Below are 225207 nucleotides of genomic sequence, written 5' to 3'. Positions count from 1 at the left end.
GCGGGCACCGAACCGTACGGACGCCGCCCGGAGCCGGAGCCGCACGGACGCCTGCCCGGGCCAGGGGCCGGAGCCGGCGTCGCTCGGACGCCGACCCTCGGGCCGGACCTGGAGTCGCACGCGGGCCGGCCCGCGGCCCGGCGGGCACCGAGCCCGCTGAAGTCGCCTCCCCTCCCCCGCACTTCGGCGCCGCGCTCCGTGCTGGGCATCCGTGTCGGGCACACTTCTCGGCATGGAGATTCGGGAGTTCGTGGAAACCCTGGACCGGGAGGGCCGCTCACTGGCCACCGCCGCGGAGAAGGCGGGCGTCGACGCCGAGGTCGTGACCTGCGCCGGCTGGCAGGTCAGGGATCTGGTGCGACACACGGGCATGGTCCACCGCTGGGCCACCGCGTTCGTCGCCGAGGAGCACACCTCGTACCACCCCGACGGCGGTCTGCCGGATCTGGACCACGACGAGCTGCTGACCTGGTTCCGCGACGGGCACCGCCGGCTCGTGGACACCCTGGCCGGCGCCTCTCCGGACGTACGGTGCTGGAGCTTCCTGCCGGCGCCCTCGCCTCTCGCCTTCTGGGCACGCCGGCAGGCCCACGAGACCACCGTGCACCGGGTCGACGCCGAGTCCGCGCTCGGCGGAGAGCCCACCCTCGTCGCGCCGGACCTCGCGGTCGACGGGATCGACGAGTTGCTGCGTGGATTCCACGGGCGGGACAGGAGCAAGGTCCGCACCGAGGAGCCCCGTGTGCTGCGCGTGCGGGCCACGGACCGCACGGACGCGGTGTGGACCGTACGCCTGTCGTCCGGACCGCCGGTCACCGAGCGCGGCGATCGTGCCGACACCGAGACCAAGACCGACACCGACTCCGAATCCGGCCGGAGCGCGGACGTGGACTGCGAGCTGACGGGACCTGCCGCGGGGCTCTACCTGGCCCTGTGGAACCGTGCCCCGTTCCCGGCCGTGACGGGTGACGCCTCCCTCGCGACCCTGTGGCGGGAGAAGTCCGCCATCACCTGGAGCTGAGGGACGCCTCCGTCGCCCGGTCCCCGAGCCGGGCGGCGTGTTCCGAAGCCGGACGCCCGGCACCGCCGCACCCGGCAGTGATCACCGAGGCCCGCCGGGCGGCAGCCGGGTCACTCCCCGCACGCCACCGGGCCGCCCGCCAGCATCCGCGCCAGCACCGCGCGCTGCAACGGCAGCACCTCGCCGTGCAGTTCACGACCCCTCGGGGTGACGCACACGCGCACACCCCGTCGGTCCTCGGCGCACATGCCGCGCGTCACGAGGCCGTCCTTCTCCAGGCGTCCGATCAGCCGGGACAGGGCGCTCTGGCTGAGATGGACGCGCTCGGAGATCTCCTGGACGCGGAAGCTGGGGCCGCCGTCCGCCGCGGTGCCCGTCGTCAGCAGGTCGAGGACCTCGAAGTCGCTGGCTCCCAGGCCGTGCGGGTGCAGCTCGCGGTCCAGCTCGCAGAGGGTGCGGGCGTGCACGGTCAGGATGCCGCGCCACTGGTCGACGAGCCCTTGCTCAGCGTTCTCGGCAGCCATGCACGCACCGTAGCAAAGAAACGTCTTTGTTGCATCGGAATTAAATGCACTTGCATTGAATGCATGTGCATGTACTGTCGTGCCATGACCTCTCCGCTCACCCACCCCTCGCCGGGACGCTGGACCCCCCGGCTGTGGGGCACCCTGCTCGTGCTCTGCGCCGCGATGTTCCTGGACGCGCTGGACGTGTCGATGGTCGGCGTGGCACTGCCGTCCATCGGCTCCGAACTCGACCTCTCCACCTCGACGCTCCAATGGGTCGTCAGCGGCTACATCCTGGGTTACGGCGGACTGCTGCTCCTCGGCGGACGCACCGCCGACCTGCTGGGCCGACGCCAGGTCTTCCTGGTGGCCCTCGCCGTGTTCGCGCTCGCCTCGCTGCTCGGCGGTCTCGTCGACTCGGGCCCCCTGCTGATCGCCAGCCGTTTCATCAAGGGCCTGAGCGCCGCGTTCACCGCGCCCGCCGGCCTGTCGATCATCACCACGACGTTCGCCGAGGGCCCGCTGCGCAATCGCGCCCTCTCGATCTACACCACCTGCGCGGCCACCGGCTTCTCCATGGGCCTGGTGCTGTCCGGCCTGCTCACCGAGGCCAGCTGGCGACTGACCATGCTGCTTCCCGCGCCCATCGCCGTCGTCGCCCTGTTCGCGGGCCTGAAGCTCATCCCGCGCAGCGAGCGCGAGAAGAGCCACGGCGGTTACGACATCCCGGGCGCCGTCATCGGCACCGCCTCGATGCTGCTGCTCGTCTTCACCGTCGTCCAGGCGCCCGAAGCCGGCTGGGGATCTGCACGGACCCTGCTGTCGTTCCTGGCCGTCGCCGTGCTGCTCACCGTCTTCGCCGGCATCGAGCGACGCAGTCCGAGCCCGCTGATCCGGCTCGGCGTGCTGCGCTCCGGCAGCCAGATCCGGGCCCAGCTGGGCGCGATGGCGTTCTTCGGCTCGTACGTCGGCTTCCAGTTCCTCGTCACCCTGTACATGCAGTCGCTGCTCGGCTGGTCGGCCCTGCACACCGCGCTCGCCTTCCTGCCGGCCGGCGCGCTCGTGGCGCTGTCCTCGACGAAGGTGGGGGCGGTGGTCGACCGGTTCGGCACACCCCGGCTCATCGCGACGGGCTTCGCCCTGATGGTCGCCGGGTACGCGCTCTTCCTGCGCGTCGACCTCGACCCGGTCTACGCGACGCTCATCCTGCCGACCATGCTGCTGATCGGCGCCGCGTGCGCCCTCGTCTTCCCGTCCCTCAACATCCAGGCGACGAACGGGGTCGACGACCACGAGCAGGGCATGGTCTCGGGCCTGCTGAACACCTCCGTGCAGGTCGGCGGCGCGATCTTCCTCGCGATCGTGACGGCCGTCGTCACCGCGAGCTCCTCCGCGGGGTCCTCGCCCCAGGACGTCCTCGACAGCTACCGGACCGGCCTGATGGTGGTGACCGGCATCGCCCTGGCGGGCCTGCTGATCACGCTGCCCGGCCTGCGGGTACGGCGGGGGCGGGAGTCCGTCGTCGTCGCCCGGTCCGGCCGGACGGTGGCGGAGCCCGAGGCGGAACGGGTCGGCGTCCACGACGGGTGAGTCGTCCGGCGCACGCGCCCGGCGGGCTCCTTGCTCCGCCGGGCGCGCGGCTGTTGACTCGGGTCATGGACAACAACGGTGAAACGGGCAGCAGTTACCGAGGTGGTACGGACGTGACACGGGCGCGGCGTACCCAGGCACAGCACCAGGCACGGCGCGACGCCGTGACCGTCGAGATCGGATACGCCCTGGCCAGCGCCGCGTTCGTCGCGGCGGTCGCGTTCGGGGTCGTCACCGGTCCCGCCCTCTTCCTGGACCTGTCGTCCGGCACGGTGCACGCGCTCGTCACGGTGGGTGGCACCCTGGCCGCCGCCCTCTTCGCGCTACGCGTGGCCACCGTACTGTTCCGCTTCCACCGGGAAGCCGCCGCTCCTCAGCCCAGCCAGCCCGGTCGCACGAGGCCGGACTCGTAGGCGAGGACAACCAGTTGGGCGCGATCGCGGGCGCCCAGTTTCACCATCGTCCGGCTGACGTGGGTCTTGGCCGTGAGCGGGCTGACGACCAGACGGCGGGCGATCTCCTCGTTCGAGAGGCCGATCCCGACCAGCGCCATCACCTCCCGTTCCCGCTCGGTGAGTTCGGCCAGGCCGGCGGCCGACCCTGGCTCCTTGGAACGCGCCGCGAACTCGGAGATCAGCCGGCGCGTCACCCCGGGCGAGAGCAGGGCGTCGCCCTCGACCACCGCCCGTACCGCGCGCAGCAGTTCCTCGGGTTCGGTGTCCTTGACCAGGAATCCGGAGGCACCGGAGCGGATGGCCTCGAAGACGTACTCGTCCAGCTCGAACGTGGTGAGCATGACCACCTTCACGTCCCCGAGCACGGCGTCGCCGGTGATACGGCGGGTGGCGGCGAGGCCGTCCAGCACGGGCATCCGGATGTCCATCAGGACGACGTCCGGGCGCAGTTCACGGACCGCGCGCACCGCCTCCTCGCCGTCGGCGGCCTCCCCGGCCACCTCGATGTCCGGCTGGGCGTCGAGGAGCGCCTTGAAGCCGGCCCTGACCAGTGACTGGTCGTCGGCGAGCAGTACACGGATCACCCGTTCTCCTCCTTGGTCTTCCACGGCAGCACGGCCAGCACCCGGAACCCTCCGTCGTCGCGCGGACCGGCCTCGATCGTGCCACCCAGCGCGGCGGCCCGCTCCCGCATGCCCGCGAGCCCGTTGCCGCTTCCGCCCGCGTCCGCGCCGGTGGCCGGACCGTCGTCGTCGATCCGCAGATGGAGCACGCCCCGCTCGTGGTCGAACCGCACCCGGGCCCGGCGCGACCCCGAATGCCGTACGACGTTGGTCAGCGCTTCCTGGACGATGCGGAACGCGGCGAGATCGGTGCCGGGCGCGGGTGCCGGGACCTCGCCCTCGATCTCGACCGTGAGACCGGCGCTCGCCGCCTGCTCGACCAGTTCGGGAAGCCGGTCGAGCCCGGGAGCGGGGGCGCGCGGCGCCTCCCCCGGTGCGCGCAGGGTGTCGAGCACCTGCCGGACCTCGCCGAGGGCCTCCTTGCTGGCCGCCTTGATGGTGGTGAGCGCCGTACGCGCCTGTTCCGGATCGGAGTCGAGGAGCGCGAGGCCGACACCCGCCTGCACGTTGATCACCGAGATGCTGTGCGCCAGTACGTCGTGCAGTTCGCGGGCGATTCGCAGCCGTTCCTCGTCGGCGCGGCGCCGGGCCGCCTGCGCGCGCTCGGCCCGCTCACGGCTCCACTGCTCTCGGCGCACCCGCACCAGCTCCGCCAGTGCCACGACCGCCACGACCCAGGTGGCGATGCCGATCTCCTGCATCCAGGACGGAGAGTGGTCGCCGGCCGGGGGCAGCTCGCGGTACAGCCAGTGGGCGATCAGGAGATGCCCCGCCCACAGCAGACCGACGGCCGTCCAGGCGGCTCTGCGGTGACCGGCGACCACGGCGCTGAAGCAGCCCACGGCGACGGGGAGGAAGACCGGCCCGTAGGGATATCCGGCCGCCACGTAGACCAGGGCCACCGCGGCCGTGCCGAACACGACGAACACGGGGTGGCGCTGCCGCCAGAGCAGCAGGCCGGAGCACACCAGAAGGAGTGCCCGGGAGAAGGGGTCCAGAGCCAGCCGGTCGCCGTGCTGTGCGTGGGCGGCGAAGTTCGAGCCGATGAACACGAAGGCGGTCAGCAGCAACGTGGAACGCCACGGCCAGCGCGAGCGGCGCCCCTCGTCGTCCCAGCGGTCCCGCCCGGGCGGGCCGTGCCACCATCGCGACGGACCGCCCCACGCCGACGCCGCGGGTGTGTGCTGCTCTTCCATGGCCGTCACGCTAGACGGCCCGGCGTGGCGACGGCGTCCGCCGGGCGAGGTGATCACCCGTACTCCCCACGGAGTACGGGGCGGTCGAGGCCCGGGCCTCCACCGGCGAGCCGCGCGGCCCGTACCGGGAGAAGCGCGGCCTACGCGGACGGCGGCCCGGCGGCGGCAGCGCCCTTCTGCGGATACACGAGCCCCACGTCGTCCGCGAGCCGCGCCGCCGCATGCCGGAAGAACGGTTCCCGGTCCTCCACGACCCGGTTGAACTGGCCGAACAGCTCGAACCCGATCAGCCCGTAGAGCTGTGCCCATGAGGCCACCAGGGCCACCACCACTTCGGGCGGCAGATCGGGCGCGAGATCGGCGGCCATCCGCCGCGCCTCGGTCTTGAGACCCTCGGGCACCGGCGTGCGGGCCACCCCCTTGCCCCGGTGGGCGTCCCGCACGACACCGATCAGGAGCAGGCCGACCCGGGAGGCGGAGGGAACGGTCTCCTGCGGCGCGACGTACCCGGGGACCGGTGAACCGTAGATGAGCGCGTACTCGTGCGGATGCTCCAGCGCCCAGCGCCGCGCCGCCACGCACACGGTGATCCAGCGTTCGCGGGGACCGGCGGCGGCCGCCTCGGCGTTCGCCGACTCCGCCGCTTCGCCGAGGGAGTCGTAGGCGTCGATGATGAGCGCGGTCAACAGGTCGTCCCGGCTGGGGAAGTACCGGTAGAGCGCGGACGAGACCATGCCCAGCTCGCGGGCCACGGCCCGCAGGGAGAGTCTGGCGGCGCCCTCGGCGGCGAGCTGTCTGCGCGCCTCGTCCTTGATGGCCGCCGTGACCTCGATCCTGGCTCGGGCACGTGCCCCTCGCGCGGTACTCATACGGTGCAGTGTCCCACGTTTTCAGAGCAGTGCACACAAACGAGAGCAGCGATCTGAAAGTGGATCGGTGCTCCGTTACGCGATCGGCTGCCACAAAAGAGATCGGTGCACAAAAACGAGAGCACTGCTCTTGCATTGGATCACCGATCCGATGCAGACTCTTCTCAAGCGAGAGCGGTGCTCACAAAACAGATCGGCGCTCTCATCACACGCTCGCCCCGAGAGGTCATCGTGTCCACACACGTCCAGAAGCCCGGCTGGTTCACCGTCAACGTCCTCAACCGCGCCGTGGCCTGGATCACCAAGCGCGGCCTCAGCCTCCGCGGCTCACGCGTCCTGGCCGTCCGGGGCCGCAAGAGCGGCGAGTGGCGCACGACCCCGGTCAATCCGCTCACCCTGGGCGGCGAGCGCTACCTCGTCGCACCCCGCGGTCACGTCCAGTGGACGCACAACATGCGGGCGGTCGGCGGAGGCGAGCTGCGCCTCGGCAAGAAGGTCGAGACGTTCACCGCCGTGGAGGTGGCCGACGACGACAAGGTGCCGGTCCTGCGCGCGTACCTCAAGCGCTGGAAGGCCGAGGTCGGCGTGTTCTTCGGGGGCGTCGGCCCCGACTCGTCCGACGAGGAGCTGCGGCGCATCGCTCCCGACCACCCGGTCTTCCGGATCACGGTCAAGAGCTGACGCGAGCCCTGTCGCCGCCTGAACCGGGCCGACGAACCGGGCGACACGTCCAGGGACTCCCGTTCGACGCCCCCGAGGGTTCCCGTCCGCCGCCCGATGACCCGCCCGACACGTCCGAGGACTCCCGTCCGACGGCTCCGGCGATTCCCGTCCACCGCCCGACGGTCCCGCCCGATACATCCGACGGTCCCGCCCACCCCCGCCGTTCCCGACCACCCTCGACGGTTCCCGTTCGCCTCGCCCCGACTCCTTCGGGTGACGACGGGAACCGTCGGGCGCGTTGGCGTTCCGGTCCCCCGCGCCCTACCGCTTCCTCCGCCTAGTCCTCCGCGCCTTCCGCCACCTGGGGACGGCGGTCCAGGCTCGTCAGGGCACGTCCGACCATCGGGTGGGTCCGGATGATCTCCCCGAGCGTGGTGGAGCCGCGGGTGATTCCCGTGAAGGCCTTCCACACCGGACGCAGGCCGGTGAGCCCCGCGTGGAACATACCGGGGCGCCGCTCGAAGGCCCCGAGCAGCCGCTTGCCGACGCTCATCTCGACGCCGAGCCCCGCCTTGATCGCGAAGGCGTAGTTCAGCGCCTGACGCCGGGCGTCCACCGCGTCGTGCGCCTCGGCGATCCGTACCGCCCACTCGCCCGCGAGCCGCCCGGAGCGCAGCGCGAACGAGATGCCCTCACGGGTCCAGGGTTCGAGCAGTCCCGCGGCGTCACCGCAGACGAGCACCCGGCCGCGCGACAGCGGCGAGTCGTCGGCCCGGCAGCGCGTCAAGTGGCCCGAGGAGATCGACGGTTCGAAACCGGCGAGGCCGAGCCGGGCGATGAAGTCCTCCAAGTACCGCTTGGTGGCGGCGCCTTCGCCGCGTGCGGAGATCACGCCGACGGTGAGCGTGTCGCCCTTGGGGAAGACCCAGCCGTAACTGCCGGGCATGGGGCCCCAGTCGATCAGGACGCGACCGCGCCAGTCCTCGGCGACCGTCTCCGGCACCGGGATCTCGGCCTCCAGGCCCAGGTCGACCTGGTCGAGCTTCACACCGACGTGCGCCCCTATCCGGCTGGCACTGCCGTCGGCACCGACCACCGCCCGCGCCAGAACGGTCTCGCCGCCCTGCAGGACCACGGCCACGGTGCGCCGGTCCGGCACCGCCGAACCGTGCTGCTCGACGCGCGAGACCGTGGCGCCGGTGCGCAGTTCGGCGCCGGCCTTCTGCGCGAACTCGACAAGCTGCTGGTCGAACTCCGGACGGTTGATGAGCCCGAACAGCATGTGCCGGGACCGCCGGGTGCGGGCGAACTTGCCGTCCATCGAGAAGGTGACCGCGTGCACCCGGTCTCTGAACGGCAGTTCGAAGCCGGGGGGCAGCGCGTCGCGCGAGGGGCCGATGATGCCGCCACCGCATGTTTTGTAGCGGGGCAGTTCGGCTTTCTCCAGCAGCAGGACGCTGCGTCCCGCGACCGCTGCCGCGTAGGCGGCCGAGGCACCCGCCGGCCCTCCGCCGACGACCACGACGTCCCACACCTGCTGTTCGTCGTCCGCCGCACGCCGCTCGTCGTCCGCCGAAGAGTTCTCGCTGCTCACGTTGGTCTACTGCTCCCAGTCCAGCCGTCTGCCGCACCTGTCCCCCGCATCCTACGGCGGGCGTCACCGCCGGCCGCTGTGGGAGGATCTGCCACGGATGCGTCCTGTACACCAGTCCGCACCACTCGATCATCTGTACATAGAAGTACAACGTCGTACCTGCAAGGAGCGTGCCCATGTCGTCGAATCCGGTCGCCGAGACCGTCGCCTCGCTCATGCCCCGGGCGAAGGCGGAGCTCGCCGAGCTGGTCGCCTTCAAGTCGGTGGCGGACTTCGACCAGTATCCGAAGAGCGAGAGCGAGGGTGCCGCCAACTGGATCGCGGACGCGCTGCGCACCGAGGGCTTCCAGGACGTGGCGCTGCTCGACACCCCGGACGGCACGCAGTCGGTGTACGGCTTTCTGCCGGGCCCCGAGGGCGCGAAGACGGTCCTGCTGTACGCGCACTACGACGTGCAGCCGCCACTGGACGAAACGGCCTGGACGACGCCTCCGTTCGAGCTGGTGGAGCGCGACGGCCGCTGGTACGGACGGGGCAGCGCCGACTGCAAGGGCGGCCTCGTCATGCATCTGCTGGCGCTGCGGGCCCTGAAGGCGAACGGCGGCGTTCCGGTGCACGTCAAGGTCATCGCGGAGGGTTCCGAGGAGCAGGGCACCGGCGGTCTCGAGCGGTACGCCGAGGCGCACCCGGAGCTGCTGAGCGCCGACACCATCGTCATCGGCGACGCCGGCAACTTCCGGGCGGGGGTGCCGACGGTCACCGCGACCCTGCGCGGCATGACCCTCGTACGGGTGCAGGTGGACACCCTGGAAGGGAACCTGCACTCCGGTCAGTTCGGCGGTGCGGCGCCCGACGCGCTGGCGGCGCTGATCCGCCTCCTGGACTCGCTGCGGGCGAAGGACGGTTCGACGACCGTGGACGGCCTGGCGGGCGAGGCCGCGTGGGACGGCCTGCAGTACGGGGAGCAGGCGTTCCGTGAGGACGCCAAGGTGCTCGACGGCGTGGAGCTGATCGGCTCCGGCACGGTCGCCGACCGCGTCTGGGCGCGTCCGGCCGTCACCGTGCTCGGCATCGACTGCCCGCCGGTGGTCGGCGCGACGCCGTCGGTGCAGGCGAGCGCGCGTGCGCTGATCAGCCTGCGGGTGCCGCCGGGCGTCGACGCCGCCGAGGCGACGAAGCTGCTGGAGGCGCACATCGAGGCGCACACGCCGTGGGGCGCGCGGGTGAGCACCGAGCGGATCGGGCAGGGCCAGGCGTTCCGCGCCGACACCTCCAGCCCCGCGTACGCGTCGATGGCCGAGGCCATGGCGGTCGCCTACCCGGGCCGGGAGATGCAGTCGGCGGGCATGGGCGGCTCGATCCCGCTGTGCAACACGCTGGCCTCGCTGTACCCCGAGACGGAGATCCTGCTCATCGGCCTGAGCGAGCCCGAGGCGCAGATCCACGCGGTCAACGAGAGCGTGTCGCCGGACGAGCTGGAGCGCCTGTCGGTCGCGGAGGCCCTGTTCCTGCGGAACTACGCGGCGAGCTGACCACCCTCTGGTGTGCGAGGGCCCTCACCAACAGGTGAGGGCCCTCGCCACACCAGGCACCACACCAGGCACCACACCAGGCACCACACCAGGCACCACACCAGGCACCACATAAGGCCGCCGGAGCGGGCACCACACATCAGACCGCCGGCCGCCAGAACGGGCGATGTCAGCCCAGCGGCACCCCGGCCTCCAGGTAGAGCGCCGCTCCGCGCTCGCGGGCTCGCAGGGCCCAGCGGAGCCGTTCGTAGCGGACGGGCGGCAGCAGGTCGGCCGCCTCCTGCTCGGTGACGAAGCGCCAGCCGCGCAGTTCGGGCCCCGGCAGCAGCAGCCCTCGTACGGCCTGTTCGTCGAGGCGGCCGCCGTCGAAGAGGAGCCGCAGACCGCCGTAGCCGGGCGGTGCGGGCGACTCCCAGTCGACGACGAGCAGGGTGGGAACCTCGTCGAGGGTGATCCCCGTTTCCTCGGTGACCTCGCGCATACCGGCGCGCGCGGGGGCCTCGCCGGTCTCCACGACCCCGCCGGGGAACTCCCAACCCGCCTTGTACGTCGGATCGACGAGCAGGACGCGGTCGTTCTCGTCGAAGAGGAGCACGCCGGCGGCGACCGTCTCCGCGGTGGGTTCGGGGGTCTGCACGATGTCGCATACGGGCGCCTCCCCGGTGCGTACGGCCTCGGCGACACGCAGGGCGGCTTCGTACGGGGTGAGCGCGCTGGTGTCGACGGGGTGGGCGTCGGCCGTCAGCCAGGGCAGGGCGGCCCGGTAGGACTCGATGTGGTCGTAGGACCACTGGCGGACGCGCATCTCGCCGTCCGGCAGGTCGGGCGGCACCTCGCGCCCGGCTATTCGCTCCCGCAGGATCGTTTCCGCCGGAGCGAGGAGCACATGGCGTACGGGAATGCGGCGTGCGGCGAGTCCGCCGAAGATCTCGTCGCGGTACTCCTGCCGCAGCAGGGTCATGGGGACGACGAGAACGCCGCCGAGCTCGGCGAGCAGGGCCGCCGCCGTGTCGACCACGAGCCGGCGCCAGATCGGCAGGTCCTGGAAGTCGCCGACCTCGGCGAGGTGCTTCGCCGGGAGCAACTGCGTGAGTGTGCCCCCGATGACCTCGGGGTCGAAGAGCGTGCTGTTCGGGATCAGCTCGATCAGTTCCCGTGCGGTGCTGGTCTTTCCCGCACCGAACGCACCGTTGATCCAGACGATCACGATTCCCCCTCTTCTGTGGCCCCCTGAGGCTTGCCCGCTCCACCCTGCCACGGAAACCAGCCGCTGATGAGGGCGCCGACACGGCGACGCCGGTGCCCCCGTGAAGGGGACACCGGCGCGGCGCGGGGTCCTTCAGGCGTTCTGGCCGCCCAGGGCGCCCTCGTCGACCGCCAGGCTGTCGGCGGCGACGGTGTGGTCGAGCGAGCTGAGCGTGTCATTGACGTTCAGGTCGCTCAGGGTGTCCCCGCTCAGGGCGTGGGACGGGGTGATCGCCGCGACGACGAACCCGGTGGCGAGGGAGGCGATGGCCATCATGCTGCGCTTCTTCATGCCCGGTTCAACTACGGAAGCCGGACGGAGTCACGGGTGGACGGACCACCTTCATCCAGACACCTAGATCCGCCCGACCACACAAAATGTGCCACCCGGCACCCTGACACCCTGCGCCAAGCCCCCGCTTGGCCCCTGGTCCCTGGTACCTGGTCCCTGATCTCCGGAACCAAGCGCCCGACACCCGAAACCTCTCCACCCGCACCCGCACCAACGGGCAGCCGGAGTAAGGCCCCTCTGGGCCTCATTCCCCGCACCCAAAAGGCGGTCCGGAGGTCCGAATCCTGCACCCGCGGTCAGGATCGACGGAAGGGCCAGCCGGCCACTACAACGCATCCGCACCCGGCAACGCACGCGAGGGGACGTGCCGGTACATCGATGCCCGTCGCCACTAACGTCCACATCTCTGCCCAACGGCGACGGGCTGATGCACCGGCACGGCCCCGACCCACCCACCGGCCGAACCCGAAGCCGAACCGAGGCCCGGTCGGCGCCTCCGGATCGCTCATGTCCGACCGCGACCGTGACCGGGATCGGGACCGGGATGGGGACCAGGACCGGCCCACCGGATCAGATCACACGCGAGCCGCAGCCGCACGCGACCGGCGGGTAAGCGCCGCCGCAGCCGCGCCGACCAGCCCCGCGTCGGTGCCCATCAGCGCAGGCGCCACGGTCAGGCGTCGCACGAAGGACAGCGTCGCGTAGTCGGCGAGGGCCCGGCGCAGCGGTGCGAACAGCACGTCGCCGGCCTTGCCCACTCCCCCGCCGATCACGGCGATGTCGATCTCGACCAGGGTCGCGGTCGCCGCGATGCCGGCCGCGAGGGCCTGCGCGGCCCGCTCGAAGGAGGCCACGGCGACCGGGTCACCGGCGCGGGCCGCCTCGGCGACCGCCGCGGCCGAGGTGTCGCCGTCGGGACCGGGCTGCCAGCCCGCCTCCAGCGCGCGGCGGGCGATGTTCGGCCCGCTGGCGATGCGCTCGACGCAGCCCCGGGAGCCGCAGGGGCAGAGATCGCCGTCCAGGTCGACACTGATGTGCCCGATGTGGCCCGCGTTCCCGGTGGGACCCGCGTGGAGCTGCCCGTTCAGGACGAGCCCGCCGCCCACGCCGGTGGACACCACCATGCACAGCGCGTTGTCGTGGCCGCGGGCGGCGCCCTGCCAGTGTTCGGCCGCGGTGATCGCGACGCCGTCGCCGATCAGCTCGACGGGCAGTCCTCCGGCGGCCTTGGAGGCCCGCTCGACCAGCGGGTAGCCCCGCCAGCCCGGGACGTTGACCGGGCTGACCGTGCCGGCGGACGCGTCCACGGGACCCGCGCTGCCGATGCCCAGCGCTCCGGCACTGCTCCACAGCGGGGAGACCGCCAGCTCACCGATGACGTCCTCGACGGCGCGCATCACGGTGTCGCCGTCCTCCTGGGCGGGCGTCGGACGCTGCGCGCGCAGGACGATCCGGCCGTGGCCGTCCACCAGCGCTCCGGCGATCTTGGTGCCGCCGATGTCGAGCGCGGCCACGAGGTCGGTGTGCATCAGTTTCAGGTCTCCCATGGGGTGTGGTGACGGTCCCGCCGCGCCGCGGGCCCCGGGTCTCCGGCCGGGAACGGTTCAGGATCGGGCCCCGTCGTACGCCGCGCGGAACCCGCCGACGGACCCCGGGGACCGTGCGCCCTGGGGAAGACGCAGGCCGGAGATTGCGGTGGACAGTGTCTCCCGCATCTGACAACGTTGTCCAGGCTCTATGCTCGACGCCACATCCTCATACAACCCCATGGACCTACGCATCCCCGTGGACGACAGGACAGGACAGCACATCGTGGCCGAGACCGCCCGCCGATCCGAGAACCGCTACGGAAACCGTCCGACGATGAAGGACGTGGCGGCGCGTGCGGGAGTCGGTCTGAAGACGGTCTCGCGCGTGGTCAACAGTGAGCCCGGGGTCACCCCGGACACGGAGCGGCGCGTCCAGGAGGCCATCGAGGCGCTGGGCTTCCGCCGCAACGACAGCGCCCGGGTGCTGCGCAAGGGTCGTACGGCGAGCATCGGACTGGTTCTGGAGGACCTCGCGGACCCGTTCTACGGGCCGCTGAGCCGCGCGGTCGAGGAGGTGGCGCGGGCGCACGGAGCCCTGCTGATCAACGGTTCCAGCGCGGAGGACCCGGAGCGCGAACAGGAGCTGGTGCTCGCGCTGTGCGCGCGGCGGGTGGACGGACTGGTCGTGATCCCGGCGGGCGACGACCACCGCTACCTGGAGCCGGAGATGAAGGCGGGCGTCGCCACGGTCTTCGTGGACCGCCCGGCCGGGCGGATCGACGCCGACGTCGTCCTGTCGGACAGCTTCGGCGGCGCCCGGGACGGCGTCGCCCATCTGATCGCGCACGGCCACCGCCGGATCGGCTTCATCGGCGACATGCCGCGCATCCACACCGCGGCCGAGCGTCTGCGCGGTTACCGGGCGGCGATGGAGGACGCCGGGATACCGGTCGAGGACGACTGGATGTCCCTCGGCGTCACCGATCCTCAGCGGGTCCGCAAGGCGGCGGAGGACATGCTGTCGGGCCCCTCTCCGGTCACCGCGGTCTTCGCGGGCAACAACCGTGTGACCGTGACCGTCGTCCGTGTCATCGCCGAGCGGGGCCGCCCGGTCGCCCTCGTCGGCTTCGACGACATCGAGCTCGCCGACCTCCTGGAGCCGGGCGTCACCGTCGTCGCCCAGGACGCCGCCGCCCTCGGCCGCACCGCCGCCGAACGCCTCTTCCGCCAGCTGGACGGCAACCTCATCGCCCCGGAACGCATCGAACTCCCGACCCGCCTGATCACCCGCGGCTCGGGCGAACTGCCCCCGGCTCCTTGAGCGGGGGCCGCGCCGCTACTGCCCCGACACAGTGAGATCCCCCCGCCGCGGCCGGGCGAAGCCCTCCAGGTCCTGGCGGGTCAGACCCGATTCGCGGGCGACCTCCGCGAGGTCCAGGGCGCCGCAGTCCAGGCCGCGCAGGAGGTAGCCGCTGAGGGCCTTGGCCGTGGCGGGTTCGTCCAGGACGTCGCCGGGGGCATGGCCGGCGTAGCGGGAGAGGCGGGCGGCGGCGTGCCGGAAGCCTTCGCGGTAGAAGGCGAAGACGGCCGCGTAGCGGGTCGGGATGTGGGCGGGGTGCATGTCCCAGCCCTGGTAGTAGGCGCGGGCCAGGGCGCGGCGGGTGAGGCCGTAGTGCAGGCGCCAGGCGTCGTGGACCTTCTCGGTGGGGCCGACGGGCAGGACGTTGGTGGAGCCGTCCGACAGGCGTACGCCGGTGCCGGCGGCCGCGACCTGCATGATCGCCTTGGCGTGGTCGGCGGCCGGGTGGTCGCTCGACTGGTGGGCGGCGGAGACGCCGAGGCAGGCGCTGTAGTCGAAGGTGCCGTAGTGCAGTCCGGTGGCGCGGCCCTCGGCGGCCTGGATCATGCGGGCGACGGTGGCCGTGCCGTCCGTGGCGAGGATGGCCTGGCTGGTCTCGATCTGGATCTCGAAGCCGATCCGTCCGGGTTCCAGGCCGCGGGCCTTCTCGAACTCCTCCAGGAGCCTGACCATCGCGGTGACCTGCCGCGCGTACGTCACCTTGGGCAGGGTGAGGACGAGCCCGCCGGGCAGGCCGCCGGCCTCCATCAGGCCCGTCAGGAAGATGTCGAGGGTGCGGATGCCCCGGTCGCGGACCGGCGCCTCCATGCATTTCATGCGGATCCCCATGTACGGGGCCGCGGTGCCGTTCTCGTACGCCTCGGCGATCAGCCGGGCCGCGCGGGCCGCCGCCGCGTCCTCCTCGGCGTCCGGGTGGGGGCCGTAGCCGTCCTCGAAGTCGACCCGCAGGTCCTCGACGGGTTCGCGCTCCAGCTTGGCCCGGACACGGTCGTACACGGGCCCGGCGAGTTCGTCGCCGAGGCCGAGGACGGCGGCGAAGGACGCCGCGTCCGGGGCGTGTTCGTCGAGTGCGGCGAGGGCACGGTCGCCCCAGACGCGGACGGTGTCGGCGGCGAAGGCGTCTCCGGGTACGTACACGGTATGGACGGGCTGGCGGGTGCCGGGGTCTCCTGGATAGCGGCGCTCTAGTTCGGCGTCGACGGGGGCGAGGGAGGCGCCGATCGCTTCGGTGACGGCCCCCGACAGGCTCGTCGTCACCGTCTCCTGCTGACCCTTACCCATCCGACAGCCTCCTGGCTTTTCCGCAGTATGGAATCAACAATCTGTTGAATGAAGTTATCCGGCGGGCTTCCCGCGGGTCAACACCCTCGTGGACCACGGGACACGCCCCGACCCCGCCGCGTTCACTCCCGTCCCGGTCGCCCGGGGCAGACTGTCCCGGTTCCTTGTTCCCCTCCGGTGGTGCGCGCCCCGTCCCGACTCGCGAGCCAAGGAGCACACGTGCCCGACTACAGGAGAGTGACCCGCCGCACCGGGCTCAGAAACGCGGTGGCCGCCGCGGTCGCCCTGCCCCTGCTCACCCAGGCCCGGGCCTCCGCCACCCGGCGGCCCGGTCCCCGCCCCCGTCTCGACGTCATGACCTACAACCTGCGCTTCGCGAGCGATGTCGAGCCCAACAGCTGGCCGGTGCGCCGTCCGGTGATGCGCGAGCTCCTGCGTCGCACGTCCCCCCACGTCATCGGCACCCAGGAAGGTCTCTACGAGCAGCTCCTCGACGTCGAGGCCGACCTCGCGCCGCACTACGAGTGGATCGGCACCGGCCGGGAGGGCGGAAGCGGCGACGAGTCCGTGGCCATCTACTACGACACCCGGCGGCTGGCCCCGCTGGAGCACGACACCTTCTGGCTCTCCGACACCCCCCGGGTGATCGCCTCGAACACCTGGGGCGCCGCACTCCCCCGCATCGCCACCTGGGTGCGCTTCCGCGATCTGGAGGACGGCGGGCGCCAGTTCCACGTCCTCAACACCCATCTGGACCACGCGAGCCAGTACGCGCGGGTACGGGCGGCCGCGCTCGTCGCCGAACGGATCGCGGAGTTCGACCCGTCCCTGCCGTGCCTGGTCACAGGCGACTTCAACGTGCCGGCGCACCGGAACGAGGTCTACGACGTCCTGCTGGGCGCCGGGCTCACCGACACCTGGGACACGGCCGCCTCGCGGAGCGGGCTCTACGCGACCTTCCACGGCTACGCGCCGCTGACGCCGGACGGCGACCGCATCGACTGGATCCTGGCGGGCCCCGGCACCGAGGTGGCCCGGGCGTCGATCGACACCTTCTCCCTGCACGGCCAGTTCCCGAGCGACCACCTGCCCGTACGGGCCTCGCTGGCCCTGGGATGACCGAAGGCCCCCGCGACCGGTGCGGTCGCGGGGGCCTTCCTCAGCGCTGCGGGATCAGCCCTTGCGGGACTTGATCTCCTCGGTGAGCTGCGGGACGACGTCGAAGAGGTCGCCGACCACGCCGTAGTCGACGAGGTCGAAGATCGGCGCCTCGGCGTCCTTGTTGATCGCGACGATCGTCTTCGAGGTCTGCATACCGGCGCGGTGCTGGATGGCACCGGAGATGCCGGAGGCGATGTAGAGCTGCGGCGAGACGGACTTGCCGGTCTGGCCCACCTGGTTGGTGTGCGGGTACCAGCCGGCGTCGACCGCGGCACGCGAGGCACCCACGGCGGCACCGAGCGAGTCGGCGAGGTTCTCGATGACCGAGAAGTTCTCGGCGCCGTTGACGCCACGGCCGCCGGAGACGACGATCGCGGCCTCGGTCAGCTCGGGACGGCCGGTCGACTCGCGCGGCGTGCGGGCGGTGACCTTGGTGCCGGTGGCCTTGTCGGAGAAGGTGACCGCGAGGGCCTCGACGGCGCCGGCGGCCGGGGCGGCCTCCACGGCGGCCGAGTTCGGCTTGACCGTGATGACCGGGGTGCCCTTGGAGACACGGGACTTGGTGGTGAAGGAGGCGGCGAACGCGGACTGCGTGGCCACCGGACCCTCGTCACCGGCCTCCAGGTCGGTGGCGTCGGTGATGATGCCCGAGCCGATGCGGACCGCGAGACGGGCCGCGATCTCCTTGCCCTCGGCGGAGGACGGGACGAGCACGGCGACCGGGGAGACGGCCTCGTACGCGGCCTGGAGCGCGTCGACCTTCGGCACGACGAGGTAGTCGGCGTACTCGGCGGCGTCGTGCGTGAGGACCTTCACCGCACCGTGCTCGGCGAGCGCGGCGGCGGTGTTCTCGGCACCGGAGCCGAGGGCGACGGCGACGGGCTCGCCGATGCGGCGGGCCAGCGTCAGCAGTTCGAGGGTGGGCTTGCGGACGGCACCGTCCACGTGGTCGACGTAGACGAGAACTTCAGCCATGGGAATGCTCTCCTGCGGATTGCGAAGTCTGAGGGGCGGTAAGCGGGGTGGGCCTTGGCCGCTGCGACGGTCCGGGGACGGGCCCCGGACCTTCGGCGACTAGATGAACTTCTGGCCCGCGAGGAACTCAGCGAGCTGCTTGCCGCCCTCGCCCTCGTCCTTGACGATCGTGCCGGCGGTGCGCGCCGGACGCTCGGTGGCGGTGTCGACCTTGGTCCAGGCACCCTCGAGACCGACCTCGTCCGCCTCGATGTCGAGGTCGGACAGGTCCCAGGACTCCACCGGCTTCTTCTTGGCGGCCATGATGCCCTTGAAGGACGGGTAACGCGCCTCGCCCGACTGGTCGGTGACCGACACGACCGCCGGGAGGGAGGCCTCCAGCTGCTCGGAGGCGGTGTCGCCGTCACGGCGGCCCCTGACCACGCCGTCCTCGACGGAGACCTCGGAGAGCAGGGTGACCTGCGGGACACCGAGACGCTCGGCCAGCAGCGCCGGGACGATGCCCGCGGTGCCGTCGGTGGAGGCCATGCCGGAGACGACCAGGTCGAAGCCGGCCTTCTCGATCGCCTTGGCCAGCACCAGGGAGGTGCCGACGGCGTCGGTGCCGTGCAGGTCGTCGTCCTCGACGTGGATGGCCTTGTCGGCACCCATGGACAGCGCCTTGCGCAGCGCGTCCTTGGCATCCTCGGGGCCGACGGTCAGCACGGTGATCTCGGCGTCGTCCGCGTCCTCGGCGATCTGCAGCGCCTGCTCGACGGCGTACTCGTCGAGTTCGGACAGCAGGCCGTCCACGTCGTCACGGTCGACGGTCAGGTCATCGGCGAAGTGCCGGTCGCCAGTGGCGTCGGGCACGTACTTCACAGTGACAACGATCCTCAAGCTCACGCCGGCTCTCCTACTGCATCGTCATTTCTGGGCTGCCTTCTTTCAGGCAGCATAGGCGCCTGAAGCGGCCGATCCCGGTCGGGGCGGCCCGCGCTCCGAACGAAATATTACTCACCAGTACACCCAGTGGACGCACACTAAGCAAGCGCTTTGGACTGTGACCTTCGCAACGCTGCGTAACCGGCGAGTAGAACCGGCGAGTAGCAAAGCCACTGCCCCCGGCCTGCGGATTCAGTCACGCAGACCGTTGAAGCGGCCCTGGTGGTAGAGGAGGGGGCCGCCCGCGCCCGAGTGATCGCCCAGCACTACCTCCGCCAGGACGATGCGATGGTCCCCCGCGGGCACCCGCGCCACGACACGGCACACCAGCCAGGCGAGGACGTCGTCGAGCACGGGAACTTCCTCGGGCCCCTTACGCCAACGGGTGGGCGCGCCGAACCGGTCGGCGCCGCTGCGGGCGAAGGTGGCGGCCAGCTCCCGCTGGTGTTCGCCGAGCACATGGACGCCGACATGCCCGGCCTCGGATATCGCGGGCCAGCTGGAGGCGCCGGTGCCGATGCCGAACGAGACGACCGGCGGCTCGGCCGAGACCGAGGTGAGCGAGGTGGCGGTGAAACCGACGGGACCGCGGGCACCCGGGGCGGTGATCACGGCCACACCGGCCGCGTGGCGCCGGAACACGGAGCGCAGCAGATCGGGCGAGGCGGGCCGTGCGGTACCGAGGCCGGGTGTGGCCGTCATGGAGCTGTCCTTCTGCGAGAGCCGACGGGAGGTGCCCGCCGCTCGGGCGGAACCGGGGGCGGGAGACGGTCCTTGGCCGGTCAACAGCCCGGACCGCGCGCGCCCGCGGTGCGGGCCGGGTCCATGTCGGCGCGCTCGGGGAGAAGGCGGTGCGGTGACATACGGTCAGGCTGACGAGAGGCGGCGGGCGCAGTCAAGGGCGTACGGACATGTGGGAGATGGCTCACCATGATCGCCACCGGTCGGACGGCATGATCGCCACCGGTCAGACGGCCTCTCCGAGCGCCGCGATCACGTCGGCCCTGCGCGGCTGGCCCGCCGCGCGCCGCACGATCCGCCCGCCGGCGTCGAGCACGAGCACGGTGGGCGTCTTGAGGATGCCGAGTTCGCGGACGAGGTCCAGGTGGTCCTCGGCGTCGATCTCCACGTGGGACACACCGGGGACCATGCCGGCCACCTCGCCCAGCACCCGCCGGGTGGCCCGGCAGGGGGCGCAGAAGGCGCTGGAGAACTGCACGAGCGTGGCCCGTTCCCCGAGGTCCTGCCCCAACTCCGCGGCGCCGAGCCGCTTCCCGCCGTCGCGCCCGCTCACCCGCACCCTCCCGCTCCGCCGCCGGTGCAGCACTCCGAAGACGCTCGCCGCCGCGAGCACCGCCACGCACACCACAAGTCCGCTCATCACATGCACAAGCATTCACGAGACCGCAAAGATTCCCGGGGCCGGGTGGCGTCCTTCGTACGGAATGCTTGATTCATGGACATCGATGCGAGAGGGCCGCGGTTCGGCGCGGCGGTGACGGCGGTCGTGCTGGCGGTCACCCTGATCACCGGGAGCGTCTGGCTGCTGGCGTGGCAGACGCTGGCGTTCGCCCTGGGGACGGCGGGCGGGGTGACGCGCTCGCCGTACGGCTGGGTCTTCCGCAAGGCGGTACGGCCGCGGCTCGGCCCGCCGGCGGAGTTCGAGGCACCGGAGCCCCCGCGGTTCGCTCAGGCGGTCGGGCTCGGCTTCGCGGTGGTGGGCCTGATCGGCTGGACCGCGGGACCGGCGTGGCTCGGGTCGGCGGCGACCGCGTGCGCGCTCGCGGCGGCGTTTCTCAATGCCGCGTTCGGGTACTGCCTCGGATGCGAGATGTACCTGCTTGTACGGCGTGTCGCGGTGCGCGCAAAGTAAAGGCGGGTTAAAAGCCCGAGGTGGATCAAGGGACGACGTGACGAGGATCTCGCCGTTCCACGGCACCAGGACTGGCCACCCGTCCGTTCTTCGGGCACGATCTGCGCATTGCCGTAAACCTACGGCAGCGTAACTTTCCCGCCGGGAGACCCCTTCCCAGGCAGAGAGAAGGGTCCACCCCGTCCATGGCAGAGCTTGTCTACCGTCCCGTCGTCGGCCTCGCCCAGACACTGTTCAAGGTGTGGGACCTCAAGATCGACTGCAAGGGGTCGGAGAACATTCCGCGCTCGGGCGGCGCCGTGCTGGTCAGCAATCACATCAGCTACCTGGACTTCATCTTCGATGGCCTGGCCGCCCTGCCGCAGAAGCGCCTGGTGCGCTTCATGGCGAAGGAGTCGGTCTTCCGGCACAAGATCTCCGGTCCGCTGATGCGGGGCATGAAGCACATTCCCGTGGACCGTCAGCAGGGCGAGACGGCGTACCAGCACGCGCTGGAGTCGCTGCGGTCCGGTGAGATCGTCGGCGTCTTCCCCGAGGCCACCATCTCGCAGTCGTTCACGCTGAAGAGCTTCAAGTCCGGTGCCGCGCGCATGGCGCAGGAGGCCGGCGTGCCGCTCATCCCCATGGCACTGTGGGGCACGCAGCGGCTGTGGACCAAGGGTCACCCGCGCAACTTCAAGCGCAGCCACACCCCCATCACCATCCGGGTCGGCGAGCCGGTGGAGGCCCCGAAGGACCAGTACGCGGGCGCCATCACCCGGCGGCTGCGCGGCCGGGTGCAGGAGCTGCTCGAATCGGCGCAGCGCGCCTACCCCGTACACCCCAAGGGTCCGGACGACACCTGGTGGATGCCCGCCCACCTCGGCGGCACCGCGCCGACCCCCGAAGAGGTGCGCGCGGCCGAGGCCCGCTGACCCCCTTCTCCTCCTCACTCCGCGACGGACGCTTCCCCGGGCCTCACAGCGCGAGCGGAAGCGTCCGGAGCAGGGACACCCGGCCGGGGGCGGCCCTCATGGCACCGATGACGGCCGGGTGCGGTTCGGCGTACAACCCGGGATAGTCCAGTTCGCCGAGGTGCGGGTCGGGCGTGAAGGCGAGCCGCTCTCCGTCGAGGGAGAACCGGGCGTCCACGCCGGGCTTGTTGCCCCGGGGGTCCTGCCGGTGCCAGGCGCCGTCCAGGCGTACGGCGACGAGACCGTGCAGCACCTCGAACCGCTGGTAGCAGAACGCGGTGGGGATGTCCTCGGCCCGCAGGAGCGCGGCGAGCGCGTGGGCCTTGGCGTGACAGATGCCGGTGCGCTGTTCCAGGACGTCGGAGGCGCGCCAGGTGACCCGCGGGTCGCCGGAATCGACCGAGTGCGGGATGGTGTCCCGTACGAACTCGAACGCCGACCGCGCATAGGCATACGAGTCGGCGGATTCCCTGGCGAGCCGTGCGGCCGTCTCGCGGACGAGTGGATGGTAGTGGTCGACCACCTCGTCGGCGGCCAGGTAGGCGGACAGGTCGCTCGTTGCCTGGATCAGCTCCATACCCGTAGAGCATAAGAATGCGACCACCCGAGAGTCAATAACTTTTCGGGTGGTCGCATATTTATGCGCGCTGGAGGAAGCCGGCCCCGCTACTGCTGGGCCATCTCCTCCTTGACCGCGGCCACGAAGCCGTCGACGTCGTCCTCGGTCGTGTCGAAGGCGCACATCCAGCGGACGTCGCCCGCGGCCTCGTCCCAGAAGTAGAAGCGGTAGCGCTTCTGCAGCCGCAGACTGACGTCGTGCGGGAGCCGGGCGAAGACCGCGTTGGCCTGGACCGGGTAGAGGATCTCCACGCCGTGCACGGCGCGGACGCCCTCGGCGAGACGCTGGGCCATCTCGTTGGCGTGCCGGGCGTTGCGCAGCCACAGGTCCTTGGCCAGCAGCGCCTCCAGCTGCACGGACACGAAGCGCATCTTGGAGGCGAGCTGCATCGACAGCTTGCGCAGGTGCTTCATGTGGCTGACGGCGTCCTGGTTCAGGACGACGACCGCCTCGCCGAACAGCGCGCCGTTCTTCGTGCCGCCCAGCGACAGGATGTCGACGCCGACCGCGTTGGTGAACGTCCGCATCGGGACGTCCAGGGAGGCGGCCGCGTTGGATATCCGGGACCCGTCCAGGTGCACCTTCATGCCGTGCGCGTGGGCGTGGTCGCAGATCGCGCGGATCTCCCCGGGCGTGTAGAGCGTGCCCAGTTCGGTGCTCTGGGTGATCGAGACGACCTGCGGCATGGCGCGGTGCTCGTCGTCCCAGCCGTACGCCTGCCGGTCGATCAGTTCGGGCGTGAGCTTGCCGTCCGGCGTGGGCACCGTGAGCAGCTTGAGGCCGCCCATGCGCTCGGGGGCGCCGCCCTCGTCGACGTTGATGTGCGCGCTCTCCGCGCAGATCACCGCGCCCCAGCGGTCGGTGACCGCCTGGAGCGCGACGACGTTCGCGCCGGTGCCGTTGAAGACCGGGAAGGCCTCCGCGCCGGCCCCGAAGTGACTGCGGACGATCCCCTGCAGGTTGTCCGTGTAGTCGTCCTCGCCGTACGCGACCTGGTGCCCGCCGTTGGCCAGGGCCAGGGCGGCGAGCACCTCGGGGTGGGCCCCCGCGTAGTTGTCGCTGGCGAAGCCGCGGACGGCCGGGTCGTGATGACGGCGGGCGTCGGTCTTCGGAGGGTTCACGGCTTCTCGGTGAGCCACAGGCGCTTTCCGTTCACTTCGGCGGCGGGCTTGTCCCAGACGCCGACGATGGACTCGGCCAGGTCCGTGACGTCCGTGAAGCCCGCGAACTTCGCGTTCGGTCGCTCGGCGCGCATCGCGTCGTGCACCAACGCCTTCACGACCAGGATGGCAGCGGCGGAGGTCGCGCCGTCGGCGCCCTCGGCGATGCCGGCCTTGCGGAAGTAGTCCCCCATGGCCAGGGTCCAGGCCTCGGCGGCGGCCTTGGCCGCGGAGTAGGCGGCGTTGCCCGCGGTGGGGTTGCTCGCGCCCGCCGCGCTGATCAGCACGTACCGGCCGCGCTCGCTGGCCTGCAGCGCCTCGTGGAAGGCGAGCGTGGTGTGCTGCACCGTGCGGATCAGCAGGAGTTCGAGCAGGTCCCAGTCGTCCAGAACCGTCTTGGTGAAGGTCTCGCTGCCGCGCCAGCCGCCGACGAGGTGGACGAGCCCGTCCACCCGGCCGAAGTCCTTCTGGATGCGCGCGGCCCAGTCACGGGTCGACTGGAGGTCCAGCAGGTCGACGGTGTCGCCGACGACGGTGGAGCCGCCGTGCGCGTAGCGGGCCGCGTCCACGGCCTCCGCCAGCCGCTCCGCGTCGTTGTCCGCGCCGATGACGGTCGCGCCGGCTTCGGCGAGCCTGAGCAGCGCCGCACGGCCGGCGGGTCCGCCCGCGCCCGCCACCGCGATCACCGCACCGCTGAGTGCCCCGTTCCCCATGGTCTTCGCCTCCTGAGCAGTGTTCTCGCTACCGCGGTCGGTCACGCGGCGACCCGCTCGGAGCCGGCCGCGGTGATGCCCTTGGTGGAGGCGATCACGTTCTTCAGTTTCTTGGAGAGCGCCTCATAGAACATGCTCAGGGGAAACTCGTCCGGAAGCACGTCGTCCACGAGCTTGCGCGGCGGCAGCGACAGGTCGAGCGCGTCCGGACCCTTGGCCCAGCGGGAGCCCGGGTGCGGGGCGAGGTAGGTGGAGACCAGCTCGTAGGCCTTGAACCAGTGGACGAGCTTGGGGCGGTCGATGCCCGCCCGGTACAGCTCCTCGATCTCGGAGCAGAGCTGGTTGGTGACCTGCGGGGCGCGCTGCCAGTCGATGTGCAGCTTGTTGTCCGTCCAGCGGACGACGTCGTGCTTGTGCAGGTAGGCGAACAGGAGCTGGCCGCCGAGACCGTCGTAGTTGCGGTTCCGGTCGCCGGAGAGGGGGAAGCGGAACATCCGGTCGAAGAGCACGGCGTACTGCACGTCGCGGCCGTGCTCGTTGCCCTCGGACTCCAGCTTCACGGCCTCCTTGAAGGCGGTGAGGTCACAGCGCAGCTCCTCCAGGCCGTACATCCAGAACGGCTGGCGCTGCTTGATCATGAAGGGGTCGAACGGCAGGTCGCCGTGGCTGTGGGTGCGGTCGTGGACCATGTCCCAGAGCACGAAGGCCTTCTCGCAGCGCTCCTGGTCGTGGACCATGGCGGCGATGTCCTCGGGCAGTTCGAGGCCGAGCGTGTCCACGGCGGCTTCGGTGACGGCGCGGAAGCGCGCGGCCTCGCGGTCGCAGAAGATGCCGCCCCAGGTGAAGCGCTCGGGCGCCTCGCGCACCGCGATCGTCTCGGGGAAGAGGACCGCCGAGTTGGTGTCGTACCCCGCGGTGAAGTCCTCGAAGGTGATGCCGCAGAACAGCGGGTTGTCGTAGCGGGTCGCCTCCAGCTCGGCCAGCCACTCGGGCCACACCATGCGCAGGACGACCGCCTCGAAGTTGCGGTCCAGGTTGCCGTTCTGGGTGTACATCGGGAAGACGACCAGGTGCTGGAGGCCGTCCTCGCGCTTCGCGGCGGGGTGGAAGGCCAGCAGCGAGTCGAGGAAGTCGGGCACCTGGAAGCCGCCGTCGGCCCAGCGGCGCAGGTCCTTGACCAGCGCCTCGTGGTAGGCGACGTCGTGGGGCACCAGCGGGGAGAGCTCGTCTATCGCCTCGGCCACCCGGCGCACGACGGCTTCGACGTCGGCGGCGGCGGGGGCGCCGTCCGCGTCGAGGTCGATGGAGCCGTCCGCGGACTGCCAGGGCCGGATCTGCTCCACGGCAGCCTTGAGCACGGGCCACGCCGGGTGCTCCACCACCCTGGCCACGGGAGGAACCCGCTCCTCCGAACCCACCTGCACAAGAACTTCCGTCATGTCCCATCCTCCACAGGAAAACCTCGCGTATGGACACCGTATGTATGCGAGGTTCCGTTACGCAAGAGGAAAGCCGGGAGATTATCCTGCGCACCCCCCGTCTTCACCGCTCTTTTTCCTGTCTGACACCGTCCATGCGATGACATGCACCACAGATTCCTGAGCGACACGGATGCCGGCGGGACGCTCCGGGAAGCCGAACGGTCCGTGGAACAAGCCTCGTTGACCGCTCCGGCCCACCCGCGCCCCGGCTTCCCCGTCGGCCTCTCTCCGCTGCTTCCCGCGGACCTGCCGTACAAGCGTGGCCCTCGTCACGGCGCCCGTCCCGGCGCTCCCGCCGCGCCCTGTGAATCCGACACTCCCATTGCACGGCGTAGGAACGGGTACACAGCACAGCCAGGCCATTAGGCTGCGGCCTGCCGCGTGACCGCTCCGCCGGAACCACGCGCGAGCCGAGCCGCCGTCGACGGAAGCGAGTCGCATCTTGAACTTCCTCACCATCGGTCACCGCGGAGTGATGGGTGTCGAGCCCGAGAACACCCTCCGTTCCTTCATCGCCGCCCAGAACGCGGGCCTCGACCTCATCGAACTCGATCTGCATCTGAGCAAGGACGGCGCGCTCGTCGTCATGCACGACGCCGACGTCGACCGTACGACCGACGGCACGGGGGCGATCGCCGACAAGACGCTCGCGGAGCTGCGCACGCTGGACGCGGGACACGGCGAGCGCGTCCCCGTCTTCGAGGAGGTCCTGGAGGCGGTCAGGACGCCGCTGCAGGCCGAGATCAAGGACGTCGCGGCGGCCAGGGCGCTGGCCGAGGTGATGCACCGCAAGGACCTGGTCGGGCGGGTCGAGGTGTCCTCGTTCCACGACGAGGCGATCGCCGAGATCACCCGGCTGGTGCCGGGCGTCCGTACCGCGCTGATCGCCAGCCGCTACGGCACCGACGTGGTGGACCGCGCCGTCGAGGCCGGCGCCGCGACCGTCTGTCTCAACATCCGCAGGCTGAGCCTGGAGGTCGTCGAACACGCCCGCAAGGCCGACCTGAAGATCATCGGCTGGGTCGTGAACACCCAGGACCAGCTGCGGCTGGTGCGCGCTCTGGAACTGGACGGCGCCACGACCGACTACCCCGAGATCAAGCGCACGGGCCGCTTCACGGCGTAGCCGGACGGGGCGGGCCGCGTCATCCGGGCCGACCGCCCCGGGGCGACCGCCCACGGGCGAGGCGGAAGGGCCGCTCGTCGACCGCCGGCGACCGCTCGGCGAGGACGCGCCGAGCGGCCCGGCCCGGTCGTCGTGGCCGACGCCCCGGCCCGAACCGTCCCGATCCCGGCGCGAACCGTCCCGCCCGAACCGTCCCGGGCCGGGACGGTTCAGACAAGCGGCTTGACCAGCAGCTCGAAGCGCAGGTCGTCGCGCTGCGGGACACCGAAGCGCTCGTCGCCGTACGGGAAGGGCGTCATCCGGCCCGTACGGCGGTAACCGCGCCGCTCGTACCAGGCGATGAGGCTCTCCCGTACGGAGATCACGGTCATGTGCATCTCCGTCGCGCCCCACACCTCACGGACGGTCCGCTCCGCCTCGGCGATGATCACCTTGCCGAGCCCGCCGCCCTGGAGCGCGGGGCTGACCGCGAACATGCCGAAGTAGGCGTGGTCGCCCCGGTGCTCGAGCTGGCAGCAGGCGACGAGCGTGCCGTCCCGCTCCACGGTCAGGAGCCGGCTGTCGGATGCCGCGACGATGGCGCGGACGGCGTCCGCGTCGGTGCGCTGCCCTTCGAGGATGTCCGCCTCCGTGGTCCAGCCGGCACGGCTGGAGTCCCCTCGGTACGCCGACTCGACCAGCGCGACCAGCGCGTCCACATCGCTGTCGACGGCGTCGCGGAAGGTCAGTCCGGTGGCGGCGGCGGTTTCCATGGCAGCGGTTCTCCGATCGGTGGCGCGGCTGGGCACGCCCGAGCGTAACGCTCCCGCGCGACCGGCCGGACAGGTCCCGGGGCCGATGCCGTTGCTTCACGGGTACAGGGTCGGAGGGATGGACGGGTGACGGCCGACCGGCCGCACAGGCGCTTCCCCCGCTCGCGGAGGAGCGCATCCACCTCGTCCGCCGGAGCGAGCTGACCGCTAGTCGCCGCCGAGCCGACTCGGGACGGGTTCAGGGGCTGGTCTCCGACGACACCGGTCGAGCGGGCTACGGAGAAGGCATCCAAGTGGTCAGGCCACTGGCATGCAGCCAAGGAAGACCAGTCGCCATGGGTGACGCGGGCCTTCCATGAAACCCTTCAGCTCCCCTGGCCCGACTGCGTTGCGGCCGCGGCTATCGCACCGGCCGTGACCGGGTGGGACAGATAGCGGTCAATGGCGTGCGGGCTGTCGCCGTTGTCGACGCGGACGTTGCGCACCACGCCCCATGATCGCAGAGGATGGCCCAGGGCGACGACGTCCTTGGGATCGTAGGTCGTCAGCCAGTCGACACCTACCGGCCGTGGGCCCCGGGGCCGCAGATTGTGCTGGACCGCCTCCAGCCCCAGCGGCGAGCCAGCCGTCACCCAAAGCCTGGTGCGGTCGCGTGTCTCCGGGTCGCTCAGGAGATCGCACGCGACCACCGTGCCAAGGCTGTGCGATACCAGCACCAGGGAGCCCCCGGCCGGAATCCCCGCCCGGACGGTGGCCAGCACCTCGTCCCGCCCGCGGGTCAAATAGACGGCGACATCGCGCAGATGAGCGCTGATGACCTCTTGGTCGAAACGGGTGTACCGGGCCAGGGCGAGGAGTCCCTGGCGCGTGACGTCCCAGGACAGCACCATGCGGCCGGCTTCCGCGATTGCCCCCAGACCCTCCAGGTCCGCGTCCGACGGCTCCGTCTGCGCAAGCGGCGCGAGGGACCGTGTCATGTCGTGCAGCAGGCGCTGTTCCAGTCGGCCCACGTCTTCGGGGAGGTACGGCTGGAGCGGCGCGGGCTCGTCGCGTGCGTCCGGCATGGACTCCAGCTCCAGAGGGTCGCGGGCCAGGTCCGCCGTGATTCCGAACAGGACGTTGCCATAGAAGGGAAGGACCGATGGGACCGCGTCCAGCGAACCGGCGGGCAGGCCCGCGCGGACCAGGCCGGCGCCGAGTCCGGCCAGCCAGTTGCGCCGGAGCTTCTCGGGGTCCTTGAACTCCTGGCCGCGGCCGTGAAGGAACACCAACGTCGTAGTCATGAGCGGACTTCCTTGCTCAACGCCTCGTCCAGCAGAACTCGTTGGGGCTTCGGCAGCGCGGCCGTACGCAATCGCCGCACGATCCGGCTCACTCGCGCCCCCTCGTTCCACTGGTAGGCGACCGCTTCCTCGTCCATGTCAGGCGTCCACACCTCGCTCGTGCGAGTGAGTCTTCGGCCCTCGGCGTCACGGGCGGGTATCCCTCCATGGTGGAGGGCGACCATCTCCCATTGATCGTTGAACACCGGAGCACCGGATGATCCATGGCGTGTGTCGCTCGTGTACCTCAGCCATTTCTCGTCCTGGGAGACGAGTCGGTTATTGCGGATACTCACTTGCTTGCGTTCTCCGCCAGGATGGTGGATCACGTTGAGCGGCTCGGCTATCAGCACCTTCCCGCCCGCTTCGATCAGCGGCACGTATCCGGTGTTTTCGGGGGCTTCTTCGGCAAGCGCGACCACCGTGAAGTCCAGCGTCGACACGGGCGCGGTGAAGAAGAGCGTTTCCGGGGCCAAGCGGATGGTGGTGCATGCCAGTTCACCACCGTCGTCGCCGTACTCGTATCCCACTTGGACGCCCATGGGTGCCGCGTGTTCCGCGTCGGGGACGACATGATGGTTGGTGAGGAGAACACGGGGGGAAACGAGCACTCCCGTGCCCTCCGGAACTGCGGGCGACCTGACCGGCAGCGTGACCACGCGGACCACCGCGCGCGCCATGAGGAGCCCTCGGCTCAGGAAGCCGAGCCAGAGTGAGTCGTCCTCACCTATGACGGCTTCGAGGTCCGTGCCGTGCGCGGCCAGTCGTGCGCGTCGCTGATCGATCTCGGCAGGCTCATTCGCCGTGGAGACGTCGCCCTTTCGAAGCGCGGCGGTCACAGTCGGCAGATCGGTCCGGCTCTTCGCCCAGCGCCTCGCGATATCCGTGAGTGGGGCGTTTCCTTCAGTTGCCATCGGAGCCTCCCTGCCTGCCGGGGTCGTCCGGGACGAACTGGACGGGTGGTTGCATCGGCCCCATGACCAGCAGACGCGTCTCTCCCGATGTGTTCGCCAGCCGGTGGTACGAGGCCGCGAACTCCTTTACTCGGAAGGGGAAGTCGGCGGGGTCGGCGGCTTCCAGTCGGGTCTGGAAAATGCTGTCGTGGGCGATGCGCCGTCGCAGACCCTCAAGCCATTCCGGACGCGGCCCGGAGGGCGGGTAGACCCGGATCATGGCCTGGTCCACGTCGCCCCGCGCGAAGGCCGACAGGTCGGGCTCTGTCATGGCGGCCAGATCGGCGGCGACCTGGCCGTAGATGAGGTCGTCGAGGTCGTCGGGCATGGCATTCACCGCCTCTCCGGCGGAGGGGTCGGGGGCGGCCCGCGGGCCGCCCCCGACGTCAGGGCTGCGTCACAGGGCCGCGAGGACGATGGGGGCGGCGACCTGCACGACGCTCATCACGTCGTCGAACCAGCCCTTGTCATGGGCGTACGCGGGCGGCACGTTCAGGGTGAGACTCTTGTCGAATCCCTTGCCCGCCGCCGCGTTGATCAGATGCGGAACGATGGTCTCCAGGGCACCGAACGCACTGGACCAGAAGTCCTTGTCGTGCAGCCGTTCGGGCGCGATCTGTGTGGCGAGCGTCTTTGCCGCCTGGCTGCCCTGCGGGGCCATGTCCTTGGAGAGGATACTCAGGACGGGGCCCGCGACGTCGACGACCGTGTTGGCGACATCCAGCACGTCGTCCCAGAAGTCCTTGCTCTGCAGATGGTTCGGGTTGCTCAGCGTGGGCCGCGGCCTGGGGGCCTTCGAGGCGGTGGCCGTCTGCCCGGCCGCGACGACGGCCGGCACCAGGTTCGCCGCGCACTTGGCGACATCGTCGAGGTAGGAGGCGTCCTTGGTCGTGGCGGCACCGTTGGACGGGGCTGCCCCGGCGTTCTTGGCGATCGAGCCGAGGACCGATTCGATGGTGCCGTGGATGTCAGGTGCGATGGTGGTCATGGAGGAGAACTCCTTTGTTTGCGTGTGGGTGGTGCCGGCGCCGTCCGTGGTGAACACGCCGGACTTGCTCGCGCCGGCCGAGGGGTCGGTTCCGCCGAACAGTTCGTCCCACAGGTCCAGTGGCTGAGTGACGGGCTGCTCGGAGATGAAGGTGTCGGACAGCAGGAACTGCTGGTCCGACGGCGCGAAGACGGTGGGGGTCTGGCGCATGTTGAGCGCCTTGAGACGGCTGGTGACCCGGTCGCAGAGCGCACTGACCGTGATCGACGTGTCGAGCTGGTCGACGAGTGCGAACGTAAAGGCCGACAGCCCGTTCGTCGGGGCGCTTCCGGCCGCCGCGGTCTCGTCGGCCCGGCACGCGGTGAGCAGTACGGCGTTCAGCTCCACTTCGGGCTCGGCCATGTCCTTGGCCGCGGGTGCCAGTAGCGACGCCGTCGCGAAGTTCTTCGACGCAGCGCTCGCATTGTCCGTCGCGGCCCGCCCGAAGAACTTCACTGGAACAACCGAGTCGACATGCGCATTCACTGCGAACGCCTTTGTCTCGGCCATTTCCGGATCAGCCAGGAAAACCTTGTTCCGAGCGATCAGCGTTTCGTCCCCGAACAGAAATACCTTTTCCATTCCACCAGAATGACAGGCATCCAGGACAACAGTCAGCACGCCATCCGGAATGCCCTGGGTACGTCGGCTCAGTTCTTTGTCCTCGAGGAATGCGTCATAAAGACACAGCACCTCGGTCATCACACCGTCCCTGACGTCCCGATAACCGTGTGACGATTCGAAGAAGACCCGGCGGTCACCAGGTTCAGCCCCGTCGAAGAGCCAGTCCAGACCGTCGCGCACCTGGGTCAGCGTCGCGTCGGCGTTATGCAGGAACCGTACGTCGTCATCGGTGAAGCCGTACCGATCAAGCAGCTCACGGAACGCACGGGTGTCCTTGACGCAACTATTGAGGTTGTTGCGCGGATTCGGATATTCGTCGATACCCACCAGCAGGGCGCGATTCGTCATTCACCTGCTCCTTTCCAGGACTGCTCATCGGAGTGACCACGTGGGACGACTTCCCGTCGATCCGACAGTCAGCTGTCGTACAAAGCGACTGCCGCATACGCCCTTGGCATTTGACAGGATGCCCGCCGGGGCGTCCCCCTTTCATGCTTGGGCGCTCCCCCGGAAGTCGGCAACTCCAACCGTATTCACACCGGTGACTTAAGGGCCGTCTCTTTCATCCATGGAGGTGGGAAATGCCGCGCGCCGGTCAGATGGGAACGGTGTCGGTCGGCCGACTGACCGACCGAATCGGAGTGGGTCTGCTGGTACGGACTTTCCCGCCGAAGCTGGTGGACCGGGTGATCGCGGACTGCGGGCGCACCGAGCAACGCAGCCGACTGCTTCCGGCCCGCACCGTGCTGTACTACGTACTCGCCATGTGCCTTTTCTCGGCGGAGAGCTATCGCGAGGTCGCCCGACTCCTGGCCCATGGACTGGACTGGGCGGACCAGTCCCCGGGGGCGCACTGGATGCCGACGACCGCGGCCATCTCCCGGGCTCGCGCCAAACTCGGATCGGAACCGCTGAAGGCGCTGTTCGCGGCGGTCGCACGGCCGAGAGCCCCCGGAGCGCGGGGCGGCCGACGCGACGGGCATCTGCGCTGGCGGGCGCACGCCCTCGACGCCGTCGTCTTCGGCGTCCCCGACTCACCCGAGAACCGCGGGCAGTTCGGCCCTCCGGTAGCCGGCAGCCCAGCGCAGTCCGCCTATCCCCAAGTGCGACTCCTGACCTTGTCGAACTGGGGGACGGGTGTCACGAGCGCGACCTTCGGGCCCCGGGCGGTCGCGACCTCAACGCTGGCGGAGGGGTTGCTCGTCGGCTTGAAAAGCAGCGACCTCGTACTTCTGTGCGACTGCCTCACGGGCCGGGACCCTTGGCCGTCGGTATGGGGCGCCGACCGGCATCTGCTCTGGCGTGCGCCTTCGCAGACGTATCTGCCGGTCCTGTCGACGCTCCCGGACGGTTCCTGCCTCACTGAAATCCCGGCCGCGGGGCGCATGGCCGGAGCGGCAGGCTTCCCGGCAAGGCTCATCACCGGAGCCGCACGGGAGACGGGCGGCCTGCTGACGACGGCCCTGGACCCCATGGCGTCTCCCGTCGGTCCGCTGGCCGAACTTCACCGTGAGCGCACTGCCTTCGGCTTCTGTCTGCGAGAGCTGGGCGGGCAAACACCAGAGGCACCCGGTGTCGTCCTGCGATCCCGCTCGCCCGAGGGCGTGGAACAGGAACTGTGGGCCTATCTCCTCATCCACCACGCCGTGCGATCCGTCCTGTCCCGCGCCGAACCGCCCTCACCGTCCCCCGGAGCGGTCGGTGCTCCCTAAGTCACCGCTGCACACACCACCCAGGCGTACGGGCACGCACCCCGCCCCGCGCCGTGTCCACCGCGCCCTGCGGGAACCGATGCGGAGAACCGCGGCCACACATCAACCGGGAATCGCCCGGCAGGCCCTAGGCTCCGGGCGCATGGTGCATGTACTGAGCGGCCGGACCCTGCTGCGTCCGAGCGACCCGGAGCGTTCACGTGTCTTCTACGGCGAACAGCTCGGCCTGGCCGTCTACCGCGAGTTCGGTACGGGGCCCGAGCGCGGGACCGTGTACTTCCTCGGCGGCGGATTCCTGGAGGTCGCCGGACGCTCCGAGACACCGCCCTCACCGGCGCTGAAACTGTGGCTCCAGGTCGCGGACATGGCGGCGGCCCACGAGGAGCTGACTGCCTCCGGGGTCGAGGTGGTGCGCGGGCCGGTGCGGGAGCCGTGGGGGCTCATCGAGATGTGGATCGCGGACCCGGACGGGACCGAGATCGTGATCGTCGAGATCCCGGCCGACCATCCGCTGCGCTACCGGCCCTGAGGCCCCGCGGGCGGTGAGTCCGGATGGCCGGGGCTCCACGCCGGGCTTAGCGTGCTCAGGGGGCTCGCTGCGGAAGGAACGTCATGAAGCTCGACAGGCCCGTGACCGGCGGACCCTGCTGGACGGAGCTCGGCACCGACGATCTGGAGGGCGCCAAGGGGTTCTACGCCGATCTGTTCGGCTGGCGCCTGGAGACGGACCCGCGGCAGGAGGCGGGCGGGTACACCGTCGCGCACCTGGGGGACGCGCCCGTGGCGGCGATCACCCCCCTGTACCAGGAGTCGCAGCCCGTCGCGTGGAACGTGTCGTTCGCCGTCACCGACGTGGACGCGGCCGCGGCGGCCGTGCGGGCCGCCGGGGGTGCCCTGGCCCTCGATCCGGTGGACGTGCTCGACGTGGGCCGCTTCGCGGTCGCCTTCGACCCGGGCGGAGCCGCGTTCCAGATGTGGCAGGCACGGGCCTTCTCCGGTGCGGGCCTGTTCAACGCGCCCGGCGCGCTCGGCTGGGTGGAACTGCTGACCCGGGCCCCGGACCGTGTGACCGAGTTCTACACGACGGTGTTCGGCTGGACCGTGAAGCCCTCGGCGCACTACCCGCAGTGGGGCATCGACGGCGCCGACTTCGGCGGCATGGTGACGATGGACGAGAACTTCGCTCACGAGGTCCCCTCGCACTGGCTGCCGTACTTCGCCGTCGAGGACGTCGACGAAACGGCGAACGCGGTCCTCATCGCGGACGGCCACCTGCTGATGGAGCCCGTCTCCCAGCCGGGCGGCCACCGCCGTCTGGCCGTCGCCCGCGACCGACAGGGCGGGGCCTTCGGGATCTACGCGGAGGGTTCGAAGAGCTGATCCGGAGGGCCGAGGGGTGCCGAGGGCCGAGGGGTACGGGGATCCACCGCGGACAGGGTGAGCAGGCGAGGCGTCACCACCCGGACGATCCGCCCGCCCGACCGTCGGGCCGGGGTCAGGCGCGGGGCAGCCTCAGCCGGCCTTCGAGCTGCCCGAGCAACTCGCCCAGGAGTCCGGCCAGTTCACTGCGGCGTTCGCGGTCGATGCCGGACAGGACCGAGTTCTCGTAGGCGAGCTGGTCGGGGAGGACGGCGTCGACCAGGGCCTGTCCGGCGTCGGTCAGGCGGACGTGCGCGACGCGGCGGTCACGGGTGTCGCCGCGCCGCTCGACGAGGCCGCGTTCGGTGAGCTGCTTGAGCCGCTTGGTGACGGCGGCACCCGAGGAGAACGTCTCGCGGGCGATGTCGCTGGGGGTCAGCTCGTGCCCGGTGCGGCGCAGCGTCCCGAGCACGTCGAACTCGGGGCGGGTGAGACCGGCCCGGCGCAGCGGCGCGTCCTCGGCCTGCTGAAGGAGCGCGGCGCAGCGGTTGACCCGCCCGATGACCTCCATGGGCCCGGTGTCGAGATCGGGCCGCACGCTCTCCCACTGCCTCACGACGGCGGCCACCGTGTCTCCTGGGGCCGGCTCCACGGGGCCGGGGCCTGCATCGGAAGGCGTCCGGTCGGCGGACCGGGTGCCGACGGAGCTCGCGTCCGTCGGGCCGCCCGTGCTCGCGGGCCCGGTGTCGGCGAGGGTCCCGCCGGTGGGGCCGGCCTGCGCGGGCCCTGCGTCGGCGTGGGTCCCGTCCGTGGGGCCTGTGCTCGAAGAACCTGTACCGGCGGACTCCCTGTCGGAGGACCCCGTACCGGAGGACCCCGTACCGGAGGACACACCGCCGACGGTCCCGGTGCCCTCCGGCACCCCATCGGCGGGCGTGGCGCCGGACGGCCCTCCGTCGACCGGCCCGGTGCCCGCCGACACCTCTTCCGCGGGCGTGGTGCCGGGCAGCCCTCCATCGACAGACCCGGTGCCCGCCGACACCCCTTCGGCGGGCGTGGTGCCGGACGGCCCTCGATCGACGGGCCCGGAAACAACAGGCCCGGTACCGACAGACCTGCTGCCGACAGGCCCGGTACCGACAGACCCAGTACCGACGGGCCCGATCCCGACAGGCGTCCCCTCGGCGGGCGTCCTCCGGTCCGGTGCCGGGGCGGCGTCCCGCGCCGGATCACCGTCCCGCGCCGGGTCGCCCTCCGCCGCTTTCCGCCCGTCCGCTGTCGTCATGCCTGTGCGCCCTCCCAGCAGTGCAGTCCCTGGCGTCGTACCGTCGCCGCGAGCGTACGGTGTCCGGCCTGCTCGGCCCGCATCACCCGCTCCTCCGGCAGGGCGCGCCTCCACCATTCGCCCGCGGCGGCGTCCGCGGCGGAGCGCAGGTGGACGACGGCGGCGGACAGTCCGCGGCGGGCCGATTCCAGGGCGCCGGGCTCGGGCCGCTCCTGGGCGAGCAGTCCGGCGGCGTGTTCCTGGGCACGCCCCACCGCGCGCAGCGCCTCCTCGATACGGTCTCCGGCCCGCCGGTTGGTCACGGCGACCGCCGCGAGGAATCCGACGAGCGCGCCCACGAGGGTGTCGAGGACCCGGTCGGTCATCAGCTCGCCGGGCTGCTGGGCGTGCGCGAACTCGGTGATCAGCAGGGCCATCGGGGTCACACAGACGCTGCCCAGCCAGTAGTTGCGGCCGATCAGCGCCTCGGCGCCGAAGTTCAGGGCGAGGCAGCACAGGACGAGGGCCGCCTGGCCCACATGGGCGAGCGGGGCGAGGACGGCGAAGGCCGCGACGCCGACGAGGTTGCCGGCCACGCGCTGGACGCCGCGGTTCCAGGTCAGGGTGACGTTGGCCTGGTAGAGCGAGGCCGCGGTGACCAGGGCCCAGGAGGGGCGGCCGACGCCGAGCGCGAGCGAGACGTATCCGGCGAGGGCGCAGCCGAGCGCGGTCCGCAGGGCGATGGGGGCGAGCGGGCCGAGACGGGCGCGCAGGGGCGGCTCCCCGAAGGCGAGGGCGGCCTCGACGCCGAGGAGTTCGTCCGCGGCGTCCCCGAGTCCGTCGGGCCGCGGGACGGGTCCGGTGCCGGAGAGGTCGCGAGCCCAGCCGCGCAGCCGTTCGGGGTCCGTGCCGGCGGGTGCCGCGAGCGCGACCTCGGCCCGTACGACGAGCCGTTCGAGGGCTCGCCGGGGCGCGGAACGGGCTCCCGTGGACAGCAGCGACTGCCAGGCGGTGTGGACGGCGGCGGCCGCGGCGGCGCGGGCACGGGCGTCGTCCGGAGCGCCGACGGAGACCGCCGCGGCGTTCAGCGCGTGCGCGGTGGCCCGCCGCTCCGGGCCGTGCGGGCGTACGAGCCCGGGTGCCATGCCGACGATCCAGGCCCAGGCTCCCGCCGCCGCGCCCAGCGCGAGATGTCCCGGCACCTGGCCGAGGTGCTGCGGCACGAACAGGGATGCCGAGGAGATGAAGGCGAGGACGACGTGCCCCGGCGGGCCGATGCGCGTGGCGTCGCACAGGGTCTTCTGCGCGGCGGCCAGCAGCGCGCCGACGGTGACCAGCACGACGGCGTTCGTGGTGAGGGAGGCCGTGACGAGGGCGACGCCGAGTCCGCCGAGCATGCCGGCCACCACCCAGGCGAGGGCCCGGGCCCGTGCGGCGTACGGGCGGTTGTGGGCGTAGAGCGCGCAGAGCGATCCGGCCATCGTGTACATCGCCAGGTCCAGCCGGCCGAGCGCGAGCAGCGTCAGATTCGGCGGGGCGACCGCGACGACGACGCTCAGGGCGGGCTTGAACCAGATGTCGGAGGGCCTGCCGAGGCGCAGCGCGGAGGCCAGCGGAAGCCGCGGTGCTCGCGGGGGACGGGGAGGGTTCGCACTGCTCATTCCATAACCTTAGCAGGTGTTTTATCTGTAAATTAGTTTCCTCGCACGACTCCCACCTGCGGTGCACTCCCGCACGCTCCCCCGTGTACACCCCTGCGCTCGCGTGCGCTCCGGGCCTTTGGGGCATGCCCTGACCGACCGATGTCCGGCAGCGCTGCCCGGCACACTCCGCCCGGCGTCGCGTGCCCTGCGTCGCGCGTCCGACGTCGTCTCGCGGGGAGGTACGCGGTGCACGAACCGGCTTCAGCCGGCTGGCTGCTCGTCGCGCTGTGCGCGGCGACGGGGGCCTACTGCCTGCTGCGGATGCGCAGCCCGGTCGAGGAACAGCGCCGCACCGCGGGCGGTGAGGCGCTCATGGGATTCGGCATGGCCGCGATGGCCGTGCCGGCGGCCGTGGTGACCCCGCCGCGCTGGGCCTGGCTCGCCTGTACCGCCGTCTTCGGCGTCGCCGCGCTGCGCGCGCTGTGGACGGCCCGCGGCGGCGGACATCATCTGCATCACCTGATGGGCAGCGTCGCGATGGTCTACATGGCCGCGGTGATGACCACGTCCCCGGCCCATCACGTCCACGGCGGCACCGGCGTCCCCGTCCTCACCGGGGCGCTCCTGCTGTACTTCACCGGCTACGTACTGCGCTCGGGCGCCCGTCTCCTGCCCCTGCCCGTGACGTCGGGCCCCGTCGCGTCCGGCCCGCGGGCGGGTTCCGTCGGCTGGGGCGACCGTCCCGAACTCTCGCGGGCCTGCCGCCTGTCGATGGGGATCGCGACGCTGGCGATGCTGCTCACGCTGTGACACCGGGCGCGTCACGGGCCCGTGGCGTACGTCACTTGAGGTCGCCGGCCGTATCCAGTGGCGTGCCCCGCTCATAGGCTTCGGCCATGATGGTCCCCGCGGCACTGTTGCTGCTCGGCGCCCTTGCCTCCGTGGTCGCTCCGCGACTGCTCGCACGGGCTGACTGGCCGGACCGGGAACCCGTGGTCGCCCTGTGGGTGTGGCAATGCGTGGTGGCGGCCGTCCTGCTGTGCTGCGCCCTGTCGATGACGCTCAGCGCGTCCGCCGCCTGGGTGGCCGTGCGCGGGCACGTCTTCGGCGGCGCGCCGGCGTCCGTCGTCGACGCCTACGCGCCGGGTGCGGGCGGCCCCTGGGCCGCCGCCACGGCCGTGACCCTCGCGTGCGGCGGAGCCTGGACCGCGGCGATGCTCGTCCGCGAGATCGTACGGGCGCGGGTGCGGCGTCGCCAGAACCGGTCCGAACTCCTTGTGCGCGCACCGATGTTGCCCGGCGAGGAGGGCGCCGCCGGACGCCTCGTCGTCCTGGAGGGGGAGCGCCCCGACGCCTGGTGGCTGCCCGGCGCCGCCCCCCAACTGGTCATCACCACAGCCGCCTTGCGGCGGCTGAAGGGCCGTCAGCTTGATGCCGTGCTCGCCCATGAGCAGGGGCACGCGCGGGCCCGGCACGACTGGCTGCTGCACTGTTCGGCCGCGCTGGCCAACGGGTTCCCGCAGGTTCCCGTGTTCGCCGCGTTCCGCGACGAGATGCACCGACTGGTCGAACTCGCCGCCGACGACGTGGCCTCGCGCCGCTTCGGCCGGCTCACGATCGCTCTCGCCCTCGTCGAACTCAACGAGGACCGGGGCGTGTTCGGCCCCGGCCCGGCCGTCCCGGGTGCGCACGTCCCGCAGCGCGTGGACCGCCTCCTCACACCGCGGGACCGGCTCACAGCGGCCCGCCGGCTGCAACTGACGGCGGCGGCCGCGCTGGTGCCGGTGATTCCGGTTCTCGTGGCGTTCGTGCCGGGTCTGCGCGCACTGGGCTAGGGCCCGTCCGACAATTCCCGTCTGCCCGGCGACGACGGGAATCGTCGGACAGGCCCTGGCCAGGCGCCGCCGGACCGTTCGCCCGGTCGGCGGCGCCCCGGACTCCCGTGCGGGTTCGCCGGCCGAGTGCTTCTTGACCGTCACGGGACGTGCCGCGAAAGATCTGACACATGACCTTCAAGGGTGTGCTCTTCGACTTCTCCGGGACCCTCTTCCGCGTCGAGGACACGGAATCGTGGCTGCGCGCGGTGCTCGCGGAGACCGGTCACACGCTCACGGAGCCGGAGTTGGCCGAAAAGGCGCGCGCTCTGGAGGCGGTGGGCGCGCTCGCCGGAGGGGCACGTCCGACCCTCCCGGTGCCGGATCGTCTCCGCGCCCTGTGGGCGACCCGCGACCGCGGTGCCGAGGAGCACAGGGCGGCGTTCACCGGTCTCTCCCGGCAGGTGCCGCTGCCCGATCCGGATCTGCACGACGCGCTGTACGACCGCCATATGCGCCCCGCCGCCTGGAAGCCGTACCCCGACGCCGCCGAGGTGCTGGCCGCGCTCCGCGAGCGGGGTCTCGGCATCGGGGTGGTCAGCAACATCGGCTGGGACCTGCGGCCCGTGTTCCGCGCGCACGGGCTCGACCCGTTCGTCGGGGCGTACGTCCTGTCGTACGAGCACGGCGTCCAGAAGCCGGATCCCCGGCTCTTCGCGACCGCCTGTGCCGGACTCGGCATCTCCCCCGAGGACACCCTGATGGTCGGCGACGACCGTACGGCGGACGGCGGCGCGGCGGCCCTGGGCTGCGCGGTGCACTTCGTCGACCACCTGCCGGCGGCGGACCGCCCGGACGGGCTGCGGCCGGTGCTCGACCTGGTGGACGCGGACTGACGCACCGGAAACGCCTGTTCACCGCCCCTGGAACACGCGTTCAGGAATCCCGATACAGGAACGACGGTTTCCGGCCAGGGGCAAGCCGGGAACGTCAAGTTCTGGCCAACAAAGGCCAAATACCTCGCAATCAGGGCCGCACGGCTACGTTGGCGCCTCCGTCACACAGTCCCGAGGTCCGCAATGAAGACAGTGTTCTGGATCCTCCTCGCCGGCTTCCTCACGTGCGTCACCGGCGCCGCCCTCCTCAACACGGCGCGCAGCGACGACAGGGAGACCCTCGTCGGCAATGCCCTGCTGAGTCTGTCGGTCGGCTGGTACATGGTCACCAGCTGGCACCGTGCCCGCCTCGCCGCACACCGGCGCCCATCCCGGGGCGAGATGCCCGGTATGCGCGACGCCGGTCCGGCACCTGCCGACGGCCACCGGGCGGACGACACTCCCCCGGCACCCGCTGCCGCACGACCGACCTGAGGCGATCCCCCGCGTCGCCCCAGGTCGGCGGCAGCCCGGAACCGACCCGCGAAGGGCCTGGTTCCGGACGCGTTGAGTATAGTTGGCTGGCAGCCAGTCAACGCAGGAGTTACAGCATGTCCCCGCGAAGCGCCTCGGTCAATGAAGAGTTGCGGCGGCGTTCCCGAGAGCGCTTGCTGCTGGCCGCGGTCGAACTCGTCAGCGAGCGCGGTTACGACGCCGCGACGCTCGGGGACATCGCGGATCGCGCGGGATCGGCGCGCGGACTCGTCTCGTACTACTTCCCCGGCAAGCGCCAGCTCCTGCAGTCCGCGGTGCACCGGTTGATGCACCGCACCCTGGAGGAGGCCCTCGAGCGCGAACCGCGCAGCGAGGACGGCCGGGAGCGGATGGCCCGGGCCATCGACGCGATCCTCGGACTCACCCAGGACCAGCCCGTGCTGATGCGCCAGCACATGGCCGGGCTGCTCCAGGCCGAGGGATTCGTGCAGTGCCCCGAACAGGTGCGGCTCTCCGCACTGCTCGGGGACACCGTGGCACGGTACGGATCGGAGCAGGTCTCGGCCGACTACCCGATGCTGCGCGCCCTGCTCATGGGCGCCGTCTACGCGGCGCTGGTGCCGGGCGTGCCGATGAAGGTCCCGGTGCTGCGGGCCGAACTCTTCAAGCGCTACCGGCTGGACTGGGAGATGGGGGTGCCGCCGGACGCCGAGGCGTCGGGCGGCCCCCGCGACACGGACCTGTCCCGCTTCTTCGCGACCGATCCGGAGCCCGAGTCCGCGGACGGCCCGTCCCATTAGCGAGCCGCGCGGGGCCGTCGGGACCGGCGCGCCCACCTTCCGGGCGCCGGACCGCACGAAGGAATGTGTGCCGGCACGCCCGGCCGTGGTCAGCGGCGCGCGTGGCGAGGTGTCAGGAACCCCGCGTCCCGGGCTCCGGCGATCAGCCGCAGGGACTTGCGCCGGCTGTGACCGGTGGCGTCCATGACCGCGAGCACCGGGTCCACCCCCTCCTTCTGGGCCGCCCGGTACTCCTCCGCCACCAGCAGACGGCCCTCGGTGCCGCGCGGCCAGGCCGGTCGCGCGCGCCGCGCCTGACTCTCCCGGTCCTGGTCGCGGCCGATGCCGAGGCGGCCACCGCACGCCTCGGACAGCGGTTCCTCGATCCACTCGGCGACCACCGCGAGGTCGTCCAGCGAGAGGGGCGGTTCGGCCCGTACGTCCTCGATCGACAGGGCCGTCTCCGACAGCACGGCGAGCAGGTCGACCCTGGCACCGTCGGTGAAGGCCAGCCGGACGTTGAACCAGGACGTGACGCCCGCATCGGACTCCCGCACTTCCCAGGCGGGCCATACGGACACGTCGCCGTCCGCGCGGCAGCGGTCGGACAGATTAAGAAACGATGCGTCTAGCACATACGGAACGTAACCGCATCATCACATTCCATACGAACGGACACGCGCGTGACCGGCACGCGCCGCACCCTGTCAGCGGAGCACCCCGTGGTGCGATGCTGGGAGCACCAGCGATGTCCTGTCAGCGATCTTCCTGATCCCTCGGGTGAGGAGTTCCGCGGTGCTGCGTGTCGCCGTCGTAGGTTCGGGGCCCAGCGGGGTCTACAGCGCACAGGGCCTGGTCCAGCGGAGCGGGCCTCCGGACGTCCGCGTCGACGTCCTGGACCGGTTGCCCTGCCCCTATGGCCTGGTGCGCTACGGCGTGGCACCCGACCACGAGAAGATCAAGTCCCTCCAGAACAACCTGCGGACCGTCCTGGAGGACGAGCGGGTGCGGTTCCTCGGCGGTGTCGAGGTGGGACCCGGCGGGGTTCCGGTGGCGCGGCTGCGGGAGCTGTACCACGCGGTCGTGTACTGCGTCGGCGCCGCCACCGACCGGCATCTCGGAGTGCCCGGCGAGGACCTGCCCGGCAGCTGGTCGGCGACCGAGTTCGTCTCCTGGTACAGCGCGCACCCCGACTCCGTGGCCGACGGATTCGTGGCCGGCGCCCGCTCGGCCGTCGTCATCGGCGTCGGGAACGTCGCCGTCGACGTGACCCGGATCCTGGCCCGCACCGCTCCGGAGCTGAGCCCCACCGACATTCCGCAGGCGGCGCTCGGCGCGCTGGCCGCCAGCGAGGTCACCGAGATCAGCATGGTGGGGCGGCGCGGACCGTCGCAGGCACGCTTCACCACGAAGGAACTGCGGGAGCTGGGCGGCCTGCCGGAGGCCGACATCAGCGTGGACGAGGCGGAACTGGCGCTCGATCCTGCCTACCTCGATCCGTCGGGGCTGCCCGCCGCCCAGCGCCGCAACGTGGAGGTCCTCCGGGGCTGGGCGGCGTCCGCGCCGCTGGGCCGGCCGCGGCTGATCCGCCCCCGCTTCTTCCTGCGGCCCGTCGAACTCCTCGCCGACGGCGGCCGGGTGGGCGCGGTGCGGTTCGAGCGGACGGTTCCGGACGGGGTCGGCGGGGTGAGGGGAACGGGCCGGTTCGAGGAGATCGAGGCCCAGTTGGTGCTGCGCTCGGTGGGTTATCGCGGGGTGCCGCTGGACGGCATGCCGTTCGACGCCGGCCGGGGCACGGTGCCGCAGCGGGCGGGACGGGTTCTGCGGGACGGGGTGGTCTCGCCGGGCGAGTACGTGGCGGGCTGGATCAAGCGGGGCCCGACCGGAGTCATCGGGACCAATCGCCCGTGCGCGAAGGAGACGGTGGCCTCCCTGCTGGAGGACGCCCCTCACCTCGTACGGCGCGAGGTGGCCGACGATCCGCTGGCGGCGCTGCGGGCCGAGGGGACACGCCCGGTCGAATGGGCCGGCTGGCAGGCGATCGAGCGCGCGGAGGCGGAACTGGGCGCCCGCCTGGGCCGCGAGGTCGTCAAACTGCCCGACTGGGACGCACTCTGGGCGGCCACACGAACGGCCGGGGCCTGACGACGGCCCCCTGAAGATCGGGGCCCGACGACCGGCCCCGGAGATCGGGTCCGGACGGGCGCGCGGGCGGCTGATCTCCTGCGCGCCGACCGGGTCTCGGTTTCAGGGAGTTGTGAGGATCACCAGTTGCTGGGTCGCACGGGTCATCGAGACGTAGCGGTCGACCGCTCCTTCCACGCCCTCTCCGAAGTTCTCCGGGTCGACGAGGACGACCAGGTCGAACTCGAGTCCCTTCGACAACTCCGGTGTCAGCGACCGGATCCGGGAGGTCTCCCGGAACCCGGGATCGCCAATGACGCACGCGATGCCCTCGGCGTGCCCGCGGAGCCAGGTGTCCAGCACCGACTCCAGGTCCGCGACCGGTCCGTGGACGACGGGGACTCCTGAACTGCGCACGGAGACCGGCACGTTGGCGTCCGGCAGCGCGGCCCGGACGACGGACTCGGCCTGGGCCATGACCTCTTGCGGCGTCCGGTAGTTGATGGTCAGCGACGCCACCTCGATCCGGTCCAGTCCGACCCGCCCGAGCCGTTCCTCCCAGGACTCGGCGAAACCGTGCCGGGCCTGTGCGCGGTCCCCGACGACGGTGAAGCTCCGGGACGGGCAGCGCCGCAGCAGCATCTGCCATTCCGCGTCGGTCAGTTCCTGCGCCTCGTCGACGACGACGTGCGCGAACGGCCCGGCGAGCAGGTCCGGTCGGGCCTCGGGCATCCCGGCCTCGTCGATCAGGGTGTCCTGCAGGTCCTTGCCGCGCAGCATCGTCACCGCGCCCTCGCCGTCGTCGTCGGCCGCGAGCACGTTCTCGATGACGCCGGCCATGCGCTCGCGCTCGGCGGCCACGGACGCCTCGTGGCGGCGCCTTCGCAGGGACGTCTCCGGGTCGCCGAGCCGCAGGCGTGCCGCGTCCAGGACGGGCAGGTCGGACACCGTCCAGGCCCGGGCGTCCGGGCGCTGCAGTCTGCGGACGTCGTCGGGCCCGAGCCAGGGCGCGCACAGCCGCAGGTACGCGGGTACGGACCACAGGTCGCCCACGAGGTCGGCCGCATCCAGCAGCGGCCACGCGCGGTCGAGGGTCCCGACGAGCTCCTGATCGTGCAGCAGCGCCCTGCGCAGCAGTTCGGGCGGGACGTCGTCGTCGTGTTTGTCCGTCAGGATCGCGACCAGCGCCTCCCAGACCTGGTCGCGCGCCTCGTTGTGCGGAGTGCCCGGCTCCGCCGCCTCGAACGCCTCGGCCCAGTCGTCGGCGCTCAGCGCGACCTCCGCCCACGGGGTCGTGACCGTCATTCCCTGGGCGGGCGGCTCCTCGTAGAACCGGACGGCCTTCTCGATCGACTTGACCATGTCCGCGGACGATTTCAGGCGGGCCACGTCCGGGTCGCGCTCGGCCGTCGCCGCGGCTCCCTCGGGGACGAGGTCGCGCAGGGTGCAGGTCTGCACGCCCTCCTCGCCGAGGCTGGGCAGGACGTCGGCCACGTAGGCGAGATAGGGCTGGTGCGGACCGACGAACAGCACGCCGCCGCGCCGGTGGCCGAGCCGGGGGTCGGAGTAGAGGAGGTAGGCGGAACGGTGCAGCGCGACGACCGTCTTGCCGGTGCCGGGGCCGCCGTCGACGACGAGGGCGCCGCGGGATCCCGCCCGGATGACGGCGTCCTGGTCGGCCTGGATCGTGGCGAGCACGTCCCTCATGCGCTCCGAGCGGCTGCCGCCCAGGCTCGCGATGAACGCGGACTGGTCGTCGAGCGCCGCGTGCCGCTCCAGCCCGTCGGCGGTGAACACCTCGTCCCAGTAGTCGCTGATCCGGCCGTCGTTCCAGCGGTATCTGCGACGGCTCGCCAGACCCATCGGCCGGGCGTGCGTCGCGGCGAAGAACGGCTCGGCGGCGGGAGAGCGCCAGTCGGTCAGCAGCCGGCGGCCCTCGCTGTCGGTGAGGCCGAGCCGCCCGATGTACACCGGGCCTGAGCCGTCCGCGGCGACGACGTGCCCGAGGCACAGGTCGAGTCCGAAGCGGCGCAGTGCGCGGAGCCGGCCCGTGAGCCGGTGGATCTCCAGGTCTCGTTCCATCGCCTCACGGCCCAGGCCGCCGGGCGCCCTGCGTTCGGCGTCGAGGCGGTCGGACAGTTCGGCGACGGCGCTTTCGAGGCTCTCCGCGACGGCCGCGAAGTGCCGCTCGTCCGCGGCGATCAGTTCCGGGTCCGCCTTGGCGGACAGCCGGTCGGGAAGGCGGAACGCGCTGGTGGTCAGAGGGCTCATGTCAACTTTCCGCAGGTCCTGGCTTCGGCCAGTGATTCTGCGGCAGGACCGGGGCCTTGCCGCAAGCCCCCCGGTGCGCTATAAGTTGAGAGTGGCAAGGGATGGACTTTCCCCTTGCCCTTTCTTTTTGCCCGGGCCGGGAAGTGTCAGCGGCGGTTGCCGCGGGGCGTCACCGCGCCGGCCGCCCGGCCTGCCGGGCGGCGGCCTCCAGGACACGGTCGAGGAGTCCGGGGAAGAGCGCGTCGAGGTCGTCCGCGCGCAGTCCGTTGAGCTTCGCCGTGCCGCGATAGACCTGACGGACGACCCCGCTCTCGCGGAGCACCCGGAAGTGGTGCGTCGACGTGGACTTGGTGACCGGCAGTGCGAAGTCCGAGCAGGAGAGTTCACGGCCTCCGGCGGCGAGCTCGCGGACGATCTGGAGCCGCATCGGGTCGGACAGCGCGTGCAGGACCGACTCCAGCCGGATGTCCTCACGCCCGGGGTGCGGCAGATCACGCCCACTGGCGGCGGTGGCGGGGGGTGTCACGGCGGCTCCACTTCCTCCGGGGACCTCGGTCTTCGCCCCCTCACCTTCGGCATCGTCGGGCAGCCTTCACCCGACGCGACCATTGTACGAGACCCATCGTAGTTTGACACTCGCCGTACTACGAGGTTTATCGTACGAGGCATCCACCGGTCCCGCCACGAATGGAGTCGGCGTGAGTGCCCTCTTCGAGCCCTTCGTCCTGCGCGAAGTCACCATCCCCAACCGGGTGTGGATGCCCCCGATGTGCCAGTACTCGGCCGCGCCGGAGGGTCCCTCGGCGGGCGCTCCGCACGACTGGCACTTCGCCCATTACGCGGCCCGCGCCACGGGAGGGACGGGACTGGTCGTCGTCGAGGCGACCGCCGTCTCGCCCGAGGGCCGGATCTCCCCGTACGACCTGGGCATCTGGAACGACACCCAGGTGGAGGCCTTCCGCCGCATCACGCGTTTTCTGTCCGCGCAGGGCACGGTGCCGGCCGTTCAGCTCGGCCACGGCGGGCGCAAGTCCTCGACCGACCGGCCCTGGAAGGGCGGCGCCCCGGTCGGCCCGGACGCGCACGGCTGGCGGGCCCTCGCCCCGAGCGCGATCGCGTTCGACGAGAAGCACCCGGTTCCCGACGAGCTGACGGTCGACGGAATCCGGGAGATCGCGGGCCAGTTCGCCGACGCGGCTCGCCGCGCCCTGGCCGCCGGCTTCGAGATCGTCGAGATCCACGGCGCCCACGGCTACCTGATCAACGAGTTCCTCTCCCCCCACTCCAACCACCGCACCGACGCGTACGGCGGCTCGTATGAGAACCGCACCCGGTTCGCCCTCGAAGTCGTCGACGCCGTACGGGAGGTATGGCCGCAGGAGAAGCCCCTCTTCTTCCGGATCTCCGCGACCGACTGGCTGGAGGACGCGGGCTGGAGCGCCGACGACACCGTCCGCTTCGCCGCCGAACTGCACGAGCACGGCGTGGATCTGCTCGACGTCTCCACGGGCGGGAACTCCTCCGGCGTACGGATTCCCGTCGGCCCCGGCTATCAAGTGCCGTTCGCCGCACGGGTGAAGAGGGAGACCTCGATGGCCGTCGCCGCCGTCGGTCTCATCACCGAGGCGGAGCAGGCCGAGAAGATCGTCGCCAACGGCGAGGCCGACGCGGTGCTCCTGGGAAGGGAGTTGCTGCGCAACCCGTCCTTCGCCCGGCTCGCGGCACGCGAACTCGGGGCGGAGGTCCACGTGCCCGACCAGTACCACCGCTCCGTGTAGGCGTCCGGGCGCGGAGGCGGCCGTGCGTCCGGCCCCGGAGGCGGTGACGCGTCCGAACACGGAGGGCGCCAGAGCGGTTCCGGCGCCGGGTGGTCGGCGCGCAGTCGCACCACCCGGCGCCGGAAGCGGGTCCGGCGGCCCCGCCCCGCTCAGGCGGCGGTCGTCGCGACCCTCCCGATCGTCACCTCGGTCGTCGTTCCGACCTCCGCCTCGGCGAGCAGCGCGACCAGGGTCGCGCGGGCACGTGCCACGCGGGAGCGGACCGTTCCGACGGGGCAGCCGCTGACCAGGGCGGCCTCCGCGTAGGGCAGACCCATCATCTGGGTCAGGACGAACGCCTCACGACGTTCGTCCGGAAGCACGGCCAGCAGCTCCAGCAGAGCGACGCCGTCGTCGAAGCCGGGCAGACCGAGCGGCTGCGCGTGCTCCACCGCGGTCTCCCAGTCGGCGCAACCGGTCGAGCGCGGCCGGACGGCGGCGTACCGCAGGCTGTCGATCACCGCGCGGCGGGCGATGGACAGCAGCCACGTCCGCGCCGAGGAGCGCCCCTCGAAGCGGTGCAGACTGCCCAACGCCCGCAGGAACGTGTCCTGGGCGAGGTCCTCGGCGGCCTGCGGATCGGCGGACAGGTGGGCCACGTAACGCACGACATCGCGGTGGAGCGCGCGGACGAAGCTCTCGACGGCGGCCGGATCGCCGGCGCGTGCGGCCAGCGCCCAGGCGGTCGCCGACTCGTCGGCCGACACCGCTCGGCCGTCTTCGTCGCGCCTCTCGTGTCCATGGCGCGGAACAGGCAGGGCAGGAGTGATCACCAGGTGTCCTTCTCGGGTCATCCGTGATCCGGACCGGCGCGAGCGCCACGGGTCCGGTGGTGGGGTGCGGCCGTACGGGAGGTACGACCGATGCCCGAAGCACCCGGTCGGCGCTTCGGGGAACGGGCTGTCTCAGACGACAGCGGTCCCCACGGGCGGACCCCGGGAAGTGATCGCGTGGACGAGAAGGAGGAGGCGCGGGGCGCGCTCCGAGGAACGTCGGCGGACCCGGAGCGCCGGCCGGTACGGCGACGCCGGAAGGGCGAGCAACAGCCGTAGAGGCGCGGCCAGTCGGCCGGCCAGGGCCCGCAGGACGCGGAAGACCGCACGCTCGCCGTGCGCGAGCCAGAGGCCGCACAGCAGCGCCGCGAGCAGATGGGCGGCGAACATGCCGAACGATGAGGGCGAGCCCGCTCCGGCGCCCCAGGGGAGCACATGTTCCATGGCTCCGGAACCCATGGGCCCCATGCCCATGGAGCCCACGCCCATGGACCCGGCGCCCACGGCGTCCATCGAGTTCATGTTCATCGAGTCCATGGCGCTCATCGCCATGCCGTCCATGGCGTCCATGCCGGCCATGGCGTTCCCGGCCGGGCGCCCCGGCCCGGCACCCGTGCCCGTACCCGCGTCGGCGGCCGTCAGGGACTGCGCGAAGGAGAACGCGCCGTGGAGGACGCCCTGAGCGAGCACCACGACGGACACGACGAACGGGAGCCCGCGTTCACGGCCGGCCAGGCACCAGCCCGCTCCGGCCGTACCCGCTCCCGCGCCCGCCAGCGCCCACCAGGCCACCGGGGAGCCGGACATCATGACGTGGCCGAGGGCGGCGAGCAGCACACAGACGGCCGCGAACATCACGGCCCGCAGCATGCGCGTGCACCATCCGGCAGTCATGACCGCCACATCCTCGCATCCAGGGTCCGGACGTCGTGAAGAGGTACGGAATTCCGCGGGCGCCGGACGGGTGGCACACCCGTGATCCGGATCACGCGGCCCGGACGCCTCCGCCCCGCATGGCTTCCGCGCTCCTGGGTAGCCGCCGCAGCACCATGACATCACGGCCAGGACAGGGAGACCCTACGTGTTGTAGGGTCCCGGCGGTGAGTGCCGTACGACAGGGGGAACCCGTGGAGGAACGTGACACCGGACGCGTGGCACGCGGACCGGCGTCCGTGCTGGCACTGCTCGTCCCGAGTCTCGGCATCGCCGCGCTGGGCGTGTACCACCTGTGCGGGTTCGACCTGCACGCGCTGCACGGACGCCCGCACCTCGCCGACGGACTGACCATGGCCGGAGTGATCACGGCCCTGGTCGCGGCGGGCGCGGCGGTCGGCGACCTCCTGTGGTGGGCGACCACCCGCACGGACCGCGACCGGGGCGCGACGCCCCACCACTGAGGACCACGGCGCGGACGCCGTCGCCGTCGGCGCGGTTGGTGCGCGAGGGGCACGGCGTCCTGAGCCATCGGGTCCGGCCGTCACCAGGTCCGAGCGGCGGCCGGCGGAGTCGGTTCCTCACCTCCCGGAGTCCCCCGGGTCCGGGCTTCGGCTCCCTTTCGTTCCCGGCGGCCGGGATGTCCTCCACGACCGTGGCCGCGCCGGGCGCCCGGCAGCGGCGAACCGGCACCCGCCGGGCAGGTTCGCCGCGGACCGCTCCCCGCATTCTCAACACCTCCTTACCTCTTCACGCCGCCTCCGGCTGGCCACCGGCTCTCGATTCCCTACAAGATGTAGTGTTCCGGCCTCTGTCCCCACCGGTTCTCCCGCCCTCTCCCCAAGGTGATGCTCCACGGTGTCCGTACAACAGTCAGCGCTCGTCCCGGAACAGCGGAACGCGAGCCCGCGCCGCGGGGCCCCGTCCGGACGGGAGGGCGACGGCATCCGGCCACGAGCCGCCGCGTTCACGGTCTGGTACCTGCGGCTGCTCGCCGTCCTCAACATCGTCGCCGTGATCTCGCTGCCCTTCCGCGAGGAGGTGCACGAGCACAACGGGGGCGAGTTCTTCACTCCCTATCTGGCCACCGCCGGGCTGATCTCGGCGGCGCTGGCCCTGTTCCTGGCACTCGTGATGCGGCGCCGCAAACGAGCCGCCTGGATCTTCAACCTGCTGCTCTCCGGCCCGCTCCTCGCGCTCTACACCGTGGCGCTGACCCAGGACCGCTACCAACGGCACGTCTTCAACTGGATCTCGGTCCTGCTCACCGCCCTCTTCGTCGTCGCCCTCCTGCTGGGGCGCCGGGAGTTCCAGGCCGTCGGGGACCGCTCGAACCCCCGTCTCGCGCTGGCCGTCGGCGCGGGCGGTCTGCTCGTCGGCGCCACCCTCGGCACCCTGCTCGTCAGCGCCACCAACCGTGTGACGGGAACACCGCTGAGCGACCGGATCGCGTACACACTGCTGCGCGGAATCAGTGTCGGCCCGCTCGCCGACCGGTTCGACAGCGTCGTCGCGCCCCGCTGGGTCGACATCCTCGTCAACGTCCTGATGGCCGTCACCTTCCTGCTGGTGCTCTACGCGTGCTTCCGTTCGCCGCGCGGCCTGGAACTCCTCGGCGAGGACGACGAGATCCGGCTGCGGGCCCTGCTGGCCCGGCACGGGGAACGCGACTCGCTCGGCTATTTCGCGCTGCGCCGCGACAAGGCGGTCATCTGGTCCCCGAGCGGCAAGGCGGCGATCGCGTACGGCGTCCGCGGCGGGGTGACCCTCGCCTCCGGCGACCCCATCGGCGACCCGGAGGCCTGGCCCGGCGCGATCGAGGCGTGGCTGCGGGAGGCTCGGCGGCACGCGTGGACGCCCGCGGTGATGGGCGCGGGCGAGGAGGCGGGAACCGTGTACGCCCGGCACGGCATGGACGCCCTGGAGCTCGGCGACGAGGCCATCGTGGACCGGTCCGACTTCACCCTGGAGGGACGCGCCATGCGGGGCGTCCGGCAGGCGCACAAGCGCGTCCGGCGCGCCGGTTACACGGTGCGCGTCCGACGGCACGAGGACATCCCCGAGGCCGAGATGGGCGCCTTGACCGACAAGGCGGACCAGTGGCGCGACGGGGCGACCGAACGCGGCTTCTCCATGGCGCTCGGCCGGCTGGGAGACCCCGCCGACGGGCGGTGCGTGATGCTGGAGTGCCACGACGGCGCGGGGGAACCCCGGGCCGTGCTGAGCTTCGTGCCGTGGGGCGAACGGGGCCTCTCCCTGGACCTGATGCGCCGCGACCGGAACTCCGACAACGGTCTCGTGGAGTTCATGGTGATCGAACTGCTGCTGCGCGCCGAGGAGTTCGGTGTGGAGCGGATCTCCCTGAACTTCGCGATGTTCCGGTCCGTCTTCGAACGCGGCACCCGGCTGGGCGCGGGACCCGTGCTGCGGCTGTGGTGTTCGGTGCTGACGTTCCTCTCGCGCTGGTGGCAGCTCGAATCGCTGTACCGGGCCAACGCCAAGTACCGGCCGGTCTGGGAGCCTCGCTATCTCCTCTTCGAGAAGAGCGCGGACCTTCCGCGTATCGGCATCGCGGCGGCCCGCGCGGAGGGCTTCCTCGCCCCGCCGGCCCTGCCCCGGTTCGCCTCCCGGCGCCCGGCCCGTCCGGACGGGCGGTCCCCCGAACCGCCTCCGGCGGGACCCGGGTCGGCCTCGCGGACCTCGGCCCCGTCCGGTCGCTCCAGGTCGTCCGCGCCGAACGCCTAGCGCCGCGCCGCGATCAGCGGCCTCGATCCGCCGGCACGCGGCCGGGCTCCCAGGAGGGTGTCCGGCCGCGCTGTCTCCGGGTGCGCCTCTCCCCCGGCCGGACGTCCCCGAAGGCGGCGGCACCCCCGGCCGACCGTCGGAAAACGGCCGTTCGCACCGTAGTTGGCCGGACCCACGCCATCGACGGGACGGTTCCCGGGCGTCACTGTCAGTGCCGTGGTGCACACTCACGATCAACGGCGGGACGCATGGGGAGGACACCGTGTTCAGGGGGATCGACGAGGTCGACTGGGCCTCGCTGGAGCATGCCTACGGAAGTGCCGCGGACGTGCCGGAGCTGCTGCGGGGGCTCGCCTCGCCACTCCCCCATGAGCGGGAGGCCGCGCTCGACGGGATGTACGGAGCCGTGCACCACCAGGGCGATGTGTACGACTCGACGCTCGCGTCCGTCCCCTTCCTCTTCGCGCTCGCCGGACACGCGGGGCTCCCCGACCGGGGCGGCATCGTGGAACTCCTCGCCAGCATCGGCGGTTCAGGCCACGGGGACGTCTTCGGGGAGACACCCGGGGGCGGTGAAGACGGTGAGCACGACGCGGACGGGGACGGCGGCGGCCCGGGCACGGAGGACTCCGGGAACGACAACCGCGCGATGGCACGCGCGGCGGTCCGGTCGGGGGCGGCGGTCTTCCTGGACCTGGTCACGGACGGCGATCCGGAGGTGCGCCGCGCCGTGCCGTCGGCGCTCGTCCGTTTCCACGGCGAACCGCCGCGTGCCCTGGCCCTGTTGAGCGAGCGGCTGCGGGACGAACAGGAGGACGGCGTCCGGCTGGCCCTGGTCGAGGGCCTCGGCCTCTTCGCCCGGCTGTACGGCGGTTCCGGGGCCCCGGCGGTGGACTGTCTGGTGTCGCTGTGCGGCCCGCCGCACGACCCCGGGCTGCGGCTCGCGGCGCTCGGCCAGCTCGCCTCGTGCGCTCTCGACCGGCTCCCCGCCGACCTCGTGCCCACGGTCGTCGCGCTGCTTCACACCAGGTCCCAGCGGATCCGGCCGTCCAGAGAGCCCGTCCGGACGTCCTCCGACACGCTCATCGGGAGTCTGCGCCGCATCCGCCCGGCGGACGAGGAGGGCGCGCAGTTGCTCCGGACGCTGCACAAGGCGCTGGGCGCCCGCACCGCGGACCGGATCGCCCTGCTCGAAGGACAGTTGAGCGGTCGGACCACGGCCGACCGGTGCAACGCCGTCTGGATGTCGGCGGGGCTGTTCCGTGAATGGCGGGGCGCCTACGAGGAGCCGGTCGCGCTGATCGGTGAGCAACTCGGCTCGGACGAGGCGCGGTTGCGCTGCGCCGCGGTGTCCGTCCTGGAGTTCCTGTTCACTCTGGCGGCTCCGGCGGCCGACCGGCTCGCCGCTCTCGTGGAGTCGCGCACGGACTCCCGGGGACGCGGTTCGGCGACCCTGCACCGCCCGCTCAAGGCCCTCGCCCGGTGCGGGGACGCACGGGCGGTGCCGGCTCTCGCGGAGGTGCTGCGCGGCCCGGCCGTGCCGAACGAGACCGGGTACACGATCGGCTTCCTGGGTGCGGCAGCGGCGCCCCTGGCTCCGCTGCTGCGCGAGCGGCTGGCCGAGGTTCCGCTCGGCTCCGTGGACACGTACGACCGTGCCGCGCCGCTGCTGTCCGGTCTCGGCGCGCTGCGGCACGCCGCCGCCGTGCCGGAAGTGCTGCGACTGCTGCACGGCACACCACGCGAACTGCGGCTCCGGGACGCTCTGGTGAAGGCGCTGGCCGGGACGCTCGCCGCGTTCGGCCCGGGTGCGTGTGAGGCCGTCCCGACGCTGCGGGGGCTGCTGACGGGCGGGAACGCCGTGGCGGCGGCCGACGCGCTCCGGTCCGTGGAGGGGGACGTCGAGGCGGTCCTTCCGGTGCTGCTCGGTGCGCTGGGCCCGGAGCGGGACACCGGGATCCGCCGGGCGGCGGCCGAGGCGCTCGGCCGGACGGGGCCGGCCGCCGCGCCCGCGCTGCCCGCGCTTCTTCGGCTGACGGGCTCGGGCGACGTGTGGGAGCGGACGGCCGCGGCGTGCGCTCTGTGGGACATCGCCGGAGATCCGGAACCTGTACTGCCGGTGTTCCGCGAAGCCTGGCGGAACCCGTACACCCGGGGCACCGTCACGGCGTGCCTGGTCCGGATGGACGACGCGGGCGCGCCCGTCCACGACCTGATCCGCACGGAACTGACCTCGCCCCGCCGCCACCGCGCCCGCCCGGGCGGTCACGGCAGTCACGACGTGCTCGACGACGAACGGCTCCTTCGGGACTGCCGGACGGTCCTGCGGTCCGGCTGACACAGCCGCCCACCGTGCCGACGCGGCCCGGGCGGCGCCGGGACCGACGTGCGTGCGGGGGCCGGGCGAAGCCGGGAGCGACTGCGTGCGCAGCCCGCGCGGCGCCGGATGCGACGTGCGTGCGAGGCGCGGGACGTCGTCACGGCACTGTGCGCACTGTGCGCGCGGAGTGTGCCGCGCTCTGGGCGGCCGGGGAGGCGCCGGGGCGGCTCAGCTCGTCATCCGGCCCCACAGGGGGCCGATCCGGGCCCACTCCTCGTCCCAGCGGTCCACTCGTCGGCGTTCCAGGTGGCCGCGGAGGAAACGGCCGGCGGCGAAGGGGACGGCCGCGACCCCGGCGCCCGCGAAGAGGCCGATCAGCCAGGCCCGCAGCCGGGCCACGGCGACGGTCGTGGGCCGGTCGACCAGGCGTCCCACGGGATCGGTCCACACCAGGACCGGGGTGTCCGCCAGGGTCCCCGCCGAGACCCGGACCTGGCCGGAGCGGGCACTGCCGTCCGGCGCCGTCCAGCGGACCCTCGTCCACACGACGCGACCGGCGGGCCCGCTCGCCTCCGGCGCGTCCTCGGTCAACCGGGCGGGGACGGTGTGCGACTCCGCGCGTTCCCTCGCGAGAGTGGTCTCCACGGCACCGATGGTCCCCAGACCGGCGACCGCGCCGCCGAGCACCGTGAACACCCAGGCCGTGAGCACGATCCAGGCCTCCAGGACATCGCTTCGCCGTCGCAGCGGGTTGCGCCGCCACCGCCACAGCCAGACCCTCGGACCACGGAACGCCGCCATCAAGGGCATCCTCCTCACGACCGCACGGACACGCCACGTCCCCCTCCCTTACGCGCGTGCTCCGCCCGATGCTCACGGCCCCGCCCCCACCGCCTCGTCCGCCACGGGAGGCCGGCCCTGCGGTAAGGGCCCTGCGGTAAGGAGGGCCACCAGGACCGCGGGCATGGGGGGCCGGGGACCACGGCACCCCTCCGCGCGCGGTCCGGAAGGCACCCGGTCGCCGTCCGTACCGTCGCCCGCGGAGCAGCCCGGAGAGCCGCGCGGGAAACCCGCGTCCGATGCCGAAACACCCCGTCCGACCTGCGCAGACGCCAGGCCGGAAGGTGACTGTCGGTGCCGGGGTGCAGACTGGCCCGTAGCGCAGACAACGACGTCGCGGAGGTGGCCGGTCATGGCCGACGTACTGCTCACGGTAGGCACCCGCAAGGGTCTCTTCATCGGCCGGCGGCGCGGTGGCGCCTGGGAGTTCGACGAGAGCCCGTACTTCAACGCGCAGGCCGTGTACTCGGTCGCGATCGACTCCCGGGGCGACACGCCGCGGCTGCTGGTCGGCGGGGACAGCGCGCACTGGGGCCCCTCCGTGTTCCACTCCGACGACCTGGGCCGCACGTGGACCGAACCCGCGCAGCCCGCGGTCAAGTTCCCCAAGGACACGGGGGCCTCGCTGGAGCGGGTGTGGCAGTTGCACCCGGCGGCCGCCGAACCGGACGTCGTGTACGCGGGGACGGAGCCGGCCGCATTGTACCGCTCGGAGGACCGGGGCGAGTCCTTCGAACTCGTCCGCCCCCTGTGGGAGCACCCCACCCGCTCGAAGTGGGTTCCCGGCGGTGGCGGCGAGGGGCTGCACACCATCCTCACCGACGAACGCGACGCGGGTGCCGTGACGGTGGCCGTGTCCACGGCCGGGGTCTTCCGCACCGCGGACGGCGGCGCGAGCTGGGAACCCGCCAACTCCGGTGTCTCCGCCGTGTTCCTGCCGGATCCGAACCCGGAGTTCGGACAGTGCGTGCACAAGGTCGCGCGTGACGCGGTGAATCCTGACCGGCTCTATCTCCAGAACCACTGGGGGGTGTACCGCAGCGACGACGGCGCCGGGCAGTGGACCGACATCGGCGCCGACCTGCCGTCGACGTTCGGCTTCACGGTGGCGGCGCATCCGCACCGCGGGGACACGGCGTACGTCTTCCCGATCAACGCCGACGCCGACCGCGTGCCGGCCGACCGGCGCTGCCGGGTCTTCCGTACGGACGACGCGGGCACGACCTGGGAACCGCTGACGGCGGGACTGCCCTCCGAGGACCACTACGGCACGGTGCTGCGCGACGCGCTGTGCACGGACGGCGCGGACCCGGCCGGCGTGTACTTCGGCAACCGCAACGGCGAGGTGTACGCGTCGGCGGACGACGGGGACAGCTGGCAGCAGCTCGCCTCGCATCTCCCGGACGTCCTGTGCGTCCGCGCGGCGGTCATGGCCTGATCGCGGCGAGGACCAGAGGAGGACAGGGGTCGCCAACGCCCCTCGGTGGCGGGCGTCTTGTGCCCGGCGACGTCCGATTCGGCAACGAATCGGTCATCCCCGGTCGCGGGACGGCCACCAGTTTGATCTCGGCCATGTGTACGGCAGTAGGGTGACGCCCGTGGCACCACGACCGTTGCATGAGATCGTCGAACCGGGCTGGGCGAAGGCCCTCGAACCCGTCGCCGGACGGATCGCCGAGATGGGCGACTTCCTGCGCGCGGAGATCGCCGGGGGACGCACCTACCTACCGTCCGGGGCGAATGTCCTGCGGGCCTTCCAGCAGCCCTTCGACGAGGTGCGTGTCCTCATCGTCGGACAGGACCCGTACCCGACCCCGGGTCACGCGGTGGGTCTGTCGTTCTCGGTGGCCCCGGAGGTACGTCCGCTGCCGCCCAGCCTGATCAACATCTTCCGCGAACTGAACAGCGACCTCGGCGCGCCCCAGCCGTCCAACGGCGACCTCACCCCCTGGACGAACCAGGGCGTGCTGTTGCTCAACAGGGCGCTGACGACGGCACCCCGCAACCCCGGCGCACACCGCGGCAAGGGCTGGGAGGAAGTCACGGAACAGGCCATACGGGCCCTGGCCGCGCGCGGCCGACCGCTGGTGTCCATCCTGTGGGGCCGCGACGCGCGCAACCTGCGCCCCCTGCTCGGCAGCCTTCCCTCGGTGGAATCCGCGCACCCCTCGCCCATGTCCGCCGACCGCGGCTTCTTCGGTTCGCGCCCCTTCAGCCGCGCCAACGACCTGCTGGCGAAGCAGGGAGCGGAGCCGGTGGACTGGCGCCTGCCGTGACACCCGACGGCGTGCACGACGGCCGGCGGGACGGGCGGAGCCCTTCCGTCGTGCTGGCCGTGGACTCCGGAGGCTCGGGACTGCGGGTGGCGCTCGGCGCGCACGGGGTGCCGGACGATGCCGTCGCTCCCGCACGCCGAGACGCCCCGGCACCGCCCGCCCCGGTACGGCTCGGTGGTCCGCTGACCTCCCGGGAGCCGGTGCGGACCGGCCCGCGCGGGATCTCGGCCGAACACCTGCTGGATCAACTGCTGCCGATGGCACGCCGGTTGATGGCCGAGGCGGGCGCCGGACGACTCGGGGCCGTCGCCGTCGGCGCGGCCGGTCTCGCCACGCTCGGCGCCGAACTGCGGGAGGAACTGCCGGCTGTCCTGGAGCGTGAACTGGGCGTAGGGCGGCTCGCCCTGGCGGCGGACGCGGTGACCGCGTACACGGGCGCGCTGGGCACCCGGGCGGGTGTCGTGATCGCGGCGGGCACCGGCATGATCGCGATCGGCACCGACCTCACGTCATGGCGCAGGGCCGACGGCTGGGGCCATCTGCTCGGCGACTGCGGCGGCGGAGCGTGGATCGGCCGCGCGGGCCTGGAAGCGGCCCTGCGCGCGTTCGACGGCCGCCCGGGCGGCTCGTCCGCGCTGCTGGCGCGGGCGGAGGAGCGGTTCGGGCCGATGCCGGAGCTGCCCGGTCTGCTGTATCCGCGCGGCGACCGGGCCGCCGTGCTCGCCTCCTTCGCCCCCGAGGTGGCCGGCCTCCGCGAGAGCGATCCCGTGTCCTCGGGCATCCTGCGGGCCGCCGCCCGGCACATGGCCGAGTCGGCCGCCGCGGTGTGCCCGGCCGACGGCGAGCCCCATCTGGCCTTCACCGGGGGCCTGTTCAACGTGGGTGAGGCGCTCCTCGAGCCCTTGGGCGAGGAGTTGGCCGAGCGCCTGCCGAAGGTCCGCCGGGTACTCGCCGCGGGCGACCCCCTCGACGGTGCGCTCCGGATCGCGGCCGACCTCGCGGACGGCCGGCTCGCACTGCCCCTGGACGAACGGATGTTGTACGTGGTGACCGAAAAGCCGTACCAGGACATCCATGGCCAGAATGCGCCGTAGCACCGACAAGTCGGCGTTTACCGATCGCTTCTGATCCGTACGTAACTCATCAGACAAAAGCGGACGGATACCGCTCACCTGCACCCTCCCCGAACAGGGGAACCCGAGAAACCAGTAACATGCGGCGCCATGAGCTCCCCCACTGGGCCCGCGTCCGGCCTGCCAGTACGAATGCCGCGACCCCGCCAAGCCGGGCGGCACCGCCGTCCGGAACCCCTGGCGGCTCCCGAGGGCGCGCCCGCGCTCGTCCTCGCGGTGCCGGGCACCCCCAGCGCCGCCACGCGCAGCCTCGCCGAGGAGGTCGTGAGCATCGCCCGCTCCGAGCTCCCCGGCCTCGACGCCCGCATCGGTTACCTGGACGGGGACGACGAGTTCCCCACGCTGCAGTCCGTGCTGGCCCACGCCGCCGAGGAGCGCACCGCGCGCTTCGAGCAGGCCCGTGCCGCCGGTTCCGACGTCTCCGAGCCCGACGGCCCGGTCGGCATCGTTGTCCCGCTGCTCGCCGGTCCGGACAACGCCCTGCTGCGCCGGATCCGCCAGGCGGTCATGGAGAGCCGCGTCGCGGCCGAACTGACCGATGTCCTCGGTCCGCACCCGCTGCTCGCCGAGGCCCTGCACGTGCGCCTCTCCGAGGCCGGTCTGGCCCGCGCCGACCGCGCCCGGCTGTTCACCGTGGCGACCGCCGCGGACGGCATCGTGCTCGCCACCGTCGGCGGCGAGGAAGCGGTGCAGGCGGCCGGGATCACCGGCATGCTGCTCGCCGCGCGGCTCGCCGTGCCGGTCATGGCGGCGGCCCTCGACGAGGAGGGTTCCATCGCGGCCATCGCCGAGCAGCTTCGCGGCTCCGGTTCGCAGCAGCTCGCGCTCGCCCCGTACCTGATCGGTCCTGAGCTCGACGCGGGTCTGCTCGACGCGGCCGCCAAGGAGGCCGGCTGCAGCGCCGCCGAGGCCCTCGGCCCGTACCCGGCGATCGGCAAGCTCGCGCTCGCCCAGTACACGACGGCGCTGGGCATCGCGCCGCCGCAGACCCAGGGAGCGCCGGCCTTCTAGTCGGCCGCCACCTCCGCACCACCCGTACCACCCGCACACCGAAAGGGCCCGCTCCTGAGCCAGGAGGGGCCCTTTCCCATATGCCGCGGGCGTACCGGACGAGGCTCGCCAGGAGCCGACCGGGCCGGCCCGGTCAGTCGAAGACCACGCAGGACGCGGCGGGGGCCTCGACCGAGCCGCCGCGGAGCGGAACGCCGCTGTCCGGATCGACGGAGAACCAGGTCACGTCGCCGGAGCGTTCGTTGGCCGCGTACAGGAAGCGGCCCGAGGGGTCGAGCGCCAGCGCGCGGGGCCAGACGCCGCCGCAGGGCACCTCGTCGACGAGGGTGAGCCCCTCGCCTCCCGCGTCGACGGCGAGCACGGAGACGGTGTCCTGCCCCCGCACCGCGGTCCACGCGAAGCGGCCGTCGGGCGAGACGACGATGCCCGAGGGGTACGCGTCACCGTCCGGGACACCGGACAGGACCGGCGTCTCACCGACCGGCCGCAGCGAGCCCTCGGCGGCGTCCCAGCGGCAGACGGTGACGGTCGGCGCCAGCTCGTTGACGACGTATGCGTGCCCGCCCCGCGGGTGGAAGGCCAGATGGCGCGGTCCGGAGCCGGGACGCAGCGCGATCTCCCGGTGCACGCTGAGCGCCCCTTCGTCGAGGGCGCACACCCGGACCGAGTCCGTCCCGAGGTCCACGCTGACCGCCCAGCGGCCGGTGGGGTCGGGCTGCACCTGGTGGGCGTGCGGGCCCTCCTGCCGCTCCGTGTGCGGACCGGAACCGGTGTGCCGGAGCACATCGGAGGCGGCGGGCTCCAGACCCACGCCGGGGCGGACGGGTACGACGCTCACGCTTCCCGAGCCGTAGTTCGCGGCCAGGACGTGTCCGCCGAAGACGCTGAGGTGGGTGGGCCCGCTGCCGCCGGTCAGGGTCGGCGGACCGGTCAGTTCCGGCTTGTCGCCGTCCACCCGGTAGGCGGCCACCGCCCCCTCGTCGGTCTCGCTGACCGCGTACAGGACGTCGTGCGCGGGAGCGAACGCGAGATACGAGGGGTCGGGTACGTCGTCGGCCGCGCCCAGCACGGTCAGGGCGCCGGTGTCCGGGTCCACGGCCGCCGTGAGGACACCGAGGCCCCCCGCCGTCGTGAACGAGCCGATGAACGCCCGCTGTCGCCGCCTGCCGCCGTGCGCCACTTCTGGCCCCTCTCGGTCCCGCTCCCGATCCCGCGTCTTCGGGGCGACCGTAGCAGCCACGACGCTGCGGTCTAGACCAAAACGGGGCCGATTGGCCGACGGCAGGACGGGGCGGCCGGGCGGTCGGCATCGCGGGCGCGATCGGGTACGCACCCCGTACGCACGGCCGCCCGGATGCGCCAGGATGCGCCCGGATGCGCAGGAGCCACGAGCGTCGCGTGGAATCCGTACGACGGCCGCCAGGGGCACCCTGGGCGCGCACCGGACGCCTGGCCTCCGGGACCCCTCCGACGCCGCCCAGCGGGCACCGAGGGCCTCGTTGTGGATCTTCCGGACCGCGCCGGCGGAGGTCCCGGCACCCCCCGCACCCCCGCACGCCCGCACGCCCGCACGCCCGCACCCGGAAAGGGAAAAGCCCCTGGGGCGCCGGACGACGCCCCAGGGGCCGGGGGAAGAACCGTTCCGTCGGCGTCAGGCGCCGACGACGAGCCGCGAGCGGGGAACCGGACCACGCAGCGGTGTCGCCATGTCGACGAGCGCCCGCTCCAGGCCGTGCAGGTGCACGAGCGCCTGCTCCGCACCGGGGTGATGGCCGGGGACGCCGTGCTGAAGCGCGGGAGCGCCTCCCGGTACGGCGCCGACCAGGGACTCCATCGCGGTCTCGACCCGCAGGCAGGCCGCGGTGAGGCGGGCGTCGTGCGAGGCGTCCGGGTCGGCGGCGACGGCGGCGAGACCTCGTACCTCGCGGGCGCAGTCGTCCAGCAGCGCCAGGATCGCGCGGGCCCGCTCCTTGCGCTGCCGCATCGGGTTGAGCGGGTGCACCAGGGGTGCGAGGGCCATCCGTACGCGCCCCAGGAGTGCTTCGAGCTCCCCCGCGAGCGGCGCCGGGTCGGCCAGGTCGTCACCCGCGAGCCTCCGCGCCGCCGCCGAAGTGCAGCCGTGCACGGCGTGCAGGGCGCGCTCGATCCAGCGGTCGGTGACCGTGTGCGTGGTGATCGGCAGGACGAGCGCCACCGCGAGGGCGGCACCGAGCGCGCCCACCCCGGTCTCGGCGAGCCGGAGGGCGAGCAGACCCGGATGCAGGACGCCGAGCAGCCCGTAGAGCAGGCCCGCCATGACGGTGACGAAGAACATCATCCAGCTGTACGAGGGTGCGGCCGTGTAGAAGATCCCGAAGACGCTGACCGCGACGAGTACGGCGGTCGGCGCGGGCGCGCCGTGCAGCGGCACGGCGACCAGGAGCCCGGCCACGATGCCGGTGAGCGTGCCGATCACGCGCCGGAAGCCGCGGACCAGCGTCTCACCGCGCGAGGCCGTGTTGACGAAGATCCACCACGCGGTGCCGACGGCCCAGTACCAGCGGTCGTGCGAGAGCACCTGGCCCGCCGCGAGGGCGAAGGCGCAGGCCGCGGTCGCCTGGAAGGCCTGACGGGTGGCCGGACGCGCCAGCCCCCGCCCCTCCAGCGGCAGCGGCGCCGCGGGCAGGGGGCTGCGCCGCTCGATGCACCAGGCGCCGAACCGCACCGCCGAGGATGCCGAGAGCGACAGGGCGATGGCGGCGTAGAGCTGCGGGAGCTGGCCGGGCACGGCGTGCAGGAACTGGGTGGTGAAGAACATCATGAACGCGAAGATGCCGAGCGCGTGTCCGCGCGGGCCGAAGCGGCGGGCGTACACCCCGGCGAAGACCACGGCGAGCCAGGTCGCGTCCCGCAGCGTCGGCGCCCCGTGCAGGGTGGTCGCCACCGCGAGGACCGGGAATCCGGCCACGGGGAGCAGGGCGGTGGTGCCGGCCTGGCCCCGCACGGTCGGGTCGCCGACCGTGAACAGCGCGAGCAGCGCCGCGAGCCCGCCGGTGATCGAGGCGGGGAGCGAGAGTCCGGCCACCTGGCACAGGGCGACCGCGAGGCCGATGCCGAGGACCGCCCGGAGCGAGACCCGCAGCCGGAACAGTCCCGGATCCGGCGCCATGAACATCTTCTTCACCTTCGGCGGCCCGCCCCCACTTCGCAGTTCAACAGAGATCCGGCATGCGCGGCGCACATGCGAAAGGCGCCGCGGGTCCGGTACGGCTTCCTTGCCGTCCGGCGCTGCGCAGCGCCATCGATACGGACAAGGTACGCGGCGGGTCGGAACTGGCTCAACCGGCGCGGTTTCGACTGGGCCATTGGTACAGTCGAAGGAGAACATTGTCGGCCGCGAGGAGGCCAACGGACCATGCCTGTGGACGAGCTCGACACCCGCATCCTGCGGCTCCTTCTGGAGCAGCCGCGCACCAGCGTCCGTGAATACGCGCGCGTCCTCGGTGTCGCCCGCGGCACGCTCCAGGCCCGCCTCGACCGGCTGGAGCGGGACGGGGTGATCACCGGGACGGGCCCGTCGCTGTCCCCGGCGGCGCTCGGTCATCCCGTGCTCGCGTTCGTGCACATCGAGGTCACGCAGGGGCATCTGGACGACGTCGGCGACGCGCTCGCCGCCGTGCCGGAGATCATCGAGGCCTTCTCGATCACCGGGGGCGGCGATCTGATCACCCGGGTCGCGGCGCGTGACAACGCCCACCTGGAGGATGTGATCCAGGCCCTGATCAGCCTGCCCGGAGTGGTCCGCACCCGGACCGAGGTGGCCCTGCGCGAACGGGTCCCGCACCGGCTGCTGCCCCTGGTGGAGTCGATCGGACGGGCCGCGCGCGGCTGAGCGCGACGCCGGGACCACCCGTCCGGCACTCGTCCGTGGGCCATTTCGGAAGTCCCGGCCGAAGTTCCGCCGGGTGCGCCAGAATGCCGGTCGGCGAGTGGTTCCGGACACCGTGCGGAGCGGGTCGGCGACTTCGGCGGGCGGGCCCCGGGTGGGCGTGCGTCCGCGATCGCCGGCCCGGCGACGGCCTTCCGGTCGCCGAGGGCGGTCCGGTTGTGCCACGACCGGGAGGTGTCCGGCCGTACCCGACCGGGAGGTGTCCGGCCGTCGTTCCGGAGGGAGTACGCGTGCACCCCGACAAGGACGCACCCGCGGGCTCGGGGGCGCCGCCAGGTCCGAACGGCACAGGCTCGGACCCGGGAGCGCAGGCCGGTCCGGACGGTCCGGTGCGCTCGGACGCGCGGCGCAATCGCGAGCGCATCCTGGCCGTTGCCCTCGCTGAGCTGACCCGCTCCGCCGACACGCCGCTGAGCGCGATAGCCAGGAAGGCGGGGGTCGGTCAGGGGACCTTCTACCGCAACTTCCACCATCGCGAGGCCCTCATTCTGGAGATCCACCGCCACGAGGTGCGGCAGGTGACCGACGCGGCGGCGCATCTGCTGGCCACCCGGCCACCGGACCGGGCGCTGCGGGAGTGGACGGACCGGCTCGCACGGTTCGCGATGGCCAAGGCGGGCCTGACCGAAGCGCTGCGGACCACCACCGCCACACCCCGGGGCGTCCTCACGCGGCTCGACCACGGACCCCTGAGCTCTGCCGTGGCCCTCCTGCTGCGGACCAACGAGGAAGCGGGGACCATCCGGCCGGGGGTGAGCCCCGACGACTTCCTGCTCGCGGTCGCCGGGCTCTGGCACCTCGACCGCCACGGGGACTGGCAGGCGCACGCGCGCCGTCTGCTGGACCTGGTGACGGACGGCCTGCGCGTGGGTGCGCCCGGACCGGGCACTCCCACGCGGACGGACTGAACCCGCTCCCGCTCGCGTGCCGACCGACCGGGCGACCGGGCGACCAGGCGGACGGGCGGGTCAGCGGCGGACCAGCCGGACGTGCGTCGCGGCGGGCGATACGACCGTCTCGGCCACCCGGTATCCGTCGATCGCGTCCCCCAGGTCGTCGAGCAGGAGCTCTCCGCCGCCCACGAGCCGCGGGACGACGGCCATGTGCATGTCGTCGAGGAGTCCCGCCCGCAGGTACTGCCGCACGGTGGCCGCCCCGCCCCCGAGCCGGACGTCCTTGCCCTCCGCCGCCTCGAAGGCGCGGGCGAGGACCGTCTCGACGGGCTCGTCCGTGAAGTGGAAGGTCGTTCCGCCCTCCATGACGACGGAGGGCCGCAGGTGGTGCGTGTGCACGAACACGTCGTTGTGGTACGGAGGGTTGGGTCCCCACCAGCCCGTCCACGACTCGTCCTCCCACGGTCCGCGCTGAGGCCCGAACATGTTGCGGCCGATGATGGTGGCGCCGATGTTCCCCTCGCTGCGCCTCACGTACTCGACGTCGATTCCGTCCTTGCCGTCGGCCAGGTCGCGCATGGCGGCGAACATCCACTCGTGCATGGTCTCGAAGCCCTCGCCGAGCGGATGCGCGAGATCCTGCCGGGGACCGGCGGCGTAGCCGTCCACCGAGACGGTGATGTTGTGTACGCGCAGCTTGGGCATGGCCGTGCTCCTTCGGTTCGTGGGTTCCCGCTCTCACCCGTACGTCGAACGGGGCACGCGCGGATCGACAGCTCCCGGAAACTTCCGGCTGCGGGGCACGTGGCCCCGCCGTCACCGGGCCGCCGAAGGAGGCGGCAGGCGCAGTCCCGCGAGGTCCGGGGGTACGGGGTTGTCGGGGCGGAAGAACGGGGCGGGTTCTGCGTCGGCCGCCGTGGCCGGTGCGTCGGTGAGGCGGAAGCGGTCGCGCAGCCGGCCGTAGAAGTCGGTGGGGTGCAGACGGATGAGACGCACCCGTTGCGGAGCCCGGAAGACCCCGATCCAGTCACCGGGGTCGAGCACCCCGCGCAGCTGGCCGTCGATGCTGACGGCGGCCTGGCCCGAATGGGGCAGCACCCGCAGGGCGACGGGCTCGTCCGGCGCGGCGACGACGCTGCGGTTGAAGGTCATGTGCGGCGCGATCGGGGTGAACACGACCGCGTCCATGTGCGGGGAGAGCACGGGACCGCCGGCGGCGAAGCTGTAGGCGGTCGATCCGGTGGGGGTGGCGACGGCGAAGGCGTCCGCCGAGTACGAGGCCAGCCGTCGCCCGGCGAAGTAGACACCGACGCTGACCTGACGGTCCCGGGCCAGCTTCTCCAGGACGACGTCGTTCAGGGCCGCGACGTCCAGCGCCACCCCCCAGCCGTCGCCGTCCGTCGTCTCGGCTCTGACCTGCGGCGGCGGCAGGGCGGGGCCTCGTCCGTAGCAGAGCGCCTCCTCCATGCCTCCGGGGATCTCCAGGACCCGGGAGGCGCGCAGGGTCAGTGTCATCCGTTCCTCGACGGTGGCCTCGCCCTCGTGGACCGCCTGCAGCGCGCGGGTTACGTCGGCCGCGGGCACCTCCGTGAGGAAGCCGACCTTGCCGAGGTCGACGCCCAGCACGTTCGCGCCGCTCTTGACGGCGATGCGGGCGCCGCGCAGGAAGGTGCCGTCGCCGCCGAGCGTGACGACGAGGTCCGGGTTGCCGGCCGCTTCGGCTTCCGCGCGTCCGCCGCGCCGCTGGTCCTTGGCCCAGACGTCGATCTCGGTGCACCGGATGCCCCACGCGTCGCACCACTCGTGCACGGCGCGCGCGACATCGCGGGCCGCGGTCCGCCCCTGGTGGACGACCAGGCCGACGCGGTGCACGGACACGGCAACCTCCAGGTCCACACGGGTACGACCCGATCCTTCCATGAATAGGGCATTTCGGTACGGAGAGACGGACCGTCCGGCCGCGCCGGAGAGCCCGCGGAGTCGCCGGACCAGGAGAATGCGCGAGGCCGGCACCGCACCTGGAGGTGCGCAAGACGGACACCGCACTGGAGCTGCGCAAGGCAAACACCGCGCCCGGGACGCGACAGGGGACGCCGGTCCCGCCGCGCACGACGGCCCGCGGTACCGGCCGCGCGGCCCACCGCCGCGGGCCGAGGGTGCGACCCCTTCAGTGCCTCAACTCCCCCTGCGAGCGGTCGACTTCTTCATCTCTCCTGTCACGAGCGCGAGTTGTCGGGCGAGCGCCGCTCCGCCCGCCCGTCACCCCGGACGGATTCCAGCCGTGTCGGCGCCATCCCGCTACTTCAACTTGCTTCCGCTCACCGCGAGTTCGGGTGCCGTCAGCGGCAGGGCGGGACCCACCGGGACCGTTCCGCCGGTCGAACATTTTCGGACACTTGAGCACCCCGCCGAACGCTGAACGACTATCGTCTCGAATTGACGTCTCCTGAGCGACCGACAAGGCTCGGAGATCCCGTCATGACCGCTTTCATCCGTATGACGAACCACTTCGACAGCCCCCATGAAAGGTTCCTTTCGTGATCAACAGCAATCACGGGACTGATTACGAGAGCCTTCTGCTCGACCGCAAAGGCCAGGCCGAAGCCTTCGACGCCATCGGCGACCGCTACGACGAGGCGTTTCCGCACAAGGAAGGCCAGGTCACCGCGGGCGAGTGGCTGGTCGCCTCGCTGGCCGAGGGGGCTCGGGTCCTCGATCTCGGCTGCGGCACCGGGGTGCCGACCGCGCGCCAGATGGCGGACGCCGGGTTCGAGGTCGTGGGGGTCGACCTCTCCGGCGGCATGGTGGAACTCGCGAGCGGCTACGTCCCCGACGCCACGTTCCACCAGCTGGACCTCGCCGACCTGCGTCCGGGCGGTTCCCGTGACCTCGGCCGCTTCGACGCCGTCGCCGCCTTCTTCTCGCTGCTGATGCTGCCGCGCGCGGAGATCCCCCTCGCCCTGCGGACCGTCCGTCATCTGCTGGTGCCCGGGGGCCTGTTCGTCCTGTCGATGGTCGAGGCCGACGTGGACGACTTCGCGATCCCGTTCCTCGGGAACACGATCCGGGTCTCCGGCTATCTGAAGGAGGACCTCCACAAGGTCATCGAGGAGGCGGGCTTCGAGATCGTCAAGGAGACCTCGTACACGTACGCCCCGGCGGTGACCGATGTCCCGCCCGAGGAGCAGGTGTTCCTGTGCTGCCGGCGGTGTGACTGAGGAGGCGGAGTCCGAGCCGCGGACCGCGCCACCCTTCCGACGGGACAGAAGCGTGACCGAGCACCACACCCCCCAAGAGGGCACCGCCCCGCCGCAGGTCCTCCTGCCACCGGCGGTGGTGACGGACGGCCGCGTGCCGCAGACCGACCGCCTCCGGTATCTCGACGTGGCGACGCGGCGGATCGCCCGCGGGATGGATCTGGACGAGACGCTGCGGGAACTGCGGCAGGCGGCCGTGCCGGCCTTCGCGGACGCGATCTTCATCCACCTCGACGATCCGCTGCCGGTGGGCGCGGAGCGGTCGACGGGCCCCGTCGTGCTCCGCCTGCACAGCTCGGAACGGGCCTGGCCGACGGCCTTCCACCCCACCCCGCCCACGGACTCGGCCCTGGCCCCGGCCCTGGACACGGCCACGGCCACGGCCACGGCAACCAACCAAGCCACGGACGACGGCCGTTCGGCCCCTCACACCGACACGGCCCCGTACGCCGACTCGCAGCCGCACATCGACTCGGCCCCGGACGCCCCCAAGGGCCCGCACGCCGCAACGGCCGCGTACGCCGCCCAGGTCCCGGCCGCCGACCGGACTCCGCCCCCGCCGGCGCTCCCCCGCATCGCCGGGCGCGTGGAACCGGTCGGCAGCGGCCGGCTCGCGGAGCTTCTGCGGGACGGCCGCCCCGCGTTCGGTGACGCCCCCGGCAACGCGCCCGCCGTCGCCGAACTGCTCGCGGCGGGCACCGTCCCGCCGGGCGCACTGCCGCCGGGCCACCGTCTGATCATCGCGCCGCTGCACGGAAGCCATCACGTCATGGGCACGGTGGTCCTGCTCCGGAGCGCCGACCGCCCGGTCTTCACCAACGACGATCTGCTCGTCGCCTCGCAGCTCGCCACGCACACCGCGCTCGGGGTCCAGAAAGCGGTGATGTACGGCCACGAGGCCGCCGTGGCGGACACGCTCCAGCACACCATGCTGCCGTCGTCGCTGCCCGAACCCACCGGCATCCGGCTGGCCAGCCGCTATCTGCCCGCCTCCAAGACCGCCCAGGTCGGCGGCGACTGGTACGACGCGATACCCCTTCCCGGCAACCGGATCGCGCTGATCGTCGGCGACGTCATGGGCCACTCGATGACCTCCGCCGCGATCATGGGCCAGCTCCGCACCATCGTGCAGACCCTCGCCGGTCTCGACCTGCCGCCCAACGAGGTCCTGCACCATCTCGACGAGCAGGCGCAGCGGCTGGGCAGCGACCACATCGCCACCTGCCTCTACGCGATCTACGACCCGATCTCGCACCGCCTGCTGATGGCGAACGCCGGCCATCCGCCCGCCGTACTGCTCCACAAGGACGGCCGGGCCGAGGTGCTGGCGGTCCCGCCCGGCGCCCCGATCGGGGTCGGCGGTGTCGTCTTCGAGTCGGTGGAGATGGCCGCGCCGCCCGGAACGACCCTGGTGCTGTACACCGACGGACTCGTCGAGTCCCGCGACACGGACATCGGAAGCGGCGTCGAGGCGCTGCGGGTCCGTCTCCAGACCACCGCCCACGGACTGTCCTCGCTGGAGGTGCTCTGCGACCACGTGCTCGGAACCCTCGGCCCGGGAACGCGGGACGACGACATCGCCCTGCTCACCGCCCGGTTCGACGGCTTCCCGCCGGACAGCGTCGGTTACTGGTTCCTGGCCCCGCACCCGATGACCGCGGGCCAGGCGCGCCGGCTGACCCGCAGGGCCCTGCGCCGCTGGGGTCTGGACTCCCTGGCCGACCCGACGGAACTCATGGTCAGCGAGGTCGTGACGAACGCCGTGCGGTTCGCCTCCCGGCCCCTCTCGCTGCGGCTGCTGCGCACCGACGTGCTGCGCTGCGAGGTGACCGACGACTCGCCCCAGGTGCCGCGGATGCGGCAGGCCGGTTCCGGGGACGAGAGCGGCCGCGGCCTCTTCCTGGTCAATCAACTCGCCCTGCGCTGGGGCGCGACACGCGTGAGCAGCGGCAAGGTCGTCTGGTTCGAGCAGAAGATCCCGGCGAAGTAGCGGCCACGGGGCGGCACTGGGCCCGTCGCCGCTCCGCCGGCACCGCCGGGGTCGTCATTCGGCTGATTCTCGAACGATCCTGATCGACGGTTCCGGGGCACGCAGACCCGTCCGAGCTATGGTGGCGGTCCTAGCTCGCAGGAAGTGCTGACGCCCCTGATGACGGTACGAATGTTGCCCTGGGCCCGGCCCGCCGTTCCTCTCCTCACCGCGCACATAGGCCACGTCCCCACGGCTCTCCGCGTCCTTCGACGCCGGCCTGCCGTGTGCGGACCGTCCCGAACCGCCCGTCGCGCATCGAGAAGAGGACTCCCCGTGAACAGCATCAACCGTCGCACCGTCCTCGCCGGACTGGGAGCGGCAGGTACCGGCCTGCTCGCCGCCTGCGGCAACGACGCCCCCACCACTCCCGCCCTGCTCAGCCCCAACGGAGCCCGGGTCGCCGGCGTGGAGAAGAAGCGCAGCGCCACGGGCAGGGTCCAGAGCCTCAACGTGACCGCGGCGCCCGCCACGCTCGACCTGGGCGGCGGGGTGGTGGCCAAGTCCTGGGCCTTCAGCGGCCAGGTTCCCGGCAAGGAGATCCGCATCTCCGCCGGCGACACGCTCGAAGCCGAGCTGTCCAACCAGTTGCCCGACGGCACCGCGACGTCCGTCCACTGGCACGGCATCTCGCTGCGCAGCGACATGGACGGCGTACCGCCGGTCACGCAGAACCCGGTCCGGGCCGGATCCAACTTCACGTACCGTTTCGTCGCCGACAAGCCCGGCACGTACTTCTTCCACCCGCACGTGGGCGTCCAGGTCGACCGCGCCCTGTACGCGCCGCTGATCATCGAGGACCCCCGGGAGCCGCTGTCGTACGACGACGAGTGGGTCGTCGTCCTCGACGACTGGCTCGACGGCGTGACCGGCTCGCCGGAGGACGTCTTCACCGAACTCAGCCATCACATGGCCGGTATGGACATGAAGGACATGGGATCGGGCCGGCCGGCGTCCTCGGCTCACCCGTCCCCGTCCGCCCCGGCGTCCCCGTCCGCCTCCGTCTCCGCCGGTGAGGACGCCACGACGCGGTTCAGGCTCCGTACCTCCGCCAGCCCCCTGCTCGGCCGTGACGCCGGGGACGTGAAGTACCCGTACCACCTGATCAACGGGCGCGTCCCGACCGACCCGGCCCTCTACAGCGGCACGCCGGGCAGGCGGGTCCGCCTCAGGATCATCAACGCGGGCGCCGACACCGCGTACCGGGTGGCTCTCGGCGGCCACAAACTGACGATCACCCACACCGACGGCTTCCCCGTCGAGCACGAGGAGGTCGACGCCCTGCTGGTCGCCATGGGCGAGCGGTACGACGTACTGGTCACCCTCGGCGACGGCGTCTTCCCGCTCGTCGCGCTGGCCGAGGGCAAGGACGTCTCCGGCATGGCCCTCGTGCGGACCGGCTCGGGAGGCCTGCCGGACCCGGCCGTTCGTCCGCGCGAGCTGGACGGCCGCATCGTGACCGCCGGGCAGTTGAGCGCGAGCGACGGGGCCCGGCTGGCGGCGAAGGACCCCGACCAGGTGATCCGCGTAAGGCTCACCGGCAGCATGGGCACGTACGACTGGGCCATCAACGGCAAGCGGTTCGACATGGCCGCCCCGACCGCCAACCCGCTGCTGGTCGAGGAGGGCCAGCGGGTCCGGCTCGACTTCATCAACGCCACCGGCATGTGGCACCCGATGCACCTGCACGGCCACACGTACCAACTCGGCGCCACCGGCCCGCGCAAGGACACGACGATCGTGCTGCCGAAGTCGAAGCTGTCCGTCGTCTTCGACGCCGACAACCCCGGGCAGTGGATGCTGCACTGCCACAACGCCTACCACAGCGAGGCCGGGATGATGGCGCTCCTGGCCTACGGAGCCTGAGCCTACGGAGCCTGAGCCGACGGAGCGTCAGGGCCGTGCGCTCAGCCGAGGAAGCTCAGTCGCACCTGGCGGTGCGGGTTGTCCCGGTTGGTGTCCACGAGGCACACCGACTGCCAGGTCCCCAGTTCCAGAGCCCCGTCCACCACGGGCAGGGTCGCGTGCGGCGGGACGATGGCGGGGAGGACGTGGTCGCGGCCGTGCCCGGGGCTGCCGTGGCGGTGCTGCCAGCGGTCGTCCGCGGGAAGCAGGGAGTGCAGCGCGGTCAGGAGATCGTCGTCACTGCCGGCGCCGGTCTCGATGATGGCGATTCCGGCGGTGGCGTGCGGGACGAAGACGTTCAGGAGACCGTCGCGGCCCGCCGCGGCCTCACGGAGGAAGGCCTCGCAGTAGCGGGTGAGGTCGACGACCGTCTCCGACGAACCGGAGGAGATGTTCAGGACCTGCGTGGTGAAGGCATCGGACATGCCTCAATCCTCCCCCATCCGCGGTCGCCCGGCCCGTGACGACAAGGCCGGCGGCCTGTCGCGGACGACCGGCCGCCGACGGCCTCCGGCACGGTTCGTCCGTCGGGTGGCTCATAGTGAGGTGCCCGACGCGGCGGACGGGAAGATCCGGGGGCCCGGTCCGGTTCGTAGAAGCGTGAACAACAGCGGTGTGCGTGCGCGCGAGGTCGATGTGGTCGTCGTCGGAGCCGGTCAGGCCGGCCTGGCCGCCGCCTACCACCTGCGGCGCACCGGCTTCGAACCGGACCGGGACTTCGTCGTGCTCGACCACGCACCGCACCCGGGCGGGGCCTGGCAGTTCCGCTGGCCGTCGCTGACGTACGGCAAGGTGCACGGGATGCACTCCCTGCCCGGCATGGACCTCACGGACGCCGACCCGGCCCGTCCGTCCTCCGAGGTGATCTCGGAGTACTTCGCCACGTACGAGAAGACCTTCGACCTGCGGGTGCACAGGCCGGTCGACGTCAGGTCGGTCCGGGAGGGAACCGGCGGGCGGCTGCTCGTGGAGGCGGGCGGCACCACGTGGTCGACGCGGGCGCTGATCAACGCGACGGGGACCTGGGACCGCCCGTTCTGGCCCCGCTACCCCGGCCAGGAGACCTTCCGCGGGCGGCAGTTGCACACGGCGCACTACCCGGGGCCCGAGTGGTTCGCCGGTAAGCGTGTGGTCGTCGTGGGCGGTGGCGCCTCCGGGACCCAGCATCTGATGGAGATCGCCGCTCACGCGGCCGGGACCACCTGGGTCACCCGGCGTCCGCCGGTCTTCCGCGAGGGGCCGTTCACCGAGGAGTTCGGGCGGGCCGCCGTCGCTCTCGTCGAGGAGCGGGTCCGGCAGGGGCTGCCGCCGAAGAGCGTGGTCTCGGTCACCGGGCTGCCGCTGAACGACGCGATCCGCCAGGCGCTGGCCGACGGGGTGCTGGACCGCCGCCCGATGTTCGACCGGATCACCCCGGACGGCGTGGAGTGGGCGGACGGGACGCGCGTGGACGCGGACGTGATCCTGTGGGCGACCGGGTTCCGGGCCGCCATCGACCATCTGGCGCCGCTGCGGCTGCGCGAGGCGGGCGGCGGCATCCGGGTCGAGGGAACGCGCGCGGTCGCCGACCCGCGGATCCACCTGGTCGGCTACGGGCCCTCCGCGAGCACCATCGGCGCCAACCGGGCCGGGCGGGCGGCCGTACGGGACATCAGGCGGTTGCTGGCGGACGCGCCGGTCGCCGTGTGATGCCCCGTACGCCTGTCAGTTCGTGGGAACGGCCGTGGGAACGGCCGTGGGAACGGCCGTGGGGGTCACGGCAGCGGTGGCCTCGGACGACACCTGCGGTGTGGTGGCGGGCGTGATCGTCGGTGTGACCGCGGGAGAGGCCGCGGGCGGGACCGAGGAGGACGCCGGCGACGTGACGGCGGGAGACGCCGCCGGAGAAGAAGTGGACGAGGCCGTGGGGGACCCGCTCCCGTAGTGGCGCCGGTTGAACTCGGCCACGTTGCGCTGGTGTTCCTCGTAGCTGGCCGTGAAGCGCGTGTCGCCCGGCTTGACCGTGACGAAGTACAGCCAGTCGCCCGCGGGCGGGTTGACGGCGACACGCATCGCCTTCTCGCCCGGGTTGGCGATCGGCGTGGGCGGCAGGCCCATGCGCCGGTACGAGTTGTACGGGCTGTCGAGCCTCGTGTCCGCCTCGCTGGTGCTCAGGGTGGAGCGGTTCAGCGCGTAGTTGAGGGTGGCGTCCATCTGCAGCGGCATGCCGCGCGCCAGGCGGTTGTAGACGACCCGGGCGACCTTGCCCATGTCCGCCTCGGTCGCCGCCTCCGCCTGCACGATGCTCGCGACGGTGACCGCCTGATAGACGTTCATCGCGTTGCGCTGCGCGCCCGCGGAGATCGGCGCCCCGTTGAACTTCTTGTTCGCGGTGTCGACCATGAACCTCAGCAGGGACTCCGGAGTCGCCTTCTCGCCGATCGGATAGGTCGCCGGGAAGAGATAGCCCTCGGGGTTGCCCCTGGCGTCGTTCGGAAGCTTGAGATGAGCTTTGGCCAGGGACTTCTTGGTGGTTCCCGCGGGAACCCGGAGGGCCTTGTCGACGGCCGCGTAGATCTGTCCGGAGCGCCAGCCCTCGGGAACGACGAGAGACGCCGGGCGGGCGTCGTCCTCCATGGTCAGCAGCGGCACCGCCACGGCGGTTGCCGCCACGACGGCGCCGGTCGCGATGAGGGCGGCCCGCCCCCGGCGCGTCAGTCGGATCGTGCTCCGTGGCGGAGTGTTCGTCTGCATAACGGGCACGGTAGCGCTCTAGTGCCCACAAACCCGGCATATCGTCATCTTGTCGGCTCCAGTTGGGCGTCCCGGTGGACGAGAGCGGCGTAGCGCCCTCCTTCCGCCAGGAGTTCCTCGTGCGTACCGCGCTCGACCGCGCGGCCCGAGTCGAGGACGACGATCTGGTCGGCGCTCCGGATCGTGGACAGTCGGTGCGCGATGGTGAGCGTGGTGCGGTTGGCCGACAGGGCGTCGATGGCCTCCTGGACGGCGTGCTCCGTGCGGGTGTCCAGTGCGCTGGTCGCCTCGTCCAGGACGAGCACGGGAGGGTCGCGCAGGATCGTGCGGGCGATGGCGAGGCGTTGCTTCTCGCCGCCGGAGAACCGGTGGCCGCGTTCGCCGACGACCGTGTCGTACCCGTCGGGCAGCGACGCTATGTGGTCGTGGATCTGGGCCGCCCGCGCCGCCGCGTGCAGTTCCTCCTCGGTGGCGTCCGGCTTGGCGAAGCGCAGGTTCTCGGCGACCGAGGCGTGGAAGAGGTACGTCTCCTGGGAGACGACGCCGACCGCGCGCGCGAGGGTGTCGAAGTCGAGGTCCCGGACGTCGACCCCGTCGAGGGTCACCCGTCCGCCCGTGACGTCGTACAGCCGGGGTACCAGATAGCTGAGCGTCGACTTGCCGGAGCCGGTCGGACCGACGACGGCGAGGCTGCCGCCGGCCGGGACGGTGATATCGATGCCGTCGAGGATCGGGGCGCCCTTGTCGTCGTAGCGGAACTCGACGTCCTCGAAGCGGATCTCGCCCTTGACCTGGTCGAGGTGGACGGGGTTCTCGGGCTCGGTGATGTCGATCGGCAGGTCGAGGTACTCGAAGATGCGTTGGAACAGCGCGAGCGAGGTCTGGATCTGGACACCGGTGGACAGCAGGCTGACCGTCGGCCGGAACAGGCCCTGCTGGAGCGAGACGAAGGCGACGAGCGTGCCGATCGATATGGAGGGCCCGCCGAGCTGAAGGGCCACGCCGGCGGTCCAGTAGATGAAGGCGGGCATGCCGGCCATGACGATGCCGATGACGGACATGCGCCAGCGCCCGGCCATGTTCGACCTCACCTCGAGGTCGACGAGACCTTCGGACTCCTCCGCGAAGGACTTCGTCAGCGAGTCGGCCCGGCCCATGGTGCGCCCGAGCAGGATGCCGCTGACGGAGAGCGATTCGGTGACGGTGGCGGCCATCGCCGCCATCTGCTTCTGGCGCTGGGTGGTGATCTTCTTGCGTTCGTCGCCGACCCGGCGGCTGATCCACACGAAGGCCGGCAGCAGAAGCAGGGAGACGACGGTGAGCCGCCAGTCCAGGGCCACCATCGCGACGATCGTGGCGACCACGCTCGTGAGGTTGGAGACCAGCGAGGTGGCGGTGGACGTGACGGTCGCCTGCATGCCGCCGATGTCGTTGGCGATGCGGGACTGGACCTCGCCCGTGCGGGTCCTGGTGAAGAAGGCGAGCGACATGCGCTGGAGACGGCCGTAGACCGCCGTGCGCAGGTCGTGCATCACGCGCTGGCCGACGGTGGTGGAGATCAGCGTCTGCAGGACGCCGAAGACACCGCTCAGGACGGCGCTCGCGATCATGCCGAGCGCGAGGAGGGTCAGCAGGCCCGTACGCCCTTGGGGGATCGCGGTGTCGAGGATCGCCTTCAGCAGGAAGGGCGTGGCGACACCCACGAGGGAGGCGGCGCCGACCAGCAGGCCGACGATCGCGAGGCGGCCGCGGTAGGGCCGGAAGAGACTCAGGATGCGGCGCACCTGCCGTGGCTGTTGCCTGTCGACAGGTGGCGGGCTCCAGGTGGAATGTTCGGGGCGCAATGGACTCCTAGGGAGACGCGTGGACAGGGATGCCGATGACGCCAAGGACATCGGCGAGGGTCCGACGACTGACGGACCCCAGCTCATTGTTACCTATACTCACAATGAACGGCATCCTGATATTGTTCCCGCATGACCACCCCCGATGCCGACGGCCTGCTCGCCGAGCAGTTGCTGCGTCTGACGCGACGCGTGCACCGCATCCAGAAGCGCCATCTGGAGCAGCGCGAGCTGGGCATCACCCCTGCCCAGTCCCGGCTCCTGCGGACCCTCGCGCACTACGCCTCACCACCCCGAATGGCCGATCTCGCGGAGCGCCTCGAAGTCGTGCCGCGCGCTGTCACCACGCTGGTCGACGGCCTGGAGACGAGCGGCAAGGTACGCCGGGTGCCCGATCCCACCAACCGCCGGGTGATCCGCATCGAGGTCACGGACGAGGGACGCAAGGCGCTGCGCGAACTGCGCGCCGCGCGCCGCGGCGCCGCGGAGGAGATCCTGGCTCCATTGACGGACGAGCAGCGCGAGGTGCTCGGCGGGCTGCTGGACACCTTGGTGGACGGCATGCCGAGGGTGGACCACCGGTGCTGAGCGGGTTCGGGGCGGTGCGGCGCCGCTGAGGCGACTCAGGGCGGAGCGGACGCTTCCGGGCCGGCGGGGCACGGCCACCCGTGCCGGACACTCTCACCGGACAGGTCCGGCACGGCCACCGGGCCGGCCGGACAAGGCCGGTGGGGCGGTCGGGGACGGCCGGTGAGGCGGTCGGGCACGGTCGCCGAGCCGACCGGACACGGCCAGTGAGCACGTCGGGCACGGTCACCCAACTGGCCGGGCACGGGCAGTGAGGCGGTCGGGCACGGTCGCCGAGCCGGCCGTACACGGCCAGTGAGTGCGTCCGGCACGGTCACCCAGCCGGCCGGGCACGGCACATCACGCCGCCGTCGGTCAGCCGAGCAGCCGAGGAGTGGTCCGCGATGCCCCTGCTGGAGCCCGACCCCGACACACTGCGTCCCGGCGCGCGCCCGGACGCCCCGGCGGCCGACCGGGTCCCGGAGGACCGGGCCGGGGGGACTCCCGAGCCCCTGCGCGGCGACCTGATCGCCCTGCTCGGCGCCGACAAGGTGCTGACCGGGATCTCCGACCTCGTGCGCTACGCCTCCGATGCCAGCCCCTACCGTTTCGTGCCGCGGGTCGTCGTGGTCCCCGGGGACGTCGACGACGTCTCGGCCGTGCTCTCGTACGCCCACGGCAAGGGCCGCGAGGTGGTGTTCCGGGCGGCCGGGACCTCGCTCAACGGCCAGGCGCAGGGCGAGGACATCCTCGTCGACGTCCGCCGGCACTGGACGGGCGTCGAGGTCCTCGACGGCGGGGCTCGTGCCCGGATCGCTCCGGGCACGACCGTCGCCCGCGTGAACGCCGCCCTCGCCCGGCACGGCCGCGTGCTCGGCCCCGACCCGGCGAGCGCGATCGCCTGCACGGTCGGCGGCGTGGTCGCGAACAACGCCTCCGGCATGACGGCGGGCACCACCCGCAACAGCTACGTCACGCTCGCCTCGCTCACGTTCGTCCTGCCGTCGGGCACGGTCGTGGACACCGCGGAGCCGGACGCCGACGAGCGGCTGGCGCTGGCGGAGCCGGCCCTGTGCGCCGGGATCATGGAACTCAAGGCCGAGATCGAGGCGGACGCCGGGCTGGTCGACCGCATCCGCGCCAAGTACGCGATCAAGAACACCAACGGCTACCGTCTGGACGCCTTCCTCGACGGCTCGACGCCCGTCGCGATCCTGCGCGGTCTGATGGTCGGCTCGCAAGGCACGTTCGGCTTCATCTCGGAGGTCGTCTTCGACACCCTGCCGCTGGACCGCAGGGTCTCCGCGGCCCTGCTCTTCTTCGGCTCGCTGCCGGCCGCGGCGGCCGCCGTGCCCCTGTTCACCGCGGCGGGCGCCTCGGCCGTCGAGCTGATGGACGGCAACACGCTGCGTGCCTCGGTCGCCGTCGAGGGCGTCCCCGGGGACTGGGCCGAGCTGCCGGGCCCGACGACCGCCCTGCTCGTCGAGTTCCGCGCGCCGGACGAGGCGGCACAGGCGGTGTACGAGGAGCGGGCCCGTGCGGTGCTGGAGGGGCTTCCCCTGGTGTCGCCCGTGCCCTCGGTCACGAACTCCCTCACCCGCGACCAGGGGACCGTCGCCGGCTACTGGAAGGCCCGCAAGGCGTTCGTGACGGCGGTCGGCGGCGCTCGTCCGTCCGGTACGACGCTGATCACGGAGGACTTCGCGGTACCGCCCGAACGGCTCGCCGAGGCCTGCGAGGCGCTGCTGGAACTCCAGACGCGGCACGGCTTCGACGCCGCCGTCGCGGGCCACGCGGCCCACGGCAACCTGCACTTCCTGCTGGCCTTCGACGCCTCCTTGCCCGCGGACGTGGAGCGCTACGCGGCCTTCATGGACGCGTTCTGCCGGCTCGCCGTCGAACGCTTCGACGGCTCGCTCAAGGCCGAGCACGCCACCGGGCGCAACATCGCCCCGTTCCTGGAGCTCGAATGGGGCCCCCGGGCCACGGAGTTGATGTGGCGCACGAAACGGCTGATCGACCCGGACGGCGTGCTCGCTCCGCGCATCGTGCTCGACCGCGATCCGCGTGCGCACGTACGGGGCCTGAAGACGATCCCGCGCATCGAGGCGATCGCCGACCCGTGCATCGAGTGCGGCTTCTGCGAACCGACCTGCCCAAGCCGGGACGTGACGACGACCCCGCGCCAGCGGATCGTGCTGCGCCGCGAGTCGATGCGCCAGCCCGACGGCTCGCCGGTCGAGAACGAGCTCCTGGAGGCGTACGGATACGACGCCGTGGACACCTGCGCGGGCGACTCGACCTGCAAGCTGGCCTGCCCGGTCGGCATCGACACGGGCGCCCTGATGAAGACCTTCCGGCACGCCCGGCACACACCGCGAGAGGAGAGGGCCGCCGCGCTGGCCGCGCGGCACTTCCGGGTGCTCGAGACCTCGGCCCGGCTGGCCGTCGCCGCCGCGGACCGGATCGGCGACCGGCGGGTGAACGCGGTGACGCGGGCGCTGCGCAGGGCCGTGCGCCCCGATCTCGTGCCCGAGTGGCTGCCGAGCATGCCCGGAGCCGCCCCCTCCGTGATGCCCTTCACCGCGCGCGTGGGTGCTGTCGCCGTCTACTACCCGGCCTGCGTCAACCGCATCTTCGGGAGCCCGGGAGACGTGTCCCTGGCGCGGGCCGTCGTCGCGGTCTCCGCGCGCGCGGGAAAGCCGGTGTGGATTCCGGACGATGTGCGCGGGACGTGCTGCGCGACGATCTGGCACTCCAAGGGGTACGACTCCGGCAACGCCGTGATGGCCAACCGCGTCGTCGAGGCGGCCTGGGGCTGGACCGCCGGCGGCAGACTGCCGCTCGTCGTGGACGCCTCGTCCTGCACGCTCGGCATCGCGCGCGAGGTCGTACCGTATCTGACGCCGGACAACCGGGAGTTGCACGCCGGACTGAGGGTCGTCGACTCCGTGGTGTGGGCGGCGGAGGAACTGCTCCCCCACCTCACCGTGCGCCGCACTCTCGGCTCCGCGGTCCTGCATCCGACCTGCTCCATGCGGCACTTGGGCGACGAGGCCGAGCTGCGCGCGGTGGCCGACGCGTGTGCGGACGAGGTGGTGGTGCCCGACGACGCCGGGTGCTGCGCCTTCGCGGGCGACCGCGGCATGCTCCACAGGGAACTCACCGAGTCGGCGACCCGCGCGGAGGCGTCGTACGTGACCTCCCGCGACTTCGACGCGCATCTGTCGGCCAACCGCATGTGCGAGGTGGGCATAGATCACGCGACGGGCCGCGCCTACCGCTCCGCCCTGCTGGCGCTGGAGCACGCGACCCGCCCCGGTGCCGGGCCGGCCGGCCAGTCTCCCTGACCGGGCCGGCCCTCTGGCTGCGGCCGGACTCAGCAGCGCGCGCGGTCCTGTGTGAGCGTCCCCTGCACGGTGACCAGGGTGCGGTCGTAGCAGCCGGCCGAACCGTGGCGCCGATAGCGCTCGCTCGTCGTGGCGACCGCGTGACGCTGGTCGCGCGGCACACCGGTCGTGTAGGCCGCGTCGCCGGTGTAGGTGTCGTCGAGCCGTGACCAGGTGATGGGCCGGCCGCCCGACTCCTCGGTCACGGTGGCCCGGTCGCCGAGCGTCAGCACGGTCCGCAGCCGGTCGTCCGCCCCGAGGGTCGTCGTTCCGTCCATCGTGTACGTGCGCCGGGTGCGGGTCGTCGTGGCGGGTCCTGGTCCGTCGACGGTCACCACCTCGTCGTCGGTCCAGGTCGCCTCGAGGCCGTCCGTGTTCTCGCCTTCCGTCCATCGGTGCGTGGAGGTGTTGGCGAGACGGCTGCGGACCGTCGTCAGGACCCGGCCGTGCGAGGTGTCGAGATACCCGGCGACCGTCAGCCGGTGCCCGCCCGTGGCGTCGACGCGGTTCTGCGAACCGGGTGTGTACGTGGCCGAGTCGGCGAGGTCGCCCGCCTCCGCCCGCACGAGCGCACCACTGACATGGGCGCTCCGCGCGTCCTGCCGCACCAGCACGTTGACGGGCAGGCTCCAGCCGGTCTGTCCCTCGGGAACGCCCACGACGGAGACGTCGATCCGGTGCGGGCGACCGTCGTTGAGGAGTCCGGCGAACGGGGTCAGGTCGTACTCGACGGGTCTGACCGCGAAGGCCCGGGGCGCCGGAATCACGTACCAGAGGAAGGGGTTGGACCAGCCGCCGGTCCACACGGTCGGGAACGGCTCCGCGATGCCGGCGAGCCGGCCGTCGACCTTGATCTGCACCTCGCGGTAGGGGCCGTCGCCCGCCTTGCAGGAGTACGGTGCCGCGTCCGGGACCGTCAGGTACCAGACCTCCTCGCAGCCGCCGCCGGACCCGGTCGCGTACACCTCGGCGATCACGCGCTCGCTGTTGCGCGGGGTCGTCAGGGTGCCGTCCTTGAGGGTCAGGACACGGTCGGGGGTCACGGCGGGCGGCCCGCCCACGGAGAACGTCAGCGTGGCCTTGACGTCGAGCACGCCGGTGTACGTGTCGTCGACGACGTTCCCGATCAGCATCTCGACGTCCTGGCTCCGCCGGAACGTGTCGCTGTAGCGCGTCACATCCGTCTCGACGGACCACTCGATCCCGTCGGGCGACGGCTCGGGCGTGGACGTACGGAGAATCTCCACCCCTCCGACGTGCACATAGCCCAGACGGTCGAACTGCCGCCCCTTGACCTTGCCTTCGAGCCGGAGCACGACCTTGCTCCAGCGGTCGCCGCAGCCGGGCGGCGGGGTGTACGTGCCCCTGTAGGGCGTGAAGTCGCGGAACTGCGCCTCGGCGAGCGTCACTTCACAGGACTTCGCGGACGGTCCTTCGACGGGCGGGGCGGCGGTGACGGGGTCGTGCCAGTCGCTGCCGAACTCGGCGGGCACGTCGGCCGATCGGGCGGCGGGCGCGGCCGATCGGGAGGCGGGCGCGGTGGAGGCCGCGGACGGACGATCGGCGACGGACGCAGTGGCCGCCGGAGTTGGGCCCGCCCCGAGAAGTGTGCTCGCCGCTAACAGCACTCCAGCGAGCATGGACATGATGACCGGTCTACTCATGTGCGGTGTTCTACGGGGCTGCCGAGCCGTCCGCAATGGCGCACCGACGCCCCGGCTAGGCCTTCAGGTTGGCCTTGTCCCCCATCACCACCACGGGGTGCTGTTCCGGGTCGAGGGTGCGCAGAAGGTACTCCATGCCCTCCTTGGGCAGGCTCACGCAGGCCGACGTGCCGCTGCCGTGGTCCATGTGCAACCAGATGCCGCCGCCCTTCTCGTCGCCCCAGGGCCGGGTCGGATCGTCCGGCGGATTGCCCTCCAGACGATTGTAGTCGATCGCGATGACGTAGTCGAAGTCGTGCCAGTACGCCTCGGGCCAGTCGTGCGGGGCCTGGTACGTCTCCGACTGGTCGTAGGGCAGGAGGGAGCCCGGGTCGTCGAGCACCCCACCGGCGTCGCTGAGCGTGAACACACCGACGGGACTGCGTTTGTCGTCCTCGTGATGGTCGGTGGTCCAGCCCTTCTTCCCGTTGTGCGCGACCCAGCTGCTCGTCTTCTCCCAGGCCGTACCGGACTTCGTGTACAGCACGGCCGTGGAGTCCGCGGAGTCCTTGCTCTCGCCGTAGACCGCGAGGACCTGCCGGGAGTCCGACGGGATCTGCCGCTGGAGCCGGTCCCCCACGTCGGGGATGCGTGTCGGGTCGGCCACCGGCGCACTCGTCCGGGCGACCTGGCCGCGGGGCCCCGAATGGCCCTTCGCACCGCTGGCGCCTCCGCCGTCCGAGCCGCCGCAGGCCGAGAGAGCGACCACGACGGCCCCGCAGACCAAGGCCGCGAGCCCCGTACGCATCGCACCGTTCTTTCGCATGCCGTCCATCCTCGCATCACGTATCGGGCGAAACGCCCTTCTCTCCCGTACCGGCCAGTCGCGCCCGTCGCGGTCCGGTTCCCTGCGGCGGGACGTAAAACCGTTTGCTTTCGACCACGCTGCGACGCGAACCTGTCACGGTTTGCTGCCGCCCCGGCCGGACGGCCGCCGACATCCGGAACACCCCCTTCGCCTGACACGAGCCACTGGGACGTCATGCAGATCCAAGACCTTCCGTATCCCGACCCGGGCGTGCCCGACGCGCGCTCAGGTCCCCGATTCCTGTGGTGGCTCGGGCGGAATCAGCTCGGCGGACAGCTCAAGGCCCTGGCCTGGGGTCTGCTCCACTTCCTGGCCGTGTCCGCGCTGCCGTTCTGCGTCGGTCTCGCCGTCCAGTCCGTCGTCGACGGCTCCGGCACCCGACTCGCCCTGACCGGCGCGCTGATGGTCGTGTGCGGCGCGGGCATCGCCGTCGGCGAACTCATGCTGCACCGCACCGCGGTCACCAACTGGATCACCGCCGCCGCGCGCGTCCAGCAGCTGCTGGCCCGCCGGACCGCGCTGCTGGGCTCCGCGCTGACGCGGCGCGTCGCGGCAGGCGAGGTGGTCGCCGTCTCCACCGGCGACGTCGAGAAGATCGGCTGGTTCGTCGAGGGCGTGTCCCGGTTCTCCGCCGCCGCGGTGACGGTCGTCGTGGTCTGCGTGGCCCTGGTGGTCTACCAGCCGGCCCTGGGTGTGATCGTCGCCGTGGGCGTACCCGTGCTGGCGGTGGCCGTCCTGCCGCTGCTGCCCCGCGCCACCCGGCGTGCCGACTTCCAGCGGGAGAAGGCGGGGCGCGCCACCGAGCTGGCCGCCGACACCGTAGCGGGCCTGCGGGTGCTGCGCGGCATCGGCGGCGAGGAACTGTTCCTCGACCGCTACCGCCGCGCCTCCCAGGAGGTGCGCCGGGCCGCCGTGCGCAGCGCGCGCATGTGGTCGGTGATCTCGGCGATCCAGGTGCTGCTACCCGGTCTGCTGATGATCGCCGTCGTCTGGCGCGGTGTGGAGCTCGCCCGGCACGGCCGGATCGAGGTCGGCGAACTGGTCACCGTCTACAGCGCCGTCATGCTGCTCACCTACCCTCTGAGGCACTTCGAAGAGATCGCCATGGCCTACTCCTTCTCGCGTCCGTCGGCGAGGCGAGCGGCCCGGGTGCTGTCCCTGGAACGGGCCATCGACAGCGGCGGCTCCCGCGCGGCGGAGGTGCCGGGCGGCGACCTGTACGACCCGGTGACCGGTCTGCTCGCCCCCGCCGGCCGCTTCACGGCCGTGGTGTGCGGGGACCCGGACGCGGCGGGACTGCTGGCCGAGCGGCTGGGCGGCCACCCCTCCGGACACGGCGACGAGGGCGATGCCGAGGCCGGGCCGAAGAACACGTCGGTGGTCCTCGGGGGCGTGCCGCTGGACGAGCTGCCCCTGGAGAGCGCCCGCACCGCCGTCCTCGTCCAGGACAAGGACCCGGTCCTGCTGTCGGGCACCCTGCGCGAGCTGCTCGACGTGCCCGCGTCGGGTCTCGTGAGCGCCGAGGCTGCCCTGTCCGCGGCCCAGTGCGGAGACGTGCTGGACGCGCTCGCCCAGGGCTCGCTCGACACCCGGGATCCGATGGACGCGCGCGTCACGGAACGCGGCCGCTCCCTGTCCGGGGGCCAGCGCCAGCGGCTCGCACTGGCCCGGTCCCTGATCACGGACCCGGAGGTACTGGTCCTGGACGAGCCGACGTCCGCGGTCGACTCGCACACCGAGGCCCGGATCGCCGACGGAGTGCGCTCCCTGCGCACCGGGCGCACGACCGTGGTCTTCACCTCCTCACCACTGCTCCTGGACCACGCGGACCGGGTCGTCCTGGTCCACGAGGGCGAGGTCGTCGCGGTCGGTGTGCACCGCGAACTGGTGCACGGCGAACCGCGGTACCGGGCCGTGGTGACCCGCGAGACCGAGGAGGAGGCCGCGGCCGACACCGCGAACCGGACCGCTCTCGTCGCGGTGACGGCGGACGACGAAGCCGTTCTGGACGGCGTACTGGAAGAGATCGAGGAGACCGCATGATCGGCGTGGCGCCACCTGCGTACGACCCGGCCGCCCCGACGACGGCGAACACCTTGCCCGTCGGCGCGCCCGCGACCGTACGCGCCTACGTGACCGAGCTGTTCCGAAGGAACCGCAGGCCATTCCTGCTCCTGGTCGCCGTCAACACCGTGGCCGTCGTGGCCTCGATGGCCGGGCCCTATCTGCTGGGCTCGCTCGTCGAACGCGTCTCGGACCACGCGCGCGACCTCCATCTGGAGGCCACCGCGGCCCTCTTCGTCGTCGCGCTCGTCGTCCAGGCCGTTTTCGTCCGGCAGGTACGGCTGCGCGGCGCCATGCTCGGCGAACGGATGCTGGCCGATCTGCGCGAGGACTTCCTCGTACGGTCGGTCGGCCTGCCGCCCGGTGTCCTGGAACGGGCCGGGACGGGCGACCTGCTGTCCCGCATCACCACCGACATCGACCGGCTCGCCAACGCGATGCGCGAGGCCGTCCCGCAACTCGCCATCGGCGTGGTCTGGGCGGCACTGCTCCTGGGCGGACTCGCCGTGACCGCCCCCGTGCTCGCGCCCGCCGTCCTGGTGGCCGTTCCGGTCCTGGTGCTGGGCTGCCGCTGGTACTTCAAGCGGGCGCCCGCCGCCTACCGCTCGGAGGCGGCCGGCTACGCCGCCGTAGCCGCCGTCCTCGCCGAGACGGTCGACGCCGGGCGGACCGTCGAGGCCCACCGTCTGAGCGGGAGCCGCATCGAGCTCTCGGACCGCCGGGTCCGGGAATGGACGGCATGGGAGCGGTACACGCTCTGGCTGCGCTCGGTTCTCTTCCCCGTCGTCAACATCACCCATGTGACGGTGCTCTGCTCGGTCCTGATGATCGGCGGGTGGCTCGCCCTCCAGGGCTGGATCGGGGTGGGTCAGCTCACCACGGGTGCGCTGATCGCTCAGATGCTCGTCGACCCGGTGGGCCTGATCCTGCGCTGGTACGACGAGCTGCAGGTCGCCCAGGTCTCGCTGGCGCGGCTGGTCGGTGTCCGGGACATCGAGCCGGAGGCGGGTGACCCGGCTGTGAAGCCCGAGGGACGCGACGTCCACGCCGACCGGGTCCACTTCGGCTACCGCGCGGGAGTGGACGTGCTCCGGGAGGTCTCCCTGGCGGTGCCGCCCGGCACCCGGCTGGCCCTGGTCGGCCCGTCCGGCGCCGGGAAGTCCACCCTGGGCAGGCTGCTCGCCGGGATCTACGCGCCCCGGGACGGCAGGATCACCCTCGGCGGCGCCGAGCTGTCCCGGATGCCGGCGGAGGAGGTCCGGGCGCACGTTGCCCTGGTCAACCAGGAGCACCATGTGTTCGTGGGCTCCCTGCGCGACAACCTGCTGCTCGCCGTGCCCCAGGCCTTGCAGCACCAGAACGAAGAGCAAGATCAGGAGCAGGGGCAGGCACAGGGGCATCGGGTTCCTGCTCCGGCAGCGAGTGACGCTGCGGTTGAGGAGCCGGCTGGGGCTGAGGCTCGGGCTCTGGCCGCGGGCGGGGCTCCGACCGATGGTCCGGGCGATGCTCCGGCCGAAGACACCGCCTCCGTCGACGCCAAGCTCTGGGCGGCTCTCGGCGCGGTCGACGCGGCCGGCTGGGCGCGGGCGCTGGACGACGGTCTGGACACCGAGGTCGGCTCGGGCGGGTTCGCGCTCACGCCGGCCCAGGCCCAGCAGATCGCGCTGGCCCGGCTGGTCCTGGCCGACCCGCACACCCTGGTCCTGGACGAAGCGACCTCCCTCCTGGACCCGCGAGCCGCCCGTCATCTGGAACGCTCGCTGGCCCGCGTCCTCGACGGCCGCACCGTGGTCGCCATCGCCCACCGCCTCCACACCGCCCATGACGCGGACGTCATCGCCGTCGTCGAGAACGGACGCATCAGCGAGCTGGGCAGCCACGACCAACTGGTCGCTGCGGACGGCGCGTACGCGGCCCTGTGGAGGTCCTGGCACGGGTGAGCCGGGTACCCGATCGGTGCCCGCGGTGCTACTGGTCGGCCCCTGTGGCGTTGCGCGGTGCCGAAGGGGGGTGGAAGGCTGGATGTGGGCACCCGCTCGGGGGACTCCCGGGAACCAACCGGTTCGCGGGGTGCGACGCCTGTGTCCTCGGGTCCGCGCGCCCGCCGTCGAACACGGCGGCTCCGGTCCCGTCCGCACCCCCTGGAGGTACCCGTGGACAGCGCCGACGGATGGGGAGACGACGTCTACCAGCCCGACGGATCCGAGGTACAGGACGACGCGGGCCTGCTCGACGCCGAGGACACGCTGGTCACGGACGGTGTGAGTGACCCCCTGGACCGCGGCTGGTCGCCGCCGGACCGGCCGTGGGCGGTGGAGCACCGCGGGGTGACCGCCGCGGAACGCCGTGCGGGCGAGACCCTGGACCAGCGCCTCGCGGACGAGCTGCCCGACATCGCCGGATCCGACGGCGATGGCATCGGGGACTGCGAGGGCACCGACGGAGAGCCCATCGACAACGAGGTGGGCGCCCTGCGCTCGGGGCGTCTGGTGGCCCCGAACGAAGGCGCGCACGAGGACGAGGAGAGCGGGCTCATCGCCACGGACATCGGCATCGACGGCGCCGCCGCCTCGGCGGAGGAGGCCGCGATGCACATCGTCGACGAGGACTCCGTGTCCGGCTGACCCGTAGGTCTCCCGTGCCGGTGGGTACGCCTCCCGCTCCGGCGGGCTTGCCCATCCCTTCGGGCGGCACGCCTCGCTCTCCCGCCGGCACGCCTCCCGCTTCCTTTCCAAGGAGTCGCCATGCAGCAGGACAAGCAGCCCGACTACCGCCCCGTGGTGTTCCGCGACCGCGCCGCCGGCTACGCCTTCCTCACGCGCTCCACCGCCACGAGCGACCGGACCATCGACTGGGACGACGGCGAGACCTACCCGGTCGTGGACGTCGAGATCTCCTCGGAGAGCCACCCCTTCTACACCGGCAAGGCGCGCACGGTGGACTCCGAGGGCCGCATCGCCCAGTTCGAGCGGCGTTTCGGCGGCGGAGAGCAGGCGTCCGGCGCCGGCGAAGGCGGCTGACAACACCGGGCACCCCGCCCTGAGCCACGGGCACGGGCAGAGCCGCGGAGGGGCCGCGCGACGCTGGTGCGGCCCCTGCCCGGGAGGCGCCGGACTCAGATGAAGTTCAGCGCGGCCGCACAGCCCACGGCACCCAGCAGCATGAACACCGGCGTCAGCACCTTGAGCTCGACCCAGCTGCCCGCGCGGAACCGCATCGCCTTGGGCGGGCCTATCGGGTACCAGCGCTTGCGGCCGACCGGGATGGGCCACAGGATCGGGCAGCCGGAGACCGTCAGCGCGTCCCCGATGTCGTGCACGAGGGCGCCGAGGATGATCGGCAGTCCGAGCCACAGGTACTCCTGGCCCGGCGCCGAGAAGAGCCAGTCCGCGCCGTTGCCGGGCTTGTCCAGGGTCTGCGCGAGGATCCACGAGCTCGTCGCGGCGAGCAGCCAGACCAGGACGTTGCTGCTCGAACCGCGTGCGGCGCGCCACAGCAGACCCTCGATGGCCAGCACCATGTGCACGAAGAGGATCCCGAGGACCGCCCAGCGACCGCAGGTGATCGCCAGCACCGCCGTGCCCGATCCGATCGCCACCGCCCACACCCAGGTGTGCGTCAGTGTCCGGTGCCCGCCGCTGCGCCGGGGGTCGCCCGGCTTCCGGGTCCCCTTGTAGGCGGCGTAGGAGAGCTTGTCGACGATCTCGCACAGCCTGCGTGACACGGGTCCGAAGGCGTTCGAGATGGTGGCGGCCTTGTGGTCCAGGTCCGGGGCGAGTGCGGCGCCCGCGCAGATCAGGGCGCCGACGAGCAGGACCGGCCAGGGCATGGAATGGCCGGCCGCGGCGGCCGCCGCTCCGACGCCGAGCCAGGCCGCTGCCCCCGACAGTGAGTGTGCTGGTCCCATCATGGCCGTTCCCCGCCCCATTTCTCTTGTGACGCTGTCCAGTTGCCCGTGCACGCTGACGCGTCACCGGCGCCACAGCGTAGCGGTCGTGATCTTCCCGCGAACATCCGATTCCCCCATCACGTGTATCGACAGGCAAGATGGGGGCGTGACCCTTATCGATCAGCTCCCGCAGACCACAGACCCCGACGCCCTCTACGAAGCCTTCGAGTCGTGGGCCGGGGAACGCGGTCTCACCCTCTACCCCCACCAGGAGGAGGCGCTGATCGAGGTTGTCTCGGGTGCGAACGTGATCGTCTCGACGCCGACCGGCTCGGGCAAGAGCATGATCGCCGCGGGCGCGCACTTCGCCGCGCTCGCCCGGGACGAGGTCACCTTCTACACGGCACCGATCAAGGCGCTCGTCTCGGAGAAGTTCTTCGAGCTCTGCAAGATCTTCGGCACCGAGAACGTCGGCATGCTCACCGGCGACGCCTCCGTGAACGCCGACGCCCCGGTCATCTGCTGCACCGCCGAGGTCCTCGCGTCCATCGCCCTGCGGGACGGCAAGGACGCCGACGTCGGTCAGGTCGTCATGGACGAGTTCCACTTCTACGCCGAGGGCGACCGGGGCTGGGCCTGGCAGATCCCGATCCTGGAGCTTCCGCAGGCACAGTTCATCCTGATGTCGGCGACGCTCGGCGACGTCTCGATGTTCGAGAAGGACCTCACGCGCCGCACCGGCCGCCCCACAGCTGTGGTCCGGTCGGCCACCCGGCCCGTTCCGCTCTCCTACGAGTACGTGCTCACTCCCCTGACGGAGACGCTCACCGAACTGCTCGCCACGAAGCAGGCTCCGGTCTACATCGTGCACTTCACCCAGGCGCAGGCCGTGGAGCGCGCACAGGCGCTGATGAGCATCAACATGTGCACGCGTGAGGAGAAGGACCAGATCGCCGAGCTCATCGGCAACTTCCGGTTCACCACCAAGTTCGGCCGCAATCTCTCCCGGTACGTACGCCACGGCATCGGTGTGCACCACGCCGGCATGCTGCCCAAGTACCGGCGGCTGGTGGAGAAGCTGGCCCAGGCCGGTCTCCTGAAGGTCATCTGCGGCACGGACACGCTGGGTGTGGGCGTCAACGTCCCCATCCGCACCGTGCTGTTCACCGCGCTGACGAAGTACGACGGGACGCGGGTGCGCACGCTGCGCGCCCGTGAGTTCCACCAGATCGCCGGCCGGGCCGGACGCGCGGGCTTCGACACGGCGGGCTACGTCGTCGCTCAGGCGCCGGAGCACGTCATCGAGAACGAGAAGTCCCTCGCCAAGGCGGGCGACGACCCGAAGAAGCGCCGCAAGGTGGTGCGCAAGAAGGCTCCCGAGGGCTTCGTGGGCTGGACGGACAGCACCTTCGAGAAGCTGATCGCCTCCGACCCCGAGCCGCTGACCTCGCGCTTCCGCGTGACGCACACGATGCTGCTCTCGGTGATCGCACGGCCCGGCAACGCCTTCGACGCGATGCGGCACCTGCTGGAGGACAACCACGAGCCGCGCAAGCAGCAGCTGCGGCACATTCGCCGGGCCATCGCGATCTACCGCTCGCTCCTGGACGGCGGCATCGTGGAGAAGCTCGACGAGCCGGACCCGACGGGCCGCATCGTGCGGCTGACCGTCGATCTCCAGCAGGACTTCGCGCTCAACCAGCCGCTGTCGACGTTCGCGCTCGCCGCCTTCGACCTGCTGGACCCCGAGTCCCCTTCGTACGCCCTGGACATGGTGTCCGTCGTGGAGTCCACGCTGGACGAACCCCGGCAGATCCTCGCGGCCCAGCAGAACAAGGCCCGTGGCGAGGCCGTGGCCGCGATGAAGTCCGACGGCGTCGAGTACGAGGAGCGCATGGAGCGGCTCCAGGACGTGACGTACCCCAAGCCGCTGGAGGAACTGCTCTTCCACGCGTACAACACCTACCGCAAGAGCCACCCGTGGGTCGGCGACCACCCGCTGTCGCCGAAGTCCGTCATCCGTGACATGTACGAACGGGCGATGTCCTTCACGGAGTTCGTGTCCTTCTACGAGCTCGCCCGCACCGAGGGCATCGTCCTGCGCTACCTGGCCAGCGCCTACAAGGCCCTGGAGCACACCGTCCCGGACGACCTCAAGTCCGAGGACCTGGAGGACCTGATCGCCTGGCTGGGCGAGCTGGTGCGCCAGGTCGACTCCAGCCTGCTCGACGAGTGGGAACAACTCGCCAACCCCGAGGTGATGACGGCCGAGGAGGCCCAGGAGAAGGCCGACCAGGTCAAGCCGGTCACCTCGAACGCCCGGGCCTTCCGTGTCCTCGTGCGCAACGCGATGTTCCGCAGGGTCGAGCTGGCCGCCCTGGACAACGTCGACGAACTCGGCGAGATGGACGGCGAGTCCGGCTGGGACGCCGACGCCTGGGGCGAGGCGATGGACAAGTACTGGGACGAGCACGAGGACCTCGGCACCGGCCCCGACGCCCGTGGCCCCAAGCTGCTCTCGATCGTGGAGGAGCCGGGGAACGGTCTGTGGCGCGTCCGTCAGACGTTCGCGGACCCGAACGGCGACCACGACTGGGGGATCAGCGCGGAGGTCGACCTCACGGCCTCGGACGCCGAGGGCCGTGCCGTCGTCAAGGTCACCGATGTCGGACAGCTCTGAGTACGGGAGAACTCCACCGATGACGAACCCGGCCGAGAGGCTCGTCGACCTGCTCGACCTGGAGCAGATCGAGGTCAACATCTTCCGCGGCCGCAGCCCGCAGGAGTCGCTGCAGCGTGTCTTCGGCGGCCAGGTGGCGGGCCAGGCGCTGGTCGCCGCCGGCCGCACCACCGAGGGCGACCGGCCGGTGCACTCGTTGCACGCGTACTTCCTGCGTCCGGGCCGGCCGGGCGTCCCGATCGTGTACCAGGTCGAACGGGTGCGGGACGGGCGGTCGTTCACCACGCGCCGCGTCACGGCCGTGCAGCAGGGCCGCACGATCTTCAATCTGACCGCCTCCTTTCACAAGCCCGAGGAAGGGAGCTTCGAGCACCAGCTGCCGCCGGCCCGCGAGGTGCCGGACCCGGAGTCCCTGCCGACGGTGACGCAGGAGATCAAGGAGCATCTGGGCGCTCTGCCCGAAACGCTGGAGCGCATGGCGCGGCGCCAGCCGTTCGACATCCGCTATGTGGACCGGCTGCGCTGGACGTCCGAGGAGGTCAAGGGCGCCGAGCCGCGCAGTGCGGTGTGGATGCGTGCCGTGGGGCCGCTGGGCGACGACCCGCTCGTCCACACCTGCGCTCTGACCTACGCGAGCGACATGACGCTCCTGGACGCCGTCCGTATCCCGGTGGAGCCGCTGTGGGGCCCGCGCGGCTTCGACATGGCGTCGCTGGACCACGCCATGTGGTTCCACCGGCCGTTCCGCGCGGACGAGTGGTTCCTGTACGACCAGGAGTCGCCGATCGCGACGGGTGGGCGTGGTCTGGCCCGCGGGCGCATCTACGACCTCGAAGGTCGCCTGCTCGTCTCGGTCGTGCAGGAGGGACTGTTCAGAGCCCTGTAGGCGGACTCGTCCGGGCTCCTGCGGCGCAGCCATGCGAGCAGCCTCCGCGACCGCGCGGACTCGGGCACCGGAAGCCGGGCGGCCGCGGCGCCCGGACACTGCCGCCCAGCGCGCGGGGAACCGGCGGGTGAGATCCCGGCGGCCGGCCGTGGAGCCGCGGTCGGCCGACGTCCCGACGACGCGGGCGCCGGGATCGGGGCCGGGACGGTCAAGGCGGCGGATGCCGGGGCATCCGATGCTGGAACGGCAGGTGCCGGGACAACCGGTGCCGGGACAACCGGGGCAACCGGTGCCGGGACAGCCGTGACGTCCGGTGTCGGGCGGGGCGCGGGGCGCACCTCCCTGGCTTCCATGACGCTCTGCCCCAAGTCGGCCCTCAGCCAGCCGATCTCGTCCGCGTGGTCCGCCGTCGTGATGCGTTCGGTGATCCGGGCGCCGGGCGAGTCCGGCGCGGGTCGTGAAACAGGCGTGGGCAGAAGGCGGTTGAGATGGGCGCGCTCGTAGGGATCCGCGACGATCTCGGCCACATGGACGGGATCGAGCAGGGACGCGACCGCCGCGGCCCGGGCCCAGGGATCCTCGGTCTGCCGCAGCAGGAACCCCAGGTGACGGCCACGCCAATTGCGCGGACGGAGGTCCAGGCCTTCGCCCAACTGGCCCCGGAGCCCTTCCGGTGTGCGGCCGCTCAGCAGCGGCGCGTTCTGCTCGCCGGCTGCGAACTGCCGTAGCTCTTCGGCCAGATAGAGCCAGACGACCACCCGATAGCGGTTCAGATAAAACTTGACGGGCACCACGAGTCCCAGACGGGCGAGGCGTGTGAACCGGGCGGTCGTCACGCCGACGAGGGCAGCGCCCTCCGTGGTGCCGACGGTCTTCACCCGCTCGCGCAGCGTCTCCGGGAACCCGGATTCGGCTCGCACACGGTCGATCTCCGCGCGTGCGATCCGGCGTCCTCCGCCTCCCTCGTCGGGAACCGAGCGCACACAGCCGAGATGCAGGGCGAGGTCGAACTCGCCTCGCTTGAGCTCCAGTTCCCGTGCGGCCCGGCTCAGCGAGACGGTGGCGGACTGTGTGATGGTGGTCGCGGACATGACGGTCTCCCCTGTGGTGTGGGAGGCTCGCGCCGGTGTGCGTTCGCCTCGGGAAAAACCGTATCCGGCTTGTCGGACATCGTGGCGAGCCTGTGGAAAACCTCAGACACGGCGACGTATCAGCAGGTCAGAACTCTGAAGCGGGTTTGCCATCCGGTCGCCTGGCGTCCACGCGAAGGTGTTCGCCGACGCGGTTCACCAGCAGCGTCATCTCGTAGGCGACCTGCCCGATGTCCGCCTCCGCCCCGCTGAGGACGGACAGACAACTGCCCGTGCCCGCCGCGGTGACGAAGAGGACGGCTTCGTCGAACTCGACCATCGTCTGCCGTACCTGCCCGGCGCCGAAATGGCGTCCGGAGCCCTTGGCCAGGCTGTGCAGTCCCGACGACACAGCGGCGAGGTGTTCGGCGTCCTCGCGTCGCAGTCCCGTGCTCGCGCCCGTCACCAGCCCGTCGTTGGACAGCACCAGCGCATGCCGAACGTGCTCGACGCGCTGGGTGAGGTCGTCCAGCAACCAGCCGAGTCCCGTGTTCTGTTCCATGTTCCGGTCTCCCCGTGTGCCGCTCCCCCTGGCCGGAGGATTCGACCAGCAAGCCTTCCCCACCACCGCCGTCCGGGCAAGGAGGACGGGTGGCATGGCAGAGAAGATGGCCGACGAGCAGGCGCTAGCGGGCGAATCGTGGCGAAACCCCGCGATCGCGACCTGACTCCGTGCGGTGGGACGTGACGACGGACGCGCCCTCAGCCGACGGATTCGAGCAGCCGGGCGGTGTACACCCTGCCCGCATATTCCACCAGCCGGATCAGCACCTCCTTTCCGGAGTCGCGGTCACGGGCGTCGCACAGGACCACCGGTGTACCCGGGTCGAGGTCGAGGGCGCGGGAGACGTCCTGGGTCCCGAACGTGCGAGCGCCCGGGAAGCAGTTGACGGCCACCACGAAGGGAATCCGGCGGTGCTCGAAGTAGTCCACGGCCGGGAAGCAGTCCTCGAGCCGCCGGGTGTCGGCGAGGACTACGGCGCCCAGTGCGCCCGTCGACAGTTCGTCCCACAGGAACCAGAACCGGTCCTGGCCGGGGGTTCCGAAGAGATAGAGCGAGAGCCCGGCACGGATGGTGATGCGTCCGAAGTCCATGGCCACCGTGGTGGTGATTTTCTGGGCCACGCCGTCGGTCTCGTCGACCGAACGACCGGCCTCGCTCAGCAGTTCCTCGGTGCGCAGCGGCCGGATCTCGCTGACCGCGCCCACCAGGGTGGTCTTCCCGACGCCGAACCCGCCGGCGACCAATATCTTCAGCGCCATCGCGGACGGGTCGCCACCCGTGGCGTCGGAGTTCTCGGAGACCATGGATCACTTCTCTCGGGAGTGCCCGCGACGGCCGGCGTCGGCACGTCTGTACGGGCGAACGAAGCCAGAATCATGACAACTACGGTCCGGCCGGGCGGGGTTGGACAACAGATTGCTCCTCGCGACCGGAATACGCCCGTTACGTGCCCAGGAGTGAGCGTGAACGGCCGCGGCGCCGACCGATATGGATCGCCTAGAGCGCCCTCAGTCCCTCGATCACCTCGCGGAGGATTCGCTCGTCGGGCAGGTGCGCGGGGGGTACCGGGCGGTTGACGGTGACCCAGCCGCGCTCCAGGAGGTCGCCCAGGAGCACCCTGACCACGCCCACGGGAAGTCCGGTGCCCGCGGCCAGTTCGGCGACCGACTGTGTCTCGGCACGGCACAGGTCGATCAGGGTCCGGTGCTCCGGGCCGAGGGAGGTGTCCTCATCGGCTCCCGGCACGGCCCTGTCGAGGGTGACCAGGGCGATGAGATCGAAGTGCGTCCCGGCCGGACCGGCTGTGGTGCGGCCGCCGGTCACGGCGTAGGGGCGGACGAGCGGGCCCGCCTCCTGGTCGTACCACTGGCTGCCCGGCCATGCCGGGGTGTCCGGCGCGTCCTCGGTCATCTGTGCGGGCCGTCCTCGGTCAACCTGCCGCGGGCGGCTGCGCGCCGACCCGGGGCGGGGCGTGGAGATGCTCACCGACACGCTTGACCAGGAGCGCCATCTCGTACGCCACCAGGCCGATGTCGGCGGTGACGGTGGTCAGCACGGCGAGGCACGAGCCGTCGCCCGCGGCGGCCACGAACAGGAAGCCCTCGTCCATCTCGACCATCGTCTGGCGCACGCCGCCCGCGCCGAAGTGGCGGCCCGCTCCCTTGGCCAGGCTGTGGAAGCCGGAGGCGACGGCCGCGAGGTGTTCGGCGTCCTCGCGCCGCAGCGCGGTGGACGCGCCCACCGCCAGTCCGTCGTTCGACAGCACCACGGCATGCCGCACTTCGGTCACGCGCAGCACCATGTCGTCCAGCAGCCAGTCGAGTTCACCTGACCGCTGGACGCTGTCCGTGCCCGGGTCCTGGATCATGAGAGGTCTCCTTCACTGCTGTCGGTGCCCGCTGCGGGGCCTGGAGTTCCGCCGACACCCGGGGACCGGCCGCCCCCGCGTGTCCACCCGGCCCGGTACGCGGTCATGCGCGCCCGTACGAGTTCGGGTGTGCGCTCGTCCTCCGACGACGGCGCCGGCGGTTGCGCGGGCTCGTCGGAACGCTCTTCGCGCAATTGGGGGGCCAGGTTCGCCTGACGCACCCTGCGGGGGAGTCCGCCGGAGCCGTCGGAGTCCTCCTCGGACCGTCGCGGCCGGAGCGGCGCCACGTCCGAAAGAGCGCTCTCCCTCGTCCCGTTCGACCGGTGCGGCGTTCCCGGTGATCCGTTCGTGTGCTCCTCGGACGCCCTCGGCCGCGGCGGGACCAGCGCGGGCCGCTCGACGACGGCCTCGACGGCGTCGGGTCGCGGAGCGAGCGGTACGCGCGCGTACTCCCTTTCCGGCGGACGGTCCGTGTCGGCCTCATGGAGGGAACGTTCCGTCGGACCGTCCTGCAGCAGTGCCGTCGGCAGCAGCACGACCGCGGTCGTGCCTCCGTAGGGAGAGGGCTGAAGGTGCACCTTGACGCCGTGGCGGGCCGAGAGCCGGCTGACCACGAAGAGGCCCAGCCGGTCGCTGTCGTACAGGTCGAGGGCTTCGGACCGCTCGATACGCAGGTTGGCCTCGGCGATCCGATCCTTGCCCATGCCCAGTCCGCGGTCCTCGACCTCGATCGCGTAACCGTTGGCGACCGGCTCGCCGGTGATCCGCACGCGGGTGTGCGGGGGCGAGAACTGGGCGGCGTTCTCGACCAGTTCCGCCAGGAGATGGGTGAGGTCGGCGACCGCTCCGCCGACGACCGCGGCCTCGGGAAGCTGCCTCACCTCCACGCGCGCGTAGTCCTCGACCTCGGAGACCGCCGCCCTGACCACGTTCGCGAGCGAGACGGGCCTGCGCCACGCCCGTCCGGGCGCGGCTCCGGACAGGATGATGAGGCTCTCCGCGTGACGCCGCATCCGCGTGGTGAGGTGGTCGAGGCGGAACAGGTCGCTCAGCTCGTCCGGATCGTCGGACCTGCGCTCCATGGCGTCCAGGAGGTTCAGCTGGCGGTGCACGAGGACCTGGCTGCGCCGGGCCAGGTTGACGAAGACCCCGGAGATGCCGTCGGCCAGTTCCGCCCGTTCGACCGCGGCACGCAGGGCGGCCCGGTGCACGGTGTTCAGCGCCTGGGCGACCTGCCCGGTCTCGTCCTCCGACGGCCGTCCCGGCGGTGCCTCGTCGTCGACGTCCACCGGTTCGCCCGCGCGCAGCCTGCGCATGGCTTCCGGGAGCTTTCGCCGGGCGAGGTCCAGGGCGCCGTCGCGCAGTCCGACCAGTTCGACGACGAGGTCGCGTCCGATGCGTACGGAGATGATCAGCGAGGCGATGACGGCGGCGAGGCCGAAGAGGACCGCGGCGCCGGCAGGGGTGACCAGGGCGCGCCCGAGCGGGTCGGCCGCGTCGTCCGCGGAGACGCGGCCCGCGTCGGTCTCGACCGTACGCATTCCGTCGCTGACCCGCTCGTGAGCGATGCTCCAGGCGGCCTCCGGCGCGGCGGCGAGGGCCTTGGGCCCGGGGCGCGAGAGGAGCACCTTGTCCTCGGCGGCGCGCACGTCGTCGTACGCGCTGCCTTCCATGAGGTCGTTCCAAGCGGTCCGTGCGGGACCGTCGAGGTCCGGCGTGGCGGCGTCCGTGAGGGTGCGGCGCGTGTCCACGGCTCCTGTGAACAGCCGCAGCCGCTCCCCGTCGAGTGTCCCGGCGAGCCGGGCGCCCGCGAGCACGGCGTCCTCCTGGGCGAGTGCCTCGCCCGCCCGGGAGAACTCCAGGAGGACGCGTGCGTCCGTGCGCATGGCCGGGCCGGAGATGCCGGTGAGCGCGCCTTCGACGCCGAACGCCGTCGCGATGGTCCTGGTGTACTCGCCGTACGCCTCCTCCCATCCCGTACGGCGCTCCAGTACGCCGGTGCGCAGCGCCTTCAGTCGCTCCGCGTCGGCGACGAAGGCGGCGAGGCGCGTGGTGACTCCTGCGGGCAGGTCCGCGCCGTCGGCGACGGTGTTGTGGTCTCCCAGGCGGAGCTTGGCCACGGCACGGTCGGTGAGTCGTGAGAGGTCCTGGAAGTCGCTCCGCGATGCCGCGGCGGGGTCGGTCGCGTGGCGGACGGCTTCCGCCCGTTCGGCCTGGAGTGCGGCGACCGCGGCGCCGACGGGGGCGCGGACCGTCGAATCGACGCGTTGCGACTGGCGCAGCCGTGCGACGTCCTGTGCCGTGCTCACGGTGGCGTAGGCCCACAGGGCGAGCAAGGAGACGATGGGCACCATCAGCAGGCAGACGATCTTGGCCCGGACGGTTCGGGGCCGGATGCGCCACCCTCCCGTGCGTGTGAGCGCTTCGGACGACGGGCCGGTGAGGAGGTCGCCGACATCCCCCTCGTCCGCCGGTGGGCCCGCGTGCGCGCGACGGCCGCGCCGCGGGGGCGCCGACTGGGCGCCTGCTGTGGTGGTTCTGCGGGGTGTACGCATGGCCTCCTCGATCGGAGAGGTTCGGGGCGTGCCGTCCGGACCGCGCGAATGCGGCACGACGTCAGCGGGCGGCGCCCTCGGCGGGCCGCGGGGCCGTCGGGGACGCTTCGGCCCGGCCTGACATCGGGGACAGCGCGACGAAGGCCGCCGTCAGGAAGAGGTAGGAGCCGAGGCCGACGGCCAGGGGGAAGATGAACTGCATCGCCGTGGCGCCCGACAGCGCGTCGCCCGAGGGGCTGACCCGTACGCTCACGGCGCTCATTCCGGTGTAGTGCATGCTGCTCACCGCTCCGCCCATGACGAGGGAGGCGACGGCGACCGCCACGGGAGACCTGATGGTGAGCGCGGCCCACAGGGCGGCGGTCGCCGCGATCACGCCGATCACGACGGAAAGGGCGACGAGTGCCGGATCGTAACTCACCCGGCCGTGCAGCCGCAGTGCCGCCATGCCCAGATAGTGCATGCTCGCGACGCCCAGCCCGGCCGTGAGGCCGCCGAGCACGAGTGCGCGACGCGGTTCACGGCCGTAGGCGACGGTGAAGAGGCCCGCGCCGACGACGGTCATGGCGATCACCAGGCTGAAGATCGTCAGAGGCACGTTGTAGCGGATCTCCGTGCCGGTGACACCGAAGCCCAGCATCGCCACGAAGTGCATCGTCCAGATGCCCGTGCCGATCGCGGAAGCCGCCGTGAGCAGCCAGTTGCGGCGCGACCGGCCGGTGGCGTCGAGTCCGCGGACCGTGCAGCGCAGCCCGAGCGCGGACCCTGTGCAGGCCATCGCGTACGACAGTACGGGGGTCAGCCAGCCGAAGGCGGCGTGGTCCAGATGTCCCATGGTCCCGGGACGCTAGTGCGCGCTGGGGCGCACGACTGGGGCGCATTTCGAAAGCTGTTGCAAACTGACGAAGAGGTGCACCCGAGCGATCGTCTCGGGCTCGAACGTGTGCACCGCGCCGTCCTTCGTGTCGGTGGGAGATCATGCGGCACATGAGTGACGACCACACACACGTCCAGGAGTTCTTCGGCGCGCGTGCCGCCGGCTGGGACAGCCGTTTCCCCGATGACGGGCCCGCCTACGCGGACGCGGTCGCACGTATGCGCCTCCGCGCGGGCGACCGCGTGCTCGACGCGGGCTGCGGCACCGGGCGCGCCCTGCCCCCGCTGCGAGAGGCCGTGGGCGGCACCGGGATGGTTGTCGGAGCGGATCTGACTCCGGCCATGCTGGAGGCGGCGGTCCGGGCCGGACGGGACCGGGAGGGACGGCTGCTGCTGGCCGATGTGACCGCACTGCCGCTGCGTACCGAGTCGCTGGACGCGGTGTTCGCGGCCGGGCTCGTCGCCCACCTGCCGAACCCGGCCTCGAATCTGGTGGAGTTGGCGCGGGTGGTACGGCCCGGCGGCACGCTCGCCCTCTTCCACCCGATCGGCCGGGCCGCGCTCGCGGCCCGCCAGGGACGGCGGATCACCCCGGACGACCTGCGCGCCGAGCACAACCTGGCCCCTCTGCTGGCCGGTGCGGGCTGGAACATGACCTCGTACGTGGACGAGGACGCCCGATTCCTCGCACTCGCCGTCCGCGAAGGGTGACCGTCGGCGTTCCGACTCGACGGGGGTGAGCGCCGGCCTTTCGCCGTAGGTGAGAAGCGGCCGGATGCGGTGATCGGCCGTCAGGCCGTACCGGCGACGGCCGCTGCGAACGCGTCGGGGTTGTCGAACATGATGTTGTGTCCGGCACCCGGAACGTTCACGACACGCACCCCGGCCGCCTCCAGGCCGTCGGCGCCCGGGAGTTCGCCACTGAGCTCGCCCTGAAGGTACAGGCGTTCCGTTGTCAGGCCTACGAGCATCTGACGCATCGTCGGAGTGGTTCCCCGGGCGAGTCCTGTCGCCGTGCGGTGCAGGGCGCGGGGGTCGGCCAGACGCATGGTCGCGGCCCAGAGGGGGCCGACCTTTTCGAGCACGCGCGCGTGGCCGCCGTTCTCGACATAGTCGTCCTCCTCATAGGAGGCGATTCCGCTGCTGCCCGCCGTGGTCGGAGGCCGTGGATCGAGGTTGGCCTCCACGAGGACGAGCCGCGAGACGAGTTCGGGGCGGCGATGGGCGAGCACGATGGCGACCGATCCGCCCATGCTGTGCGCGACGAGTTCCGCCCCTGCGACATGCGCCGCGTCGAGGACCGCCGCCAGAGCGGAGGCGTGGTCCTCCAGTGTGTAACCGAAGTCCGCGGGCCGGTCACTGATGCCGTGGCCCGGCAGGTCGACGAACAGGGTGCGGCGGCCCGCCGGTTCGGGCCGGGCCGCGATGTGGGCGTTGTAGACCGTCGAGACCGATCCCAGGCCGTGCACGTACACGCGCGCGGGTCCACCACCCTCCGTCTCCGTCCAGCGGATCATGCTTCCCCTGCCGTCGAACTCCGCCTGCCGCACAGCGCTCTCCCCTGTCGTCGGTCCTTCGTTTCCCACAGCCCGAGGAGCATACATCGGTTCCGATGTATTGCTGGATCGATGTACAGCGTCAGTGCGACAGAATGGGGACATGCTGGAGCTGGCCATCCTCGGATTTCTGTACGACGCCCCGTTGCACGGCTACGAGCTGCGCAAGCGGATCACCGCGCTGACGGGACATGTGAAGCCGGTGGCGGAGAGCACGCTCTATCCCGCGATCAAGCGACTGGAGAACGCGCGACTCCTGGAACGGGCCACACAGCCCGGGTCGGTCGCCGCCCCTCGTCACGTCCTGACACTCACCGAAGAGGGCGGGCGCGAGCTGCGCCGCCGGCTCGCGGAGCCGGCGCGACGGGACATCACCGACGAGAACCGCTGGTTCGCGGTGCTCGCCTTCCTCAGACACCTGCCGGACCCCGGGGCACAGGCCGCCGTGCTGCGCCGCAGGCTGGCCTTCCTGGAGGAGCCCGCGAGCTTCTTCTACGACGGTGACCGGCCGCTCCGGGCCGAGGAGCTGGACGACCCCTTCCGGCGCGGCATCCTGACCATCGCGCGGGCCACCAGCCAGGCGGAACTGACCTGGCTGCGGACCACCCTCGACTCCCTCGACGCGGCGGGCGACTGACGCGAGATCCGGCTTAACCGGGTCGCCCCCCTTCTGCCGCCGCAACTCCATCTCTACGTTGAGTAGCAGCAACCGCACGATCGGCGATCACGCAGGGGATGGTGACCGGATGTCCAGCATGTTCGGCAGGCTCCGCTCGATCGGACGCAGGACCACATCCGAGGGGACCGAGGGGCGCGCGCGGGAGACGGCCGGGAAAGAGAGAAAGCGCACATACAACCTGTTCGAGGCGGCCGCGGTGTACGTGGCGGCGTGCGCGGAGGACGACCAGGAGCGGATCGACGAGGCGGCCGCCTGGGTGTCGCCGGAAGCCCTGTCGTTCGGGGTCAACGAGCTGGCCTGCCGGGCTGTTGTCGCTCTCGCCCGCGAACGTGACGAGTCGCCGCAGGCGGTCGCCCGCGCCCTGCTCGGACTGCCCGCGGCCTCACCTTCGGGCTCGTGAGGGCGTTTCGCCCCTGTCCAGCCGGATAGCTGCAGCTCCGCACGGGTTTCGGGCTCGTGACAAGCGCCTTCCCGTCGCTTAGGGTGCGCCGACAGATGGAGCGATCGGGAGGCTGGAATGGCCGGGACGGACGAAGACGCCGTCGCCACCGGGGACGACGACGCGCTGTATGTGCTGACGGCGGTGCTGCTGACGCCGGCGAAGTTCCCCAGCGTGCTCGGTGACGACTACCCGGAGGCCTGCGCGACGCTCGACCTCGCGCCGCTCGCGGAGGGGTACGGGCTGGTGCTGGGCCAGGACGGGGAGGGTGCCCGCTGGACCGTCGTCATCGACGACGTCTCCCTGGTCGCCGTCGCCATCGCGTCCTGGGACTGCGGGATGGAGCACGAGCTGTCGCCGGACGAGAGGACGGTCGTCGCCGCGCTGCCCGGCTGGCCTCTCGAGGTCGCGGTCTCGGCCCCCGGGGTGCCGGCTCCGCACGATCCGTCGGACGACCTGACGGAGCGGCCGCCGCTCAGCCCGCCGGACACCACCGCCTGGGGACCCGCCCAGCGACGTCTCGGCGCCGACGAGATCGCGCTCCAGTGGGCCATGTGGCGCGATCAGATCGACGACAGCGAGTTCGCACCCTCGGAGGGTGCCGACGGCGCCCCTGGCGATGCCGAGGACGCTCAGGGCGCTCAGGACTCGCAGAACGACGACGAGAAGCAGGGCACGGCCGTCAAGAGCCTGAACCGCGCCGGGATCCGTCGCGTTCTCGCCGAGGCCCGCTCGTACGTGGACACACCGCCCCCGCTGGGCCGTGTCCGCTCGTCCTTCGCCACCGGCGACGCGCGCACCCTGCGCGCCGACGGTCCCGGCTGGTCGCTCGTCGCCAGGACCGACGACATCGCCTTCGTCCTGCTCGACGACGAACCCGGCGAGGTCCTGCCCATCGGCCGCGGGCCGGAACTGCCCGGCCTCCTGGAAGCCCTGGACAAGATGGCGGTCCGCCCGAGCTGAACGGCCGCGTCACGCGGACTCGCGGCGACGCGACGCCCGCCCCCGCGTCCGTCGCGCCGGTTCCTCCGCTCACCGTCCGCGGTGAGCGGAGGGGCGCCCGACGCGCGGCTCGCCGTCGGGCGGTCACTCCTCAGCGGCCGAGCTCCTTGCGGGTGACACGGCGCAGCCTGCGCCGCTGCGAGGGGTCCAGCGCCAGATACGCGGCCGCCGGAACTCCCAGCACGATCAGGAAGGCGGCCCACCAGGGCAGCCAGATCCACAGAATCAGGCCGACCGCCACACCTCCTGCGGCGATCTTCGCGTTCTTCGACATGTGTCGCCTCCTCCGCGGCTGCTGCCGCTCTCTGTCCTGAGAACGGGTCCCCGCGCCCCACGGTTCCTGACCGCGACCCTGATCCGCCCCTGACCCTTGTCCCCTACCCAACCCTGAGACCGCCTTCGCGACCCGCGAGGGAGACCCGACGACTTTCTGACGCACGGCGTTCACCCTCACGTCGCGAACCGTTCGATGCCGGGGCCAACTCTGGCCGCTGTCAACGAACTTGTTACTCAGGAGGCCTGATGTCCGCGCATGTCGCCGGCAAGCAGCACACTCACCGCTCCGTCGCCCTGGGCGTGCCGCTCGCCGTGCTGGCCGCCTTCGTGTCGGTCGGCACCGCGGACGCGACGTCCGGACCGGCGCAACCGCGCGTGACGCACACCGCGACTCTCGGGGACATCCCGCTCGGCCCGTTCAGCAACGCGCTGCTGCCCGGCACGGTGGACGACGACCGTGGTGTCGATCTCGGCGGCATCGGCAGCGACATCTACCCGACCGGCCGCAAGGGCGAGTTCTGGACGGTCACCGACCGGGGCCCCAACGGCCAGATCAAGGTCGACGGCACCAAGCGGCGGACGTTCCCGGTTCCGGGTTTCGACCCGGCGATCGTGAAGATCCGGGTGTGCGGTGACACCGTGAAGGTGGTCGACTCGATCCCGATCACCACGTCCTCCGGGAAGCCGGTCACCGGCCTGCCCAACCAGGCCGGACGCGACGAGGCGCCGTATACCTACAACGCGAAGACCTCCCTCCCGTACGACGCGAACGGCCTGGACACCGAGGGCATCGTGCGGGCGAAGGACGGCTCCTTCTGGCTCGCCGACGAGTACAGCCCGTCGCTGGTCCACGTCTCCGCGCGCGGGAAGGTCATCGCGCGCTATGTCCCCAAGGGCCTGAAGCTGACCGGTGCGGACTACCCGGTCGTCGAGACACTGCCCGCCGTTCTGCTCCACCGCAAGACCAACCGCGGTCTCGAAGGGCTCGCCCTGCTCCCCGACGGTGATCTGGTGATGGCGTTGCAGAGCCCCCTCTCGCTGCCGGACGCGGCCGCGGGTGACGCCTCGCGCACCACGCGGCTGCTGCGCTTCTCCCCCAGGAAGCAGGCCGTGACCGCCGAGTACGCGTACCGCTTCGACCCGGTCGACGTGGTCGACCCGGGCGAGGACGACACCTCCGAGCTGAAGATCTCCTCCGTGGTGGCCGTCGGCGGCGACCGGCTGCTCGTGGAGGAGCGCACCGACAAGGCGGCCCGTCTGCAGTCGGTGCGGCTCACGCGGAGCGCGAACATCCTCGGGGGCCCGTACGACAGCGACACCACGTCTCCCTCGCTCGAGCAGCTGGACGACCCGGCGTCGGCCGGCGTTCCGGTGCTCGCGAAGCGTCTGGTCGTCGACCTCGGTACCGTCGCCGGGGTGCCCGGCAAGATCGAGGGTGTCGCGCGCGTGGATCACGACACCGTCGCGCTCATCAACGACAACGACTTCGGGATGACGGACGGGACGGGTGCCTTCGACGCGGAGGGGCGGCTCGTGGACAGCGGGGTCGAGACGACCGTCACCTACGTGCGGCTCCCGCGCGGGATCTGATCCCGGACACCTCGCAGCGGCACGCGTGCGTGGGCGACGTACGGCAGCCACGCACGCGTGCCGCTCACTTCAGCGGCCCGGTGAGTTTGTGGGCGCCCTTGCCGACCTCCGCGGCCAGGCTGCACGCGACCTTGTCGATGCCGGTCTCGTAGCTTCCGGTGTCCGGGTACTGCACGAGAGTCTGGCGCACGGTGCCGGCCGTCTGGTTCGCCGCCTTTCGCTCCAGCGGAGCCTTGCACAGCGCGGAGGCGGCCTTCTTGAGGGCCGCCTCCGTCGTGTACGTGCCGTTGAGCTCGGTGACCGTCACGACCTCGGCGTCGTGCGGCCGGGTGCACGCGCGCTTGGAGGCCTGCCCAGGCTGGGCGTCGTCCGTGTCGAAACAGTCGCCCTTCCGGAGCGAGTAGTAGGGCACCTCGTCGTCCGCGAGGGACGGGAAGAGGGACCGCAGGTCGCTGGGTACCAGCCCGGTGGGCAGGTCCGAGGGCAGCGACGGCACGACGCTCGGCAGGCTCGACGGGAGCGACGGAAATCCCGACGGAAGGCTCAGCGAGGGACCCGGCGACCGCCCTGTGCTGCCGGTGCTCCCGGCGGGTGACTTCTTGCCGTCACCTCCGCCGCCCATGGCCGCCACGGCCACGGCGACGATGACGGCGACCCCGACGATCACCGCGACGACGAGGAGCAGGCTGTTGCGACGCCTCCCTCCGCGGTGGCCGCCGGGCCCGGGGGGTGGTCCCGGCGGAGGTCCGGGGGGCGGAGGCGGCGGCCATCCACCGCCGCTCCGCCCGGGCGGCATGCCGCCCCCTTGCGCCGGCGAGCCGTAGTCGCCGGAAGGCGGGCCGTCGCCTCCCGGAGGTGGACCGAAACCGTCCGGAGGCGGACCGAAGCCGCCCGGTGGAGGGCCGTAACCGCCGGACGGCGGAGGACCGTAGCCACCCGACGACGGCGGACCGTACCCCCCGGACGACGGAGGACCGTAGCCACCCGAACGCGGATTTTGGGCATCACCCCCAAAAGGGCGTGTGTCTCCCTGCGACCGTGGCGGCTGAGGCGGTTCGGGCGGCATGGCCATACCGTCAAGAGTCGCCTCGAATCCGGTCACCGCGCGACCCTTGTGCGGAAGTTGATACGGACTCATGCCATGGATCGCATGATTCCTGTACTTTCCCCACGAAGATCAGCCACAACGGCGGACGGACCCGCCGGGTGTGGGTCCGTCCCCTCTGGAGCGGTCCGGTCAGCCGCGCGCGCCCAGGAGGTGGTCCATCGCGAGCTGGTCGAGCTGCTCGAAGGCCATGCCACGCGCGGCCGCGGCCTCGACGTCGAAGTCCTCGAAGGCGGCACGGTCGGCGAGCAGACCCGCGAGGCCGTCCTCGGCGGTGGGCTGCGCGAGCTCGTGCAGACGCGAGGTGCGCAGGGCCGCCTGGACCTCGGGGTCGGCACGGAACGCCGCCGCGCGCTCGCGCAGGATCAGGTAGTTGCGCATGCAGCCCTCGGCCGACGCCCAGACGCCGTCGAAGTCCTCGGTCCGCGGCGGCTTGAAGTCGAAGTGCTTCGGGCCCGCGTAACCGGCGCTCTCCAGGAGGTCGACCAGCCAGAAGGCGGACCGCAGATCGCCGGCGCCGAAGCGCAGGTCCTGGTCGTACTTGATGCCCGACTGGCCGTTGAGGTCGATGTGGAAGAGCTTGCCCGCCCACAGTGCCTGCGCGATGCCGTGCGGGAAGTTGAGTCCGGCCATCTGCTCGTGACCGACCTCGGGGTTGACGCCGTACAGCTCCGGACGCTCCAGGCGCTCGATGAAGGCGAGGGCGTGGCCGACGGTGGGGAGCAGGATGTCGCCGCGGGGCTCGTTCGGCTTGGGCTCGATCGCGAACTTCAGGTCGTAACCCTGCGAGGTCACGTACTCGCCGAGGAGGTCGAACGCCTCCTTCATGCGGTCGAGGGCGACGCGCACGTCCTTGGCAGCGCCGGACTCGGCTCCCTCGCGGCCACCCCAGGCGACGTAGGTCTCGGCACCGAGCTCGACCGCCAGGTCGATGTTCCGGACGGTCTTGCGCAGCGCGTAGCGGCGCACGTCACGGTCGTTCGCGGTGAACGCGCCGTCCTTGAAGACGGGGTGCGTGAACAGGTTGGTGGTGGCCATCGGCACCTTGAGGCCGGTGGCGTCCAGGGTCTGCCTGAACCGCTTGATGTGCGACTCGCGCTCGCTGTCCGAGGACCCGAAGGGGATCAGGTCGTCGTCGTGGAAGGTCACTCCGTAGGCGCCGAGCTCGGCCAGACGCTGTACGGACTCGACCGGGTCCAGGGCGCGCCGGGTGGCGTCGCCGAACGGGTCCCGTCCCTGCCAGCCGACGGTCCACAGGCCGAAGGTGAACCTGTCCTCGGGGGTGGGCTGGTAGTTCATGCCGCGGCTCCTTGCTAGCTCCGACTATTTCGTCATGGCGGTTTACAAATTAGTATGCGGACGCACCTCTGGGAAGAGACGAAGTAGGAAACCTGGTCACATCGGTCCGGGGACGAACCGTGGGATCCGGGCCGTGGCGGTCCGGACACGCCTGTGACCTGCATGAATGCTGTGACCAGCACAGATCCCGCGGAGCCGCGGAAGAGGGAGAGTCCGATGTCAGCAGCCGAGGGTCCGCTCGTCATCGGGGTGGACTCGTCCACCCAGTCGACGAAGGCACTGGTCGTCGACGCGTCGACCGGACAGGTGGTGGCGAGCGGCCAGGCGCCGCACACCGTCTCCACCGGGGAGGGCCGCGAGAGCGACCCCCGTCAGTGGTGGGACGCGCTCTGCGAAGCGCTGCGCCAGTGCGGTGACGCCGCGCATGAGGCCGCCGCGGTGTCGATCGGCGGGCAGCAGCACGGGCTCGTGACGCTCGACGCCCACGGCGAGCCCGTACGGCCCGCGCTGCTGTGGAACGACGTGCGCTCGGCGCCGCAGGCGCGTCGGCTGGTCGAGGAGCTCGGCGGCCCGAAGGCCTGGGCGGAACGGACCGGCAGCGTGCCGGCCGCGTCCTTCACGGCCACCAAGTGGGCCTGGCTGGCCGAGCACGAGCCCGAGGCCGTCCGGGCCACGGCGGCGGTCCGGCTGCCCCACGACTACCTCACCGAACGGCTCACCGGGCTGGGCACCACCGACCGCGGAGACGCGTCGGGCACCGGGTGGTGGGCTTCCGGGAGCGAGGCGTACGACGAGGAGGTGCTCGCGCACATCGGGCTCGACCCGGCCCTGCTCCCCCGCGTCGCCCGGCCGGGCGAAGTGGCCGGGACCGTGCACGCCAGGGGTGAGCTGCCCTTCTCCCGGGGCACGCTGGTCGCGGCCGGAACCGGTGACAACGCGGCGGCCGCGCTCGGCCTCGGGCTGCGCCCCGGCACCCCGGTCGTCAGCCTCGGCACCTCGGGCACCGTGTATGCCGTCTCCACACACCGCCCGGCCGACCCGACCGGCACGGTGGCGGGATTCGCCGACGCGCGCGGTGACTGGCTCCCGCTGGCGTGCACGCTGAACTGCACGCTGGCCGTCGACCGGTTCGCCGCGCTGCTCGGGCTCGACCGCGAGGCCGTCGAACCCGGCTCCTCGGTGACGTTCCTCCCGTATCTGGACGGCGAGCGCACACCGAACCTGCCGCACGCCTCGGGGCTGCTGCACGGGCTCAGGCATGACACGACGGGCGGGCAGCTGCTCCAGGCCGCCTACGACGGCGCCGTGCACTCCCTGCTGGGCGCCCTCGACCTCGTGCTCGACGCGGACGCCGACCGTTCGACGCCGTTGCTCCTGATCGGCGGCGGGGCGCGGGGCAAGGCCTGGCAGCAGACCGTACGACGGCTCTCGGGCCGGCCCGTGCAGGTACCCGAGGCCAGGGAACTGGTCGCGCTCGGTGCCGCCGCTCAGGCGGCCGGCCTGCTGACGGGCGAGGACCCGGCGGCGGTGGCCCGGCGCTGGGACACCGCCCGCGGGCCGGTGTTCGAGGCCGTGGAACGGGACGAGGAGACGCTCGCGCGGATCACCGGGGTACTCTCCGACGCGGCCCCACTGCTCGAACGGGAGCCGAACAGGAACTGACCAGGACCAGGCGTGCCGTCCCGGCGTGACCGGCTCTCACGTGTGCGTCCCCTCGCGCGTGAGCCGCACCGGCCGGGGCCGTCCGGTGGCCCGCCCGAAGCGGGACCGCCGGGTGGGGACCCGCACCGAGACAGGCCGACGGGACGGCCGGACGAGGACTGACGGAAGCATGACCGCACCGCTGCACGAGGCCCATCCGACCGGTCCCGGCCGGCGACTGCCCGACACCCAGCAGGGCATGCGCCGCCGCAACCTCGCCCGGGTCATGCACACCGTCGGCGACGAGGGCCCGTTGTCGCGCGCCGCCGTCGCCTCCCACATCGGTCTGACCCGGGCGGCCGTGTCCACGCTGGTGGACGAGCTGATCCGCACGGGGCTGCTCGAAGAACTGGGACCCGAGCGGCCCGGAAGGGTGGGACGTCCGGGCTCGGCGCTCGCGGTCAGCGGGCACGGCCCCGCCGGGATCGGCGCGGAGGTGGGCGTCGACCATCTCGCGGTGTGCGCGGTCGATCTCCGTGGCGCCGTGCGGGCCCGTGCCGTGCGGCACGGCACCAACCGCGGCCGGGCCGCCGGACCCGTGATCCAGGAACTGACGGCACTGATACGCAGGGTCGTCGCCGAAGCCGACCAGGAAGGGCTGTGGCCCGCCGGCCTGGCCGTCGCCGTGCCCGGACTCGTGGCCCGTGACGCCCGGACCGTGGTCCGGGCGCCGAACCTCGACTGGCACGACACGGACCTCGGTGAACTCCTGCCCGACGAGTGGCCCTTGACCGTGGGCAACGAAGCGAACTTCGGCGCGCTCGCCGAACTCTGGCTCGGCGACGCGACCCCTCGGGACTTCCTGCACGTGTCCGCCGAGATCGGCATCGGTGCCGCGGTGCTCGTGGACGGGCAGCTCCTGCGCGGGACCCGCGGGTTCGCGGGCGAGCTGGGGCACGTTCCGGTGCGTCCGGAGGGTCCGGAGTGCCCGTGCGGCGGACGCGGGTGCCTCGAACAGTACGCGGGCGAGGAGGCCGTGCTGCGTGCCGCAGGTCTCGAACCGGGCGAGGACCGGGTCGGGCTGCTGTCCCGGCGGGCGGCGGACGGCGATCCGGACGTACGCCGTGCTCTGCGCGACGCCGGCACCGCGCTCGGCATCGCCCTGACCGGGGCGGTCAACCTGCTGGACCCGGAGACCGTCGTGCTGGGCGGTGCGCTCGCCGGGCTGGCGCCCTGGCTGCTCCCCTCGCTGGAGGACGAGTTGGCTCGGCGCACGGCGGGTCCCGCCTGCCCCGTGTCCGTTTCCCGTCTCGGATCCGAGGGGCCGCTGCTCGGCGCGGCGCATTCGGTGGTGCGCGCGGTGCTGGACGACCCGGCGGTGGTGGCGGGCCGCTCGTAGGCGATACGTCGGCGTGTTGGTCGTAGGCGGTACATCGGCGTGCTGGTCGTAGGCGGTACGCCGGCGGACCGCCAGGCGGACGCCGCCGAGGCGCCGGGCGAACCCCGGTCGAGGGACCGGCTTCCCCCGTGCGGGTGATCGCGTTGTCCACAATCCACCGGCCGTCCACGGACTCGCGTCTGCCCCTTCCTGCCCAACCGGCAAGCGCCGTACCGTAATTCACGCGAGGCGCAGCCGTCATGGCGGGGGCTGGGTTCCGGTCGGATCGGGGGATTCTGATGTCGGAGGAGGCAGTTCCGGGTCTGCGGCGCGAGGCGATCGGCCTGCGCGAGGTCCTGTTCCAGAGCATCACCGCGATGGCGCCGGCGGCTGCCGTCGCCGCGTCCATCCCGTCGGGAGCGGCGTTCGCGGGCGGCAGTCTGCCGCTCTCCGTGCTGATCGCACTGGTGGCCTGTCTGTTCACCGCGTCGTGCGTGGCAGAGCTGGCGCGCGAGATGCCCGCCGCGGGATCGGTGGCCACCTACACCGCGCAAGGGCTGCATCCGTCCGTCGGGTTCCTCGTGGGCTGGGGCTATGTGTTCGTCGAAGCGTTGGTGCCGCCCCTGCTCCTTCTCCAGCTCGGGTTCACCACGGCCGGCACACTGCACCAGGAGTGGTCCTCGTACCCTGACGACCTCTGGTGGCCCTGGTCGCTCGCGGGCGCTGTGGTCATCGGCCTGGCGGGCTACCTGGGAGTGCGCGCCTCGGCCCGCTTCGGAACCGTCCTCGGCGTGTTCGAGGTGCTGGTCTTCCTCGTGTTCGCAGTCTGGCTGATCGCCAAGGCCGGCGGCGACAACACGCTGTCGGTGTTCGGGACGTCCCACACCGCCCAGGGCTACGACGGGATCAGCGGCGTGTTCGCCGGATCGGTGTACACGGTGCTCGCCTTCGCCGGGTTCGAGGCGGCGGCGCCGCTGGCCGAGGAGACCAAGGACCCGCGCCGCACGATGCACCGGGCCGTCCTCGGCGCGGCACTCGCCATCGGCCTCGTCTACGTCCTGACGACGTACGCCATGTCGGTGTACTTCGGCCCCGACAAGTTCGCCGGGTTCGGGGCCTCCGGCACCGCATCGTGGGAAGGCGTGGCTCGCGCCTCGTTCGGCCTGTTCTGGGTGCTCGTCTTCCTCGCGGTGGTCAACTCGACGATCGCCAACGCCAACGCGTGTGCCACCGTCTCCACCCGGACGGCGTTCGCCCTGGCGCGGATCCGTGTCTTTCCCGCGCTCTTCGCGCGTGTGCACCCCAGACACCGCTCGCCCGTGGCCGGGGTGGCCGTGCAGTGCGCCGTGAGCGTGGCGGTGATGCTGGGGCTCGGATTCGCGTACGACCCGGTGACCGCGTTCCTGCTGCTCGCGACCGTGATCGTCACCGTGGTGATCGGCGTGTACATCGTGGTCGACCTCGCCTGCGCGGGCTACTTCCTGCGCCGCAGACGCGAGTTGCTCAAGCCGGTGCGCCATCTGGTGTTCCCGCTGCTGGGCATCGTCGCCTTCGTTCCCGCCCTGCTGACGGCCGCGGGTCTGCCGGTCTTCGACTTCGTGACCGAGCTGACCCCGCCCGTGTCGTACGCCGGACCGGTCGTGGGTGTCTGGATGTCGGCCGGTGTCGTGATATTGATCTTCCTGCTGCGCCGCCACCCCGGGCGCATAGCCGAGACCGCCCGTGTCCACCTCGACGAGACCTCGACCACCGCCCCTTCGCAGAGCGGAGTTGTGCAGTCATGAGCGACCCCCGGATCCTGACCGTGCGCCCCACGCCGGACGAGTTCGCCTGGACGTTCGGCGGGGCGCCGCCCGTGGCACGCATCGCACCGGGCACGGTGCTCGATCTCTACACCGAGGACTGCTTCGCCGGGCGGGTGCGCTCCGAGAAGGACCTGGTCTCCGAGGTCTGCGAGTTCCCCTTCCTCAATCCGCAGACCGGTCCCTTCCATGTCGAGGGGGCGGAGCCGGGTGACACGGTCGCGGTCCACTTCGTGTCGATCGAGCCGGCCCGCGATTGGGCGGCATCGACGACGGTCCCCCTCTTCGGCGCCCTGACCTCCACCCACACCACCGCGTCGCTTCAGCCACCGCTGCCCGAGACCGTCTGGATCTGGCAGCTCGACCGGGAACGGCGGACCGCGCTGTTCAGCGCGCGCGACAGCGACATCCAGGTCGAACTGCCGATGGACCCGATGCACGGCACCGTGGGCGTGGCGCCGGCGAACCTGGAGGTCCGCTCCGCCCTGGTGCCCGACGCGCACGGCGGGAACATGGACACACCGGAGATGCGCGCGGGGGTCACCTGCTACCTCGGGGTGAACGTCGAAGGCGCCCTCCTCAGCCTCGGCGACGGGCACGCGCGGCAGGGTGAGGGCGAGACCTGCGGAGTCGCCGTGGAGTGCGCGATGAACACGGTGGTGATCGTCGAACTCCTCAAGGGAGTCGCCACACCTTGGCCGCGCATCGAGTCCGACACCCACATCATCTCGACGGGCTCGGCACGCCCGCTGGAGGACGCCTTCCGGATATCCCAGCTCGACCTGGTGCAGTGGCTGGTGCGCGACTACGGGTTCAGCGAACTGGACGCGTACCAGTTCGCGACGCAGACGGTCGAGTCTCCCGTCGCGAACGTCTGCGACACCAACTACACGTGCGTCGCCAAGCTGCGCAAGGAATGGCTGCCCGCGCGGGAGACGCATCGCGGACTTCATGCCCGACTGCGGGAGACGGCCGCGGCACTCCGGCACTGATGGCGCGTTTCACGCGCGCCAGAGCCTGAGCCGGTACTCCGCCGCTCCGCAACCCGCGTCGACCGGTCGGCTCCGGGCTGCGGAGTCACGGCCCCACCCCCCACCGACGAAAGGCCAACCCTCCATGGAACGAGCACGGTCGTTCCCCACCCGACGGCGGCTGCTCAAGGGCGCGGCCCTCGCGGCCCTCCCCTACGCACTGCTCCCCGACGTCAAGGCGACGGCGCAGCCGGCGATGGCCGTCGACTATCCGGACGCCGAGTGGAACCCGGCCACCAGCTCCAACTACACGGCCTCCGACCGCCCCTACAGCTACGACCTCGACTACGTGATCATCCACATCACCCAGGCCACGTATGCCACGACCCTGTCCATCTTCCAGAATCCGCGGAAGAAGGTGTCCGCGCACTACCTCGTGCGCTCGGCCGACGGCCATGTCGCGCAGTGCGTGAGAGAGCGCGACGTCGCCTGGCACGCGGGCAACTGGGACTACAACACCCGAAGCATCGGCATCGAGCACGAGGGCTGGGTGGACCGGCCCGCCTACTTCACCGACGCGCTCTACGAGGAGTCGGCCAAGCTAACCGCCACGATCTGCGACCAGTACGGGATCCCCAAGGACCGCGCCCACATCCTCGGTCACTACGAGGTGCCGGGCACCGATCACACCGATCCCGGACCGAACTGGGACTGGACGCGCTACATCCGGCTCGTCAACTTCGCCTGACCAGGGGCGGCCTCGCGGCGGACCGGGCGGGACCGGACCGGCACGCCGCGAGGCAGCGAGCGGAAGGGGAGCGTCACACGGGTTGTCCAAGCCCGCACCGGGAGTGACGATGGGACCCAGTCGCATCGCCTTCCTGGAGGCAGAGTTGACCGATCCTTGGGTGGCCCTGGAACCGGGCGCCGATCCCGCCGAGCGGGTTCGGCTGATGCGCCGCGCGTACGAGGCGTTCACCGAGGCGGGCACGGTGCCTCGGCCGGTGCGTGGCGTGGTGGCCGAGTCGTGGCGGCGTTCGGCGCGGGCGGGCGTCGTCCCGGACGGCACCGCGAGGGTGGAACTCACGGACGGGGAGCTCGGTTCCTACCGGGCGGAGCATCCGCTGGCGCGGGTGATGCCGCTGTTCCGGGAGCTCATGGGGACGTTCGCCGCGGACGGGGAACACCTGCTGGCAGTGTGCGACGCGCAGGGCCGGCTTCTGTGGGTCGAGGGTCATCCGGGGACGCGGCGGCAGGCCGGGCGGATGAACTTCGTGCCGGGTGCGCGGTGGTCGGAGGCCGCGGTCGGGACGAACGCGCCGGGTACGGCGGTCGCCGTCGACCGTCCGGTGCAGGTGTTCGCGGCCGAGCACTTCATCCGGCGGGTGCAGCCATGGACCTGCGCGGCGGCACCCGTGCACGATCCGCGCACCGGGCGGGTGCTCGGCGCGGTGGACATCACCGGCGGGGACGGGCTCGCGCATCCGCACAGCCTCGCCTTCGTACAGGCGGTGGCGCGGGCCGCCGAGGCCCATCTGGCGCTGCTCGCACCGCCGCAGGCACTGGCCGACTCCCTCGAACTGACCGCGCTGGGGCGAGACGAGGCCCAACTGGTCGCGGACGGAAGGAAGATCAGGCTCAGCCGCAGACACAGTGAGATCCTCGTGCTGCTGGCCCGGCATCCGGAGGGGCTGACGGGCGACGAGCTGCAGTGCGCGCTGTACGAGGACGAGTCGGTGACGCCGGTGACCCTGCGGGCGGAGCTGGCCCGGCTGCGCAGGACCCTCGGCGCCGGGTTGCTCGACTCACGCCCCTATCGGCTCACCCGGCCCGTCGAGTCCGATGTGGCGGTGCTGGAGCGGCGGCTCGGCAGCGGCGCGGTGACGGCGGCCGCGGCGGTGTACGCCGGGCCGCTGCTGCCGGGTTCGACGGCACCGGCGGTGACGCGGTTGCGGCGACGGCTGGCCGACGGGCTGCGCACGGCGATCATCGCCCGGCGGGACCCCGACCTGCTGGCCGACTGGGCCCGTGCGCCCTGGGGCGAGGACGATCTCGACGTCTGGCGGGCCCTGTCGGCGCTGCGTCCGGCTGCGGCCGTCCACGCGCGCGTGGCGGAGCTGGAGTCCGAACAGGCCGCACCGGCCGGATGGGCACGCTCCCCGCGCGAGGGCCGGATGCGACCGAGGTCGCGCTGAAGGAGCGGCGGCGGCCCGCAACGTCGTTGCAACGTCCGGGTTTCTAGCCTCGCGGCGAGAGCTGCCCAACGGCGGGCAGCGCTTCTCCGGGAGGCAACCAGCATGACCCGTTACGCGGCGCCCGGCACCGAGGGCGCGATCGTCTCCTACCAGGCGCGGTACGACCACTTCATCGGCGGGGAGTACGTGGCGCCGGCTCGCGGGCAGTACTTCGAGAACCCGAGCCCGGTGAACGGGCAGCCGTTCACCGAGGTCGCGCGAGGCACCGCCGAGGACGTGGAACGCGCACTGGACGCGGCCCACGCGGCGGCACCGGCCTGGGGGCGCACCTCCGTGACCGCGCGTTCCGACATCCTGCTCAAGATCGCCGACCGGATGGAGGCGAACCTGGAGAAGCTGGCGATCGCGGAGAGCTGGGAGAACGGCAAGCCGGTCCGCGAGACGCTGGCGGCCGACATCCCGCTCGCCGTCGACCACTTCCGCTACTTCGCGGGGGCGATCCGCGCTCAGGAGGGTTCGCTCGGCGAGGTCGACGACGACACCGTCGCGTACCACTTCCACGAGCCGCTGGGCGTGGTCGCGCAGATCATCCCGTGGAACTTCCCCATTCTGATGGCGGTGTGGAAGCTCGCGCCGGCCCTGGCGGCGGGCAACGCGGTCGTCATCAAGCCGGCCGAGCAGACTCCGGCGTCCATCCACTACTGGATGAGCCTCATCGCGGACCTGATCCCGCCGGGTGTGGTGAACATCGTCAACGGCTTCGGTGTGGAGGCGGGCAAGCCCCTGGCGTCCAGCCCGCGGGTCGCGAAGGTCGCGTTCACGGGGGAGACCACCACGGGGCGGCTGATCATGCAGTACGCCTCGGAGAACATCAAGCCGGTGACGCTGGAGCTGGGCGGCAAGTCGCCGAACATCTTCTTCGACGACGTGTGGGCGCAGAACGACGACTTCCGCGACAAGGCGCTCGAAGGCTTCACGATGTTCGCGCTCAACCAGGGCGAGGTGTGCACGTGCCCCTCGCGCGCGCTCGTCCAGCGAGGCCACTACCGCGAGTTCATGGAGGCGGCGGTCGCCCGCACCGAACTCATCAAGCCCGGCAACCCGCTCGACACGGACACGATGATCGGCGCGCAGGCGTCCAACGACCAGTTGGAGAAGATCCTCTCCTACCTGGACATCGGCCGGCAGGAGGGCGCGAAGGTACTCACCGGCGGTGAACGCATCGAGCACGACGGCGAGTTGAAGGGCGGCTACTACGTCCAGCCGACGATCTTCGAGGGCGACAACCGGATGCGGATCTTCCAGGAGGAGATCTTCGGCCCGGTCGTCTCGGTGACCTCGTTCGACGACTTCGACGACGCCATCAAGATCGCGAACGACACGCTGTACGGGCTCGGCGCAGGCGTGTGGACGCGGGACATCAACACCGCCTACCGGGCGGGCCGTTCCATCCAGGCCGGCCGCGTCTGGACGAACTGCTACCACGCATATCCGGCGCACGCCGCGTTCGGTGGCTACAAGCAGTCGGGCATCGGCCGCGAGACCCACAAGATGATGCTGGAGCACTACCAGCAGACGAAGAACCTGCTCGTCTCGTACTCGCCGAAGAAGCTGGGCTTCTTCTAGGACCGGGAAAGGGCGCCTGATCAGGCGAGATGCTGATCAGGCGCCCTCGCGCCATCGACTTCGCCTCCATCTCCGGAGGCGCCCTGAGTCCCTCCGGCGGCGGCCGCAGTGGCCCAACTCCGCTCGCCGGTACAGGCCGCATTCGCCAGCGTGCACGGGGTCGGATTCCGCGTAGCGCGAGGGCCGTGGCCATGGTGTTCGAGACTCGTGGGCCCGTGCCGGAGACTCGCATGCCGCGGGGTGTCGTGGAGACAGTGGGCCGGTTCGCGTACCTGTGGGGCTGGCCGATGGTGTCGATGATCAACCGCAGGACCGCGCTGACGTCGGTGCCGGAGCCCGGCCTGCGGGGCGGAGTGCTGCCCAACGCACCGGTGAACCGGGTGTGCATGCTGACCGACTACATCCCCGCTGGACCAGTTCGACGGCACGCTGAAGCGGGACGACTGGGCCAACGTCCCGGCCTTCCCCGTCCCCGAAGGTCCGGCGGGCGACGGCGAGGTCCACTGGGTCGACCCGGCCACGTTCTTCGATCAGCTCCCGCAGGTCCTGGACGCCGTTCCCCCGCTGCCCGGCGAAGAAGCCATGTACGAACAGTTCCGCGCTCTCATGATCGCCGCCGAAGGCTCGCCCGATGTCAGGCAGGCCCTCCTGGATGTCGCCCGCCGGACCGAGACCGAGGTCATCGCTCCACTGCTGCGCTGGGAGTTCAACGGCCCTCCGGCCGGGAACAACTGGTTCTCACCGAAGAACAACTCCGCCTTCGGCACCGATTACCAGACCGCACCGCGCCGGCCCGCTCCAAGATGTTCGAGAACGCACCGCAGGAGACGACATACCTCTTCACCGACACCGACACCGACATCGTCCGCGGCGACGACGGGGCGCTGACCTTCCATGTCAGCCATGCCCAGCCCGAGGGCACTCCCCTGAGCAACTGGCTCCCGGCCCCTGGCGACGACTTCTCCCCCTACATTCGCGCCTACTGACCCCAGCAGGCCATCCTCGACGGCACCTGGAACCCGCCCCGCGCCGAACGGACCCGCTGACGCATCCGTCAGACCGACGCGACTGGAGGACGTGGGCCACGGCCCCTGCGGTGTTGCCTCAGTGGCTATCGGTCCGACGGGGGCTTGATCTCCCGCTTGAGTATCTTGCCGGTGGGGCCCTTGGGCAGGGCGTCCACCAGCCATATCGTGCGAGGGTACTTGTAGGGCGCGACCCGGGAGCGGACGTGTTCACGCAGTTCGTCCGCGGTGGCCGTGGCGCCCGGCTTCAGCGCCACCGCCGCGGCGACCTCCTCACCGTGCAGGGCGTGCGGCACGCCGACCACGGCGGCCTCGGCGACCGCAGGATGCTCGTACAGCACCTCTTCCACCTCGCGCGGGTAGACGTTGTACCCGCCGCGGATGATCAGGTCCTTGCGCCGGTCCACGATGAAGTAGTAGCCGTCGTCGTCGCGGCGGGCCAGATCGCCGGTGCGGAACCACCCGTCCACGACCGCCTCGGCGGTGGCCTCCGGACGGTGCCAGTAGCCCTTCATGACGTTGTGCCCGCGGACGACGATCTCGCCCACCGTGCCCTCGGTGACGTCGGCCATTGTGTCGTCGACCAACCGCAGTTCCACGCCGTTGATGGGCGTACCCACGGAGCCGGGCTTGCGCGGCCGGTCGGGATGGTTGAACGCGGCGACGGGAGAGGTCTCGGTGAGGCCGTACCCCTCGACCACCACGCAGCCGAAGGCCTGCTCGAAGCCGTGCAGCACCTCGACCGGCAGTGACGCCCCGCCGGAGACGCACATCCGCAACGCGTCCAGGTCCGCGCCGTGGTCCGAATGGTTCAGCAGCGCGGTGTACATGGTGGGTACACCGACCATGTGGGTGACGCGACGCTCGCGCAGCAGGTCCAGTGCCGCGGCCGGGGTGAACCGGGGCAGCAGGGCCAGGGCAGCGCCCGAGGCCAGTGCGCCGTTCATGCTGCAGGTCTGGCCGAAAGTGTGGAACAGCGGCAGACCGCCGAAGACCACGTCACCCGCTCGCAGGCCGAACAGCTCCGCCGACTCCCCGGTGTTGCGGGCCAGGTTGGCGTGCGTCAACTCGGCACCCTTGGGCTGTCCGGTGGTTCCGGAGGTGTACAGGATGACGGCGGTGTCGCCACCCTCACGCGGGACGACCGCAGGCTCCGGCGGGTGCTCAGCCAGCGCGGCGGCGAAGTGGGCGGAGTCGACGATCACCACCGTGCTGCCGGCGGTCGCGGCGGCGGTGCGGGCTTCGGGCGCGGCTGACTCGCAGACGAACGCCACGGCCGCTCCCGAGTCGGACAGATAGTAGGTGATCTCGCGTTCCCGCAGCAGCGGGTTCATCGGCACGACCACCGCGCCGGCCCGCAGGATGCCGTGGTAGAGCACCGGGAATTCAAGGGTGTTGGGCAGCATCAGCGCCACCCGGTCACCTGGCCGCACCCCTAGGTCCCGTAGCCAGGCGGCGGCGCGTGCGGCGGCGGTGTCCAGCTCGGCGTAGCTGAGCACGTCGTCCTCCAGCAGGACCGCCGGGCGATCGTCCCAGGCGCGGGGCCGCTCGGTGAGAATGCGGGCGAGGTTGCCCGAGCGGGAGTCGGTGGAGGCGGGGACGGTGCTGGTCATGGGATGGGGTCTCCTTGTCGTGGCGACCTACGGAGGTGGCGGGTGGGCCGTGCTGGGCGGGAGTTCGGCTCCCGCCCAGCACGGAGTCCCGGGTGCGGCAGGTAGGCGTACCGCTGCTTCGCCGCCCGGAGCGTTGTGGCAGCGGTACGTCAGCCGCGCAGCGCGGAGGCGAAGATGCAGGGCAGGGCGGTGATGCGTGGCCGGGCCTGGAAGGCGGTCAGGCGTCGGCCCGTCGTGGCCGCGGTGCGGTTGGAGACGAACCATGGCGGCTTGGGGGAAAGCGACCATTCCCCGTGGAAGAGCGAGCGCGGCGAGGCCCGGAACGGCCCCCGCACCACGGTGCGCTCCACCTGTGCCAGCAGGAACGCGTTGTGGACCACGCCGCGTCCGCTCTGGATGTCTTCCAGCGGATGGCCGGGGAACGCGCCCCAGGTGGCGTGCGGGGTGAGGTAGCCGACGCCGGTCCAGGCGTTGACGCCGATGGTGCCGTAGCGCAGCTCGGCCAACTGCTCGTCGAAGAACGGGCCGAGGGCCCGCAGGGTGGCGGGGTGGATCACGATGTTCGCGCCGAGAGTGCCGCGCAGTCCGTCGTTCGCGGTCCGGACGGCCTCGGCGAGGAAGTCCGAGCCCTCTCCGGGAAGCTCGGCAACGGTCAGCACCGGGGCGAAGTACTCCGTGCGGAACGCCGGTTCGTCTGCGTCCCCGGCGTCCAGGTCCTGGATGAGCAGCCGTTCCGAGGCGGGGCCGAGGGACGTGGCCCGGTCACCGTGGGTGTCGCGGGCGGCGGCGACCCGGTCCGTTCCGCCCGGATACCAGACCGGGCGTGCGGGGGCCTCGTCCAGGGCGCGGCGCAGCTCGGCCAGGAAGGCGTCCTTCTGCGGCCAGTCCGCGGAGACCAGCACCACCTGGGCGGCGATGCAGTTGGCGCCGGAGTTGTGCAGCCGCTGGGTGGCGACATGCTGGGCCTGGAAGCGCAGGTCGGCGGCGGACCAGCGGCCGGGGACCACGATCACCGGCGCCACGCCGCCGAGCTCCGAACTGATCGGCTTGTCCAGCTTGGGGGTTCCGGCGGCGCGGGCTCGCTCGCCCTCCTCGCCCACGCCCCACACGATGGCGTCGTGGGTGGCCTCGCTGCCGGTCATGTGAACCGAGGTGACGCGCGGGTCGTAGGCGTAGGCGGAGCCCGTACCGGCCCCGCCGGTGACGATCTCCAGCACGCCGAGTTCGGTGTAAGGGGCGAGAACCTTCCGGAACACCTGCAGCAGCGGGTCGGTGACCGGGTTGAGCTTGAGCACGACGACCCGGTTGTCGGCGTGCAGGGCGTAGAGCACGTCCAGTGGCGCGATGGAGAAGATGTTGCCCGCGCCGAGCACCAGAGTGGTGCCGCGGGTGTGGGTGGTGTCGCGGGCGGCGAGCCCGGCCTCGTCGCGGATCTCGGCCGCCGTCACGCCGGGCCGCATCCAGACGTCGGCGCTGAAGCCGCTGAGCAACAACCGGTCGTAGTTGCTCGCGGGCAGCGCGGGCACGGCGATCCGGCCGCCGGGAGCGGGGCGCAGCTCGGCTCCGCCGAGGGGGTCCTCCCCGCGGGCGATGCGGTCGTGGGTGGCGGCGAGGGCACGGGCGGAGCCGACCACGGCCCACGGGCCGCTGATCCACTCCTCGCCGACCAGCGGCGAGCCGGCTTCGAGTCCCTTGATCCGCACGGCGGCCGCGATCCACTCGTCGGCGTGCCGGGCGACCAGGTCGCCGACGCGGTTCAGCAGGTCGCGTCGCTGGGCGGGGCCGGTACGGGCCCACACGGCCTCGGCGGCGGCCAGGCCGGTGAGCACCTCGTCGGCGCTCTTCTCGGAGTCCGCGATGCGGGTGGTCATCGGGCTCCTCCTTTCCAGGTCGAACAGATCGATTGAGGACGGTTCAGCGGGACGGTTCATGGGCGGGCACCGTGGTGGCGGGCGGTTCAGTGGCGGGCGGTCGGCCGGGCCGCCAGATAGGCGGCCGCGAGCGCGTTGACCGCGGGGACGAGCACCGGCGTCATCTGCTGCGCGGTGACGGTCTCCCGGCGGGTGTGCAGCCAGCCGAGGTAGGTGAGGCCTCGCAGCAGGAAGAAGAGCGGCAGCCGCGCGAGGTGCTCCTCGGGCAGGGTGCGCCGGGTGCGGTAGCCGCCGACGAACGCGTCGAGGAGTTGTCCGAAGGCGGGGTCGTCGGCGACCAGGAAGAGCGAGGTGGCGATGTCGAACAGGTGCCAGCCGAAGCCCGCGTCGTCGAAGTCGATGACCTGGACGACTCCCTGGTGCAGCATCAGGTTCTCGGGCAGGAAGTCGGCGTGGATCAGGCCGTAGCGGTCGGGTCCGTCGCCGAAGGCGGCGAGGTCGGCGCGCGCCCGGTCGGCGGCGGCGAGGACCAGGGCACGGTCTTCCCTCGTGAGTGCGTCGAGCTCCCAGAAACGGCCCCAGAGCGGAGCGTCGCCGAGCATTCCGTCGGCGTCCCAGGCCTGCCGGACGAACGTGTCAGGTCGCCGCCAGTGCTGCGCGTGGTCGTGCAGCCGGGCCATCAGGCGACCGGTCTCCGCGTAGGCGGAGACGGCGGCGGAGTCGGCGGTGACTCCCTGCTCGACCGATCCGAGCGGCCCGCCGTCCACCCAGGAGAGCAGGTCGACCAGGCGCGGTTCGGGCACGTCGGCGCTGTGGGCCGTGGTGAACAGGGCGCCGGTGCGGGTGGGCAGGACCTCGGGCGTGGGGACGCCTTCGGCACGCAGCGCGGTCATCCAGCGCAGCTCGGACTCCAGGGCCGCGGGAGTGTGGTAGCCGGCTCGGTGAACGCGCAGGGCGTAGCGCCCACCGTCGGCGTCGACGCGGAAGACCGCGTTCTCGCGGAACTTCAGCAGGGTGATCTCCGGCCGGCCGGCGAACGCCCAGGCGTCGCAGGCGTTCCGGGCGAGGCGGGTGAGCCGGTCGGTCTGTTCCGCCGCGGTCAGATCGTAGAAGTCGGACACAGGAACTCCAGCGCTAAACTCGAATTTTGTCGAGTAAAAGTCATCGACTCCAACCCGTCAAGAGCCTCCGCCCCGCCGATCGACCGAAGATCTAAGGTGAGCGCAGCACGCATCGACCCAAGAGGGGACCCGACCATGGGCGAGACCGCCCCGACGCGGACCGGCAGGTCGCAGGCACGCGGACGGCAGCGGCGGGCCGAACTGCTGACCGCCGCCCGACAGTTGCTGGCCGAGCACGAGATCGACGAGGTCAGCCTGCACGACCTCGCCCGCGCGGCCGGGATCCCGACGGGCTCGGCCTACCACTTCTACGCCAACGCCATGGACGCCTTCGCCGCGCTGGCCGAGCAGATCTCGGCGGAACTGGAGCAGGTTCTCGCCGCTCCACTGCCGCCGGGTTCCGCCGCCGACTGGGAAGACGTGCTGGCAGAGCTGGCCGGGCGCGCGGTGGCCTTCTACCGAGAGCGTCCGGACGCCCAGCAGTTGCTGCTCGGCGTCAAGACGCCGCCCGAGTTCAAACTGCGCGACCGGGAGAACGACCGGCAGCTCGGCCTGCTGGTCCGGGGCCATATCGCCGCAGCCTTCGAACTGCCGGCGCTGCCCCAGGACGAGGAGCTCTACTTCCACGCGGTCGAGATCATCGACCTCTTCTACGTGCTGTCGGTGGTGCGCCACGGCGAGATCACCGATGCCATGGCGGCCGAGGCACTGCGGGCCGCCGTCGCATACCTGCGCACCTACCTGCCTGCGGTGCTCCCGGCGCGCGAGGCCGCCACGGGCTGACCAAGCAGACCCTTGACCGGCGGCGGGGCGCGGCATACCTTGCGGGCTACTCGAATCGAGTCCGGTTTTAGTGAACTGCGTGGCCCGCCCTCAGGAGATCCACCATGCCAACCCCCGCCAACCGTCCGGCACTGCTCGGCGCTGCCCGCCTCGGCCTGGACGAGTTCCAGGGCGAGGTGACCAACCGCGCCCTGATCGAGCGCCGCATGCGGCATGTGGGCAACAGCGTGCTGTTCTACGCAGACCCGCTGCACATCGTCCGCGGCGAGGGCGTCTGGCTCCACGACGCCCAGGGCCGCCGCTACCTCGACTGCTACAACAACGTCGCCTCCGTGGGCCACTGCCGCCCCGAGGTGGTGGACGCGCTCACCGCGCAGGCCCGCCTGCTCAACACCCACACCCGCTACCTGCACGGGACGGTCGTCGACTACGCCGAGAAACTCACCTCCCTGCTCCCGGACGGCCTCGACGTCTGCACCTTCGTCTGCACCGGCACCGAGGCCAACGACCTGGCGCTGCGCATCGCCCGCACCGTCACCGGCCACACCGGCGCGGTCGTCATGGAGAGTGGCTACCACGGCAACAGCACCACGGTGGACGCCCTGTCCACCGTGGTCCACCCCGACCCGGCCGACCGTGCCGACTGGGTGCAGGCGGTCGAACCGCCCAACACCTACCGCGGCCCCTTCCGTGTCACGGACGGGGGGACCGACGAGAGCGACGGTGGCCCCGGCGCCCGCTACGCCCGACTGGTCGCCGAGGGCGTCGACGCGCTGGCGGAGCGTGGCCATGGCACCGCCGCCTTCATGTGCGACACGGTGTTCGACACCCAGGGCAGCCTTCAGGCCCCGGCCGACTACTTCCGCCGTGCTTTCGCCGCGGTGCGCGCGGCCGGCGGCCTGTGCATCGCCGACGAGGTCCAGGCCGGTCTGGCCCGCACCGGACGCTGGTGGGGCTTCGAGCACTACGGCGTCGTTCCGGACATCGTCACCCTGGGCAAGCCGATGGGCGACGGCCACCCCATAGGCGTCGTGGTGACGACCCGGGACATCGCGGAGGAGTTCGCCGCGCGCGCCGTGTACTTCAACACCTTCGGCGGCAATCCGGTCTCCGCCGCCGTGGGCAGCGCGGTGCTGGAGGTCTGCGAGCGCGAGGACCTGCCCCGCCGCTGCCGCGACACCGGGGCGCTGCTGCGCAGCCGGCTGGAGGAGCTGAAGCGGCGCCACCCCGTCATCGGCGACGTGCGCGGTCTCGGCACCTTCCTCGGCGTCGAACTCGTGACGGACAGGGAGACAGCGGCCCCCGCCACCGAGCTCACCCGCCGCGTGCCCGACGCCATGCGCGAACGCGGGGTGCTGATCGGCCTTTCCGGCCGCCACGGCAATGTGGTGAAGGTCCGGCCGCCGCTGGTGTTCGCCCCCGAGCACGTGGACACCCTCGTGGACGCCCTGGACCAGGTCCTCGCGGACCTCACCCGCGCATAGGAGCGCGGGCGTGGACCTGGACACCCGGCTGTTGCGGTCGTTCCTCACCGTGGCCGGGGAGCTGAACTTCTCACGCGCCGCTCAGCGCCTGCACATGAGCCAGCAGGCGTTGAGCGCGCAGATACAGCGGCTGGAACAGACAGTGGGCGTGCAGTTGTTCGCGCGCACCACCCGCTACGTCCGGCTCACCGATGCCGGTCTGGCGCTGGAGCCGTACGCGCAGAGGATGATCGACAGCTCCGAGCAGGTAGCCCGGGCGCTGCGCGCGCTCGCGCCCGACGGCGGCCGGCGGCTGCGGGTCGGCTTCTCCATCGGGGCCGCGCTGCATCTGACCGCGCCGATCCTGGCCGAGTTCGCCGCCCGCTGCCCCGATGTCGCGGTCGAGCTCCACGAGGTGCCGTTGCGGGACCCCTCCGCGGGGCTGCGCGAGCACGAGGTGGATGCCGCTTTCGTACGGCTGCCGCTGGGTGTGGAGGGGCTGGAGGTGCTGGAACTGATGCGGGACCCGCGGGTGCTGGTGGTCGCGGCCGGGCATCCACTGGCCTCGCGCCCCCACGTGCGGTTCGCGGACTTCGCGGACGCGCCGCTGATCGCCTGCCGCACCCAGGACCGGGTGTGGGACGACTTCTGGCTGTGCGCCGACGCGCGCGACGGCGTCCCGGGCGCGATCTCGCACGAGGTGTCCAGCCTGGACGAGGAGATGCTCCTGGTGGCCTCTCAGGGCGCGATGACGGTGAGCGGGGCCACCGCGCAGCGCTGGCCGCACCCGCCGGGTCTGGCGTTCCTGCCGGTCCGTGACCTGGAGCCCTCGGTGATCGCGCTGGCCTGGCACAGGGAGGCCACCCCCGATCCGGCGCTGGCCGGCTTCGCCGCGGCCGCGTTCGAAGTCCGACGGCGCAACGGCGCGTCTGCGTCGGACCCGACGTCCTCGGGTGCCGTGACAGCCGCGCCGTACGCCGCCGGACCGGGTGCGGCGTGAACGGCCCCCTCCCGTCCGCCGCTCGCACGCAGGGAGGACAACGCTCCCCTCGATGGCCTCCCTGCGTGGTCAGTGGTTCCGACGCGAAGTCACTCGCCGGCTCCGACGAAGCGATCAGGGCGGAGGAAGGCCAGGTCCGGCCGGTCCTTTCCCTCGACCAGGTCCGCGAGTCCCTCTCCGATGGCGGGGGCGTAGCGGAAGGAACGGCCGGAGTCCCCCGTGGCGTAGACGACCTGGTCGCCCGCCGGGTGCCGGTCGAACACCCAGCCGTGGTCGGGAGTGTTGGTGTACATGCAGGTCGTGGCGGCGGTCGGGGCGCGGGTGAGCCCGGGCAGCCGGCGGGCCAGTACGTCGGTCATGGCCTTCAGGTCGGCCTCGTGCACCGTCCTGTCCAGGTCGTCCGGATGGCCGACGACGCCCTCGTGGTGCAGCGCGAACTTGTAGTGGCCGCCGGGCTCGGGGCAGCCGTAGGCGCCGGATCTGGGGCCGAACTCGGCGTCGGTCCACAGCAGCATCGGGTAGCCGTCCAACTCGGGACCGGCCTCCCAGGTGACCAGGATCTGCCGCTCCACCTGGAGCGGCACGTCGAGGCCGATCAGGTCGGGGCCGTAGACCCCCGCGGTGATCAGCAGTCGGCCCGCCCGCAGGGTGCGGCGGTCGGTGGTGACGGTGACGCCCTCACCGTCGACCCTCCAGGACAGCGCCCGCTCACCGAGGGCGAAGGTCGCGCCGTGGCGGGCGGCGTCCTTGTGCAGGACCTCGAGGGCCGGGTCGACCAGCAGTACCCGGCCGCCGGGCTCCCAGAGCGCGGTCTCGTCGTCGGCCACCTGCAGGGCGGGGAACCTCGCCATGGCCTGACCGGGCGTCAGCACCTCGTGCTCCCAGCCGCCCAGTACCAGAGACTCCAGGCTGGGGCCGTTCAGCATGCCGTCCGCCTTGTCGACCAGCAGGGCTCCGTCGCGGCGCAGGATCTGCACCCCGTACTCGGCCTCGTACTCGGCCCACACCTCGAAAGCACGAGAGCTGAGCGGGACGTAGCCGGCGCCCTCATGCATGGACTGGCGAGCCAGCCGGGTCCTTCCGCTGTGCGAACCGTTGGCGTGCGGAGGGGTCCAGCGGTCCAGGGCGAGCACGCTGTGGCCGCGGCGGGCGAGCTGCGCGGCGGCGGAGGATCCCCACACGCCGGCGCCGATGATCACAATGTCGAGGTCTTCCATGCGCACATTCTTCGATCGGCGAAGGGAGGTTGGGAAACACCGATCGGGCGTATGACGACAACCGCCCCTTGTGACCGCCCCGCTGACGGAACCCCAGGTCAGAACGGTTCCGTCGGTGACAAGCAGCGCTTGTCGGCTGACCCGGAATCACTGTTTCACCGGTCTTCCCGCGGCGCCCTAGCCTTCCCGGCACGCGCGCTCCGGATGCATCGGATCCGGCCCACGCGCGCACCGCGACAGCAAGGAGCTCGGGTGAACACCGGTCGGACCGTGGATCAGATCGCGCACGTGCACCGGCGGCTGGAGGCCGCGATCGAGGCGGGCCATACGGGCGACCTGCGCGTGGTCGGATTCGGTGAGATCACCCTCGCCGTCTCGTGGCCTCAACAGGAGCCGTCACTCGTCGTCAAGCGACTGCCTCCGTTCCGCGGCCGGTCCGAGTTCGACGCCTACCACGGCCTGCTGACGGACTGGACGGCAGAGATGGAACGCCGCGGCGTCGGCGTGGTCGAGACCGAATTGCACGCGGTCGACCACCCCCGATGGGGTGTCCTGGGCTACCTCGTGCAGCCTCTGCTGCGCGCCGAGGACCTGGCGGTGGAGCGGGTGCGACGCGGTTCCGAGACAGAGTCGCGGGAGGTGCTGGCCCAGGTGGTGGCCGCGATAGCCGCCGCCGTGGACGGCTCGGCCGCCTTGGACGCGCAACTGCCCAACTGGTGCGTGCGGGCCGACGGCAGTCTGGCGATCATGGACGTGTCCACTCCCTTCCTGCGCGACACCGAGGGCCGGGACCGTCTCTCCACCGATCTGTTCGTCCGCGGCTACCCCGCCCTCCTGCGGCCGTTGCTGGCCTCGCGGGTGCTGCCCTCGGTGATCGACGCCTATCACACGCCCCGCACCGCCTTCCGCGACTTCGCGGGCAACCTCATCCGCACCGGTTTCGACCGGCACCTGCCGTTCGCGCTGGAACAGGCGGCCACCGTCCTCGGAGTGGACGACCTCACCGAGGCCGAGGTGCGCGAGTCCTTCGCCCAGGACGCTCGCATGTGGGGCGTCCTCCAAACGCTGCGCCGCAGCGACAGGTGGTGGCAGCGGACGGTGCGCCGCCGTCCCTATCCGGCGCTCCTGCCGCCCAAGTACGACTCCCGCACCGATCACAACAGCGGACTGCGGGACTGACCTCCTGCCCTCCGAGCCGGACTGCCCGGCCGGCGCGGTTCCTCCTGTGTCTCCGCCTTCTCTCCCCCTTCGTCCTGCCCACTTCACCCGTGGAGGGTTCCAGTGATCACGAATCAACTGAGCGCGGCCGATGCCGCTGCCGAGCGCCACGCCCTGCGTGGACGGCTGACCACCTTCAAGGTCATCGTGATGGTCGTCGCCGCCGTGGCGCCGATGTCCACCGTGGTCGGCTACTTCCCGCTCGCCTTCATGCTGGGCAGCGGTTACGCCACCCCCGTGACGTACGTCCTGGCCGGGGTGGTCATGGTGATGTTCGCCGTCGGCTACGGGGCCATCGCCCGGCGGATCTCAGCCGCCGGCGGCTTCTACTCCTACATCGCCAAGGGTCTGGGCCGCCCTGCCGGAGGCTCCGCCGGCCTGGTGGCGACCGTGGCCTACAACGCGCTGGTGGCGCTGCTCATCGCGGGCCTCGGCTACTTCGGCAACCTGGTGGTGCAGCAGCAACTGAACCTGGACGTGCCATGGTGGGCCATCAGCGGCGCCGGGGTGGCGCTGGCCGGTGTCCTTGGCTACACCAGCGTGGATCTGGCCGGGCTGGTGGTCAGCGTGCTGATCGCGGCCGAGATCGGGCTGATCGTGGTGCTGGACGTGGCGGTGGTCGCCTCCAAGGGCCTGGCCGCCTTCCCCTTGGCGGCGCTCGACCCCTCGCACATCTTCACGACGGGCTCGCTCGGCATCGGCATGATGTTCGCCTTCGCCTCCTTCACCGGCTTCGAGTCCGCGGCCATCTACGCCGAGGAGACGGTGGACCCGAAGCGCAGCATTCCCCGCGCCACCATCGGCGCGGCCGTGGTCGTGTCCGTCTTCTACGCGCTCACCTCGTGGATCACCGTCGGCGCGATAGGCACCGGCAACGTCGCCGCCGACGCCTCGGAGGCGCAGGGCGACCTCGTGTTCGGCATCTCACAGGAGTTCGCCGGGCACGCCATGACGGTGCTGCTGTCGGTGGCGGTGGTGTCCAGCATGTTCGCCTCGCAGCTCTCCTTGCACAACGCCACCTCCCGCTACATGTTCGCGCTGGGCCGCGAGAGGATGCTGCCCTCCTGGATGGGCGCGAGCCACCCGCGGCTGCGCACGCCCAGCCGGGCCAGCCTCGTGCAGACGGCGTTCAGCGCGGTGGTGCTGGCGGTGTTCGCGCTGCTCGGCCTCGACCCCTACCTGTCCATGGTCACCATCGCCACGGGCCTCGGCGCGATGGGCATCGTGCTGCTCCAGGCGGGCGCGGCGGCGGCGATCGTCGCCTATTTCTGGCGTCGCCGCGAGCAGACCGGGCTGGTCACCATCGTCGTGACGGCTGTCTCCTGCTGCGTGTTCGTGGCACTGACCGTGCTGATCCTGCTCAACTTCAAGCTGTTGACCGGGGCCACCAGCGACACCATCTACGTGCTGCCGGTGCTTCTCCTGCTGATGGCGCTCGGTGGTGCGGCGCACGCGCTGTGGCTGCGGCGGCACCGGCCCGAGGACTACGCGCTGATCGGCAGCTTCACCGGGGACGAATGAGGGGTACGTCCCGAGCCCGAAGTCGGTTGCCTGGAGGCTTGGTCGTGCTCCAGGCAACCCGAGACGGGAGTCACCGTCCGTCCGGCTGCGGCGGGCGATCCCCTCGATCCGGTGCCTTCGCATCGCGGTGGAATCCCGCCGCCCCGCGGAGAACCCTCGCCCCGAGCCGCTGTCCCGTCAACGCCCCTCCGACCCGCCCGGGAGCGAAGAGATACAGTGCGCGGGACGGCAGTCCGGTCAGAGAGGGGCAGTGTGACCGACACCAGCGACACCCGACCCGCCGACAGTACGGCCGATGCGCCGCGGCGGAGCCGGCTGCTCCGCCTGATGCGCTTCATCCCCCTCATCGCACCCGTCCTGTTGTGGGCCGTGCCGTGCTGGGTGCTCCTGTACACCGGCCAGCACTGGCCGCCGGCCGTCACTCTGTCCGGCACCGTCCTGTTCGTCCTTGGCCTCGTCGGTATGCCGCTCGCGATGGTGCGCGGCCACGGCCGGCGTCAGGAGGATCGGACGGCCGTCGTCGGTGACACCCTGCTGGGTTCCAGCTGGGTTCTGTTCACCTGGTCCGTACTGCTCGGCGTCCTCCTGCGGCTCGCCCTGACCGTGGCCGGCGTGGGCGGAGGTCAGGACCGGGCCCGGATCGTCACGTGGGCCGTCCTCGGCGTGACCGCCGTCCTGCTCGCCTGGGGATACACCGAGGCCCGCCGCGTACCGCGTGTGCGCCGGCTCGACGTGCAACTCCCCCGGCTGGGTGCCGGGCTGGACGGCACCCGCGTCGCCCTCATCACCGACACCCACTACGGCCCCCTCGATCGCGCCCGGTGGTCGGCGCGGGTGTGCGAGACGGTGAACACGCTGGAGGCCGATCTGGTCTGCCACACCGGCGACATCGCGGACGGCACGGCCGAACGCCGCCGTGCGCAGGCCGCCCCCCTCGGTACCGTGCGCGCCACCCGGGCCCGCGTGTACGTCACCGGCAACCACGAGTACTACAGCGAGGCCCAGGGCTGGGTCGACCTGATGGACGAGCTGGGCTGGGAGCCGCTGCGCAACCGCCATCTGCTGCTCGAACGCGGAGGCGACACCCTCGTGGTCGCCGGTGTGGACGACGTCACCGCCGAGTCCTCCGGCCTGGCCGGCCACCGCGCCCACCTCGCCGGGGCCCTGACCGGCGCCGACCCGGACCTGCCCGTCCTGCTCCTGGCGCACCAGCCGAAGTTCGTCGACCGGGCGGCGGCCGCCGGCATCGACCTCCAGCTCTCCGGCCACACCCACGGCGGCCAGATCTGGCCCTTCCACCACCTGGTCCGCATCGACCAGCCCGCCGTCGCCGGCCTCAGCCGCCACGGCACCCGCACGCTCCTCTACACCAGCCGCGGCACCGGCTTCTGGGGCCCGCCGTTCCGTGTCTTCGCCCCCAGCGAGATCACCCTGCTCGTGCTCCGCTCCCCGCAGCCGCCCGCCCCGCACTAGCGGTACCGGGGCGGGCCCGGCCCAACCGTCAGGCGCCCTCGACCCGTCCGGGCCGACCGGCGCCGACTCCGGCCTCGTACGCGTCCGGTGCCTTCCGGATGACGGCGAACAGCGCCCGGTCCGTGGGAAGACCGGCGGCGTCGAAGGCCCGGTGCCTGCCGAGATGTTCGACCCGCCCGCCGGGACAGGTCTTCAGCAGATACTCCGTTAGCCACACGTCAGGCGTCGGCAGCATGCGCGGCAGCCCGAACGACTCGGGCATCTCGTCCTCACCGCTGTCGAAGAACATCACCTTGCCGGTCCGGTCCCAGAGCCCTCGCAGCAGGTCGGTGGCGGCGTCGAAACCCAGCTCCCGCACCAGGTGGTGCCAGAGGGACAGCAGGAGGGTGCAGTCCGCCGTCGGCAGGAGCACGAGCGTGTCGGGACGGAACTCGAGGCCCATCACCGCGACGTTGTCCAGCCCGTTGCGCCGCACGGCGGTCGTCGCCGTGCGAACGCATTTGGGATCCGCCTCCAGCGCCACGGAGGGAATGCCGCGCTGGGCGAACTTGACCGGGAAGTAGCCGACGTTCGCGCCCACATCGAGCGCGCTCTCCACGCCCAGCCGCGCGACGACCGGTTCCATCGCCGTCCACCGCGACCCGGTACCGACGGATCGCTTCGCCCTGCGCACCCGGATTCCGGGCACCGGCTGATAGATGCCGTCCGGCAGCGCGTCCAGCTTGAGCCGGAGCGTGTCGATGGCATCGTCGACCTTGCGGCGCGCACCACTCATGAGTCGATGCGACGGGAATTGCTGGTGGAGACGCACCATGCGCGTGGAAGTCTGAGTTCCGGCGACTTGGTTCACGGATACCTCTATCGACTGGCGATATACAGGTCGTTCGTAAGCCCATTCCGAGAAAAGAATATCTTCTGACCTGGCCTTCCGCACGTTGATGCCCCGCCGCCAGGGGGCGGGGAGCCGGGGCCTTCGAGCGGAGATGCGACCCCCTGAGCGACAGAGCACCCTTGAACGAGTGAAGGGTCAAAACGCCTACCGTTCGCGACGCGTAAGGAAGTAGCGTCATGCGCTTTTCGGGCCCGCGAACCTCTTCGCCCCGGGATCGCCTCGATGTCTCGCCCCGGGATCGCCCCGCTGTGACGAGTCCGGCGCCCCGGGAGGAATGGCAGCGCCTGGTCGACGGGAGCGACGAGACGCTGATCACCCAGACCCCGGGCTGGCTGGACTGCATCTGCGCGACCGATCCGTACGAAGACGCCAGTCGGCTCTACGAGTTCGGCGACGGCGGCGGGATCGTCGTGCCGCTGGTCCGCCGACGTGGCTGGCCCGCCCGTCTGATCGCCCAGGACGCCTGGCCCTCCGAGTGGGGCATCGGAGCTCCTGTCACCGCCGAGACCCCCGACCCGAAGCACGTACGCGCGGTCTTCGGGGATCTGGCCCGCCTTCCCGCCAATCGCGTGTCCGTGCGGTTCGGGCCGGACGTGGACCCCGCGTGGCTCGCGGCGGTGCCGTCCGCCTTCACCACCTCGAGCCACACGACGTACATCCTGGACCTCGACGGCGGCTTCGACGACGTCTGGAGACACAGGTTCAAACCACCGGTGAGAACCGCCGTACGCAAGAGCGAGAAGGCGGGAGTCGACGTGGAGGTCGACCGCACCGGGCGCCTGGTGCCCGACTTCTACGCGCTCTACCAGCACTCGATCGCCCGTTGGGCGCAGCAGCAGAACGAGCCGCTGGCGCTCGCCCGCTGGCGCCGGAGGCGGATCGACCCGCTGTCCAAGTTCCAGAACGTCGCCGAGACGTTCGCCGAGTCCTGCGCCGTGTGGATAGCCACCTACCAGGGGCAGCCCGCGGCGGCCATGATGGTGCTGCGCCACGGGCCTCACGCGAAGTACTGGCGGGCCGGCATGGTCAAGGAACTGGCTCATCCGAGTCGCGCCCCCACCCTGCTGCACAAGCTCGCCATCGAGGACGCCTGCGCGGCCGGCTGCCGCTTCTACCACATGGGCGACTCGGTGCCGGACTCCTCCGTCAGCGTCTTCAAGGAACGGCTCGGCGCCCGCGGCTACCCGTCGTTCGGCTGTCGCAGGGAAGTGCTCCCCCTGACATCGATCGATCAGCTCCTGCGCGGCGCGGCGAAGCGTCTCATCGGTTTCAAGGACGAGTGACCCCTGAACACCACCGAGATGCCCGGCCCAGGTGCCCCGCCTAGCATCGGAGGTGGGCACGTGGGTCCTCGGTCCGCGGGCGTCGTCCTCGCGGAGCCCCTACCTCCGGCGGGAGAAGCCCGTGAACGCACCTGCTGAGCTCCTGGTCGACACTCCGGCCGGTCTCGCGCGCATCACGACCCCGGCACCACGCGACGTCTGGTGGGAGCTGGCGGGCAAGGATCTGGACACCAACCCCAGCCAGACCCCGCATTGGCTGGACTGCCTGTGTGCCACCGGCCCCTACCGGGACGCGAGCCGCCTCTACGAGTTCGAACGGGGTCATCGACTCGTCCTCCCGCTCGCCGGCAGGACGCATCGTCCGCAGATCCTGGGCTCGGAGGAGTCCTGGCCGGCCCAGTGGGGCATCGGAGGGCCGGTGTGTCCGGAACGGGTGAGTCCGGCCGAAGCACGTGTGGTCTTCGCCGATCTCGCGCGGCTGCGCGCCCTTCGGGTCGGGGTGCGGTTGCGGCCCGCGGACCAGGACGTGTGGGCGGACGCCGCGGCCGGATTCCGTCTCGAACCCCACATGACGCAGAAGGTGGACCTCGACGGCGGCTTCGGCACGGTCTGGGAGCGGCGCTTCGGGCGTCGTGTGCGGCGGGAGATCCGCCGCGCCGAGCGCTCGGACGTCGACGTCGAGGTGGATCGCAGCGGCCGGCTCGTGCCCGCCTTCTACCACCTGTACCGGAAGTCGATCGTGCGCTGGGCCGAACAGCAGCACGAGCCGCTGGCGTTGGCCCGCTGGCGCCGGACGCGGGAGTTCCCCCCACGACGACTGGAGGAGGTGGCCTCCCGCTTCGGTGAGGGGTGCGCGATCTGGATGGCCTGGTGCGCCGGAGAGCCCGCCGGTGCATGTGTCGTCCTGCGCCACGGAGGTCACGCCAAGATGTGGCGCAGCGCCATGGACCGGGAGCTGGCGCATCCGGTCCGGGCCGTTCCCCTGTTGTACCGGCTGGCGATCGAGGACGCGTGCGAGGCGGCCTGCCGGACGTTCGACATGGGGGAATCCGCCCCGGGGTCGTCGCTCGCCGAGTTCAAGGCGTCGTTCGGGGCGGAGACCTTCTCGTCGCCGCGCTACCTCCGGGAACGGCTTCCCGTGTCGGCGGCCGAGCGCCGGCTGCGGACGGCCGTCAAGCGGCTGATCCGCTTCGAGGACGCCTGACTTTTCGGCGCCCCGGCCTTCGGCGTCCAGGTCACCTCGGCGTCCGGGTCACCTCGGCGTCCGGGCCCTCGGGCGTCTCAGCCGCCGGAACCCCCGTGCGCCTTGACCCGTCCGGCCTCGTCACGTGTCGGCGTCCGGGTCGTCGGCGTCTCAGTCGTCGTCCCACACGTCGACGGGTTCCGAGTCGGCGCTGTGGTGCAAGGGCTTGAGGTCGTACGCGTCCACGAGCATGCGCAGCAACCCGAACTGATTGTTCGGCTGATCGTCGTCGCCCGGCCGGACGTGCTCACCCACCAGTACGGTGGGGATGTGGTTGGGGCCTTGCCCGTCGTCCTCGTCCCAGGTGACGACCAGCAGGCTGTTGTGGGTCATGGCCCAGTCCGCGTAGGCCCCGAGGCTGTCCCGCAGCCAGGTGTCGCCCTCCCGCACACGACCGCCGTGCATGTCGTGATCGAGGTCCGGGACGACGAAGGCGACCGTCGGCAGATCCGTGAAGTCGCGGGGGAAGTCGGTCCACGGGCGGTTGGCGGACGCGGGCAGGTTGTCGAAGTTCACCCAGGGGTTGTGCCGGCGCACGTAGGCACCGCTGGAACAGCCGGTGAAGCCCACACGGGGCATGCTCTGCGCATAGCCCACGAAGCTCTTGCCTGCCTGGAGGAGTTGAGAGCCGAGGTTCCGCGAGGTGAGCGCGTGCGGACAGGAGTCGTCGTCGACGCCCAGGAAGGAGCCCGAGAACAGCGCCAGGAAGTTCGGCTGGCTCGGACGGGTGAGGGCGTAGAACTGGGTGAGTGAGGCGCCCTTGTGGGCCAGTTGGTTGAGGTACGGGGCATCCGGGCTTCCGATGACGGCGTCGTAGGACTGGTCCCCCTCGATCACCACGACGATGTGGTCCGGACGGGGAATCCCCGACCCGGCCGCCTGGTCGCAACCCGCTGTGGCCAGAAGCGTCACCACGACGGCCGCCCAGGCGAGGAGCCCCCTCGTCAGGCGATGCCCCGTTCCCGGTCGTACGCCTCGCGTGCGTGGCTTCACCGCTCTCCTCACGGGCACCGTTTCCGCTCTCCCTCCGAGCACCGTTTCGGCTCTCCCTCCGAGCACCGTTTCGGCTCTCCCGACGGGCACCGTTCGACTCTCCCGCAGGACACGACTTCGACGCGCGCCGTGCGTGATCCCCGCGCGTCGCCACTTGCAGCGATCGGAAATACCGTCACAATCAGTACCAATATCTCTTATCGGTCGGCATCGTGTACTGATGTGGACCGACGAGCGGGAGTGCCGTCAGCCGGTGTCACGGATGGCCGTTCGCCGGGACGGGGGAACCGACAGGCCGGATCCGGAAGGTGCCAGATGCGTCGAGTCAACGCCCCCGTCGGTCGCGATGGGAGGGTGGCGGGTTCTTTTGAGGAGCCGGTGTGCCGCGTGACGGGGATCGTCGTCGGAGCACCGGTTCTCCGGGAGACCTCTTCATGGGCAAGCTCCAGACGCTGACGAACGGGCGCATGACGTCCTTCACCAGCGCCGTGGCGCGGCGGCCGGGTACCGCCGCCGGGGAGCGGCGTCCCTCCGGTCCGACCCCGGCACGCCAGTGGACGGCGCGCCTCCTGCTTCCCGTGGCCCTCGTCCTCTGGCTGCTGTCGCTGCGCCACGTACACCTGGCCGGGATGCGCGACTACGGCCTGCTGCAGGTGCTGCCGGTTCTCTTCTGGGTCGCCCTCGGACTGCTCGTCCTCGGCTTCTGCCTGCTTCTGAGCGACCGGCGCACGGCCGGTGGATGGTTCGCGGGCTACGTCCTGGGGCTGATCGCCGTCATCCACGCGACACCCACGCTGCTCTACCCGACGCTGCGCTACAGCTGGGCCTGGAAACACGTCGCCGTGACCGACGCGGTGATCCGCCACCAGGGCGACGTACCCCACGCGGGCAAGCTCGCCATCTACAACCAGTGGCCCGGGTTCTTCGACCTCAACGCGTTCTTCCTGCAGGCCACCGGCCTGCATTCTGCGCTCGGTTACGCGACCTGGACCCCGCCCGTCTTCAACGCCGTACTGCTCGCACCCCTGCTGCTGCTCTACCGGACGGTGACGCGTGACCGACGGCTGATCTGGGGGGCGGCGTGGATCTACTACTCGTGCTCCTGGGTGGGGCAGGACTACTTCGCCCCCCAGGCCTTCGCGTTCCTGCTCTTCGTGACGGTGATGGCCCTGGTCATGGGGCAGTTGCCCACTTCGGTACTCCATCGCAGGGGCGACGCGCGCTACATCCGTACGGGCGACACCCGGGCGGCCGACATCCCCACGGGCCGATGGCCCGTCGGCCGGTTCGTGCTGGTCATGGTGCTCGCGGCCGTCATCATCTCCTCGCACCCGCTGACACCGCTCATGCTGATCAGCGCGCTGGTGGTGCTGTCGTTCCCGCGGCGCAACCGGCGGGTCGTGCTGCCCGTCCTGGCCGGGACCACGCTGCTGGCCGTGGTCTGGGACGCCACCGTCGCCCGCCCCTACATCGCGGACAATCTGAACGACTTCATGGGCTCACTGCTCAAACCCGACACCAACGTCGTCTCCGGGCTCGCCGCCCTCGGCACCGCGGCCCCGGGTCATGTCGTGGTGGCCTGGGTCGACCGGGGGCTGTCCGCCGCGGTGTTCGTCCTGGCGGCCCTCGCCTTCCTGGCCCGGCCCTGGGTCCGCCGCACCAGCCTGGCCCTGCTCGTGGTGGCTCCGCTGCCGGTGCTGGCGGCGAACGCCTACGGCGGAGAGATGATCTTCCGCGCGTACCTCTTCGCGCTCCCCGCGGCCTCGCTGCTGATCGCGGTCCTGCTCCTCGAACGGGGCAGCCGGCCGCGCCTTCAGGTACTGGCCGCCTGTCCGGTGCTCCTCGCCCTGCTCGGGGGACTCATGTTCGGCTACTACGGCAAGGAATCATCGAACTACTTCACGAAGGACGAGGTGGCGGCCGCACGCTTCGTCGCGGCCACCTCTCCCCCCGGGTCCACGGTCGTCTCCCTGACCTCGGCCGTGCCCGGCCTGTACCTGCGCTACGACGACAACCCCATGGTGGAGTTCGACCAGCAGGACATCGAGGACCGGCGGCGGCTGGTGAAGGATCCGGTGAAGGGGCTGGAGGGGTTCCTCCCGGATGCCAGTCCGCAGCAGCCCGCCTACATCATCCTGAGCCGGGCCCAGGCGGCCGACCTCTACCAGACGGGGGTCCTGCCCGCCGACACCGTGCAGCGCATGGAGACGGCCCTGTCGAAGAACCCGGACTACATCCCCGTCTTCCGCACCAAGGACGCGGTGGTCTACCGGTACCAGGGCACGAAGAGCTGAGGGGGCCATGACCTCCCTGCGCTGGGGACTCGCGCTGTCCGGCTGGGTGACGCTGATGGTGGTCACCCTCCTGCCGGACGCCCTGGTCCTGCGCGGGGTGGTGGCGACGGCGTTCCTGCTCGTCTGTCCCGGCCTGGCGGCCTCCCGGTGGGCCCGTCCGGGTGCCGCACGCGTCAGGGACCGCACGGTGCTTCTGGAGACGGGCGTACTGACCCCGACGCTCAGCGTGTCGATCGCGGTGCTCGTCGTGGAACCGCTGTTCCTGCTCGACGCGTTCGGCGTCACCCGGGCGCTGCTCGCGCTGGCCGCCGTCACCTCCGTCCTCGCCCTGCTGCCCAGGCACGACGGACGGCTTCGCCGCGCGCCACGAGCCGCCCCCGACACGGGCTCACGGACGGCCGACAACGGCGGGTCCGCACCGGCCGACACCGACCGACCGGAGCCTGCCGACTCCAGCCTGCCCCAGCCGGTCGACACCGGTCGGTCCGAGCACGGCAACACCAGTCGGTCCGAGCCCGGCAACACCGGTGGGTCCCAGCCTGTCGACAACGGCCGGTCCCAGCCGCCGGCCCCGGAGTGACACCGCCACACGACCCCTCCCGGCAGCCGCCACGCCGCCCATGAGGCGGCGGTGCTGCCCGCCCGTAACACCGGCTCCGCCCCCGCCCGCCCGGCGGGGGCGGAGCCTTGCCCTCCGAAAAAGCCTGGTCGCCGCCTTGACGTCTCCCACAAATCGGGTGAAAGTGTAGATATACGTTGTAAACGTATACCGTAGGCGTCGTACTCGGAGATGCATGATCATGTACAACGACCCGATTCTCAGTGACCAGCGAGAGGCCGAGGCACACGGCACCGTCAGTCTGGTCGTCCCGGCCCTCAACGAGGCGCGCAACATCGCGTGGGTCTTCGATCAGATCCCCGCCTGCGTGGACGAGGTCATCCTCGTCGACGGGGACTCGACCGACGCCACGGTCCCCATGGCGCAGCACTGCCTGCCGACCGTGCGCAACGTGCGGCAGAGCGGCCCCGGCAAGGGCAACGCCCTGCGAACCGGCTTCCTCGCGGCCAAGGGCGACTACGTCGTGATGATGGACGCCGACGGCAGCATGTCACCGGCGGAGATCCCCCACTTCGTGCACTTCCTCGACCACGGCTACGACTTCGTCAAGGGGTCGAGGTTCGTCGCGGGTGGCGGCTCGCTCGACATCACCCCCATCCGCAAGATGGGCAACCACGTGCTCCTGCTCGCCGCCAACCGGCTGTACGACGCGTGCCTGACCGACCTGTGCTACGGCTTCTGCGCCTTCCGGCGCAGCTTCCTCGACCAGCTCGACCTGCACGCCGTCGGTTTCGAGATCGAGGCCGAGATGATCGTGCACGCCCTGCGCTCCGGCCTGCGCATCGCCGAGGTCCCCAGCCTGGAACTGCCCCGGCGCAGCGGCTGCTCGAACCTGCACGCCATATCCGACGGGCGCCGGGTGCTGCGCACCCTGTTCTCGGAGCGTCCGGGCGCCCGGTCGTCCTCCGCCCGGTCCTCCTCCGCCCGCACCTCCTCCGCACGGCCGGAGAGGAGCGCGTCGTGACCGCCGCGGCGGTCGGCTCCCCTCTCGTCCGGCCCCCGGTGCCGGTGGTCGACATCGACCTGGCCCGTCCGGGCGAGTTCCGGCTGCCCGGCGACCGGGGGCCGACCCGGCCGCAGCGACAGGCCCGCGCACTCGTACGACTGTATGGTCGCCCTCTCGGCATGGTCAGCGCCGCGGGCGCCGCCGGACCCGACGGTCTGTGGCGGGCGCTGGCCGAGACGGCGCACGTGGAACTGGCCGAACAGCTCACCCGGCTCCGCGCCGTGGACCGCGCCGAGACCTCCGGCGGTGGCGTCCGGCATCCCGCGCTCCAGCAGGCGCCCGCCATCAGCGTCGTCGTGGCCACACGCGACCGGCCCGGGAAACTGCGCCACTGTCTTCGCTCGCTGCTGCGCTCGACCTACCCGGCGTTCGAGGTCATCGTGGTCGACAACGCCCCGTCCGACGGCGCGACGGAAGCCCTGATCCGCGAGGAGTTCGCCGGACGGGTCCGCTACGTCCGTGAACCCGTCGCCGGGCTGGCCCGCGCCCACAACAGGGGGCTCGCCCGGGTCCGCGGATCCGTCGTCGCCTTCACGGACGACGACACGCTCGTCGACCCCGGATGGCTGCCTGCGCTGGCCGGTACGTTCGCCCGCGACCCACGGATCGGGTGTGTCACCGGCCTGATCGTGCCCGCGGAGCTGGAAACCCCGGCCCAGAACGCGCTCGAACGGCAGGGCGGTTTCGCGAAGGGGTACGTCCCGCGCACCTGGTCCCTGTCCGATCCGCCGGGAGACCCGCTGTTCCCGTTCACCGCGGGCCGCTTCGGCTCCGGCGCCAACATGGCGTTCCGTACCGACGCGCTGCGCGCCCTGGGCGGCTTCGACGCCGCCACCGGTGCCGGGACACCCGGCCGCGGCGGTGACGATCTGCTCGCCTTCTTCGAGATCCTGACGGCCGGTCACACCCTCGCCTACCAGCCGAGTGCCATCATCTGGCACTGTCATCGCCGCACGGGGGACGCCGTGGCCGCGCAGGCCTTCGGCTACGGCGCCGGTCTCGGCGCCTATCTCACCGGCGCGCTGCTGCGCCACCCCCGCCGGCTGCCCGCCCTGCTGCGGCGACTGCCCCGCGGCATCCGGTACGCCATGACCAGATCACACGCCCGCGGCGCCGATCCCGAGGCCGGCTGGTCCCGGCAGCTGGCGCTCCTGGAGCTCCGGGGCATGGTGTACGGCCCCTGCGGCTATCTCCGCGGACGTCTCACCGGCGCCGGCGCCGGTGCCCGATGATGAGGTGAGCGGCTTGGACACCAGTCCGGTGACCGACTCGGCCGCGCGCGGCGCCGGCCTCCGTCGACGCCCCCTGGACCGGCTGCGCGCCGGGGTCGCCGCCGTGCTCCCGGGCGAGCCCGTGCTGCGCACGGGACACGTTCTCGCGGTGAGTTCCCTCGTCAACGCCGGCCTCGGCTTCTTCTTCTGGACCTTCGCGACGCACTGGTACGACGAGCGGACCGTGGGCCTGAGCTACTCGGCACTCATGGCGTCCCTCCTCCTCACCGGCATCGGGCAGCTCAACCTGAACGACTTCCTGGTGCGGTTCGTGCCGACCGCAGGCCGCCGCAGCCGCCGTCTGGTCCTCACCTGCTACGCGGCGAGCACGGCCTTCAGCGTGGTGGTGGCCCTGGTGTTCCTCGCGCTGGTGCCGGTGATCTCGCCCAGGCTCGGCTTCCTGCTGACTCCGGTCACCGCGACCTGCTTCGTGGTGGCGACCGCCGGCTACGCCGTCTTCGTCCTGCAGGACGGCGCGCTCACCGCCGTCCGGATGCCGGGCTGGGTCGTGGGCGAGAACCTGATCTTCGCCGTGGTGAAGATACTGCTGCTCGGCCTCGGCGCCGCCCTCGGCTTCTTCTCCGGGATTCTCCTGTCATGGGCGGGAGCCCTGGTGGTCTCACTGATCGTGGCCAACTCCGTCCTGATGCGCCGGGGCCTTCCCCGGCACGAGCGGGAGACGAACACCGCGCCGCCCCCGCCCCGCATGCTCGGGTACGCCACGGCCGACTACGTCGGCTCGCTGTTCCGGGTCGCCGGATACACCGTGGTCCCGCTGATCGTGCTGAACAACTGCGGTGCCGAGCAGAGCGCCTTCTACTCGGTCGCCTGGGGCGTCGCCTACGTCCCCTACCTGATCGCCCGCAACATGGGAACGTCGCTGCTCGCCGAATCCGTGCGCGGGCCCGAACGGCTCGTGGAGCACTCGCTGCGCGTCCTGCGCCACTCGGGTCTGCTGCTCGGCGCCGTCACCGTCGTCCTGGTCGCCGCGGCCCCGCAGATCCTGTCGATCTTCGGTGCCTCGTACGCCGCCGAGGGCAGCACGCTGTTGCGGCTGCTGGCGCTGTCCGCACTGCCGAACCTGCTGCTGAGCGTGGCCATCGACGTGGCCCGGGCGCAGCGACGGCTGCGCTGGGCGGTGTGGCTGCAGGTCGCCATGTGCGTCCTCGTGCTCGGACTCACCCATCTCCTGCTGCCGGAGATCGGCCTCGTGGGCGCGGGCGTCGCCTGGCTCGTCACCCAGTGCCTGATCGCCGGCTTCCTGCTCGTGTCCCGGTCCCGCTGGCTCGTCCCCGTCTCCGAAGGCTCATCATGAACAGCGCCTTGTCCACCGAACGCACCGTCCCCACCCTGGCGGTCGTCATCTGCGCCTACACCCTGGACCGCTGGGAGGACCTGCGGGCCGCGATCGCGTCGGTCCTGGTCCAGGACCCGCCCGCCGACGAGGTGGTGCTGGTGGTCGACCACAACCAGAGCCTGCTGGAGCGGGCCGAGCGGGAGCTGTCCGGCGTCCACGTGGTGCCCAACCGGCGGCGCCGCGGTCTGTCGGGGGGCCGCAACACCGGAGTGGAGGTCTCCCACGCCGAGGTGGTGGCCTTCCTCGACGACGACGCCACCGCGGAACCGGGCTGGACGGGCCGTCTGCTGGCGCCGTACGGCGACCCTCGCGTGCGGGGTGTCGGCGGTTTCGTCCGGCCCTGGTGGGCCACCGAGCGCCCGGCGTGGTTCCCGCCGGAGTTCGACTGGGTGGTGGGCTGCTCCTACCGCGGCCAGCCGCTGCGGGCCGCCCGCGTCCGCAACTTCATCGGCGCCAACATGTCCTTCCGTCGCAGTGAACTCATCGCCGTCGGCGGCTTCCTCGACGCCCTCGGACGCGTGGGCAGCCGTCCGGCGGCGAGTTGCGACGAGACCGACCTGTGTCTGCGGATCGCCGCCCGCGACCCGGAGGCCGTCCTGCTGTACGAGCCGAGGGCCGAGATACGGCACCGGGTCCCCGCATCCCGTACGAGCTGGGCGTACTTCCGCAACCGGTGCTACATCGAGGGACTGTCCAAGGCGCTGGTGGCGCGGCGCTGCGGCAGCGGACCGGCGCTGTCCAACGAGCGCGTGTACGTGCGGTCGGTCATCCCGCGGGCCCTCGCCCGCAACCTGAGCCGGATCCGGCGCCCCGGCGCGCTGCGCACGATCGGGGCGCTGTCCGGGGGTGTCGGCGCGACCGTCACCGGTTACCTGGTCGGGTCGGTCCGTCCGCTGGGTGGGTCATGAGCGTCGTGCCCGTCTTCCTCTATCACGCGGTGTCGGACGACTCGCCGTCGTGGCTGGCGCAGTTCACGGTCGGTCCGCGCACGTTCGTCGAGCAGCTGGACATGATCGCCGGCAGCGGACTGCACGTGATCCCGCTGCGGCGGCTGGTCGCGGCACAGGCGGGCGGACCTCCGGTGCCACGGCGGTCCGCGGTGCTGACCTTCGACGACGGGTACGCGGACTTCGCCTCGACGGTGGCTCCCCTGCTCGCCGCACGGGGACTTCCCGCCACCCTGTACGTGACGACGGGCGCCCTGGAGCCCTCGGGCCGGGGCCCGTTCCCGTCCGTGGCGACGCTCACCTGGGACCAGGTCCGGGAGCTGGACAGGGCCGGCGTCGAGATCGGCGGTCACACCGAGACCCATCCGCAGCTGGACACCCTGCCGCGGGCGTCGGCTCGGGAGGAGGTGGAAGGCTGCAAGCGGCGGATCGAGGACGAACTCGGGCACGGTGTCGACTCGTTCGCCTACCCGCACGGCTATTCCAGCCGTACCGTGCGCGCGCTGGTGCGGGAGGCCGGCTGGACGTCGGCCGCCGCCATCCGAGCGGCCTCCGCCTTCAGTTCGGAGGGGGACGACTCCCTGCGGTTCGCCCGGCTCATGGTCCGGGCCGACACCGGCCGGGACCGCTTCGCGCTCTGGACCAGCGGTGAGGGGGCCCCTGTGGCACCGTTCGCCGAGGGGCTGCGGACGAGGGGCTGGCGAGCCTACCGCCGGGCGCGAGCGGTGACCGGCCTGCCGTACCGGGCGATACCCGCCTGACTCACCCGGCTCGGCTCCCGCCCGACTCACCCGGCTCGGCTCTCGGCAGGACCCCGGGCGGAAGATCCCGCTGACGTCACGTCAACGCTGCCAGACCCGGACCCAGTCGACGAGCATGCGCGCGGAGTCGGTTCCCGGAGGCGGGGTGTAGGGAAGGCCGACGGCCAGGTTGAGGATGACCTCCATGGGCTCGTGGGGAATGCGCTCGGGCTCGCTCACCCGGAACCGTTCGACCCCGTCCACGTACCACACGAGCCGGTCCTTCTCCCACAGCAGCCCGAAGACGTGGTAGCGGTCGGGGAAACCGTCCGAGGTGAAGGTCCCCTTCTGTTTCCTCTCCTGGCCCTCGGCGTTCCGCCAGTGCACGAACATCGACGCCGTCCGCGTGGTGCCGAGGAACTCCACGATGTCGATCTCGGGCGGGGTGTAGCGGCTCGCGGGCATCATCCAGAACTCCGGTGACATCCCGCCCTGCGACGGAATGCGGATCGCCGCCTCGAAGTAGCCGTAGGTGAAGGTCTTCCGCGGCTGGGCGTACCAGTTGTCGCGGCCGGTGGAGATCATGCCGGACACCCAGGGGTAGTCCTTTCCGTCGCTGCCGCGGATGGTCCGGCGCTCGGCGTCGAGGCTCACCTTGCCCCCGCTCACGGAGACCTGACCGGGCTGGTACCACTCCAGTTCGTGGTTGGTGCTGATCGTGCAGCCGTCCTCGTTCCAGTCGTAGCACGTGGTCCAGCGGTTCTTGTCGAGTCGTGAGCCGTCGAAGTCGTCGTGGAAGACCAGGCGCCAGTCGCCCTGCGCCGGGGGCCGGGGCGTCGCGGTTCCGGAGGTGGTTCCGGGCGCCGGTCCGCCCGCGCCGCATGCCACGAGCAGCAGCATGAGCGCACCGAGCACCACGCCTCGGGCCGTCATCGGCGGGTGCGCGCCCCGGCCGCGACGGAGCGGGCCACGCGGCGCGCGGCGAATCCGGTGCCGGCGACGAACCTCAGCACGGGACCGAAGGTGGGAGCCGCGGCCAGTCCGGTGAAGTACAGGCCGGGCACGGTGGACTCGAAGCCGGACGACAGCCGGGGCGCGCCGTGGACCGTCCAGATCTCCCGGCGGAGCCGGGGTGCCAGGATGCGGAGCCGGTCGACGTCCACCCGGTACCCGGTGGCCAGCAGCAGATGGTCGGCCCGCAGCAGCCTCGTCCGCCCGTCGGCGTCGACGACGTCCAGGCGCACCACGCCGTCCTCGTCCTCCGCGGAGCGGACCCTGCGGCCGCACAGCACGGGGATGTCGTCCATCCGGGGCCGCAGCCACCAGCCGCCGGACGGTCCGAGCACGTCGTGCACGAGCCGCGTCCGCAGCCCCTGCGGCAGCCGGCGGATGGCGCCGCCGCCGTGGCAGCACGCCAGCAGTGACCAGCCGGGGCCGAGCGGCGAACCCGGCTTCAGCAGCCGGACCGGACGCGGCCGGTCGGACGGCCGGTCGGTGTCGGGCGGGCTGCCGAACGCGACTGACGGCGCGCGGACGATCACGGTGGGGAGGGCTCCGGCCTCGTGCAGCAGCGCGGCGCTCTCCAGCGCCGACTGTCCCGCTCCGAGGACGGCCACCCGCTGCCCCGAGAACCGGGAGAGATCACGGTGCCGACTGGTGTGGGAGACCAGTTCCCCGGGGAGCCGGCCGGACAGGTCCGCGGGCTCGTGGGCGAACGGGACCTGTCCGGTGGCCATCACCACGTTCTCGGCGAGGAACTCCTCCCCCGAGTCCAGCGTGACGCCGAACAGCCCGTCCACGTGCTCGACACCCTGGACGCCCTGACGTTCCAGTTCCGGCACACGGCGCTCCTGGAACCACCGTCCGTAGGCGATCATCTCCTCCACGGGGATGGGGTAGCGGTCGCCGACCCGTCCGAGTCCCCGCGCGGCACGGAAGTCCTCCAGGCGGTATCCGGACTCCGGCGCGGAGATGGAGGAGGCGGCGGGCACGGACTTCAGATACATGCCCATGGGCATGTTGGTGTGCCAGGACTCCATGGGTTCACCGAACACCCGTCGGGGGGTCCCCGCCGCGCTCAGCCAGGCGGCCGTGGCGAGGCCGTAGGGGCCCGCCCCGATGACGACCGTGGGCGGCCGCCGCAGGGAATCACGGGTGCCCCCGCTCCCGGCGGCTCCGTGCCGGACGCTGAAGCCGGTGTTCATGGGCATGGTCGTCCCCTTCGGTCTCGCGCGGTGCCGACGCCGTCACCGCCGCGTTCCGGCCCATCGGGCGCATTCGTCGAGCACGGGTGCCACCGTGTGGGCGAGCCACCCGTAGCTGTGGCCGAACCTCGGTGATTTGCGCACGTTGTTCGCCACGTGCCACAGCCAGCTCAGCAGGGGAATCGCCACCGGGTCGGCGACGTCGTGGTCCGGGTCCAGGCCGGCCAGCGCGAGCAGGGCGCGGTCGGCGTCCGGTACCCGGCCCGCGCGCAGGGTCTCGGCGACCAGACCGCCCAGCGGACGGCCGGTGAGGGTGGCGCGCAGGGCCACCACGAAGGAGTAGGCGTCGATCTCGCACGGCCCGTCGGCGCGGCCGCTGCTCCAGTCGAAGACACCGGTGACCTGGAGGGGGACGCGGCCGAGCAGCACGTTGCCGGGGTGGTAGTCGCCGTGGGTCCAGCCCTCGGTGAGGACGGCACCGGCCAGGGCCGCGTCCAGCCGGTGGCGCAGGGCCTCGAATTCGGCCGCTCGCCGGCCGGAGCGGTAGCGGGGCATTCCGGCGGCGAGATCCGCGAGCTGCGACGCGCACCAGGCGGGGGCCCGGTCGGCGGCCGCGCGGCGTCGTCCGGTGGCGGCCCGCAGATCCGCCAGCAGGCGCAGGGCGGGCGCCACGATCGCGGGGGCGTCCTCGGGTGTGTCCAGGACCAGTCGCTCCGCCGGGACGCCCCGGAGCGTGCTCTGGGCGAAGGTCCCGGCGGGCCCGGGCGAGCCGACGACCCGGGGCAGGAGGGAGCGCCAGGGAGCCAGCCGGGCATCGGCGTCGAGTTCCTGGAGGACTTCCCGCTCCCGGGCGGTGACGGCGGCCCCGGCCTCGTTCCTCGGGTGTTTGACCACCAGGCTTCCCGCGCCCCGCCGCAGCTCGAACATCAGCAGGCCGGCCTTGGGCAGCGAGGGCCGCCGGACCACGGTGATGTCCCCGGGTCCCGCACCGCGTACGAGCCAGTGGGCCCGGAGGCGGTCGTCGAGACCGGCCAGCGCCCGGGGGAAGTACAGGGGCAGCAAGCCGGTGAGCGAGGACATCTTGGCGGGTGTCTTCATACGAGACCTCGCCGGGCCGCCAGCGGCGCGACCCGCGTTTGCCGGGGATAATGATGACGGGCGCTCTGTCACTTATGAGGTGATCTACAAGCTTCATCCATATTAGTTCCTTTTGGGAGAAGCTTCCCGGAGAGCGACGGGTGGTCTTCTTGCTGGACAACGAGGTGCCCGTACTCCTCGCCCGGATCGGCAACTATCCGCTGCACCACGGCAGTCTGGGCGTCGTGCGCTCGGTCGGGCGGCTGGGCGTCCCGGTCCACGCCGTCGTCGAGGACCGCTTCACCCCGGTCGCCCTCTCCCGTCACCTCACGAGCGGGTTCGTGTGGCCCACGACCGGCCGTGAGGAACCGGAACGGCTCGCGGACGGCCTGCTGTCCATCGGCCGCAGGATCGGCGCCCGGTGCGTGGCGGTGCCGACCGACGACGAGGCGGCGATCGTGCTCGCGGAGTACGCGCAGCGGCTGAGGGAGTGCTTCCTGATCCCGTCCGTGCCGGCCCATCTGCCGCGGCTGCTGGCCTGCAAGGCGAGCCTGCACCGCATCTGCACGGAGATCGGCGTCCCCTCGCCGTCGTCACGGGCGCCCACGAGCCGTGACGAACTGGTCGACGCGGGCCGCGAGCTCGGCTATCCGCTGGTGCTGAAGAACCTGGCGCCGTTCAGCCGGCTCCGCACTCCGGCCGTCAGCGGCACCACGACCGTGGTGCCCCATGAGCGGGCGCTGCTCGACCGCTTCCCGCGGGCCGCCCCGCCGCCCGTCCTCGTGCAGGAGTACATCCCCCGGCAACAGGCCGAGGACTGGATCACCCACATCTACTCCGGCGCGGGCGGTGTGCCACGCGCCCTGTTCACCGGACTGAAACTGCGTTCCTGGCCTCCGTACGCGGGCATGACCGCCCGCGCGGTGGCGCTGCGCAACTCCGAACTGGCGGGACTCGCGGAGCGGCTGTGCCGCCGCATCGGGTACAGCGGACTCGCGGACCTCGACTGGCGCTACGACCGTCGCGACGGGCAGTACAAGCTCGTCGACTTCAACCCGCGCACCGGCGCCCAGTTCCGCCTGTTCGAGAACGTCCACGGCGTCGACGTCGTCCGCGCCATGCATCTGGACCTGACCGGCCGGACCGTGCCGGAGGGTGCCCAGGTCGAGGGGCGGGTCTTCGTCGCCGGCCAGTTGGACTTCGCTTCGGTGGCCGCGTGGCTGCGGCATGAACGCCGGCTGCCGCCCGACCTCCTGAACGAGCGGCCGACCGAACGGGCGTGGCTCTGCCGGGACGACCTGCTGCCGGCCGCGGCCGAGACGGTCCGGTTCACGGCGCTGGTGACCTGGCGTCTGCTGCGCTCCGGCCCGGCCGGGGGTCGTTGAGCCCCGACGCGCCCGGGCGCCGGCCGCGTGGAGCGGTCGGCGCCCGGGCGCGACGGTGGGGTTCGGTACTGCCGGACCCTCACATCAGTGCTGCCAGACCCTCACGTAGTCGACCGTCATGTCGGCGGGAGCCACGTTGGTTCCGCTGTGATCGGGGTTGATGCCGTTGTTGAGGATAAGATACATCGGGGAAGAAGTGATCCCGGAAGTGATCTGACCGACCTGCTTTCCGTCGTAGTAGTACGTGACGGAACCCTGCTTCCATTCGGCGCCGAAGGTGTGCCAGCCACCGGAGTAATTGCCGGAGGCGCAGCCACCGGGTCCGCCCGCCGTGGAATGGAAGTGATAACAGGCGGAGCCGCCCAGACCTTCCATGACGTCCAGCTCGCCGTCCGTCGGCCAGTTCTGTCCGTCCGCCCAGAACTGGGGCCAGTTGGCCATCTGCGACCCGGACGAAGGCGTGTAGATACGGGCCTCGAAAGCGCCGTAGGTGAACTGGGCCTTTCCGTTGCTGTTCACCAGACCGGAAACGTAGGGGTACGTCTTGCCGGCGACGGTGGTCGACTGCTGCTTGAGATTGAGGTGCAGCGCGCCGCCGGCGACAGAGACCTGCGACGGGGAATAGGCGGACGCCTCGGCGGAGTTCACCGGCTTGGTGACACATCCGGAACAACCGAACCAGTTCGCGTTCCACTTGGAACCGTCGAGACTCGTTCCGTTGAATTCGTCGCCGAACACCTGATGCCACGTGCCGCCGATACCGACGGGCATGGCACCCGTGGACGGCGCGGACGACGAAGCGCTGGGGGTCGGCGTCGAGGCCGGAGTCGACGCCGGAGTGGACGACGGGGTCGACGCCGGCGTGGATGTCGGCGTCGCGGTCGGCGTCGGCGTCACGGGGGCGCCGGTGCCGCTCGTGGAGCCCGCGGTGAAGGATTTCACCGGAGAGACGCTGTGCCAGCGGTCGTGGAACTTGTATGCCACGTAATACGTATAGGTGCCGGCGGGGAATGCCCGGGAGCCCGAGGTGAATGCCGTGGGCCGGGTTCCCAGAGTGGGTGCCGTGGCGCCGGGAAAGTCGAAGTTGCCGCCGTTGGCGGACCGCACGGCGACGGTCAGCGCCTGCAGTTTGATCGTTTTGGCGCTGTGGACCGTGGCCGTCGCTTTGGATTGTCCGTTCGAGACCGCCGACACGGAAAGGGAATCGACCACGACGCCGGGGGTGGACGCCTCCGCCTGGGACGTTTGCGTGAGGACGCCTCCGGCGAGCGCGGTGGTGGCGACCGCGAGCACACCCAGTTTCGTTCTCATGGCACGGGGGCGACGGTGTCTACGAATATCAGTTGTGCGATTCATTGGCATGTACGCGTGACCTTTCGCCCCCATGCGGCACGGGTGTGCCACGTAAAAGCAGGTGGGCAATGGCGGACTGAACGGACATGGACTCTGCGGGAGGTGAACTCGATCCGCAAGTACCTGACCGGCGTCGGGGCGCACCATTCCTCAGGAGAAATTCATGTCCCGCAGCCGAGTTGGGCGGATCGAGCCCCATTCAGTGACGTCCGCCACGTCGATGGGCAATTCGGTCATATCTCCCAAATGGCATGACGGTGGCCTTAGTCGGCGGCCGACGGGCGCCCGGGGCCCGCGTCACCGGCGGCGTGCGGAGGGGCACTGTCAGTGGCGGGTGACAGCATCGGACACATGACCGAGACCACGACGTTCGCCTGGCGGCCCTTCCTGCTCACGTGGAGCGGAGAGTGGGCGGATTCCCTGTCCGAGGACGACACGCGGGCCGAGGACGAAGACGCCCGGCAGGCGCGCTGGCTGGGGTTCCCGCCCGCATCCGGGGAACGGATCGCGGCCATGGAGGAGCGCCTGGGCCGGCGCATGCCCCCGTCGTACAGGGAGTTCCTCGAGGTCACCGACGGCTGGCGGCACGCGGGCGGGTTCGTGTGGCGGCTGGCGGGCACGGAGCACGCCGACTGGCACAACGACGCGTCGGGACTCGGGGAGTCGTTCGAGGAGTATCTGGAGGAGGACGCCGGGCCCGAGGAGCGGCGCGAGGTGGACATCTGGCGGCGCGGACTGCAGCTCGACGTGGAGTCCGACGCCACCTACGTCCTCATGGATCCCGAGGACGTGGACGAGGACGGCGAGTGGGCCGTGTACACGTGGGCGAGCTGGCGGGCCGAGGCGCCCGAACGGCACGCGAGCTTCGTCGAGTTCATGCGCGACATGCACCGGGAGTTCCACAGCCTGCGGTCGCGTGACGCGAAGCCGGCGTTCGCCAACGACACGACACGGGAGCAGGACGCGCGCGTGGCGGAGGCACGGCGGGAGGCACGGGACGGCGACTGGGAGCGGGCCGTGGCGGCGCTGGACGAGGCCAGGAGGTACGGCAGGCCCCGGGCAGCCGGTCTGGGTGACCAGCTGCGGCGCCTGCTCGGCCACACCTACATGGTGTATTTCGAGGACCTGGTGACGGACCCTCGGTACGCGCCCGACCTGCTGCCGCCTCTGGTCGCCGAGCACGCGGCGAACTCGAACTGGGACGACTCCACGCTGAAGTTCCACCTGCGCGGTGCCGACGACGACCTGGTGTCGCTGGCCTACGCGACGCTGGACCAGGTCAGGAGCGGCACCTACCGCTACGCACCGGACGGACCGTTCGGGGAGGCGGTCGAGCGGGCACGGGAGCTGGCGCGGTGGGGGGACACCGACGGGGCGTGGCGCACGCTGCGGGACGCCGTGCCCCTGTGGGAGCCGTCGGGACCCGACCATCTGGCACCGCTGGGGTGGGTGGCGGATCCCGTGCTCGGGCCGCTGCTGACTCCGGAGCGGGGCCGCGAGCTGTTGTCCACCCCGCGGGGCGGCGGGGTCGGTGAGGCACCGGATCCGACGCCGGGCCTCGACCCGGGAGGTCTGGCGTGGCTCGCGGAGCCGGAGCAGGGGGACAGCCACAGGCCCTACAGGTTCGTCCTGGTGGAGGGCGTGGAGCCGCGGGAGCTGCCCGGACGTCTGGCGGACGACGGCCCCGGGCTGGCCGAACCCCTGACCCTTTGGGAGGCACGCGTCAGATCGCTGCGCGACAAGCGGGAGTTCTCCTCGTACGACGACAAGGCCCTGATGGCGGTCGGCCGGGCGGGGAACGGCTGGAGCTTCGCCTACGACGGCGACCCCGCCCCCTTCGACGGGCGGCGGTTCGTCTCCCCCGCTGCGGGTGCGGCCGGGGGCACCGGGGCGGTGGTGGTGTGGAGCGACCTCGGGGCGCGGCACGGAGATCCGTTCTTCCACCTCTCGGTGGCCCGGCACGGTGCAGAGGTGTACGCGTTCACGTACGCGGGCGGAGAGGTGCGGCGGCGGAGCGGGGAGATACCGGAGGCGCTGGACCCGGACCGGTTCTTCGGCGGCCCGGAGGACAGCGCCGGGACGGAACGGCGGCTGCTGGAAGCGGTGGCCGCGGAGTTCGGCGTCCATCTGCCGCGTCACGCGATCCGGGTCGGGCGGCTGCACACGTTCACCACCCGTTCGTGGACCCGGCCACCCGGGGACGGGGAGGCGTACGTGGTGATCCAGATGAACCGGGGAGAACCGCTCCCGGCGGACGGCGGACCGGCGCTCGGCGAGGGGCCGGGTACCGACTAGCGAACGGCCGGACCGACGACTCCGGCCGGTACGGGCCCGTCCGGCCACCGCGGGGCCGTCCGGGTCGACATGACGTCCTCCCCCGCCGGCACGGTGGCCCCTCCTACCGGGACGGTGCCCCTCCTGCCGGTGCGGTGGTCCATCCGGCCGCCTCGGGGCCCCGTCCCGCAGGACGGGACCCCGGAACGCACGGTCCGGCCGGTCCGCTAGTGCGCGGCGGACCCGTGGTGGGGAGCGGCGAGCGGGTCGCCGGCCTCGCCGACCACCCGGGCGATCCAGGCCATGGCCTCGGGCACGTCGTAGTTGCCCGCGTGCGGCTGGTTCCAGGCGAGCCGGTAGTCGACGTTCTTGACCTGCTTGTCCGCCTCCAGCGCCCGGTCCAGGTTGATGGAGATGATGAAGGAGGTGTCCCGGTCGCGCGTGCCGTTGCGGACGTACCAGTTCGGCGCGGTGTCGGCGCTCGTGCCGACGAAGTCCATGGGGTCGATCAGGTGGATCTGGTCGTCGAGAGTCGTGCTCCTCCTGCGGGTGTACTGGTCCCAGGTCAGCCCGGTGTCGTCGGTGCCGCTGCCGTCCCCGGCGACGTCGTTGTGGTTCCAGCTCCACTCGGTGTAGTTCATGTACTTCTGGGTGTAGGGGCCGAAGAGGTTGGTCTCGGTCCCGCTGGTCGTGTTCCCGTGCACACCGACGGCGTCGAAGGCGGGTGTCGTCTTCAGCCTGGCCTGGGTGGCGACGAACGTCAGGTACCTCGCCATGTCGACCGACAGCACCTTGTCGGCCGCGTTGTCGACGTCGATCCAGTCGTTCACGTACGACTTCGTGGTGGAGCCGCCGGGTCCGCCGGACCTGATGTCGAAGGTGGCCCCGAGCGCCGGGACGGTGTTGGCGGGGTCGGCCTTCATGTAGGCCTCGGCGGAGCGGACGACCTCCTTCTCGATCGTGTCGAGCATGTCGTCGGCGGTGAGCCTGGATCCGTCGGTATTGCGGAGCCCGAGGCTCTTCTCGTACGCGGGGAAGGCGGGCGCGATCTCGGCGGCGTCCTCGGGCGTGGCGTTCGAGCCGGTCGCGTCGCGGGTGCCGAGGACGTTGTACAGCCACTCGTAGGCCGTGTCGGCGTTGCCCAGGTCGGTGATCGGGCAGTACGCGTTCACCGCGAACACATCGTCGCGCAGGGTGCTGCGGCCCTTGGAGTCGATGCCGGCCGCGCCGATCGCGGCGAGGTGGGAGTCGTAGGCGGCGCTGTTGCCCGAGGCGCCCAGGATCGAGGACAGCGCGCCACCACCGCTGGTGCCGTTGACGACGATCCGCTCGGCGCTGCCGGGCATGGCGGCGTCGTTGAGGCGGAGGTAGCGGACCGCGGCCTTGGCGTCGACCACCGCGGCGGGGGCCTTGCCCGGTGAGGATCCGTCGGCGCCGACCAGGCCGCGGCTGCGGCTGGCGACGTCCACGAAGACGTACCCGGCCTTCAGCGCCGCGCCGACGTTACTGGTCGCACTGTTGTAGGTCGCGCCGTCGGTGACGCTCGCCTTGATGTAACTGGCCATCCAGCCACCGTTGTTCACCGCGAAGTAGACCGGCGCGCGCTGGTCGTCGAAGGCGCTCTCGGGCACGAAGACGTTCATGCTCTGGTAGCCGCAGCGGGTGTTGGCGATGGTGGTGGAGCCGTTGATGCCGGACTGCTGCGCCGCCGCGGCGACCGGGTCGGCGACGTAACAGAGTTCCTTGTAGGAACGAACCCTGACCGGCCGGCCGTCCACGGTGACGGTGAGCGTCGTGTAGGCGCCGGCGTCGAAGGCCAGAGCGGCGTCCTCCGGGTCCACGGCGTGAACGTGCGACGCGGTCCGCCCCTGGTCCGCGACCGCCGACGAGGGCACCGCGAAGGCCGTCAGGGCGAGCGAGCCCGCTATCGCCATGCCCCGCACCCGACGCCCGCGGCCGGGGGCGCGTCCCTCCCCCGCACCCGCCGGACGGGTGGAGGCTGCTCGATCGGAGGATTCCGAGAGCCACTGCATGGGGTCTCCTCTTGTTGCGTATCGAGTTGTTGCGTATCGAGTGATCACTGACACCTCGGGCCCAAGGCGTCACGCACGCTACAAGATTGTTAACAAAATACCCAGCAATTTTGCGAACATTTCGCGCCGTTCAGCGGCCTCGACACGGCCCGCCGTCGCCGCGAGGCACACGTCGCGCGAGCGTGCGAGGTGGCGATAGGGCCCGTTCGCACTTACCGCCACCACTCCCGGGCGGTCACCATGGGAAAGGCTGTTTGGCCAGCTATGACCCGAATGAGCTGATCCCTGGAGGGCTCATGGACGCCCCGACCGCGACGACGGCGGGCCCGACCGCGCAGGACGACGCGCAGGAGGACCCGACCGTCCACATTCTCTGGATCAACGCGGGGCTGAGCTGCGACGGGGATTCGGTCTCGCTGACCGCCGCGACCCAGCCGAGCATCGAGGAACTGGCGCTCGGCGCGCTGCCGGGCCTGCCCAAGGTGGCGGTGCACTGGCCGCTGATCGACTTCGAGTGCGGGCCCGTGGAGGGCGCCGACAATTTCGTCGAATGGTTCTTCAAGGCCGACCGGGGCGAGCTCGAGCCCTTCGTGCTGGTCGTCGAGGGGTCCATCCCGAACGAGCGGGTCAAGCCCGAGGGGTACTGGTGCGGCTTCGGCGACGATCCGGAGACGGGCCAGCCGATCACCACCAGCGAGTGGCTGGACCGGCTCACCCCCAAGGCGCTCGCCGTGGTCGCCATCGGCACCTGCGCGACGTACGGCGGCATCCACGCGATGGCCGGGAACCCGACCGGCGCCATGGGGGTGCCGGACTACCTCGGCTGGGAGTGGAAGTCCAAGGCGGGCATTCCGATCGTCTGCATCCCCGGCTGCCCCGTGCACCCGGACAACGCCTCCGAGACCCTGCTCTACCTGCTGTACCAGGCGGCGGGCGCGGCACCCATGATCCCGCTGGACGAGGAGCTGCGGCCGACCTGGCTGTTCGGGGCCACGGTCCACGAGGGCTGCGACCGCGCCGGCTACTACGAGCAGGGACAGTTCGCCACCGAGTACGGATCCCCCGAGTGCCTGGTCAAACTCGGCTGCTGGGGCCCGGTGGTCAAGTGCAACGTGCCCAAGCGCGGCTGGATCAACGGCGTGGGCGGCTGCCCGAACGTCGGCGGGATCTGCATCGCCTGCACCATGCCGGGCTTCCCCGACAAGTTCATGCCGTTCATGGACGAGCCGCCGGGCGGCCATGTGTCCGCGACGGCGAGCGGGATCTACGGATCCGTCATACGACGTCTGCGGAACATCACCGCGAAGACCGTCGACAAGGAACCGAAGTGGCGCGGCAAGGGCGAGGAGCTCACGACCGGCTACAAGGCCCCGTGGTGACCACGGTTACCCGCTGAGCAGGACACTCGACAGGAAGGTGGCGCGGCACCATGGCGACGGCGACGAACAAGCCGGCCGGTGACGGCCTCACGGAGATGTCGTGGGACCCGATCACCCGCATCGTCGGCAGTCTCGGCATCCATACCAAGATCGACTTCAAGGCGAAGCGGGTCGCGGAGTGCTACAGCACCTCGTCCGTCTTCCGCGGGTACAGCGTGTTCATGCGCGGCAAGGACCCGCGCGACGCGCACTTCATCACCAGCAGGATCTGCGGCATCTGCGGCGACAACCACGCCACCTGCTCGGTCTACGCCCAGAACATGGCGTACGGCGTGGCTCCCCCGCACCTCGGCGAGTGGATCATCAACCTCGGTGAGGCCGCGGAGTACATGTTCGACCACAACATCTTCCAGGAGAACCTGGTCGGCGTGGACTACTGCGAGCGGATGGTCCGCGAGACCAACCCCGGCGTGCTCGAACAGGCCGAGCGCACCGAGGCCCCGCACGCGGCCGACCACGGCTACCGCACCATCGCCGACATCATGCGCTCGCTCAACCCGCTGGAGGGCGAGTTCTACCGTGAGGCGCTCCAGGTCAGCCGGTACACCCGGGAGATGTTCTGCCTGATGGAGGGACGCCACGTGCACCCCTCCACGCTGTACCCGGGCGGTGTCGGCACGGTCGCGACCATCCAGCTCTTCACCGACTACCTGACCCGGCTCACCCGCTACGTGGAGTTCATGAAGCGGGTCGTCCCGCTCCACGACGACCTCTTCGACTTCTTCTACGAGGCCCTGCCCGGGTACGAGGACGTGGGCAGGCGCCGGGTGCTGCTGGGCTGCTGGGGCGCGCTGAACGACCCGGAGTACTGCGACTTCCAGTACGCCAACATGGAGAACTGGGGCCGGCGGATGTTCGTCACCCCGGGCGTCGTCGTGGACGGCAAGCTGGTCACCAACAGCCTCCTCGACATCAACCTCGGCATCCGCATCCTGCTCGGCAGTTCGTACTACGAGGACTGGGCGGGCATGGAGAAGTTCGTGGAGCGGGACCCGCTCGGCAACCCGGTCGACGAGCGGCACCCGTGGAACCAGCACACGATCCCGGCCCCGCAGAAGCGGGACTTCGAGGACAAGTACAGCTGGGTGATGTCACCGCGCTGGTTCGACGGCACCGACTACCTGGCCCTGGACACCGGCGGCGGCCCGATCGCCCGGCTGTGGTCCACGGCGCTGTCCGGACTCGTCGACATCGGTTACATCAAGGCCACCGGGCACAGCGTGCAGATCAACCTGCCCCGCACGATGACCAAGCCGGAGATGGCGCTCGAGTGGAAGATCCCGCAGTGGAGCAACGCCCTCGAACGCAACCGGGCCCGCACCTACTTCCAGGCGTACGCCGCCGCGGCCGCCCTGCACTTCGCCGAACAGGCGATGGAGGAGATACGCGCCGGACGGACCCAGACCTGGGAGAAGTTCGACGTGCCGGACGAGTCCATCGGCTGTGGCTTCACCGAGGCGGTCAGGGGTGTGCTCTCCCACCACATGGTGATCAGGGAGGGCAAGATCGCCAACTACCACCCGTACCCGCCGACCCCGTGGAACGGCAGTGTCCGCGACTCCTACGGCACACCGGGCCCGTACGAGGACGCGGTGCAGAACACCCCCATCTTCGAGGAGAACCCGCCCGAGAACTTCAAGGGCATCGACATCATGCGGGCCGTCCGCAGCTTCGACCCCTGTCTGCCGTGCGGTGTGCACATGTACGTCGGCGGCGGGAGGACCGTGGAGCAGACGCACCTGCCGACGGGGCTGAGCGGACTGGCCGGCTGACCTTCCCGGGACCCGTTGTTCACCGCGATCCGACCTTCCTCGCGGTCGACCTTCCTCAGGAGAGGGGCTTGCCGATGGCCGGACAGGAGACGGGCGAGCGGATAGGCGCCCTGCTCGACGAGCTGGCGCAGCGGGCGGGACCGGAGGCGCGCGATGTCGCGGACGAACTGGTGCGCTGCCTCATGGAGTTCTACGGCGAGGGCCTGGCCCGGACCGTACGCCTGCTGCGCTCCGCCCCGGACGGCGCGGACCCCCTCGCCGTCCTCACCGCCGACGAACTCGTCGGGGATCTGCTGATCCTGCACGATCTGCACCCCGAGGACACCGCGACCCGGGTGGGCCGGGCCCTCGACAAGGTCCGCCCCTACCTCGGCTCGCATGCCGGTGACGTGGAGGTGGCCGGGCTCGACCTGGAGGCGGCCGGCGGTCCGACACTGCGCCTCAGACTGCGCGGCAGTTGCGACGGCTGTCCGTCCTCCACCCAGACCGTGCGCTGGACCATCGAGGAGGCGGTCGCCCGGATCGCCCCCGAGATCGCTCACATCGAGGTCGAGGGCATGGCGGCCGGGAGCCCCGAGCCGGCGCTGCTCCAGATCCTGCCGCACCGCCCGGACGACGCCCCGGGCGAGGCGGCGCCGTCCGCGGACCCGGGCGGGACGGCGCGCTGGTACGAACTCGGGCCGCGCACGCTGCCGGTGGGCGACGGCGCCACCGGGATCACCGAGATCGCGGGACACACCCTGCTGCTGGTCCGCCTGCCGGGACAGTTGTACGCCTACCGAGACCGCTGCCCCCTGTGCGCGGCCGGTCTCGCTCCCGCCGCCCTGGACGGCGACGTGCTGCGCTGCGCGGGCTGCGGCGCCACGTTCGACGTCCGCCGGGCGGGCCGGGGCGAGCAGGGCCATCTGGATCCCGTACCGCTGCTGGAGGAGAACGGTTCGGTGCGGGTGGCGCTGCCCGGCGAGCTGCTGGGGGCGGGGCCATGACCGCGGACGTCCTCAGACAGTTCACCAGGCGGCCGCCGCCCGAGGGCGAGCGCTGCGACCTGTGCGGGGAGCCCCTGCCCACGGAGCACCGGCATCTCGTCGACACCTCCCGGCGGTCCCTGAAGTGCTCCTGCCCGCCCTGCCATCTGCTGTTCACCCGGCCGGGCGCGGGACAGGGCCGCTTCCGGGCGGTCCCCGACCGCTATCTCACCGATCCCGGGTTCGTCCTGGACGAGGCCGACTGGAACCGGCTGCAGATCCCCGTCGCGCTCGCCTTCTTCTTCCGCAACTCCGCGCTCGGCCGGCTCGCCGCCTTCTATCCGAGCCCCGCGGGCGCCACCGAGAGCGAACTCGACCCGGCGACGTGGGACGCGGTGCTCGGCCGCAGCCGGCTGGCGGAGCTGCTGGAACCCGACGTGGAGGCGCTGCTGCTGCACCGCGGCCGGGGCGGGGCGGTGACCTGCACGCTCGTCCCGGTCGACGTCTGCTACGAACTGGTCGGACGGATGCGGCTGCACTGGAAGGGCTTCGACGGCGGGGCCGAGGCGCGCGCGGACATCGCGGAGTTCCTGGCACGGATCACCGCGGCCGCCCGGCCGCCGGCGAACGCAGGGAGCGTGCACGACGCCAGGAGCGTGCGGAACTCCGGGGACGCGGAGAACTCCGGAGGCGCCCCGTGACCGATCTCCAGTTCACCTGCACCGGTGCGCGCCCCGAACCGTACGGAGCCGGGCCAACCCTGCTGTTCGGCCTGCGCATCGAGGAGGCGGACCACCAGCCGGTGCACGCCGTCGCCCTGCGCTGCCAGATCCGCATCGAGCCGGCCGGGCGGTCGTACGATCCGGAGGAGGTCGGCATGCTGGGCGACCTGTTCGGTGAGCCGAGCCGCTGGAACAGCACGCTCAAGCCGCTCCAGTTCGCCCACACCTCCATCACGGTCCCCGCGTTCACCGGATCGACGGAGGTCGACCTCCCGGTGCCCTGCACCTACGACACCGAGGTCGCGTCCGCGTCCTACTTCCGGGCGCTGTCCCGCGGCGAGATCCCGCTGCTCCTGCTGTTCTCCGGCACGGTGTTCACCGGCCGGGACGGCTTCCGGGCCGAGCCCGTGCCCTGGCACAAGGAGACGTCGTACCGGATGCCGGTGGACGTGTGGCGGAACATGATCGAGCAGTACTTCCCCAACTCGGGCTGGCTGCGCGTCCGGCTGGACGTGCTGGACGCGCTGCGCCGCTACCGGTCCGCGCACGCCCTGCCGTCCTGGGAGCGGGTCTTCGACGAACTCCTCGCCACCGCGGACGCGAAGGGGGCCGACTGAGATGAGCAATCCGCTGGAGGACCGCTTCGAGCAGGCCCGCACGGTCGCCGACGCCGTCCTGTTCGAGGGATACGTCCTCTACCCCTACCGCGCCTCCGCCGCGAAGAACCAACTGCGCTGGCAGTTCGGCGTCCTGGTGCCGCCCGCCTGGGCCGCCACGACCGGGGAGCACTCCGTCCAGCGCACCGAGTGCCTGCTGGAGCCCCGCAAGGGCGACCGGCTGCACGCCGAACTGCGCTTCCTGCACGTGAGGCGGCGCACGGTCGAACGGCTCGACGCCGACGGCGGATACACGGAGGTCCCCGAACTCGACCTTCCCGACCGCGTGTTGGTGCCGTGGGACGAGGGACACGAGGAACGCGTCCTGATCCATGAACCGCTCGACCAGCTGACGGGACATCAGGCGCGCGTCCATGCCGTGCGGTTCGACCTCCCCGACTCCGTGGAGTACGAGCCGGTGACCGACGCCGAGGGCCGGACACTGGGCCGCCTCGTTCGGCGCAGGAAGCGGCTGACCGGCGAACTGCGTCCTCGGGTCGAGGAGTTGCCGGGGCCCTACCGGGTGCTGCGGCTCACGGTGAGCGTGCACAACACCACCACGGTCCCGGAGCGGGCCGAGGCAGACCGCGAGACCGCCCTCGCCCACAGCCTGATCGGCACCCATCTGCTGTTCGGCGTTCCCGGCGGGCGGTTCCTGTCGCTGACCGACCCGCCGGAGTGGGCCCGCCCGGCCGCCGCGAGCTGCCGGAACGACCGCACCTGGCCCGTGCTCGCGGGCCCGCCCGGAGCGGACGACGTCATGCTGTCCTCGCCGATCATCCTGGAGGACCATCCCGCCGTCGCGGAGGAGAGCCCGGGGCCCCTCTACGACGCCACCGAGATCGACGAGATCCTCTCGCTGCGCACGGCCGCGCTCACCGACCGGGAGAAGCGCGAGGCCCGGGGCACGGACGCCCGTGCCGCCGAGGTCATCGACCTGGTCGACGCCATGCCGGGCGCGGTCCGGGAGCGGCTGCACGGGGCGATCCGGGGGCTGCGCGAGGTCACGGGCGAGGACGGCGCGGGCGAGCCGCCTCCCACCGCTCCCGGCACCGGGCTGAGTCTGCCCGAGGGCCCGGGGCACCCCTGGTGGGACCCGGCGCAGGACGCCGACGCCGCCGAGGTGCCCGAAGCCGTGGTCGTCGACGGCCAGACGGTACGGGCCGGCAGCAGGGTCAGACTCACCCCCGGCGCCCGGCGCTCCGACGCCCAGGACTCCTTCCTGCACGGCCGGCACGCCACGGTCGAGGCGGTGGTCGGCGACCTCGACGGGGAGACGCATCTCGCCGTCGTCGTGGACGACGACCCCGGAACCGACGTACGCCGGGCCCAGGGACGCTTCCTGTACTTCAAGCCCGACGAGGTGGCACCGCTGAAGGAGCGGGAGGAGGAGACACCATGACAGGACCCGCGTACACCGGCCCCTCCGGTCCGGCCGCGGGGGACGGGACCGGCCGGATTCTCGTCGCCGGGGTCGGCAACGTGTTCCTCCAGGACGACGGGTTCGGGGTGGAGACGCTACGACGCCTCGCCGCCCGCGTGCCCGAACTCCCGCCGGGCGTCGAGCTGATGGACGCCGGCATCCGCGGGGTGCACCTCGCCTACCGGCTGCTGGAGGGCTATCGGACGCTCGTGCTGGTGGACCTCGTCAGCCGCGACGGTCCTCCGGGCACGCTCTACACGATCGACGTGGGCCCCGGACCTCCCGCGGCACGGCCCGGACTCGGCCCGCTGGACACGCACGCCATGGATCCCGCCACCGTGCTGGGACTGCTGCACGATCTGCACGCCGGGGCGGGCGGCACCCTCCCGCGGGAGGTGTACGTCATCGGCTGCGAACCGCTCGACACGGGCGAGGGCATGGGCCTGACTCCCCCGGTGGCCGGTGCCGTGGACGCCGCCGCCGACCTGGTGCTCGATCTCGTACGCCGCGCTTCCTCCGTACCCCAGAGGAGCTGACCACGATGGAGGCAAGGATGGAATGGCAATGGGTTGGCCTGGCCGCGGGCCTCGTAGTGGCCTACGGAGTCGCGAGGAACTTCTCGGACCTCCGCCGCTACTTGCGCATACGGCGCATGTGATCCGGCGGACCCGCGTGATCCGGCGGACGCGCTCCGGCCCGCGGACTCCCGCCGTCGCGCGGACTCCCGCCGTCGCGCCCCGCGCGGCCACCGACGTCCTCGAGCTGCACATAGCGCTCCAGGAAGAGATGCAGGGTGCCGTGGAGTTCACCCAGACGCACGAACCACAGGGCGAGGTTCATGGCGCCCTGCTGGGTGATGGCGTAGACCCGGCGCGCGGGGCCGCTCTCCGAGGCGCGCCAGTGCGAGGTGACCTCACCGCTGCTCTCCATGCCCCGCAGCAGCCGGTACACATGCGCCTGGTCCGCGTCGCCGCAGCCGAAAGCGCCCAGGCGCTGCACCAGTTCATAGCCGTGACCTTGGCGTTCGGCCAGCAACAGGAGCAGCACCGGGGTGAGCAGAGCGCGTCGCTCGACCTCTCGCCCAGTCATCGTGTCCTCAGGGTAACCAGCCATGCGCGGGCCTCACATCCGGGCGCGAGCCCGCCGCGCGGCCGGCCGGCGACGGGAGGTGAGGGCCGTGCATGAGCTGTCGATCGCCGTGGCGGTCGTCGAACAGGTCGAGGAGGCCGTGCGGGAACAGGGCCGCGCGGTCAGTTCGCTGACCCTGCGGATCGGCGAACTGGCGGGCGTGGTGCCCGAGGCGCTGGACTTCTCGTTCGGGCTCGCGACGGAGGGCACCGCGCTGGCGGGGGCACGCCTGCTGATCGAGACTGTCGATGCCCGGGGCCGCTGCGAGGGCTGCGGCCGCGAGGCACCGACCGGGATGCCTCCGGTGCTGTGGTGCGCCGGGTGCGGGGCGCCGCTGACCCTGCTCGGCGGCCGGGAGCTGGAGATCGTCCGGGTGACGCTGGCCGACGGGCCGCCGGACACGGACGGGCCCGCGACCGCTGTTCCGTACGGCACGGGCGCGACGGACCCGGCCGGGACGGGCGCGATGGGCCCGGACGACACGGGCGCGATCGGCCCGGACGGGAAGGACGCGGACGACGGGCCACGGCCCGTGCCGTCCGGGCGACCGGTACGCGACGAGGAGACGAGCCATGTGCCGCACCGTTGACCTGCATCAGGCGGTACTCGCCAAGAACGACGAGAACGCGCTGGCCCTGCGGGGCTATCTGGGTGACCGCGGCACGGTGGCGGTCAATCTGCTGTCGAGTCCCGGCAGCGGCAAGACGGCCCTGCTCGAACTGCTGCTGGCGCGCGCCGTGGCGGGCGGTACCCCGGCGGCCGCCGTCACCGCCGACCTGGCGACCGAGAACGACGCGACGCGGCTGGCGCGCTCAGGGGCGCCGGTGCGGCAGATCCTCACGGACGGGCTGTGCCATCTGGAGGCGGGCATGCTCCAGCGGCGTCTCGAGGGCTGGCTGCCCGAGGGCACCCGGCTGCTGTTCGTGGAGAACGTCGGCAATCTCGTCTGCCCCGCCTCCTACGACCTCGGGGAGACCCTGCGCATCGCGCTCGCGTCGGTGACCGAGGGCGAGGACAAGCCGGTCAAGTACCCGACGGCCTTCGGCCTCGCGCACCTGGTCGTGGTCACGAAGACCGACATCGGGGAGGCCGTCGGCTTCGACCGGGAGGCGTTCCTGCGGGGCGTCCGGCAGGTCAATCCCGGGGTGCCGGTCCTGGAGACCTCGGCCCGCACCGGCCAGGGGGTCGACGCCCTGCTGGAGCACGTCCTGCGCTGCGCGGCCGGCGAGGAGAGGCACGTACCGGTCCTGGCGCGGCAGCACGAGCGGTACCTGCACAGCCACGGGAACGGGAGCGGGCACGGGAGCGCGGCCGGCCATGAACACGAGCACAGCCACGAGCACACCAACGGGCCGGCACCGGTGGACGGGCGGGCACGGTGAGACGGGCCCCGGGGCGCGAGCGCCGGCACGTCACCGTCACGGGCGTGGTCCAGGGAGTGGGTTTCCGGCCCTTCGTGTACACCCTCGCGGAGGAACTGGGGCTGAGCGGCTGGGTCACCAACAACGCCCGGGGCGTCGAGGCCGAGGTGGAGGGCCCGGCGGCCGACGTAGCGGAGTTCTGCGCCCGGGTGGGGACGCGGCCGCCGCCGCTCGCGGTCGTCGAGTCGGTGGAGCACCGGGCCGTACCGCTGGAGAACGACGGCACGGTGTTCACCATCCGGCCCTCCTCCGGCGGGCCGGGCCGCACCCTGGTCTCCCCGGACACCGCGACCTGCGACGCCTGTCTCGGCGAGCTCGCGGACCCCGCCGACCGGCGCCACCGGCACCCGTTCATCACCTGCACCCACTGCGGTCCGCGGTTCACGATCGTGACCGCGCTGCCGTACGACCGGGACAGCACCACCATGGCGGGCTTCCCGATGTGCGCGGACTGCGCCCGTGAGTACGCGGATCCGGCCGACCGGCGCTTCCACGCCCAGCCGATCGCCTGCCCCGCCTGCGGCCCCCGGCTCACGCTGCGGACGGGGGCGGACGATCCGGGTGAGCTGCGCGACGGAGCGGCCCTCGCCGAGGCCCGTCGGCTGCTGGCCGAAGGCGCCGTGGTCGCGGTCAAGGGCATCGGCGGCTACCACCTGGCGTGCGACGCGGGGGATCCCGCGGCCGTGCGCACCCTGCGCAAGCGCAAGAACCGCGGCGGCAAACCCTTCGCGGTACTCGCCGGCTCGCTGGAGACCGTCCGGCGACTGGCCCATGTCGGGCCCGAGGAGCGGGAGTTGCTCCTCGGGCCGCGCAAACCGGTGGTCCTGCTGCGGCGGCGGGCGGAGGCGGGCGACGAGATCGCCGCGGGCGTCGCGCCGGGCAGCCCCGACCTCGGCTTCATGCTGCCGTACACACCGGTGCACCGGCTGCTGCTCGGTCTGCCCGGCGATGCACCGGGACCGGCCGTCCTCGTCATGACCAGCGGGAACCGCTCGGGCGAACCCATCGTCACCGACGACGCCGAGGCGCTGACCCGGCTGGCGGGGCTCGCCGACGCCTGGCTCACGCACGACCGGCCCATTCACGTGCCCTGCGACGACTCGGTGGTCCGGGTGTGCGCCGGAGCGGAGCTCCCGGTGCGGCGCTCGCGCGGCTACGCCCCCTTCCCGATCGCGCTGCCGGTGCCGGTGGTCCCGGCGCTGGCGGTGGGCGGGGACCTGAAGAACACCTTCTGCGCCGGGGACGGCCGCTACGCCTGGCTGTCCGCGCACGTCGGGGACATGGACGACCTGGCCACCCTGAACGCCTTCGAGCGGGCCACCGGCCATCTGACGGACCTCACCGCCGTCGCGCCGCGCCTGCTCGTCGCCGACCGGCACCCGGGCTACCGCGCGACCATGTGGGCCCGGCGCGCCGCCGAGGCCCGCGGACTGACGCTGCGCCAGGTGCAGCACCACCACGCCCATGTCGCCTCGGCGATGGCCGAGCACGGTCTCGACGGTTCGCGGCCGGTGATCGGGGTCGCCTTCGACGGGACCGGTTACGGCGACGACGGGGCCGTGTGGGGCGGTGAGGTGCTGCTCGCCGACTACGACGGATACCGGCGGTTCGCCCATCTGGGCTATGTGCCGCTGCCGGGCGGCGACGCGGCCGTACGCAATCCGTACCGGATGGCGCTGTCGCATCTGCGGGCCGCGGGACTGTCCTGGCGGGACGAGCTGCCCTGCGCGGCGGCGGCCACGCCGGAGGAGCGGCGGCTGCTCGAACGGCAGCTGGAACGCGGGTTCAACTGCGTTCCGACGTCCAGCATGGGCCGTCTCTTCGACGCGGTGTCCTCGCTCGCGGGCGTCTGTCACCGGGTGGAGTACGAGGCGCAGGCGGCCATGGAGCTGGAGAACGCGGCGCTGGCCGACCTGGCGGGCCCGCTCGCCGACGACGAGCGGAACGACGCCTACCGGTTCATGCTGAGAGCGGTCCGTCAGGACCCCGAAGCGCCGCTGATCGCCGATCCGGCGCCGGTCCTGGCCGCCGCCGTCGCGGACGTCCGGGCCGGCTCCGGGGCCGGGCCGGTGGCCCGTCGGTTCCATCGGGCCGTGACGGGTCTGGTCCTGGAGGTGTGCTCGGTGGCACGGAAGAGGACCGGCATCGGCACGGTCGCCCTCAGCGGCGGGGTGTTCTGCAACGCCCTGCTCACCGAGGCGTGCGGAACCGTCCTGGAACGGGACGGCTTCACCGTGCTGAGGCATCACAGGGTTCCCCCCAACGACGGCGGTCTGGCCCTCGGCCAGCTGATCGTCGCCGCCCGGTCGCCGGCCTCCCCTGGCGCGGCGGAGCGCACGAGCGAGGCAGGAGCGAGTCATGTGTCTGGCCGTACCCGGCCGAGTGCTGGAGATCGAGGAACGTGACGCGACGCGGATGGCCAAGGTGGACTTCGGCGGTGTCGTCAAGGACGTGTGTCTGGAGTACGTGCCGGACATGAAGGTCGGCGACTACGCCATCGTCCATGTGGGATTCGCGTTGCAGCGTCTGGACGAGGAGTCCGCGAAACAGACCCTGGAACTCTTCGAGAACCTCGGGGTGCTGGAGGAGGAGTTCGGCGACGCCTGGGGCAAGGCGGCCCGGGACGCCGGTGCCGAACGCCCCGCAGGAACCGGACGTCCGCCCCTGGAGGGCGCCGAGAAGGAGGCGCGGTCATGAAGTACCTGGACGAGTTCAGCGATCCGGTCCTCGCCAAGCGGCTCTTCGACGACATCAGGGCGGTCACCACCCGGCCCTGGTCGCTCATGGAGGTCTGCGGCGGCCAGACGCACTCGATCATCCGCCACGGCATCGACCAGCTCCTGCCCGAGGAGATCCAGCTGATCCACGGTCCGGGCTGCCCGGTCTGCGTGACCCCGCTGGAGATCATCGACAAGGCGCTGGAGATCGCCTCCCGCCCGGACGTGATCTTCTGCTCCTTCGGAGACATGCTGCGGGTGCCGGGCAGCGGACGTGACCTGTTCAAGGTCAAGAGCGAGGGCGCGGACGTACGCGTCGTGTACTCGCCGCTGGACGCACTGAGGATCGCGCAGGAGAACCCGGACCGGGAGGTCGTGTTCTTCGGCATCGGCTTCGAGACCACGGCGCCGCCCAACGCGATGACGGTCTATCAGGCCAAGAAGCTGGGCATCCCCAACTTCAGCCTGCTGGTCTCGCACGTCAAGGTGCCCCCGGCCATCGACGCCATCATGAACTCGCCGGACTGCCGGGTGCAGGCGTTCCTCGCCGCCGGGCACGTCTGCACGGTGATGGGCACGGCCGAATACCCCGAACTCGCCGAACGGCACCGGGTGCCGATCGTCGTGACGGGCTTCGAACCGCTGGACATCCTGGAGGGCATCCGCCGCGCGGTCCGCCAGCTGGAGGCGGGTCAGCACACCGTGGAGAACGCCTATCCCCGCGCGGTGCAGGCCGAGGGAAGCCCGGCGGCGCGCGCCATGCTCTCCGACGTCTTCGAGGTGAACGACCGGGCCTGGCGCGGGATCGGCATGATTCCGCAGAGCGGCTGGCGGCTCTCCCCCAAGTACCGCGAGTTCGACGCCGAGCACCGCTTCTCGGTGACCGGCATCGACACCGAGGAGTCGACCGTCTGCCGCAGCGGCGAGGTGCTCCAGGGCCTGATCAAGCCGCACGAGTGCGCGGCTTTCGGCAAGGAGTGCACCCCGCGCAATCCGCTGGGCGCGACGATGGTCTCCAGCGAGGGCGCGTGCGCCGCCTACTACCTCTACCGGCGGCTGGAGAACCCGGACAAGGAGGCGAGTTCCGTTGGCTGACTCGGCATACGCCCCGGTCGACTTCTCCTCATGGACCTGCCCGGCGCCCCTGCGCGACCACGACCGGATCGTGATGGGGCACGGGGGCGGCGGCACGCTCTCCGCCGAACTGGTGGAGCACCTCTTCGCGCCCGCCTTCGGCAGTGACGTGCTGGCCGAACTCGGCGACTCCGCCCATCTGCGGTTGGGCGGCGCCCGGCTCGCGTTCTCCACCGACTCCTTCGTCGTACGGCCGCTGTTCTTCCCCGGCGGCAGCATCGGGGACCTCGCCGTCAACGGCACGGTCAACGACCTGGCCATGGCGGGGGCCGTACCGGCCTACCTCTCCTGCGGGTTCATCCTGGAGGAGGGCGTCGAGCTCTCCGTCGTGGGACGCGTCGCCGAGGCGATGGGCGAGGCGGCGCGGACGGCCGGGGTGGTGGTGGCGACCGGAGACACCAAGGTCGTCGACGCCGGGCACGGCGACGGCGTCTTCATCAACACCGCCGGGATCGGGCTGATCCCGGACGGCGTCGACATCCGTCCGCAGCGCGCGGCACCCGGTGACGTGGTGCTGGTCAGCGGGCCGATCGGCGTGCACGGCGTGGCCATCATGAGCGTGCGGGAGGGTCTGGAGTTCGGCGTCGAGATCCAGAGCGACACCGCGTCGCTGGCCGGTCTGGTCGCGGACATGCTGGCCGTCTGCCCGGACCTGCACGTCCTGCGCGATCCGACCCGCGGCGGTCTGGCCACCTCGCTGAACGAGATCGCGGCGGCGGCGCGGGTCGGCATCAGACTCGACGAGCGGTCCCTGCCCGTGCCCGAGACGGTCGCCAACGCCTGCGCCTTCCTCGGCCTGGACCCGCTGTACGTGGCCAACGAGGGCAAACTGGTGGCGTTCGTCGCGGCCGAGCACGCCGACGCCGTGCTCGCGGCGATGCGGGCCCACCCGCTGGGCAAGGAGTCCGTGGCGGTCGGCCACTGCGTCCCCGATCACCCCGGCATGGTGGTCGCGGCCACCGGTCTGGGCGGCACCCGGGTGGTGGACATGCCGCTCGGCGAGCAGCTTCCGCGCATCTGCTGACCCGCCGCTTCCGCACCTACCGCTTCCATACCCGCCGCTTGCACACCCACGGCTGACAACAGGTCGGCCGGCACGAGCACTTCCGAGGCCGGCCCTCGGTGACGGACCCGCAGCACGCGGGTGTCACCGGGGGCCGGCCTCCTGCGTGCCCGGCGTGGGCGATGCCGGGGTGTGCAACCCTCTCGCAACGTCCCCTCTGGTCGGCTGGAGCGCGACAGCCGTGACATCCGAGGGGAAGAGCCGATGGACGTCGTCCCGCGCGTGGAGCTGACTCCCGCGGCCGCCGAACTGCTGAGGAACCTGCGCGGCAAGCACGGGCCCCTGATGTTCCATCAGTCGGGCGGCTGCTGCGACGGCAGCGCGCCCATGTGCTACCCCGAGGGCGAGTTCCGCACCGGCGGTTCCGACGTCCTGCTGGCCGAGCTGGAGATCGAGGGGGTCGAGGAGCCGGTCTCCTTCTGGATCTCGAAGAGCCAGTACGAACTGTGGAGCCACACGCGGCTCATCGTGGACGTCGTGGCCGGCCGGGGCAGCGGCTTCTCCCTCGAAGCACCCGAAGGAGTGCGTTTTCTGATCCGTTCCCGCGTCGTCGGTGCCTAGCCACCGGGCCGGGCCCCCGTCTCTGGTGCAATTCCCCTGATTCCTGGCAGAGTTGACGAGACATCAGGGGGCACCGTGACACGTCCTGGCAGACGGTTCGGAACGGTACTGACGGTCTTCACGGCAACCGGTGCGCTGGCCGGTGCGGCCCTGACGGGGGCGGCACCGGCCGGCGCCGCCGAGAGCACGACCCGCATCGCGCCCGGCGTCGCGTACACGGAGCTGGACATCCCGGCGGCCAGGGGGACGGCCCACGCGCACGTGCTCACCGTCGATCTGCGCGACCCCCGTGTACGCGTCGACCTGCTCCACCCGGGCGCGGTGGCGTCCCGGGCTCCCGTGTCGCGGCTGGCGGACTCCCGGGGCGCGGTGGCCGGGGTCAACGGCGACTTCTTCAACATCACGGAGACCCAGCATCCGGGCGTCGAGGCGACGGGCGCGCCGGTGGGCCCGGCGATCGCGAGCGGCCGGGAGCTCAAGGCCGCGGTCCCCGACGGCCAGCGGTTCGGACCGGCGCTGCCGCCCGGCACGCACACCGAGGACGTGTTCGGCGTCGGCGTCGACCGCCGGGCCCGGCTGGACGACGTGGTCCTCGACGGATCCGTCCGCGGTCCCGGCGGCACCTGGCGGCTCGGCGGGTTCAACCAGTACGCGCTCCCGGTGGGCTCCGTCGGCGCGTTCACCCGGGACTGGGGAAGCGTCTCGCGGGTCCGCGCGACCTGCGGTACGGACACGGACCGGGCCGCGCCGTGCAGCGCCGACACCTACGAGGTGACGGTGCGCCACGGGCGGGTCGTGTCCGCGGCCGGGACTCCCGGCGGCGGACCCATCGCCCGGGGCACCACCGTGCTGGTCGGCCGCGAGGCGGGTGCGCGGAAGCTGCGGAAGCTGTCCGTCGGCGAGAGGGTCGGGGTACGGCACCGGCTGGTCGCGAAGTCCTCCCGGGTGCCCTACCGGTTCGCGCTCGGCGGGTATCCGATGATGACCGGCGGAATGCCGTTGCAAGGTCTGGACGACACGACCACCGCCGTACGCACCGCGGTGGGCTTCTCCGACCACGGGCACCGGATGCAGCTCCTCGCCCTGGACGGCGCACCGGAGTTCCGCGCCGGACTCACCATCGCCGAGGTCGCCCGGGCGATGAAGCGGCTGGGGTCCGTGGACGCGTTCAGCCTGGACGGCGGTGGATCCACCACGATGGTCGCCCGTCGGCCGGGGGCGGACGCCGTCAGTGTCCTCAACCATCCGACCGGCGGCGCCGAACGTCCCGTCCCCAACGGCATCGGGGTGTTCGAGGGCCCTTGAGGAGCGGCCGGGTCACGGGGTCAGGCTGCCCACGATGTCGGCCGTCGCGGTGAGACCGCTGTGGATGGTGGGGGCCATGCTCGTGCTGGCCAGCAGGAACCCGAGCATGGCGCAGACCAGGGCGTGCGAGATCTTCAGTCCTCCATTGCGCAGGAAGATCACCGCGAGCACCAGGAGCAGCAGCACCACCGAGATGGAAATGGCCATCGTCAACCTCCTCCGCCACGTCCACTTCGCGGCGTTCGGCCGCAAGTGTGGCGTAGCGGAGGGGTCGTCCGGGCAGCTGACGTGTCCCCCGATCGGGTGGTCTTCTACCGTCGGTCGTGGGCGTCCAGGAACTCTTCGAGACCGCCCAGGTCATCGGTGTTGAGGTGGTCGACGCCGGCGGCGAGCAGTTCGCGCCAGAGGGCGTCGCGTGCCGGGCCGGCGAGGTCCGGAGTGGCCCAGAACCGGACCCTCTGCCGGCGCGCGTGGGCGGCGGCCGTGATGCCCCGCAGCTTCTCGCGTTCGGCGTCCGGGAACGGACCCTCGCCCAGCCAGCCGAAGGCGAGTGTCCAGTTGTCGCTGATCAGCGGGATGAGGGAGGCGGGTGCGGCGGTTCCGAGGTCGGCGAGCCGGCCGTCGTAGAAGGCGAGCCGCTCGGTCTGCGCCTCCATCGGGACGCGCGCCGCCCGGTCCCCGGAGATCACGACGGTGACCGGGCCGGGGCGCACGCTGCCGTGCGCGTACGACGTGAACAGGTGCCGGTGGCGGCGCAGATGACGGTCGAGTTCGAGGTAGGTCGAGGAGCCCTCGGTCTTGATGTCGACGAGGAGTTGGAGCGGGCGGTGGTGACCGCGGTACACCGAACCGTGGTTGGCCCGGACACGGGCGGCCAGCGGTTCGAGGTAGAGGGATTCGAGGGTGCGGGTGGGGTCGAGGTCCACCGGGTCGTGGGCGACGAGGAGTTGGTCGCCCACGAGGTGGATGTCGGCCTCGACGCTGCCGAAGCGGTGGTCGAGCGCGTCGAGGAGGGGCCGGAGGTGCTCGTAGTCGTTGTGCGCGTGGGCTCGCCATAAGGGCCGGGTCCGGGGCTTCGTCCCGCCCGCGCGTGCCGTCGGCGCGGGCAGGGCGATCGAGCCCGCGAGGGCGGCGCCGAGGGTGGTGAGGGCTCTGCGCCGGGTGGTGTGGGCCATGCTGTGGCCTCCCTTGAGGATGCCGTACAGGACCTCAGGGAGTATGCGGCCTGCCCGGACCGGGAAGCCCCCCTCCGGGCGGGAGTTGGCTGGACCGACGTGCCGCGTTCACCTCGCTGGAACGGTGCGGGATCCGGTGTTCCCCCCTCCCCCGCTTCCCGTGTGCCGTGGGCGCACGGGAAGAGCCCGCCCCGGGTGGGACGGGCTCTTCCGGATGCGCTGTCAGGGCCCTTGCGGCAAGACCGTGTCGGAGCCCTTGCGGGTGGTGGCCGGTGTCAGGGCGCCTGGAGGTCGACCAGTTCGGCCAGGGCCTCGCGGTGCGCGCCCGCCGTGCCGTAGGCGATGGAGTCGGCCTTGGCGCGCTTGAGGTAGAGGTGCGCCGGGTGCTCCCAGGTCATGCCGATGCCGCCGTGGAGCTGAAGCGCCTCTTCCGCCGCGTGCACGGCGACGGGTGCCGCGTACGCCTGGGCCACGGCGACGGCCACGTCACCGTCCGCACTGGCGGTGGCCAGCGCGTCGGCCGCGTTCCGGGCCGCGGCACGGGTGTTGACGACCTCGAGCCACACCTGGGCCAGCCGGTGCTTGAGCGCCTGGAAACCGCCGACCGGCCGGTTGAACTGCTTGCGCTCCTTGAGGTAGCGGACCGTCTCCGTCAACGAGTGGTCGGCGAGCCCGAGCTGCTCGGAGGCGAGCAGGCCCGCCCCTGCCCGCAGCGCGCGCCGTACGGCACCGGGCGCGTCGGCGGTGAGCTGCCGTGCGGGCGCGGAGTCGAAGGTGACGCGGGCGAGCGGGCGGGTCTGGTCGAGGTTGACCTGCGGGACGATCGTGACCGCGTCCGCGTCGACGGCGTACAGCCCGCCGTCCTCGGCCGGAACGAGCAGGACGTCGGCGGCGGCCGCGTCCGCGATACCCGTCAACTCCCCGTGCAGGCAACCGTTCTCCAGCCGGACGCTCTGGTGGGCGGCTCCCGGTCCGACGTTGAGGGCGACCGCGAGGACGCCCACGGTCCGGCCGGAGGCGAGCGCGGCGAGCAGTCCGGCCGCGGCGGGGCCCTCGCAGGCCAGCAGCGCCTCGGTCGCGACGACGGCGCTCGTCAGGTACGGCACGGGAGCGACCGCGCGGCCCAGTTCCTCCAGGACCACGGCGGCCTCGCGGTGCGTGGCACCCTGGCCCCCCTGGTCCTCGGGCACCAGGAGGCCCGCGAGGCCCATGCCCTCCGAGAGGGCCTTCCACAGCTCGGCGTCGTGCGGAGTGCCCGACTCGGTGCGGGTGATGACGTCCGCCGCGGCGCAGCGGTCGGTGAGGAGGTCGCGGACGGCGGCGCGCAGCGCCTCTTCCTCCTCGGTGTAGAGCAGATCGGGCTCGGTGCTCACCTGGCTCATCGGGCGAGGTCCTTCCATGCGACGTCCTTGTCGGTGCGCGGCTCGGACGGCAGGCCGAGGACGCGTTCGGCGACGATGTTCAGCAGGACCTCGCTGGTCCCGCCCTCGATGCTGTTGCCCTTGGAGCGCAGGTAGCGGTATCCGGCGTCCCGGCCGGTGAAGTCGACGAGTTCGGGCCGGCGCATCGTCCAGTCCTCGTACAACAGGCCTTCCTCGCCGAGGAGTTCGACTTCGAGGCCGCTGATCTCCTGGTTGAGCCGGGCGAAGCCGAGCTTCATGCCGGAGCCCTCGTGGCCGGGCTGGCCCTGGGCGAGCTGCTGGCGCAGCCGTTCGCCGGAGAGCCGGGCGACCTCGGACTCGACCCACAGCCTCAGCAGCCGCTGATGGGTGTCGTGGGTGCGCAGTTCGGGCCGCTCGCGCCAGGTCTTCGAGACCGGGCCGATCATGCCGCCTTCTCGCGGGATGCGCATGCCGCCGATGGAGACGCGCTCGTTCATGAGGGTGGTCTGCGCGACCCGCCAGCCGTCGCCGACGTCGCCGAGGCGGTGCGCGTCGGGGATGCGCACGTCGGTGAGGAAGACCTCGTTGAACTCGGCCTCGCCGGTGATCTGGCGCAGCGGCCGCACCTCGACGCCGGGGTCGGTCATGTCGCAGATGAAGTAGGTGATGCCCCGGTGCTTGGGCACGTCCGGGTCGGTGCGGGCGATGAGGATGGCCCAGCGGGCGAGGTGGGCGCTGGAGGTCCACACCTTCTGCCCGTTGACCACCCAGTCGCCGTCCTCGCCGTCCGTGCGGACCGCGCGGGTGCCGAGCGCGGCGAGGTCCGAACCCGCGCCGGGCTCGCTGAAGAGCTGGCACCACACCTCCTCGCCGACCCACAGGGGCCGCAGGAAGCGCCGCTTCTGCTCCTCGGTGCCGAACCCGAGGATGGTCGGGGCGGCCATGCCGAGGCCGATGCCGATCCGCCGTGGGTCGTTGTCGGGTGCGCCCGCGGCCGCCAGTTCGGCGTCCACGACCGCCTGGAGGCGGCGCGGGGCGCCGAGTCCGCCGAGGCCCTCGGGGTAGTGCACCCAGGCGAGGCCCGCGTCGAAGCGGGCCCCGAGGAAGTCCAGCCGGTCCGTGTCCCCGGGCGGGTAGGCGGCCAGCAACTCCTGGGTGCGGCGGCGCAGTTCGGCTGCGTCGGTCATGCGGCGGCTCCGTTCTCCAGTGTGGGCACCACGGCGATCCGTCCGGTGGTGACTCCGTCGGCGACCCGCTGCACGGCGTCGGCGGCCCCGCTCAGCGGCACCCGCTCGCTCACCAGCGGCTTGATCGCGCCCCGTGCGGCCAGCTCGGTCAGCTGCTCGTGGCAGTGCAGGACGAGCTTCGGGTTCTTGGTGTTGTACAGGCCCCAGTGCAGCCCGAGGATCGCGTAGTTCTTGACGAGGGCGTGGTTGAGCGCCGGGCTCGGGACGGCGCCGCTCGCGAAGCCGACGACCACGATCCGGCCCTCGAAGGCGACGACCTTCGTGGACTGGGTGTAGGCCTCGCCGCCCACGGGGTCGTAGATCACGTCCGCGCCGCGTCCGCCGGTCGCCTCCTTGACGGTGGCGATCACGTCCTCGGCGCGCCGGTCGATCACGACGTCGCAGCCCAGCTCGCGCGCCACGGCGGCCTTGTCGGCGCCGCCGACGACGCCGATGACCCGCGCGCCCGCCGCCCTTCCGAGCTGTACGGCCGCGCTGCCGACGCCTCCGGCGGCCGCGTGGACGAGCAGCGTCTCGCCGGCCTCGATGCGGGCCCTGCGATGCAGGCCGAACCAGCCGGTCTGGTAGCCGATGTGCAGGGCCGCGGCCTCGGCGTCGTCGAGGGCGTCGGGCGCCGGCAGCAGCGCGGCGGCGTCCGCGACCGCGTACTCGGCGAAGCCGCCGTGGGGCAGGGCGGGGTTGGCGATCACCCGGCGGCCGTCCTCGGTCTCGCCGCATATCTCCACGCCGGGCGTGAACGGCAGCGGCGGCCTGACCTGGTACTGGCCGCGGCACATCAGCGCGTCCGGGAAGTTGACGTTCGCGGCGCGCACCTTGAGCAGGACCTGGCCGTCACCGGGCGTCGGCCGATCCACCTCCAGGAGGCGCATCGCCTCTGCGGGCTCGCCGTTCTGGTGCACTTGCCATGCCTGCATGCGGGGCCTCCAGGGGGACTGTGTCGGCTGACCGGGGTCCTTCGCATACTAAGCGGTCGCTTGCCACCCTGGGAACAGCCGACGGCCCACGTCTTCACCAAGCCGGGCACGGGCGTCTTCACCAAGCCGGGCGCGGGCGCCTTCACCAAGCGCGGCGCGGGCGCCCCGCGCCGCCCTCACGCCCAGGAGCCCCGCACCCTTCTCCGCCCCGGCGCCCGCCGTCACCGTTCCCCGGACCGGGCCTTGGGCCGCGCCCGTACGTGCATCCGCTCGCCCTGCGGGCCGAACAGGCTCAGGAACTCCGCGGGCCCCTCCCCCGTCGACCCGAACCAGTGCGGCACGCGGGTGTCGAATTCCGCCGCCTCCCCGGCCTCCATCACGACGTCGTGCTCACCGAGGACCACCCGCAGCCGCCCGGAGAGCACGTACAGCCATTCGTAGCCCTCGTGGGAGCGCGGGTCGGGCTCCGCCGTCCGCTTCGGTTCGAGCACCTTGTAGGCCTGGAGCCCGCCGGGCTGGCGGGTCAGCGGCCAGTACGTGCGGCCGTGGCGCACAAGGGGCTCGGCGCGCACCCGGGGGTCGTCGACCGGCGGGGCGCCGACCAGTTCGTCCAGGGGAACCTGGTGGGCGCGCGCGATGGGCAGCAGCAGTTCCAGGCTGGGCTTGCGCAGCCCGGACTCCAGGCGCGAGAGCGTGCTCACCGAGATGCCGGTGGCCTCGGAGAGCCCGGCGAGGGTCGCCCCGCGCTCCTTCCTGATCCGGCGCAGCCGTGGGCCCACCTCGGCGAGGACTTCGTCCGTCGCCGCGTCGCCGGTCACGCCGCGCCTGCCGTCTTCACTCTCGCCCGCACGGGCCGCGTCACTCATCCTCCTATTGCAGAATCGGCAAAGACGTTTGTCAATCCGGCGGATTCGGGGCGACCTTTTCCGTGGAGGTGGTCACCATGACCGAGGGAACGGCCGGGGGAACGGCCGAGGCAATGACCGAGGCGATGACCGAGGCGATGACCGAGACGGCGACCGGACCATCGAGCGGACCGTCGGCCGGGACGTACGACGTGGTCGTCGTGGGCGGCGGCACGGCGGGGCTCTCCGCGGCCCTGGTCCTCGGCCGGGCGCGGCGCCGCACGCTCGTCGTCGACGAGGGCCGGCCGCGCAACGCGCCCGCGGCCCACATGCAGGGCTATCTGACCCGCGACGGCATGCCGCCCGCCGAATTCCTGGCCGCGGGACGGCGGGAGGCCGAGGGGTACGGCGTGGAGATCGTCAGGGGCCGGGTGACGGACGTCGTCCGGGACGGCGCCGGGGAGTTCGACGTCACGGTCGGATCCGGGGACACCGTCCACGCCCGCCGGCTGATCGTCACGACGGGACTGGCGGACGAGATGCCGCCGGTGCCGGGCGTCGCCGAGCGCTTCGGGCGGGACGTGCTGCACTGCCCGTACTGTCACGGCTGGGAGGTCCGCGACCAGGCCTTCGGCGTGCTGGCCACGACGCCGATGAGCGTGCACCAGGCACTGATGGTCGGCCAGTGGTCGAAGGACGTCACCCTCTTCCTGCACGCGGTGGCCGAGGACGAACTCTCCGACGAGGACCTGCGCCGGCTGGCCGCCGCGGGGGTCGCCGTGGTGCCGGGCGAGGTCGCGGAGCTGGTGGTGTCCGCAGACCGGCTCACCGGCGTACGGCTCGCGGACGGGACCACGCACGACCGCTCGGTGCTGTTCGTGGCGCCGCGCCCGGTACCGCGGACCGGGCTGCTCGAAGGGCTGGGCGCGGAGCTGCGGGAGACACCGTTCGGCAGCTACCCGGTCCTCGACCCGACCGGCCTGACGAGCGTGCCCGGCGTCTGGGCGGCAGGCAACGCCGCCGGTTTCGCGGAGCAGGTCGTAAACGCGGCGAGCGCCGGATACCGCGCGGCGGCCACGCTCAACGGCGAACTCCTCTTCGCCGACCTCGACGCGGCGATCGCACGCGGACAGGGAGGACGGAGCTGACAGAGCCGGCCCGGCCGACCGGGCCAACCGGGCTGACAGGACGGACAGGGCGGACGGGGCCGCAGGACGGACCGGGCTGAGGGACACCGTCCGGCGGCACGCCCCGGGCAGGGCCGAAACCCGCCCTCCGGGGGCACGCCCCGCGTCCCGTACGGGTGTGAAGCGGGCGCTCGCGTTGCAGGATGGCTGCATGCTGCTGAGCCGGCTCGCCCATGTGTCCCAGGAGGTCGCCGCCACCTCGGCGCGGTCCCGGAAGACCGCGCTGCTCGCGGAGCTGTTCCGGGACGCCGAGGCGGACGACGCGCCCATCGTGATCCCGTATCTGGCGGGCCGGCTGCCGCAGGGCCGCATCGGCGTCGGCTGGAAGGTTCTGAGCACACCGGTCGCGCCCGCCGTCGAACCCAGCCTCACGGTGCGCGAGGTGGACGCCCGGCTCACCGCGCTCGGCAAGGTCTCCGGCACCGGTTCGCAGGCCGAACGGGCCCGTCTGGTGGGCGAGTTGATGGCGGCTGCCACCGAGGAGGAACAGCGTTTCCTGTTCGGGCTGCTCACCGGGGAGGTCCGCCAGGGCGCGCTGGACGCGCTCGCGGTCGAGGGGCTGGCGGAGGCGACGGGCGCCCCCGCCGAGGACGTACGGCGGGCGGTGATGCTGGCGGGGTCGCTCCGGGCGGTGGCACGGGCCCTCCTGGCGGACGGTCCGGGGGCCCTGGACGGCTTCCGGCTCACCGTCGGCCGCCCGGTGCTCCCGATGCTGGCGCACTCCGCCGCCTCCGTGCCCGAGGCGGTCGGCAAGCTCGGCGCCTGCGTGGTGGAGGAGAAGCTGGACGGCATCCGGGTGCAGCTCCACCGGGACGGCGAGGACGTCCGCGTCTACACCCGCACCCTCGACGACATCACCGGACGCCTGCCCGAACTGACGGCCGCGGCCATGGAGTTGCACGGTGAGCGGTTCATCCTGGACGGCGAGGTGATCGCGCTCGACGACCGGGGGCGGCCGCGATCCTTCCAGGAGACGGCCTCCCGGGTGGGGTCCCGTGTGGACGTGGCGACGGCCGCGGAGACCGTGCCCGTCTCCCCCGTCTTCTTCGACGCGCTGTCGGTCGACGGTCGGGACCTGCTGGATCTGCCATTCACCGAGCGGCACGCGGAACTGGCCCGGCTGGTTCCCGAGCCGATGCGGGTGCGGCGGACACTCGTGCCGGGACCGGACGACACCGCGCGGGCCGAGACCTTCCTCGCCGACACGCTGGCCCGGGGGCACGAGGGCGTCGTGGTGAAGGCCCTCGACGCCCCGTACAGCGCGGGCCGGCGCGGTGCCGCCTGGCTCAAGGTCAAGCCCGTGCACACCCTCGACCTGGTGGTCCTCGCGGCCGAGTGGGGTCACGGGCGGCGCACGGGCAAGCTCTCGAACCTGCACCTGGGGGCCCGCGCGGCCGACGGTTCGTTCGTCATGCTCGGCAAGACGTTCAAGGGCATGACCGACGTGATGCTCACCTGGCAGACCGAACGGTTCCGGGAGCTGGCCGTCTCGGACGACGGTCACGTGGTGACCGTACGGCCGGAGCTCGTCGTCGAGATCGCCTACGACGGTCTCCAGCGGTCCACCCGCTACCCGGCCGGCGTCACCCTCCGCTTCGCCCGGGTCGTGCGCTACCGCGAGGACAAACGGGCCGCCGAGGCCGACACCGTGGACACCCTGCTGGCCGCCCACCCGGAGGTGACGCGATGAGCGGGGAACGGCGCGGACGGAGAAGCGCGGGACTTCTGCTGTTCCGGCACACCGACCACGGTGTGGAGGTGTTGGTCGGCCATATGGGCGGCCCGTACTTCGCGCGGCGGGACGCGGGGGCCTGGACCCTTCCCAAGGGCGAGTACGGGCCCGACGAGACGGCCTGGGACGCCGCCCGCCGCGAGTTCCGGGAGGAGCTGGGGCTGGAGCCGCCCGAAGGCGAGGCGGTCGCGCTCGGTGAGGTCACCCAGACGAACGGCAAGGTGGTCACGGCGTGGGCGATCGAGGCGGATCTCGATCCGGCGGCCATGGTCCCCGGCACCTTCACGATGGAATGGCCGCCGAGGTCGGGGCGCCGCCAGGAGTTCCCCGAACTCGACCGGGTGGAGTGGATGAGCCCGGAACGGGCCAGGACCTTGCTGGTGACGGCGCAGACCGTGTTTCTCGACCGGCTGGCTGAGCACTCGCACTGAGAGCCGGCGTTCGGCAGGGCAGCGCCGGCTCACCTCGGGGCCCGCCCGCGTTGCGCCGCGCCGCACCGCGCGGGAGGGTCGGGGAACAGCCAGTCTTCAGGAGGTCGGCCATGGCCATCGCGACGGTGAACCCGGCGAACGGCGAGACGCTCAAGACGTACGACGCCCTCGGGGCCGAGGAGATCGAGCGCAGGCTCGCCACGGCCGAGGCCACGTTCCGTGCGTATCGCACCACCTCGTTCGCCGAGCGGTCGCGCCTCATGCACCGCGCGGCCGCTCTCCTGGACGAGGACCTGCAGGACATCGGCCGGGTGGTGACCACCGAGATGGGCAAGCCGGTCAAGCAGGCCCGGGCGGAGGCCGCCAAGTGCGCCAAGGCGATGCGCTGGTACGCCGACCACGCCGAGGACCTGCTCGCCGACGAGCTGGCCGCCCCCGCCGACGCGGCGGACTCCGGGGCCTCCCGGGTCCTCGCGCGCTACCGTCCGCTCGGCCCCGTGCTCGCCGTGATGCCGTGGAACTTCCCCCTCTGGCAGGTGGTCCGCTTCGCCGCGCCCGCGCTGATGGCGGGCAACGTGGGACTGCTCAAGCACGCCTCGAACGTGCCGCAGACCGCCCTCTACCTGGAGGACCTGTTCCGTCGCGCGGGCTTCCCCGAGGGCTGCTTCCAGACGCTGCTGATCGGGTCGGGTGCGGTCGAGGGCGTCCTGCGGGACCCGCGCGTCAAGGCGGCCACGCTCACCGGCAGCGAGCCGGCCGGCCGGGCGGTCGCCTCGGTCGCCGGGGACGAGGTGAAGAAGACGGTGATGGAGCTGGGCGGCAGCGACCCGTACGTCGTGATGCCGTCCGCCGATGTCGAGCGCGCCGCGACGATCGCCGTGACGGCGCGTGCGCAGAACAACGGGCAGTCGTGCATCGCCGCCAAGCGCTTCATCGTGCACGCCGACGTGTTCGATGCCTTCGCGGAGCGGTTCACGGAGGGTATGCGGGCCCTGAGGGTCGGGGACCCGCTGGAGGAGGAGACCGAGGTCGGGCCGCTGTCCACCGAGCAGGGGCGGGCCGACCTGGAGGAACTGGTCGACGACGCGGTCGAGAACGGCGCGACGGTGCTGTGCGGCGGCGAACGCCCCGACGGTTTCGGCGCCGGCTGGTACTACCTGCCGACCGTGCTCACCGACATCACGCCCGACATGCGCATCCACCTGGAGGAGACGTTCGGGCCGGTCGCGACGCTGTACCGGGCGGCCGACATGGACGAGGCGGTGGCCCTCGCCAACGACACGCCGTTCGGCCTGAGCTCGAACCTGTGGACCCGTGACCAGGCCGAGGTGGACCGGTTCGTACGTGATTCCGAGGCGGGCGGGGTGTTCGTCAACGGGATGACCGCCTCGCACCCGGCGTTCCCGTTCGGCGGGGAGAAGCGGTCCGGCTACGGGCGGGAACTGTCGGGGCACGGAATCCGCGAGTTCTGCAACATCACCACCGTATGGCACGGAGCGTGAGCGTTCCGCAGCTACGATCCCTCGTGTGAACCGCGAAGTGACCCTCCCTCTGATCGTCGACGACCGCGGCACGTTGCAGGTGGCGGCCGCCGACGTCAGCAAGCTGTTGCGCACGGTGGGCGGCCGGTGGCTGCATCTGGTGGAGGCCGGTCAGGACGGCCTCGACGAGGACACGGTGGCCGCGCTCACGATCGAACTGGCCAAGCTGGCGGACCGGATCGACGTGGCCTGCATCGCGCACAGCAGCGGCCCGAACGGCCGCTGAACGCCGGCGACGGCGCCGGACCCCGGCAGGCCGGCGGCTTCCCGTGCCGGGACGCCGCCGGCCTGCCGGGGTCGGGCCGCCTCAGACGACCCGCTGGTCCTGCTCCCACAGGGCGTGCCAGAACTTCGCCTCGTAGGCCTGGAGCAGCCGCCCGTGGCGCAGGACGTCGTCCAGGGAGATCCGTTCGGCGTCGAGACCGGCCTGCACGGCGTCCAGTGCCCTGCTCTCCAGCTCGGGCGCCGGCTCGGCGAAGAAGTCGAAGAATCCGCAGACCTCGTCGTCGAAGCCGTAGTGGCGGCGCAGGGCCTCGGTGATGGTCTCGCAATAGCCGCCCCACGCGGCGAAATTCGCGCCGAGCGCGAGGACCACGTCGGCCGGCTCCCCGTTCAGGGCGAGCCAGGCGACGTACGCGGGATAGGCCTGGCAGTCGGCGAGCGGTTCGTACTCCGCCGCCCGTGCCTCGTCGGCTCCCACCGCGGTGGCGAACGCGGCGAGCCGGTCCCCGGCCACCGCCTCCCCCTCGGCGAGCATCCGGAAGAACGCGGCGTTCGCCGGGTCGGCCGCCGAGCGTTCGGCCAGGTGAACGAACGCGCGGTGATCGGCCGCGACCACATGGCGCTGTTCCAGGGCCAGCGCGGCCAGTGTGTCCATCTGCGCGGCACCGCGGGCGATCAGCGGCAGCAGCCGGTTGGCGTGGGGGTCGGGGGCGAGCTTCCCGGTGACGCCCTCCAGCAGTTCCCTGGCCGTCCGCGTCATCGCGCGCTCCTTAAGTCCGGCTGAACTCCGAGCCCCCGCGACCAGAGTGCACGCTCACCCCCGCTTCCTCGCGCTGCGACGCGACGTCCCAGGTCCGCCGGGGTGACGGTCGCCGCGCGAGGCGACGGCGGCGGTGCGCGCCGCCGAGCCGCGCGGGACCTCCGGGACGCCGGTGACCACCGGCGTCCCGCCGGGGAAACGCCCCGGGCCGTGCGGAGGTGTCAGCGGATCGGCATCCCGGCCAGGGTGCGGGCGATCACGAGGCGCTGGATCTCGCTGGTGCCTTCGAAGATCGTGTAGATGGCCGCGTCGCGGTGCATCCGCTCCACCGGGTACTCCCGCGTGTAGCCGTTGCCGCCCAGGATCTGGATGGCCTGGCCCGTGACCTTCTTCGCCGTCTCGCTGGCGAACAGCTTCGACATCGAGCCCTCGGCCGCGGTGAACTGCTTGCCGTTGACCGCCATCCAGGACGCCCGCCAGACCAGCAGCCGCGCCGCGTCGATCGAGGTGCGCATGTCGGCGAGCTGGAAGGCGACGCCCTGGTTGTCGATGATCGGGCGGCCGAACTGCTCACGCGTCTTCGCGTAGTCGAGGGCGACCTCGTACGCGGCCCGCGCGGTACCCACCGCCATGGCGCCGACGGCCGGACGGGAGGCCTCGAAGGTGGCCATCGCGGCGTTCTTCACCCGCTCGCCGCCCCCGGCCTTCGCGCGCTCGCGGGCACGGGCGAGGCGCTCGTCGAGCTTCTCCTTGCCGCCGAGCAGGCAGGATCCGGGGATCCGGACGTTCTCCAGGACGACCTCGGCGGTGTGCGAGGCGCGGATGCCGTGCTTCTTGAACTTCTGGCCCTGGGACAGGCCGGGCGTGCTCGGCGGCACGATGAAGGAGGCGTGGCCCTTGGAGCCGAGTTCCGCGTCGACGACCGCGACGACGACGTGGACGTTGGCGATGCCGCCGTTGGTCGCCCAGGTCTTCGTGCCGTTCAGGACCCACTCGTCCTTGGCCTCGTCGTAGACGGCGCGCGTGCGCATCGAGGCGACGTCGGAGCCGGCGTCGGGCTCGGAGGAGCAGAAGGCGGCGACCTTGACATCGTTGGCATCGCCGTACATCTGGGGGATCCAGGTGCCGATCTGCTCCTCGGTGCCGTTGGCGAGGACGCCCACGGCGGCGAGGCCGGTGCCGACGATCGACAGCGCGATGCCCGCGTCACCCCAGAACAGCTCCTCCATCGCCATGGGTATGCCGAGCCCGGTGGCGTCGAAGTACTGCTGCGCGTAGAAGTCCAGGGAGTAGATGCCGACCTTCGCGGCCTCCTGGATGACCGGCCAGGGAGTCTCCTCACGCTCGTCCCATTCGGCGGCCGCGGGACGGATGACATCGGCGGCGAAGCCGTGCAGCCAGTCCCGGACCTCCTTCTGTTCGTCGTTGAGCTCCATGGTGAACTCGGCCATGTCCCCTCCAGCGCTGCACTAAACTGTTACTTGCGGTAACTGGAGTGTGTTACTGGCTAGTAGGAAAAGTCAACTCCCGAGCCCGGCTCGGCATCCCGTTCGATACCCATACGACGATCAGTGTTAGTTTGCGCAGGCGTCACCGAATCACCACGGGTGGGGAGAGCACATGGACACCACACAGCGGACCGATCAGCAGAGGTCGGCCGACCGCCGCCGGCGCGAGCTGCTGGAAGCCGCCGACAGAGTGGTGCTCCGCGACGGCCCCGGGGCCTCCATGAACGCCATCGCCGCCGAGGCCGGCATCACGAAGCCCATCCTGTACCGCCACTTCGGCGACAAGGGCGGCCTGTACGCCGCTCTCGCCAAGCGGCACACGGACGCGCTCCTCGAAGCGCTGCGGGCGGCACTGGACGCCCCGGCCGAACGGCGTGAGCGCGTGGAGTCGACGCTCGACACCTACTTGGCCGCCATCGAGGCACGTCCGCAGGTCTACCGCTTCCTGATGCATCCGGCGGAGGGCGGCCAGCCGGGCGACGCCGGGTTCGACGTGGGCAGGAACTCCGCGCCCGTGCTGCGCCGCATGGGCGAGGAACTGGCCGAGGTCATCGAGGAGCGGGTGGACCTCGGACCGGGAAGCCAGCAGCTGGCACGGGTGTGGGGCCACGGCATCGTCGGCATGATGCACGCGGCCGGAGACTGGTGGCTCGGCGAACGGCCGTGCACGCGAGCCGAGTTGGTGCGCAGTCTGGCCGACCTGCTCTGGGGCCGCCTCGCCGCGGCCGGCGACCGGGTCGGCGGCCCGGGCTTCTGACCGGACCTCACCCGGACGACCCGTCAGACACCCACCCCGGCATCCGACCAGGAGCCGGGACACCGGACGCTGCCAGGAGGCAGGGCACCGGGCGCCGCCAGGAGCCGTGACGCCGGACGACGTACAGAGGCAAAGCACTCGACGCTGTCAGGAGCCGGGACGCCTGACGGCGTCAGAGCCGGGGCACCGAACGCCGCCAGGAGGCAAGGCACCGGGCGCCGCCGGGAGACGGGACGCCCGATGCCGTCGGGAGACGGGACGCCCTGAAGCCGCCAGGATCCGGGGCACCTGACGCTGCCAGGAGCCGGGACGCCGAACACCGGCAAGAGCCGGGGCACCGGGCGCCACCAGGAGACGGGACGCCAGATGCCGCCGGGAGGCGGGGTGCCGGAGGCGTCGGGGGCACCTGGCGGGAGTTCAGCTGGTCCAGGAGGCCCGGGCCACCTTGCGCAGCAGGCGGCGCCGGCGCCACCCGGTGACCCGGTCCGCGTACACCCCGCCCTCCAGGTGGTCGCACTCGTGCTGGAGGCAGCGTGCGAACCAGCCGGTGCCGTGCACGGTGACCGGCTCGCCGGTGACCGTGCGACCTTCGACGACCGCGTGGTCGTACCGCTCGGTCCCGGCCTCCAGACCCGGCAGCGAGAGACAGCCCTCCGGCCCGCGCAGGACCACACCGTCCGTCTCGACGAGGCGAGGGTTCACCACATGTCCGACATGACGGACATCGTCATCGTCCGGGCAGTCGTACACGAAGACCCGCAGACCGACGCCGATCTGGTTCGCGGCGAGCCCGACGCCCTCGGCGGCGTACATCGTCGCGAACATGTCCTCGACGAGCTCCGCGAGTTGAGGGCCGAAATCCGAGACGTCCTCGCAGGCTGTACGTAGGACGGGGTCACCGAGCAGGATGAGGGGCCGGACGCGCCCGTGCGTGCCGGGGATGGAACCGTGTCGCATGACGGCAAGGGTACGGTCCTGGTAGGCGCGCGCAGGTCGCGCCGGCACCGAGGTGGTGCCGCGATTCGGGCCCGTGAGTGGATCTCGATAGGCTGAGCCCCCACATGTGCCGGGGGCAGGGGCGCGGCGCGTACGCAAGGAGGATCGAGAAACGATGTCAGGCAACTCGGACCCGCTGTCGCCGCGGGCCAAGCTGGCCGTGACGGCGGGCAAGGCGGCGGCAGCCGTCTCGCGAGCCGCCGGACGCGGCAGCGGATCGGTGATCGGCGGCCGGGTGGCGCTCAAGCTCGACCCCGACCTGCTGGCGAGGCTCGCCACGCACCTGGACGTGATCCTGGTGTCGGCGACCAACGGCAAGACCACGACGACCCGGCTGATCGCGGAGGCGCTGCGCGCCGCGGGCCCGGTCGTGTCCAACGCGCTCGGCGCCAACATGCCCGCGGGCATCACCTCGGCGCTGGCCGGCGGCTCGGACGCCAAGTTCGCGGTCATCGAGGTCGACGAGAAGTACCTCGCCGGTGTCGCACGTGACACCGACCCGAAGTGCATCGCGCTGCTGAACCTCTCGCGCGACCAGCTGGACCGCGCCGCCGAGACCCGGATGATGGCCGAGCACTGGCGCGAGGGGCTGGCCGGTTCCAAGGCCGTCGTGGTCGCCAACGCGGACGACCCGCTGGTCGTCTGGGCCGCGTCCTCCTCGCCGAACGTCATCTGGGTGGCGGCGGGCCAGATGTGGAAGGACGACGCCTGGTCCTGCCCGTCGTGCGGCGGCGTGATGCAGCGCCCCGGCGACGACTGGTTCTGCGGCGAGTGCGGCTTCCGCCGTCCGACGCCGACCTGGGCGCTGTCCGGTGATCACGTCCTCGACCCGCACGGTTCCGCGTGGCCGATCCACCTCCAGCTGCCGGGCCGGGCCAACAAGGCGAACGCCGCCTCCTCGGCCGCCGTGGCCGCCGTCTTCGGGGTGCCGCCGCAGGTCGCCCTGGAGCGCATGTACCAGGTGCAGGCGGTCGCCGGACGCTACGACGTGGTCCAGTTCATGCAACGCGACCTGCGTCTGCTGCTCGCGAAGAACCCCGCGGGCTGGCTGGAGACCTTCTCGCTGATCGACCCGCCGCCGACCCCGGTCATCCTGTCGGTGAACGCGCGGGGCGCCGACGGCACCGACACCTCGTGGCTGTGGGACGTCGACTACACCCGCCTGACCGGACACCCGATCTTCGTTCTCGGCGACCGCAAGCTCGACCTCGCCGTCCGCCTCGAAGTGGCGAACCAGCAGTTCCAGGTCTGCGACACCCTCGACCAGGCCGTGCAGATGGCGCCGCCCGGACGCATCGAGGTCATCGCGAACTACACCGCATTCCAGGACTTGAGGCGTCGTGTCGGCAACTGAGCCACGGAGGACGAAGAGAATGACTGACAACAGCCTGCGTCTGGTGTGGATCTACCCAGACCTGCTGAGCACCTACGGCGACCAGGGCAACGCCCTGGTCGTGGAGCGCCGGGCGCGGCAGCGCGGCCTCGACGTGGCCCGCGTCGACGTGCGCAGCGACCAGCCGGTCCCGACCTCCGGCGACATCTACCTCATCGGGGGCGGCGAGGACCGGCCGCAGCGGCTGGCCGCGGAGCGGCTGCGCCGCGACGGCGGTCTGGAGCGCGCGGTCGGCAACGGAGCCATCGTGTTCTCCGTCTGCGCCGGCTACCAGATCCTCGGGCACGAGTTCATCAACGACCTCGGGGAGCGCGAGCCGGGCCTCGGCCTGCTCGACGTGATCTCGGTGCGCGGTGAGGGCGAGCGGTGCGTCGGCGACGTCCTCGCGGACATCGACCCGCGGCTCGGCCTGCCCCAGCTCACCGGCTTCGAGAACCACCAGGGCGTCACCCATCTCGGACCCACCGCCCGCCCGTTCGCGAACGTGCGGCTCGGCAAGGGCAACGGCACGGGCGACGGCACCGAGGGCGCGTACAACGACACCGTGTTCGGTACGTACATGCACGGACCCGTCCTCGCCCGCAATCCGCAGATCGCGGACCTGCTGCTGAAGCTGGCTCTCGACGTCAACGCGCTGCCGCCGATCGACGACCGCTGGTACGAGGCGCTGCGCTCCGAGCGCATCGCGTCCGCGCAGCAGCCCGCGTAGGGCGACCCCGCCCCGGCGGGTCGGAGGAACCGTTTCTCAAGGAGGAACGGTTCCTCTTTGCGTTTCCCGGGAAGAACCGTTTCCGCCTCCCGGGAAAGCAGGCAGGAGGAACCGTTTCCGCTGCGGAGAACGGACCCACCGGGCCCGTTCCGGAGCCCGTCTGAAACGGCATCCGCACAGGTGAGCGGGTGCGTCCAGCAGGCGGACGCACGGTACGGCGCGGGCCCCTCCCGCCGGTAGGCTGGCGCCGATCCTCGCCGGACAACGTGGTCCGGTGCCCGGCCCACGTTGAGAAGGTATTTCGGGCTATGCGCATTGGTGTCCTCACGTCCGGCGGCGACTGCCCCGGCCTGAACGCCGTCATCCGGTCGGTCGTGCACCGCGCCGTCGTGGACCACGGCGACGAGGTCATCGGCTTCCGGGACGGCTGGAAGGGCCTCCTGGAGTGCGACTACCTCAAGCTCGACCTCGACGCGGTGAGCGGCATCCTCGCTCGCGGCGGCACCATGCTCGGCTCCTCCCGGGTCCAGCCCGCGCACCTGCGTGACGGTGTGGAGCGGGCCAAGGGCCACGTCGCCGACCTCGGCCTCGACGCCATCATCCCGATCGGCGGGGAGGGCACGCTGAAGGCGGCCCGTCTGCTGTCGGACGGCGGCCTGCCGATCGTCGGTGTGCCGAAGACGATCGACAACGACATCGCGGTCACGGACGTCACCTTCGGCTTCGACACGGCCGTCGGTGTCGCGACCGAGGCCCTCGACCGCCTCAAGACCACCGCCGAGTCCCACCAGCGCGTCCTGATCGTGGAGGTCATGGGCCGTCACACCGGCTGGATCGCGCTGCACTCCGGCATGGCGGCCGGCGCCCACGCCATCGTCGTACCGGAGCGCCCCTTCGACATCGAGGAGCTGACCGCGCGGGTCGGCGAGCGGTTCGAGGCGGGCAAGCGGTTCGCCATCGTGGTCGCCGCCGAGGGCGCCAAGCCCCGCGAGGGCTCGATGCGCTACGACGAGGGCGGCAAGGACATCTACGGCCACGAGCGCTTCGCGGGCATCGCCCGGCAGCTCTCCATCGAGCTGGAGGAACGGCTCGGCAAGGAGGCCCGGCCGGTCATCCTCGGGCACGTGCAGCGCGGCGGCACCCCGACGGCGTACGACCGCGTGCTCGCGACCCGGTTCGGGTGGCACGCCGTGGAAGCCGTGCACCGCGGCGAGTTCGGGATGATGACCGCCCTGCGCGGCACCGACATCGTGATGGTGTCGCTCGCGGAGGCGGTCGAGACCCTGAAGACGGTTCCGGACGAGCGCTACGCCGAGGCGGAGTGCGTGCTCTGAGCCGTACGCCGTCACAACCGCCCCCGGTCGCGGTCGCGGCCGGGGGCGGTTCTACTCTGGTGCGGACAGACAGCGCACAACCTCCCCCAGTGCCTTAAATGGGCCTCGGAGGTATCCCCAGAAACAGGAGCCGGCGGATGGATCACAGCGGGCACGGCATGACCATGGATCTGCCGCCGTTCACGCTGGGGCGAGGGCTCGAATGGTCCCCGGACCCGTTCTTCCTCGTCGCGTGCCTGCTCGGGCTGGGACTGTACGGCTGGGGAGTCGTCCGGCTGGCCCGGCGCGGGGACGCCTGGTCGTGGGGGCGTACGGCCGCCTTCGTGACCGGCGTTCTGACGGTGATGCTCGTCATGTGCACCCGGCTGAACGACTACGGCATGGTCATGTTCAGCGTGCACATGGTCCAGCACATGGTGATCAGCATGCTGTCCCCGATCCTGATCCTGCTGGGGGCGCCGATCACCCTGGCGCTGCGGGCGCTGCCGGTGGCCGCGAAGCGGGGCGCCAAGGGGCCGCGCGAACTGCTGCTGATGTTCCTGCACAGCCGGTACATGCGGATCGTCACGCACCCGGCGTTCACCATCCCGATGTTCATCGCGAGCCTGTACGCGCTGTACTTCTCCCCCCTCTTCGACTTCCTGATGGGGTCGACCACCGGTCACATCGCCATGATGTGCCACTTCCTCGCCGTCGGACTGTTCTTCTTCTGGCCGATCATGGGCGTGGACCCGGGCCCGCACCGGCCCGGCTATCTGATGCGGATGCTGGAGCTGTTCGCGGGAATGCCGTTCCACGCGTTCTTCGGCATCGCGTTGATGATGGCGTCGGGGCCGATGGTCGAGTCGTACAAGAATCCGCCGGCCTCCCTCGGCATCGACGCCCTCGCCGACCAGACCGCCGCCGGCGGGATCGCCTGGGCGTTCAGCGAGATCCCCTCCGTCCTCGTCCTGCTCGCGCTGCTCTTCCAGTGGTACAACTCCGAGCAGCGGCAGGCCAAGCGCCTGGACCGCGCCGCGGACCGCGACGGCGACAAGGAACTCGAGGCCTACAACGCCTATCTGGCCTCGCTCAACGCACGCGGCCGCTGAATTCCCCGCGTCAATCCCCCTTGCCCGAAAGGCATTTCCCTTCAGTAGCATGGAAGCGAAGCTCCGCGTCCGCCGCCCGGTGCGCGGAGCCCCGGGGGAAACCGCGAGGGGGAGCGGCGATGACATTGCGCGCGTCCATGCGAAGGGCCGGATTATCGACGGCACGCCGAACGGCTCTGCTGCTCGTTTCCGTACTGGTCATCAGCGGGTGCGGAAAATCCGATCAATTGTTCGTCATCCGTGCCGTGGCCGCGGGGGTCTCGCAGGCGGATCCGTTCTTCGCGGAAAACGGCACACTCGGCAGGGACACCACCGCCGCACCGCGCGCCCGGCCGGTCGGCGGGGTACAGGCCAGCAACAGTCCGGGGCTGTACGGGGGCACACCCGCGGGGGGTCACACGGGTGACCCCGGTGGACGCGACGGCGGCGCAGGCGGCGCCGGCGGTTCGGGCGGCCGGGACGGGAACGGCGGCACGAGCGGCCAGGGCGGTACGCCCGGACCGGACGGGTCCCCCGGGTCCGCACCCGACTTCGGCGGCTCGGCCCGGCCCGGCACCTGTGTCGTCGCGAAACTGAAGGAATTCCTCACCGCTCCCAAGAACTCCGCAAGGGCGCGGGAATGGGCGCGCGTTCTGCATATCGCGCCGGACGCGGTCCCCGCCTATATCGATCGACTCACACCCGTTGTCCTGCGCCACGACACCCTCGTGACGAATCACGCGTACAAGCGCGGCAAAGCCGTTCCCTTCGAATCCTTGCTCCAGGCCGGAATCGCCGTACTGGTCGACCGTCAAGGGCTGCCGGCCGTGAAGTGCTCCTGCGGCAATCCACTGCGCCCCTCCCGGGCGGACATCGCAAAGTCCTCGGTGGGTTTCAAGGGCGGAAACGCGAAATGGCCCGGCTTTCGCCACAACCGGATCGTCGTCGTCGAACCGCCGCCCGGGAAGGCACCCATCTCCCGGCTCCGCCTGGTGGACGTCGACGACCCCGGCCGGGGGATCTCGCGTCCGCTGGGCACGGAGGGCGAGCGGGACACGTCGTTCGACCCGCGGGCGGGGACGACCGTTCCGACGGTCACGGGGCTGACGTTCGCCGAGGCGAGCGCCCGGCTGGCGGGGGCGGGACTCGCCCTCTCCTTCGACGGCTCCTCCCTGCCGCCGGACGACTCTCCGGTGACCTCGTCCGAGCCCCCGGCGGGCAGTGCCCTGCGATGGGGCAGCCAGGTGACGCTGTCCGTGTCGGAACCCGGCGACAGCGGCGATCCGGGGACCCCCACGGACACCGGTGGGCCGACACCGGACCCGGACCGATCCGGTCCCGGCACGGACGAGACCTGGTCGGGCGAGCCCGGCACGGGGACCACCACCGACGGAGCGACGGACGACACGACCACCGACGGCACGACCATGGGCGCGACCACCGAGGGCGCGACCACCGACGGGACCACGACCGGCGGCACGGAAGGGGCCACCACCGACGGCTCCGACGCGGGTGGTACCACCACCGGCCAGGCCACCACCGACGGCAGCACCACGGGCGGCGCCGGGGAGACCGGAGACGGCACCACCGGCACCGGGACCGCCATGACGGGCGGGGGCGCCACAGCAGCCACAGCAACCGGCGACTCCGGCTCGGCCGGGGCCACGGGCTCCGGTGCCGCGGCGGGGTCGTCCGGCTCCGCGGGCGGAGTGACCTGATGGGCCCGGGTGCGCCCCGGTCGGGCGTGGGCCGGGTCATCGCCGGCCGGTATCTGCTCGTGGCCCGCGTCGGGTCGGGCGGGATGGGGCACGTGTGGCTCGCGCACGACCAGCGGCTCGACTGCGACGTCGCGCTCAAGGAGATCAGGTTCCCCGACGTCCCGGGGAGCGGCGCGGACCACGCGTCGCGGACCGCGCGAGCCCGTGCCGAGGCCCGGCACGCGGCGGTGCTGCGCGGGCATCCGCACGTCGTGACGGTTCACGACGTGCTGGAGCACGAGGGCCTGCCGTGGATCGTGATGGAGTACGTGGCGGGGGCGGTGGACCTGCGCGACCGGCTCGCCCGGAGCGGTCCCCTCGCCCCCGACGCCTGTGCCCGTATCGGCATCGCGGTGCTCGACGCCCTGACGGCCGGGCACGAGCGCGGCATCATGCACCGGGACGTGAAGCCCGCCAACATCCTGCTCGCCCCGGACCGCACCGGGAACCCGGAAGCCCGCGTCCTGCTCACCGACTACGGGATCTCGGTCCAGCCCGACTCCCCCGAGACCCGCTGGACCCAGACGTCCGTGCTGGTGGGCACGGCGGGCTATCTGGCCCCGGAACGGGCGACGGGAGGTCCGCCGACGGCCGCGGCCGACCTGTTCTCGCTGGGCTGCACCCTCTACTTCGGGGTGGAGGGACACGGGCCCTTCGACCGGGACACCGAACTCGCGTCGATCACCGCGGTGGTCCTGGAGGAGGCCCCGCCGCCGCTGCGGGCCGGTGCGCTGCGGCCCGTCGTCGAGGCGCTGCTGGTCAAGGACCCCGCCCGTCGGCTGTCCGCCGAGGACACCGCCTCGGAGCTGGCGCGGGTCCTCGTACCGCAGCCCCATCCCCCGACCCGCCCCGACCCGGGGTCCCGGCCACCGTGGTCGGCCCTCGGCACACTCGACGGAACCGCGGGGGTGTCCGGCCCGGGGGCGGACGAGAGCCGGGCCCTGCCGGGCGTGTACCCGGCGGCGGATGGTGCCCCCGCTCAGGGCCCGGAGCCCGGCCGGCGCCCGACGCAGGGCCAGGGTTCGTCACAGGGCCACGGTCCGGCCGTTCCGGGAGACCGCTCCCCCGCGGCGGACCCGTACGCGGCATCGGCCGAGAGGAACGGGCCTCCGCCGCCGACCGGGCCGCACGGGCACCCGCCGACGGCCGAAGGACAGGGGTACCCGGCGACGGCCGGGCCGCATGGGCACCCCTCGGCGCCGGACGGACGGTTGCCGGTGCCCGGGCAGGGCTTCGGGCCTTCCCCGTACGGAGCACCGCCCGGACCGGTTCCCGGCCCTCCCGGGCGGCGACGTCAAAAGCCGCCGCGCACCCGGCGGGCCGTGGCCGCGGTCCTGCTCGCGTTCGGGCTGACGGCGAGCGCGGTCTGGTTCGCGGAGGCACACAGGGCAGCCCCGCTGCCCTACGGCGACACGGTCGGACTCGCCGAACCGCTGCACCGCGGCGACTGCGTCCTCGGTGAGCCGGCCCTGTGGAGGACGGCCACCGTGCCCCGGCTGACGCTGGACCCCAGCTGCCACGACGCGAGCCCCGACGCCCAGGTCATGGCGGTGTACCGGGCGCCGTCGTTCGAGGCGGCCCGCCGCGACGGCCCGCGCCGGTGCGAGGAGGGGACCAAGGACACCGCACGCAAGCTCGCGTGGAACGTCAGGAGCATGGCCGTCGTGCCCACCCGGGAGGGCTTCGACGCGGCGGGCGGTGCCGTCGCCTGTCTGCTCGCGGGCGTGCACGGCCCGGTGTTCGGTCCACTCGGGGACCTGCGCGGGTACGGGATGACCTTCACCGACGCCACGCAGATGCAGCGGGGCGACTGTCTGGGGCATGCCGGCGGCGAGGCCCGTGTCGGCACGCACTTCGAACTGGTCGCCTGCGACGGGGAGAACGTGGGCAAGGTCGTGGACATCACCCACCTGAGCACGGACCGGCCGGGAACGGATCCGCTGGAGCGGGCGAACGACCAGTGCGCGGCGGACGCGCCACCCGGGCGCTACGGGTACGACCCCTCCTCGCACTGGAGTCACGGAGTGCGGAGTGTGGGGGTGTGGGCCCGGCCGTACTACCTGGTGGTCTGCTTCATCGAGGAGGGTCAGCGCCCGTCACCGGTGACCGGGTGAGCGGCACGGCTCTGGCGATGTGCCTCCCTCCGGGTGAAAATGGCCCCAAAGGCCACGGCCCGCGCCGCGGACCCGCCTCGAGGAGGGTGTTGCGATGCCCGGTTCGACGAAGACGATGGGGGTGCTCACCGTGGGCGGGCTCGTCGTGGTGACGGCCTACACGGTGGCACTGGGCAGCAACGGCTGGCTGTGGTTCGGCTGGGTCGTGCTCGGTCTGGTCACGCTGGGGATGGTGGTCTCCCGCAGCACCTGACCGCGGGCCCGCCGCACGGGCGGGCCCCGCCCCCGGCGGCGGGCCCCTTCACTGCCGGGGGCGTCGGGCCGCCGAGTGCACGCCGGGCTGGTATTTGGGGAGCCGGGCGGTGATCTTCATTCCCGCTCCCACCGCGGTCTCGATGACCAGGCCGTGATCGTCGCCGTACACCTGGCGCAGCCGCTCGTCGACGTTCGAGAGGCCGATCCCCCCGGAGGGGCCGACCTCTCCGGACAGGATGCGGCGCAGCCGCTCCGGGTCCATGCCGATGCCGTTGTCCTCGATGACCACGAGGGCCTCGGCACCGGCGTCCTGAGCCGTGATGCTGATGTGGCTCTTGTCGGTCTTGCCCTCGAGCCCGTGTTTGACCGCGTTCTCCACCAGGGGCTGGAGACAGAGGAAGGGCAGCGCGACGGGCAGCACCTCGGGGGCGATCTGCAGGGTGACGGACAGCCGGTCGCCGAAGCGGGCCCGGACGAGCGCCAAGTAGTGGTCGATGGCGTGCAGTTCGTCGGCGAGGGTGGTGAAGTCGCCGTGCCGGCGGAACGAGTAGCGGGTGAAGTCGGCGAACTCCAGGAGGAGATCGCGGGCACGCTCGGGATCGGTGCGGACGAACGAGGCGATCACGGCGAGCGAGTTGAAGATGAAGTGCGGGGATATCTGGGCGCGGAGCGCCTTGATCTCCGCCTCGATGAGACGCGTGCGGGACCGGTCGAGGTCGGCCAGTTCCAGTTGGACGGAGACCCAGCGCGCGACCTCGCCGGCGGCCCGCACCAGGACGGCGGACTCGCGGGGCGCGCAGGCGACGAGCGCCCCGTGCACCCGTTCGTCGACGGTGAGCGGGGCGACGACGGCCCAGCGCAGCGGGCAGTCGGGCTCGTCGCAGGTCAGCCGGAAGGCCTCGCCCCGGCCGGTCTCCAGCGGGCCGCCGAGGCGTTCCATGACCTCGTCGCGGTGATGGGCGCCGACGCCGTCCCAGACGAGGACCGTGTCCTGGTCGGTGAGACACAGGGCGTCCGTGCCGAGCAGGGTGCGCAGCCGCCGGGCGGACCGGCGGGCCGTCTCCTCGGTGAGTCCGGCGCGGAGCGGGGGCGCGGCAAGGGAGGCGGTGTGCAGGGTCTGGAAGGTGGCGTGCTCGACCGGGGTGCCGAGTCCTCCGAGGCTCTCGGGCCGTGCGGTACGCCTGCCGAGCCAGAACCCGGCCGCCAGCAGGGGGAGCACGGCCACACAGAGCCCGGCGACGAACCCGCTCACCCGCCGACCACCCCTCCGGTCGCCTTCGTGCCCGCCGTCGCGTCCGCCGGTGTGCCGACCGCGGCGCGGACCTGGTCGTCCGTGAGTTCCTCCGGGAGGTGGAAGCGGGCGAGGATCGCCGCCGTGCCGGGCGGTACGCGGGCGGCGGTGGCCAGCGACACCAGCACCATGGTCACGAAGCCGAGCGGCACCGACCAGAGGGCCGGCCAGGCGAGCAGCGCGCGCAGCGGACCTGTCGTCCCCGGGTAGCCGGCCATGGTCGCGCCGACGGCGAGGAGTGCCGCGCCGCCGCCGACGAGCATCCCGGCCGCCGCGCCGGGCGGGGTGAGCCGCCGCCACCAGATGCCGAGGACCAGCAGCGGGCAGAAGGAGGACGCGGACACGGCGAACGCGAGCCCCACCGCGTCGGCGACGGGCAGCCCGCCGACCAGCACGCTCGCGGCGAGCGGTACGGCCATCGCCAGGACGGTGCCGAGTCGGAAGTGCCGTACGCCGCGGGAGGGCAGGACGTCCTGGGTGAGCACGCCCGCGACGGCCATGGTGAGCCCGGAGGCCGTCGAGAGGAACGCGGCGAAGGCGCCGCCCGCGACGAGCGCACCGAGCAGGTCAGCGCCGACTCCGCCGATCATCCGGTCGGGCAGCAGGAGGACGGCGGCGTCCGCGTCGCCGGTGAGGCTGAGTTCGGGGGCGTACAGCCGGCCCAGGGCTCCGTAGACGGGGGGCAGGAGGTAGAAGGCGCCGATGAGGCCGAGGACGGCGACGGTGGTGCGGCGGGCGGCGACGCCGTGCGGGCTGGTGTAGAAGCGGACCACGACGTGCGGGAGGCCCATCGTGCCGAGGAAGGTGGCGAGGATCAGTCCGTACGTGGCGTAGAGCGGGCGTTCCTCGCGGCCGACCGCGGGCGCGGTGGAGAGGGCGTCGGCGCTGCCGCGTTCGGCCGCGGGGACGGGGGTTCCCCGGTCGAAGGTCAGCCGGGTGCCGCCGTCGACGCGGTGGGTGCCCCGTGGGAGCCGGACGCGCGTGCCCTCGTACCGGCGGCCGTCGACGGTGCCCGTCGCGGTGACGGCGAGCGGCCGCGACAGCTTCAGGTCGAGGGTGGAGTCGATCCGGACGAGGCGCTGTTCGCGGAAGGCCGGCGGTTCCTCGAAGGCGTCGCGGGGGGCACCGTGGGACTGCCAGGCGAGGATCAGGAAGAGCGCGGGGACGAGCAGGGCGGTGAGCTTCAGCCAGTACTGGAAGGCCTGGACGAAGGTGATGCTGCGCATGCCGCCGGCGGCGACCGTGGCCACGACGACGGCGGCGACCAGTACCCCGCCGAACCAGTCGGGCGCGTCGGTCAGGACCGCCAGTGTCAGCCCCGCGCCTTGCAGTTGGGGCAGCAGATAGAGCCAGCCGACGCCGACGACGAAGGCCCCGGCGAGCCGTCTGACGGCCTGGGAGCCGAGCCGGGCCTCCGCGAAGTCGGGCAGGGTGTAGGCGCCGGAGCGGCGCAGGGGTGCGGCGACGAAGAGGAGCAGCACGAGATAGCCGGCGGTGTAGCCGACCGGGTACCAGAGCATGTCGGGTCCCTGGACGAGCACCAGGCCGGCGATGCCGAGGAAGGAGGCGGCGGAGAGGTATTCGCCGCTGATCGCGGCCGCGTTGAGCCGGGGGCCGACGGTGCGCGAGGCGACGTAGAAGTCGGAGGTGGTCCGGGAGATGCGCAGGCCGAACGCGCCGACCAGGACGGTCGCGAGGACGACGAGGGCGACGGCGGGAACGGAGTAGTTCTCGTTCACGGTTCAGCGGTCCTCGACCAGGCGCACGAGGTCCTTCTCGTTGCGCTCCGCCCGTCGTACGTACCAGCGGGCCAGCAGCACCAGCGGCGGGTAGAGGCAGAAGCCGAGGACGGCCCATTCCAGGGTGGCTCCGTCCGGCATCGCGGCGAAGACCAGCGGCAGGGGCCCGACGAGCAGGACGAGGACGGCGAACGTGACGCAGGCGGCGCGGAGTTGACTGCGCATCAGGGAGCGTACGTAGGTGTGCCCGAGTGTGGTCTGTTCGTCGATCTCGGTCCTCGGCCGGTAGTAGCCGGAGGTCCGGCCGGTGTGCCGGGGCACTCCGGTGACGACCACGCGGCGTTCGGTGGGGTCCTGCGGCACGCGGGTGCTCCTCAGCTCGTGGTCCGGCGCAGCAGCAGATCGCGCAGTTGGCGGGCGTGCCGGCGGCTGACCGCGAGTTCGGCCGAGTCGACGAGGACGCTCACCGTGCCCGCGTCCAGGCGGAGTTCGCCGATGTGGCGCAGGGCGACGAGGTGGCGCCGGTGGATGCGGACGAAACCGCGGGAGCGCCAGCGTTCCTCGAGCGTGGACAGCGGGATGCGCACGAGGTGGCTGCCCTGCGCGGTGTGCAGGCGGGCGTAGTCGCCGTGCGCCTCGACGTGGGTGATGTCCTCGACGGCCACGAAGCGTGTGACTCCGCCGAGTTCGACGGATATGTGGTCGGGGTCGGGCTCGTGGACGGGGATCAGGGGTGCGGTGTCCCGCAGTTGGGCGGCCCTGCGGACGGCCTCGGCGAGCCGTTCGCGGCGCACGGGCTTCAGGACGTAGTCGACGGCCTTGAGTTCGAATGCCTGCACGGCGAATCCCTCGTGTGCGGTGACGAACACGACGAGCGGGGGCTGCGCGAACCCGCCGAGGAGCCGGGCCAGGTCGAGCCCGTCCAGGCCGGGCATGTGGATGTCGAGGAAGACGACGTCGATGGCCTCGGGTCCGCCGGGGCCCGACTGCAGGGCCCGGTTGATCCGGCGCAGCGCCTCGGTCGCGTCGCTCGCTCCCTCGGCGCTGCCGACCCGGGGATCGGCGTTGAGCAGATACAGCAGCTCTTCGAGGGAGGGTTGTTCGTCGTCGACGGCGAGCGCGCGCAGCATGAGAGTGGAGTGTAGGAGCGAATCGCGCGGCTGGACATGTGCCGGACACGGCCGTCGTCCCCGGCCGGGTGGCGGCCGCGGCTGGATACAGTGCCGCCATGAACAGCAAGCCCGCGATGTTCGACGAGCTCGACCGCAAGATCATCACAGCCCTGATGGCCAATGCCCGGACGAGTTTCGCGGAGATCGGCGCGGCGATCGGGCTGTCCGCGACGGCGGTCAAGCGCCGGGTCGACCGGTTGCGCGAGACGGGCGTGATCACCGGGTTCACGGCCACGGTGAAGCCCGCGGCGCTCGGCTGGCGCACGGAGGCGTACGTGGAGGTGTACTGCGAGGGCGCCGCGCCGCCCAGGCGGCTCGCGGAGGTGGTGCGCAACCATCCGGAGATCACCGCGGCGATGACGGTGACCGGGGGCGCGGACGCGCTGCTGCATGTGCGGGCGGTCGACGTGGAGCACTTCGAGGAGGTCCTGGAGCGCATCCGGGTGGAGCCGTTCATCCGGAAGACGATCAGCTACATGGTGCTGTCCCATCTGCTGCCCGAGGCTCCGGAGGCCGGGGCGACCCACGCCGCCCCGGACGACGCAGGAAACGTGCGCTGACCCTGCCGATCACGCAGCAGTGCTGCGTATACGCGCAGCTCTCGTCGCTTGTCGGCCGCGTGCCCCGCTTCTTACCGTTGAGGTATCCCACCAGATGACACCGCAGGAAGCGGAGGAACCTCTCTGTGTCCGAAAGCCGTGTGCCGCGCCCCCGGCGCTTCCTCGTCTGCGAACCCAGACACTTCGCCGTGCAGTACGCGATCAACCCGTGGATGCGTCCCGACACCCCCGTGGACGTCGATCTCGCGCGAGCTCAGTGGCAGGCGCTGATCAGCGCCTATCGCGCGCACGGCCACACCGTCGAATCCGTCGAGCCGGTCCCGGGCCTTCCCGACATGGTCTTCGCCGCCAACTGCGCGCTCGTCCTGGAGGGCCGCGTCTTCGGCTCGTCCTTCCACGCACCCGAGCGCCGCCCCGAGTCCACCGCGTACGACACGTGGTTCAAGACGGCCGGCTTCGACGTCTACCGCCCGGAGTCGGTGTGCGAGGGCGAGGGCGACCTCGTCCCGACCCGCCGCCACATCCTCGCCGGTACGGGCTTTCGCACCACGCCCGAGGCCCATCGCGAGGTCCAGGAGTTCTTCGGCGTCCCGGTGATCAGCCTGCGCCTGGTGGACCCGCACTTCTATCACCTGGACACCGCGCTCTTCGTCCTCGACGACGACAACATCGCGTACTACCCGGAGGCGTTCTCGCCGGGCAGTCGCGAGGTGCTGGGCCGGCTGTTCCCGGACGCGGTGCTCGCCACCCGTGAGGACGCCCTCGTCTTCGGCCTGAACTCCGTCTCGGACGGCCGTCACGTCTTCATCGCGCCGCGTGCCGAAGCCCTGGCCGACCAGCTCGTCGCCCATGGGTACGTCCCCGTCCCCGTCGACCTGTCCGAGTTCCACAAGGCCGGCGGTGGCATCAAGTGCTGTACACAGGAGATCCGTTCATGACCGCTCCCGTCCGCGCGACCACGCCCGCCGGCGCCGGCACCCGCAGCTCCGAGGAACTGATCCGGGCCGAGGGGCCCGTCCTGGCGCACAACTACCACCCGCTGCCCGTGGTCGTCGCGCACGCCGAGGGCACCTGGGTCGAGGACGTCGAGGGGCGCCGCTACCTCGACATGCTGGCGGGCTACTCCGCGCTCAACTTCGGCCACCGCAACCCGGTGCTGATCGAGGCGGCGCACCGCCAGCTCGACCGGCTCACCCTGACCTCGCGGGCCTTCCACAACGACCAGCTCGCCGGATTCGCCGAGTCCCTGGCCGCGTTGACGGGCCTGGACATGGTCCTGCCGATGAACACGGGCGCCGAGGCGGTGGAGAGCGCCATCAAGGTGGCGCGCAAGTGGGCGTACGAGGTGAAGGGCGTCGAGCCCGGCGCGGCCACCATCGTGGTCGCCGCCGACAACTTCCACGGCCGTACGACGACGATCGTCAGCTTCTCCACCGACGAGACGGCCCGCTCCGGCTTCGGCCCCTTCACGCCCGGCTTCCGGGTCGTGCCGTACAACGACCTGGCCGCTCTCGAAGCCGCGATCGACGAGAGCACGGCGGCGGTGCTGCTCGAACCCATCCAGGGCGAGGCGGGCGTGATCATCCCGGACGACGGCTATCTCGCCGGCGTCCGCGAGCTCACCCGCCGCGCCGGCTGCCTCTTCGTCGCGGACGAGATCCAGTCCGGCCTCGGCCGTACCGGCACCACCCTGGCGGTGGAACACGAGTCGGTCGTCCCCGACCTGCTGCTGCTCGGCAAGGCGCTCGGCGGCGGCATCGTGCCCGTCTCCGCGGTCGTCGGCCGCCGGGACGTGCTGGGTGTGCTGCGTCCGGGTGAGCACGGCTCGACGTTCGGCGGCAATCCGCTGGCCGCGGCGGTCGGCTCCGCGGTGGTGGGCCTGCTGGAGAGCGGTGAGTACCAGCGCAGGGCGGCCGAACTGGGCGGCCTGCTGCGGGACGGGCTGACTGCCCTGGTGGGCCGGGGCGTCGAGGGCTTCCGCTCACGGGGACTGTGGGCGGGCGTCGACATCGACCCGTCCATCGGCACCGGCCGGGAGATCAGCAAGGGCCTGATGCGGGAGGGGATTCTGGTCAAGGACACCCACGGCTCGACGATCCGGCTGGCCCCGCCGCTCACGATCACGGCCGAGGAACTCCGGGCGGCTCTCGGGTCTCTTGAGAAAGTGCTGACGCAAGGGGTCTGATACGCGCCAAGAGGCCACAGAGAGTGACACCTCGATGGTTACGCCCGGCGACGGCCGCGCCTACACTGATCGCTCCCCGGGGAAAACGAGGAGTGCCCCAGTGTTTTATCACGTGCTGAAATATGTGCTTCTGGGTCCGCTGCTGAGAGTGACCTTCCGGCCTCGGATCGAGGGCCTCGAGCACGTACCGTCGTCGGGCCGCGCCATCGTCGCCGGCAACCACCTGTCCTTCGCGGACCACTTCCTGATGCCGGCGATCCTGAAGCGCCGGATCACCTTCCTGGCGAAGGCCGAGTACTTCACCGGGCCCGGCATCAAGGGGCGTCTGACGGCGGCGTTCTTCCGCAGCATCGGGCAGATCCCGGTGGACCGCTCCGGCAAGGAGGCGGGCCAGGCCGCGATCCGCGAGGGCCTCGGCGTGCTGACCAAGGACGAGCTGCTCGGGATCTACCCCGAGGGCACCCGTTCGCACGACGGCCGCCTCTACAAGGGCAAGGTCGGGGTCGCCGTGATGGCTCTGCGGGCCGAGGCCCCGGTCGTCCCGTGCGCGATGATCGGCACCTTCGAGGCCCAGCCGCCCGGCCGGAAGCTCCCGCGGATCCACCCCGTGGTGATCCGCTTCGGCAAGCCCCTCGACTTCTCGCGCTACGCCGGGATGGAGGGCGAGAAGGCCGTGCTGCGCGCCATCACCGACGAGATCATGTACGCCATCCTGGCCCTCTCCGAGCAGGAGTACGTCGACCGGTACGCGGCCGACGTCAAGGCCGAGGAAGCCGCGCGGAAGGCCGAGGCGGGGCGCAGGTTCCGCCGCATGCCGCTGAGTTGACGCGGCCGGAGCGGGCGCGCACGCCACCCACGGCGAAGGGGGCGGCCGGGATTCCGGCCGCCCCCTCGTGCTGCCGGGACTACGGCTGCGGCGTGGCGTGCGGCGTGCAGGTCACGTCGGCGGCGTCCGTCTTGCCGGTGAGCAGGTAGGAGTCCACCCGCCCGTTGATGCACGGGTTGACCAGTCCGGTCACACCGTGCGAGCCCGCGCCCTGCTCGGTGATCAGGCGGGAGCCCTTGAACCGCTTGTGCAGCTCGACGGCGCCGGCGTACGGCGTGGCGGCGTCATTGGTGGACTGCACGATGAGGACGGCGGGCAGGCCCTTGCCGGTCTTCACCTCCACCGGGGTCTGCTGCTTGACCGGCCAGGTGGCGCACGGCAGGTTCATCCACGCGTTGGCCCAGGTCATGAACGGGTACTGGGCGTTGAGCCGGGTGTTGTCCCGGTCCCACGTCCGCCAGCTCGTGGGCCAGTGCGCGTCGGTGCACTCGACGGCCGTGTACACGGCGTTCCCGTTCTCCGAGGAGATGTTGCCCGCCGTGTCCGACAGGTCGGGGGACGCGGCGTCGACGAGCGCCTGGGTGTCACCGGCGACGTACTTGCTGAACACCGAGGCGGTCGGCACCCACGAGGAGTCGTAGTACGGGGCGCTCTGGAAGAAGGAGATCAGCTCGGCGGGGCCGACGACGCCGCCCAGCGGGGCCTTCTTCGCGGTGGCCCGCAGCTTCAGCCACTGGTCCTGCACCTTGGCGCGGGTGTCACCGAGGTGGAAGGTCGCGTCGTTCTTGGCGACCCAGTCCTCCCAGTCCTTCCAGCGGCCCTCGAAGGCGATGTCCTGCTCCAGGTTGGCCTGGTACCAGATGTTCTCGCGCGACGGGTTGACGACGCTGTCGACGACCATGCGGCGCACGTGCCCCGGGAAGAGCGTGCCGTAGACGGCCCCGAGGTAGGTGCCGTAGGAGACGCCCAGGTAGTTGAGCTTCTTCTCACCGAGCGCGGCCCGGATGACGTCGAGGTCGCGTGCCGTGTTGGGCGTGGTCATCTGCGCCAGCACGGCCTTGCCGCTGCGCTCGGCGCAGCCGTCGGCGTACTCCGCGGCCAGCTTGCGCTGCGCCCGCTTGTCGGACTCGGAGTCCGGGACCGGGTCCGCCTTGGGCGCCTTGACGAACTCCTGCGGGTCGATGCAGGAGATGGGCGCCGAGTGGCCGACGCCGCGCGGGTCGAAGCCCACGAAGTCGTACGCCTTGGCGGTGTTCACCCACAGGGGGTTCTTGGTGGTGACACGGCGCGGGAAGCGCATGCCGGAACCACCGGGGCCGCCCGGGTTGTAGACGAGCGCACCCTGGCGCTCCTCCTTGGTACCGGTGTTCCCGATGCGGTCCACGGCCAGCTTGAGCTGCTTGCCGTTGGGGTGCGCGTAGTCCAGCGGCACGCTCACCCAGCCGCACTGGATCGGCTTCTCGAAGCCCCAGTCGGCCGGGCAGTCCTGCCAGTCGATCCCGGCCTTGGCGGCCCGCTCGGCGGCGACGGCCGCGCCGCGCTGCTCGCGGCTCTGCCCGTGGCCGTGTCGCGAGTCGGCGGTGGCCGACGGCGCCGCGACGGCGCCGGCTATCAGGGTCGCCGTGACGAGCACGCCGGCCGAACCCAGCGCCGCCACCCGTTTCGTCGGTCTCTTGGACCTCAAGTGTGACCTCCCCGTACACAATTGCGATTGGTACGGCGATCCTTTCGGCTGTGAGGTCCCTGAGAACAGACGCGACCGGTGTTCTTTACCAATCCGATAGCCGGTACGACGTGTTCCGGTGAGCGGTGAAGGCGATGTGAATATGCCTTCGGAGCAACATAGTTGACGTCATGTGAGTTCGCCCAGTGCTTCGTCCAGCACCCGTCGCAGCAACAGCGCGTCGGGGGCGAGCGCCGTGACGAGCACGGCGGGTCCGGCGAGCGGGGTGATCGCCGCGTACTCCCCGAGCGGTCGGGCCGTCGGCAGGTCCTTCTCGAACTCCGGCTTTACGACGACGAGTTGCCCGAGTGCCCGATGCCCGGCGAGGACGGCGGGCCCGTCCCAGCCCCCGGGCGCACCGGGACCGCACGCCAACTCCTGGTCGAGCAGGGCCCGTCCGTCGCGTACCACGGTGAGGCGGCTGGTGAGCCGCCCGGGTTCCTCCCCCACGCGCCCGAGCACCTGCTCCTCCCGGAAGACGAGCCGGGCGCCCGACGCGAGGTCGATCCGCGAGGAGACGACTAGGTCGCTGCCGCCCGCGGAGATCAACTGTTCGGGCAGCCAGCACAGTTCACCCCCTTCGGCCACGTCCAGTCGCACCGCGTAGCGGGCCTCCCCCTTGGCCTGTCCGGGGAGCGCGATGGTGGCGGCGGCCGAGCCGACCCGCAGGCGCGCGCCCGTACCGACGCGGGCCTCGACGGCGAGCCGGTCGCCGCCGAGCGGTCCGCTCATGGCACCGACGAGCATCACGCGTGCCTCGGGTCCTGCGCCGCGGATCCGGCGCAGGGCGAGCGGCCCCTCTCCGTCCAGCACGGGCAGCGAGGTCCCGCCCCGGCCGTCGTCCCTGGCCTCGATCCGCGCCGTGGCACGGACTCCCGCCGTCGTCATGAGGCCCACGCCGCGAGCCGTTCCCGCACCCAGCCGGCGACCGCGCCGACGCCGGCCTCGGTGCGCAACGACTGGAAGACCACGGGCAGTCCGTCCCGCTGCGCCTTGGCGTCGCTCGCCATCCGCTCGAGGTCGGAGCCCACGTAGGGCGCCAGGTCGGTCTTGTTCACGACGAGCAGGTCGGCCGTCGTGACTCCGGGGCCGCCCTTGCGCGGGATGTCGTCCCCGCCCGCGACGTCGATCACGAAGATCTGCGCGTCGACGAGCCCCTTGGAGAAGGTGGCGGTGAGGTTGTCGCCGCCGGACTCCACGAGGATCAGGTCCAGCGGGCCGATCTCGTCCTCCAGGTCCTCGACCGCTTCGAGGTTGGCGGAGATGTCGTCCCGGATCGCGGTGTGCGGGCAGGCGCCCGTCTCGACGGCGGTGATCCGCTCGGGCGGCAGCACCGCCTCCCTCAGCAGGAACTCGGCGTCCTCGCGGGTGTAGATGTCGTTGGTGACGACGGCGAGGGACAGTTCGTCGCGCAGCGCCCGGCAGAGCGCGGCGACGGTGGCGGTCTTGCCCGAGCCGACGGGGCCACCGAGCCCTATGCGCAGGGCACGGCGCCGTCCGTCGGGCCGGTGGGCGTCGGCGCTGACCGCGGACGGCCCGTCGTGGCTGTGATCGAGGTGCACGGTGTGGCTCCGGTTTCTGGTCGGGTTCGGGTTCGGGTTGGAGTCGGGGTACGGCTACGAGGTCGGCGGCGGCCGCCCTGGAGGCTATGGCCGCCCGGCCGGGACGAGGGGGACCGACACCTGCGGGGTCGGTGCGGGGACAGGGCCGGGCGCCCCCGCCGGGGGCGGCTGCCCTCGGCCTGGTGATGCGCAGCCCCGGCCGCCGGGACGCGAACAGCCGTAGGTCGGTGGCCGTCCCGGCCGAGCGCAAGGTCCCGGGTTCCGGGACGCTCGGGACGTTCCGGGGTGCCACGGAACCCGCGCCCCCACGAGGTGCCACGGAACCCGCGGCCCCGCAGGCTGCCGACGGTCCGAAGGCCCGCGGACTGCCGACGGGCCGGGGCTGCGCGGACTGCCGGCGGTCCGAGGCTGCGCGGGCTGCCGGTGGTCTGAGGTGGGCGTCCGCTAGGACGCGAACAGTCTCACCGGCCATGCCGCGTGCGCCTCCGCGCCGATCTCCAGCAGCGGGGCCGACGCCGCGGGCAGCGCCTCGACGCCTTCGTCGAGGACCCGCCGCGCGGCACTCGCCGCCGCGTGGGCGACGAGGTCCAGCTCCGGCGCGAGCCGGGCCAGCGCGGCCGTCGCGTCGAACGGGTCGAGGCTCAGCAACCGCACCGTCGCCGACGCGGGCCCGCTGACGCACTCGTACGCGGAGCAGTACGCGGCGTCCTCGGGCCCGAGACCGGCGGCCCGCGCTGCCACGCCCAGCACGACCGGCTGATGCGCCCCCTTGGGGAACTCCCGTGCCAAAGCGTCCAGTTCGGCGGAGGGCCAGGTCGCCCTCGCGGCCCGCAGGAGCTGGCGGCCGAGACGACGCGCCGCGACCCGCAGGGCGAGCGAGGGCGTGCGGGCGTCGGCGGCCGCGTCCAGGGCCACCGGATCGACCCCGAGCGCGCCCGCCGCGGCCAGCGCGGCCGACACGAGTCCGCTCGTGTGCAGCCGGCCCCTGCAGAAGTCCTCCAGGCTCGCCGCTCCGGTGATCCGCCCGGCCCTGACCGCGGCCTCGGCCCCGCCGGAGTGCGCGTGCCCTCCGGCGGGGAAGCGGCCGTCGGCCAGGACGAGAAGTGCCGCCCGGGACATCAGAAGAGGAAGTAACGCTGGGCCATGGGCAGTTCGGCGGCCGGAGTCGCCTCGACGAGCTCCCCGTCGATGTGCACGGCGAAGCTGTCGGGGTCGATCCGCACGTCCGGCCGGGCGTCGTTCTCCCGCATGTCGGCCTTGGTCACCGCCCGCGTGGACTCGATGGCCACGAACCGCTTGCCCAGCGAGAGCCGTTCCGGCAGCCCGTCCTCGATGGCCAGCGGTGCCACGAAGTTGAACGAGTTCGCGGCCGGCGCCCGCCCGATCGCCCCGAACATCGGCCGGGGCAGCACCGGTTGCGGTGTCGGGATGGAGGCGTTGGCATCGCCCATCTGCGCGTACGCGATCTGCCCGCCCTTGACGACCAGATGCGGCTTGACCCCGAAGAAGGCCGGCTCCCACAGGACCAGGTCGGCGAGCTTGCCGGTCTCCACCGAGCCGATCTCGCGGGCGAGTCCCTGCGCGAGCGCCGGGTTGATCGTGTATTTGGCGACATAGCGACGTACACGATGATTGTCGGCGCGGCCGTCACCCGGCAGGGCGCCCCGGCGACGCTTCATCACATGGGCCGTCTGCCAGGTCCGCATGATCACCTCGCCGACGCGGCCCATGGCCTGGGAGTCGGAGGAGATGATCGAGATGGCTCCGAGGTCGTGGAGTATGTCCTCGGCCCCGATGGTGGACGGCCGGATGCGCGACTCGGCGAAGGCCAGGTCCTCGGGCACAGCGGGGTTCAGATGGTGGCAGACCATCAGCATGTCGAGGTGTTCCTCGGCCGTGTTGACGGTGTAGGGCCGGGTCGGGTTGGTCGAGCTGGGCAGGACGTACGACTCGGAGACCACGGTCATGATGTCGGGCGCGTGCCCGCCGCCCGCACCCTCCGTGTGGTACGCGTGGATACCGCGTCCGGCGATGGCGGCGAGGGTGTCGGCGACGAACCCGGACTCGTTCAGGGTGTCGGTGTGGATGGCGACCTGGATGCCGGTGCGGTCGGCGACGGTGAGCGCGGCGTCGATCGCGGCGGGCGTCGAGCCCCAGTCCTCGTGGATCTTCAGGCCGAGCGCGCCGCCCCGGATCTGCGAGAGCATCGCCTCGTGCGAGACGGTGTTGCCCTTGCCCAGCAGACCGAAGTTCAGCGGGTAGCCCTCCATCGCCTCCAGCATCCGGGCCAGATGCCAGGGACCGGGAGTGACGGTGGTCGCCTTGGAGCCCTCGGCGGGACCCGTGCCGCCGCCCACGAGCGTCGTGATGCCGGACGCCAGGGCCTCGTCGGCGATCTGCGGGCAGATCAGATGGACGTGGGCGTCGATGGCGCCCGCGGTCATGATCCGTCCGTTGCCCGCGATGATCTCGGTCTCGGGGCCGATCACCAGGTCGGGGTGGACTCCGTCCATGGTGTCGGGGTTGCCGGCCTTGCCGATGCCGGAGATCCGGCCGTCGCGGATACCGACGTCCGCCTTGACGATCCCCCAGTGGTCGACGATCACGACGCCGGTGACGACGGTGTCCGGGGTGCCGTCGGCGCGCGTGGCGCGTGCCTGGCCCATGGATTCCCGGATGACCTTGCCCCCGCCGAACACCGCCTCGTCACCGGCGAGACCGGGCCCGCCGCTGCGGTCCTCCTCGATCTCGATCAGCAGGTCCGTGTCGGCGAGACGGATGCGGTCGCCGGTGGTCGGACCGAACAGGTCGGCGTACGCGGCACGCGAGATCTCAGGCATCGAGGGCACCTCCGGTCTCCCCGCGCAGTCCGGGCACCACACGGGCACCGGCGAGCGGGACGAGTTCGACCTCGACCGGGATGCCGGGCTCGAAGCGCACGGCGGTTCCCGCGGCGACGTTGAGCCGCTTGCCGCGGGCGGCGGCGCGGTCGAAGTCCAGCCCGGGGTTGGCCTCGGCGAAGTGGTAGTGGGAGCCGACCTGGACAGGGCGGTCGGCGGCGTTGAGGACGGTCAGCCGGGTGGCCGCACGGCCCTCGTTGAACACGACGGGTTCGTCGGCGAAGAGGAACTCTCCGGGGATCACGGCGCTCCTCCCCCGTCAGACGATCGGGTCGTGGACGGTGACGAGCTTGGTGCCGTCCGGGAAGGTCGCCTCGACCTGGACGTCGTGGATCATCTCGGGGATGCCCGTCATGACGTCGTCGCGGGTGAGGATCTTGCGCCCGGAGGACATCAGCTCGGCGACGGTACGGCCGTCACGGGCGCCTTCGAGGATGTGCGAGGTGATCAGCGCGACGGCCTCGGGGTGGTTCAGTCTCAGCCCGCGGGCCCGGCGCTTCTCGGCGACGTCGGCCGCCACATGGATCAGCAGCCTCTCCTGCTCGTGCGGGGTCAGTTGCACGGCGTACCACCTCACATCCTCGCTCCGGGCCGTGCGGGGCCCGGTGGCCGCGGCCACCGAAACCCCTGGTGGCGTGGATGGGCACGCTAGTTGGCCGGAGTTTCGAGGACGTTAACCAGCCTGTGATCCCTTCCGGGCCCGGCCGAGGAGCCTCCTCGGGTCCGCGATGCCGCCCCGCTTGCCCCGTTCCGCCCGCCCGGGCCACGAGGGCACCCCGGGCGGCCATGAGGCCGTCGGAGGCCGTCGGAGGCCGGACCGTATACGGCACCGCCCGGCAGGGGCGGGAAGGGCGCCGCCGCGCGCTCCCGCCGAGCGGCACCAGCTGCGGGAGGGGTGCACCTTCGCGCCCACGCAGCGCGGGGACGCGCTGGCGCCACGGAAGCGGGGCCGCACGGGAAGCGGGGCCGCGCGGGAAGCGGGGCCGCACGCGGGCCGCGCGGGCGGTCAGGAGGCGCTGGGCCCCCGGTGCTCCGCGGCGATGCCGAACCGCTGGTGCTCGCGGGGCGCGGACGCCACCTCCCGGACGCTGGACAGAGAGCTGATCACGTCGTCCGCGGGCTCCGGGAGGTCTTCGAGGCGCTCCAGGTCGGCCGCGGAGACCAGGGCGACGAGCGGCTTGCCGTGCCGCGTCACGACGACGCGCTCACCGCCGTACACGACGCGGTTGATCAGTTCGGCGAGCTCAGCCCTGGCTTGCGTCACCGGAATCTCGTAGGCCATGACGTCCAGCTTAGACCGGGCCTCCCGTACTCCGCGGGCCGCGAGATCCCGCCATCCGGCGGTCCGCGGCGCGCCTCGACCGCCATCCCGCTCGGGCGGGCCGCCGTTTCGCTCTCAGCATGGCCCTCTTCCTCCGCGACGTACGTCCTGTACATTTTTTACAGACGTCGATCTGAGGAGGCGCGCCATGGACAGCCCGTCCGCCCGCTATGTCCTGCCCGAGTTCACGGAACGCACGAGCGCGGGACACCGGACCCTGGACCCGTACTCGAAGCTGCTCGGCGAGCGGATCGTGTTCCTCGGGACGCCGATCGACGACACCTCGGCGAACGACGTGACGGCCCAGTTCATGTACCTCGAACACCAGGCGCCCGAGCAGGACATCTCGCTCTACATCAACTCCCCCGGCGGCTCCTTCAGCGCGATGACCGCGATCTACGACACGATGCGGTTCGTCACCTGCGACGTCGAGACGATCTGCCTCGGCCAGGCGGCGTCGACCGCGGCGGTGCTGCTGGCCGCCGGGACCCCGGGCAAGCGGCTCGCGCTGCCGGGAGCCCGCGTCCTGCTTCACCAGCCGTCGGTCACCGAGCCGTTCGAGGGGCAGACGAGCGACCTGCTCCTCCAGGCCGAGGAGTTGATGCGGACCCGCCGGACGCTGGAGGAGATGCTCGGGCGCCACACGGGCCAGAGCCCGGAGCGGGTCACGGCGGACATCGAGCGCGACAAGATCCTCGACGCGCCGGCGGCGCTGGCCTACGGGCTGATCGACCGGATCGTCCCGAGCCGCCGGGCCGCCCTCGGCACCCCCGGCGCGAGGTGAGCGGCCGATGATCCCGGACCTCCCCCCGCTGCCCGCGCTGACCCGCGCCGAGGCCGAACTGATCGACCGCTATCTCGACGTGGTCGACCTGGTCGGCCGCGTCAACCCGTCCCGCCCCGGAGACACCTATCGCGGCCTGAGGGCGGCTCAGGCACTGGTCGGCAAGGCGGAGGCCCTGCGGGACGCCCTCGCGCTCATGCACCAGCGCGGCGAGAGCGAGGTGCACGCCGCGACGCTGGCCCAGGCTCTGCGGGTGCTCGGCGGAGAGCGGCGATCGGCCCGGGTCACCGTGCCGCCCGAGTCCGGAAGTTGACGGACCCGCACCCACGGGCCGGCACGCGCCGAAGCTCGCGGCGTCCGGTCCGCGACTCAAACGGACCGGATGGTGTACCCCCTGTCGGCGTATTCGCGGGTCCTTTCTACGACCCCTCCGAGTTGCGCAACACGCGGAGTCCGGACGCCGGATGAGGCCCGTCGTCGCAGGTGCGGGCCTCGTCGATGTCCCCAACACGTGCTCGAACGGAGGGTTGTTCACTCGAACGGCTGAGTGGTGAGTAAGCCCACAAAACGCCGGTTCCGCTCGGATTTTCCGACTCTGATGAGTGAAGATCCCTTCCGACGACAAGCCCCCGCCACAGCGGCGGGGCGGTCCGGGCGGACGCCGAGTCCTGCCGCCGCTCGGATGCCCGGTCGACAGGAGTGGATCGGCAGGAGTGGAGGACCCAGCTAGACGGGCCGCCGGATCAGTTCCGGACGGTCCTTGGGGTGAAGCCGCAACCGCGGCCGGGCAACTTCGCCAGCCCGAATCCGACAGGTCATCCTTCACAGGCGGCTGACGAAGGGTTGCGCATGACTGCGCTCAATCGTGTCCCGTCGCTGTGGACCCGGGCCGGTACGGCCTCGGCGCTCACCATCGCCGCCGTGGGCGGCAGCCTCGTGGTCCCCGGCGCCGCACCCGACGCCGAGGCGGCCACCGTTGCGACGAGGGCACTGCAGGTCGCGGCGTCGAAGCACGGCTCCCCGTACAAGTGGGGCGCCACGGGACCACACCGCTTCGACTGCTCGGGGCTCACGCTCTACTCGTTCAAGAAGGCGGGCAAGAAGCTGCCTCGTACGGCCGCGGCTCAGTACAACAAGACGCACCACGTCTCGGCCTCGCACCGCAAGGCCGGTGACCTCGTGTTCTTCCACTCGGGCCGGAACGTGTACCACGTCGGCATCTACGCCGGTAAGGGAAAGATCTGGCACTCCCCGAAGACCGGGGAAGTGGTGAAGCTCCAGAAGATCTGGACGAGAAGCGTCTGGTACGGCAGGGTCGGCTGACCCTTCCCGCCCGGGGCGGCGGACCCCGCCGCCCCGGAGCGGGCCCCCAGGGCCGCTGTGACGCCCTCTCGGCCCCTCGTGGGCCGGCATCCGTCCGGCGGACCTCGGAACGGCGGGCCTCAGGGCTCCTGGGGGCACCCGGCCGGCACCGGCTGGACGGGAACCGTCCACGGCAGCTCGATGCCGACCGTCTTGCCGCCCTCCCGGGTCGGTACGACGGAGAGCCGGCCGCCGCATTCGGCGGCGAGCCAGCGGATGATCACCATGCCGCGGCCGTTGTCCTGCTGGACAGCCGCGGGCAGCCGCTTCGGGAAGCGCGGATGGCTGTCGGTGACACCGATGCGCAGCCGCTCCTCCCGGTCCAGACGCACGCCGACCGTGAAGGTGGGCGACTGCCCGAACGTGTGCTGCACGGCGTTGGTGGCCAGTTCGGAGACGATCAGCCGCACCGTGTCGGCGACCTCACAGTCCCCCGGCAGGCCCCATTCGGACAGCACATCGGCGACGAATTTGCGGGCCACGGAAACCGAGACCGGTTCGCTCGGCAGTGTGACGGATGCTTCCTGATGGTCTGCCATGGCGACGTTCGTCCCTTTCCCACGGGACCGGAGCCCGACACCGAGCGGATGGTTCGAGTACGGTCCCGGACTGGTGCTTGCGCCAGACTGCCATTACCGGGCCGGTCGCGGGTGCGATCCACCGAATAATGCATATATCTGTCGCTCGATGCGGTGAACTCTGCGTCGGCAGAGCGTATTCGGACGACTTGGAAGGAGTAAGGAGAACTTCCATGCAGCACGGTCCCGCGGTGCGTCGCCGCAAGCTCGGAGCCGAACTGCGCGCGCTGCGCGCGGGCACGGGTCTCACGAGCGGGGAGGCGGCCCACCTGCTCGGCTGGCACCAGTCGAAGGTGAGCCGTATCGAAACCGGCACCAGCGGGGTGAAACCGGTCGATGTGGAACGCCTGTTGCACGCGTACGGCGTCGAGGACCCGGAACTGCGCCGGCTTCTGGTCGTGCTGGCGGGATCCGAGGTCAACGGCCGGCACCACTGGTGGCACGCGTACCGCGGGGTGATCCCGCCGGAGTACCGCGACTTCATCAGCCTGGAGTCGGGCGCCAGCGCCATGCGGACCCTGGAGACCTCCGTCGTACCCGGGCTGCTGCAGACGCCGGAGTACGCCCGCGCGGTGACACGGGCCGCCGTGGACGGACTGGAGGAGAGCAAACTCGACGCCCTGGTCGAAGTGCGCCTGGCCCGGCAGGACGTGCTGCGCTCGGACCCGCCGCTCGAACTGTCCGCCGTCCTGGACGAAGCGGTGTTACGGAGGGAGGTCGGCGGCCCCGATGTCATGGCGCGCCAGCTCCGCCGGCTGCGCGAGGCCGCCGTCCTGCCTCAAGTACGGCTCCAGGTACTGCCGTTCGCCGCCGGGGCCCACATCGGCGTGACCGGCCCTTTCGTTATTTTCTCATTTCCGAACACAGCTGATCTGGATGTGGTTGTTCTCGACCACTTGACGAGTAGCCTCTATCTCGAACGGAAAGAAGACCTCCAGGCCTACGCCGAGGCCTTCAACGCCCTTCAGTTCCACGCCCTTTCACCCGAGGACTCGTTGGACTACATCGCCGCGATGGGTGACGACACGTAAGGAGGCACATCATGTCTGCAATGCCTCGGTACGTACCTTCCAGCACTTCACTGCACTCCGTGCGTTGGCTGCGCAGCAGCCGCAGTACCGGGATGAACAACTGCGTCGAGACGGCACGCCCGAGCACCGGACCCTGGTCCGGAATGGTCGCGGTGCGCGATTCCAAGAACACGGCGGGACCCGCCCTGCTGTTCACCCCGGACGTCTGGGAGGGGTTCATCACCGGGCTGAACTGACCTCGCACGGTTCACCGCTAGACCGGATCATCGCTTCACGGCTCCACCGGCTCACAGGTTCACCGCTCCACCGGCTCACAGGTTCACCGCTCCACCGGTTCACCGGTTCCGGCTGATCACGTCCACCGCGTGCCCGATCTGCTCCTCGGTCAGGTCCGCGCGGGCCGTCAGCCGCAGCCTCGAAACACCGTCGGGCACCGACGGGGGACGGAAACAGCCGACGGCGAGGCCCGCCTCGCGGCAGTCGGCCGCCCATCGCACCGCCCGTTCGGGGGACGGTGCCCGCACGGAGACGACCGCGGCATCGGGTCGTACCGCGGAGAGACCCTCCGCCGTCAGCCGCGTGTGCAGCGCCCTGGCCACCTCGCGCGCCCGCGCCGCCCGCTCCGGCTCCCGCCGCAGCAGCCGCAGCGCCGCGAGGGCCGCGCCCGCCGCCGCCGGCGCCAGGCCGGTGTCGAAGATGAAGGTGCGCGCCGCGTTGATCAGATGGTCGATGACGGCCGCCGGGCCGAGGACGGCGCCGCCCTGGCTCCCGAGCGACTTGGACAGCGTGACGGTCACGACGACGTCCGGGTCCCCCGCGAGACCCGCGGCGTGCGGAGCGCCCCTGCCGCCGTCGCCCAGGACGCCGAGCCCGTGCGCGTCGTCGACGACGAGACCGGCGCCGTACTCCCGGCTGGCGAGGGCCAGTTCGGCGAGCGGGGCCGCGTCGCCGTCCACGGAGAAGACCGTGTCGGAGACGGTGACGGCGGGCCCGTCGTGGGTGCCGAGCGCCTTGCGCACGGCGTCGGGGTCCGCGTGGGGGACCACCTGGGTGGTGCCCCGGGCGAGCCGGCAGCCGTCGATCAGGGAGGCGTGGTTGCCGGCGTCCGAGACGACCAGCGAGCCGTACGGCGCGAGCGCGGTGACGGCGGCGAGGTTGGCCGCGTAGCCCGAGGACAGGACGAGCGCGGACTCGAAGCCGCAGAAGTCGGCCAGTTCGCGTTCCAGCTCCGCGTGGAGTTCGGTGGTGCCGGTGACGAGGCGGGAGCCGGTCGCGCCGCCGCCCCACCTGCGCGCGGCCGCGGCGGCGCCCTCGGTGACCTCCGGATGGCGGGCGAGCCCGAGGTAGTCGTTGCTCGCGAGATCGAGGAGCGGCGACTCGGCGGGGCGGGGGCGCAACGTACGCACGAGTCCGGCCCGGCGGCGCGCCTCGGCCTGCTCGTCGATCCAGCCGAACGCCATGTGTCCTCCGGGTCTCGCCGCGTACGCGGTCACGGTGATTTGTAGGCAGTGAACAGACCCTAGCGGTCGCTCCGGCGGCGCATGATGTGGCAATACCCACACGTCGAACCATCTCTGTTGTGCAAACTCTCCTTGGCCGGGAGCGGTCGCATGGTCCAGGATCGGACCTCATGGACCTGCTGAACACGCTGGTGGACAAGGGGCTTCGGCGCGAGCTGCCGACCCGCGACGAGGCGCTGGCCGTACTGGCCACCTCCGACGACGACGTACTCGACGTGGTGGCCGCGGCCGGAAAGGTGCGCCGGCACTGGTTCGGGCGACGGGTGAAACTGAACTACCTCGTCAACCTGAAGTCGGGCCTGTGCCCGGAGGACTGCTCGTACTGCTCGCAGCGTCTCGGCTCCACGGCCGGCATCCTCAAGTACAGCTGGCTCAAGCCCGACGAGGCCTCCAAGGCCGCGGCCGCCGGGCTGGCCGGGGGTGCCAAGCGGGTCTGCCTGGTGGCCAGCGGACGCGGTCCGACGGACCGTGACGTGGACCGGGTCTCCGACACGATCAAGGCGATCAAGGAACAGAACGAGAACGTCGAGGTGTGCGCCTGCCTCGGTCTCCTCTCCGACGGCCAGGCCGAGCGGCTGCGCGAGGCGGGCGCGGACGCCTACAACCACAACCTGAACACGTCCGAGGGGACGTACGGGGAGATCACGACCACCCACACGTACGCCGACCGGGTGGACACCGTCCAGAAGGCGCACGCGGCGGGGCTGTCCGCCTGCTCGGGTCTGATCGCGGGCATGGGCGAGTCGGACGAGGACCTCGTCGACGTCGTGTACGCGCTGCGCGAGCTCGACCCGGACTCCGTTCCGGTGAACTTCCTGATCCCGTTCGAGGGAACCCCGCTCGCCAAGGAGTGGAACCTCACCCCGCAGCGCTGTCTGCGCATCCTGGCCATGGTCCGCTTCGTCTGCCCGGACGTCGAGGTCCGGATCGCCGGCGGCCGCGAGGTGCATCTGCGCACCCTCCAGCCGCTCGCCCTGAACCTCGCCAACTCGATCTTCCTCGGTGACTACCTCACCAGCGAGGGCCAGGCGGGCAAGGCCGACCTGGAGATGATCGCGGACGCCGGCTTCGAGGTGGAGAACGCGGGCGAGGTGACGCTGCCCGAGCACCGCGCGCCGTCCGGCGGCGGCTGCGGATCGCAGGCGGACGCGGGCTGCGGATCGCACGGCGACGCCGGATGCGGATCGCACGCCGAGGCGGGCTGCGGGTCCCACGAGGGCGGCGGCGTGTGCGGTTCGGCGCCCGCGGTACCGGCCGAGGCGGCCGCCGACGCCCGTACGGACCTGGTCTCCGTGCGTCGCCGCGGTGCCGGAACGGACCTCGCGCCCAATGCCTGACCTGTCCGTGCGGGAACTGCTCGACCTCGACCGGCGGCACGTCTGGCATCCGTACGGGCCCATGCCCGGACGCCAGGAGCCGCTGGTCGTGGAGTCGGCGAGCGGGGTCCGGCTGCGGCTGGCCGACGGCACGGGCGAACTGGTCGACGGCATGTCGTCCTGGTGGTCGGCCATCCACGGCTACAACCACCCGGTCCTGAACGACGCGGCACGCGGACAGCTCGAACGGATGAGCCATGTGATGTTCGGCGGGCTCACCCACGAGCCCGCCGTCCGGCTGGCGAAGCGGCTGGTCGACATCTCGCCGGACGGTCTGGAGCACGTCTTCCTCGCCGACTCCGGCTCGGTCGCGGTCGAGGTCGCCGTCAAGATGTGCCTCCAGCACTGGCGCTCCCTCGGCCGCCCGGGCAAGCAGCGGCTGCTGACCTGGCGGGGCGGCTATCACGGGGACACCTGGCAGCCCATGTCGGTGTGCGACCCCGAGGGCGGGATGCACGAGCTGTGGCAGGGCGTGCTCCAGCGCCAGGTGTTCGCCGACGCGCCGCCGGCCGCGTACGAGGAGTCGTACGCGGACCATCTGCGCGAGCTGATCGGGCGGCACGCCGACGAGCTCGCCGCCGTCATCGTGGAGCCGGTGGTGCAGGGCGCGGGCGGGATGCGCTTCCACTCCCCCGCGTATCTGCGGGTGCTGCGCGAGGCCTGCGACGAGCACGACGTCCTGCTGGTCCTCGACGAGATCGCGACGGGTTTCGGCCGCACCGGTGAGCTGTTCGCGGCGGACCACGCGGGCGTGACCCCCGACGTGATGTGTGTCGGCAAGGCGCTGACCGGCGGCTATCTGACGATGGCGGCGACGCTGTGCACCTCACGGGTGGCCGACGGCATCTCGCGCGGCGATGTGCCGGTGCTCGCCCACGGCCCGACGTTCATGGGCAATCCGCTCGCCGCCGCGGTGGCGTGCGCCTCGGTCGACCTGTTGCTGGGACAGGACTGGCGGACCGAGGTGAAGCGGATCGAGGCGGGACTGACGGAGGGCCTCGCTGAGGCGGCCGCGCTGCCGGGCGTCCGGGACGTACGGGTGCTCGGCGCGATCGGAGTCGTCCAGCTCGACCACGAGGTGGACATGAAGGCGGCGACGGCGGCCGCCGTGCGCGAGGGCGTGTGGCTGCGGCCGTTCCGCGACCTCGTCTACACGATGCCGCCGTACGTCACCGGCGACACGGACCTGGCACGGATCGCGCGCGCGGTGTGCGCCGCGGCGCGGGAGGGCTGACATGACGGTACTGGTGATCACGGGTACGGGCACGGAGGTGGGCAAGACGGTCGTCACGGCCGCCGTCGCCGCCACGGCTCTCGCGGCCGGGCGGTCGGTGGCCGTCCTGAAGCCCGCGCAGACGGGTGTACGACCGGACGAGCGCGGCGACGCGGACGAGGTGGCCCGTCTCGCCGGCGCCGTCACGACCCTCGAACTGGGCCGCTATCCGGAGCCGTTGGCGCCCGCGACGGCCGCCCGGCGGGCCGGACTGCCGCCCGTGTCCCCGGAGTCGGCGGCGGAGGCCGCGGCGAAGCTCGCCACCGAGCACGATCTGGTGCTGGTCGAGGGCGCGGGCGGTCTGCTCGTCCGGTTCGACCAGGAGGACGGGACGCTCGCGGACGTGGCCCGGATGCTGGACGCGCCCGTGCTGGTCGTCGCCTCGGCGGGGCTCGGGACGCTCAACACCACGGAACTGACGGCTCGTGAACTGCGGCTTCGGCAGCTGGAGTTCGCGGGTGTGGTGATCGGGAGCTGGCCGGACTCCCCCGATCTGGCGATGCGGTGCAATCTCGCGGACCTGCCGGCGGTGTCCGGGGCGCCCCTGCTGGGCGCCGTACCGGAGGGCGTGGGCGGTCTCCCGCCCGCGGACTTCCGGGCCGGGGCTCCGAGTTGGCTGGACCACCGGCTGGGCGGACGCTGGAACGCCGGGGTCTTCGCGGCGGCGCACACGGCCTGACGCCGACCGCCGGGGGCGCCTGTCACCGCCCCCGCGTCGCTCATCGGTCCTCCGGTCGACGTGTCCTCGGCCGGAGGACACAGGGCGGCGAACGCGGTCGAACGGCGCCGCGACCCAAGGGCGCGGCGCAGGCGGCCAAGGGCTCAGCGCCGACCAAGGCTCAGCGCGGCCAAGGGCGCGGCGCAGGCCAAGGGCGCGGCGCAGGCCAAGGGCGCGGCGCAGGCCAAGGGCCTAGCACTGGCCAAGGGCTCAGCGCGGCCAAGGGCGCGGCGCGGGCCCAGGGCCCCGACGCGCAGCCCCGGCTCACGTGACCGGTGGCTCCGGAGCCGTCACGGCCCAGCCGTGGCGGCTCCCGGCCGGGTGGACCCGCCCCGCAGCGCACGCGCGAGGCGTGCCGCGGGCGCCCCGGGGGGACAATTCCGGTGAACCCTGTCTCCCGGGAGGTCCGACATGCCGTTCAAGCCGCTCCGGCCGGCCGGCTCCGGCAAGGTCACGACGGAGGCCGTGCGCCATCCGGTGTTCGCCCGCTACTACGCCCGCTTCAGCGTCGGCGCCGAGACCCGGATGGGGATCGGACGGCTGCGCGAACGGCTGCTCGACGGACTGTCCGGACGGGTGATCGAGATCGGCGCGGGCAACGGCCTGAACTTCGCGCACTATCCGGGCACGGTCTCGGAGGTCGTGGCCATCGAACCCGAGCGGCTGCTGCGGCAGTTGGCGATGGAGGCGGCGCTGCGCTGCGAGGTGCCCGTCGATGTGGCGCCGGGCGCCGCGGAGGCCCTGCCGGTCAAGAGCGAGGCGTACGACGCCGCCGTGCTCTCGCTCGTGCTGTGCAGCGTGCGGGACGTGCCGAAGGCGCTCGCCGAGGTGCGGCGGGTGCTGCGCCCGGGCGGCACGGTGCGGTTCTTCGAGCACGGCCGGGGCGGCGGACGGGTCATGGGGTCCGTCCAGCGAGGCCTGGACGCCACGGTCTGGCCACGGCTGTGCGGCGGCTGCCACGTGGCCCGCGACCCGATCGCCGCACTGCGTGAGGCGGGCTTCGAACTGGGCCCGTACCGGCGGCTGTTGCTGCCCGAGAAGGGACCGCGCCTGCCCACGTCGTACTGCGTCCTCGGTACGGCCCGTCGCCCGCTGGACTGACGCGGAGGCACGGCGCACCACGTAGCCGGGTCGGGCGTCTCGCGTGCGCCCCGGCGTTTCCGCGCCGGGGGTCACAGACTCCAGCGGCGCAGTTCGTGGGCGATGTCGTGCACGGTGGCCTCGCCGTTCTTCACCAGACGGGCCAGTTCCCGTACCTGTTCGGGCGAGGTGACGACCTTCAGGCCGCTGGCGACCAGATAGGCGTAGGCGACGGCCGAGGCGAACATCGCGTTGGAGCGTTCGAGCGCCGGGACGTGCAGCAGGAGCTGGAGCAGCGCGGCGGCGCGGGCGTGCGGGCTGTCGTACACGGGGATGCCGAGGATCTCCGCCTCGTGTCTGCTGACCGCGGCGACGAGCGCTCCCCAGTCGGTGACCTGGGGGTCTCCGGGTGTCTTCTGTTCGGCGATCATGAGAAGCCAGGCGAGATCGACTCTGATACTGCTCAAGGGATCAACGACGACCTTCGCTGGTGCCTTCGCGCTCCGCGCCGAACTCCTCGGCGAAGACGGACTCGTACTGCTTCATGAAATCGGCGGCGGCCTCCACGAAGGTGTGGCCGACTTCCCCGGTGTCCTGCCGGACCAGTTCCTCGATGTAGCGGTTCACGCTCATCCCCCGTTCCAGGGCTCTCTCCCGGGCGGCGCGCGCGGTGCCTTCGTCCACCCGGACGTTCAGCTGAGTCTTCGCCATGCTTCGAAGCTAGCGCGATATCGCTAGCACCGGCAAGGGGGCCCGGTCCAGGCGGAGAGTCCGGTGGAAATTGCCCCTTACATCGATATCAGGGGCACACCCTGGGGCGGAGAGGGTGCGGCACCTAGGGGGGATACCGGGTGTGCCTCTGATCACACTACGCTCGGGCCGGACGAGAAGTCCGGACGATCCATCACAGAGGAGGCGGTCTTGTCCACAGCTGCTGCGGAGCAGATTCCCGGCCGCGCGGAGGGGGACGGGATCGCCGCCCGCGCCCGCGGTCTGACCAAGGCGTACGGTTCCGGCGAGACCGCGGTCCTGGCCCTCGACTCGGTCGACGTGGACATCGCGCGCGGCCGGTTCACCGCCGTCATGGGCCCCTCGGGCTCCGGGAAGTCCACCCTCATGCACTGCCTGGCGGGCCTGGACACCGTCTCGGCCGGGCAGGTCTGGCTCGGCGACACCGAGATCACCGGGCTGAAGGACCGCGAGCTGACCCGGCTGCGGCGGGACCGGATCGGCTTCATGTTCCAGTCGTTCAACCTGATCCCCACCCTCAACGCGGCCGAGAACATCACGCTGCCCATGGACATCGCGGGCCAGAAGCCCGACCAGAAGTGGCTCGACCAGGTCATCGACACCCTCGGGCTGCGTGAGCGGCTGAAGCACCGGCCCGCCCAGCTCTCCGGGGGACAGCAGCAGCGTGTCGCCTGCGCGCGGGCGCTCGCCTCCCGGCCCGAGCTGATCTTCGCGGACGAGCCGACCGGCAACCTGGACTCGCGGGCGGGCCTCGAAGTCCTCGGGTTCCTGCGCGAAGCCGTGGACGACCTGGGCCAGACCGTCGTCATGGTCACGCACGATCCCGGCGCGGCCGCCCACTCGGACCTGGTGCTCTTCCTCGCGGACGGGCGGATCGTCGACAAGATGGAGCGGCCCTCCGCGGACGCGGTCCTGGAGCGGATGAAGCGTTTCGACACGGTCCGCGTGACCTTCGACGGCGAGCACGGCAAACCCGGTGGAGCGGTGTCCGAGGGCGAGGGCGGTTCCGCGGCCGGCGCCCCGGCCGCGGGTGACGTGGCTCCCGTCGCCGGTGACACGACCCGCGGCGGCACCGGCGACACCGCTCCCGGCAGCTCCGTCGACGCAACCCCCGACAAGGACTGAGGCGGTCGTGCTCAAGGCGACACTGCGAAGCTTTCTCGCGCACAAAGGGCGACTGCTGCTCTCCGCCCTGGCCATCGTGCTGTCCGTGGCCTTCGTCGCGGGCAGCCTCATCTTCTCGGACACGGTGACCCGTACGTTCGACCGGCTCTTCGCCTCCACCGCGGCCGACGTGACCGTGGAGCCGAAGAACGACCTGACCTCCCAACTCCCCACCGGCGCCACCGAGACCGTCCCCGCCTCCCTCGCGGACCGGCTCGCCGGAGTCGACGGAGTCGCCGCGACCCACGTGGACGCGTCGGTGGAGAACGCCCCGGTCGTCGACAGCGCGAACAAGTCGGTCGGACCGACGACGGGCGCGCCCACCATCGTCACCAACTGGGAGGTCACCGAACGCAGTCCGGTGAAGCTGACCTCCGGGCACGAGCCGCGGGGCGACGGCGAGGCACTGCTCGACGCGGACACCGCCGACAAGAAGAACCTCGGCATCGGCGACACCCTCACGGTGCAGGCGCAGCCCGGCTCCTTCAAGGTGCGGATCGTCGGCATCGCCACCTTCACCACCACCAACCCCGGTGCCGCGCTGATCTTCCTCGACACCCCGACGGCGCAGTCCAAGCTCCTCGGCCGCTCGGACGCCGCCACGAGCATCTCCGTGGACGCCGCGCCGGGCGTCGGCGACGCCGTGCTCAAGAAGCGCGTGTCCGCCGAAATCGGCACCGGGCCCTACGAGGTGAAGACCGCCGACGAGCAGGCGAAGTCGTCCGCCGAGGCGCTCGGCGGATTCCTCGACGTCATCAAGTACGTGATGCTCGGCTTCGCCGGAATCGCGGTGCTCGTCGGGATATTCCTCATCGTCAACACGTTCTCCATGCTGATCGCCCAGCGCACCCGGGAACTGGGTCTGCTGCGGGCGCTGGGCGCCGACCGCCGGCAGGTGCGCCGGTCGGTGCTCACCGAGGCGCTGCTCCTCGGCCTGGTCGGTTCGACCCTCGGTCTCGCCGCCGGCATCGGGCTGGCCATCGGGCTGATCAAGCTGATGACCGCCTTCGGCATGAACCTCAAGTCCACGGAGATGGTCATCGGTTGGGGGACCCCCGTGGCGGCGTACGTCGTCGGCGTCGGCGTCACCTACATCGCGGCCTATCTGCCGGCCAGGCGCGCGGCGGGCGTGTCCCCCATGGCGGCTCTCTCGGACGCCGAAGTCGCGGGCGTGGGAAGGCCGTTGCGCGTACGGGCCGTGGTGGGCGGGGTCGTCGGCGCGGCCGGGGCCGCGGCTCTGGCGGGATGCGCCGCCGCGTCGAAGACCTCGACCTCGGCCTCGCTGCTGGGACTCGGTGTCGTCCTCACGCTGATCGCCACGGTGATCGCCGGGCCCCTGCTCGTCCGCCCGGTGATCCGGGTGCTCGGCGGCGCGTTCCCCGCGCTCTTCGGATCGGTCGGCCGGATGAGCCAGCGCAACGCGCTGCGCAATCCGCGGCGCACCGGCGCCACCGCGGCCGCTCTGATGGTCGGTCTCGCCCTGGTCGGCGGGATGTCGGTGGCCAGCGCGTCCATGAGCAAGTCCTTCGACGAGCAGATCGACAAAACCCTCGGTGCCGACTTCGTGCTCCAGAACGCCAACTTCGTGCCGTTCTCGCACGAGGTCACGGACAAGGTGCGGGCCACCGAGGGGGTCGGACTGGTCGTCCGGCAGCGGTTCACGCCGGTCGCGGTCCAGCTGCCCGACGGCAAGCGGGTGGAGACGACCGCCGCGGCCTACGATCAGCGACTCGACGACGTCGCCCACATCACGTACGCGCAGGGGAACACCGCGGCGGCGCTCGGCGAGGGCCGCATCGCCATGGACGTGAAGTTCGCCGAGGACCACGACGTGCGGGTCGGCAGCAGGATTCCGGTGGAGTTCCCCGCCGGCCGCACGACCGACCTGACGGTGGGCGCGCTCACCGACCAGGGCGGCGGCGGGTTCGGGACGCAGGGCGGACTCGTCTTCGGCTTCGGCACGATCGAGAAGTACGTGCCCGGCGGGCAGGACTCGGCGCTGTACGTGAACGCGGCCCCGGGCACCTCCCCGGAGAAGCTGCGCCCCCGCCTGGAGAAGACCCTGGAGCCGTATCCGCAGGTCCAGGTCCGCGACCAGGCCGACTACAAGAAGCTCGTCCACGACCAGATCGCCGTGCTGCTCTATCTCGTGTACGCGCTGCTCGGGCTCGCGATCGTCATCGCCGTGCTCGGTGTGGTCAACACCCTCGCCCTGTCCGTCGTGGAGCGCACCCGCGAGATCGGACTGCTGCGCGCCATCGGTCTCGGCCGGCGTCAGCTGCGCCGGATGATCCGGCTGGAGTCCGTGGTGATCGCCGTGTTCGGCGCGGTCCTCGGACTGGCGCTCGGGATCATCTGGGGTGTCTGCGTCCAGCAGGTGCTCGCGCTGCAGGGCATGAAGGCGCTCGCCATCCCCTGGACGACGATCGTCGCGGTCGTGATCGGCTCGGCCGTCGTCGGCATCGTCGCGGCCCTGCTCCCGGCCCTGCGCGCGTCGCGCATGAACGTCCTCGCGGCCATCGCCCACGAATGACGCCGACTCGGCCCGGCCCCGGCACCCGGGACCGGGCCGATCTCTCGCCCGTGCCCGCCCCGTTGATCCGGTGACGGCCCGCACACCCGCCCCGATCCCCGGACCGGGCCGATCGTCCGCTCGCTCAGGCCCGAGCAGGGCCGGGCGGTTCGCTCGATGGAAGGGACAGCCGATGTCACGCCCGTTCCGTTTCGGGGTCAGTCTCCTCGCTCCGGCGACCGGTGCCGAGTGGGCCGCCAAGTGCCGTCGCGCCGAGGAACTCGGCTACGACGTGATCACTGTCGCGGACCATCTGGGCATGCCCGCCCCCTTCCCCTCGCTGGTCGCCGCCGCGCGGGCGGCCCGACGGCCACGGCTCGGCACGTTCGTGCTCAACGCGGCCTTCTGGAACCCCGCGTTGCTCGCCCGCGAGGTGGCCACCACGAACGCGCTGACGGGCGGCCGTCTCGAACTCGGCCTCGGCACCGGATACGTACCGGCCGAACACGAGGCGGCGGGCCTGCCGTTCGGCACCGCGCGTGAGCGGGTCGACCATCTCGTGCGCATGGTCGAGGAGTTGGAGCGCCTGCTCGGTCCGGACGGCCCCTCCCTGGGCACGCCCTGGCCGGGCGGGAAGGCGCCGGAGACACCGGACGGCGGACCCCCGCGGGTGCCGCTGCTGATCGGGGCCAACGGCGACCGGATGCTGCGCCTGGCCGCGGAGCACGCGGACATCGTCTCGTTCACGGGAGCGCGCACCGGTGGGAACGGCACCCTGGAACCGCTCTCGGCGACCGAGCTCGACGGACGCGTCGCGCTCTACCGGAAGGCTTCCGCCGGCCGCGATGAGCCCGCCGAGCTCAACCTGCTGATCCAGATCGTCTCCGTCACCGACGACCGCGCCGCCGCCGTCCGGCCGTGGCTGCCCCGGCTGCCACTGCTGACCGAGCGCGAGGTGCTGGAGCTGCCCATCGTCCTGATCGGCTCCGCGGAACAGCTCGTCGATCAGGTCCGGGAGCTGCGTGAGCGCTTCGGATTCTCGTATCTGACGGTGCTGGAGCCGAACCTGGAGGTCTTCGCGCCCGTGGTCGGCGCACTGCGCGGCAGATGATCGTCCGCATGCCGGAAATCCCGTTCCGGCACCTGGTCCCCGTGATGGGATCGGACCATGACCGACTTGCGGATACGGGCCGCGCGGCCCGAGGACCTCGACGCCGTGCTCGCCTTCTGGAAGGTGGCCGCCGAGGGCACCAGCATCAGTGACGACCGGAGCGGGGTGGAACGCCTGGTCGACCGCGACCCCGGGGCGCTGCTGCTCGCGGAACGCGGCGGGGAGCTGGTGGGCACGGTGATCGCCGGCTTCGACGGCTGGCGCTGCCATCTGTACCGGCTTGCGGTCCATCCGGACCGACGGCGCCTCGGCATCGGCTCGGCGCTGCTGGCCGCGGCGGAGGAACGTTTCGTACGGCTCGGCGGGCGGCGCGGTGACGCGATGGTGCTGGAACGGAACGAGACCGCCCACCATGCCTGGCGGGCCGCCGGGTATACGCCGGAGGAGCACTGGCGGCGCTGGGTGAAGCCGCTGGCCGACTAGGACTCCCGGGCACCGGCGGCGGCCACCGGGAGCCCGGCGGATTCCGACGGCGAGCATGACGGGGAGGCGGACATCGGCCGACGGCGAGCCATGCGGCGAGGCTGGTGTCGGCCGACGGCGAGCCATGCGGGGAGCCCGCCATCGGTGACGGCGGGCCCTCGCGGGGAACCCGGCATCGGTCGACTGCACGCCTCCCGGGGGCGCGGTGCCGCCGGTGGCACCCCCCAGGGAGACCACTTTGCCGATCCTTTACCCTTGTTGGACCATCGTTCCTCCGACGAAAGGTGTGAGCGTCCGCCCATGGGCGAGCCTCCCAGTACCCGCGGTCATGTCACGCACGGCAGCCGCGGACACCGCGCGATCCCCCTGTCCCTGGCCGATCATGGGACGGAGGTGACCCGATGACCGAAGTGTTCCTCCTGCTGGTCGCAGTTCTGCTGTCGCTCGCCTGCGGCGTGTTCGTGGCGGCCGAGTTCTCCCTGACCACGGTCGAGCGCAGCGAGCTGGAACGAGCCGTGGAGCGCGGCGAGCGGGGCGCCTCCGGAGCCCTCAAAGCCGTACGGAACCTCACCTTCCAGCTCTCCGGAGCCCAGCTGGGCATCACC

General features: G+C 71.8%; 204 protein-coding genes, 2 pseudogenes and 1 riboswitch (1 of these 207 only partly in view). Of the genes and pseudogenes, 118 read left to right on the top strand and 88 right to left on the bottom strand.

Annotated features, from left to right (window positions below; all coding sequences use genetic code 11):
- Window positions 1-232 precede the first annotated feature (232 nt).
- Window positions 233-1021, top strand: coding sequence for a maleylpyruvate isomerase family mycothiol-dependent enzyme (locus tag ACFYYF_RS10780; protein ID WP_388773603.1), 789 nt, complete (start codon window positions 233-235; stop codon window positions 1019-1021).
- A 110-nt stretch (window positions 1022-1131) separates the two neighbouring features.
- Here ACFYYF_RS10780 and ACFYYF_RS10775 read toward each other — a convergent pair whose 3' ends face one another.
- Window positions 1132-1545 carry a MarR family transcriptional regulator gene (locus ACFYYF_RS10775; RefSeq protein WP_361680860.1) on the bottom strand — a complete coding sequence of 138 codons (414 nt, stop codon included), beginning with the start codon at window positions 1543-1545 and terminating at the stop codon, window positions 1132-1134.
- 84 nt (window positions 1546-1629) lie between these two features.
- On the opposite strand from ACFYYF_RS10775, the gene ACFYYF_RS10770 reads away from it, so the two are divergent.
- Both ACFYYF_RS10770 and ACFYYF_RS10765 read left to right on the top strand, forming a co-directional pair.
- A complete protein-coding gene (locus ACFYYF_RS10770; protein ID WP_388773600.1) occupies window positions 1630-3117 on the top strand; it encodes an MFS transporter in 1488 nt (495 codons plus the stop codon).
- Window positions 3118-3182: 65 nt separating this feature from the next.
- Window positions 3183-3530 carry a DUF6332 family protein gene (locus tag ACFYYF_RS10765; protein ID WP_365490669.1) on the top strand — a complete coding sequence of 116 codons (348 nt, stop codon included), beginning with the start codon at window positions 3183-3185 and terminating at the stop codon, window positions 3528-3530.
- Here ACFYYF_RS10765 and ACFYYF_RS10760 read toward each other — a convergent pair.
- From ACFYYF_RS10760 to ACFYYF_RS10750, 3 genes are all read right to left on the bottom strand, one after another.
- Complete coding sequence (locus tag ACFYYF_RS10760) at window positions 3491-4156, bottom strand: response regulator (protein ID WP_388773596.1); 666 nt, start codon at window positions 4154-4156, stop codon at window positions 3491-3493. The genes ACFYYF_RS10765 and ACFYYF_RS10760 overlap by 40 nt on opposite strands.
- Complete coding sequence (locus tag ACFYYF_RS10755) at window positions 4153-5391, bottom strand: sensor histidine kinase (RefSeq protein WP_388773593.1); 1239 nt, start codon at window positions 5389-5391, stop codon at window positions 4153-4155. The genes ACFYYF_RS10760 and ACFYYF_RS10755 overlap by 4 nt, the downstream gene beginning before the upstream one ends.
- A gap of 140 nt (window positions 5392-5531) precedes the next feature.
- Entirely contained in the window at window positions 5532-6260 is a 729-nt protein-coding gene (locus tag ACFYYF_RS10750; protein ID WP_388773590.1) for a TetR/AcrR family transcriptional regulator, read from the bottom strand.
- A gap of 231 nt (window positions 6261-6491) precedes the next feature.
- Between ACFYYF_RS10750 and ACFYYF_RS10745 the strand changes: the two genes are divergently transcribed.
- Window positions 6492-6941, top strand: a complete 450-nt coding sequence (locus ACFYYF_RS10745) for a nitroreductase/quinone reductase family protein (RefSeq protein WP_361680878.1) — start codon at window positions 6492-6494, stop codon at window positions 6939-6941.
- Between the two features lie 319 nt (window positions 6942-7260).
- Here ACFYYF_RS10745 and ACFYYF_RS10740 read toward each other — a convergent pair whose 3' ends face one another.
- Window positions 7261-8517 (bottom strand): geranylgeranyl reductase family protein, encoded by a 1257-nt coding sequence (locus ACFYYF_RS10740; protein WP_361680881.1) that lies wholly within the window; start codon window positions 8515-8517, stop codon window positions 7261-7263.
- A 176-nt stretch (window positions 8518-8693) separates the two neighbouring features.
- Here ACFYYF_RS10740 and ACFYYF_RS10735 point away from each other — a divergent pair, with 176 nt between their 5' ends.
- Complete coding sequence (locus tag ACFYYF_RS10735) at window positions 8694-10049, top strand: dipeptidase (RefSeq protein WP_388773585.1); 1356 nt, start codon at window positions 8694-8696, stop codon at window positions 10047-10049.
- Window positions 10050-10218: 169 nt separating this feature from the next.
- Here ACFYYF_RS10735 and ACFYYF_RS10730 read toward each other — a convergent pair whose 3' ends face one another.
- The 3 genes from ACFYYF_RS10730 to ACFYYF_RS10720 all read right to left on the bottom strand — a co-directional run bounded on the left by ACFYYF_RS10730 (window position 10219) and on the right by ACFYYF_RS10720 (window position 13115).
- Window positions 10219-11259, bottom strand: coding sequence for an NUDIX domain-containing protein (locus ACFYYF_RS10730; RefSeq protein ID WP_388774354.1), 1041 nt, complete (start codon window positions 11257-11259; stop codon window positions 10219-10221).
- A 129-nt stretch (window positions 11260-11388) separates the two neighbouring features.
- Window positions 11389-11586, bottom strand: coding sequence for a hypothetical protein (locus ACFYYF_RS10725; RefSeq protein ID WP_361680887.1), 198 nt, complete (start codon window positions 11584-11586; stop codon window positions 11389-11391).
- Window positions 11587-12161: 575 nt separating this feature from the next.
- Window positions 12162-13115, bottom strand: a complete 954-nt coding sequence (locus tag ACFYYF_RS10720; RefSeq protein ID WP_388774352.1) for an ROK family protein — start codon at window positions 13113-13115, stop codon at window positions 12162-12164.
- A 238-nt stretch (window positions 13116-13353) separates the two neighbouring features.
- Here ACFYYF_RS10720 and ACFYYF_RS10715 point away from each other — a divergent pair, with 238 nt between their 5' ends.
- Complete coding sequence (locus ACFYYF_RS10715) at window positions 13354-14436, top strand: LacI family DNA-binding transcriptional regulator (RefSeq protein WP_361680890.1); 1083 nt, start codon at window positions 13354-13356, stop codon at window positions 14434-14436.
- Window positions 14437-14451: 15 nt separating this feature from the next.
- On the opposite strand, the gene ACFYYF_RS10710 is transcribed toward ACFYYF_RS10715, so the two are convergent.
- Window positions 14452-15756, bottom strand: a complete 1305-nt coding sequence (locus ACFYYF_RS10710) for a DUF6986 family protein (protein ID WP_388773582.1) — start codon at window positions 15754-15756, stop codon at window positions 14452-14454.
- Window positions 15757-15975: 219 nt separating this feature from the next.
- On the opposite strand from ACFYYF_RS10710, the gene ACFYYF_RS10705 reads away from it, so the two are divergent.
- On the top strand, window positions 15976-16875 hold the full coding sequence (locus ACFYYF_RS10705; protein WP_388773579.1) for an endonuclease/exonuclease/phosphatase family protein: 900 nt from the start codon (window positions 15976-15978) through the stop codon (window positions 16873-16875).
- Window positions 16876-16929: 54 nt separating this feature from the next.
- Here the strand turns inward: ACFYYF_RS10705 and ACFYYF_RS10700 are convergent, their stop codons facing one another.
- From ACFYYF_RS10700 to ACFYYF_RS10685, 4 genes are all read right to left on the bottom strand, one after another.
- A complete protein-coding gene (locus tag ACFYYF_RS10700; RefSeq protein WP_388773576.1) occupies window positions 16930-17892 on the bottom strand; it encodes an electron transfer flavoprotein subunit alpha/FixB family protein in 963 nt (320 codons plus the stop codon).
- Window positions 17893-17991: 99 nt separating this feature from the next.
- On the bottom strand, window positions 17992-18777 hold the full coding sequence (locus ACFYYF_RS10695) for an electron transfer flavoprotein subunit beta/FixA family protein (RefSeq protein ID WP_388773573.1): 786 nt from the start codon (window positions 18775-18777) through the stop codon (window positions 17992-17994).
- A gap of 231 nt (window positions 18778-19008) precedes the next feature.
- The gene (locus ACFYYF_RS10690) at window positions 19009-19518 is read right to left on the bottom strand and encodes a flavin reductase family protein (protein WP_388773571.1); all 510 of its coding nucleotides are present in this window, start codon (window positions 19516-19518) and stop codon (window positions 19009-19011) included.
- Between the two features lie 265 nt (window positions 19519-19783).
- Window positions 19784-20197, bottom strand: coding sequence for a TlpA family protein disulfide reductase (locus ACFYYF_RS10685; protein WP_388773569.1), 414 nt, complete (start codon window positions 20195-20197; stop codon window positions 19784-19786).
- Window positions 20198-20272: 75 nt separating this feature from the next.
- Between ACFYYF_RS10685 and ACFYYF_RS10680 the strand changes: the two genes are divergently transcribed.
- Together ACFYYF_RS10680 and ACFYYF_RS10675 are read left to right on the top strand one after the other, a co-directional pair.
- Entirely contained in the window at window positions 20273-20689 is a 417-nt protein-coding gene (locus ACFYYF_RS10680) for a DUF4395 domain-containing protein (RefSeq protein WP_388773567.1), read from the top strand.
- A 185-nt stretch (window positions 20690-20874) separates the two neighbouring features.
- Window positions 20875-21603, top strand: a complete 729-nt coding sequence (locus tag ACFYYF_RS10675; protein ID WP_388773564.1) for a lysophospholipid acyltransferase family protein — start codon at window positions 20875-20877, stop codon at window positions 21601-21603.
- A gap of 43 nt (window positions 21604-21646) precedes the next feature.
- Here the strand turns inward: ACFYYF_RS10675 and ACFYYF_RS10670 are convergent, their stop codons facing one another.
- The 4 genes from ACFYYF_RS10670 to ACFYYF_RS10655 all read right to left on the bottom strand — a co-directional run bounded on the left by ACFYYF_RS10670 (window position 21647) and on the right by ACFYYF_RS10655 (window position 25573).
- Window positions 21647-22219: a transglutaminase domain-containing protein gene (locus tag ACFYYF_RS10670; protein WP_388773561.1), complete on the bottom strand. Its 573-nt coding sequence runs from the start codon at window positions 22217-22219 to the stop codon at window positions 21647-21649.
- An 89-nt stretch (window positions 22220-22308) separates the two neighbouring features.
- Window positions 22309-23382: a low specificity L-threonine aldolase gene (locus ACFYYF_RS10665; RefSeq protein ID WP_361680920.1), complete on the bottom strand. Its 1074-nt coding sequence runs from the start codon at window positions 23380-23382 to the stop codon at window positions 22309-22311.
- A complete protein-coding gene (locus tag ACFYYF_RS10660) occupies window positions 23379-24134 on the bottom strand; it encodes an SDR family NAD(P)-dependent oxidoreductase (protein ID WP_361680923.1) in 756 nt (251 codons plus the stop codon). The genes ACFYYF_RS10665 and ACFYYF_RS10660 overlap by 4 nt, the downstream gene beginning before the upstream one ends.
- Before the next feature lie 41 nt (window positions 24135-24175).
- Window positions 24176-25573, bottom strand: a complete 1398-nt coding sequence (locus tag ACFYYF_RS10655) for a DUF6421 family protein (protein WP_388773557.1) — start codon at window positions 25571-25573, stop codon at window positions 24176-24178.
- Window positions 25574-26057: 484 nt separating this feature from the next.
- On the opposite strand from ACFYYF_RS10655, the gene ACFYYF_RS10650 reads away from it, so the two are divergent.
- Window positions 26058-26741: a glycerophosphodiester phosphodiesterase gene (locus tag ACFYYF_RS10650; RefSeq protein ID WP_388773554.1), complete on the top strand. Its 684-nt coding sequence runs from the start codon at window positions 26058-26060 to the stop codon at window positions 26739-26741.
- Window positions 26742-26950: 209 nt separating this feature from the next.
- Here the strand turns inward: ACFYYF_RS10650 and ACFYYF_RS10645 are convergent, their stop codons facing one another.
- The 5 genes from ACFYYF_RS10645 to ACFYYF_RS10625 form a co-directional block, all read right to left on the bottom strand.
- Complete coding sequence (locus ACFYYF_RS10645; RefSeq protein ID WP_365490613.1) at window positions 26951-27493, bottom strand: GNAT family N-acetyltransferase; 543 nt, start codon at window positions 27491-27493, stop codon at window positions 26951-26953.
- Between the two features lie 365 nt (window positions 27494-27858).
- Complete coding sequence (locus ACFYYF_RS10640) at window positions 27859-28776, bottom strand: hypothetical protein (RefSeq protein ID WP_388773550.1); 918 nt, start codon at window positions 28774-28776, stop codon at window positions 27859-27861.
- Window positions 28773-29729 (bottom strand): trypsin-like serine peptidase, encoded by a 957-nt coding sequence (locus ACFYYF_RS10635; protein ID WP_388773547.1) that lies wholly within the window; start codon window positions 29727-29729, stop codon window positions 28773-28775. The genes ACFYYF_RS10640 and ACFYYF_RS10635 overlap by 4 nt, the downstream gene beginning before the upstream one ends.
- Window positions 29719-30096, bottom strand: a complete 378-nt coding sequence (locus tag ACFYYF_RS10630; RefSeq protein WP_388773544.1) for a hypothetical protein — start codon at window positions 30094-30096, stop codon at window positions 29719-29721. Before ACFYYF_RS10630 ends, ACFYYF_RS10635 begins: the two co-directional genes overlap by 11 nt.
- A gap of 69 nt (window positions 30097-30165) precedes the next feature.
- On the bottom strand, window positions 30166-31767 hold the full coding sequence (locus ACFYYF_RS10625) for a caspase domain-containing protein (protein ID WP_388773542.1): 1602 nt from the start codon (window positions 31765-31767) through the stop codon (window positions 30166-30168).
- Between the two features lie 233 nt (window positions 31768-32000).
- Between ACFYYF_RS10625 and ACFYYF_RS10620 the strand changes: the two genes are divergently transcribed.
- The 3 genes from ACFYYF_RS10620 (at window position 32001) to ACFYYF_RS10610 (ending at window position 34511) form a co-directional block, all read left to right on the top strand.
- Window positions 32001-33131 carry a transposase domain-containing protein gene (locus ACFYYF_RS10620; RefSeq protein ID WP_388773539.1) on the top strand — a complete coding sequence of 377 codons (1131 nt, stop codon included), beginning with the start codon at window positions 32001-32003 and terminating at the stop codon, window positions 33129-33131.
- 142 nt (window positions 33132-33273) lie between these two features.
- Window positions 33274-33660, top strand: a complete 387-nt coding sequence (locus ACFYYF_RS10615; protein ID WP_388773537.1) for a VOC family protein — start codon at window positions 33274-33276, stop codon at window positions 33658-33660.
- 83 nt (window positions 33661-33743) lie between these two features.
- Window positions 33744-34511 (top strand): VOC family protein, encoded by a 768-nt coding sequence (locus tag ACFYYF_RS10610; RefSeq protein WP_361680938.1) that lies wholly within the window; start codon window positions 33744-33746, stop codon window positions 34509-34511.
- 115 nt (window positions 34512-34626) lie between these two features.
- On the opposite strand, the gene ACFYYF_RS10605 is transcribed toward ACFYYF_RS10610, so the two are convergent.
- Both ACFYYF_RS10605 and ACFYYF_RS10600 read right to left on the bottom strand, forming a co-directional pair.
- Complete coding sequence (locus tag ACFYYF_RS10605; RefSeq protein WP_361680941.1) at window positions 34627-35142, bottom strand: MarR family transcriptional regulator; 516 nt, start codon at window positions 35140-35142, stop codon at window positions 34627-34629.
- A gap of 629 nt (window positions 35143-35771) precedes the next feature.
- Window positions 35772-37415 (bottom strand): FUSC family protein, encoded by a 1644-nt coding sequence (locus ACFYYF_RS10600; protein ID WP_388773533.1) that lies wholly within the window; start codon window positions 37413-37415, stop codon window positions 35772-35774.
- A 228-nt stretch (window positions 37416-37643) separates the two neighbouring features.
- Here ACFYYF_RS10600 and ACFYYF_RS10595 point away from each other — a divergent pair, with 228 nt between their 5' ends.
- From ACFYYF_RS10595 to ACFYYF_RS10575, 5 genes are all read left to right on the top strand, one after another.
- Window positions 37644-38207 (top strand): DUF5134 domain-containing protein, encoded by a 564-nt coding sequence (locus ACFYYF_RS10595; RefSeq protein ID WP_388773530.1) that lies wholly within the window; start codon window positions 37644-37646, stop codon window positions 38205-38207.
- A gap of 86 nt (window positions 38208-38293) precedes the next feature.
- Window positions 38294-39232: a M56 family metallopeptidase gene (locus tag ACFYYF_RS10590; protein ID WP_388773528.1), complete on the top strand. Its 939-nt coding sequence runs from the start codon at window positions 38294-38296 to the stop codon at window positions 39230-39232.
- Between the two features lie 170 nt (window positions 39233-39402).
- The gene (locus tag ACFYYF_RS10585) at window positions 39403-40107 is read left to right on the top strand and encodes an HAD family hydrolase (protein WP_388773525.1); all 705 of its coding nucleotides are present in this window, start codon (window positions 39403-39405) and stop codon (window positions 40105-40107) included.
- 183 nt (window positions 40108-40290) lie between these two features.
- Window positions 40291-40581 carry a hypothetical protein gene (locus tag ACFYYF_RS10580; protein ID WP_388773523.1) on the top strand — a complete coding sequence of 97 codons (291 nt, stop codon included), beginning with the start codon at window positions 40291-40293 and terminating at the stop codon, window positions 40579-40581.
- A 116-nt stretch (window positions 40582-40697) separates the two neighbouring features.
- Window positions 40698-41381, top strand: coding sequence for a TetR/AcrR family transcriptional regulator (locus tag ACFYYF_RS10575; protein ID WP_388773520.1), 684 nt, complete (start codon window positions 40698-40700; stop codon window positions 41379-41381).
- 89 nt (window positions 41382-41470) lie between these two features.
- Here ACFYYF_RS10575 and ACFYYF_RS10570 read toward each other — a convergent pair whose 3' ends face one another.
- Window positions 41471-41941 carry a DUF6214 family protein gene (locus ACFYYF_RS10570; RefSeq protein WP_388774349.1) on the bottom strand — a complete coding sequence of 157 codons (471 nt, stop codon included), beginning with the start codon at window positions 41939-41941 and terminating at the stop codon, window positions 41471-41473.
- Window positions 41942-42155: 214 nt separating this feature from the next.
- On the opposite strand from ACFYYF_RS10570, the gene ACFYYF_RS10565 reads away from it, so the two are divergent.
- Entirely contained in the window at window positions 42156-43505 is a 1350-nt protein-coding gene (locus tag ACFYYF_RS10565) for an FAD-dependent oxidoreductase (protein ID WP_388773517.1), read from the top strand.
- A gap of 102 nt (window positions 43506-43607) precedes the next feature.
- Here ACFYYF_RS10565 and helR read toward each other — a convergent pair whose 3' ends face one another.
- Both helR and ACFYYF_RS10555 read right to left on the bottom strand, forming a co-directional pair.
- On the bottom strand, window positions 43608-45755 hold the full coding sequence (helR, locus tag ACFYYF_RS10560) for an RNA polymerase recycling motor ATPase HelR (RefSeq protein ID WP_388773514.1): 2148 nt from the start codon (window positions 45753-45755) through the stop codon (window positions 43608-43610).
- A gap of 169 nt (window positions 45756-45924) precedes the next feature.
- Window positions 45925-46281, bottom strand: a complete 357-nt coding sequence (locus tag ACFYYF_RS10555) for an ArsR/SmtB family transcription factor (RefSeq protein WP_388773511.1) — start codon at window positions 46279-46281, stop codon at window positions 45925-45927.
- Window positions 46282-46453: 172 nt separating this feature from the next.
- Between ACFYYF_RS10555 and ACFYYF_RS10550 the strand changes: the two genes are divergently transcribed.
- Window positions 46454-47533, top strand: coding sequence for an NADH:flavin oxidoreductase/NADH oxidase (locus ACFYYF_RS10550; protein WP_388773509.1), 1080 nt, complete (start codon window positions 46454-46456; stop codon window positions 47531-47533).
- 149 nt (window positions 47534-47682) lie between these two features.
- Here ACFYYF_RS10550 and ACFYYF_RS10545 read toward each other — a convergent pair whose 3' ends face one another.
- Both ACFYYF_RS10545 and ACFYYF_RS10540 read right to left on the bottom strand, forming a co-directional pair.
- On the bottom strand, window positions 47683-48345 hold the full coding sequence (locus ACFYYF_RS10545) for a sigma-70 family RNA polymerase sigma factor (protein WP_388773507.1): 663 nt from the start codon (window positions 48343-48345) through the stop codon (window positions 47683-47685).
- Between the two features lie 132 nt (window positions 48346-48477).
- The gene (locus ACFYYF_RS10540) at window positions 48478-49239 is read right to left on the bottom strand and encodes a hypothetical protein (protein WP_388773505.1); all 762 of its coding nucleotides are present in this window, start codon (window positions 49237-49239) and stop codon (window positions 48478-48480) included.
- A gap of 206 nt (window positions 49240-49445) precedes the next feature.
- On the opposite strand from ACFYYF_RS10540, the gene ACFYYF_RS10535 reads away from it, so the two are divergent.
- The 3 genes from ACFYYF_RS10535 to ACFYYF_RS10525 all read left to right on the top strand — a co-directional run bounded on the left by ACFYYF_RS10535 (window position 49446) and on the right by ACFYYF_RS10525 (window position 54361).
- Window positions 49446-49742 (top strand): hypothetical protein, encoded by a 297-nt coding sequence (locus tag ACFYYF_RS10535; RefSeq protein WP_361680980.1) that lies wholly within the window; start codon window positions 49446-49448, stop codon window positions 49740-49742.
- Window positions 49743-50136: 394 nt separating this feature from the next.
- Window positions 50137-52023 (top strand): phosphatidylglycerol lysyltransferase domain-containing protein, encoded by a 1887-nt coding sequence (locus ACFYYF_RS10530; protein WP_388773501.1) that lies wholly within the window; start codon window positions 50137-50139, stop codon window positions 52021-52023.
- A 262-nt stretch (window positions 52024-52285) separates the two neighbouring features.
- Window positions 52286-54361 carry a HEAT repeat domain-containing protein gene (locus ACFYYF_RS10525; protein WP_388773497.1) on the top strand — a complete coding sequence of 692 codons (2076 nt, stop codon included), beginning with the start codon at window positions 52286-52288 and terminating at the stop codon, window positions 54359-54361.
- A gap of 210 nt (window positions 54362-54571) precedes the next feature.
- On the opposite strand, the gene ACFYYF_RS10520 is transcribed toward ACFYYF_RS10525, so the two are convergent.
- Window positions 54572-55144: a hypothetical protein gene (locus ACFYYF_RS10520; protein ID WP_388773494.1), complete on the bottom strand. Its 573-nt coding sequence runs from the start codon at window positions 55142-55144 to the stop codon at window positions 54572-54574.
- A gap of 391 nt (window positions 55145-55535) precedes the next feature.
- Here ACFYYF_RS10520 and ACFYYF_RS10515 point away from each other — a divergent pair, with 391 nt between their 5' ends.
- The 4 genes from ACFYYF_RS10515 to ACFYYF_RS10500 all read left to right on the top strand — a co-directional run bounded on the left by ACFYYF_RS10515 (window position 55536) and on the right by ACFYYF_RS10500 (window position 59603).
- A complete protein-coding gene (locus ACFYYF_RS10515; protein ID WP_361680989.1) occupies window positions 55536-56621 on the top strand; it encodes an exo-alpha-sialidase in 1086 nt (361 codons plus the stop codon).
- A 160-nt stretch (window positions 56622-56781) separates the two neighbouring features.
- Window positions 56782-57459: a uracil-DNA glycosylase gene (locus ACFYYF_RS10510; protein WP_388773491.1), complete on the top strand. Its 678-nt coding sequence runs from the start codon at window positions 56782-56784 to the stop codon at window positions 57457-57459.
- Window positions 57456-58553: an N-acetylglucosamine kinase gene (locus tag ACFYYF_RS10505; protein ID WP_388773489.1), complete on the top strand. Its 1098-nt coding sequence runs from the start codon at window positions 57456-57458 to the stop codon at window positions 58551-58553. The genes ACFYYF_RS10510 and ACFYYF_RS10505 overlap by 4 nt, the downstream gene beginning before the upstream one ends.
- A 129-nt stretch (window positions 58554-58682) precedes the next feature.
- The gene (locus ACFYYF_RS10500; RefSeq protein ID WP_361680998.1) at window positions 58683-59603 is read left to right on the top strand and encodes a hypothetical protein; all 921 of its coding nucleotides are present in this window, start codon (window positions 58683-58685) and stop codon (window positions 59601-59603) included.
- Window positions 59604-59736: 133 nt separating this feature from the next.
- Here ACFYYF_RS10500 and ACFYYF_RS10495 read toward each other — a convergent pair whose 3' ends face one another.
- Window positions 59737-60783, bottom strand: a complete 1047-nt coding sequence (locus ACFYYF_RS10495; protein ID WP_388773487.1) for a lactonase family protein — start codon at window positions 60781-60783, stop codon at window positions 59737-59739.
- Between the two features lie 471 nt (window positions 60784-61254).
- Complete coding sequence (locus ACFYYF_RS10490; RefSeq protein WP_388773484.1) at window positions 61255-62757, bottom strand: FUSC family protein; 1503 nt, start codon at window positions 62755-62757, stop codon at window positions 61255-61257.
- A gap of 240 nt (window positions 62758-62997) precedes the next feature.
- On the opposite strand from ACFYYF_RS10490, the gene ACFYYF_RS10485 reads away from it, so the two are divergent.
- Both ACFYYF_RS10485 and ACFYYF_RS10480 read left to right on the top strand, forming a co-directional pair.
- Window positions 62998-63474: an Lrp/AsnC family transcriptional regulator gene (locus ACFYYF_RS10485; RefSeq protein WP_361681007.1), complete on the top strand. Its 477-nt coding sequence runs from the start codon at window positions 62998-63000 to the stop codon at window positions 63472-63474.
- A 386-nt stretch (window positions 63475-63860) separates the two neighbouring features.
- Complete coding sequence (locus ACFYYF_RS10480) at window positions 63861-64439, top strand: TetR/AcrR family transcriptional regulator (protein WP_388774346.1); 579 nt, start codon at window positions 63861-63863, stop codon at window positions 64437-64439.
- Between the two features lie 60 nt (window positions 64440-64499).
- Here ACFYYF_RS10480 and ACFYYF_RS10475 read toward each other — a convergent pair whose 3' ends face one another.
- Both ACFYYF_RS10475 and ACFYYF_RS10470 read right to left on the bottom strand, forming a co-directional pair.
- Entirely contained in the window at window positions 64500-65129 is a 630-nt protein-coding gene (locus ACFYYF_RS10475) for a dihydrofolate reductase family protein (protein ID WP_388773482.1), read from the bottom strand.
- 111 nt (window positions 65130-65240) lie between these two features.
- The gene (locus ACFYYF_RS10470) at window positions 65241-66302 is read right to left on the bottom strand and encodes an NAD(+)/NADH kinase (RefSeq protein ID WP_388774344.1); all 1062 of its coding nucleotides are present in this window, start codon (window positions 66300-66302) and stop codon (window positions 65241-65243) included.
- Between the two features lie 659 nt (window positions 66303-66961).
- Here ACFYYF_RS10470 and ACFYYF_RS10465 point away from each other — a divergent pair.
- From ACFYYF_RS10465 to ACFYYF_RS10455, 3 genes are all read left to right on the top strand, one after another.
- Entirely contained in the window at window positions 66962-67642 is a 681-nt protein-coding gene (locus ACFYYF_RS10465) for a class I SAM-dependent DNA methyltransferase (protein ID WP_388773479.1), read from the top strand.
- A 52-nt stretch (window positions 67643-67694) separates the two neighbouring features.
- Window positions 67695-69671 (top strand): SpoIIE family protein phosphatase, encoded by a 1977-nt coding sequence (locus ACFYYF_RS10460; RefSeq protein ID WP_388773477.1) that lies wholly within the window; start codon window positions 67695-67697, stop codon window positions 69669-69671.
- Between the two features lie 315 nt (window positions 69672-69986).
- Complete coding sequence (locus ACFYYF_RS10455; RefSeq protein WP_388773475.1) at window positions 69987-71576, top strand: multicopper oxidase family protein; 1590 nt, start codon at window positions 69987-69989, stop codon at window positions 71574-71576.
- 41 nt (window positions 71577-71617) lie between these two features.
- Here ACFYYF_RS10455 and ACFYYF_RS10450 read toward each other — a convergent pair whose 3' ends face one another.
- Complete coding sequence (locus ACFYYF_RS10450; RefSeq protein ID WP_361681019.1) at window positions 71618-72040, bottom strand: secondary thiamine-phosphate synthase enzyme YjbQ; 423 nt, start codon at window positions 72038-72040, stop codon at window positions 71618-71620.
- Between the two features lie 175 nt (window positions 72041-72215).
- Between ACFYYF_RS10450 and ACFYYF_RS10445 the strand changes: the two genes are divergently transcribed.
- A complete protein-coding gene (locus ACFYYF_RS10445) occupies window positions 72216-73304 on the top strand; it encodes an NAD(P)-binding domain-containing protein (RefSeq protein WP_388773472.1) in 1089 nt (362 codons plus the stop codon).
- Window positions 73305-73520: 216 nt separating this feature from the next.
- Here ACFYYF_RS10445 and mltG read toward each other — a convergent pair.
- Both mltG and ACFYYF_RS10435 read right to left on the bottom strand, forming a co-directional pair.
- Window positions 73521-74348: pseudogene (mltG, locus tag ACFYYF_RS10440) on the bottom strand (endolytic transglycosylase MltG); the annotation flags it as partial.
- Window positions 74349-74392: 44 nt separating this feature from the next.
- A complete protein-coding gene (locus ACFYYF_RS10435; RefSeq protein ID WP_388773470.1) occupies window positions 74393-76132 on the bottom strand; it encodes an ABC transporter ATP-binding protein in 1740 nt (579 codons plus the stop codon).
- A 192-nt stretch (window positions 76133-76324) separates the two neighbouring features.
- Here ACFYYF_RS10435 and ACFYYF_RS10430 point away from each other — a divergent pair, with 192 nt between their 5' ends.
- Together ACFYYF_RS10430 and ACFYYF_RS10425 are read left to right on the top strand one after the other, a co-directional pair.
- Window positions 76325-76780 carry a MarR family transcriptional regulator gene (locus ACFYYF_RS10430; RefSeq protein ID WP_361681028.1) on the top strand — a complete coding sequence of 152 codons (456 nt, stop codon included), beginning with the start codon at window positions 76325-76327 and terminating at the stop codon, window positions 76778-76780.
- A gap of 383 nt (window positions 76781-77163) precedes the next feature.
- Complete coding sequence (locus ACFYYF_RS10425; RefSeq protein WP_388773467.1) at window positions 77164-80109, top strand: FAD-binding and (Fe-S)-binding domain-containing protein; 2946 nt, start codon at window positions 77164-77166, stop codon at window positions 80107-80109.
- 29 nt (window positions 80110-80138) lie between these two features.
- Here the strand turns inward: ACFYYF_RS10425 and ACFYYF_RS10420 are convergent, their stop codons facing one another.
- Both ACFYYF_RS10420 and ACFYYF_RS10415 read right to left on the bottom strand, forming a co-directional pair.
- Entirely contained in the window at window positions 80139-81812 is a 1674-nt protein-coding gene (locus ACFYYF_RS10420) for a peptide-N4-asparagine amidase (RefSeq protein ID WP_388773465.1), read from the bottom strand.
- Between the two features lie 55 nt (window positions 81813-81867).
- Window positions 81868-82617, bottom strand: a complete 750-nt coding sequence (locus tag ACFYYF_RS10415) for a L,D-transpeptidase family protein (protein WP_388773463.1) — start codon at window positions 82615-82617, stop codon at window positions 81868-81870.
- 216 nt (window positions 82618-82833) lie between these two features.
- Between ACFYYF_RS10415 and ACFYYF_RS10410 the strand changes: the two genes are divergently transcribed.
- From ACFYYF_RS10410 to ACFYYF_RS10395, 4 genes are all read left to right on the top strand, one after another.
- A complete protein-coding gene (locus tag ACFYYF_RS10410) occupies window positions 82834-84702 on the top strand; it encodes an ABC transporter transmembrane domain-containing protein (protein ID WP_388773461.1) in 1869 nt (622 codons plus the stop codon).
- Window positions 84699-86663: an ABC transporter ATP-binding protein gene (locus ACFYYF_RS10405; protein ID WP_388773459.1), complete on the top strand. Its 1965-nt coding sequence runs from the start codon at window positions 84699-84701 to the stop codon at window positions 86661-86663. The genes ACFYYF_RS10410 and ACFYYF_RS10405 overlap by 4 nt, the downstream gene beginning before the upstream one ends.
- A gap of 213 nt (window positions 86664-86876) precedes the next feature.
- Window positions 86877-87347 carry a DUF5709 domain-containing protein gene (locus ACFYYF_RS10400; protein ID WP_365487485.1) on the top strand — a complete coding sequence of 157 codons (471 nt, stop codon included), beginning with the start codon at window positions 86877-86879 and terminating at the stop codon, window positions 87345-87347.
- Window positions 87348-87467: 120 nt separating this feature from the next.
- Window positions 87468-87743 (top strand): type B 50S ribosomal protein L31, encoded by a 276-nt coding sequence (locus tag ACFYYF_RS10395; protein WP_361681049.1) that lies wholly within the window; start codon window positions 87468-87470, stop codon window positions 87741-87743.
- A gap of 95 nt (window positions 87744-87838) precedes the next feature.
- Here ACFYYF_RS10395 and ACFYYF_RS10390 read toward each other — a convergent pair whose 3' ends face one another.
- Window positions 87839-88633: a metal-dependent hydrolase gene (locus ACFYYF_RS10390; RefSeq protein WP_361681052.1), complete on the bottom strand. Its 795-nt coding sequence runs from the start codon at window positions 88631-88633 to the stop codon at window positions 87839-87841.
- A gap of 145 nt (window positions 88634-88778) precedes the next feature.
- Between ACFYYF_RS10390 and ACFYYF_RS10385 the strand changes: the two genes are divergently transcribed.
- Both ACFYYF_RS10385 and ACFYYF_RS10380 read left to right on the top strand, forming a co-directional pair.
- Window positions 88779-91292 (top strand): DEAD/DEAH box helicase, encoded by a 2514-nt coding sequence (locus tag ACFYYF_RS10385; RefSeq protein WP_388773455.1) that lies wholly within the window; start codon window positions 88779-88781, stop codon window positions 91290-91292.
- A 19-nt stretch (window positions 91293-91311) separates the two neighbouring features.
- Window positions 91312-92178, top strand: a complete 867-nt coding sequence (locus tag ACFYYF_RS10380; RefSeq protein ID WP_361681057.1) for an acyl-CoA thioesterase II — start codon at window positions 91312-91314, stop codon at window positions 92176-92178.
- A 215-nt stretch (window positions 92179-92393) separates the two neighbouring features.
- On the opposite strand, the pseudogene ACFYYF_RS10375 reads toward ACFYYF_RS10380, so the two are convergent.
- The 7 genes and pseudogenes from ACFYYF_RS10375 to ACFYYF_RS10345 all read right to left on the bottom strand — a co-directional run.
- A pseudogene (locus ACFYYF_RS10375) lies at window positions 92394-93269 on the bottom strand (DUF6397 family protein); the annotation flags it as partial.
- 127 nt (window positions 93270-93396) lie between these two features.
- A complete protein-coding gene (locus tag ACFYYF_RS10370) occupies window positions 93397-93810 on the bottom strand; it encodes a roadblock/LC7 domain-containing protein (RefSeq protein ID WP_388773453.1) in 414 nt (137 codons plus the stop codon).
- Between the two features lie 200 nt (window positions 93811-94010).
- Entirely contained in the window at window positions 94011-94616 is a 606-nt protein-coding gene (locus ACFYYF_RS10365; protein ID WP_388773451.1) for an ATP/GTP-binding protein, read from the bottom strand.
- 193 nt (window positions 94617-94809) lie between these two features.
- Window positions 94810-95223: a DUF742 domain-containing protein gene (locus ACFYYF_RS10360; RefSeq protein WP_388773448.1), complete on the bottom strand. Its 414-nt coding sequence runs from the start codon at window positions 95221-95223 to the stop codon at window positions 94810-94812.
- Between the two features lie 19 nt (window positions 95224-95242).
- A complete protein-coding gene (locus tag ACFYYF_RS10355; RefSeq protein ID WP_361681069.1) occupies window positions 95243-95680 on the bottom strand; it encodes a roadblock/LC7 domain-containing protein in 438 nt (145 codons plus the stop codon).
- Window positions 95677-98235, bottom strand: coding sequence for a nitrate- and nitrite sensing domain-containing protein (locus ACFYYF_RS10350; RefSeq protein ID WP_388773446.1), 2559 nt, complete (start codon window positions 98233-98235; stop codon window positions 95677-95679). Before ACFYYF_RS10350 ends, ACFYYF_RS10355 begins: the two co-directional genes overlap by 4 nt.
- Window positions 98236-98296: 61 nt before the next feature.
- Window positions 98297-99070 (bottom strand): MHYT domain-containing protein, encoded by a 774-nt coding sequence (locus ACFYYF_RS10345; RefSeq protein WP_388773443.1) that lies wholly within the window; start codon window positions 99068-99070, stop codon window positions 98297-98299.
- A gap of 152 nt (window positions 99071-99222) precedes the next feature.
- Here ACFYYF_RS10345 and ACFYYF_RS10340 point away from each other — a divergent pair, with 152 nt between their 5' ends.
- Window positions 99223-99822, top strand: a complete 600-nt coding sequence (locus tag ACFYYF_RS10340) for a class I SAM-dependent methyltransferase (RefSeq protein WP_388773440.1) — start codon at window positions 99223-99225, stop codon at window positions 99820-99822.
- An 80-nt stretch (window positions 99823-99902) separates the two neighbouring features.
- On the opposite strand, the gene ACFYYF_RS10335 is transcribed toward ACFYYF_RS10340, so the two are convergent.
- Entirely contained in the window at window positions 99903-100661 is a 759-nt protein-coding gene (locus tag ACFYYF_RS10335; RefSeq protein WP_388773437.1) for an alpha/beta fold hydrolase, read from the bottom strand.
- A gap of 109 nt (window positions 100662-100770) precedes the next feature.
- Here ACFYYF_RS10335 and ACFYYF_RS10330 point away from each other — a divergent pair, with 109 nt between their 5' ends.
- From ACFYYF_RS10330 to ACFYYF_RS10320, 3 genes are all read left to right on the top strand, one after another.
- Window positions 100771-101304, top strand: a complete 534-nt coding sequence (locus ACFYYF_RS10330; protein WP_388773434.1) for a PadR family transcriptional regulator — start codon at window positions 100771-100773, stop codon at window positions 101302-101304.
- A gap of 118 nt (window positions 101305-101422) precedes the next feature.
- Complete coding sequence (locus ACFYYF_RS10325; protein ID WP_361681195.1) at window positions 101423-101746, top strand: hypothetical protein; 324 nt, start codon at window positions 101423-101425, stop codon at window positions 101744-101746.
- A 117-nt stretch (window positions 101747-101863) separates the two neighbouring features.
- Window positions 101864-102748, top strand: a complete 885-nt coding sequence (locus ACFYYF_RS10320) for a hypothetical protein (RefSeq protein WP_361681087.1) — start codon at window positions 101864-101866, stop codon at window positions 102746-102748.
- A 130-nt stretch (window positions 102749-102878) separates the two neighbouring features.
- On the opposite strand, the gene ACFYYF_RS10315 is transcribed toward ACFYYF_RS10320, so the two are convergent.
- Window positions 102879-103061, bottom strand: a complete 183-nt coding sequence (locus ACFYYF_RS10315) for a hypothetical protein (protein ID WP_103553378.1) — start codon at window positions 103059-103061, stop codon at window positions 102879-102881.
- Window positions 103062-103309: 248 nt separating this feature from the next.
- Between ACFYYF_RS10315 and ACFYYF_RS10310 the strand changes: the two genes are divergently transcribed.
- The gene (locus ACFYYF_RS10310) at window positions 103310-104653 is read left to right on the top strand and encodes an esterase-like activity of phytase family protein (protein ID WP_388773431.1); all 1344 of its coding nucleotides are present in this window, start codon (window positions 103310-103312) and stop codon (window positions 104651-104653) included.
- A gap of 64 nt (window positions 104654-104717) precedes the next feature.
- Here ACFYYF_RS10310 and ACFYYF_RS10305 read toward each other — a convergent pair whose 3' ends face one another.
- Both ACFYYF_RS10305 and xylA read right to left on the bottom strand, forming a co-directional pair.
- Window positions 104718-105320 carry a hypothetical protein gene (locus tag ACFYYF_RS10305; protein WP_388773428.1) on the bottom strand — a complete coding sequence of 201 codons (603 nt, stop codon included), beginning with the start codon at window positions 105318-105320 and terminating at the stop codon, window positions 104718-104720.
- Window positions 105321-105890: 570 nt separating this feature from the next.
- Entirely contained in the window at window positions 105891-107057 is a 1167-nt protein-coding gene (gene xylA, locus ACFYYF_RS10300; RefSeq protein ID WP_388773425.1) for a xylose isomerase, read from the bottom strand.
- A 216-nt stretch (window positions 107058-107273) separates the two neighbouring features.
- Here xylA and xylB point away from each other — a divergent pair, with 216 nt between their 5' ends.
- The 8 genes from xylB to ACFYYF_RS10260 all read left to right on the top strand — a co-directional run bounded on the left by xylB (window position 107274) and on the right by ACFYYF_RS10260 (window position 117656).
- Complete coding sequence (xylB, locus tag ACFYYF_RS10295; RefSeq protein ID WP_388773421.1) at window positions 107274-108719, top strand: xylulokinase; 1446 nt, start codon at window positions 107274-107276, stop codon at window positions 108717-108719.
- A 169-nt stretch (window positions 108720-108888) separates the two neighbouring features.
- Window positions 108889-110097 (top strand): ROK family protein, encoded by a 1209-nt coding sequence (locus ACFYYF_RS10290; RefSeq protein ID WP_388773419.1) that lies wholly within the window; start codon window positions 108889-108891, stop codon window positions 110095-110097.
- Between the two features lie 278 nt (window positions 110098-110375).
- Entirely contained in the window at window positions 110376-111860 is a 1485-nt protein-coding gene (locus ACFYYF_RS10285) for an APC family permease (RefSeq protein WP_388773417.1), read from the top strand.
- On the top strand, window positions 111857-112870 hold the full coding sequence (locus tag ACFYYF_RS10280) for an acetamidase/formamidase family protein (RefSeq protein ID WP_388773414.1): 1014 nt from the start codon (window positions 111857-111859) through the stop codon (window positions 112868-112870). Before ACFYYF_RS10285 ends, ACFYYF_RS10280 begins: the two co-directional genes overlap by 4 nt.
- 124 nt (window positions 112871-112994) lie before the next feature.
- A complete protein-coding gene (locus ACFYYF_RS10275) occupies window positions 112995-113597 on the top strand; it encodes an N-acetylmuramoyl-L-alanine amidase (protein WP_388773411.1) in 603 nt (200 codons plus the stop codon).
- Window positions 113598-113706: 109 nt separating this feature from the next.
- Entirely contained in the window at window positions 113707-115044 is a 1338-nt protein-coding gene (locus tag ACFYYF_RS10270; protein ID WP_388773408.1) for a GAF domain-containing protein, read from the top strand.
- A gap of 102 nt (window positions 115045-115146) precedes the next feature.
- The gene (locus ACFYYF_RS10265) at window positions 115147-116670 is read left to right on the top strand and encodes an aldehyde dehydrogenase family protein (protein WP_365487420.1); all 1524 of its coding nucleotides are present in this window, start codon (window positions 115147-115149) and stop codon (window positions 116668-116670) included.
- Between the two features lie 803 nt (window positions 116671-117473).
- Entirely contained in the window at window positions 117474-117656 is a 183-nt protein-coding gene (locus ACFYYF_RS10260; RefSeq protein WP_388773404.1) for a DUF1214 domain-containing protein, read from the top strand.
- A 125-nt stretch (window positions 117657-117781) separates the two neighbouring features.
- Here ACFYYF_RS10260 and ACFYYF_RS10255 read toward each other — a convergent pair whose 3' ends face one another.
- The 3 genes from ACFYYF_RS10255 to ACFYYF_RS10245 all read right to left on the bottom strand — a co-directional run bounded on the left by ACFYYF_RS10255 (window position 117782) and on the right by ACFYYF_RS10245 (window position 122300).
- The gene (locus ACFYYF_RS10255; protein WP_388773401.1) at window positions 117782-119308 is read right to left on the bottom strand and encodes a long-chain fatty acid--CoA ligase; all 1527 of its coding nucleotides are present in this window, start codon (window positions 119306-119308) and stop codon (window positions 117782-117784) included.
- A gap of 149 nt (window positions 119309-119457) precedes the next feature.
- Window positions 119458-121179: an aldehyde dehydrogenase family protein gene (locus tag ACFYYF_RS10250; RefSeq protein ID WP_388773398.1), complete on the bottom strand. Its 1722-nt coding sequence runs from the start codon at window positions 121177-121179 to the stop codon at window positions 119458-119460.
- 86 nt (window positions 121180-121265) lie between these two features.
- Complete coding sequence (locus ACFYYF_RS10245; RefSeq protein WP_388773395.1) at window positions 121266-122300, bottom strand: phosphotransferase enzyme family protein; 1035 nt, start codon at window positions 122298-122300, stop codon at window positions 121266-121268.
- 96 nt (window positions 122301-122396) lie between these two features.
- Between ACFYYF_RS10245 and ACFYYF_RS10240 the strand changes: the two genes are divergently transcribed.
- From ACFYYF_RS10240 to ACFYYF_RS10230, 3 genes are all read left to right on the top strand, one after another.
- The gene (locus tag ACFYYF_RS10240; protein WP_388773392.1) at window positions 122397-123083 is read left to right on the top strand and encodes a TetR/AcrR family transcriptional regulator; all 687 of its coding nucleotides are present in this window, start codon (window positions 122397-122399) and stop codon (window positions 123081-123083) included.
- Window positions 123084-123187: 104 nt separating this feature from the next.
- Window positions 123188-124567: an aminotransferase class III-fold pyridoxal phosphate-dependent enzyme gene (locus ACFYYF_RS10235; protein ID WP_388773389.1), complete on the top strand. Its 1380-nt coding sequence runs from the start codon at window positions 123188-123190 to the stop codon at window positions 124565-124567.
- 10 nt (window positions 124568-124577) lie between these two features.
- Entirely contained in the window at window positions 124578-125546 is a 969-nt protein-coding gene (locus tag ACFYYF_RS10230) for a LysR family transcriptional regulator (RefSeq protein WP_388773386.1), read from the top strand.
- An 89-nt stretch (window positions 125547-125635) separates the two neighbouring features.
- Here the strand turns inward: ACFYYF_RS10230 and solA are convergent, their stop codons facing one another.
- Window positions 125636-126763, bottom strand: a complete 1128-nt coding sequence (solA, locus tag ACFYYF_RS10225) for an N-methyl-L-tryptophan oxidase (protein WP_388773385.1) — start codon at window positions 126761-126763, stop codon at window positions 125636-125638.
- 252 nt (window positions 126764-127015) lie between these two features.
- Here solA and ACFYYF_RS10220 point away from each other — a divergent pair, with 252 nt between their 5' ends.
- The 3 genes from ACFYYF_RS10220 (at window position 127016) to ACFYYF_RS10210 (ending at window position 130975) form a co-directional block, all read left to right on the top strand.
- Window positions 127016-127942 carry a DUF6206 family protein gene (locus ACFYYF_RS10220; RefSeq protein ID WP_388773383.1) on the top strand — a complete coding sequence of 309 codons (927 nt, stop codon included), beginning with the start codon at window positions 127016-127018 and terminating at the stop codon, window positions 127940-127942.
- Window positions 127943-128044: 102 nt separating this feature from the next.
- The gene (locus tag ACFYYF_RS10215; protein WP_388773380.1) at window positions 128045-129502 is read left to right on the top strand and encodes an APC family permease; all 1458 of its coding nucleotides are present in this window, start codon (window positions 128045-128047) and stop codon (window positions 129500-129502) included.
- A gap of 252 nt (window positions 129503-129754) precedes the next feature.
- Window positions 129755-130975, top strand: coding sequence for a metallophosphoesterase (locus ACFYYF_RS10210; protein ID WP_388773378.1), 1221 nt, complete (start codon window positions 129755-129757; stop codon window positions 130973-130975).
- Window positions 130976-131003: 28 nt separating this feature from the next.
- Here ACFYYF_RS10210 and ACFYYF_RS10205 read toward each other — a convergent pair whose 3' ends face one another.
- Window positions 131004-131750, bottom strand: a complete 747-nt coding sequence (locus ACFYYF_RS10205) for a hypothetical protein (RefSeq protein WP_388773375.1) — start codon at window positions 131748-131750, stop codon at window positions 131004-131006.
- Between the two features lie 365 nt (window positions 131751-132115).
- On the opposite strand from ACFYYF_RS10205, the gene ACFYYF_RS10200 reads away from it, so the two are divergent.
- Entirely contained in the window at window positions 132116-133150 is a 1035-nt protein-coding gene (locus ACFYYF_RS10200) for a lipid II:glycine glycyltransferase FemX (RefSeq protein WP_388773373.1), read from the top strand.
- Window positions 133151-133271: 121 nt separating this feature from the next.
- Window positions 133272-134354, top strand: coding sequence for a GNAT family N-acetyltransferase (locus ACFYYF_RS10195; protein ID WP_388773370.1), 1083 nt, complete (start codon window positions 133272-133274; stop codon window positions 134352-134354).
- Between the two features lie 150 nt (window positions 134355-134504).
- Here the strand turns inward: ACFYYF_RS10195 and ACFYYF_RS10190 are convergent, their stop codons facing one another.
- Window positions 134505-135386 (bottom strand): alkaline phosphatase family protein, encoded by an 882-nt coding sequence (locus tag ACFYYF_RS10190; RefSeq protein WP_388773368.1) that lies wholly within the window; start codon window positions 135384-135386, stop codon window positions 134505-134507.
- 434 nt (window positions 135387-135820) lie between these two features.
- On the opposite strand from ACFYYF_RS10190, the gene ACFYYF_RS10185 reads away from it, so the two are divergent.
- The 7 genes from ACFYYF_RS10185 to ACFYYF_RS10155 all read left to right on the top strand — a co-directional run bounded on the left by ACFYYF_RS10185 (window position 135821) and on the right by ACFYYF_RS10155 (window position 143641).
- Entirely contained in the window at window positions 135821-137680 is a 1860-nt protein-coding gene (locus tag ACFYYF_RS10185; protein ID WP_388773365.1) for a glycosyltransferase, read from the top strand.
- 7 nt (window positions 137681-137687) lie between these two features.
- Window positions 137688-138260 carry a hypothetical protein gene (locus tag ACFYYF_RS10180; protein WP_388773363.1) on the top strand — a complete coding sequence of 191 codons (573 nt, stop codon included), beginning with the start codon at window positions 137688-137690 and terminating at the stop codon, window positions 138258-138260.
- Window positions 138261-138474: 214 nt separating this feature from the next.
- Window positions 138475-139263, top strand: a complete 789-nt coding sequence (locus ACFYYF_RS10175; protein WP_388773360.1) for a glycosyltransferase family 2 protein — start codon at window positions 138475-138477, stop codon at window positions 139261-139263.
- Entirely contained in the window at window positions 139260-140537 is a 1278-nt protein-coding gene (locus ACFYYF_RS10170) for a glycosyltransferase family 2 protein (protein ID WP_388773357.1), read from the top strand. Before ACFYYF_RS10175 ends, ACFYYF_RS10170 begins: the two co-directional genes overlap by 4 nt.
- A gap of 13 nt (window positions 140538-140550) precedes the next feature.
- The gene (locus ACFYYF_RS10165) at window positions 140551-141891 is read left to right on the top strand and encodes a lipopolysaccharide biosynthesis protein (protein ID WP_388773355.1); all 1341 of its coding nucleotides are present in this window, start codon (window positions 140551-140553) and stop codon (window positions 141889-141891) included.
- Window positions 141888-142841 carry a glycosyltransferase family 2 protein gene (locus tag ACFYYF_RS10160; protein ID WP_388773352.1) on the top strand — a complete coding sequence of 318 codons (954 nt, stop codon included), beginning with the start codon at window positions 141888-141890 and terminating at the stop codon, window positions 142839-142841. The genes ACFYYF_RS10165 and ACFYYF_RS10160 overlap by 4 nt, the downstream gene beginning before the upstream one ends.
- Window positions 142838-143641: a polysaccharide deacetylase family protein gene (locus tag ACFYYF_RS10155; RefSeq protein ID WP_388773349.1), complete on the top strand. Its 804-nt coding sequence runs from the start codon at window positions 142838-142840 to the stop codon at window positions 143639-143641. The genes ACFYYF_RS10160 and ACFYYF_RS10155 overlap by 4 nt, the downstream gene beginning before the upstream one ends.
- Before the next feature lie 81 nt (window positions 143642-143722).
- Here ACFYYF_RS10155 and ACFYYF_RS10150 read toward each other — a convergent pair whose 3' ends face one another.
- From ACFYYF_RS10150 to ACFYYF_RS10140, 3 genes are read right to left on the bottom strand one after another with little or no spacing between them, the layout of a single operon-like run.
- Window positions 143723-144553 (bottom strand): family 16 glycosylhydrolase, encoded by an 831-nt coding sequence (locus ACFYYF_RS10150; protein ID WP_388773347.1) that lies wholly within the window; start codon window positions 144551-144553, stop codon window positions 143723-143725.
- On the bottom strand, window positions 144550-145830 hold the full coding sequence (locus ACFYYF_RS10145) for an NAD(P)-binding domain-containing protein (protein ID WP_388773345.1): 1281 nt from the start codon (window positions 145828-145830) through the stop codon (window positions 144550-144552). The genes ACFYYF_RS10150 and ACFYYF_RS10145 overlap by 4 nt, the downstream gene beginning before the upstream one ends.
- A 36-nt stretch (window positions 145831-145866) precedes the next feature.
- Window positions 145867-146922, bottom strand: a complete 1056-nt coding sequence (locus tag ACFYYF_RS10140) for a phosphotransferase family protein (RefSeq protein ID WP_388773342.1) — start codon at window positions 146920-146922, stop codon at window positions 145867-145869.
- Window positions 146923-147062: 140 nt separating this feature from the next.
- Between ACFYYF_RS10140 and ACFYYF_RS10135 the strand changes: the two genes are divergently transcribed.
- Window positions 147063-148286, top strand: coding sequence for an ATP-grasp domain-containing protein (locus ACFYYF_RS10135; protein WP_388773340.1), 1224 nt, complete (start codon window positions 147063-147065; stop codon window positions 148284-148286).
- Between the two features lie 84 nt (window positions 148287-148370).
- Here the strand turns inward: ACFYYF_RS10135 and ACFYYF_RS10130 are convergent, their stop codons facing one another.
- A complete protein-coding gene (locus tag ACFYYF_RS10130) occupies window positions 148371-149597 on the bottom strand; it encodes a family 16 glycosylhydrolase (protein WP_388773338.1) in 1227 nt (408 codons plus the stop codon).
- Window positions 149598-149990: 393 nt separating this feature from the next.
- On the opposite strand from ACFYYF_RS10130, the gene ACFYYF_RS10125 reads away from it, so the two are divergent.
- The gene (locus ACFYYF_RS10125; protein ID WP_388773335.1) at window positions 149991-151934 is read left to right on the top strand and encodes an SMI1/KNR4 family protein; all 1944 of its coding nucleotides are present in this window, start codon (window positions 149991-149993) and stop codon (window positions 151932-151934) included.
- A gap of 206 nt (window positions 151935-152140) precedes the next feature.
- On the opposite strand, the gene ACFYYF_RS10120 is transcribed toward ACFYYF_RS10125, so the two are convergent.
- On the bottom strand, window positions 152141-153847 hold the full coding sequence (locus tag ACFYYF_RS10120; RefSeq protein WP_388773332.1) for a subtype B tannase: 1707 nt from the start codon (window positions 153845-153847) through the stop codon (window positions 152141-152143).
- A 395-nt stretch (window positions 153848-154242) separates the two neighbouring features.
- Between ACFYYF_RS10120 and ACFYYF_RS10115 the strand changes: the two genes are divergently transcribed.
- The 8 genes from ACFYYF_RS10115 to ACFYYF_RS10080 all read left to right on the top strand — a co-directional run bounded on the left by ACFYYF_RS10115 (window position 154243) and on the right by ACFYYF_RS10080 (window position 161581).
- On the top strand, window positions 154243-155325 hold the full coding sequence (locus ACFYYF_RS10115; RefSeq protein WP_388773329.1) for a hydrogenase expression protein HypE: 1083 nt from the start codon (window positions 154243-154245) through the stop codon (window positions 155323-155325).
- Window positions 155326-155375: 50 nt separating this feature from the next.
- Window positions 155376-157157 (top strand): nickel-dependent hydrogenase large subunit, encoded by a 1782-nt coding sequence (locus tag ACFYYF_RS10110; RefSeq protein WP_361694132.1) that lies wholly within the window; start codon window positions 155376-155378, stop codon window positions 157155-157157.
- 74 nt (window positions 157158-157231) lie between these two features.
- Window positions 157232-158143 (top strand): NifU family protein, encoded by a 912-nt coding sequence (locus tag ACFYYF_RS10105; RefSeq protein ID WP_388773326.1) that lies wholly within the window; start codon window positions 157232-157234, stop codon window positions 158141-158143.
- Window positions 158140-158823, top strand: a complete 684-nt coding sequence (locus tag ACFYYF_RS10100; protein ID WP_388773324.1) for a DUF5947 family protein — start codon at window positions 158140-158142, stop codon at window positions 158821-158823. The genes ACFYYF_RS10105 and ACFYYF_RS10100 overlap by 4 nt, the downstream gene beginning before the upstream one ends.
- Entirely contained in the window at window positions 158820-159461 is a 642-nt protein-coding gene (locus ACFYYF_RS10095) for a DUF6084 family protein (protein WP_361694138.1), read from the top strand. Before ACFYYF_RS10100 ends, ACFYYF_RS10095 begins: the two co-directional genes overlap by 4 nt.
- Window position 159462: 1 nt before the next feature.
- A complete protein-coding gene (locus ACFYYF_RS10090) occupies window positions 159463-160902 on the top strand; it encodes a hypothetical protein (RefSeq protein WP_388773320.1) in 1440 nt (479 codons plus the stop codon).
- Window positions 160899-161459, top strand: a complete 561-nt coding sequence (locus ACFYYF_RS10085; protein ID WP_388773318.1) for a hydrogenase maturation protease — start codon at window positions 160899-160901, stop codon at window positions 161457-161459. The genes ACFYYF_RS10090 and ACFYYF_RS10085 overlap by 4 nt, the downstream gene beginning before the upstream one ends.
- Window positions 161460-161464: 5 nt before the next feature.
- Entirely contained in the window at window positions 161465-161581 is a 117-nt protein-coding gene (locus ACFYYF_RS10080; protein WP_388773316.1) for a DUF6893 family small protein, read from the top strand.
- Here the strand turns inward: ACFYYF_RS10080 and ACFYYF_RS10075 are convergent.
- On the bottom strand, window positions 161557-162012 hold the full coding sequence (locus tag ACFYYF_RS10075) for a helix-turn-helix transcriptional regulator (RefSeq protein WP_388773313.1): 456 nt from the start codon (window positions 162010-162012) through the stop codon (window positions 161557-161559). The two genes, ACFYYF_RS10080 and ACFYYF_RS10075, sit on opposite strands and share 25 nt — an antisense overlap.
- Window positions 162013-162100: 88 nt before the next feature.
- Between ACFYYF_RS10075 and ACFYYF_RS10070 the strand changes: the two genes are divergently transcribed.
- The 8 genes from ACFYYF_RS10070 (at window position 162101) to ACFYYF_RS10035 (ending at window position 170252) form a co-directional block, all read left to right on the top strand.
- Window positions 162101-162640 (top strand): hydrogenase maturation nickel metallochaperone HypA, encoded by a 540-nt coding sequence (locus ACFYYF_RS10070; protein WP_388773311.1) that lies wholly within the window; start codon window positions 162101-162103, stop codon window positions 162638-162640.
- Window positions 162624-163433, top strand: coding sequence for a hydrogenase nickel incorporation protein HypB (gene hypB, locus ACFYYF_RS10065; protein WP_388773309.1), 810 nt, complete (start codon window positions 162624-162626; stop codon window positions 163431-163433). Before ACFYYF_RS10070 ends, hypB begins: the two co-directional genes overlap by 17 nt.
- Window positions 163430-165877, top strand: a complete 2448-nt coding sequence (hypF, locus tag ACFYYF_RS10060) for a carbamoyltransferase HypF (protein WP_388773307.1) — start codon at window positions 163430-163432, stop codon at window positions 165875-165877. Before hypB ends, hypF begins: the two co-directional genes overlap by 4 nt.
- Window positions 165831-166169 carry a HypC/HybG/HupF family hydrogenase formation chaperone gene (locus tag ACFYYF_RS10055; protein WP_369479820.1) on the top strand — a complete coding sequence of 113 codons (339 nt, stop codon included), beginning with the start codon at window positions 165831-165833 and terminating at the stop codon, window positions 166167-166169. The genes hypF and ACFYYF_RS10055 overlap by 47 nt, the downstream gene beginning before the upstream one ends.
- Window positions 166166-167284 carry a hydrogenase formation protein HypD gene (hypD, locus tag ACFYYF_RS10050; RefSeq protein WP_388773305.1) on the top strand — a complete coding sequence of 373 codons (1119 nt, stop codon included), beginning with the start codon at window positions 166166-166168 and terminating at the stop codon, window positions 167282-167284. The genes ACFYYF_RS10055 and hypD overlap by 4 nt, the downstream gene beginning before the upstream one ends.
- Window positions 167285-167357: 73 nt before the next feature.
- The gene (hypE, locus tag ACFYYF_RS10045; protein WP_388774341.1) at window positions 167358-168347 is read left to right on the top strand and encodes a hydrogenase expression/formation protein HypE; all 990 of its coding nucleotides are present in this window, start codon (window positions 167358-167360) and stop codon (window positions 168345-168347) included.
- Window positions 168348-168590: 243 nt separating this feature from the next.
- Entirely contained in the window at window positions 168591-168947 is a 357-nt protein-coding gene (locus ACFYYF_RS10040; RefSeq protein ID WP_361694156.1) for a DUF779 domain-containing protein, read from the top strand.
- Window positions 168948-169022: 75 nt separating this feature from the next.
- Entirely contained in the window at window positions 169023-170252 is a 1230-nt protein-coding gene (locus tag ACFYYF_RS10035) for a phosphodiester glycosidase family protein (protein ID WP_388773302.1), read from the top strand.
- 12 nt (window positions 170253-170264) lie between these two features.
- Here the strand turns inward: ACFYYF_RS10035 and ACFYYF_RS10030 are convergent, their stop codons facing one another.
- The 6 genes from ACFYYF_RS10030 to ACFYYF_RS10005 all read right to left on the bottom strand — a co-directional run bounded on the left by ACFYYF_RS10030 (window position 170265) and on the right by ACFYYF_RS10005 (window position 175836).
- A complete protein-coding gene (locus tag ACFYYF_RS10030) occupies window positions 170265-170459 on the bottom strand; it encodes a hypothetical protein (RefSeq protein ID WP_361694160.1) in 195 nt (64 codons plus the stop codon).
- 104 nt (window positions 170460-170563) lie between these two features.
- On the bottom strand, window positions 170564-171427 hold the full coding sequence (locus tag ACFYYF_RS10025) for a phosphatidylinositol-specific phospholipase C/glycerophosphodiester phosphodiesterase family protein (protein WP_388773299.1): 864 nt from the start codon (window positions 171425-171427) through the stop codon (window positions 170564-170566).
- A gap of 275 nt (window positions 171428-171702) precedes the next feature.
- On the bottom strand, window positions 171703-172827 hold the full coding sequence (locus ACFYYF_RS10020) for an acyl-CoA dehydrogenase family protein (protein ID WP_388773297.1): 1125 nt from the start codon (window positions 172825-172827) through the stop codon (window positions 171703-171705).
- Window positions 172806-173996, bottom strand: coding sequence for an acyl-CoA dehydrogenase family protein (locus ACFYYF_RS10015; protein ID WP_388773295.1), 1191 nt, complete (start codon window positions 173994-173996; stop codon window positions 172806-172808). Before ACFYYF_RS10015 ends, ACFYYF_RS10020 begins: the two co-directional genes overlap by 22 nt.
- Complete coding sequence (locus ACFYYF_RS10010) at window positions 173993-174970, bottom strand: NADPH:quinone oxidoreductase family protein (RefSeq protein ID WP_388773292.1); 978 nt, start codon at window positions 174968-174970, stop codon at window positions 173993-173995. The genes ACFYYF_RS10015 and ACFYYF_RS10010 overlap by 4 nt, the downstream gene beginning before the upstream one ends.
- Before the next feature lie 221 nt (window positions 174971-175191).
- Entirely contained in the window at window positions 175192-175836 is a 645-nt protein-coding gene (locus ACFYYF_RS10005) for a helix-turn-helix domain-containing protein (RefSeq protein WP_388773289.1), read from the bottom strand.
- 125 nt (window positions 175837-175961) lie between these two features.
- On the opposite strand from ACFYYF_RS10005, the gene ACFYYF_RS10000 reads away from it, so the two are divergent.
- The 5 genes from ACFYYF_RS10000 (at window position 175962) to ACFYYF_RS09980 (ending at window position 180932) form a co-directional block, all read left to right on the top strand.
- Window positions 175962-176963, top strand: coding sequence for an NAD(P)/FAD-dependent oxidoreductase (locus ACFYYF_RS10000; protein WP_388774338.1), 1002 nt, complete (start codon window positions 175962-175964; stop codon window positions 176961-176963).
- 190 nt (window positions 176964-177153) lie between these two features.
- The gene (locus ACFYYF_RS09995; RefSeq protein ID WP_388773287.1) at window positions 177154-178692 is read left to right on the top strand and encodes an ATP-dependent DNA ligase; all 1539 of its coding nucleotides are present in this window, start codon (window positions 177154-177156) and stop codon (window positions 178690-178692) included.
- Window positions 178689-179165 carry an NUDIX domain-containing protein gene (locus tag ACFYYF_RS09990; RefSeq protein ID WP_388773284.1) on the top strand — a complete coding sequence of 159 codons (477 nt, stop codon included), beginning with the start codon at window positions 178689-178691 and terminating at the stop codon, window positions 179163-179165. Before ACFYYF_RS09995 ends, ACFYYF_RS09990 begins: the two co-directional genes overlap by 4 nt.
- Window positions 179166-179275: 110 nt before the next feature.
- Complete coding sequence (locus ACFYYF_RS09985) at window positions 179276-180667, top strand: NADP-dependent succinic semialdehyde dehydrogenase (protein ID WP_388773282.1); 1392 nt, start codon at window positions 179276-179278, stop codon at window positions 180665-180667.
- Between the two features lie 25 nt (window positions 180668-180692).
- Window positions 180693-180932, top strand: coding sequence for a DUF6213 family protein (locus ACFYYF_RS09980; protein WP_037616672.1), 240 nt, complete (start codon window positions 180693-180695; stop codon window positions 180930-180932).
- Window positions 180933-181013: 81 nt separating this feature from the next.
- Here ACFYYF_RS09980 and ACFYYF_RS09975 read toward each other — a convergent pair whose 3' ends face one another.
- Together ACFYYF_RS09975 and ACFYYF_RS09970 are read right to left on the bottom strand one after the other, a co-directional pair.
- Window positions 181014-181688 carry a transcriptional regulator gene (locus tag ACFYYF_RS09975; RefSeq protein ID WP_365487302.1) on the bottom strand — a complete coding sequence of 225 codons (675 nt, stop codon included), beginning with the start codon at window positions 181686-181688 and terminating at the stop codon, window positions 181014-181016.
- A 221-nt stretch (window positions 181689-181909) separates the two neighbouring features.
- Window positions 181910-183139: an acyl-CoA dehydrogenase family protein gene (locus tag ACFYYF_RS09970; protein WP_388773278.1), complete on the bottom strand. Its 1230-nt coding sequence runs from the start codon at window positions 183137-183139 to the stop codon at window positions 181910-181912.
- A 169-nt stretch (window positions 183140-183308) separates the two neighbouring features.
- On the opposite strand from ACFYYF_RS09970, the gene ACFYYF_RS09965 reads away from it, so the two are divergent.
- Window positions 183309-183953: a TetR family transcriptional regulator gene (locus ACFYYF_RS09965; RefSeq protein ID WP_361684135.1), complete on the top strand. Its 645-nt coding sequence runs from the start codon at window positions 183309-183311 to the stop codon at window positions 183951-183953.
- Between the two features lie 417 nt (window positions 183954-184370).
- Here ACFYYF_RS09965 and def read toward each other — a convergent pair whose 3' ends face one another.
- Window positions 184371-184910, bottom strand: a complete 540-nt coding sequence (gene def, locus ACFYYF_RS09960) for a peptide deformylase (RefSeq protein WP_388773275.1) — start codon at window positions 184908-184910, stop codon at window positions 184371-184373.
- A gap of 154 nt (window positions 184911-185064) precedes the next feature.
- Between def and ACFYYF_RS09955 the strand changes: the two genes are divergently transcribed.
- The 7 genes from ACFYYF_RS09955 (at window position 185065) to ACFYYF_RS09925 (ending at window position 193579) form a co-directional block, all read left to right on the top strand.
- Window positions 185065-186303, top strand: coding sequence for a MurT ligase domain-containing protein (locus tag ACFYYF_RS09955; protein ID WP_361684139.1), 1239 nt, complete (start codon window positions 185065-185067; stop codon window positions 186301-186303).
- A gap of 19 nt (window positions 186304-186322) precedes the next feature.
- On the top strand, window positions 186323-187051 hold the full coding sequence (locus ACFYYF_RS09950) for a glutamine amidotransferase (protein WP_361684141.1): 729 nt from the start codon (window positions 186323-186325) through the stop codon (window positions 187049-187051).
- A gap of 308 nt (window positions 187052-187359) precedes the next feature.
- The gene (locus ACFYYF_RS09945) at window positions 187360-188385 is read left to right on the top strand and encodes a 6-phosphofructokinase (RefSeq protein WP_361684143.1); all 1026 of its coding nucleotides are present in this window, start codon (window positions 187360-187362) and stop codon (window positions 188383-188385) included.
- A gap of 137 nt (window positions 188386-188522) precedes the next feature.
- Window positions 188523-189476 (top strand): cytochrome c oxidase assembly protein, encoded by a 954-nt coding sequence (locus ACFYYF_RS09940; protein WP_361684145.1) that lies wholly within the window; start codon window positions 188523-188525, stop codon window positions 189474-189476.
- 227 nt (window positions 189477-189703) lie between these two features.
- Complete coding sequence (locus ACFYYF_RS09935; protein ID WP_388773271.1) at window positions 189704-191173, top strand: DUF6777 domain-containing protein; 1470 nt, start codon at window positions 189704-189706, stop codon at window positions 191171-191173.
- The gene (locus ACFYYF_RS09930) at window positions 191173-193326 is read left to right on the top strand and encodes a protein kinase (RefSeq protein WP_388773268.1); all 2154 of its coding nucleotides are present in this window, start codon (window positions 191173-191175) and stop codon (window positions 193324-193326) included. Before ACFYYF_RS09935 ends, ACFYYF_RS09930 begins: the two co-directional genes overlap by 1 nt.
- A gap of 94 nt (window positions 193327-193420) precedes the next feature.
- Window positions 193421-193579 (top strand): hypothetical protein, encoded by a 159-nt coding sequence (locus ACFYYF_RS09925; RefSeq protein WP_361684151.1) that lies wholly within the window; start codon window positions 193421-193423, stop codon window positions 193577-193579.
- A 48-nt stretch (window positions 193580-193627) separates the two neighbouring features.
- On the opposite strand, the gene ACFYYF_RS09920 is transcribed toward ACFYYF_RS09925, so the two are convergent.
- From ACFYYF_RS09920 to ACFYYF_RS09905, 4 genes are read right to left on the bottom strand one after another with little or no spacing between them, the layout of a single operon-like run.
- Complete coding sequence (locus tag ACFYYF_RS09920; RefSeq protein ID WP_388773266.1) at window positions 193628-194833, bottom strand: sensor histidine kinase; 1206 nt, start codon at window positions 194831-194833, stop codon at window positions 193628-193630.
- Window positions 194830-196611 (bottom strand): cation acetate symporter, encoded by a 1782-nt coding sequence (locus tag ACFYYF_RS09915; protein ID WP_388773264.1) that lies wholly within the window; start codon window positions 196609-196611, stop codon window positions 194830-194832. The genes ACFYYF_RS09920 and ACFYYF_RS09915 overlap by 4 nt, the downstream gene beginning before the upstream one ends.
- 3 nt (window positions 196612-196614) lie before the next feature.
- On the bottom strand, window positions 196615-196974 hold the full coding sequence (locus ACFYYF_RS09910; protein WP_361684157.1) for a hypothetical protein: 360 nt from the start codon (window positions 196972-196974) through the stop codon (window positions 196615-196617).
- Window positions 196975-196985: 11 nt separating this feature from the next.
- The gene (locus ACFYYF_RS09905) at window positions 196986-197741 is read right to left on the bottom strand and encodes a response regulator transcription factor (protein WP_361684159.1); all 756 of its coding nucleotides are present in this window, start codon (window positions 197739-197741) and stop codon (window positions 196986-196988) included.
- Between the two features lie 98 nt (window positions 197742-197839).
- On the opposite strand from ACFYYF_RS09905, the gene ACFYYF_RS09900 reads away from it, so the two are divergent.
- The 4 genes from ACFYYF_RS09900 (at window position 197840) to ACFYYF_RS09885 (ending at window position 201354) form a co-directional block, all read left to right on the top strand.
- Window positions 197840-198343: an Lrp/AsnC family transcriptional regulator gene (locus tag ACFYYF_RS09900; RefSeq protein WP_151470518.1), complete on the top strand. Its 504-nt coding sequence runs from the start codon at window positions 197840-197842 to the stop codon at window positions 198341-198343.
- 125 nt (window positions 198344-198468) lie between these two features.
- Window positions 198469-199281 carry a dimethylargininase gene (ddaH, locus tag ACFYYF_RS09895; protein ID WP_365487271.1) on the top strand — a complete coding sequence of 271 codons (813 nt, stop codon included), beginning with the start codon at window positions 198469-198471 and terminating at the stop codon, window positions 199279-199281.
- Window positions 199278-200528 carry an ornithine--oxo-acid transaminase gene (gene rocD / locus ACFYYF_RS09890; RefSeq protein WP_388773261.1) on the top strand — a complete coding sequence of 417 codons (1251 nt, stop codon included), beginning with the start codon at window positions 199278-199280 and terminating at the stop codon, window positions 200526-200528. Before ddaH ends, rocD begins: the two co-directional genes overlap by 4 nt.
- Before the next feature lie 100 nt (window positions 200529-200628).
- On the top strand, window positions 200629-201354 hold the full coding sequence (locus ACFYYF_RS09885; RefSeq protein ID WP_365487265.1) for a lysophospholipid acyltransferase family protein: 726 nt from the start codon (window positions 200629-200631) through the stop codon (window positions 201352-201354).
- A gap of 79 nt (window positions 201355-201433) precedes the next feature.
- On the opposite strand, the gene ACFYYF_RS09880 is transcribed toward ACFYYF_RS09885, so the two are convergent.
- The 8 genes from ACFYYF_RS09880 to ACFYYF_RS09845 all read right to left on the bottom strand — a co-directional run bounded on the left by ACFYYF_RS09880 (window position 201434) and on the right by ACFYYF_RS09845 (window position 208821).
- On the bottom strand, window positions 201434-203038 hold the full coding sequence (locus ACFYYF_RS09880; protein ID WP_388773258.1) for an alpha/beta hydrolase: 1605 nt from the start codon (window positions 203036-203038) through the stop codon (window positions 201434-201436).
- A gap of 168 nt (window positions 203039-203206) precedes the next feature.
- Window positions 203207-203965, bottom strand: coding sequence for an urease accessory protein UreD (locus ACFYYF_RS09875; RefSeq protein ID WP_388773255.1), 759 nt, complete (start codon window positions 203963-203965; stop codon window positions 203207-203209).
- Window positions 203962-204639 carry an urease accessory protein UreG gene (gene ureG / locus ACFYYF_RS09870; protein WP_361684172.1) on the bottom strand — a complete coding sequence of 226 codons (678 nt, stop codon included), beginning with the start codon at window positions 204637-204639 and terminating at the stop codon, window positions 203962-203964. The genes ACFYYF_RS09875 and ureG overlap by 4 nt, the downstream gene beginning before the upstream one ends.
- Before the next feature lie 444 nt (window positions 204640-205083).
- Entirely contained in the window at window positions 205084-205758 is a 675-nt protein-coding gene (locus tag ACFYYF_RS09865) for an urease accessory protein UreF (RefSeq protein ID WP_388773252.1), read from the bottom strand.
- Window positions 205758-207479, bottom strand: coding sequence for an urease subunit alpha (locus ACFYYF_RS09860; RefSeq protein ID WP_361684175.1), 1722 nt, complete (start codon window positions 207477-207479; stop codon window positions 205758-205760). The genes ACFYYF_RS09865 and ACFYYF_RS09860 overlap by 1 nt, the downstream gene beginning before the upstream one ends.
- Window positions 207472-207783, bottom strand: a complete 312-nt coding sequence (locus tag ACFYYF_RS09855; RefSeq protein ID WP_361684177.1) for an urease subunit beta — start codon at window positions 207781-207783, stop codon at window positions 207472-207474. Before ACFYYF_RS09855 ends, ACFYYF_RS09860 begins: the two co-directional genes overlap by 8 nt.
- A 15-nt stretch (window positions 207784-207798) precedes the next feature.
- Window positions 207799-208101: an urease subunit gamma gene (locus tag ACFYYF_RS09850; protein WP_103550668.1), complete on the bottom strand. Its 303-nt coding sequence runs from the start codon at window positions 208099-208101 to the stop codon at window positions 207799-207801.
- A gap of 444 nt (window positions 208102-208545) precedes the next feature.
- Window positions 208546-208821 (bottom strand): type II toxin-antitoxin system Phd/YefM family antitoxin, encoded by a 276-nt coding sequence (locus ACFYYF_RS09845; RefSeq protein ID WP_361684179.1) that lies wholly within the window; start codon window positions 208819-208821, stop codon window positions 208546-208548.
- A 187-nt stretch (window positions 208822-209008) separates the two neighbouring features.
- On the opposite strand from ACFYYF_RS09845, the gene ACFYYF_RS09840 reads away from it, so the two are divergent.
- From ACFYYF_RS09840 to ACFYYF_RS09830, 3 genes are all read left to right on the top strand, one after another.
- Window positions 209009-209644: an ATP-dependent Clp protease proteolytic subunit gene (locus tag ACFYYF_RS09840; RefSeq protein ID WP_361684181.1), complete on the top strand. Its 636-nt coding sequence runs from the start codon at window positions 209009-209011 to the stop codon at window positions 209642-209644.
- A 7-nt stretch (window positions 209645-209651) separates the two neighbouring features.
- Complete coding sequence (locus ACFYYF_RS09835) at window positions 209652-209957, top strand: hypothetical protein (protein ID WP_361684183.1); 306 nt, start codon at window positions 209652-209654, stop codon at window positions 209955-209957.
- 336 nt (window positions 209958-210293) lie between these two features.
- Window positions 210294-210490, top strand: a riboswitch (cyclic di-AMP (ydaO/yuaA leader).
- Window positions 210491-210493: 3 nt separating this feature from the next.
- Window positions 210494-210967 (top strand): C40 family peptidase, encoded by a 474-nt coding sequence (locus ACFYYF_RS09830; RefSeq protein WP_361684185.1) that lies wholly within the window; start codon window positions 210494-210496, stop codon window positions 210965-210967.
- A gap of 119 nt (window positions 210968-211086) precedes the next feature.
- Here ACFYYF_RS09830 and ACFYYF_RS09825 read toward each other — a convergent pair whose 3' ends face one another.
- Window positions 211087-211545 carry an ATP-binding protein gene (locus tag ACFYYF_RS09825; protein WP_361684187.1) on the bottom strand — a complete coding sequence of 153 codons (459 nt, stop codon included), beginning with the start codon at window positions 211543-211545 and terminating at the stop codon, window positions 211087-211089.
- Between the two features lie 212 nt (window positions 211546-211757).
- Here ACFYYF_RS09825 and ACFYYF_RS09820 point away from each other — a divergent pair, with 212 nt between their 5' ends.
- Both ACFYYF_RS09820 and ACFYYF_RS09815 read left to right on the top strand, forming a co-directional pair.
- Window positions 211758-212615 carry a helix-turn-helix domain-containing protein gene (locus ACFYYF_RS09820; protein WP_388773246.1) on the top strand — a complete coding sequence of 286 codons (858 nt, stop codon included), beginning with the start codon at window positions 211758-211760 and terminating at the stop codon, window positions 212613-212615.
- 11 nt (window positions 212616-212626) lie between these two features.
- The gene (locus ACFYYF_RS09815; protein ID WP_361684191.1) at window positions 212627-212851 is read left to right on the top strand and encodes a DUF397 domain-containing protein; all 225 of its coding nucleotides are present in this window, start codon (window positions 212627-212629) and stop codon (window positions 212849-212851) included.
- Between the two features lie 99 nt (window positions 212852-212950).
- Here ACFYYF_RS09815 and ACFYYF_RS09810 read toward each other — a convergent pair whose 3' ends face one another.
- On the bottom strand, window positions 212951-214075 hold the full coding sequence (locus tag ACFYYF_RS09810) for an 8-amino-7-oxononanoate synthase (RefSeq protein ID WP_388773244.1): 1125 nt from the start codon (window positions 214073-214075) through the stop codon (window positions 212951-212953).
- 170 nt (window positions 214076-214245) lie between these two features.
- Between ACFYYF_RS09810 and bioB the strand changes: the two genes are divergently transcribed.
- From bioB to ACFYYF_RS09790, 4 genes are all read left to right on the top strand, one after another.
- Window positions 214246-215472, top strand: coding sequence for a biotin synthase BioB (gene bioB, locus ACFYYF_RS09805; RefSeq protein WP_388773242.1), 1227 nt, complete (start codon window positions 214246-214248; stop codon window positions 215470-215472).
- A complete protein-coding gene (locus tag ACFYYF_RS09800) occupies window positions 215465-216745 on the top strand; it encodes an adenosylmethionine--8-amino-7-oxononanoate transaminase (protein ID WP_388773240.1) in 1281 nt (426 codons plus the stop codon). Before bioB ends, ACFYYF_RS09800 begins: the two co-directional genes overlap by 8 nt.
- Window position 216746: 1 nt before the next feature.
- Entirely contained in the window at window positions 216747-217463 is a 717-nt protein-coding gene (gene bioD, locus ACFYYF_RS09795) for a dethiobiotin synthase (RefSeq protein ID WP_388773238.1), read from the top strand.
- Between the two features lie 450 nt (window positions 217464-217913).
- Window positions 217914-218603 carry a class I SAM-dependent methyltransferase gene (locus ACFYYF_RS09790; protein ID WP_388773236.1) on the top strand — a complete coding sequence of 230 codons (690 nt, stop codon included), beginning with the start codon at window positions 217914-217916 and terminating at the stop codon, window positions 218601-218603.
- 71 nt (window positions 218604-218674) lie between these two features.
- Here ACFYYF_RS09790 and ACFYYF_RS09785 read toward each other — a convergent pair whose 3' ends face one another.
- On the bottom strand, window positions 218675-219013 hold the full coding sequence (locus ACFYYF_RS09785) for a fic family toxin-antitoxin system, toxin component (protein WP_388774336.1): 339 nt from the start codon (window positions 219011-219013) through the stop codon (window positions 218675-218677).
- A 40-nt stretch (window positions 219014-219053) separates the two neighbouring features.
- Window positions 219054-219293 carry a toxin-antitoxin system HicB family antitoxin gene (locus tag ACFYYF_RS09780; protein WP_339127977.1) on the bottom strand — a complete coding sequence of 80 codons (240 nt, stop codon included), beginning with the start codon at window positions 219291-219293 and terminating at the stop codon, window positions 219054-219056.
- 210 nt (window positions 219294-219503) lie between these two features.
- Here ACFYYF_RS09780 and ACFYYF_RS09775 point away from each other — a divergent pair, with 210 nt between their 5' ends.
- The 5 genes from ACFYYF_RS09775 to ACFYYF_RS09755 form a co-directional block, all read left to right on the top strand.
- A complete protein-coding gene (locus ACFYYF_RS09775; protein ID WP_388773234.1) occupies window positions 219504-220457 on the top strand; it encodes an ABC transporter ATP-binding protein in 954 nt (317 codons plus the stop codon).
- 7 nt (window positions 220458-220464) lie between these two features.
- Window positions 220465-223029, top strand: a complete 2565-nt coding sequence (locus ACFYYF_RS09770) for an ABC transporter permease (RefSeq protein ID WP_388773231.1) — start codon at window positions 220465-220467, stop codon at window positions 223027-223029.
- Between the two features lie 172 nt (window positions 223030-223201).
- Window positions 223202-224119 carry a TIGR03621 family F420-dependent LLM class oxidoreductase gene (locus tag ACFYYF_RS09765; RefSeq protein WP_388773228.1) on the top strand — a complete coding sequence of 306 codons (918 nt, stop codon included), beginning with the start codon at window positions 223202-223204 and terminating at the stop codon, window positions 224117-224119.
- Between the two features lie 57 nt (window positions 224120-224176).
- Entirely contained in the window at window positions 224177-224602 is a 426-nt protein-coding gene (locus tag ACFYYF_RS09760) for a GNAT family N-acetyltransferase (protein ID WP_388773226.1), read from the top strand.
- A gap of 401 nt (window positions 224603-225003) precedes the next feature.
- Window positions 225004-225207, top strand: partial view of a hemolysin family protein gene (locus tag ACFYYF_RS09755; protein ID WP_361684213.1) — the 5' portion only. Its footprint extends 1122 nt past the window's final position; only the first 204 of its 1326 coding nucleotides appear in the window; its start codon is at window positions 225004-225006; its stop codon lies off the right edge, out of view.

Origin of the sequence: Streptomyces sp. NPDC001914, from assembly GCF_042891215.1 — a bacterium.
Taxonomy (GTDB): domain Bacteria; phylum Actinomycetota; class Actinomycetes; order Streptomycetales; family Streptomycetaceae; genus Streptomyces.
This window is presented reverse-complemented; position numbering and strand designations above follow the sequence as displayed.

What these genes read in the sequence shown, in the direction of transcription:
- ACFYYF_RS10780 (WP_388773603.1), top strand. Translation starts at nt 233, where the DNA reads ATGGAGATTCGGGAGTTCGTGGAAACCCTGGACCGGGAGGGCCGCTCA.
- ACFYYF_RS10775 (WP_361680860.1), bottom strand. Translation starts at nt 1,545, where the DNA reads ATGGCTGCCGAGAACGCTGAGCAAGGGCTCGTCGACCAGTGGCGCGGC.
- ACFYYF_RS10770 (WP_388773600.1), top strand. Translation starts at nt 1,630, where the DNA reads ATGACCTCTCCGCTCACCCACCCCTCGCCGGGACGCTGGACCCCCCGG.
- ACFYYF_RS10765 (WP_365490669.1), top strand. Translation starts at nt 3,183, where the DNA reads ATGGACAACAACGGTGAAACGGGCAGCAGTTACCGAGGTGGTACGGAC.
- ACFYYF_RS10755 (WP_388773593.1), bottom strand. Translation starts at nt 5,391, where the DNA reads ATGGAAGAGCAGCACACACCCGCGGCGTCGGCGTGGGGCGGTCCGTCG.
- ACFYYF_RS10750 (WP_388773590.1), bottom strand. Translation starts at nt 6,260, where the DNA reads ATGAGTACCGCGCGAGGGGCACGTGCCCGAGCCAGGATCGAGGTCACG.
- ACFYYF_RS10735 (WP_388773585.1), top strand. Translation starts at nt 8,694, where the DNA reads ATGTCGTCGAATCCGGTCGCCGAGACCGTCGCCTCGCTCATGCCCCGG.
- ACFYYF_RS10725 (WP_361680887.1), bottom strand. Translation starts at nt 11,586, where the DNA reads ATGAAGAAGCGCAGCATGATGGCCATCGCCTCCCTCGCCACCGGGTTC.
- ACFYYF_RS10720 (WP_388774352.1), bottom strand. Translation starts at nt 13,115, where the DNA reads ATGCACACCGACCTCGTGGCCGCGCTCGACATCGGCGGCACCAAGATC.
- ACFYYF_RS10715 (WP_361680890.1), top strand. Translation starts at nt 13,354, where the DNA reads ATGGACCTACGCATCCCCGTGGACGACAGGACAGGACAGCACATCGTG.
- ACFYYF_RS10710 (WP_388773582.1), bottom strand. Translation starts at nt 15,756, where the DNA reads ATGGGTAAGGGTCAGCAGGAGACGGTGACGACGAGCCTGTCGGGGGCC.
- ACFYYF_RS10700 (WP_388773576.1), bottom strand. Translation starts at nt 17,892, where the DNA reads ATGGCTGAAGTTCTCGTCTACGTCGACCACGTGGACGGTGCCGTCCGC.
- ACFYYF_RS10690 (WP_388773571.1), bottom strand. Translation starts at nt 19,518, where the DNA reads ATGACGGCCACACCCGGCCTCGGTACCGCACGGCCCGCCTCGCCCGAT.
- ACFYYF_RS10685 (WP_388773569.1), bottom strand. Translation starts at nt 20,197, where the DNA reads ATGAGCGGACTTGTGGTGTGCGTGGCGGTGCTCGCGGCGGCGAGCGTC.
- ACFYYF_RS10680 (WP_388773567.1), top strand. Translation starts at nt 20,273, where the DNA reads ATGGACATCGATGCGAGAGGGCCGCGGTTCGGCGCGGCGGTGACGGCG.
- ACFYYF_RS10675 (WP_388773564.1), top strand. Translation starts at nt 20,875, where the DNA reads ATGGCAGAGCTTGTCTACCGTCCCGTCGTCGGCCTCGCCCAGACACTG.
- ACFYYF_RS10670 (WP_388773561.1), bottom strand. Translation starts at nt 22,219, where the DNA reads ATGGAGCTGATCCAGGCAACGAGCGACCTGTCCGCCTACCTGGCCGCC.
- ACFYYF_RS10660 (WP_361680923.1), bottom strand. Translation starts at nt 24,134, where the DNA reads ATGGGGAACGGGGCACTCAGCGGTGCGGTGATCGCGGTGGCGGGCGCG.
- ACFYYF_RS10655 (WP_388773557.1), bottom strand. Translation starts at nt 25,573, where the DNA reads ATGACGGAAGTTCTTGTGCAGGTGGGTTCGGAGGAGCGGGTTCCTCCC.
- ACFYYF_RS10645 (WP_365490613.1), bottom strand. Translation starts at nt 27,493, where the DNA reads ATGGAAACCGCCGCCGCCACCGGACTGACCTTCCGCGACGCCGTCGAC.
- ACFYYF_RS10640 (WP_388773550.1), bottom strand. Translation starts at nt 28,776, where the DNA reads ATGACTACGACGTTGGTGTTCCTTCACGGCCGCGGCCAGGAGTTCAAG.
- ACFYYF_RS10635 (WP_388773547.1), bottom strand. Translation starts at nt 29,729, where the DNA reads ATGGCAACTGAAGGAAACGCCCCACTCACGGATATCGCGAGGCGCTGG.
- ACFYYF_RS10630 (WP_388773544.1), bottom strand. Translation starts at nt 30,096, where the DNA reads ATGCCCGACGACCTCGACGACCTCATCTACGGCCAGGTCGCCGCCGAT.
- ACFYYF_RS10625 (WP_388773542.1), bottom strand. Translation starts at nt 31,767, where the DNA reads ATGACGAATCGCGCCCTGCTGGTGGGTATCGACGAATATCCGAATCCG.
- ACFYYF_RS10620 (WP_388773539.1), top strand. Translation starts at nt 32,001, where the DNA reads ATGCCGCGCGCCGGTCAGATGGGAACGGTGTCGGTCGGCCGACTGACC.
- ACFYYF_RS10615 (WP_388773537.1), top strand. Translation starts at nt 33,274, where the DNA reads ATGGTGCATGTACTGAGCGGCCGGACCCTGCTGCGTCCGAGCGACCCG.
- ACFYYF_RS10610 (WP_361680938.1), top strand. Translation starts at nt 33,744, where the DNA reads ATGAAGCTCGACAGGCCCGTGACCGGCGGACCCTGCTGGACGGAGCTC.
- ACFYYF_RS10600 (WP_388773533.1), bottom strand. Translation starts at nt 37,415, where the DNA reads ATGAGCAGTGCGAACCCTCCCCGTCCCCCGCGAGCACCGCGGCTTCCG.
- ACFYYF_RS10590 (WP_388773528.1), top strand. Translation starts at nt 38,294, where the DNA reads ATGATGGTCCCCGCGGCACTGTTGCTGCTCGGCGCCCTTGCCTCCGTG.
- ACFYYF_RS10585 (WP_388773525.1), top strand. Translation starts at nt 39,403, where the DNA reads ATGACCTTCAAGGGTGTGCTCTTCGACTTCTCCGGGACCCTCTTCCGC.
- ACFYYF_RS10580 (WP_388773523.1), top strand. Translation starts at nt 40,291, where the DNA reads ATGAAGACAGTGTTCTGGATCCTCCTCGCCGGCTTCCTCACGTGCGTC.
- ACFYYF_RS10575 (WP_388773520.1), top strand. Translation starts at nt 40,698, where the DNA reads ATGTCCCCGCGAAGCGCCTCGGTCAATGAAGAGTTGCGGCGGCGTTCC.
- helR (WP_388773514.1), bottom strand. Translation starts at nt 45,755, where the DNA reads ATGAGCCCTCTGACCACCAGCGCGTTCCGCCTTCCCGACCGGCTGTCC.
- ACFYYF_RS10540 (WP_388773505.1), bottom strand. Translation starts at nt 49,239, where the DNA reads ATGACTGCCGGATGGTGCACGCGCATGCTGCGGGCCGTGATGTTCGCG.
- ACFYYF_RS10520 (WP_388773494.1), bottom strand. Translation starts at nt 55,144, where the DNA reads ATGGCGGCGTTCCGTGGTCCGAGGGTCTGGCTGTGGCGGTGGCGGCGC.
- ACFYYF_RS10515 (WP_361680989.1), top strand. Translation starts at nt 55,536, where the DNA reads ATGGCCGACGTACTGCTCACGGTAGGCACCCGCAAGGGTCTCTTCATC.
- ACFYYF_RS10500 (WP_361680998.1), top strand. Translation starts at nt 58,683, where the DNA reads ATGAGCTCCCCCACTGGGCCCGCGTCCGGCCTGCCAGTACGAATGCCG.
- ACFYYF_RS10490 (WP_388773484.1), bottom strand. Translation starts at nt 62,757, where the DNA reads ATGTTCATGGCGCCGGATCCGGGACTGTTCCGGCTGCGGGTCTCGCTC.
- ACFYYF_RS10485 (WP_361681007.1), top strand. Translation starts at nt 62,998, where the DNA reads ATGCCTGTGGACGAGCTCGACACCCGCATCCTGCGGCTCCTTCTGGAG.
- ACFYYF_RS10475 (WP_388773482.1), bottom strand. Translation starts at nt 65,129, where the DNA reads ATGCCCAAGCTGCGCGTACACAACATCACCGTCTCGGTGGACGGCTAC.
- ACFYYF_RS10450 (WP_361681019.1), bottom strand. Translation starts at nt 72,040, where the DNA reads ATGTCCGATGCCTTCACCACGCAGGTCCTGAACATCTCCTCCGGTTCG.
- ACFYYF_RS10430 (WP_361681028.1), top strand. Translation starts at nt 76,325, where the DNA reads ATGACCACCCCCGATGCCGACGGCCTGCTCGCCGAGCAGTTGCTGCGT.
- ACFYYF_RS10425 (WP_388773467.1), top strand. Translation starts at nt 77,164, where the DNA reads ATGCCCCTGCTGGAGCCCGACCCCGACACACTGCGTCCCGGCGCGCGC.
- ACFYYF_RS10420 (WP_388773465.1), bottom strand. Translation starts at nt 81,812, where the DNA reads ATGAGTAGACCGGTCATCATGTCCATGCTCGCTGGAGTGCTGTTAGCG.
- ACFYYF_RS10415 (WP_388773463.1), bottom strand. Translation starts at nt 82,617, where the DNA reads ATGCGAAAGAACGGTGCGATGCGTACGGGGCTCGCGGCCTTGGTCTGC.
- ACFYYF_RS10410 (WP_388773461.1), top strand. Translation starts at nt 82,834, where the DNA reads ATGCAGATCCAAGACCTTCCGTATCCCGACCCGGGCGTGCCCGACGCG.
- ACFYYF_RS10405 (WP_388773459.1), top strand. Translation starts at nt 84,699, where the DNA reads ATGATCGGCGTGGCGCCACCTGCGTACGACCCGGCCGCCCCGACGACG.
- ACFYYF_RS10395 (WP_361681049.1), top strand. Translation starts at nt 87,468, where the DNA reads ATGCAGCAGGACAAGCAGCCCGACTACCGCCCCGTGGTGTTCCGCGAC.
- ACFYYF_RS10390 (WP_361681052.1), bottom strand. Translation starts at nt 88,633, where the DNA reads ATGATGGGACCAGCACACTCACTGTCGGGGGCAGCGGCCTGGCTCGGC.
- ACFYYF_RS10380 (WP_361681057.1), top strand. Translation starts at nt 91,312, where the DNA reads ATGACGAACCCGGCCGAGAGGCTCGTCGACCTGCTCGACCTGGAGCAG.
- ACFYYF_RS10370 (WP_388773453.1), bottom strand. Translation starts at nt 93,810, where the DNA reads ATGGAACAGAACACGGGACTCGGCTGGTTGCTGGACGACCTCACCCAG.
- ACFYYF_RS10365 (WP_388773451.1), bottom strand. Translation starts at nt 94,616, where the DNA reads ATGGTCTCCGAGAACTCCGACGCCACGGGTGGCGACCCGTCCGCGATG.
- ACFYYF_RS10360 (WP_388773448.1), bottom strand. Translation starts at nt 95,223, where the DNA reads ATGACCGAGGACGCGCCGGACACCCCGGCATGGCCGGGCAGCCAGTGG.
- ACFYYF_RS10355 (WP_361681069.1), bottom strand. Translation starts at nt 95,680, where the DNA reads ATGATCCAGGACCCGGGCACGGACAGCGTCCAGCGGTCAGGTGAACTC.
- ACFYYF_RS10350 (WP_388773446.1), bottom strand. Translation starts at nt 98,235, where the DNA reads ATGCGTACACCCCGCAGAACCACCACAGCAGGCGCCCAGTCGGCGCCC.
- ACFYYF_RS10345 (WP_388773443.1), bottom strand. Translation starts at nt 99,070, where the DNA reads ATGGGACATCTGGACCACGCCGCCTTCGGCTGGCTGACCCCCGTACTG.
- ACFYYF_RS10340 (WP_388773440.1), top strand. Translation starts at nt 99,223, where the DNA reads ATGAGTGACGACCACACACACGTCCAGGAGTTCTTCGGCGCGCGTGCC.
- ACFYYF_RS10330 (WP_388773434.1), top strand. Translation starts at nt 100,771, where the DNA reads ATGCTGGAGCTGGCCATCCTCGGATTTCTGTACGACGCCCCGTTGCAC.
- ACFYYF_RS10325 (WP_361681195.1), top strand. Translation starts at nt 101,423, where the DNA reads ATGTTCGGCAGGCTCCGCTCGATCGGACGCAGGACCACATCCGAGGGG.
- ACFYYF_RS10320 (WP_361681087.1), top strand. Translation starts at nt 101,864, where the DNA reads ATGGCCGGGACGGACGAAGACGCCGTCGCCACCGGGGACGACGACGCG.
- ACFYYF_RS10315 (WP_103553378.1), bottom strand. Translation starts at nt 103,061, where the DNA reads ATGTCGAAGAACGCGAAGATCGCCGCAGGAGGTGTGGCGGTCGGCCTG.
- ACFYYF_RS10310 (WP_388773431.1), top strand. Translation starts at nt 103,310, where the DNA reads ATGTCCGCGCATGTCGCCGGCAAGCAGCACACTCACCGCTCCGTCGCC.
- xylA (WP_388773425.1), bottom strand. Translation starts at nt 107,057, where the DNA reads ATGAACTACCAGCCCACCCCCGAGGACAGGTTCACCTTCGGCCTGTGG.
- xylB (WP_388773421.1), top strand. Translation starts at nt 107,274, where the DNA reads ATGTCAGCAGCCGAGGGTCCGCTCGTCATCGGGGTGGACTCGTCCACC.
- ACFYYF_RS10290 (WP_388773419.1), top strand. Translation starts at nt 108,889, where the DNA reads ATGACCGCACCGCTGCACGAGGCCCATCCGACCGGTCCCGGCCGGCGA.
- ACFYYF_RS10285 (WP_388773417.1), top strand. Translation starts at nt 110,376, where the DNA reads ATGTCGGAGGAGGCAGTTCCGGGTCTGCGGCGCGAGGCGATCGGCCTG.
- ACFYYF_RS10280 (WP_388773414.1), top strand. Translation starts at nt 111,857, where the DNA reads ATGAGCGACCCCCGGATCCTGACCGTGCGCCCCACGCCGGACGAGTTC.
- ACFYYF_RS10275 (WP_388773411.1), top strand. Translation starts at nt 112,995, where the DNA reads ATGGAACGAGCACGGTCGTTCCCCACCCGACGGCGGCTGCTCAAGGGC.
- ACFYYF_RS10270 (WP_388773408.1), top strand. Translation starts at nt 113,707, where the DNA reads ATGGGACCCAGTCGCATCGCCTTCCTGGAGGCAGAGTTGACCGATCCT.
- ACFYYF_RS10265 (WP_365487420.1), top strand. Translation starts at nt 115,147, where the DNA reads ATGACCCGTTACGCGGCGCCCGGCACCGAGGGCGCGATCGTCTCCTAC.
- ACFYYF_RS10260 (WP_388773404.1), top strand. Translation starts at nt 117,474, where the DNA reads ATGTTCGAGAACGCACCGCAGGAGACGACATACCTCTTCACCGACACC.
- ACFYYF_RS10255 (WP_388773401.1), bottom strand. Translation starts at nt 119,308, where the DNA reads ATGACCAGCACCGTCCCCGCCTCCACCGACTCCCGCTCGGGCAACCTC.
- ACFYYF_RS10250 (WP_388773398.1), bottom strand. Translation starts at nt 121,179, where the DNA reads ATGACCACCCGCATCGCGGACTCCGAGAAGAGCGCCGACGAGGTGCTC.
- ACFYYF_RS10235 (WP_388773389.1), top strand. Translation starts at nt 123,188, where the DNA reads ATGCCAACCCCCGCCAACCGTCCGGCACTGCTCGGCGCTGCCCGCCTC.
- solA (WP_388773385.1), bottom strand. Translation starts at nt 126,763, where the DNA reads ATGGAAGACCTCGACATTGTGATCATCGGCGCCGGCGTGTGGGGATCC.
- ACFYYF_RS10205 (WP_388773375.1), bottom strand. Translation starts at nt 131,750, where the DNA reads ATGAGTGGTGCGCGCCGCAAGGTCGACGATGCCATCGACACGCTCCGG.
- ACFYYF_RS10185 (WP_388773365.1), top strand. Translation starts at nt 135,821, where the DNA reads ATGGGCAAGCTCCAGACGCTGACGAACGGGCGCATGACGTCCTTCACC.
- ACFYYF_RS10180 (WP_388773363.1), top strand. Translation starts at nt 137,688, where the DNA reads ATGACCTCCCTGCGCTGGGGACTCGCGCTGTCCGGCTGGGTGACGCTG.
- ACFYYF_RS10175 (WP_388773360.1), top strand. Translation starts at nt 138,475, where the DNA reads ATGATCATGTACAACGACCCGATTCTCAGTGACCAGCGAGAGGCCGAG.
- ACFYYF_RS10160 (WP_388773352.1), top strand. Translation starts at nt 141,888, where the DNA reads ATGAACAGCGCCTTGTCCACCGAACGCACCGTCCCCACCCTGGCGGTC.
- ACFYYF_RS10155 (WP_388773349.1), top strand. Translation starts at nt 142,838, where the DNA reads ATGAGCGTCGTGCCCGTCTTCCTCTATCACGCGGTGTCGGACGACTCG.
- ACFYYF_RS10150 (WP_388773347.1), bottom strand. Translation starts at nt 144,553, where the DNA reads ATGACGGCCCGAGGCGTGGTGCTCGGTGCGCTCATGCTGCTGCTCGTG.
- ACFYYF_RS10145 (WP_388773345.1), bottom strand. Translation starts at nt 145,830, where the DNA reads ATGCCCATGAACACCGGCTTCAGCGTCCGGCACGGAGCCGCCGGGAGC.
- ACFYYF_RS10140 (WP_388773342.1), bottom strand. Translation starts at nt 146,922, where the DNA reads ATGAAGACACCCGCCAAGATGTCCTCGCTCACCGGCTTGCTGCCCCTG.
- ACFYYF_RS10130 (WP_388773338.1), bottom strand. Translation starts at nt 149,597, where the DNA reads ATGAGAACGAAACTGGGTGTGCTCGCGGTCGCCACCACCGCGCTCGCC.
- ACFYYF_RS10125 (WP_388773335.1), top strand. Translation starts at nt 149,991, where the DNA reads ATGACCGAGACCACGACGTTCGCCTGGCGGCCCTTCCTGCTCACGTGG.
- ACFYYF_RS10120 (WP_388773332.1), bottom strand. Translation starts at nt 153,847, where the DNA reads ATGGCGATAGCGGGCTCGCTCGCCCTGACGGCCTTCGCGGTGCCCTCG.
- ACFYYF_RS10115 (WP_388773329.1), top strand. Translation starts at nt 154,243, where the DNA reads ATGGACGCCCCGACCGCGACGACGGCGGGCCCGACCGCGCAGGACGAC.
- ACFYYF_RS10110 (WP_361694132.1), top strand. Translation starts at nt 155,376, where the DNA reads ATGGCGACGGCGACGAACAAGCCGGCCGGTGACGGCCTCACGGAGATG.
- ACFYYF_RS10105 (WP_388773326.1), top strand. Translation starts at nt 157,232, where the DNA reads ATGGCCGGACAGGAGACGGGCGAGCGGATAGGCGCCCTGCTCGACGAG.
- ACFYYF_RS10100 (WP_388773324.1), top strand. Translation starts at nt 158,140, where the DNA reads ATGACCGCGGACGTCCTCAGACAGTTCACCAGGCGGCCGCCGCCCGAG.
- ACFYYF_RS10090 (WP_388773320.1), top strand. Translation starts at nt 159,463, where the DNA reads ATGAGCAATCCGCTGGAGGACCGCTTCGAGCAGGCCCGCACGGTCGCC.
- ACFYYF_RS10085 (WP_388773318.1), top strand. Translation starts at nt 160,899, where the DNA reads ATGACAGGACCCGCGTACACCGGCCCCTCCGGTCCGGCCGCGGGGGAC.
- ACFYYF_RS10080 (WP_388773316.1), top strand. Translation starts at nt 161,465, where the DNA reads ATGGAGGCAAGGATGGAATGGCAATGGGTTGGCCTGGCCGCGGGCCTC.
- ACFYYF_RS10075 (WP_388773313.1), bottom strand. Translation starts at nt 162,012, where the DNA reads ATGACTGGGCGAGAGGTCGAGCGACGCGCTCTGCTCACCCCGGTGCTG.
- hypB (WP_388773309.1), top strand. Translation starts at nt 162,624, where the DNA reads ATGTGCCGCACCGTTGACCTGCATCAGGCGGTACTCGCCAAGAACGAC.
- ACFYYF_RS10055 (WP_369479820.1), top strand. Translation starts at nt 165,831, where the DNA reads ATGTGTCTGGCCGTACCCGGCCGAGTGCTGGAGATCGAGGAACGTGAC.
- hypD (WP_388773305.1), top strand. Translation starts at nt 166,166, where the DNA reads ATGAAGTACCTGGACGAGTTCAGCGATCCGGTCCTCGCCAAGCGGCTC.
- hypE (WP_388774341.1), top strand. Translation starts at nt 167,358, where the DNA reads ATGGGGCACGGGGGCGGCGGCACGCTCTCCGCCGAACTGGTGGAGCAC.
- ACFYYF_RS10040 (WP_361694156.1), top strand. Translation starts at nt 168,591, where the DNA reads ATGGACGTCGTCCCGCGCGTGGAGCTGACTCCCGCGGCCGCCGAACTG.
- ACFYYF_RS10030 (WP_361694160.1), bottom strand. Translation starts at nt 170,459, where the DNA reads ATGGCCATTTCCATCTCGGTGGTGCTGCTGCTCCTGGTGCTCGCGGTG.
- ACFYYF_RS10025 (WP_388773299.1), bottom strand. Translation starts at nt 171,427, where the DNA reads ATGGCCCACACCACCCGGCGCAGAGCCCTCACCACCCTCGGCGCCGCC.
- ACFYYF_RS10020 (WP_388773297.1), bottom strand. Translation starts at nt 172,827, where the DNA reads ATGGAAGGACCTCGCCCGATGAGCCAGGTGAGCACCGAGCCCGATCTG.
- ACFYYF_RS10015 (WP_388773295.1), bottom strand. Translation starts at nt 173,996, where the DNA reads ATGACCGACGCAGCCGAACTGCGCCGCCGCACCCAGGAGTTGCTGGCC.
- ACFYYF_RS10010 (WP_388773292.1), bottom strand. Translation starts at nt 174,970, where the DNA reads ATGCAGGCATGGCAAGTGCACCAGAACGGCGAGCCCGCAGAGGCGATG.
- ACFYYF_RS10005 (WP_388773289.1), bottom strand. Translation starts at nt 175,836, where the DNA reads ATGAGTGACGCGGCCCGTGCGGGCGAGAGTGAAGACGGCAGGCGCGGC.
- ACFYYF_RS10000 (WP_388774338.1), top strand. Translation starts at nt 175,962, where the DNA reads ATGACCGAGGCGATGACCGAGACGGCGACCGGACCATCGAGCGGACCG.
- ACFYYF_RS09995 (WP_388773287.1), top strand. Translation starts at nt 177,154, where the DNA reads ATGCTGCTGAGCCGGCTCGCCCATGTGTCCCAGGAGGTCGCCGCCACC.
- ACFYYF_RS09990 (WP_388773284.1), top strand. Translation starts at nt 178,689, where the DNA reads ATGAGCGGGGAACGGCGCGGACGGAGAAGCGCGGGACTTCTGCTGTTC.
- ACFYYF_RS09985 (WP_388773282.1), top strand. Translation starts at nt 179,276, where the DNA reads ATGGCCATCGCGACGGTGAACCCGGCGAACGGCGAGACGCTCAAGACG.
- ACFYYF_RS09975 (WP_365487302.1), bottom strand. Translation starts at nt 181,688, where the DNA reads ATGACGCGGACGGCCAGGGAACTGCTGGAGGGCGTCACCGGGAAGCTC.
- ACFYYF_RS09970 (WP_388773278.1), bottom strand. Translation starts at nt 183,139, where the DNA reads ATGGCCGAGTTCACCATGGAGCTCAACGACGAACAGAAGGAGGTCCGG.
- ACFYYF_RS09965 (WP_361684135.1), top strand. Translation starts at nt 183,309, where the DNA reads ATGGACACCACACAGCGGACCGATCAGCAGAGGTCGGCCGACCGCCGC.
- def (WP_388773275.1), bottom strand. Translation starts at nt 184,910, where the DNA reads ATGCGACACGGTTCCATCCCCGGCACGCACGGGCGCGTCCGGCCCCTC.
- ACFYYF_RS09955 (WP_361684139.1), top strand. Translation starts at nt 185,065, where the DNA reads ATGTCAGGCAACTCGGACCCGCTGTCGCCGCGGGCCAAGCTGGCCGTG.
- ACFYYF_RS09950 (WP_361684141.1), top strand. Translation starts at nt 186,323, where the DNA reads ATGACTGACAACAGCCTGCGTCTGGTGTGGATCTACCCAGACCTGCTG.
- ACFYYF_RS09945 (WP_361684143.1), top strand. Translation starts at nt 187,360, where the DNA reads ATGCGCATTGGTGTCCTCACGTCCGGCGGCGACTGCCCCGGCCTGAAC.
- ACFYYF_RS09940 (WP_361684145.1), top strand. Translation starts at nt 188,523, where the DNA reads ATGGATCACAGCGGGCACGGCATGACCATGGATCTGCCGCCGTTCACG.
- ACFYYF_RS09930 (WP_388773268.1), top strand. Translation starts at nt 191,173, where the DNA reads ATGGGCCCGGGTGCGCCCCGGTCGGGCGTGGGCCGGGTCATCGCCGGC.
- ACFYYF_RS09925 (WP_361684151.1), top strand. Translation starts at nt 193,421, where the DNA reads ATGCCCGGTTCGACGAAGACGATGGGGGTGCTCACCGTGGGCGGGCTC.
- ACFYYF_RS09905 (WP_361684159.1), bottom strand. Translation starts at nt 197,741, where the DNA reads ATGCTGCGCGCGCTCGCCGTCGACGACGAACAACCCTCCCTCGAAGAG.
- ACFYYF_RS09900 (WP_151470518.1), top strand. Translation starts at nt 197,840, where the DNA reads ATGAACAGCAAGCCCGCGATGTTCGACGAGCTCGACCGCAAGATCATC.
- rocD (WP_388773261.1), top strand. Translation starts at nt 199,278, where the DNA reads ATGACCGCTCCCGTCCGCGCGACCACGCCCGCCGGCGCCGGCACCCGC.
- ACFYYF_RS09875 (WP_388773255.1), bottom strand. Translation starts at nt 203,965, where the DNA reads ATGACGACGGCGGGAGTCCGTGCCACGGCGCGGATCGAGGCCAGGGAC.
- ACFYYF_RS09865 (WP_388773252.1), bottom strand. Translation starts at nt 205,758, where the DNA reads ATGTCCCGGGCGGCACTTCTCGTCCTGGCCGACGGCCGCTTCCCCGCC.
- ACFYYF_RS09860 (WP_361684175.1), bottom strand. Translation starts at nt 207,479, where the DNA reads ATGCCTGAGATCTCGCGTGCCGCGTACGCCGACCTGTTCGGTCCGACC.
- ACFYYF_RS09845 (WP_361684179.1), bottom strand. Translation starts at nt 208,821, where the DNA reads ATGGCCTACGAGATTCCGGTGACGCAAGCCAGGGCTGAGCTCGCCGAA.
- ACFYYF_RS09840 (WP_361684181.1), top strand. Translation starts at nt 209,009, where the DNA reads ATGGACAGCCCGTCCGCCCGCTATGTCCTGCCCGAGTTCACGGAACGC.
- ACFYYF_RS09835 (WP_361684183.1), top strand. Translation starts at nt 209,652, where the DNA reads ATGATCCCGGACCTCCCCCCGCTGCCCGCGCTGACCCGCGCCGAGGCC.
- ACFYYF_RS09830 (WP_361684185.1), top strand. Translation starts at nt 210,494, where the DNA reads ATGACTGCGCTCAATCGTGTCCCGTCGCTGTGGACCCGGGCCGGTACG.
- ACFYYF_RS09825 (WP_361684187.1), bottom strand. Translation starts at nt 211,545, where the DNA reads ATGGCAGACCATCAGGAAGCATCCGTCACACTGCCGAGCGAACCGGTC.
- ACFYYF_RS09820 (WP_388773246.1), top strand. Translation starts at nt 211,758, where the DNA reads ATGCAGCACGGTCCCGCGGTGCGTCGCCGCAAGCTCGGAGCCGAACTG.
- ACFYYF_RS09815 (WP_361684191.1), top strand. Translation starts at nt 212,627, where the DNA reads ATGTCTGCAATGCCTCGGTACGTACCTTCCAGCACTTCACTGCACTCC.
- ACFYYF_RS09810 (WP_388773244.1), bottom strand. Translation starts at nt 214,075, where the DNA reads ATGGCGTTCGGCTGGATCGACGAGCAGGCCGAGGCGCGCCGCCGGGCC.
- bioB (WP_388773242.1), top strand. Translation starts at nt 214,246, where the DNA reads ATGGACCTGCTGAACACGCTGGTGGACAAGGGGCTTCGGCGCGAGCTG.
- ACFYYF_RS09800 (WP_388773240.1), top strand. Translation starts at nt 215,465, where the DNA reads ATGCCTGACCTGTCCGTGCGGGAACTGCTCGACCTCGACCGGCGGCAC.
- bioD (WP_388773238.1), top strand. Translation starts at nt 216,747, where the DNA reads ATGACGGTACTGGTGATCACGGGTACGGGCACGGAGGTGGGCAAGACG.
- ACFYYF_RS09790 (WP_388773236.1), top strand. Translation starts at nt 217,914, where the DNA reads ATGCCGTTCAAGCCGCTCCGGCCGGCCGGCTCCGGCAAGGTCACGACG.
- ACFYYF_RS09785 (WP_388774336.1), bottom strand. Translation starts at nt 219,013, where the DNA reads ATGATCGCCGAACAGAAGACACCCGGAGACCCCCAGGTCACCGACTGG.
- ACFYYF_RS09780 (WP_339127977.1), bottom strand. Translation starts at nt 219,293, where the DNA reads ATGGCGAAGACTCAGCTGAACGTCCGGGTGGACGAAGGCACCGCGCGC.
- ACFYYF_RS09765 (WP_388773228.1), top strand. Translation starts at nt 223,202, where the DNA reads ATGTCACGCCCGTTCCGTTTCGGGGTCAGTCTCCTCGCTCCGGCGACC.
- ACFYYF_RS09760 (WP_388773226.1), top strand. Translation starts at nt 224,177, where the DNA reads ATGACCGACTTGCGGATACGGGCCGCGCGGCCCGAGGACCTCGACGCC.